The following is a 230,686-nucleotide window of genomic DNA, read 5'->3' as shown; positions in this document are numbered from 1 at the left end:
TTTATCTGTGATTTTCTTATTTAACTCCTCATCTAAGGTTATACTGACTCTTTTTTTCATAATTCTCTCCTTCGACATCATGCAAATTTTCTTATAACTGTAAAAAAATATAAAAATTTTTTATAAAATGAATTATTACTATGAAAATAATGGTATGATAGTTTCATAGGTAAAACTTGGTTGGAATAATGGAGACCTCTTTACGGATATGAACTTAGGTCTCGCCTGAAACCGTTTCTTTCCTTTTGAAAAGACGATGATTCTGTGAATCATCGTCTTTTTCATTCTTCAGTCTGATTCTGGAGTGAATGTCACTACCTCACTAACATAATATTCACTACCATCCTCATTATACGATACAACATATACATCATAATCTACGGAACCTAAACTAGCACCGATGCTATCCTTTGTTAGATCTTCTGTACCAGTCCATGTTTCTGTAGTCGAATCCTCAATCTCAGCAACAGCAGTTTGTTGCTCAAGGTCGAATGTTGTGTTTTCAGGCAGGATGTAGATTTCCTGATGATCAGCTTCAGTCCAAGCGCTGGCTGTCCAATTCACTGTAAAATCCAGTCCGTTTACTCCTGTGCCTTCATCATCATGATCTTGAGCTGTTACACCTGATGGCGCATGGCTTGGCTCCATGTCGATTTCAAAGACAGCACCATTTTTCAATGTAATAACAAGACGGTCTACATACCCTTTAAAGTCAGTCCATCCACTTCCAGTCTGTAATTTGAAGTATTTCACTGTTTGAGAAGCATAATTGATAGCCCCAGGTTCACCACCGTAGTTGCTCCAATCAATAGGTTTGGATTCAAGGTCTTGAAGAGTTGGTCCATTATTAAATCCTGCAGGTCCATGGTTGCTGTCATAAAATACTAATTGGTTCTCGCCAGTATCCGTATTCCAGGTATTCCATTGACCTTCATTCGCATTATATTCATTCGCATACATTGGTTCTGATGATAAACGTTCTTCATACCATCCATGCTTATCACCAACTGTGTAGATTTCCAACGCAAAATCCAACGCCTTTGTTTCATCTTCTTTTTTTGAAGCATATGAAATACTATCAATTTCAGAAAGTTTGATTTCACCTATACCTTCAATTTGTAATGGATCGATATAGAATTCAGCCTTTTTATCTGCAACATTAGTAAAAGAACCATTACCAGTGAATCGTTCACTTACACTAGCTTCACCATTCATAGCCACTGCGTATTCATTATCCAACAATAAACTAGAAATCAGTTGCTCGCTGCGATAAAGGAAAGTAGCAGCTTGACCACGTGTTACGTTTTCACCAGGCGCAAATTCCGTTGCTGTTTGTCCTTGAGTAACTTCATTTTCTGCTAAGATTTCTACGTAATCCTTGAACCAGTCGCCATCTTCTACATCTTCAAACTTATCTAATTCCCCCTCCATGTCAACAAGGTTATAAGAAACAGCTATCATTTTAGCCATCTCTGCACGTGTGATGGTTTGTTCCGGTTTAAATGTACCATCCTCATAACCATTTAAAATTTTAGCATTTGCCAATGCAGAGACTGCCCCATAATACCACTTACCTTCTTTTACATCTGTAAAGCCAGGGTTTGTTGCATTTTCCATATCCAATCCTAAAGATTTAGCAAACATGTTAGCTGCTTCTGCACGAGTAATATCATTTTTTGGACGGAATGTACCATCGTCATATCCAGTCAGCACACCCATATCTACTAATGCGTAGACTGCTTCATAGTAGTAATCTGACTTGTCCACATCTGAAAATACCGATTCATCTGATTGATCAGCAAATACAGTATCTTCGCCTGTAAATGACACTGCTGCTGCTGTCGATAAGGTTATTACCGATAACCGCTTAAGAGTTTTGTTATCCATATGTATTTCCCCCTTAAAAATGTAAAAATAATCTTTAACTTCTATTTTATTCTATCAGAATATAATTTTACCATCTATTGTTTCTCTTGAAAATTCGACATTTTCCGTTATTTAATTCTAAAGTCACACTCAAAAATGTTTTTTGGGATAACTATCTATTTTTATAGATAAATAATCCTATTCGGTAAAGGTATATTTGGCCCCTATATAGAATTTATATAATTGAATATTAAATGAATGGGGAAGGAAGATGAAATTGAAAAGTGTCCAAAGGTGCTTAAAGCAATTAACGATCGCAATTTTTATCATTCTATTGTTCAGCCCACAGATTCCAATTTCAGCTGAGGAAAATAATGCTTTAAACTATGTTAGTTTAGGAGATTCTGTTGCATTCGGGATAGACCACCAAAACGAGCCCACTCCGATAATGGGTTATTTCGGTTTATTGGCTGCCCAACTTAAGCAAATCAATTTGTTGGGTGATCTCCCCAATAATTTTGCTAAGCCCGGCTATAAAACAGATGATGTATTAAAGGACATTCAAGATAATGTCCCTCTTAAAGAAGGTTCAAACATCCTTATCCAACCCTCTATTCAAAATGCAGATATTATAACCATAAGTGTAGGGGCTAATGATGTGCTTTCATATGTAGAAATAGATAAATCTACTGGAACAGTGAGTTTTAAAGAAGAAGAAATAGCAGAAGCATTGGTGGGCGTCGGGCAAAATCTCGGCACCATCATAGCTCAGATCAGAACCATGAATCCTGAGGCTTCAATCTATGTAATGGGTTATTATAACGCATTCCCCCATTTACCTAATACAGAACAAGAAAAAGTAAAAGCTGCTTTAAATCAGCTAAATGCCGTGATCCATGAGGTTGCTGCAGCTACCCACAGCACTTACGTTTCTACTGCAGAATCCTTTGAGGCAGACCCGACAAAATTCGTTCCGAATCCAGCTAATATCCATCCGAACATGGACGGATATTATGCAATCGCGAATGATTTTTGGAGCCGAATGTTTGTCAGAGGTGAACAAGAATATAAAGATGTTAAAGAAAATGATTGGGCTTACGAAGCAATCCAGTATATGACCACTAAAGGAGTAATATGGGGCTATACGGACGGTAGATATGGATATCACGACCCAGTGAAACGAAGTCAAGTGGTCCTGATGTTGACAAGAAACCACATATATTCAACACCTGCAGAATTGATATACTTTAAGGATATACCAATAGATGATCCTTTGATGATCAATACCGCACAGCTTGTCCATAACAACATCATTAAAGGATATCCAGATGGAACTTTCAAGCCGGCGCAATCGATGACACGTGCTGAGATGGCTGTGATGATTGTTGATGCGTTTAATCTACAAGGTTCAACCGAACATTCCTTTACAGATGTCCCCAAAGGTCACTGGGCAAGCGAGGCAATCACAACTTTGGCAGCACACAATATAACCAATGGTATCAGCGAGACAAAATTCGGTCCCGATCAACCTGTAAAACGTAGTGAATTCGCTGCATTTCTCTATAGAAGCATGACAACAAGTAATTAAACTATACAAAAAGGTTGACTAATAAGTGTCCTTACTTAATAGTCAACCTCTTTTCTTTATTATTCGCTGTCTTTTCTAAATTGTTCAATAAGATTTCCATTGATCACGGTGTCAGAGGTAGAAAGTCGTTTTTTCGCTTCTTCAAAACCAGCTTTACAAGCATTTACACTCGTCAATTCCCCGGATTCTGTATCAAAACATTTTCCATTCTCAAAGATTCCATCACCAGAAACCAAGTAGAGCACTTCACCATTTATGAATGATCCGTTTCGGAACACTGTTAAATGATTTTCTTTTGTAAATAGATTATCTCCCATCATATATAACTCAGATTTATCAATACCTAATGCATGTAAAATGGATGGGGCAATATCAATCTGTCCGCTTGATTTATGGTAGACACCCTTGCCCTTTCCATCAGGCAAATGGACAATCAGCGGAATTTTTCTGAACTCTGCTTCTTTATTGAATTCCGTAGGTTCTAACCCGGCGATCTCTGTAAGCTGTTCTTTTTCATTGATACCAGCATCATGATCTCCATACATCATGAAGATGGATTCATCCCAAAGTCCTTCCTTCTTCAGTCTTTCAACCATCTCACCAACAGCTTTGTCAACATAATGGACAGAATGGATGTAATCGCCCATGATCGAACCTTCATACTTGCCGACATCCAATACCTTATGTTCCCCTTGTAGAGTGTAAGGGTGGTGACTCGTCAAAGCAACCGCAAATGCATAGAAAGGTTTTTCAAAAGTCAACATCTGGTCTACAGTCTGCTGAAGGAATGGACGGTCTCCAAGAGTCCAACCAGCGATCTCCCCGGGTTCAAAATCACCTTTGCCAAAAAAGTGATCAAACCCAATCGTATTGTACATGACATTCCGGTTCCAGAATCCTTTTTCATATGCATGGAATGCAGCAGTTTCATAACCTTCTTCTTTAAGAATGTTAGGAAGTGCATCAAATTCATTTCCAGCATAGCGCACATACACCGATCCAGAAGCGGTCGGATGGAGGGCTGCATTTGCAAGGAACTCTGCATCTGAGGTCCTACCGAGAGCTGTTTGGCGATAGAAATTATCGAAATACATCGTTTCGCCAATCAACTTATTGATGTTTGGAGTAATTTCTTTACCATTGATTTTCTTATTAATGAAGAAATTTTGATAAGCCTCCAATTGAACTACGATGACATTCTTACCTTCTGCAATACCTTTAAATTCAGTAGGTTGCTGAAGTTTTTGGTTATGTTCATTGAACCATTCCTTGATTTGTTTACGATCTGCTGCCGATACCTGTTTTTTGTTGATTAAGTTTTCATCAATATAACGGTATGAATCATAAGCATGAAATCCTAACAGTCCAGTTTGTTGATAAATTGAAACGTTATACCAATTCTGGTTGAACAATGCCACACTGTACTTTTGAATATAATTCTGAATTGGAGCCATCACAAACACTAATCCTATGATAAAAACAATAATAGTGGTAGCTGCACGCATCCAACTCCATGATAGCTTTTCCTTATTCGTCTTGAGCCAAATGAAAATGAGTGCCGGAACCAATAGAATGAAGTCTAATATAAATAGAATATCGCGACGTTCGAATAAATCTGTGATACTACCAGAAATAGCACCAACCTGGTTGATCTGGAACAAAACCTGAACGGCAATCAAATCATGAAAATAACGATAATAGACAAGATCTGAAATAGTAATGAAAGTTACAAAAAGATCTATGAAAAATAGAGCAATCAACTGTCCTCGTTTGGTTAATAAAAATGTCCAGAATGTCAGCAATAAAATAGATCCGGTACTAACCATGAACAATCCACCATAAAACTTTTCAAATGATCCTTCCTGAATAAGAAATAAAAAAGCTTCTTTAAAATAACCTAGATTATTTGGTAGATAAGTAGTCTCGGTAAACTTACAAAAAAGATATACCTTAAATGAAATTAGCATAAAGAAAATGAAATACATTATGAAACGACTAGCCTTATATGTAAGCTCTCTTAAATTTAAATCCCGCATTTAGTGTTACCCCCATAACTTCTTTATAAACAATTAACACTATTGTAACTGAAAACACACACTCACGGAACCTGATTTTTCCACAAAATATTATAAAGAAAACTTGGCACAGCCAAGCTTAACGCAGGCTGTGCCTTAGTTGCCCTTATATTAAAGAAAGTATTTATACTTTCTTTAAATGCAAAAAAAATAATCTTCCCTTGTTTTAAGGAAAGATTATTAAAATCAAGATTTTTATTTTTCTTTAATGTCTGTGATCGTCAGAGCACCATCTTTATCGATGAATGTGAAATGCACTTCTGTATCTGGCTCTAAATTTTCCACTTGACCTTTTACTTCATCAGTAATTTGATAGGCTTGTGGGCCATCTTCCAGCATGACTTCGATCGTATGGTTATCTGCTAGACCGTTATATGTACCTTCGCCTGTCTGTTCGACAACTTCTTGGTCGTCTTCATTTCCTTCTGATTCTGATGTTGATTCTGTATCGGATTCTGAGGATTCGTCAGAAGTTCCAGTTGTTTCATCTTCAGATTGTTCTGTATCTTCCCCATTGTTTTCTGCATTTTCTGTTGTACCACAACCAGCCAATAATCCGATTACCAAAATTAGTGCTGCTGTCCATTTCCATATTTCTTTCATTAAGAAACTCCCCCTATATTTTGTGTTCCTAACATTATTCTACCAAATTTGATAAAATTTGATTTGATTTTTATGGATTTCGGTTCTTTTGGACTACTGGAGTCCATAAAGGGGGATCTCTTAGTTATTTATCAAATTACTAAATTCTTAACTAAATTTATTCTCTTTGAAGAGTCTTGAAATAACCACTGCTGCTTCAGCTTTTGTCAAGCTATCCTTTGGCCTGAATTTATTATGAGAGCCTTGCATAATTCCCATCTTTTGAATTAGCCCTACCTCTTTCTTATGAATAATTTTATCCTCATCCAAAAAATTTGAAACAACCACTTTTTCCTCTTCTGAAAACTGATCAAGATCCAACACTTGTACCAGTCGTAATGCAAAATCTTCTCTAGAAACTTCTTTTTTAAATTGGTTTAATCCGTATGGTAACTTTCGATTGCCTCCACCAGCTTCAATGGCCTGCTCTAATAGATTAGTCAATTCTAATCCTGTAATGGCCTCATCAGGGTGGAATCGGTTTTGCTCCACCTCAATGAATCCATTGTGGACTAGCTTGTTTATTTCTTTTTCAGCCCAATGACCATCTAAATCGGTTATCCGCTTTTGTATAATTTCACCTGTAATACGGTCTCTCCACTTCCCAATTCGGGCATCCAAGAACACCCCATCATGACTCTTTACCTTATAGACAGGAATAGCTTCTTTCTTTTTACCGATTAATTTTTTACGTTCACTTGGATGGTCAGGAACTGGAACCATATAAATGAGTTCAACGCTTCTCTCTTTATTATGAAGTTCTTTTGCTTTTGTTGTACTTATTATTTTCCCAACAGAAGGAAAATCAATATCCTTCCAGGCCAATGTATATTCTGTTATTTCACCATTGAGTGCAGAAACCTGTATATCAACCCCTTGATTTGCAACCCGTATACCGTTATGTTTTCTAACAAAATGAATATCATATGCTCGCGCCTGTGTTCCCTCATCAGCAAAGGATTCATTTGTAACCCTCGGATAAAGACCTGCTGCTTTAACCGGAAGTTTCAATTCCACAAAATCTATCGCCTTCTCCATGGCTTCCTCTTTAGTAAGATTTATTTTAATGTCATCTTCAACATTAAATTTTTTTCTAGAAAAACGGATCACTTCCCCATTTATTGCATCAACAACCGCATGCATTACCTTTTTCGGTCCTTCTACATAACCAAGGTGAAATTCCCAAACAGCTTTCTCTTCATCATAGTGCCTATAAGTGATCACTACATTCTCAGAAATAGAGAATTGATTTTTCACCAATTGATATGCTTGTCTCTGGTTTAATAACATGTCAGGTTTCTTTTTGGGTTGAAACTCTGAAAAAACAGGCTCATCTAGAAACATATTTTTCTTGAGAGGTTGCCCAGAATGATCAACCCATTCGCCGCTGTTGGCATCTATTAAAAATAAGGGAATAAGCTGTGTATCATTGTTATTCTTGGGGAGGTATGCAAGGAAGGTGTCTTGGGCTTGAGGTAAATCGAGATAACTTAGTTCTAAATCAGCTTCTTTTTTAATCTTTTCTTTAACCACGTTATAGGGAAGTATATCGGTTAATGGTTTAAAATGCAGTCGATTCCTCATACGGAAGTGATGGGATTCAATTTCTCCATTTTTACCGATTTGAAAAGTCATCTCGTTTTCAGGAAACGGAACACCCTTTACCATTTGAATAAATTGAAGATCAAATCGACCTGGATGTGATAAATCCTTTGTTTTCAAAATCAATGTTCCTATATCTGGATAGTGGTTTTCAATGTATTTTTCAGCAATATCTACTGCATCTTTAACAGTAATACCAGGTCTATTCGAGAACCACTTGTTATTGGGTTCTATGTAAATTCTGACTTCCATGATCGATCCATCAAGAGCATTGACACCTACTTCGATGGTTTGTAACTTGGGGACTTGTGTAATCCAGGAAATCCGCCAAAGCTTTTCCGTCCCACTCCATCCTTTGTGAAGCCTTATACTCTCTTGTACAAAATCAGCTGGAATAGGAAACGTCTGTTTTACGATTTCTATCGCCTTTTCTCGGGAAATATCGACATCTTCAACTGTAAAATTGAGATTAGTATGTGTATATGTACCCACTGATTGCGAGGAATTACCTGCTTGAACATAATCAAACTGGTTCCACATAAAAATTAAACATAAAACACCTACTAACACTCTCACAATTTTATTATCCATACTTTCTCCTTTCGTTCACTTTATTTTTTTAGCATTCTAACAAAATATCATTGTATCTATGAGGACCATTAATCGTATTACCGTTTAATTAGATGTGTGTATTATGTAATGGCTCTAGCTCTTGTTCGCCTTTATGCGTTTTTAATAGTCAACAAATTTGGTTTACCTCTTATTTTCATCCCAAATAAAAACTTAATTTTCTAATTTCAACCAAAATCCTGGTAAATTATACTATAATATTAATTAATGACTTTTTAGGAGGGGTAAAATGAAGAGATTATTCTCTATCTTCATGGCATTGGCATTGATTTTATCATTCCAAAATAGCAATGTTAGTGCTGCGGAAACATTCACAGACCTGGGGGGAGTATCCTGGGCAGAGGACGAGATTTATTATTTGAACGACCGGGGGATCATCAATGGTTATGGAAACGGAAAGTTTGGACCAAGTGACCAAATAACCCGTGAACAAGCAGCTTTAATGTTAGTGAGAGAATTCTATCCTTTGGATACGACTATAGAAGATCCAGGTTATTCGGATGTCAGCAAGGATAGTTTTTATTATGAAGCGATAGCAGTTGCAACTGAGCATGGATTATTCAACGGTTTTCCAGACAACACATTTAAGCCAAAGGATAAAATCAATAGAGCTGCAACCGCAAAGATCATTGCACTTGCTTTTGATTTGAGCGGTAGTAAAGCTTCTACTTTTACAGATTTAGATCAAGCGAAATGGGCTAAAGAATACATATTAGCTCTTGACGCCAATAATATCGTCAATGGTTATGCAGATAGTACATTCAAGCCGCTAAATAATATTACGAGAGCAGAATTCTCTGTTGCTTTCGCCCGTGCATTGGATGACAGATTCAAGCCGATGGATGATCTATCTGTCCATTTCATTGATGTCGGCCAAGGAGACAGCACGTTGATGGTATCTCCATCCGGCAAAACGATATTGGTTGATGGCGGTCGTAAATCAGCTGGGCAAAAAGTTGTCGATTACTTAGCCCAGGCTGGTATAAACACCGTTGACTTATTGGTGGCCACACATCCAGATGCAGACCATATTGGTGGATTGATTGATGTATTGGAACAAGTCAATGTTGAGAGAGTGTTAGACAGCGGAAAGGCCCATACTTCAGAAACGTATCTGGAGTATTTGGATCTAATTAATCAAAAGAATATCCCTTTTGAAGAAGCAGTAGAAGGCAGCACGCTTACCTTTGATGATGTTCTGGATATCCAGGTACTGAATGGTTTGAATACAAGCGGTGACAATAATGAATCTTCTATTGTATTGAAAGTGTCACATGGTGATATCGACTTTTTATTGACAGGTGACGCATCAGTGGATAATGAGTTCAATATGGTTAATAATTACGATGTTGAAGCAGAGATTCTGAAGGTTGGCCATCATGGTTCATCTACTTCTACATCAGACGCTTTCATATCTGAGGTGAATCCCGAAATAGGTATCCTTTCATACGGAGAAAACAGCTATGGTCATCCATACCCTGATGTAGTGCATCGTTTATGGGACGCAGGTGCTGAATTGTATTCCACTTGTCAATCTGGGACAATTACCGTTACAACAAATGGGGTTTCTTACGGAGTCGATGCTTCTCCATATAATGGTGAAGATAACTGCAGTTCAATTACGGATCCAGAACCTGATCCTGAGCCGGAACCAGAGCCACAATATCCGATCAACGTGAATACTGCAGATTTTGAAACGCTCCAATTGATCAAAGGCGTCGGACCAACGATTGCGCAAAACATCATTGATTATCGAAATACCAATGGTCCATTCCAAACAATTGATGAATTGGATAATGTGAAATATATCGGACCTGCAACCATAGAAGAAATGAGACCATATATTACACTATAGAGGTGTTGAATCATGAATCGATATACGATAGATCGGTTTGAAGGTGAATTGGCGATCCTTTTGAAAAAAGGAGACGAATCCATTCAGAAAGAAGTACCTCTGAAATATTTTCCTGAAGAAATTGCAGAAGGTGATATTGTTGAAGAACAGCCTAAAGACGGGGAACAACATTATCGTATTCTAGTAGATGAAACGAAAAGAGCGCGTAAGAAAGCTGAAGAGTTATTGAAAAAGCTTAGGAATAAATGAAGTATTCTACACTATTCATTTTAACAAATATTCCCGTTTTCCGGAACGATTATATGGGATTTATGGAAAAAGACCTCCATCAATTTTTGACGGAGGTCTTTCATTATTTAATAGAATTGAAGTTGTGTTAGTAATCTGTTTATCACTGTTGCTGCTTCTGCACGTGTTACCGTATCTTTAGGTGCGAGGACCTCAGCAGTTTTACCGTTGACAATCTGTTGATCAATTGCGATGGCAAGTCTCTCTTTTGCCCACTCGCCTACTTCACTTCCATCATTGTATGATGACAATAACGTTAAGTCTGGTGACTGTTCACCGTTTACTAACTCAAGACCACGGATTACCATCGTAATCATCTCTTCACGAGTTAATGTATTCAATGGCTTGAAGGTACCTTCTTCATATCCGTAGATTAAGCTGGAATCATGAGCTGCATAGATTGCCTCGTTATACCATTCCGAACTTTCCACATCCGAAAATACATTTTGATTTCCGTCCTTATTGGAAAGAAGCCCTAAAGAACGTGTAATCATTGCTGCAAATTCAGCTCGGTTGACTGACCTTTCTGGTTCAAACTCCTTATCATTCACACCTTTGACGATCATTTTGGAAACCAGGTCTTCAATATCACCTTTTGCCCAATGATCACCCACATCTTCAAATTGTTTTTCAGATGTTTTTACAAGAGCATAGATGCTGTTCCCATTTCGATGGAAGATCGCCCAATACTGGCCGTTTTCATCCTGTTCAATCGTGGTTGGTACAGATTGATAAGTTTTATTAACAGGATCCAGTACCACAACCATCATATCATCCAGGTCTGACGGGTTATTTATTGGAATTCTACGTTCGACAAATTGATCACCATATGAAGTTACAGTTGTGGAGGTTCCATTTTCAACGATTTGTAAGGAAAAATCAATAGGCTGACTGATCAATTCAAAGAAATGATCTTTCGCAATTTCCTCCAGGTTCTGTGTGATCTCTTCAGCCACTTTTTTGATACTTACCTGGATATAAGAATTTTCATCATCTGTATAAGCATCAATCGTATTGATCGGAAGCTTAAATGATCCTAATTGTGTCTCGATATAGAAATCTTCATCGCCTGTCTCATTCATTTCTTTGATCAAGCTTTCATGAAGGTTCAATGCTATGTCTTCTACATTCTCTTTATATTCATAGAGACGTTGATACGTCGTGATGCGTCTGACAATTTTCGCGTTGTCTAAATCAAACAAATCGGAAGGCTCATTCACGGAATCATTATTGGAAGCTTCCTCATCGCTTGTAGTATCTTCTCCACTATCAGGTGTTGTATTGTCCTCTCTTGGAGTTTCAGTATCACCGACAGTTTCTCCATCTGTTGGTGGAGGAGGTTCTTCTTCAGCTGGTTCCTCGATAAGAGGTTCTTCAATTGAAAAATCAAATGTCGCCATTTCCGAAGTCTTTTCTCCAGCATATGCCTGAAGGCCAAATGTTACTGCCTCCCCGACCAATTGCTGATGATCCGCTTCAGCAAAAGTAAATTGAAGATCTGTCAGTTGAGTATCATCTATAGGTAGAAACTCGTTCATGCTAGTAGTTTTATAAAATAACTTGTAGTAATCAGTGGTAACCGCGTCCCAGGCGAACAATAAATTATTGTCAAGATCCTTGACGACTGTAAAATTAGTCGGTGTTACTGGAGCAAATGTATAGCTTGCTGTAGTTTTCTCCGATGTGTACGTTCCAATAATAGATTGAACAGAGAACGTAATGGTTTGTCCAGCCCATTTATTATATTCATCTTCACTTAAAGTAAGTTGGTTATCCACTATTTCATTTGAGATTAGAAGCTGATCATCTGTTGATTCTCCAGTGTTATAGGATACCTGATAATAATCTGCAGTCATGTTATCCCAGCTTAGTTGGAAACTGTCATCTGTATTCATAACAGCTTGTAAATTTTCAGGCTTGCCATCGATAATATCTTGCACGCTATTAAACTTATAAATCGATTGGTTCTCTGGAGCATACAAGAATACGTTCTCAGCAGCATTGATTGAAGCAAGTGAGATTTCATAAGGGAATGAAGCGTCTTTAGAATTTGTTAATTTCGAATAAACACCTGTTGAAGAAATTATATAATTACTAGATACATTTAGAATATTTTCGTTGTAATTCCATAATTCATTCGTAAGGTCTGCTTCCGATATTTTTTGTTGTGCGTAATAAATATGTTCACCATCTAGTACAACATTACGCATAGACACATTGAAACCATAGCCATCATCATAATCTGTTTTTCGAACGTCTAGGATATCATTTGTGTTCAATGCATACAGATGAGACCCTGAAGAATCAGATTCTCCAATGTAAAGAGTATTTTTTGTACTATCATATTCAATATCCGGCGCAAAAAAACTATATTCGTTTGTAGCTAATCCTTCTGCAATTACGGTTTCAATATTATCAGCTATATTGATTTTATAGACATCTGTCCATTGATCTTCCATTACATAAAATAAGGTTTGGCCATCGGTTGCAATTCGATATGGATTTTGTTTGGTTAAGATATTTGATTCAATACCAGTACTTATATCGATAACCGTAATATATGTACTACCGAAATCCGCAATGAAAAGTTTTCCATCCACTAGGTCAATATCCGATGGAAAAGATCCTACAGTTTGTTCTTTTTTAACTTCTAAGGTTGCTGCATCGATTGTTAATAGTTTATTGGTACCTTCTGAAATAGCATAAATTTTTTCGTTAGTTTCGTCCAAAACCCAATCAGTAAGATCTTGATTCAGTGTTACCTTCTGATTTTGAACTGGGTATTGTTGAACAGTTAAAGATGTAGGTAAAGCATAACTCTTTTTATGTATACTCATGTTGTCAGCATCAAACAGATAAACTTCTGTCATCGAAGGTACAAGTATATATTCTGTCTCGAAAGGAAGCATTTCTACCTTAAAATATTCGTTTCGGTCGTAAATTGCATTATTAGTCAGAACAAAATGTTCCGTCACATCTAATACCGTTTCTACATGGTAATCATGTTTATATGTACCATTAATGACTTCTAAATTATCTTGTGCTAAACTTTTTCCTGCATAAAAAGCTTCATTATTATCAAGTAACAATTTCCTCTCTGGTGAAGGAAATCCATAACCTGTATCGTAAGTAGATTCCGAAATAATCGTATTCGAATCTAAAGATACTTTATAAATATTTGAACCAGATGATCCTGATTCCGCTATATATAAGATTCCTGATTCATTAGTTACTAGATCGGGGTTATAAAACGTGTCAGATGACGAATCTTCACCAATATCTAATGCGGTTTCTTCTTGAGTTGTCAGATCTACAATTCGGATTTCACTATGTTGATCGTAGGCATAATATAATTTCTCATCTATAACCTCAATACTGTATGGTGATTGTGTCAATGAGATTGTTTGTGTTTCATCAACTGTAAAAGTTGAAAGATTAACCATTTCCACCTTGTTTTGATCCAGCATTGCTACGTAAAGTGTGTCTCCAATTAAATCTAAATCACTTAATCCAGTTCCAAAGTTGATCGTCTTAGTTATTTCGAATGTGTTTCTGGAAATAACCAATAGATTACCTTCCTCAGTAATTGCATAGATGTTTGAATTTCCATCATCCAGTACCCAATCTATCAACTGTGAGTTGATTGATAATGTTTGCTCCGTTTCAATCGCATTAGCTTTTGAGAATGGATAACCCAATACTGTCCCTAACAGAAGTAAGGCTGCCATCACTCCATTAAATATTCCCTTCAAACCAATCCCCCCTAAAAAATAAAAAAGCCTTGCATGAAAAAGACATGCAAGGCCAAGGCATACAGTAAAATTATTTTTTACTGGTAACCCGGCGATCCTAGCACGATATAGTGCCTTAGACCCGTAGCTTTGCGTCACCAGCTTTCACTGGTTTTGCCTTTTTCAGATAATTAGTACTATTACAATGATACTATACCATGGTTTTTTGTCAATATTTGTCCTTTTTTTCATACTTTTGTTCTAATACAAGTAAAATTTATATGATGGTTCTCCCTGAAATGGAATATAACTTTATCTCCTTACAAAGAAATCTGTAATTTTCCATCTAATTTCCTATCTTTACCTAATAGGTTGGGAGATTACAAGGGATGTGATAATATACAAATTATAAGTTATAATATGGAAATTAAGTTTTATTTTTCAAACTAACTAGGGGGATGAGTATCGCTTGAGACATTTTAGTAAAGTATTAACTGGATTTACCATTGTTTTCGCTTTGTTTATAATCACCAATGTAAATGTAAAGGCAGCAGAAGATATACCTATTAAATGTGAATACGAACCAGTACAAGGTGTCAACCCGGATTATCAAACTATGAATTGTCTATTAACAGAAACAGCATTAGCTAACAATATTCCACCTGAAATCGTTAAAGCAATTGCAGAGGGTGAAAGTGGAGACTGGAAACATTTTGATGAAAATGGTGAAGTCATTATCACTGATGACAACGGTATAGGCATCATGCAAATTACAAACAAAGCTAACTATGATGAAGATCGATTGAAGAACGATATACTCTACAACATTCAATCTGGTGTAGAGATACTAGATTACATGTTTGAACGAGCCGACTTACCGACCATAAATGGTGGCGAAAGTGATGTCATTGAACACTGGTATTTCGCTGTTATGGCGTACAACGGTACAAAACCTGTCAACAGTCCAATAGTACAGGCAACGGGCGAGAAAAACACAAATGCTTACCAGGAGAAAATTTTCAATATTATTGAAAACTTCAATTTGGTAGAATTAAAGAATTTACCGTTTACACGGGACGATTTTGAATACGATAGTAATAGCGACGATAACATTGAATTTGTAACAATGAACTACGATTTTGATCTACCTTTGACTAAATCACGACATCATTTCCAAAAAGGTTATGAAGCAAAAGCTACATCTACTGTTAATGTAAGAACTGGTCCCACTACCGATAGTACTTCTAAAGGAAAGTTAAGCGCTGGTGAAGTGGTAAAGATTACAGGAGCATATATATACGAAGAAGTTAAGAATAGAAAGAATCATTTCGTATGGTATCCTATAAAACGAAAAGATGGAACCACTGGATATGTTGCATCAAGTTATCTGAAGTTCAATTTTAATGACGTACCAATCGGGCATTATGCTGAAGAAGAAATCTACTATTTATATGATCGGAGTATCCTCTTAGGAATTGGAGATGGAAAGTTCGGTTTAGAACAAGAATTGACCCGTTGGCAAGCTGTATTGCTGCTTAATCGGGCAAACCACGTCTCTCTAGAAAATAGACCGGATCCTGGATTCACTGATGTACCTGAGGATTATCAATATTATAAAGACATTGCTGCTGCAGTTGATGAAGGTTTGTTCAATGGAGTTTCTGAAACAGAGTTCAATCCGAATGCTACCCTGACACGCCGGGAAATGGCTGTCGTCTTGCAAAGACTTTATGAGTTTCCAGATACATCATCAAAACATCCGTTCACTGACGTACCTGATGGAAAATGGTACTCTGATGCCATCAACCGACTGTATCACGCTGGTATAACTGACGGAATGACAGCAACCACCTTTGGACCACTACAAAACGTGACTAGAGAACAGTTTGCAGTCTTTCTAGTACGATCGATGAATGAAGAGTATAGAATGAGATAAAATAAGAACCTGAGTGGAAATATAACCTCCAAACTCAGGTTCTTTTTGATATATTTTGAAGTGAACATAGCAAACTGTTTAAATTCATATTTTTTCTATTTAACCAATAAAAGCTAATCTGATAAGTTACCAGATTAGCTTTTAATTTAATTATTTGCTAGATACTCCATCTTTCAATTGGTTATTCATGTTATCAGTTAATTCAGCATCTTTAAATTCAACTGTCACACTATCTGAAAGATTGATTGCATCTGTTAAAGTAACTTTCAAATCACCATTAGCATCAACTGCATAACTTGAACCAGCATCTTTACCGTTAACTTTTACAGTAATTCCTTCAAAGAAGTTGCCATCACTATCTAAGTCAACAGATTTAATTGCTTCTGAGAAGTCTACAACTAGTTCATTACTTCCATTTACAGTCAGAGAAGACTTCACTGTTGGAGCTACGTTTTCATCCAATGTTAATTGAGCAGTATTTTCATCTTTTGCAAGTGTATTTCCAAACTGGTCAGTTAAGTTCGAAGCTTTAAAAGTGTAATCTCCATTAACTGTAACAAAAGATTCAGGCAAAGTAATTTGTACATGGTTTCTGTCATTCAGGAACTTGATATCAGTATTAGATGGAAGAACTTTACCACCGATGGTATAGTTAGAAGTATTTAATGCAGAGTTACTCATTCCATCTTTATGTGTACCAGCAAACGTAATATCAATCACATTATTATCTTCAGATATCGTAGTTGTAACAACTGCTCCTGGTTTAGCACCATCAGCAACAGGTCTAACTACTGTAAAGTTTACTTCTTTTGAGTTTTTATTGTCATAGTTGTCAGATATTGCTTGAGCAGCAACGTCTAGGTTATAGTTCTTACCTGTTTCGAAACTAGTTGAATCAGCTAATACTAATTCCAACTTATTTTTAACTGGCTTTCCATCAATGATTACATGATTTGAAGTTGCAACTGCAAATGATTTAGATGTTTGTTGAATCCCATCAATTGTTTTAACAGTTAATGAATTTACAGTATTCGGCAATACTTCTTCATTAAATTCTAAAATAATTGTGCCATCTGCTTTTGCTGAAGCACTCGATAAAGAAGCAGCAGTAGTATCAGCTGTAAATGTTGCATTGAACTTTACTTCTTTCATTGTGTTAGGAGTTTTTGCTTTGTCAGCGAAATCTTTAACAACTACTTCAGATGTAAAGAACTTTGTGTTTGAACTAAAGTAAGATCCGCTATTTGCTTTTTGAACATCTACAGTAAATGTTTTATTGTCAGTAGTTGTAAGATCATTAGTGTCAACTTTTACCCCACCAATAGTTACAATTCCTTTAGTAACTTCTTCAGAGAAAGTTAGCGATAGTTTGTTACCATTTACTGAAGTAGTAACAGTCGGAACATCAGAATCTACAGTCTCAGATGGTACAGTAAACGATAAAGTAAGATGTTCAGCTTTATTAGGCGCAGTTGCTGTATCGTAAGCTCCTACAATATCTACAGTGTAACTCTTTCCGACTTCCAAATTAGAAAGTGTAATTGAGTCAGCTCCAACAGTTGGAGTTGTTTCTACACCATTAATTGATACTGTACCCGCTGTAGAAATATCTTCAGTGAAAGAAACTTTTGCATTAGCAGTTCCATCAGCATTATAAGTATAGTCAGTTCCAGATACTGTTGGAGCAACTGTATCTTTATATGTCATGACCGAAACAAACTTATTAGTTTTAATAGCATCACCATTAGAATCTTTTTCAGCTGTTTCTAGAGGTAATACTGTTACTGTAGCATTAGAAACTTCAGTGTTATCTAAAGTATAAGTTACAGATTTTCTGTCTGTAGAAAGAACTGCTTTACTATCAGTTTTACCTTCTAAGCTAAAAGCAGTTAGTAAGTCAGCTTCTGTCGTATCACTCGCTAGTGCTTTATTTAACTTAACAACCACCTCTTTAGCGTTAATCGCACTTACGCTTGTAACTGCAGGAGCAGCTGTTGCTTCGATCGCACGGTGGATCATTACTGCGAAGTCAGCACGCTTTACGTTAGCTTTAGGATCAAAAGAAGTATCAGTTACACCTTTGATGATTCCGTTGTTGTAAGCTACTTCAATGTAAGATTCAGACCATCCGCTTACGTCTTTGAATGGAGTTGCTCCACCGCCAGTAAGACCATAAGCTTCAACGATGATTTTAGCAGCCGCTTCACGAGTAAGTTCTCCTTCAGGGTTGAACTTTCCTTCATATCCTTCAAAAATTCCAGCATTTGAAGTTGCGCGTACTGCATCGTAGAACCAGTTTCCAGAGTTTACATCTGAGTAATTCTCAGTTCCTGATGGAACAAGACCTTTTGCAGACATAAGTACTTTTGCTGCTTCTGCACGAGAGATGTCATTCATTGGTTTGAATGTTCCGTCTCCGTATCCATTAAGATGACCTTCAGAAGTAAGGTACATTACTGCATCTGCGTAGTAAGAACCGCTTGGTACATCAGTAAAGCTTTCTGCAGCTTGAGAAGCAACTGGTGCTGCTACTGATGCTACGACAGCCGCTGACAATGAAGTGGCCATGAACTTACGGTAAGACTTTGGTTGGTAAGCCATAATTGTATTTCCTCCCTTTAATATGTAAAAAATTTATTTATTTAACCAGCCTCTGAGATCATGGTTGCAGATCTTAGCAATCTACTAATTTGTCACTTTATGTAACAAATACAACAATCCCCACCCCAGCAAACTAGTAAATAACAATGTCAATGAGCCTAAAACTTTAGTTTTACATCACTCAGTATAGTAACCAACATATTCCATGTCAATATTTATTTTCCTAAAATAGAAAGTTAAGTATTTTATGGTTTCATTTGGTTACTATGCATAATTTTACATTAAAATCGATGGATTTCAAGTTAAATTTGTAAAGTATTCCAATTATTATACTAAATTATTGAAATTATTAGCCAAAATTTATGAAATTTGTCGATTACATACTTTATTTCGACCAATTCTCAAAAAACTTTAATGATTAATTGGACTTATCCCTACAAAGATTCTTTATACCTATAATTATTACAATTTTATCCTTATTCAATTTTAGGTTATTTTGTAACATTTTGTTATATAAATGTAAACTAATTAGATAATTTTGTATGATAAACTGAATTTTGTAAAAAGAAATCGAATAATAGGATAATAGAGCTTTTAGGGGAGGGACTTAAGTGTTTAAAAAAATACTTATAGCAATGTTTACGGTGGTCCTATCAGTAACGTGGATGATGACACCGAATGCGTTCGCTAGTTCTAAAGGGGAGCAGGTTGGCAATATCGCGAAGCAGTACATAGGAGTTCCTTACAAATGGGGAGGAACCACACCAAGTGGATTTGATTGTTCAGGGTTAATGACTTATGTATTCAATAAAGTCGGGGTGAACTTACCAAGGACATCTGCAGAGCAAGCTACAGTAGGTACAGCAGTTTCAAAATCGAATCTACAGCCTGGAGATATCGTTTATTTCTCAAATACATATAAAGCTGGTATTTCACATTCAGGTATTTATGTAGGAAATGGATATTTTGTCCATGCCGCTTCAAAAGGGGTTCAAAAGACTTCTATAAATGATCCTTATTATTGGGGTCCGAAATATACCGGTGCTAGACGAGTTTTTAAAGAAAAACAACCGAAGGCTACTGTATTACCAACTTTACCAAAAGGCCAATACCATGATGTAAAGAGTTCTTACTGGGGATATGATCAAATCACTTATTTATCCAAAAAGGACATCATTACCGGGTATGATCAAAGCTTATTCAAACCAGAAAATACGATCAAACGTTCAGAAGTAGCAGCTATGCTGGCAAAAGCATTCGATCTCACAATTGAAAACGGATCGCCAATTGCTCCCGATGTTCCAAACAACCACTGGGCAAAAGAAGAAATCAACGCAGTGATGAAAGCTGGATATTTTGAAGGTTATCAAAACAAGGAATTCAGACCTGAAGATTCAATTAAGCGTAGTGAAGTTGCTGCATTATTTACCAGAGTCTTTAACCTTGAAAAGAATGGTTCAAACATCAATTTCAAAGATGTTGCCCCATCTTATTGGGCATTTGATGAAATTCAAAATGTAACAAGTAATAACATCGCAAATGGATACTCAGACCAAACGTTCAAAGCCGAAGAAAAAGCAAGCCGTGCAGAATTCTCGATATTCTTATATCGTGCAATGACAAATTAAACATTATTAAACAGAAAGAAGGCTGATTCTCATAAAAAAGATCAGCCTTCTTTTTATTATTTGTTTTTTATCGCTCTTTCTATTAATGTTGCCATTTCAGCTCTGGTAATGAATTTGTTTGGTCGGATCGTTCCCTCTGGATACCCATTAATGATCCCTTTAGCATAAAGTGTTTGGATAGCTTTTAAGCCGTAATACGAATCTGATAAGTCAGGGAATGACTGATAGGAATCAGGCGGTGTAAATTCAAAAGATTTGGCGATCATGATTGCAGCATCTCCCCTGCGAATCGCCGTTATAGGTTTGAAAGTTCCATCAGGAAATCCTGATATGATTTGTTCCTCATATAACGATTGAATGGCTCCTGAGGCAAAGTAGCTTTTTTTCACATCTTCAAAAACCGTATCCTGTTGATTTGTATCCAATCCTAATACACGGGCAATGATTGTAGCCATTTCACCTCTGGTTATATCATTTTCAGGTTTGAAAGTTCCGTCGGTATATCCGTTAACAAGGTTTTGTTCCTTCAAAAAGAAGACAGCATCTCCGAACCAATCTCCACTTCTCACATCAAGAAAACCTTTGAAATCCGATTTTAAATTTACAGTTACGCTCTGACTCTTTGACATCTGCCCGATCGGATCTACTACTTTCATTGAATACGTATATTCCCCGTATCCTATTTGTTCTTCGTAAGTTGTTACATTTCCAGGAATCGTTTTTATCAGTTCTCCATTTCGATACAAATTATATTTCGTTAACTCTATTGGATAATTGGAGGCCTTCCACTTCAATTCAATTTTCCCTTTTGAAAGATCGACGGATTCAGATTGTCCAATTAATCCTGATATACTTTTAGGTTTATTTAAATAAGGTGCTTGGACTGATCCATAGCCAAATAAATCATCTTTACCTTTTTTTCCTAAATCTTCGGTATAAAATTGGATGAGCTTACGGATTTCTTTATTCGTTTTTAATGGGTATTTTTCCATATATAAAGCCAGTGCACCTGCCACATGCGGTGCTGCCATCGAAGTACCGCTGCTGACTGCATATTCTCCCCCAATGAAAGAACTTAAGATTTCATGTCCAGGTGCTGATAACTCTAAGGTTGGACCATATCTAGTAAATTCGGATAGCTTTTTTTCTTTATTAATCGATCCTACTGCGATGACTGATCCATACCTTGCTGGATATTGGACATTATCGATTCCCTCTGTATGTTGGGTTCCGTTACCTGATGCAGCGACAATCAAGATACCTTTATTATATACATGATCCATCATCGTTTTCAGGGCATAGGAACCCTGGGGGCTTGTAAGACTGAGGTTGATGATATCAATATCATGCTCAATTGCCCATTCCAACCCTGAAAGGACACTGGCTTGACTGCCGTTCCCCTCTTTATCCAACACTTTAACCGCGTATATAGATGCGCCTGGGGCAATACCGAGTGTACCGATTGTATTTTGTGCAGCCCCTACGATTCCGGCTACATGAGTACCATGTCCATTCAAGTCATTGTAGTTAGCCTCTTCATTAATGAAGGATATGCCCCCTGCCACTTTCAGATCAGGATGGGTTGGATCAATTCCTGTATCGAGAACTGCGACTTTAACACCTTTACCACTAAGACTTGATAACCTTGCAGGTTCCGGAATCACAGTTTTGTATCCCCAATCGATTATTTGTCCATCGGATTTTACAGGGCTGTTTTCTTCAATAAAAAGGACTCCAGGTTTTGTTCTAAGTTTGGATAAAGCCTCGTCGGATAAGTGAACAGAAACTGCATGAATGGTTTCGTATCTTTCATCTACTGTGCCACCGACAGAATGAATCAACTCTGTATTGATTTTATCTTTGAACGTGACGATATAGCTTTGTGTATCTGTGGTAGCTTGTGTGTCACTAGAATTACTTAATGCAAGTGCAACTAGTAAACTACATAGCACCTTTATGTACCATTTCAATCCATTACCTCCATTCATATGAAGAAGTTTCTTTATATTAACAGTATAAAACAAGCGAGTGCATTTAAGCACCCGCTGTTAGACTTATTTTTTACTGTTATAGTAATCTACTATCCCTTGATAGATCGCTTCTGCCATCAGTTCGCGATAGGTGTTAGAAGCGAGTTTCTTTGCGTCTTCTGGATTTGTCATGAATCCTAATTCAACCAATACCCCAGGAATCGTATTTTCACGAATGACATGGAAGTTCCCATGCTTCACACCACGATTGTAAGTATCAATCGCTTTATACAATCGGTTTTGGATGAATGTTGCAAGTTTCTTGCCTTCTTCTCCTTCTGGCGCAGTGTAATTGTAGTATGTTTCGGTACCATGAGCTCTCTCGTCACTGAATTTATTTGCATGAATACTTACAAATACAGTCGAATTACTGTTTTCTGCTATTTTTACGCGTTCACTTAGTGATGGATAAGTGTCATTATCTCGTGTCATAACAACATTTGCGCCCGCAACCTCGAGGTATTTCTTAAGCTTTTTACTTACATCCAGGTTGATTTCTTTTTCGACAAGACCATTTGCAATCCCACCTGGATCTTTCCCACCATGTCCAGGATCGATCGTGATTGTACTTTTATTGATGGATGAAATTGGTTTAGCCAGGTAATCTTGATGGACATATCCTTGCGTACTGGATGTTTTCACATATGCCCAATTATTTACGGTAAATTGAACATATGCATGTGTCCCGTGTGTTACACTACTGACTTTATTGTATGACGTCCCTGGTCCCTTGCGGACATTCAAAACATCGGCAGTGACGACTCGTTCTAATACTGAATTTTCTTTTTTTGTAACTCTATAAATAGGCTCTAAAGAACGTGCAACAAAAATCGCAAATTCTGTCCTTGTCATATCCTTCGTTGATTTGAAGGTATTATCAGGATATCCTTCTGAGATACCATGTGCTGTTATTTCATTGATCGGATGATAGACATGAGTAAATGGATTCACATCAGAGTAATAGTAATTATCATATGTATTGAATCCGAAGACCTGCGATAAGAGGTACGCCATTTCACCTCTTGTCATTGTTGCATCCGGTTTATATGTACCGTCTTCATAACCATTGATATAACCTGCTTCATATGCTGATTGGATATAGCCTGAAGCGTAATCTTTTGATGATACATCTTTAAATGATGTTGAACGTTTTGTCCCATTCAAGTCTTGTGCACGGCTGACCATGACTGCTGCTTCTCTTCTCGTCACTTTTTCATCAGGACGGAAAGTGTTGTCAGGATATCCATTGATGATTTCCTGGTTTACAAGATAATTGATTTGTTCCTTGTAAGGATAAGTAGAGCTGATATCCTTAAAACTACTATTCGCAGATACCATTCCAGGTGATCCACTCATAAGTGTTGCTGCAACGACAAAAAACGCCAACATAAAACTGACAAACTTCTTCATTTCCCCTTACTTCCCCCTATTAAACATGAATTTACGACAATTTTATCATATTTAACTGGAAAAATATTCGAATATTTGAAAGTTGGACCAATAGTAGGATAATTTTCTATCAAAATAACTATTTGGAAATTATTGATTGTAAGAAAAGTGAATGGATGGAAGTATGTTCTTAAAATGTAAAGGTTGTGTAAACCCTTCTTAAGAACCCTCAACTGTAAAAGGAGCATAACGAACTTTTCTATATACACAATTTAAGAAAGAAAAGAGGTATGAAATGGAACGAAGAAAACAAATACACGAAATCTATATTACGAGAGCGATTGCAATCATAGGCGTCCTTATCGTTCATGCCACTGCCACTCCCGTTACACTGATTACGGATCCAAATCTATCAAAAGGCTTCCATTTCATGAATGTCTTCTTCAAGTTTGGAACGACGACGTTCATCCTATTAAGCAGTTTTGTTTTATTTTATACATATTATCATCGCTCGTTGAATCGGAAGTTGATAGGAAGGTTTTATAAACGGAGACTTTTATACATCCTTTTGCCTTATGCGCTTTTTTCGGTCGCTTACTTTTTTGGACCATTTTCGAACTATCCCTTTTTCCAGGGAGTCGATAAAGAAGCTGTTAAATCATTTATCATTAGTATGTTGACCGGAAAAGCTGAAGGTCATCTTTATTTCGTGTTCATCAGTGTACAGCTTTATCTGATGTTCCCGCTTTTCCTTTGGTTATTGAAAAAGTTCCCTTCATTCTGTAAATACTTGGTGTTGATCGGGTTTGCTTCTCAATGGGCGTTCGTTATTTTAAACCATTATTACTTACAAATCCCAATGAAAGGCAGTATTGCATTTTCTTATTTCTCCTTTTACTTTACCGGGGCTTTCCTGGGTATCTATTATCAGCAAATCATGGATTGGTTGAAACAAAACAAATTTCAATCCGTCATGTATCAAGCTGTGTTGGTCTGTATATGGCTTGGTGTTGCGGGTACCCATATATGGATGTGGTATGTTACAAGAATCGAAGAGAGACAACTACCACAATTCATGTTCGAAGGGGTTTGGAATGCACATACATTCCTCTCTGCCATCGTATTGATCGTGATTTCCCATTATATTTTCCACCTTGCATCTGCAAAGTTAGTTAATACTTTGATTCATCTCGGCGTGCTCTCTTTTGGAATCTATTTAATCCACATTTTCGCTTTACGTGCATATACGTACCTTATTCCCTACGAAGGGGAGCCACTCCAATATTCATTGACTGTCGGTGGAGCGTTTTTAGCAGAATTGTTGGTATCAGGCTGGATTGTAAACTTATTCTTGAAGAGACTTAGCTGGTCTTGGATCATTTTCGGTGCAATGCCAAAAGTAACGCCTTATAAATCTGGTTTAGAAAGAGCTTGATGGCAAAAAACAGGACCGATTTCTTCGGTCCTGTTTCTTTATTGTTCACTTTTCCGATATTCCCTGATCAAATCACTTCCTAATATTTGATCAGACATTTGCAGCTGATTGACAGCTTTTTCATATGGTTCCTGGCAATTGACTAGATTAATCTTTTCTTTCAACTCTAAGTCATAACAGCTTCCGTTATCAAAAACGCCATCGATTGATGCTTGATATACGACTTCCTCCGTTATGTAAGAACCAGAGCGAAAGACCACTGGATTTTGATGTTCGACAAAAGCAGGCGTCCCGATCATATATTCTTTACTCATATCGATGCCTAATAAATGCATTAAAGTCGGACCTAAATCGATTTGTCCCATTGTTTTTTCATACGTCCCTGCCTTCTCTCCATCAGGTAAGCGAATCATCAGTGGTAAGCGTTCTTTTTCTTTTAGATATTCGGTCTTATTCTTATCCACTTCCATGAATTTTGCCATTTCACCGTCTTCAGCCATCAAACCGGAGTCATGGTCGCCGTATAACATAACAACCGAATCATCCCAAACACCTTGGTCTTTTAGTTTTTGTATGAATTTACCCATTGCTTCATCCACATAATGAGCAGATTGGAGATAATTTTTAAAGGTCGTATCATTTAAACCGGTTAGATCCATTTTTTTGTGTTTTTCCGGAAACTCGTAAGGATAATGGCTGGTTAGGGTGATCAACATTGAATAGGAAGGTTTGTTTTGCTGTTCCATCATTTCAGCTGACTGATTCAAGAATGCCTTATCCGATATCGTCCATCCAATCGTCTCTGTTTCCTTAAAATCATCCAGACTATTGAACTCATCGAAGCCAAGCGTCTGATACATGATGTAACGATTCCAAAAACTCGGTTTGTAAGCATGGTAAGCTTCAGTGGAATATCCTTCTTCTTTAAATAAAGCAGGTGTAGACGAGAATTCATTACCAGAGTGTTTAATATAAGCTGAACCAGAAGGCAAGGGATAGAGTGACGTATTCAATAGAAATTCAGCATCGGAAGTACGTCCGCTTGCCGTTTGATCATAAAAGTTAGTGAAATTAAGACTTTCTTTTTTCAGCTTATTAAGATTCGGCGTAATTTCTTGTCCATTTACTTTCTCATCAATCAGCATGGATTGGAAAGCTTCCAGCTGGATGATGATGACATTCTTTCCTTCTGCGATTCCATAATAATCGGATTTAGTACTCAATACTTCTTGATGCTTGAGGAACCAATCCTGTATTTCATCCTTCCGCTCAGCCGTAACGGTTTGACTATCTAATGATTCTGATATGAAACGATAGGTATCATATCCATGAAACCCTAGTAGACCAGTCAAATCATAAACACGCATATTCGATAACGTTTTTTCAAATAACCAGCTTCCCCCGAATCCAAGAAACACTTTTATCGGATAGTATGCACAAAAAATTCCGATCATAAGTGCCATGATTGCGGTAGTGATCCGCATCCAGATCGATGAACGCAAATTTCCTTTTGACCATTTGATTGCTAAAATGACGACTGGTATCAAAATGATCAAATCTATGATAAACAGAAGATCCGACCAACTGAAGAGATTCGAAATACTGCTCCCAAGTGAACTGACTTGCTTGAATTGCATCAAAACGGTTGATGAAATGATATCCTCAAAGTATCGATAATAAACTGCATCAGCCACAATAATGAAAGTCAACAAGCCATCTAAAACCAGCAGACTGATCCAGCGTTTTTTTCCTTTAAAAAGTAATGTCCAGAATGATGCGATCAATATCGAACCGAAACTCACCATCACTAATCCAGCGCGTAAGTTCTTCTCGGGTGTGTCGCTTATGAGGAATGTAAGGACATCTTTAATATAGCCAACAGCACCTTGAGGTACGAAAATCGTTTCTGTCATGATTGCAAATACATATAACTTCACCATGATCAGGAACACAAAAAGGAGATAATCACTGTATACAACCAAAGATAGACTTGTTTTTTTCAACCATTTCAATAAATTATCCATTCTACCATCCTTAATTTCTATTTAACTTTGATTAAAGAACTGTTAATTCCAGACTACATTAAAAAGAAGCGAAATTTGCGACACTCCTGCGGGATAAGCGAGCAACAATAAAGTATAACAAAGCCAAAAATCTTATAAATAATCTACTATTAATTGCTCTATGTAATGTAAAACAATCTGACAATCGTGTCAATTTTATCCTGAAACTTAGGAGTGGTTATTGCTCTACTTTCCCTTTTCCGGGTACACTTAAGTTGCAGTTTTTACAAAATGTCCCTACATAATTAATCACTTATCACCAATGGAGTTGGATTAAATGAAGAAATTAATCATAAGTTTTACAATCGTGGTTTTGGTCCTTGAAGTTTTTTTCCTGACAATCAGTAACTCTAAGCCTCAGACCATCGATATCCTGGTCGTTTATAATGAGGATTCTGATGAGTATCTTAAAACCTATCAAAATATGAAGAACTCATTCGTAACAAACACGACGATTGATTCTATGAAAATAGATGTTCTAAGTTCTGTAGACCTGTCAAATTATGAAATCATTTATTTAGACCCCTCAATAATCAGTACCTCATCCTTCAGGTCTTCCAAAGAATCATTAATGAATTTTGTGGAAAAAGGCGGGTACTTATTCCTTGAAAACCAATTTCATAATCAATTTTCCAAAGAGTTTATTGGCGCTGAATCCTTTCAAGACATCAAAAGCTTTCCAATTGCACCTCGTTATCCCAAGTTAAGCGAGGATGAAAAAGGTATCCAGAATTTCCTTAAGCATTTTTTTAAGGGTATAAACCAACACTATAGCAAGGAAGAACTTTCCTCCCTTACGCTGGGGAAAGGAATTATCCCCTCTAAAGCAAAATCTTTAGTGGTGGCAGATGGACTATCTTTATATACCATCAATGAATATGGGAAAGGGAATGTGTTCTTTTCAAGCTCCCTTCTCCCTAATAAATCATTCATTACATCATTTGATATGAAACCGAAAGCGGAAAATCAGGAATTTTTTAATTATACATTCGCAACTTCGAACTTTTTACTGCGAAATGAATTTTTATCATATGTAGCTAAAGATATGTACGGATACTCTGTCTCTAAAGTGCTTGGACCGAATGGCCGACCTGCCATGGCTGTACAAAATTACATTGATTCAACGAGTTCCATTAAAGAAGGGGCTATTGAAAAAGGGATTGATTTTTTAAAACAATATAATCAAATCCCCTCTTATTCTCTTGTTCGGGAAGCGCATGAGCAGGGTGTATGGAGTGAGGGAATTTCATATCATCCAAACGTCGGAACCGCTGATACACCAGCGTTTACGGGTGATTCTTCCGATACTACATATACTTCAGGCCACACTGTGAAAAGTGAAGGCAAAACGTTAAAGGGGGCTCAATATCCAGAGCATAAAAATCTGGGCGAGGATATCGAACTTCCTTACCGTGCTTATGTTGATTTCAAAGACGTCAACAAAGACGGAATCTTAGATATTGTATCAGGTAGTGGTAACGGACAACTCCTTTTCTACAAAGGGGAAATTGCAGATGAGAACTATGCAGCAAAGAAAGGGACGACTATCAAATTGGTTACTGGTCAGAATATCGATGTTGGTAATTATTCGTCCCCTATTTTATATGATATGAATAATGATGGATATTTGGACTTAGTTGTAGGAATGGAATCTGGAGCTGTGGTAACCTTTATCAACAGTGGTAATTTTACTTTTGAAGCACCTGAAGAAATCGTAAAACCGAACGCTATACATACTCACTCTGCCCCAGCTATAGCTGACATCAATAATAATGGCGCGGACGACCTTATTGTCGGCACAGCAAGTGGACATGTCTATATGCTAGATGGAGACCTAAACGACAACCAGCGCACCTTCTCGTCGACAAAAGTGATTTTAAAAGACACTGAAAACAACTATATCAATGTCGGAGGATTCGCTGCACCCAAATTGGTCGATTTAAATGCTGACGATAAAAGAGACCTGTTGCTTGGGATGAAGGAAGGGTATATCAAACGATTTGAACTGACATCAGATGGACTTGCTGATCAAGGTTATCTCGAAGGTGACCGCTTTAATGCATTCGGCAACAATCGCTTGTGGGGTGGTCGTTATTCTGTGCCGGAAATAGCAGATTTGAATCAAGATGAGCAACCAGATCTAGTGACGGGAAAATTAATTTATGGAAATGCAGTCCCAATCGATTCTGATGAGTTTAAATATGAGCAGCAATTGAGAGATTCTTTAGCGTATGCAAAGGAACACCACATCAAGATTGAACCCCATATTTTCGTTCACAACTATGAATCTATAGAACAAGAAAAAACAGAGATTCAGCTACACAAAAAAGCATTTGACTTCTATGGTCTTTCTTGGAATCAAATTGGTGCAAATCAACATGAGTGGGAAATTAACCAGGAAAAGCACACGCAAACATTCAATTCTGAACAACAAGAGGGGATTTGGTGGAACTCAGGGTTTAAACCTCCCCATACACCGGGGAAACCATCACAAGATCAAGAATACCTTTGGGTAATACCATTTCCATTGATGAAAGGAAAGAGTGTAGAGAACTTCATAATCAACAATCCTGCTCCAGATATTTCGAAGTATAAGAGCGCTTACGAGATGTACAGCTATTTTAATCTACCAATTAGTCATCAATTGCATATCGGCAATGATATCTTAAGGAAAGACGAGACCAATACGCTTACTGAAAAAGTTGAACTTCTAAATCAAATCAGACTTGTGCATGATTACAATTTTACAACTGAAGATCGCATGGCAAAGAGCATTCTTTCCACTTATAAAGCAGAATCGACATTAGAATATAACCCGATTGAAAAGGTTTGGCATGACGCTCAGAACTGGATACGCCGTAAACTGCATCATAGTGTATATATCACCACAAACGCCGATGAATCGATTGAAGAACTTGCTGGAAACTATCAAAATGCAATCGGCTACAAGGTTGAAATGGGTGAAAAATATAAAGGTTTCTTATTTAATACAGACTCATCGGTCTATATGTATGACGGTACGACCTTGTATTTCAAAGGCTTTGGGAAAACGAAACTGACTTTAGATACAGAAAAAAATACAAAGCCTCATATCATGAGATCAAATATACCAGTAGGTGTTCGTGATAATAACGGTCAAACTGAAGTTTCCCTATTGGATGGTGGTTTACAACAATTAAAAGTATATGCACCAGGCGGATTAGAAATTTTTGATGATTCAGGATGGGACATTAATAATGAAGGTGATGTTTATACCTTGACACGTTATGGTGATCCAACAGAGTTGAATTGGGATTATAAGGTAAATAATTAGGTATATTGTTTTTCATATATAGTAAAAAACGCATAGGATATCTATCAGAAAACACCTTAAAATTGGAAATGTGACTAATTTCAGGGGGTTAGAGAGAATGAAAAAGCTTTTTTTATGTATTGTTATAACTTTATTTGTAGTTGCTCCGATTTCAAATGTGCATGCGAGTAATATGAGCAACTATCTTCCAATCGATTTGGCAGAAAATCCCGATCATTGGGCAGCTGAATATATGATGCAATTGATTGACGCTGATATCATGAAAGGTTACGTAAAGTTAAATGGAGATCTTTATGCGAAACCAGACACGAATATTTCTCGTGCAGAAGTTGCAGCATTGCTTGTCCGTTCATTAGACCTAGAATCAACAGAAGCAGGTAAAACTTTCAGCGATGTTCCTGAAGGTTTTTGGGGATATGAAGAAATTCAAATTGCAAGCTCTCTAGGTATTGTAAATGGTGTGACTGATACAGAGTTTGCGCCTAATAAATTCATCACTCGAGAACAATTGGCAGCCATGATTGTCCGTGCCTTTGGAGAAACGGTGGATTTTTCAGGTGAACCGATGACATTCAGCGACGTAAAAAATAACTGGGCAAAAGAATACATCGATCAAGCGAGCAGTGTCGGCATCATTAATGGATACGATGGAAAGTTCTTCCCAAAGGACACAGCGACCCGGGCAGAAACCTCTAAGATGCTGATCGTAGCTTTACATTTGGAAATGGTAGATTTACCTTCCGATTCAGAGTTGACTGATCTTGTTCTCAATCATGAAAATGCTGTCTATGAAAAATTGAAGACAAATGATTATAGAGCAACGTATCCGATATTTGATCAATATACACTCGGTTTTTATCATGCAATGGTGACAGATGTGACTGATCTGTACTTATATTTAACTGAATACGATGGATATAAATTCGCATTTGAACAAGTAGGGACACCTGAGATGAATGTTATTTCCAAGAATACAAGGATGGCAACGGTAGACTTGTCTAATCTGTCTTATGACGTAACGGTCACCCCTCCTAATTCAACGGGAGAAACAGAAAACGATGATTCAACAAGTGGGATATACTTCTTACGAATGATTGATGGGGAATGGAAGATTTATAGTCAAGTTCCACACGCTTTTGAGAATGCAAGTTTCGAGACATCAAGTATTACTCCCATGAAAAGTACAAGATAATAGATAAAGGACCTGATCATTCATTGATTCAGGTCCATTTCATATTTAGATTACGTCAAAGCTATCCGGTCGTTCTGTTCTTTTATTAAAATGATAGAGGATGGCTTCTACAGTTCGTTTAGAAGCATTCCCATCTCCATAAGGATTTGATGCTCTAGACATTTTCTTGTACGCTTCGTCATCAGTTAGGAGTGTATTCGCCAGGCTGTATATTACCTCTTTATCTGTACCTGCGAGTTTCAATGTGCCAGCTTCAATTCCTTCAGGACGTTCTGTTGTATCTCTTAAAACCAGGACTGGTACGCCCAAAGAAGGTGCCTCTTCTTGAATCCCCCCAGAATCAGTGAGAATCAAGTGTGCTCTTGAGGCAAAGTTATGGAAGTCTACTACTCCAAGAGGTTCAATCAAATGAATTCTTGGATGATCACTTAAAAGCTCGTCAGCTGTTTCACGTACAACTGGATTTAGATGGACAGGATATACGACCTGGATATCCTTGTGGGTTTCAACAAGGTTCCGGATAGCCGAAAACATGTTCCTCATAGGTTCACCCTGGTTTTCCCGACGATGGGCAGTCATCAGTACGAGTCTTTCATTAGAGTTGATTTTTTCAAGGACCGGATGAGTATAGTTATCGGTAACAGTTGTCTTAAGTGCGTCAATGGCTGTATTACCTGTCACAAATATTGAATCGGCTTTTTTATTTTCATTGATCAAGTTTGCTGCTGATTGCTTTGTCGGTGCAAAATGCAAGTCAGAAAGAACACCTGTGAGCTGACGATTCATCTCTTCGGGGTAAGGAGAATGCTTATTATATGTGCGTAGACCTGCTTCCACATGCCCTACCTCAATTTTATTATAGAACGCCGAAAGACTCGCCACGAATGTGGTCGAGGTATCACCATGTACGAGGACAATATCAGGCTCCGCTTCCTTCATGACCCGATCCAAGCCTTCTAAAGCTTTGTTCGTTACTTCGACTAAGCTTTGGCGAGCCTTCATAATGTTCAAATCATAATCGGGAGTTACTTCAAATATCTCCAATACTTGATCGAGCATTTCTCTATGTTGTGCTGTTACCGTTACGATCGATTCAATCTCATCAGGATGTTTTTCCAGTTCAAGGACAAGCGGACACATCTTGATCGCTTCAGGCCTTGTCCCGAAGATCGTCATGACTTTAATCTTTCTATCCATACAGTTTTCCCCCTAACTTTCAACTATGTTCAATGGTACTTTTTCACATTACCAAGGTCAATTTTTTTCTGTAATGCGTTGTGACTGCTTCTGTTTTCGGGCTTTTTATATATAAGCTGGTGTGCCAATATTACTCCTAAAATTGCTCCTGCACTATCTAACATAACATCCTCGACATGAGGAGATCTTTGCACGGTGAACCCCTGGTGGAACTCATCTGAAGCAGCATAAATACTTGTCAAAAGCCATGAATAAAAAAGGATTGGTTTTCTTGTTTTTATGGTGATTCTTATTGCCCGGTAGATGAAGATGGCCAGAATCAAATATACCGTCACATGAGCACCTTTTCGGATGAAAAACTCTATGTATCCCGCTTCCCCTAGCCGATTGACACTTACTACTTCACCAGCATAATTAAAAGTCAGTTCAGAAAAATAAATTGATACCCATCCTAGTTCTACAGTATCAAGGAGCATTGGTTTGATATCTTGATCATTGTATGGTTGGGATGAAGAATAAAAGATCATTCCCATCCATATTAGAACTGGTCCCCAATAAAGTAATAATTTCTTCATTTCCATCCCTCTGAATCTCATTCTAAAGTAATGTCGCTTTCTTCATCTTATCATAGCACCTACTTGTATTCATTTGACATCAATGATTTTCATAACAAATCTTTTTTTGCTATTTTAAAGAAAAAAGGAAAACCTTTTGATAAGTGAACCGTATATAGTTATGTAGAGGTTAATTGTTAGAAAAAGGAGCGTAAAATATAATGAAAACATATAAAGTTCTTCAGTGGGTGACCGGAGGGTGTGAAGCTTTCCTTGCGATCCCGTTTATTGGAGGGACATTCGTCTTAGCGAATTGGTACATCCCGTTGTTTGTGATGTTAGGGCTTCATATTGTTACACTTGTATATGTAAACAAGGAAGCGAAAATCGGGTTTCAACGAGTTGGAAGCATTTTTGGGATCATCACTTCATGTATAGCCTGGATCCCTTTTATAGGCTGGTTCATGCACACTATTACAGCAATCATCCTATTGATCAGTGCCGCACGAAAAGACAAAGATGAAGACGAAGTAGAAGTAATCGGATAACGTCCGCAGCACCGCTTCTGCTTCGATTCGGTGCCAGGCACCGTTTAAGAAAGCAGTTATACCAAGGGGTTTGAAATGGTGCCTGGCACCGATCAAAAACTCAAGCTTATCAAGGGTTTCAAAACGGTGCCTGGTACACCTGTTGCCCATTAATAGAAAGGAGCGATTATTTTGGATCATAATAGTGAACTATCCAAGGAAGAAAGAAATTGGGGTATGTATGTCCATCTAGCTGCTTTTGCAGGTTATTTGACAGCAGCGCTCGGTTTCATCATAGGGCCGCTTCTGCTCTGGTTACTTAAAAAAGATGAATATGCCTATGTCGATTATCACGGTAAAGAGGCATTGAACTTTCAGATCAGTTTCTTCATATATGGACTTGTGGCTGGAGCGTTAATGATAATCCTTATTGGCTTCGCTCTACTTCCGATCGTGGTGATCTTACATCTTATTTTCATGATCATTGGAACGATCCGAGCAAGTGAAGGCAACTACTACCGCTTTCCATTGACGATTCGTTTCATTAAATAAAGAGAGGGGATGGACTTTGTGAAGAAATTGTTGCTCACTCTCCTTACTGCTTTCATTTTTATAATCACATCATGTATCCAGGAACCTAACGGAGTTACTAGTATTGAGGTATTACTATGGGAAAGCGATGAAAGAATCGAAACCATTACGGATAAAAAGTTCATCTCTGAATTGGCTCAAAAATTAGAAACTGCTGAAACATCCTCAACGACGACCATGGATTTTGTATCACCTGAATACAAATTACTTTTCAAAAAAGAATCAGAAGTACTTTATGAATTAGGATACTACAAAAAAGCTATGAAATTAGGTGTAGAAGGTCATTATTGGAACTTTCCAGAGGATGAAATGATTGGTGTGATGCTGGAGTTGCCCAATAGAAAGTAATCCGAAAAAGTCCTCCTTTTCTAAGGGGGACCTTTATAATGTGTAATAATGTAACTTAGGAAGTTCAAGGACGATCTTTTAAAATATCATGAATCTCATAATCGACTGTAAATCCAGTATTAGGCAGATAATAAATGACAAAATATCTGTTGCGGTATTCATAAGGAATTTCCTCGATTATATTACCGACGTCGTACTCTTCACCTTTTAAAGTGATTGAATTGATGACATTGAATTTATAACCTTTTTCCACAGAAGTCGGTATCCCTTCAACCCGCTCGATTTCTCCATTTATGTAAAGCGGTGTATCTTTTATGTAATCAGGTAAGTGATATAAGCATAACAAAAAGAATCCAAAGAAAAGGATAGCAGTATTCAATGATTTTCTTTTGGATTCTGAAAGATATACCCCATTTTTCCAGTTGATAAAAACAAAAATTGATAGGCAAAGAAGTCCAATATCTAACCCAAGAAGCGAGAAGACTGCAAGCAGAAAATGAATATCTGAGACCATTCCTATTAAAGGAATTAACATAAGCAGCATTCCCTTTCTTAATAAAAGGACTTTCCTCATCCGTCTCTCCTTATTAAAAACTGAAAAATTGTACATAAACTAAACTCCTAAATATTCGATTTAACAATATACGAATATCTTTGCGAAAGGTTTCAATTTAAAAATGGAAAAGGCCTTCCTGATTCGAAGGAAGACCCTTCAGCTTACCTCTTATATACTCTTTCTCCATCGAACCAGGTTTCTAGAACTTTGATGTCTTTCAAATTTTTCGGATCAACTTCCGCCGGATGGTCCGATAACAGGACGAGGTCTGCTACATACCCTTCTTCAAGCTTCCCTTTCTTATCTTCTTGAAAATCGAGATAAGCTCCTGTTTCGGTGTAAGCTTTGTACATTTTATCAAGCTGCAGTCTCTCATCAGGAAGCCATCCGCCTTCTGGGTTACCGTCTTCATCGGTCCGGTTTACTCCGGCAAAAATATTCACGAGCGGCGAAAGTTCACCGATTGGACTGTCAGAGCTTCCAGTGTACGGAATTCCCATCTGATCTACTGTGTTCCATGGGTTACAGTACCTTTCCCTCTCTCTTCCGACCCAGTCCGCTGTCTGATCATATTCATCCATCATAAAATTAGGCTGGATCTCGAGGTAAGGCTTGATTTTCTGTAGTCTCTCCAGTAGGTCCGGCGCTAAAACCTGCGCGTGAATGATCCGATGGCGCAATTTCATCGCACCCACTTGCTCGATCGCATTAAGGGCTTGTTCAACGGAACGATCTCCGATGGCATGCATCGCAACCTGCATAATGTTTTCATCCGCCGTTTTCACCATTTCATTCAATTCTTCCTGGGTGTAAATCAGCTCACCGTCAGTTTCCGGTTTATCATGATAAGGTTCCCGAAGTGCTGCAGTATGCAACCGCTGGGTCCCGTCGAGGAAGATTTTAAAAGCACCAACTGTTACTCTGTCGGTTCCATCACCGGTACGTTTTTCATCGTTCTCCAGAAAGTTTTTCAAATCCTCCACAGCGTAAATGTAATGATGAAGCTGGGCTCTGATTGGCAGCTTCCCGTCTTTTTCAAGGTCCGTATACGTACGCCACACTTGATCGAAGGAACCCGCAAAATTGACATCATCAGTTTGGACCGAAGTGATTCCATGCTCAAGCAGATGAGGGATCGCGTCTTCGATGGCTTCGTACGTCTCCTCTTCCGTCTTGTTCCTGAAATGGTATTTGATGAAGTGGACCGCCGTATCCTTGAAGCGACCGTTCCAGTTGCCATTTTCATCTCTTTCGATGAATCGGTCATGATATTTTTCAAGTTCCGGCTCTTTACGGAGTATTTTTAACGCCTCTTCATTCACGATGCATTCGTGTCCATCATCATGTAAAAAGAACATCGGTTTCTCATACTCTAGCTCTTCCAATTCTTTTGCAGTCAAAGGGTGGTCTATATCTTCAAATTGATCGTCAATGACACCACGACCGATGACCCAATCGTGTTCTTCCATCATTTTTTCATTGTATTCATTGCGTACGATCTCTTTCATTTCCCGCCATGAAGTCACCTTTCGAAGGTCGAGCTCTTTTTTCATGAGACCGTACCGGAGCAGGTGCATATGGGTGTCGTTGAAAGATGCCGTCACCGTGGCCCCATTGCCATCGATGATATCATCAATTCGTGAATCCGCTCTGCCCCTGTTGATCGCTTTAATTTTTCCATCTTTAATGTCAATGTGGTGAATTTGCTTGTCCTCTTTTACATCTGGTCGGTAGATGTATACGTTGTCTATTACTGTCATGATAAACCTCCTAAAGTAAACTTGGTAAAGCCAAACCTTTGCGCTGGCTGAGCCTTAGTTGTCCTTATATTGAAGAATTAAATGCAAGAAAAAAGTTACGGGTAATCTCTAGTAATTGACTACCCGCAATTTCTTGAAAGTATTCTTATAAAGGCTTATTTGGAAATCATTAACGGCTGCCCTGGGTAAATGAGCGAAGAACTTAGCTTGTTGACTTTCATCAGCTTTTCCACAGTGACACCATATTTTTGACCGATATCCCATAGTGTATCGCCCTTTTGGATATTGTACATGCTGTAGGAACGAACGACGACATCCCTTGATTTTTCTTTGGTTGGAAGCTGAATGGTCTGGCCGGGATAAATCCAATGCGACTTGATGTCATTCAACTTTTTCAACGTCTGGACGTCTGTTTTATACCGTCGGCTGATTTCCCAGAGCGTATCGCCTTTTCTGACAGTATGGAAACGGATCGATTTTACGGTTACCTGGACTTCTTTCGTTTTCTCGGGATCCTTGCTTCCTTTTACGACTGTAAGGGTCGGGGTGTTTTCGACGTTCCCGGAATCAGGGAGTACTCTTCTCGCTTTTACATATCGGTCGCTCCAATAATAAGGGGAAAACGGATTTGCATAGCCGACACCTTTGCTCTGAGCTCCTATCATTTTTCCGTTGCCGGCATAGATCGCGACGTGATTGATTGTTCCGTTAAAATTTGTATCAAAAAAGACAAGATCCCCTGGTTGGAGATCACCGCTCCGGACGGATTTACCTACTTTAGCCTGAGCTCGACTTGTTCTCGGAAGCTTCACACCATGCTGACGGAAAACCGTCGCGGTAAAAGAAGAACAATCAAAACTGGACGTGTTCCCTACTGCCGAACCATACTTGTATGGCGTACCCAGGAATTTCTTTGCGCTCTCGATCACCTCTTCTCCGGAATGTGCATAAGCCTCTGTTCCCACTGTCATGACAAATCCAGCAGCGAGTGCTCCAGGCAAAACCTTTTTCATCCGAATCCCTCCCGTAGTTTTTTCACTGATCGTTCGACTTGGACTCGGTTGCTTCATGCCTGTCTGGGTCGGAAAAGCCCTCTATTGCTCGGTCTAACTCACTTTATGCGATGAAGCTTATCCGATATGCGTGCCAGGCACCGTTTACGAAGCCAATGGTACCAAGGGATCCGAAACGGTGCCTGGCACCTTATGAAATCCCTTGTGGCCCTAAGACTGAATTTCAGTGCCTGGTACACTAATAAGAAAAGATTTTCTATGTATTGGTAATATTTAAGTTGTTTGTTAATATTGGTTAAGTGATGGAAACAGGGACTTAAGGGGGATATCCGTTGAAGAAAATCACTAAAGATTTTTTTATATTTTGTATAATCATCATCGCTGGTATTACTTGGTTTTTCCCATTCTCACAGTTAAGTATCTATAAATCTTTTACTTATAATCCTGATCCTGTCGTGGTGGAACAGTATAAAGATGATTTGAATCGCTTTAAGAGCAAGTACAATAAAAATTCGCGTAATCAAAATGATCTTACCAATGAAAGAATCCAATACATAATTGAGATGTATGAAGAGGACAGCTTTTTAAGCGATGAGCGGTCAAAAATTACGAAACATCGTCTGGATAGTTTGTTGTTTGAAATTGTAGAAACGAGAGAGCTACTGATTGAGCTGGCTTTCAAAGAGTCGTATGAAAGGAACGCGGATGATTTCCTGAGGCTGCTACTGGAAGATACATTAGCGCTTGAAGAGCAAATTCAAAATCTCATTTATTCAAACAGCAACTCAAGATTTACACTTGAACGCCAATACAGTAATCTATATATGGGATTCAATAGAAACCTTGATCTTCTAGCATCCTTCTATGATGATTACGCCCAAAATAGGTAAAACCTTTTACCGACCTCTGCTCCACAGAGGTCTTTTTTGTGTTTGTGTGCCGTTTGCGTGCCAGGCACCGTTTCAAACCCATTGGTATCACTGAATTCCTAAACGGTGCCTGGCACTTTCTGAAATCCCTTACGGCACAAGGGCTAAATTGTCGTGCCAGGTACAGAGGTTTTTTAAACTAGTATTCTATGCTTCTTGATTGGGCATAATGGTAATGTTTCAAGGGATAAATTTAGTAAAATTTCCCTTTCCTTATTATTTTGAAAAAATATGGTTGAAACGGGTTGTGGTACGGTGTAGGATTAGTAAAGTGTGATAATTTTTCAAAGAATTTCCTTAAATATGTCGAATGTTACAGAAACTATTCTAGGGCTTATCCGTATTTATTGGACAGGAGATTCATAGTCTTATAATACATACTTAATGGGAGGACAAAGATGGATTACAATCAAGGAAAAAATGAAACAGCCGCTTCAATCGAACCGTCGCAACAACCGGGGAAAAGTAAAAAACCGATTCTGATCTCACTTGCAGTGATCGTTTTACTTGGAATCAGTGCAACCGTATATGCGATGTTTTTCAATCTAACACCGAAAGAGACGTACTTTCAAGCTGAAAAAAATACAATGGAACAAACACAGGAATCCTTCAATAAGACATTTGCGGTCAACAAAGATGTCAATGAAAAAATGATGGAAGAGCCTTCTAAATCAACACTGACACTAGGTCTTAAGAGCATCGATGGACTTCAAGCGATCGACCCGAACATGGCGATGTTTGCATCCATACTTAATGACGTGAATTTGAGCATGTCCGCACAACTCAACCCTGAGAAAAATGAAGGGCTTGCTGAGTTGAAAGCCGGCATGGGCGGAACAGAATTCATTAAAGCAGAAGCTTATCAATCTGAGGATCTGACAGGATTGAATGTCCCGCTTCTATATAACAACTACCTTTATTTGAACAATGACCAGTTTGGCGAAGTGATGAAGAAGTTCGATCCCGCTTACCAGGGTCCTGAGCAGATTGATAATTTTGTAAAAATGCAGCTCGAAGCAATGAAAAACCAGGAAAAGTATGAAGAGCAAGCTGAAGAATACGGGAAATTCCTTCTCGATAAAATCAAGGACGAGAATGTAACCGAAAAAAGTGGAGTCGAATTCCAAGGGAACAAATACACACAACTTACACTTGAACTTTCTGAAAAAGAAACAAAAGACATCCTGAAAGCTTTGATCGATAAAGTCAGAGAAGATGAAGAATTACTTGACCTCCTCATCGAAGCTAACGGCAACACAGTGTTCACTGCTCCAGGTATGGAAACCACTGATATGAAAGAAACCATCCAGACAGAACTGAAAAAAGCATCCGACAACATCGATCAAGTGAAAATCCCTGACGGCTTCAAAAGCGTTGTCCTGATCGACAAAAATGAAGTGATCGTCAAGCGTGACGTTGATTTTAAAATCGGGGCTGAATCAGAGCTCGTTGTCGTTGACTATTCCAGCCATGCACTACGTTCAGACGATCTCATCACTGACGGAAAATGGGAGATCAATGTCTTCCCAGAAAACGGTGAAAAGCAAGACTATGGAAAAATGCTAGTTGAAATCAAAGGTGAAAAAGGTGAAGGCGATGCCGCTACACGTGATATCACTGGAACATTCGCCTTTGCTGAAGCTGGAAAAGTCAGCGGGGCAAATTTTAGTGCAAAAATCTCAGGCACACCAGAGGACATGAAAGCTGAATTTGAAGCGGCAATCGAAGACCCCGACAACTCTGGTATCCCTCCATTGAAAGGGCATTTTACACGTAAAGTGACAGATGACCTTGATAACGGCACATATGCATCAAATGGCGAATTTGGATTGGAAGTTGATTCTGGACTCGGCGCACCGATCAATGTGACGTTCGATTATGATAGCAAAACCGAGTTTACTAAAAATCTGAAATTCCCGAATGTTACTGAAGACGGGGAGAATGTCGCGGAAATGAGCCCTGAAGAAATGGAACGCATCATGACAGAAATCCAAACACGTATTCAAGGAATGATGATGAACGGGCCACAAATGTTCAACTAATAAAGAAAACTTGGCAAAGCTAAGGTTCCTAACTGAAAAGTTATCCTTTTGAACGTATAATAAAAAAGTAAGGCAAGTGTCTGAGGCTCCTCCACACTTGCCTTCTTTATACACTTAATGTACAGGAGATCACGATGAGAGCACTCAAACTTGCACAGACACAATTAAAGGAAATCTTCCGTCAGCCAATCGCATGGGTGATCCTTTTTTTAATGCCCTTTGCTCTTATCGGTTTTTTACTATATGGACTTGAAAATGTGCTCAAATCAGAGTCGCTGCTCCCCCCTTTTGACGTCGCAATCGTGAATAAAGACGTCGATCCTCAAACACGTTTGTTGATTCAACAATTTCAGGACGATGAAGAACTCGAATCATTGATCACCTTCAGGTCCATGAATGAAGAAAAAGCCCGTGCCTTATTAACTGAAAATCAGATTGCTTCGATTTTACTGGTTCCAGAGGGGTTTGCTAATGGAATCAAATTCGGTGATAACAAACCGGTCAGTATCGTTACCAATGAACAGCGACCATTCCAATCGGCACTCTTTCTGGAAATGATGCATAGCTCAGCAGACTTGATCAGTGCTGCCCAAAGCGGCGTCAACACCATTTACGATTATTTAAAAGAAGAGAATTATTCTAATGATTATGTAATGAAAGTATCGAATCAAATGATTTTTGACTTTACCACTTTCGCTTTCAACCGTAAAATCATGTTCGATAGAGAAGAAATCAGGTCGTTCCAGGGAGTTACCCCTCTAAAATATTACAGTGTTTCCGGCTTCATCTTCTTGTTGCTGTTGACCGGTCTGCTTACAATGAGCATGACCTCTTCCACAAATGCTAAAATCGATGAACGACTGCGGACTTTCGGTGTATCTTCAGGAGCTCACCTATTCAGCGGGCTCTCCACCCAAATTACGATTTTGTTTATGCAAGCAGTTCTGATCTTAGCTGCATTATGGATTTTGACAGACTTGAAGGTTACCGGTCACTTCGGTTGGAGTATGCTTACCTTCGTAACAGCCATCATCGTCATCGGTGCCTGGTATACCTTTTTATCGAATCTTCCTATTGCAGAAGGAATACGGTTTTTCATTGGATTCCTTGGACTGGTGGTTTTTGCTGCTGGAGGAAGTTTGATTTTTCCTGAGTCCTACTACACCGGGTTCTTAGCATGGCTTAACCTATCAACGCTGTCCAACTGGCTACACACCAGCCTGGTGAACTCCTTCTTTATAGAAAACCAAGATATACTGTTCTCGAGTCTCGGTGTGCTAGGCGGAATGACAGGTGTCCTTCTTTTCTCTTCCTACATCGTAAGGCAGGTGAAGCAGTCATGAGAATGTGGCATTTCATCCGCACCAGATGGAAAATCACGTTGAGCAGCAAATGGCAGTTCCTTTTGATGCTCATCCTCCCCCTGCTTGTCTTTTGGGGTGCTGACCAATTGCTATCGAAAGGTTCGGATCAGCTGAAAATTCCTGTCATTGTTGTGGCGGAGGAAGAAAACGAAACAGTTACTACAATCATTGAACGGGTAAAAGAAAATGAGACACTCCAAATCAGCGAACAGCCGATGACAGAAGCGAAACGCCTTCTTGAAACGAATCAGGCTGAAGCCGCCGTCGTTTTTACAACGGGTTTTGAAGAAAAAATAAAACAAGGTGAAATCAACGATGTAATCCGGTTATGGAAGGCACCAAATGCGATATCAACCGGGCTGGTCGAGGAATATGTAGCCAGCGAGGTGATCAGGCTTGCAAGCAACGGTAAAGCTGCTACATACCTGTCAAATGAATATGACGGAAAAAATGTGTATGAGTACGCCTGGAAATACACCGATGATCAATGGGAACCTGAGCCTTTAATGACAATTGAACATGAAAAGGTCGGGAGCCCCGTTCAGACGCAAAAACCTGAAAGGAACCTCAAACCGGTGCTGTTCGGCATACTCAGCATCTACATCCTGCTCATCAGCTTTTATTTGCAGACCTGGGTAATGACGGAGCGAACAAACGGACTGGCTTCAAGAATGGGGATGTTCGGAGTCAATCGCTTCACCCGCTCCTTCTCCAACCTCCTTGCATCCGTAGCAGTTATACTCGCATCACTTTTACCAGTATCGATCTATCTTTTGCTTGGTGATGGAGATTTCGTACAAAAAGCATCTCTGCTAATCGCCTATGTGATCGCTTGTGCAGGAATCGGTTTTCTGATAGCAAACCTACTTAACAACACGCTTCTGTATCATTTGATTGCTGTTGCAATAACGGTTGTATCCGGTGTATTAGGTGGAAGCTTCATCAAGCTGGAGGAGTTTTCCGTTCTACTAGAGAATGTATCTCAATACACACCGCAGCACTGGTTTTTAAACGGCTTAACGCGTTCAACTACAACCACCGAACTGACAATTCTATTCGGTTTCGGGATTGGAATGATTATTTTAGGATTAGGGATTGGAGCTGTACGACATGATCGAGCTTAGAAGTGTACACAAACGATATAAAGGGACGGATGTCGTTAAAGACGTCGATCTCATGATTCCACAGGGAGCTCGTGTCGGACTTGTTGGACCGAATGGTGCTGGAAAATCAACAGTGATGAAGATGATCGCAACTTTAGTCACTCCATCCAAAGGAGAAATCCTTGTTGGCGGACAATCTGTTACGAAAAAGAAAAAGCAGCTCAGGCGCAGAATCGGCTACGTCCCACAGGAAATCGCGCTCCATACAAGCATTTCTGTAAAAGAAAACTTGAAATTCTGGGCAGGCATGGCACCAGGGAGGGTGTCCGAGGCTTGGATTATACAGATGGTGGATATGGTTGGCCTAAAGGAAAAGCTTAACGAACGTGTCGATAAGTTATCTGGGGGAATGCAGCGGAAGCTCAATATCATTGTCGCCCTGCTCCACAACCCTGAACTCCTGATCATGGACGAACCGACAGTAGGAATCGATATCCCTTCAAAAACAGACATCGTCGCCTTTTTAAAAGCGCTGGGTCCAGACAAGACGATCTTGTTTTCATCTCATGACCTGCAGGAAATCGAAATGCTGTGCCATTACGTATTGGTGTTGGAAGATGGTGTATTACGACACTTCAGTGCCATCAACGAACTCCCTCATTCACGGAACCCGACCCAGGAACTGCTCAAGCATCTGCAAATTATCCGGATCTAAATAAAAAATCCTTTTAAGTAGGATAGCCTACCTAAAAGGATTTTATCTTTCTTTTATATTAGTTAGGAATTTTAAATGTTTGTCCTGGATAGATCACATCAGAAGATAGATTATTTGCATCTTTCAACTTACTTACAGTAGTACCATACTTGATACTGATTCCCCATAATGTGTCTCCAGATTTTACTGTATGTGTCTTGCTGCTTGCAGCTGCTGTGCTAGTTGTACCAGAGACCTTCAATTTTTGTCCAACGTAAATGGTGTTTGAAGAAAGATTGTTCAGGCTTTTAAGATTCGATACTGAGGTGTTATATTTCATGCTGATCCCCCAAAGCGTATCTCCACTTTGTACCGTGTAGGCAGATCCATCAGGTGTTTCAGATTTGGGTGTTTCAGAACTGAGAACCCTTTTCGCTTTTACAAAACGATCGCCCCAATAGTATGGTGAGAACGCATCCGTGAATGCGACACCGGTAGAAGATTGCGCCCCTAACATCTTTCCATTTCCAGCATAGATCGCTACATGGTTGATGACACCATTGAAATTCGTATCATAAAAAAGCAAATCTCCAACTTTTAGATTCGATTTCGAAACGGTTGTACCAACATTAGCTTGAGCACTACTTGATCTAGGCAGACTGATTCCATACTTTTTAAATACAGTAACCGTAAAAGATGAACAGTCAAACGAACTCGTAGAACCTACTGGTGCTCCATATTGATATGATGTCCCTAAATAATTATCGCCCGTATCAATGATGTCAGTTCCTGTTGCTCCGAATGCTTGTCCAGCTCCAGAGAACACGATTCCTGTTGCAAGTGCGATTGGTAATAACTTTTTCTTCATTACTTCTCCTCCAATTGGATTTTTAGTAGTTCTGGCTAGTTAAACCAATTGGGAGTAAGTCAAAAAGTAGAACTATGATATGTATGTTTGAAATATGTATTGTCTGAAATTGAAATCTATCAAAATTGCTAAATATTCTATTCTTGCTACTTTATTCCTTATCCCCTAACCCCGAATGTTATCTTATCATAATAAATGCTACATTAAGATTACAGTTTCATTACAATCGAAAACAAAAAAGAAAAAAGCCCCTGACAGGAGAGGCTGATTTAGTCTATTTTCCTGTAAAGTAGTTTATGAGATACTCTGCCCAAACCTCGTTACCTTTATCATTAGGACCTGATAGATCATCTTTAATATAATCTCTGACTTTTTCATCTTTAACATCTGGCCAATTATCCCAATGGTCCAGATAAGTGATCTTTTCTTTCTCGGCAAATTCCTTGATACCCTCTACTTGCATTGCGTATACTTGTGGTTCAAATATTGGGTGGGAAGGCTGTAACATAAAGACCGTATCTTCATTGCTTTCAGAGAATCTACGTTCTAAGATTTTAATAGCTTCAATTGTATCTTTAACGCCGACATCCCCGTTATCATTCATAATAAATGGTTCAAGAAGTACAATATCAGGTTGAGAATCAACAATGTCAGCCATTTTTTCTTTATAAATTGCAACATTCGAATGGTCTTCTCCAAAGTCATATGATTTCAATTCGAAAATCCCTTCACCATAGGCGTGATCTATCCCAATTTGAAGTAATTCTGGCCAAGGAGCCTCACCCATTCCTTGAGCCTCAGAGCCAATTAATGCTACTTCGATTGTTTCACCTGACTCAATAGCACCGCCGACTAACATTCGTGCTTTTTCTGATAGATTTTTTGTTAAATCATCAACATCAAGTTCGGATTCTTTACCCTTAACAGACTCTTCCTTTGTTTCATCCTTTTTAGATAAAGGTTCTGCATTAGCCTTTGCATTGGCAATCGCATCATTAATCTTTGAATTCCAATGAAAATGACCCAAAACAATTATTGCAATCGATAAAATGATTGTAGTTATGTATAGTAATTTTTTCATATTCCTCCCCTTTCCTTCGACACCCTGAAATTACATTTATCTATTAATAATAATGCAATATATAGCATATCTTGTCAAAATATGATAGAAAATTCATTAATTATGAACAAGGAAGATTTCCCCTAGTAATATGGTTCTATAATCCCTATTATCAAAAATTTTCTTTTGATTCAATATGCCTACATTATTCGACAATGTTTTCTTGGTATAGCAATTTACTTCAGTCTAGTTGTCTAGTATAATAAAGCTATTCTTATAATTATTTAAAAGGTGGGTCTTAGGTTGGATGAAAACAAAATAATGGTTGTGCTTGTAAAACCAGGACAACTTCCTCAGTCCACTTACATTCCGAATGATTTAAAATACTTCGAAGAACTAGTAGACGGTCCTGTAAGTGTAGAAAAGTTCTTTATCAGCGGTTATAGATTAGTATGCAGTGTAGATGAAGGATACGGATATGAAAACAGTTCAATGCCGCTTGGTACATACTTTATCACCCGTTATCATACATCATTTGAAACGATGGAAACAGAAGAAAGTGAAGAAATCAAAAAAGCGCTTAAAGAACGATCCAAAAAGCGCAAAAAGAAAAAAGGTTTGTTCTCAATATTTTCTAAGTAAAATAACCTATATCTTGTTCTCATTACAGGGTATAGGTCTTTTTACCCTTAATAAGGTGAATATTTTATCAGAAAAATGTATTTTAGATACCTTTTATGCCAAATTCCTATGTGCCAGCGAGCATATTGGAATTTTTCTTTAGCTGATATATGAACATAAAGATAAGTGAAAAATATACTGTTTCTAGACAATTAAGGTCTTGAGTCTTGTATTTTTTAATTCAAGTACTAAAAAAGCAAAAGGGTAGTGTTTTGGATGAACGTGATTTTTTACGCGGTCAGCTTTAAGGTTTCCAACACCTTTTTCAGTGGTGTGATTGCGATCCCTTTTTGATAAGCATACACGACTTGCTGCCGAGCATCTCGCTTCAGTTGTCACCAGCTTTCTGCTTGTGTACAAGCTGTCGATCAGGAGATAAACTTGTTCTTCTTCAGAGGAAGGAAATCCCTGGATCATTTCGGCGGCCAGATCGTTTTTGCTTTTAAAGGGGCGATTGCACCTTGCAGTACTCCTTTCTGTAGCAGGGCAGGAAATCGTAGGCAAAGGAATATTCTTCAGCGACGACATGCCCGAACAAAAGCTCCCCCCTTATTTAAGGGGGGGTGGTCAGTTATTCTCCAACAAAGTTCGGTTGACGTTTTTCAAAAAATGCTTCTGTACCTTCAACTTTGTCTTTTGTCCCAAACAAAATCGCCTGTAGTGATTTTTCCAATGCTAACCCTGAGGACAAGTCTGCAGTAGCACTTTCATTCAATGCAATTTTTGCTAGTTTAAGTGCAATTGGTGGTTTTTTTGCAAGATCGGCTGCAAGTTCATGAACTCTATTCATAAGAGCCTCATGCTCAACAACTTCATTTACTAATCCTATCCGATATGCTTCCTTTGCATCAATGATCTTTCCAGTTAAAATTAAATCTTTAGCATTTTGAAGCCCGATCAGCTTTGTTAATTGTTGCGTGCCACCTCCTGCAGGAAGAATACCTAAATTAATTTCTGGCTGCCCCATTTTTGCACGATCACTAACAATTCTGAAATCACAAGCAACCATCAATTCACATCCGCCGCCAAGCGCATAACCGTTCACTGCTGCAATAACAGGTTTGTAGGATTTATAAAGCTCTAATAATACATCTTGGACAGCAGCATCATAAATATCTAATGGTTTACGATGTTTGATCCAATTGATATCAGCACCAGATGCAAACGACTTATCTCCAGCACCTGTGATAATGATTGCTCTAACGTTTTCATCTCTATTTAATATTCTAACTGTTTCACGTAATTCTTCCCAACTATCAACGTCCATAGAATTACGAAACTCCGGGCGATTGATTGTAATTGTGGCAATGGAATCTGAAATATCAATTAACAAGTAGTTTAGATTCATCCATTTGCCCCTCGCTTTGATAGTCATATACCCCTTTTCCGGTTTTCTTTCCAAGTCGCCCTGCTTTCACATATTTGATTAGCAATGGACTAGGACGAAATCGTTCCCCTAGTGTTTTATGGAGGTATTCTAAATTTTTCAATCTAGTATCCAGTCCTACCAAATCGCCTAGCTTGAATGGCCCCATAGGATAATTCAAACCTAATTCTATGGCGCGATCAATTTCTTTTGGGGTCCCTACTCCTTCCATCAACATATTGAAAGCTTCGTTTCCTACCAGACTACTTATTCTACTAGTGACAAATCCAGGAAACTCATTGATTAATACGGTCTCTTTTTTCATATGCTTAGCAATGTCTTCCACATGCCTACATGTTTCATCGCTGGTTTCCAACCCTCTGATGATTTCTACGAGTTTCATTTTATGAACTGGATTGAAAAAGTGCATGGCAATGACTTTGTCCGGCCTATCTGTAAAAGAACCTAGCTCAGTCGGGCTCATGGTGGATGTATTGGAGGCTAGTATCGTATGGGGAGGACAGTTTGAATCCAACTTTGTAAAAACATCTTTTTTGATTTCGATATTTTCTGGGACCGCCTCAATCACAAAATCTACCAACTTAGTAGCATTAAGCAAATCAGAAGTATAGGAAATCCGCCCCTTTGCACCTTCCTCTTCTTGTAAAGTCAGTTTGCCTCTATCTACACCTTTCCTTAAAATCGAGTCTATTTCATTTTTTGCATTAACCAGTGCCTGTTCTGAGATATCCTGTAAGGTTACTTTGAACCCACCTACAGCACCTGCGTAACAAATGCCTCTTCCCATAATCCCAGATCCAATTACCAATAGGTTTTGGGTCATACTCCTTCTCCTTTCACTAGATTCTTAATAATATTTTTCCTATATGGTTTCCTTGTTCCATTAGTGAATGGGCTTCGCCAACCTCCTCTAAGTTGATGATCTGATAAATATAAGGAAGTAGATGTGGCCTGGATTTCAGGAAATCGATCACCGCTACGAAGTCCGATCGATTTCCCATCCACGTCCCGGTTATTGTCAGTTGTTTACCGAAAATATAGCGTAGATCCGTTTCAGCGATCGCGCCTGTTGTCACTCCGCAAAAAGCCAACCTTCCCCCTCGTTTCAACATTTTTAAACTTGAAGACCATGTTTTTTTGCCGACATGATCGAGAACAACATCAACGCCTTTGTTATCAGTTAACTTACGGATGTCTTTTGTAAGCCTTTCAGATCTGACCACGACTTCCCCTTCAAACCCAACTCTATTTAAAAATTCCGCTTTATCATCAGATCCTACAATTGCAATTACTTTGGCTCCAATGCCTTGTGCAATACGTACGGCGGACAATCCTAGTCCACCTGTGGCACCCCAGATCGCTACCGTATCATTAGCATTTAACTTCGCTTTCGTAATGAGGGCATTCCAAGCCGTAATATAAGATATCGGAACGGCTGCCCATTTTTCCAAAAGCTCCGAAGAAACCGATAATACATTCATGGAGGATACGGTGATATACTCGGTATATCCCCCATCGACGTTATAACCTACAACCTTGAAATCATAACATTGGGATTCAAAGCCTTTCATACACGCAGAACAATGACCGCAGCTTGTACCTGGGTAAACCAATACAGCGTTTCCAATTTCCAAGTGATTTACTGCATCACCTTTTTCCACAACAATACCAGCAATATCACTGCCTGGTATCCTCGGAAGATTTAATTTGTCTCCATTCCCGCCTCTTCTTAACCATATATCCAAATGGTTAAGAGCGCAGTATTTCACATTGATCCTTACCTCATCTGCTTGCAGTTTTGACTTTAGATTCACAGAATGGATTTTCAACTGATCGACAGAACCATGCTCTTCTAAAATGACTGTTTTCACACAGTCACCTCCTTAGGACGCCTGTCATCAAATCGTTTCAACTTTGCTCTATGTCCTCTGCCTGTATATTGTTCAAGAGAATTTATAGGCACGATTTCAACATTGATTTTGACTCCAAGTTGCTGCTTCAATTTTTCGACTAGCATTTCTTGAAGTTGAGCATGACTGACACTTTCTGAAGAAGGCTCTACCATGATTGTCATTTCATCTCTTTCAGACTTGCCAACCTTCTTTAACCGTTCTATATAACAGAAATATTCACCATTCGTTTCTGGTTGCTGAGCAATGATTTTTCCACAAGCTTCTGGCCACACATTCACTCCTCTCAATTTGACCATTGTATCGCTTCGTCCTTGGAAGTAATTTATTTTTCGATGCCAGCTTCCACACTCACATTTTTCTATTTCATACATAGCAGTTATATCTTGAATGTTATAACGAATCTGCTGTGTTCCAGTTTTATAAAGTGCCGTTACGACAATATTTCCTCTTTGTCCTGGTGGTACAGGGTTTCCAGTTTCAAAGTCAACAACCTCAACTATGAAAGCGTCTTCAAAAATGTGCAACCCATTTTTTGCTGGGCATTCTGCAGCTACATATTGAACCTCATGAAACGCATAGGAATCATAAACTGGAACCCCAAATTTTTCTTCTACAGGTGCTGTATCCCCAAATGCCAAGAGTGATGTGAAGTTGAAATCATTTTTGAGGTCATACCCCATTTTTTCTGCTGTATCAGCTATGTGTAACAAATAATCAGATGTAGCAATGATAGAGGTTGCACCAAATGTCTTCGCTAATTCAACTTGTTTATGAGTCGGTGTTACATTACCTGTACTAGTTGTGATTGGTGTAACACCGAGCCAATGCCACATGCCATGGTCCATGATCCATGCTGCATTATGTGTCGAATAAGCCCACGCATTCATGACAACATCTCCGGGTCTGATCCCTTGCAGGTGGAATGTTCGTGCACTTAAGATTGCTCCTACCTCGCGATCCCACTGCGAATAGATAGTCGGGCGTGGTGTACCTGTAGTTCCGCCACTTGTATAAAACCGTAAAGGCGTGTGTTGAGCGTCTTTAAAAGAATATCTTTGATAATCCCCAAACGGGGGATTCCGGTCAATGCTTTCACGAATATCATCAATCGTATAGATTGGAATCTTATGCATATCCTCCAATGATTGAACATCAGATGGAGTGAAATCATGTTTTTCCCATAGTTTTTGGAAGAAAGGAATTTTAGCTCCATGTTCTAATGTTTCTTTCAACCTTTTTAACTGCGTTTTTTCGATTTTCTCTCGACCCCAGAGCCATGCGCCTTCCATATATTCTTGAGGGGGTTCATATTCAGAAACGAGTTTGTCCCAGTCTAAAGATTTATAATAATATGGAATTTCCACATTTGTACCTCCTTTATAGATTCAAGGTTGCCGTTTTTATACCGGTAGTACAGAAAGGCAAATGATCCAGGTCAAACCTACTACCAATAAAATAGGTAGACAGTAGCCCATAAAGTCTCTAACTCTCAAGCGAGTTCCGACTGCTAAGATCGGGAAATATAATAAAGCCCAGAATGGTTGAATCAAATTTGTCCAGATATCCCCATAAGTGATCGCCATGATTGTTCTTTGTAACTCTACACCTAATGCTTCACCAGCTGGAATCAAAAATGGTGCAGTTGCCGTAAACTGAGATCCTGCTGATGGAACAAACATATTAATAGCACCAGACATAAAGAAAGTAAGAATGGGAAACGTTGCTTCTGTTGAAAAACTTACAATTGCTTCCGTTGCAATTGTCGCAAGCCCTGTACCTACTAGAATGGATGCAATTCCGCCATATAGAGGGAACTGTAATCCGATCGAACCTGTTGCAATCAAGTTCTTTGTGAAAGATTGGGCATAACTCATAGCATCTTTTTGAACAAGCAGTCCCATTACTAGAGCGATGACCGCAACCGTGTTCAAATTCAGACCACCCAGGCCATTTCTTGCAAAATAAATGATCAGGTATAACAATCCAATCAACCCGACTACTAAAATCACAGGTCTGAATGTATTTATTTTTTCAGCAAAGGATTTCTCCATTGCAGGCTGTACAAAATCGTCCTCAGGTAATGGTTCTGCGCTTGCAGCAATTTCCTCATTGGATTGAATAGCTAGATCATTGAAGGTTACAATTTCTTTTTTGTTTTTTGCGATAAAGTAGAAAACAATTGTTGTAATAACTACGATCAGAAGACAAGAAACGAGGTTTAATGTAGAAAAGGTGGTTTGTTCTAAGCTGACTAATCCTCCCATCAATTCAGTGAATTGACCTTCTGTTGCAACGAATAGTGGAATAGAGCCAGAGATACCGGTAAGTGAAATGGTAAAAGAAGAATACGCAATTGCAGATATGAGGCGATAATCGACTCCTTTAATCTGTTGTCCCAAGGATCTTGCAAAAATCGCCGTAACGATAGGACCGATGTACCAACCGATGAAAGATGTTACAGCACCAATGATTCCTGTTGAGATATAGGCAGCCATCGGCGTTTTAACAATAGCAGCCATTTTTTTGATATATTTTTGTACAACTGGCGTATCAACCAAAACAAGAGCAGCAGCATAAGTGAACATCAATTGGAATGCAAAGGTGAACAACCATGGAATACCTTCAAACCAATGATCAAGAACACCGATTGGGGAGCTATCGGTGAATATGACACCTAACACCATAGCAAGAACCGTCAATATTAAAGCGAAAATCAAAGCATCAGGAAAATACCGACTATACCAATTTGCAACTGCTTCGGAACGAGAAAGTTTCATAAATCCCCCACACTTTCGTTTTTATTAGAGGGTGACTTCTGCAGCATTGTCCCTGCGCATTCCTGCTTAAGTCACCCTTTTGAAGCTTATTTGCTTAATGGTCCTCCACAAACTCCGCAGTGATTGAAATATTCAGGTATATCCTTTGTGCCACATGAGTCGCACTCTAACATCGGAGCCCCCCATAAATGCTCTGAAGAACCACCCGATGCTGCTCTTTGTCGAATTTTTTCATAGTCAGGTTTCCGTTTTTCACTAAATGCCCTCATTGATTCATACGTTTCATAAGTACCTGTGTGTACCGATAACCAATCACGAGCATGTTGGACTGTCAGACCAAAAGAAAGGTTACGCCAGAAGTTCGTTTGTTCTTTCGTATAGCGTACACATTCAGGCAATTTATTAAGGAGTTTCTTAGCCATTGTTTGAACGGCATCATCAAGTTCTTCATATGGAACAACCTCGTTAACAAGCCCCCATTCTAATGCTTTGTCCGGTGAAACGTCTTCATTCAACCAAAGAATTTCTCTTGCTCTACGATCACCAACGATCAAAGGAAGCCATTGGGTTGCACCTCCAGCAGCTACACTCCCATGTGAGTTCCCAACTTGTTTGATATAACCATGATCAGCCATAATTGCCAGGTCACAATTGATATTGAATTCATTACCACCACCAACAGTAATACCATTCAAACGAGCGATTGTAGGTTTACCTATATTTTTCAGCTTTTCATGTGCTTCAATGAAAGCGCCCATCCATTTCCAATAGTTCCTTGGACGATCAAGTATTTCATTATTCTGTTCTTTCATATCAGCCCCTGTACAAAACGCTTTATCGCCAGCACCAGTAAGAACGACTACCCCTACCTCATCATCCCAGGATGCAAGTTCGAACGCCCTTGTCATTTCTCTCAACGTTTGGAAGTTCAGACAATTATAAACTTCTGGACGGTTAATCGTTACTGTCGCAATCCCATCTTTCTTTTCATAGATGACTTTCTCAAATTCCGTATCTTCAGGTTGTGTTGGGCTTAAAAAATGATCTTTCGTGGAAACTTTAGTCATAATAAAAAACCTCCTGATTTTTTTATTCACTTTTATCAAATGCAAGTTCCGTGCCAACTTTATAAAAACCGACAAAATAACATTTTTGATTTTTCTGAATTTTAATTTCTTATATTGTGTTCAGAAAATAAATAGGACTGTTCAAAAATTGAACAGTCCCTAAACACTTATGCCATAAGGTCTTCATTATTTTCTTTTATCTTTTTCCAAATCGTCGTTCGGCTTACCCCTAATAGTTGTGCAACTTCTTGTTTGTTTCCATCGTATTTTTCATATAGGTTGCGGATTATTTCTCCTTCCATATCCTTCATAGAACCTATATTGACTTCTATAGTTGGTCGATTACTTCTCGATATTTGGGTATGATCGTCGAATATGACATCCTTTAAATCCTCTGATAAAACATTTTGCATCACGATGATACGCTCTAAAACATTTTCTAATTCTCTTATATTCCCAGGCCAATCATAAGCAAGCAATTCATCCATGATTTTTTTATCAAGCAGATTAATAGTTGAATTGTTTTTATGGAGGATGTGGTTTATCAATGGGATCAAGTCATCTTTCCGATCTCTAAGAGGAGGTAATTTAATTTGCAGGATGTTCAATCGATAGTAAAGATCTTCTCTGAATTTTTTATCCGAAACAAGTTGTTTTAAATTTTTGTTGGAAGCAGAAATCACACGGACATTCACTGGGATGATCTTTTCTCCCCCTATCCTCATCACTTCTTTTTCCTGCAAGACTCTTAGCAGCCTTGATTGTAGATCCAGGGACAATTCTCCCATTTCATCTAGAAAAAGCGTTCCTTGATGAGCCATTTCAAACAAACCCGGTTTGCCACCCTTTTTCGCGCCTGTAAATGCCCCTTCCTCGTATCCAAACAATTCACTTTCCAAAAGCTCTTTTGGTAAAGCAGCACAATTCACTGCAATAAACGGCCCATCCCTTCTCGTACTCTCATTATGTATACTTTGAGCCATCAATTCTTTTCCTGTACCACTTTCACCATGAATAAAAATACTGCTCTCTGATTTACTGAACTGTTTCGCTATCGTAATGGTCTTCTTCATTAAATTGCTTTCATAGATGATATCATTGAATGTATGCTTCGCATAAAAACGTTTACTTTGAAGCTGTCTCCTCAGCTTCCCATCCAATTCCACTAACTTATTTACTTCCTGAAAAGTAATGACAAAGCTCTTATTATCTTCTTCCAATCGAACCCTATTGACCACATATCTTTGATTACCTAATCCAACAATTTTCTTTTCAACCGTATCTCCATCACCATATAATTTTTTTAAGAATGGATGATGGATTTTATCTAGATTTCTTCCTATCACTTCACTAGAATTAAGTCCGATCACTTTTTCTGCAATGTTATTATAAATTGAAATACGGCCATCCTGGCTAGTGGCTATGACCCCTTCAAACGCTGATGATATGATCGTTTCTAAATGTGCTTGCCTTAATTTTTCTTTTTCATAAAGCGAATAAGTTTCGACAGCTTGATTGATAGCATCTAGTATGGCCTCCCGAGCCGAATCTACAACATAAGATTTTATTCCTTTCTTAACAGCGGTGTTCGCCAAGCAGTCAGCAGTTCCAACAATCACACTGGCGATCTTGCTATCTGCGACATCTCTTATATGATTCGTAATATCCTGCTCATCTTTATATTGCCTGAGTATGATTTCAATCGAGAACAACTCTTCCAATAATTTAAGGTCATACTTTTGTGTGTTCTCTTTAGAATCAATGAACACAATTTTGTTTCCTAATTGTTTTGCCTCATTGAACGTTTTCAAGAGATCGAAGCCATTAACTTTTATTTTTATAACAGGAATCGAAAGCTTTTCATCAAGAAAATCTGCAGTAGCACCACGAGCAATAATGACTGATACGCCATATTGTTCAATTAAAAGCTTTGCCTTGGTCAATCCTCTTTTTAAAGCACCCTGTTTTATATAGACGGGTATGTTCGTTTGTTTCGCTACTTCTTCTGCAATTCTTGTAAACTCTATAGAAGGTGAGATTATTCCAATCTTCATATTTATAAATCCCCTTTTTAAAGTTGATGGCTAATTTACCGTGAATTTTCTATAGATAAGAATTCCAAATGAAAAAAGATTAAATCGGCTTAATTTCATGTACTTCGAAATTCTGCCCCTCGAGTTGTTTTGTGAGTTCCATCGTAATACTCATCCAATACTTAGTTTCCTCTTTTATTTCACTAGAAGCTGCACCGCTGAATATTGGTTGTTTCAATGGTGTATCTTTTTGTGTTTCTGTTTCGACTACTATTCTTCCTTCGATTAGAACAGTATCTACTAACAAAGTTATTTCTAAATGCAGTCCCTCCAACAATAATTTTATATTCCAATCATTGGAAGCTTCTGATTGGTGAGCAAATAAATAATGTCGAAACTCTTGCTCAATGTTTTCAGCAAAGTTAAGAATAATTACATTAGACAAATAGCGGTTCTTCTCTGCCTTAGTTGAATACTCTAAATCCAATTCATCGATTGGCTGCTTAAGCATTCGAATATCATGACATTTTTTCATCATTTGTGTTATGGATGAGTAAATGGTGATTTCAAGGTCTTCAAAAGGAGTATGACGGATATACTGATCAATTTCCTTATTTTCTGTTATAAAGTAAGCATGTTGGATATTATTCTGTTTTAAAAATTGGATATAGGATAGCCAGGGGATAAATTGTTTGAAATTCCCTTTTGTTACTAAATCTGGGGTGATATTGCTATAGTAAGGGATTAGGTTTAAAACTTTTCTTGATAGCAAATTGTCATAGTACGACTCTATTTGAGCATTGTATTCTTTTAACTTTGATGACGAAATAATCGGAGTTGTATCTTTAATGAGCGAATGTAGATTTTTCATCTTAGGACTTAATTCATTCAATAGATTCTCTAATTGTCTTTTGTATTTTCTTTGAATCTTAGAAATGTTTGATTCATAGACTAGGATTTTCAGTTGCTTGTCTTTTGCCAGTTTTAGTAGAAGTTTGTGGTGAATGGATTTAAAGAAAGGATCCTTTGAAATATATTCCGCATCCAAAAAAACGTACATTTTAACACCCTTCCCATATAGTATTCCGACCCTTTTAGTCTGATTATTCTGAATTTTGGAGATATAATCATATATTATTTAATTTCTACTAATTATGATAAATTCCTCCAAAGTAATCTTGTACCACGATAAGTTAGATTATAAAAAAGAGGTCAAAATTCGACCTCTTTTATTAAGCATTTCTTTAAAACCTTATTTGACCACTCTAATTTTATTCTGCTTTCGGATAACTGATCAAGTTTGTAAAGATACGATATCCTCCAGGTACTTGATTTTGGATTTGTCTGTACCAAACAAGGTTAGTATAGACATAGCTTCCTTCACCATAATCCGTGTACAGAATTCCACCATCGAATGTATCTCCATCCAAATCAGTCATGTTGATAAGTGTTTCATAATCGTCATCCCATTCCATTGGGTAATACAGGCCTCTCTCTTGTACCCAACCATCCCAGTCTTCTGCTGTAATATCATTTGGGTAGTTCAGTAAGGTGTGGTCTGGTTGTAAGACCTCATATTCTGATGCTTCATCCGTTACACGCCATTCAATTGAAGGCTGACCGATCGTCAACGGATAAGGGGCTGTAGCATTTGGATCCCAGTTATCCCATGGTTTATTATATTGGACAACCAAATGACCGCCGTTCTCAACATATTCCAATAAACGTGCATTGTTGTTCAATAAGTCTTCTCGTGAAAGATAAGCTCTTATTCCCGTCACGATCGTGTCATATTGCGACAGATCTCCATTAGCTAATTCCCCTTCAGAAATACGTGTCACATCCATTCCAGCGTTGATCAGGTGATCGGCTACCATATCGAATCCGGACTCAATGTATCCAATCTTCAGATCTTCTGGATAGTTCAGATCAAAGGCTACTCCGTGTATTGCTGCTTCTTTTAAATAATAAAAGGTCCCGATATGATCGTAAGAAATCTTTTGTACTGTTGTATCGAGTTTCTTTCCTTCCACCTCTGCTACTGGTTTGATTTCAAATTCTCCATTTTCAGCCCCTTCTGGAGGTGTTACGGTGAAGGAGACATTCTTCGAAGTTTCATCTTCTCCAAACACAACTGTTTGACTTTCAACTGCCTCCCATCCTTCCGGGAGATACAAGGAAACCTCAGCTGTCAGCGATCCATTTGAATAATTCGTTACATTCACATCAATTGTTTCTTCCTTCATTTCTTTAGCTGTATTGACAATCATGCTAGCAGGGTCCGCTTTCAAACTAACCTCTGGGAGAACTGCTATTGTTTCTTCGGGGTCATATTTATGTTGAACTACTTGTCCTTCCACCTTATAGGTTACTTCAGTTGATAAAACACTTTCTTCATAAGGTTGATAATACTCAGCATCCTCTGGAACATGGATTTTAACGTCAAAGGTCTGTCCGTCACCCGGCGCTAGATTCTTAGCTTGCGTGCTTCCAACAACATCCCACTCTTCCGGCAAGTTCAAATGAGCTGTTACGTCTTTAAGCTCAACATCCCCATTATTCTTCAAAGTAATGGTTACATCATTACTTGTACCTTGAGTCAAATTAGAAACGGTGACATTTGTCGATACTTCTAATTGGGATGCGACTTTACTGGAATTTTCTAACTGCTCTTCTTTCACATCCAATCTGTGTAATAGATCCTTTTTATCAATTTCATTGAATTTGAACTGCTCTACAAATCGTTCGGTTTTATGAAGTTGCTTTAAGGCACTGTGGGTATCTTTCAATACAGATTGATGACTTGGATAAGCCTCGATTACTTTTTCAAGAGCAGCTTGCAGTTTTTCTAACTGGCGCTTGATTTTTCGATCACTACGTTTTAAATCATCTGCATATTCATTAAAGTCGTATGGGATACCTTCGAAAATTGTATCTTCCTGTTCTGGTATTTCGCCAACAGAAGAATTGACTAGATCCAAATAGACCATTTCTGACCCTGGTTCAACTTCTCGACCCATCCCCTGGCTTTTATGAAGATATCTGGACTCTTCACCGATTTGAGGATATGTCTGATCATATACTGGGTCATAATCACCAACCTCAATCCCTACTGTTGCGGTGTCTTCTGACTCAGCAGGTAAATATAACTTCTTGATTTGCCATGTGTCGAGGCCTTCTTCTTCAATTTGTTCGGGAAAAACAGTAGGATCAGCAGCGTCTTCAAAGGCTTTCTGTGACAAAATCGATATTGCTCTATGGTGGCCATGTTGAGACTCAACGTTTCGGAAGGATGGCATGACGATGTCCGGTTTATATGTGCGGATCAATCTGATGAAACGTTCATAGGTTTCTTCTTCTCCCCATTTCTGCAATGTTTCATCGGGTGATTTTGAAAACCCAAAATCATAGATTTCATCATCGGTCGTTTGGCTTAAATGAAATACTTCTACACCAGTAACCTTTGAAGCTTCAATCAATTCTCTCGAGCGGATAATACCAAGTCCGTTTCCGAGTTCTTCACCAATCTCATTTTGACCACCCTCACCTCTGTTTGCAATCAAGCTAGCAGTATGTACCCCTAGCCCCCGTGATAAGTATGCTAGAAGGTGGCTTCGTTCATCATCCGGGTGAGCCCCTGTATTCAAAAAGCTGGTTATCGTTTCAAGAGGCTTTACAGCACTCCAAAGTTCTTCGTCATGTTGTTCTTGAGTTGTTTGTCCATTTGAAACAGCAGGGGTCAAAAGGGTCAGTACCAATAATAAACTTAAGGCAACCATCCATTTTCTTTGCAACATTCATATTTCTCCTTTCGAAAATCGTATTTTCAGAAAGACATAAAACGATTACAACCTGCGTTTCGGCCAAATCACCTCCTTGTTTTAAACAATAATTCAGTTAGTTAACTTTACTAATCAACTAACTGCAAACGACAAGTTACCTAACAATTCCTCAACAATATCCAATCACCTCCGAATTTTTACTAATTGTGACTATAGTTGTTATAAAAATTTATAAAACAGGAAGTAAATAATGGTAATAAAGGACGTTCAGCTTTACCGCCTATTCCGTCCGGTTTTAATCACCATTGTGACTTTCTTCTTTCAATCATATCTTTTACGATCATTTCGTTCGTTCCACCGGTCACCTTGCGTCGATCAATGAAATGCTTTGGACATACAACCTCTTCCCAGTCCCCTTGCGAAATTTCCACCTCTTCCATCCACTGGTTGACTTCTACTGCCGAGAGTTCATATAATTCTTTATTTATGCTATCTGTCATTTTGGCAATTTGACTGGCAGTATGATGAGCCTTCCTGAACGGGATATCATATTTCCTTGCCAGGACATCTGCTAAATCTGTAATGGTAATCATATTTTCGCGAGCTTGCTGAAATGCGCGATCACAATTGAAACTCATTGTTGATACGACTGCTCTCATAAGCTTGAGCACACGCAGGCTTTTTTGGAATCCATTATATAGATGCGGCTGTAAATCATCTTCTGTATCCACGATGTCGCCATAAGGGGTGTTATGGATCATTTGAAGGACAGTCAAGCCCTCTCCTACTGCACTGCTTGCCAACGCGCGGCAATGCTCGATGGAAACTGGATTCCTTTTTTGGGGCATGATACTGCTGATTTGTACATAGGCATCCGATACCCGTAAAAGGCCTACCTCTTTTGAAGCCAATCTTAAAAACTCTTGGATCCAGCGTCCCATATTCGTCATTAGACTGATGATCACCTGACTGGCTTCTATCAAATAATCCCCTGTAGCAATCGCATCATAGGAGTTCTCAACCACCCCTTCAAAATGAAGAAGTTCAGCAACCCGTTCACGGTTGATATTGAAGCCGGTCGTAGTAATCGCACAAGCCCCCATTGGAGACTGATTCACTACGAGCAGTGCGTTCTGCAACCGTTGATAATCCCGATATAGGTTATCAGAAATCGCTACAAGATAATGCCCGAAGGTTGTCGGTTGGGCAGGCTGTGTATGGGTATGGGCAGGCATGACCGTATTGACATGGTCTTCTGCCTGGGTTATCAGTGCATGACCTAACATCTTCACCTCTTGAATTACTTCATTCAGATAATCACGGATCACCATCCGGTACATCGTTTCGCCCATATCATTCCGACTTTTTGCGATATGCATCTTACCCGCAAGCTCTTCACCGATTAATCCTGCTATTTTAGATTCGACCAAGAAAAACAAGTCTTCGAATTCAGCTGAATATTCAATTGTCTTCCTATCCATAACCGAAACTTGATCGACAGCATGAATAATCTTTTCGGCTTCCTCTTTAGAAATGATGTCTTGTTCTTTAAGCATGATGGTATGTGCTCGATGAACCCTCATCATACTTTCAAATAAATGGGCACGTTGGTCCTGGAATATAGGCATTAACAATTCGTTTGCAAAGGTTTTTCCTGGAAAAGAAGATCCGTCCTGCTCTTCAAACGTTTCTTTATACGTTTTCATCTTACTTTCACCTCTTTTTTACATTGTATTTTCCGATTTCACACCCAGGAACTTATATGAAATAAACAATACGATTGCGATCAACCCAACTTGGATCATGCCATATGCAGCAGCTTGACCAAGGTTGAACATCCGCAACTGATTCATGATTTCAATCGATATAGGTCGATTCCCTAAAGTGTATAAGAGAACTGACGTCGGAAATTCTCCAACAGCTTGGACAAAGGCAAGCAAGGTTCCGCTCAATACCCCAGGCATAATGATCGGAAGGACGATTTTACGGAACGTGTAAAACCACTTTGCCCCCAAGTTCTGGGCAGCTTCCTCAATGGAGTCGTCCAATTGTTCCAATACAGCTGTGGTCGATCTAACGACTAGAGGAATGAAACGTATGAAATAGGCTAATGGTAAAATCCAAAAGGTACCTACCAATGTTTGCCCAAAAGAAAATGGTGTCGGTTTATTGAATGCTAAAATCAAGTTCATTCCCACAACAGTAGCAGGTAGAGCCCAGGGGATCATCACAAGGATGTCGAGCAGATTTTTTCCGATGAATTTCCTTTTTACAAGAGCATAAGATGTGATGATTCCAAACGCAAAGCAACCGAGGGATGCAACAAATGCCATGAATAAACTATTCCGGACTGGATCCCAAATAGCAGTATCTTTGAACAAAAGAATATAGTTTTCCAGATTGAAAGTTGTCGGATATATCTGCCATGTCCATGTTCCTTCTGGTACCAGTGATAAAACCAATAAAGTTGCATGAGGTAACAGCAAAATGATCATCGCAAGTATACCGATGAACACCATCGTCCATTTCAAAAAAGGATTTCTTACTTCACTTCTATGAGCTCCGATCCCTTTGCTGGCCATTCTGTAATCACGGCGATTCTGGAACCACCTCATAAATAACAGAAATGAGATTGAGACAGCTGAAAGAATGACTGATTGTGTAGCCGCCATTTCCAGGTTGCCATTAATTTTCGAAAAGTAGATTTGAAGGCTCAGTACCCGGAAACCTCCCGCTAATAGAAACGGAGCACTGAAGGAAGCCATCGAAACCATGAATACGAGTAAAGAAGCTGCTACAAGAGCTGGGGTCAACAACGGAAATGTCACCTTCCAAAAAACAGTCCATCGGTTAGAACCAAGATTATAGGCAGCATCTTCAAGGGATGGATCGATATTGTTTATCGCGGAAGAACAAGTCATATAAAAGTATGGATACATTGTATAAGCATGAACCAGCAAGATCCCCGAAACCCCACCGATACTGAATGGAACTTTCGAGAGGTTGAACAAGTCTTTGATCGCATTCGGCACAAGCCCAGCTTCTCCATACAAAAACATGAATGCCATGACTCCAACTAAAGAAGGCAGCACAATCGGCATGATTGCTGCTCCAGAAAAAAACTTCCTGCCTGGAAAATCATAACGGTTGAATATGAACGCCAGCGGAACTCCTATCAAGGCACTGAACAATACGGATAAAATTGAGATGTAAACAGAATTCCAGAGCGCTTCAAGATTTGAAGAAGACTTTGAACCGAAAAAGTCCGCATAGTTCTTTATGGTTGCAACACCATCACGGTGAAAGCTTTCAATTGTCGTTTCAATCGAAGGATATAGGACATACCCTGTCAGTACCAATATGATGGGAATCAATAGCAGGACAGTTTTCCGTTTTTCTGCATTCAACATTATGATCTCTCCTTCATTGAAGGGACCACTCTGATTTTTTCTGGAGGTAATTGAAGAACAACATCAACACCTTCTTGTAGATATGTAAATGAACCCTCGTTTAAAGTTGTGACTTTCAGTTGAACCCCTTCTGCCAGTTCAATCAAGGTGTGGACTGCAGCACCAGTAAATTGGACAATTTTAACTTTCCCTCTCAACACATTTGGACCTGACATTTCCTCTTTACTCACTCTTATCGCTTCTGGTCGGATAGAAATTTTCAGGTTCGGGTTTGTTTTAAGCTGTTCATCCAATGGTTTTTCCACATGAATGTTTAACCCAAGGTCATCACATCGAAAACGATTATTATCATAGTCCACCTTGTATAGATTCGTTTCACCAATGAATTCCGCTACAAAGTCATTAACCGGGGCATTGTAAATTTCGGTCGGTGTGCCGATTTGCTGACAAACACCTTCACTAAAAACGGCAATACGATCACTCATGGACAATGCTTCTACTTGATCATGTGTAACATAGATGGTTGTAATGCCATAATCCCTTTGTAAGCGTAAAATTTCTGTCCTCATTTCATCTCTTAATCTAGCGTCGAGGTTACTTAAAGGTTCATCCAACAATAAAATGTCTGGCTCGATAACCAAAGCCCTTGCTAAAGCCACACGTTGTTGCTGGCCACCACTCAATTGACTGACCTGACGATCGATAAATTTTCCTAAATGGACTTTTCCGAGAACCTCTTTTACTTTTTCTCTGATTTTCGAGCGTTCCATTTTACGTACTTTTAATCCAAAGGCAACATTTTCAGCTACGGTCATATGTGGAAAAAGGGCATAGTTTTGGAAAACCATGCCCGTATTCCGTTTCTCAGGTGGAACCGTAGTCATGTCACGATCATTGAACTTCACTTTTCCTTCACTAGGGTAATAGAAACCAGCTATCATCCTGAGAGTTGTTGTTTTACCGCACCCACTTGGACCGAGGAATGTAAAGAACTCCCCTTCTTTAATTTTCAAATCAAGTTCTTTGACTGCTGTCACATCTCCAAACCTTTTCGTGATGTTGGATAGATTCACTGCTGACATTGACAACAACTCCCCTTTTCCAGTTCTGTTCAACAAATTGCGGTTCTCTTACTCGCTCTTGTCTTTATCGGTACTTTTAATATTTTCATCCCAATGATCCATCCATTCTGCTTCCTTCTCCTGGAAAACTTTCCAATCGATATCCATCGGTTTGATTTCAGTGTTTTCAATCCAATCAGGAAGATCATCTATATCATCGCGTGTCGGGATTCGGTAGTATTTTTCTGCCAAAAGCTTAGCTGCTTCCTTTGTATTTACGAATTCATAGAATGCTTTTGCAGCTTCTGGATGTGGTGCATCCTTTACAATAGCTATGCCTTCTGTCAATACTGGGGTCCCGCTTTCCGGAATTACATAACTGAACGGGTAGCCTTTTTCTTCAGCAAGCATGACTGTATCAGGCATATTCCATACAGAAATCGTTCCGACGCCTTTTGCCACCTGGTTATACATGACTTCAGGATTGGCACTGTACTCTTTCGTATTTTGATCCAACTTTTGCAACCATTCATATCCTTCTTGAGGATCCTGGCTTTCTTTATATGAACGGTAAATCATAGCTGAATAGATTGTACGCATTGTCCCTGAAGCCAATGGGTACCGAATGATAATCTCATCATTCCACTTAGGATCGAGAAGATCATCCCAGTCTTTTGGTGCTTCTTCTTCAGAAACTTCTTTATTGTTGTAGAGGATCACTTCTGGTGTTTGAGAGGTACCTGACCATGCCCAATCTTCATCATGATACATATCATCTAATGAGTCGGCATATGTAGGTTTGTATTCCATCAATAACTCTTGTGACTTCGCTTCATCAAACATGACTTGAGGTGCCCCCCACCATATGTCTGCTTGTGGATTGTTTTTTTCAGAGCGCACTCGGTCGAGAACCTCTTGTGATCCCATATCAAGGAATTCCATATCGACGTCGTATTCTGCTTCAAATTGTTTTTCGAAATCACTTAATATATCTTTACCATGCGGAGAATACACGACAACTTTATCTTCTAGATCTCCACTTTCTTTCTTATCTGAAGAGCCTTCCTCGGAACCATTGTCACCTGCCATACAGCCAGCCAAGACAAAAACGAATAGAAAAAGAAAGGACCAAAAAATCTTTTTCTTAACAAATTTCAAAGCGAAAACCTCCCTGTCAAATTTTAAAAATAGAATCATATTCTTTAAGGAATAATGCACTTGCTCCAATCACCCCGGCTTCTTTACCTAAGCGGGTAGGTATCACTGCACACTTACCAGGGGTGAATTTTTCAAGGATCTCTTGCAGCTGTCCTTTGAAGCTTTCATAAGATCCGCTTATACCACCTCCTAATATGATAATTTCAGGGTCTAATAAGGAGATGTAATTTGAAATACCGATACCCAGGTTTTCAATAGCAAAGTCAATGACTTCTTTTGCATCGTCATCTCCCATATCTGCCATTTCAAAAGCCTCTTTAGCAGTGACTTTTTTATTGATTCGTCTCGAGAGTTGTTCTCCTATCGAAATCCCTCCTGCCATGCTCTCAAGAAATCCGAAACCTTTAAGAACAGGATTGAAATTTCGTGCCATTTTCCTGTCAGTTACTTGATAACCGATTTCTCCTGCACTATAGTTACTTCCACGGTACAGATTGCCATTAAGAATGATTCCGCTTCCGATTCCAGTCCCGATTGATATATAAATGATGTTTGATTTATCCTCACCTGCTCCAATCCAATGTTCACCTAATACAGTGATATTTACATCGTTGTCTACGAATATGGGTAAATCATAGAATGCTTGCAGCTTTTCTTTAATCGGAAAATGGCTCCATTTTAAAGCAGGTGCTTCCACGACAATCCCCTTGTCCACGTCTGTAACCCCAGCTACCCCGACTCCAAGTCCAAGAAGGTCACTAGTAGTCAACTTAAGTTCATTAAGCATGGAGTGCACATCTTCTTGTAAGCGCTTAAATAAATCTTTATGTAAATATTCCTGGGTTTGAAAATCGCGATAAGCATGGACTTTCCCCTTCAAGTCTGTTACACCTGAAGCCACTTTCGAACCTCCGATGTCAATTCCGATGATATAAGAATTGCGTTCGTTAAAACAAAGCTGCACCGGTTTACGCCCACCTGTGGTTGAAGAATTCCCCATCCCAACCTCATAAACAAAGCCATCCATAAGTAATTGATTGACAAGTTGTGACACAGTCGGTTTACTGATTTTTACCCTTTTTGATATCTCCGCTCTTGAGATCGGTTCATGCTCGATGATGCAATCTAATACAATTTTTGTATTCATATTTTTGATGTAAGCCGCATTCCCCTTTTGCATTCCTTTAACTCCTTACAATCAACATTTAGTTTGTTAAGTTAACTTATTAACCTAGTGTAGGTGAGATATACTCTATTTGTAAAACCTTGTATTTCGTGTTTATTTGAAAATACTATCCATTTTCTTCTTTTACTGCCGTATAACTCTAATTTTCTAATTTTCGCAATATTTCATCAATTTTTTTCGTTATGTAAGATGGCTGTTTTATCCCAGTCTATCTTTCTTTTAATTAATCACAAGACTAACAGTAATATATAGAAGCACCCCCATTATAACGAGAGTGCTTCCAATCTAATTTACCTTTGCTCTACTTTTAAACTGGTAATCGAAACTGGTTTGATAGAGTTCTTCGAGTTCCTCTTGTGTCGGGACTCTCGGGTTGTTGGCAGGGCTTCCGCTGTTTAGCGCATCTGTTGCCATTTTTCCGATTGCTTGATTGAAAGCTGTCTGATCGATTCCCCACCCCTGGAGGTTCGGGATATTCAGCTTCCAGCAAAGTTCTTTCACCGATTCAACCGCAATTTTAGCCAGCTCGACATTAGGCATGAATAGATCAGGTTCGAAAATCCGGCCTAAATCCGCCAATCGGTCAACACATGCTTCCTTACTGTATTCTAAAACTGCCGGTAAGAGCATCGCATTGGAATAGCCATGCGGCACATGGAACAGTGCACCAATCGGCCTCGACATACCATGGACAAGACAGACGGAAGCATTCGTAAACGCGATTCCAGCTTGAAGTGCCCCAAGGGACATCGCTTCCCTTGCGTCGATATTTTCCCCGTCATCATAAGCTGTTAATAGATTTTCCACGATCAGTTTCATAGCTGATAAAGCAAACGTGTCCGTCATCGGGTGGGCCTGTTTCGAAAGATAAGCTTCGATTGCGTGACTAAGCGCATCTACCCCCGTTGCTGCAGTAATATTTTGGGGCGAGGAAACTGTCAGCAACGGATCGACAATCGCCACTTCTGGCATGAATGGCGGTTGCTTGATCATCATTTTAATATCATCAGTCGTATTTGTGATGATCGTTACATCCGTCGCTTCAGATCCTGTCCCGCCAGTCGTCGGAATTGCGATGTGCGGCAGCGGTTGGTTCATTACTTTTTCCCGGTTCGGTCTGTAATCACCAATGTACCCTTCGTTGTTTGCCAGAACTGCTATCGCCTTCGCTGTATCGATACAGCTTCCACCGCCAAGAGATATGACAAGATCGCACTGCTCAGCTTTTAAAAGATCCAAAGCCTCACTTACATAACGATCTGTCGGCTCAGATTCAATTCCTAGATAAACCTCAGTCTCGACACCTTCTTTTTTAAGAAAGTCCCGGCAGTTCGAGACGTACCCGAGTCCGTCCATCACTTTATCACTGACAATCAGTGCCTTTTTCCCTTTTGCTGCTGCTTCCAATCCTACGTTATCAAGAGCGCCACGGCCATAATAGATTTCTTGCGGTGTCCGAAGTATAGCGAATTTCTCCACTTGATCCCTCTCCTTTTTGATCGTTTGTCAGAGTACCAAATAAGCGATTGGAGTCACGATGATGAGTGTGAGAATTGTACGTTCAACCCAAATGAGCATCATTTTCCATATGCTTAGCGGGATTTCAGTCGACAGAATACACGGAATCAATGCTGAAAAGAACATGATGGCAGATACAGATAAAACACCGATGACAAAGCGCGTGACTAGGGGTGCATCCACAACTAGTAATGCTGGTAAAAACATCTCCGCGATTTCAATGGCTGCTGCTTTAGCGGCAAGCAACGGCTCTGGAATTTGTAAGAGCGCAGTGAATGGATAAAAGATATAGCCTAAAATATCGAAAAACGGCGTGAACTCTGCAAGCATAAGCCCAAGTAGTCCGACCGACATGATAGAAGGCAGGATCGCCATCGTCATGATGAAGCCATCCTTCAGATTAACCCAGATGTTTTTTCCGAATGTTGGTGCACTCATAGCAGCATCCATCGCCAGGGACCACGCGCTTTTCACCCGGTTACCAGTCGGCTTTAGTTCCGGAGTACCCTCCATGCCTTGATAATAGTCATTACTCATGCTTCTCAACGGGTAGATGCGGACTGTAATCGCCGTGACCAGAAACGTTACAAGCAAGGTCACCCAGAAGTATGTGTTCCAGATTTCCATCAAGCCCAGTGTGTTTGCAACCACGATCATGAACGTAGCGGAAACCGTTGAAAACCCTGTCGCGATGATCGCCGCTTCCTTGATGGTGTACTTTCCTTCTTTAAAAACACGGTTCGTGATGAGCAGACCGATTGAGTAGCTTCCGACAAATGAAGCCACCGCATCAATCGCCGAACGTCCCGGCGTTTTCCAGATCGGGCGCATGACTGGCTGGACGAGGACTCCGATGAACTCGAGTAATCCGTAGCCGACGAGAAGTGCAAGGAAAACTGCGCCAATCGGCACAAGCAATCCGACTGGAATGACAAGCTTTTCAAATAGGAAAGGCCCCATATTCGGTGCCATCATCCAGGCTGGACCAAGATTGAACATGATCAGAATAGATGCGAATAAACCAAGTACTTTGAGCAACGAGAAAACGAGCGTGACGTTGTCCTTTCTCCATGTTTTCGAATAAAAAGGATAGGTAGCCCCAAGCAAAATGACTAGCAGGGCATAATACGGAACAAGCGCAGGAAAAGTAGCCTGGAACCAGGTAACGAGATGATCGAGCGGAATGGACGATTTCCCATTGACCGTAATCGGGATGAAAAACATGAAGATTCCGATGGCACTGAAAAATCCGAACTTCCCTACCGTCGAACCGCGTGACTGGGCAGGTAGTTGCGGATTCACGCCAGGATTCATCTGGGACATCTGAAAACCTCCTTATTTAACACAATATTCAGATAATTAAATGTGTAAATACCTACACTGCTACCCATTAATTTAGATATAAGTACTCCAAATCCTCTTTGGTTCCATATTTTCTTTTTCCAAATCGAGTTGTAAATCTGCGCATAAGAAAAGGCTGGCCATACGTGTTTATATCCGTATAGCCAACCTCATTATAATCAAACCCCTGAATAGGCCATGAAACCACCGTCAACCGGAACTGTAATACCAGTTACAAAACTTGAATAGGAGTCGTCTGCCAGCCAGAGCATGGTTCCAAGCAAGTCTTCAGGTTTTCCGAACCGCTTCATAGGTGTTCCCGTGATAATTTTTTCAGACCTTGCTGTATGGCTGCCATCCTCATTCAGCAGTAGATTTTTGTTTTGTGTTGTCAGGAAAAAGCCTGGTGCGATCGCATTTACTCTTAATCCCGCTTCAGCAAAATGCACTGCCATCCACATGGTGAAATTATTGATCGAAGCTTTTGCAGCGCTGTAAGCAGGAACTTTCGTCATTGGCGAATAAGCGCTCATGGAAGAAATATTCAAAATGGCGGGTGCTTCAGCCTTTAAAAGGGCTTTGCCGAATACCTGGCTTGCCAGGAATGATCCAGTGAAATTACTGTCGAAGACACTTTTGAATCCGTTCTCGTCCAAATCGAAGAACGATTTTTCTTTTTCATCATCCTCGTATTTTTCAGAGGCTGTGATAGCGTCCGGATGGTTACCGCCTGCCCCATTGATTAAAAGATCCACTCGGCCGAACGTCTGGATGACTTCCTCTCTGGCATTCTCTAGGGACGAGCGATCCAATACATCAGCTACGATGGAAATGGCAGTACCTCCCGATTCCCGGATTTCATCCACCACTTTTTGCCCTTTTTCAGCGGTTCTATTAAGGATGACTACTTTCACACCATGTTGCGAAAGTTCAATAGCCATCCGGGAACACAAGACGCCACTTCCGCCAGTGACGACTGCTACTCTATCTTGTAAGTTCTGATGTTTTGGAATCAATCTCCTCATCCTTCCCTTTTGATTCGTAAGCGTCCCATAATCCGAGCAAATACATGATTCCTAAGGCGCGGTCATAAAGTCCGTAACCTGGTCGGCAATTTTCTCCCCAAATGTGACGACCGTGATCCGGTCTTACGTAGCCATCATAATTTTGGGTGCTCAATTCCTCGACGACACCTTGGATATTAATCGATCCTTCCTGTGTATAATGGGAAGTTTCTACAAAATCCCCGTTTCCAAAGATTTTTACATTCCGGATATGTGAAAAAGGTGCACGCTCGGCATATTTTTTCGCCACTTGGACCATGTCGTTCGAAGGATCAGCCCCCATCGATCCGGTGCACATTGTAATTCCGTTTGAAGGGGAATCGGATATCTCAAATAACCTTTCGTAACTAGCTTCTCCAGTGATGATCCGGGGGAGCCCGAAAATAGACCAGGGTGGATCATCCGGATGTATCGCCATTTTTATGCCATTCGCCTCAGCAACGGGCAGGATTTCTTTGAGAAAATGCTCCAGATTAGCCCAAAGTTGTTCTTCATCTACACCCTTGTAGGCTTCGAAGAGTTCTGAAATACGGGACATCTTTTCAGGCTCCCACCCAGGTAATGTGAGGTCAGATGCTTCGGAAACTGTTTGTAGAAGCTTCTCCGGATCCAGATGCTCCACTTTTTCTTTTTCATAAAATAAAGCTGTCGAACCGTCCTCTAATGGATGGAACATTTCTGTGCGAGTCCAATCAAAGATCGGCATGAAATTATAACAGATGACTTTCACACCAGCTTCAGCCAAATTACGGATGGTCTGTTTGTAGTTTTCAATATACTTATCCCGGTCTTTGTCACCAAGTTTGATTGACTCATGGACGTTTACACTTTCTACGACGTCCGTGTGGAATCCAAAAGATTGAATGTATTTCGTTTCAGCAAGGATGTCTTCTTTTTTCCAAACTTCCCCTGCCGGAACTTTATGAAGAGCCCAAACGATCCCTTTAACTCCCGGAATCTGTTTGACCTGTTCCAATGTGACCGTATCATTGTCTTGGCCATACCATCGAAATGTGATATTCATAGCAAGCCTCCTCCGCCTTTAACATTTGTTTGCGTATTGCTGACTTAGTGTCACTACAGCTTCATATCCACTCTGTTTATATGCTTTATTCAAATCGCTTCCTATCCCTAATGCAACCGCTCCAGCTTCAAGCCAATCGCCCATATTTTCCAGATTGATTCCGCCTGTAGGCATAAGCCTTACATGAGGCAATGGCCCATTTACTGATCGGATGAATGAAGGATCGAATTGGTTTGCTGGAAAGAGTTTGAGTACGTCGCATCCAGCCTCTGACGCTTCAACCATTTCACGAATCGTCATACAACCCGGCATGTATGGAATACCGTGTCTGTTGCACAAGGTGGCTACATCTTTGTTGAAATGCGGACTGACAATGAATCGGGCACCCGATTGAATTGCATTCAGGGCTGTTTCCGGATCAAGAACAGATCCCGCACCTATTAGTACATCTTCATTACGTAGTTGACGAAAAACATTGTCAACCTGAGGGGTTGTATAAGTCAACTCGATTGTCTTGATTCCGCCTTCAATCGCCCCTTTGGATAATTGGACCGCTTCCTCCGGATTTTGACCACGAATAACACCAACAATTTTCGAATCCGTTATTTTGGACAAGATAGAATACTTCATAAACAGAAACCTCCTTAAATGATGCGTACCAGGCACCAAATCAAAACCGTTGGCGCCCAAGGGTTTGTGTTTGGTGCCTGGCACCGATTTGAATCCCTTCTCCTGCAAGGCTTCTGGTTTGGTGCCTGGCACCGATTCAGAACCCTTCTCCTGCAAAGCTTCCGGTTTGGTGCCTGGCACCGTTTCGGATCCCTTCTCCTGCAAGGCTTCTGGTTTGGTGCCTGGCACCGATTCAGAACCCTTCTCCTGCAAAGCTTCCGGTTTGGTGCCTGGCACCGAACTACAACTTGATGATGACTTTTCGGACGGATGATGGTGGGGATTCCATCAATTTGAATGCTTTTTCTGTGTCATTGATTGAGAATTCATGACTGACCAGGTCCTTGACATCAAACTTCAGCGTGTTGAAGAGTTCGACTACTTTTGGAAAACGATCCGTCTGCAAGCGGGAACCGCAAATCGTCAGTTCTTTTTTTGTAATGTCCACCTGTGGAATTTGTGATGGTGAATCATGAAATCCAAGTAACACCACTCTTGCAGCTACCGAAGTCACTTCGATCGCTTGCTCGACTGTTTGTGGAAGCCCTACCGCATCAATGACGACATTCGCCCCCATGCCTTCCGTCCATTCCATGATCTGATCTTTCACATCGCCGGCACCTGGATTGACGGTGAAGTCTGCCCCCCACTTTTCAGCAAAGCATAACCTTTCTTCATTAAAATCAGAAATCGCTACCTTCGCTCCTGCTTCCTTCGCAACTTTCAAGCAACATAAGCCGATTGGACCAGCCCCTATGATAAAGACCACATCGCCTTCTTTCACATCGCCGCGGTAAACCGACTGTGCCCCTATCGTAAACGGCTCGATCAAGGCAATTTCAGACCAATCCAATCTATCATCCACCTTATGGACCAGATCCTCAGGGACGACCATTACTTCCCTTCCCCCGCCTTCCCGATGGACACCGTAAACTTCAACTTTTTCACATACATTCGGTCTTCCCTGCCTACATGCATAACACTTTCCGCATGATGTCATGGGTTCGACCACGACTTTATCGCCAACCGCAATGCTCGAAACAGAGCCCCCAACTTCCACTACTTCTCCGGCTACTTCATGCCCGATGATACGCGGATATGATGCAAATGGATTTTCACCATGAAGGATATGCATATCTGAACCACAGATCCCCATGGCTCTCATCCGGATTTTGACTTCATTAGAACCTGCCAATTCTGGTTCTTTTACTTCTACTACACTTATATTCCCTGGTTCGGCTACCTGGATGGCTTTCATGAATCTCTCCCCCTATTTTTCCTAATCAAATAGTCCTGGTAAATACATAGTCAATTGAGGCACAAAGCTTACGAGCAATAGAACAACCAGACTTACACCTAAAAACGGCAGTAAGGCGACAGATGCCCTTCCGATCGATACTTTTCCAATACTGGATGCAACAAATAAGCAGACCCCGACTGGTGGTGTTGAAAGACCGATCATCAAGTTCAGGACCATCATGACACCGAAGTGGACAGGGTCCATCCCGATTTGGACAGCAACTGGCAACAGTACAGGAAATAAGATGACGAGAGCGGCGATCGTCTCCATGAATGTTCCTACGAATAAAAGCAACAGGTTCAAAAGTAAAATGACAATGATCGGATTTTCAGAGATTGATAGGATCGTATCGGCAACCAGCTGAGGAATTTGTTCACTTACAAGCACCCAGCCAAACAGATTGGCGAAACCAACAAGGACCATGATCCCTGCGGTACTTACCATCGAATCTAGTAAAATTTTAGGGAGCTGATGAACCTTCAAATCCCTATAGATGAACATTCCGACTAGCAAGGCATATACGACAGCTACAATCGATGCTTCAGTTGGAGTGAAATAACCACTTAAGATACCGAACAGAATGACGACTGTCATCATCAACGCCCAGAATGCACCCCAAAACGATTTAACAATCGTAGGTAATTTTTGACGTTCTCCTTTTGGATATTTTCGCTTGACCGAGATGAAATAAGTGACGATCATCAGTCCGATCCCTAACAAAATCCCTGGAATGGTCCCCGCCAAAAATAGATCCCCGATTGAAACCGTGGCAAGAGTACCAACGATGATCATCGGTAACGAAGGTGGGATGATCGGACCTATTGTTGAGGAGGATGATGTTACTGCCACAGAAAACGGAGCGTCATACCCCTCTTTTTTCATAGCTGGTATAAGAACGGAGCCAATACTTGCGGTATCGGCCAGTGCTGTCCCGGAAATTCCAGCAAACCCCATCGATGACCCGACATTTGCGAGACCTAGCCCTCCACGTATATGTCCGATCAAATTATTAGTAAAGGCGATGATCCTTTCTGTGATTCCCCCGGCATTCATCAAGTTACCCGCCAGAATAAACCCTGGAATACATAACAAAACGAATGAATTGATTCCTTCAAACATCTTTTGCGGAATGATGTTGAGAGGGATATCAACCATCACGATATAGATCAACGATGAGAGCCCCAGGCTGAATGCAATAGGTACTCCTAAAAAGATTAGAACTAAAAAAGATATAAAAAGGATCAGTGCCATCATTGTTCTACACCCTCTTCGTTATTCTGAGTAATGACATGATAGATGTTCAATAGACTGTACATTGCTAAAAACGCAAATGTAACCGTCATGCTTGAATAAATGTAAAACATCTTGACCGTCAATGTTGCAGATGATTGGTTCTGCCCGATCAAGGAAAATTGATAGGCATAATTGATCAGTGATGCTGAAAAGATTCCTAGCACCAGGTAGATCAAGGCGTCATAATACCTTCTGAATTTTTCCGGTAAAATGCTTACTAGTAAATCAACCCTCACATATTCTCGTTTTTCCATTGCTATTGGTGCTGCAAAGGCAATGGAATAAATAAATAGAAAACGAGAGAGCTCTTCTGTCCATACGAAAGATGCAGGGGTATACCTCCCGATCACTTGCATCAAAACAACCACTATCAGGGCAGAAAATGAAAGTATAGTCAATAGTTTCAGGATGCGACTCATAATCTTAACGGCTATCATACAGCTCTCTCCTTTTCTAATTATTGAATATGGCTGGCTCACAATGTCTACTCTCTGACCATTCATAAAAAATAGAGGGGAGACAACTGATGAGCCAACCTTTCTAAGATCATTCAGCCGATTCTAAAATCTTTTCATATAATTTCAACTGTTCTTCAGATAAGCTCTTTTCAATGGCAGGTTTCATTGCTTCAGCAAACGCTTCCTGGTCCACTTCTACAAATTCCATACCTTCATCTTGTAATTTCTTTTCATATTCAGCAGTTTCTTTTTCAAATAATTCCTGCCCATAGGCTTGTGCTTCTTCAGCCGCTTCTTTTACTGCTTTTTGTGTTTCTTTATCCAAAGCTTCAAACTGTTTATTTCCTACCACTACATAAATCCAAGAATAGACATGTTCAGTTCTGTTTACGTATTTTTGAACTTCATAAAGACCTGCACTATGAATAAGGTCAACTGGATTTTCTTGTCCATTGATCACTTTTTGCTGTAGAGCTGTAAATACTTCACTGAAGTCCATCACTTGAGGACGTGCTCCTGCTTCTTTCCACGCATCCATGAACAATGGAACGTTCGGTACCCGCATTTTGAACCCATTCAGATCCTCAGGTGTTTCGATCGGCTTGCTTGATGTCAAATTACGCGGAGCACGCATGTGATAATAAAGCGGTGTAACGCCTACTTTCTCTTTGATTGCGCTTTCAATTTCACCACCGACTTCACCTTCCACCACTTTTTTCATATGATCTTGCCCTTGAAATGCGTAAGGTACTGCCAAAAGAGCTGCTTCTTCTGCCCAGTTCTGCATCGTTTCACCTGAGATCGTCATGTCGACTGTCCCGGCTTCAATACTGTTCAAAACCTCTGTCTCTCCACCTAATTGTTCGTTAGGAAAAATTTTGATCTCTAGTTTTCCATTTGTCTTTTCATCAACCAGCTCGGCGAATTTTTCGGCTGTTTTATGCCAAACGTGATCTTCATTACCGAGATGTCCTAATTTCCAAGTCGTCTTATCCCCTGAACCACCTGACTCATTAGCTCCGCTACATGCAGCCAAAGCAAAGACCATGACTGAAACCATCACTAAACTAAACCACTTTTTCATCTTATGAATCCTCCTGACTTAAATTTATTTGGAATTAATCTTGATTCAAGTAATCGTAGATACTCTGGGAAACCGGTATTCCCTCTCTGGATCTTACTTCTTCTTTCAATTGTTCTGGCTCACCTGGAACCATTACAGTCGAAAATCCGTCGGCAGGCTTAACCTCATGCAGTTCGTTGACCATTTGATCGATATTAGATAGGAATTGTTCCTTACCAATAAAAAGACCTGGATCAATCGTGATGATGACATGGGCGAGATGCCGGTTCTTTTCATAGTCCCCGTACATGGCGGTGATGTCCGGTCCAAAAGCTGAACCCGTCAAGATGCCTGTCATGACATCGACTGTCAACGCAAGTCCATACCCCTTCGGACCTCCTACTGGTAACAAGTGTTTGACGAGATTCGGGTCAGTGACCGGATTCCCATTTTCATCGACTCCCCAATTATCCGGAATCGATGTTCCTTGTTCCCTGGCATGGAGAACCTTTCCCAGGGCAACATTACTCGTTGCCATATCCAGAATAATCGGCTTTTGTTCTTTAGCCGGGAAACCATAAGCAATCGGATTCGTCCCGAAATAAGGTTCCGCCCCACCGAAAGGGACTACGGCGCTGTCTGTTTGTGTCATGATCATGCTGATGGTCTCTTCTGCTGCCGCTTGCTCGGCAAAATACGATAAAGCGCCGCAATGACTGCTATTCACGATTCCGACAATTCCAATGCCATTTTCTTTGGACAATTTAATCGCATGGTCCATCGCTTCCTTTACGACTACATGGCCCATTCCGTGATCACCGTCAAATAAAGCTGCTGACATCCCTTTTTGTTCAATGGTAAACTCTGGCCCAGGATTCATCCCGCCTTCGTTCAATCTTTTCACATAATGTTCAGTGCGCAAGACACCATGAGAGTGGACCCCTCTTAAATCGGCATGAACCAGGACATCTGCTACTACCCTTGCATGTTCTTCAATCACATCAGCTGCGGTCAGTTTTTGAACAACAAGGTCCTTCAATTCTCCTTTTTGTACAATGACTTCAGGCATAAGACCCCTCCCCTCATTCAAATTGATTTCTCATCGGTTGGATGGTTGCTTTTCCGCTGTTGCAGTTGTAAGGATCACTTTTTGCTGCAAATCTTCCAATCTCTGAATCTTCTTTCGTAGTACCTGTATAAGGATCGGACCATCATCTTTCAATGAGTTTCTCCCCTTCTAATTTCATCAGGACATCTTCCAAATATGGCAAGCCCTCATTATCCCCCTTCACACTGACGACCATCGAACCGATGATGTTTGCAAACTTCAGGATCTTCGGCAGTTCCCAGTCATTCAGGAGACCATAGAGCACACCTGCGTCAAATCCATCCCCTGCCCCTACCGTATCTACTACTTTCGGAACGAATTGAGATGGTTCTTCTATAAGACCGTTTTGTGTCCAAACAGCCGATCCTTTTTCACCTAGCTTCAAGAACAAATGTGAAAGGCTATATTGTTTGACATGTTCGATCATTTCTGGAATTTGATCAGTACCAAAGAGGATTTCTGCTTCATCTATGCCTGTCAAAAGATAATCAACATCCGGTAACCATTGAAGCAATGTTTTGCGTGCTTCCTCTTTACTCCAAAGCTTCAGTCTGATGTTCGGGTCCATCGAGATTTTCAGGTCATGTTTCTTTGCCAGTTCCACAGCACGATCGATAATCGCCCTGTTCTGTTCGTGTACAGCAGGGAAAACCCCCGTTATATGAAGCAGTTTCGCTTCCTTAAAATAAGATTCATCTAATGATTCCGGTTTCAAAGTAAGTGTCGGCGACTGCTGGCGGTAATAGAAAGTTTTTCCTGATCCATCTTCGAGAATTTCCTTAAAGTTCAACGAAGTCGGATACCCTTCCATCAAATCGACTTCCGACACATCAATCCCTTCGCCCCTTGTAAAATTGTAAATGTATCTGCCGAATTCATCTTTCCCCAATCGACTGATCCAGCCTGTCTTCAAACCTAGCCTTGCACAACCGATCGCGACATTCAGCTCTGCGCCTCCGACTTTCCTTTTATAAGTATCAACAAATCGAAGCGGGCCTGTCGTAGAAGGATCCATCGTTATCATGGCATCTCCGATTGTAATCACATCATTCATCTGAAGAACCTCCTTTCCTGACTGAGTCCCTGACGATCAATTCAGGGCTGAAACGATATACATCCGGTTTCGACTCTTCCTGTTTCTTCACTTGGTTTAATAATAGATTTGCTGCTTTCGTCCCCATTTCAAAGGTTGGTTGCGAAACCGTAGTTAAAGGTGGGGAATGAATGGGTGCAAACGATACTTCATCGATCGTCACCAAACCGACGTCTCTTCCAATCTGAAGCTCATTTTCTGTGACAAATTTCAAAAACTCCATCAAGGTCAGGTCGTTACCAGTGATAATGGCCTGTGGAGGTCCCTCTAGTGAAAAAAGTTCGTCAAGCCCCTGTTGCAATTCGTGGATTTCCATTCCACGGATATATTCTTCTCGAACAGGGAGGCTGTGAACTTCGAGAGCTTTACGGTACCCTTTTATCCTCTCTATTCGAGGTGTCACGTTCTCTATCAATGATGACGTTATGATTGCAATACGCTCATATCCACTTTCCACAAGATGATCAATGGCTAATCGTGAAGCTTTTTCATTGTCCAGCAAAACTGTATCTATCGTTAAACCATCGACAAGGCGGTCCATAAATACAATCGGGAAATTTGCATCGATGAGACGTTGATAAATCTCCAAATTTCCGCTTGTCGGGAATACGATTAAGCCATCCACTTGCTTTGCAAGGAGGGTTTCAATGTACTTTTTTTCCTTCTGCGGATCATCATCTGCATTGCACACGATTGTTGAAAACCCTTCATCACTGCAGACATCCTCAATGGCGCGGATCACTTGTGTCGAAAAATTGTGTAAGATGTTTGCCACAATGACACCGATTGTGGAGGTATTCTTCTTCTTCAAACTCCTCGCGACCACATTCGGTTGATAATTCAGTTCTGATATCGCTTCTTTTATTCGCGAACGTGTTTCCTCACCCATGTAATCAAAACGTTCATTCAGATATTGGGAGACAGTACTTTTAGAAACACCCGCTCGTTTGGCGACATCGCCTATCGTAACTTTATTGATTGGCATAATTCTCTTCATTCCCTAAAAGTCATTTATACTAAATCGGTTTAGTAAATCGATTTAGTGAGAAGTATAAAACAAATGAAAGCGCTTTTCAAGAGAAATTTCAGAATTTTTTAGGTTTTTTGTATCCTAAATAAAGAAAACTTAGCAAAGTCAAGCCTTAGCGCAGACTGAGCCTTAGTTGCTATATTGAAGAAATCATTTATACTTTCTTTAAATGCAAAAACAGGACTATCACCAAAAAAGTGTCCGACGCCTCCAACACAACATTTGACCAAAACGATTTTTCTCAAAATGTTGTTAAGTTTGGAGAGAATCACACACCTCTGGGACAGCCCCATTTTACTGATACCATATTTCCGCCTTTTAAATACGTTTATAGATTTGTATTCACAAAAGAGATTGTCTTTTCAATATGAGAAGGGGTTCCGGGTGCATCGTGTCCTGAGTAAGGATATACTTCCAAGCTTTTTTCAGATGTTATGTGATTATATACACCAAAAATCGGTTTCGGGGGACAAATGAGATCTTTAAGTGCAACTGAAACTCTTATTTTACTCTTAATGTTCGAGGCATGATTAAGAATATCGAAGTAGCTTAGGTTGTTGAGGATTTTTTCTGTATGTTCTGGATGAAGTTTCAGGAATTTTTCTATTTCAACAAACGATCCTTCCATCTTTTGTTGTATCGTCAGTTCAATATCACACATATTGGGAACATCTGCAACAACAAGAGCCGGCCGCGAATCCAATGCTGCCACCGCCATAGCTATTCCCCCTCCCAAACTTGAACCCATTAGACATACAGCGTTTGGGTCGATTTCATCTTGAGCCATGATGAAATCAACTGCACGTTTACAATCCAGCCAAACTTTATAGTAATAGTATTCTTCTTTCACCAACAAGCCTTGAGTAGCCCAGCTTCCCATATTACCGTATGAGTACGTGCTATCATCACCTGTTTCTCCCATTCCGCGGCAATCGACTGCAAATATCGCATATCCCTGGATAAGCCAGGTCATATATTGAGATATTGGTCCTTTGTTACCTCCATAACCATGGTAAAAAATTATACATTTTAATTTTTCCTTGGTATCAACTGGTTTAATATAATGAGCTTTTATAGGAGTTCCATATGCTCCTTGATAGGTGACACGCTCTACCTGGACTTGCTTTATTGGATAGAGGATTTCTTCTACATGTGGTTTTAATGGAATCGTTTTAGATTCGGATAGCGCATTTTCCCAAAAGCTAGTGAAGTCTTCTTTTTTTGTCAATTCAGGATGATAACTTACATATTCTTTAATAGTTGCATCTATTTCTCTCATAATTTCACCCTTTCTTAACCTATCGCTATGTAATGTTTTAAAATTAGCAATCTACCCTATATTTGTCAAAATATTATAACGAGGGTTTAACAAATAACATTGTACCAGGCACGACAATTTACCCCTTGTGCCCCAACGGATCTCAAATAGTGCCTGGCACCAAAAAGAAACCCAAGCGTAGCAAGGGTTTCAAAATGGTGCCTGGCACCGTATTTATTTCAACGCTACCAGCAAGTCGGTTTCTACTGCTGCGTTTCCTGGGAGTGAGCATACGCCGACTGCGCACCTGGCGTGCTTTCCGTTTTCCCCGAATACTTGCATCAGGAGTTCAGATGAGCCGTTGATCACTCCTGGTACTTCTGCAAAACCTTGTTCACAGTTCACGTAGCCAGTAACTTTCACGATTCGATCGACAAGTTTGAAGCATCCGACTACTTGTTTAATGATGGCGAGATGGTTCAAGGTGGTGATTTTTGCTGCTTCATATCCCTCTTCTACGGATAGATCCGCTCCTACCTGACCTTTGTAAGGAAGCTCTCCGTTCCATTTACAAGTAACCCCGCTGATGAATAGAAACTGGCCGCTTCTTACGGACCCGAGATAATGTCCGGAAGGTTTCGGTGCATCAGGCAACTCCAACCCGAGAGATCGAAGCTGTTCGTCCACTTTTTCACAATTCATTTTCAGCTTCCCTTTCTGTCACTTATTCGTGTCAAGAGGTCCCAGTCATCAGACGCTCTTCATCTTGCTCCCCAAACTGTTTCCTGAGCTTGAATTTACACGTTGTATGGGTGTAGTACAATTTCAGGCTTGCGTTTCGATCACATAGCAGACATTTGGTTCCGGCTGGTGCTTTACGAATATGAGGAACATCCAATAGGGTAATCGCTTTTTTGAAATGATGTTTACAGACCCACATATCTTCCACCTCGTTACCTTGTTTGTTTTAAGAAACGTAAGCCATTTTTAGCTGAGTACTTTTCCTTGTTTATTTTCCAACCGAAACTTTTTCTTTTTTGATTTTATCGGGTTTTCTTTTCTTGACTGCTTTTGTGGTTTCTTCATCCCACGAAACCGTTACATCGCCATCTGTCACAAACGACTGGCAACCAAGACGATAGCCTTTGTCCAGCCATTCATCACCTAACTTCCGGCGTTCTTGGACTTTCACCTTATCAAGGAATTCAGCGCCTTCTTCTATCTTGCATACGCATGTCCCACAAATTCCGCCGCCACATTTATTGGGGAGATCACCATCATATCTTAAAGACATCCTAAGAATATTCGAATTTTCCGGAACTTCGATCACTTTACCGCTAGTCAGATAATTAATATTCGGCATCGTTCAGTCCTCCCTGTAATCTTCTTGTTCTCTTGGTATACAATATACCATATTGAAAATATTCTGACAACTGAATTTTCGAAATATTTCACTTTTTATCATGGTTTCTCGTAATTTTTTATCAATATTTGAGTGTTATTGTATACCAAACGGACCCAATGCAATAAAAAAACGGCGTACCAACACTGTTTCCAGCTGGCACGTCGTTTTTTAAGAACCCATAATGGACTTTTTATTTTACCGCATTATACGCATTTACTACACCATGACCGAAGATTGGATCAAAACCTTTTTTACCTGCATCATCTGCAGTTTGTTGTAATTTAGTTTGTACCTGGCTTGGTGATGGTTTCTTTCCTGTTGCTTCATATACTTTGGAGATATATGCAGCGGCTACACCAGCTACTTGTGGTGAAGCCATTGACGTACCACCCTTCCATCCGTAGCCTTGCTCACCGAATTGCGCGACTCCCGTCGGAGAATTTAAATAAGTCGGAACAGCACTCAATACTAACCATTGGTAATCCCCAGGTACGCGTGTTCCATTATAATCAGGGCCTAAATCGCCACCTGGTGCAGATAGATTGATATTTCCGTTTCCATAGTTCGAGTAGAATGCAAGACGATCATCTGTACCAAATCCCCCTCCTAGAGCTGAAACAGTGATGACACCAGGGATTTGAGCAGGAACCTTGAATCCAGCACCTTGTACATCATAAGCAGCTGTCGCCGGATTCGAATCTAAAACAGCATTATACCAATCAGCCAGCTTTGCCGGATTGCTTAAATCCTGACCGTCGTTCCCAGCTGAAGCGACAACGGTCACATTTTTATTGGTCGCATAACGAATTGCACGGTTGTAAGCGACCATATCAGCTGCGTCATTACCTAAACGGATCTTCTCACCTGTAGCTGGGTCAGTGTAATACCATTGCCCGACTACTCTTGTGCCGCCTAAACTCATGTTGATCACATCTACACCATCATCAGCTGCAGAAATAATGGCATCTGTAATCCAAGATTGCTGTGCACCACCAGTAGCACCGAATACGCGGTAGGCTCGGAGTCCGACTTCAGGTGCAATCCCTTTGATACGACCATTTGCACCGATTGTCCCGGCAACGTGAGTCCCATGGCTGTTGAAATCCCATGCATCTGTAGTTCCAGGAACGAATGTTTTTGAATCAGGAACGATATTATTCTTTAGGTCAGGGTGGTCGAAATCAAAACCTGTGTCGATAACACCGACGACCACATCTTTACTGCCACTTGAAACGGCATGGCTCGCACCTTTATTTGTTACTCGCTCGATATCCCATTGCCAGCCAGCTTCCCAGATGCTTTCTCCCACTGGTACTGGTTCTAATCCACTTTGCTCAATGTCAGATGTTCTTACTTCAACTTCAGGTAAATTCAGAGATACTTCTAATGAAGGAGCAAGGCTCGCAACATTTGTGTTTTTCCCTAATGATTTAATGAACGTAGTAGGGTTAGACGTGGTAGCCTCGACAGTTCCAATCTTGGCTACTTCATATGTAACTTCTCCCCCGGCCTTCTCAATGATTGACTTGTAATTGGCAGGCAAGCTGTTTTCAGATTTAAAAACAACTAGAAATGCCTGCTTCGAGCTGGATGTTTCTTGCGATGATGCAAATGCGCTGAAACTGAATGATGAAAAAGCAAGTAAAACCCCTAAAACTAATAATAATCCCCTTTTCATGTACTTCATCCTTTCAAGTTTTGTTTTCATGTTGCAAGTTATGAATTCAATGCTCTTGAAAGGACTTCCTTCTCAGTGGATTTATCAAATTCCGACATTGAATGACAGTATTTGGTTATAAAGAAGTACTGAATTTCCAGAAATCGCACAAATTAATCAACACTTTGTTGAAACGTGATGAAAAGATAGGAAAGAAGGCAGAGCTATCTGATGGAACCACCTTTATTAAGGAACAAGAACCGTGGTTAAAACCAGACTAAGCCCCTCCATACGCTACATCTTAGCACAAGTACGAATCTTTGATAGGGTTTATTACTCTAACGGACACAGGAGACCTTATTCATAGTAAAAAGAGGTCGTTTGTAAATCTAACGGACACGAGAGACGTTATTTCACCAAAAGTGAACGCTTTTTCAAGTAAATCATGTAAATAAGGGCTCTGATGTCCGTTAGATTTTCGTTTCAACGTTTATCGGATAAATCAACAAAAAAAGCCCGGTATCAAACCCGCGCTTTCATGCATGTGCCTATCGACTCGACTTCCGTTTTTCTTTTTGTTGTTCGAGGAAATTGATATACGCTTTTTTCGAATTTTCGATATGGATCTTCGTATGGTATTCAGCCATTTCGACTTCTTTATCCCGAAGCGCTCTCATGATCTGGATATGTTCCCTTAGGGATTCCTTCCGTCGCCCTGGAGTTTCGTACCCCATGTTTGCCGACATTTGAATATAATCCGTCAACCCTGAAAGGATTTCGTACAACTTCGGACTCTTAGAAGCTTTGTACAGAAGAAGGTTCATATTGATATGTTCATTATCGAAATCCTCAGAGCCGTTCTGGTCCAACTCTTCTAATTCTCTAATTTTTTCATCAAACACTTTTTGGGTTTCCTCATCCATCTTTTGTGCTGCGAGTTTGGCTGCTAGCACCTCAAGCGAGGACAGGATCGTAAATACTTCAATGACTTCTTCTTCAGAAACGTTGGTAACAATGACCCCTTTTCGAGGCACCGTTTTGACAAAACCTTGCGATTCAAGGCGAAATAGCGCTTCACGAATCGGGGTCCGGCTAATGTTCAATTTGGTAGCCAGTTCCCTCTCGATCAGACGGTCTCCAGGCTGGAATTCGCCTTCTAAAATCAAGTCTTTCAGATATCTGTATGCGCGTTCACGAATGGATAACAGTTCATCTTCTGCCCATTTCATTATAAGTCACCTACTTGCTTTCCTCTATAAAACATCCACGTTTCAGATATGTTCTATAGTAATATTTCACTGCGACTGATACTTCCCTTTTTTACTATTTTAGCAGAATCTTAACCACAATTTCATTTTTCATTCAATTAAATGCTGATTTCTTTGCGGACATTCTAGAAATGGTATGCCAAACAGTAAATACCACACTTCATATCAAGTATGAAGAAAACTTGGCAAAACCAAACCTTTGGCGAGGCTGAGCTTCAGTTGCGCTTATATTGAAGAAAGTATATAAACTTTCTTTAAATGTAAAAAGATGACCCACAAGTACCAGATATGAATCTTCTGGTCATGAGTCATCTCAAAACAATCAATTCTCTTCATGCTAAAAATACGCCGCCGTAACCTAACGCACATAAAATCACGAGTGCTGGGTGGACCTTGAATTTGTACATCGTCAGCCAACCAATTGCAGTCAAGATCACGAGATGCAGAACGCCGCTCGTTTCAAACGCGGTAATAAAAAACTGGAAAGCCAAGACGCCAAGTAAAATCGCGATGACAGGCTGTACAGATACGGTCAGCATTTTCACATGAGGCGAGTCTTTAAAAAGGTTCACGAATTTGAACAGGATGATGACGGCTATAGCTGAAGGGAGAATCGTAGCTGCAAGGGCGATCAACATCCCTGGCACACCGGCGATTTGATAGCCGATAAAGCCCCCCATCTTGGTCGCAATCGGCCCTGGAAGCACATTCGCAATCGCTAAAAGGTCCCCGAATTCACGCAGAGTCATCCATTCATAACGATTGACCACCTCGTTTTGAACAAGAGGTATCGTTGATGGACCGCCACCATAGCCGAACAAATTGGCAATGAATAATGCCCAGAAGATATCCCAGTAGATCATACGCTTTCTTCCTTTCGCTCGACATGAACATCATCTGGATCACGCTTCATAACTCTGTTCCTATATGTCGCCACAATGAAAGCCCCCGCTAAACATGCCCCGATCATCACACCGGGATGGACATTCAACAATTGGAGGACGACAAGTGAGACCCCTGATAAGGCGAGCATGATCGGGAACCCGAGACCTTTCCGGGCTTTATCCGCAAATTTATACGCCATTTCCAGCAACAGGATACCGATGATCGGTGTAACCCCAGCGACCATCCCGCTGACGAATGGTGAGTTCCGATATTTGTACAAAATACCGAGCATACCGACCATTCCGATCAACGACGGTAAAATATGTGCGAGGATCGCGACCGCCGCCCCTAAGTTGCCTTTCACCTTGTATCCGATATAAGCCGCCATTTTCGTAGCGATCGGGCCAGGCAATGTATTCGCAAGAGCCAAAGTCTGCCCGAATTCATCTTCTGTCATCCATTTGTATTTTTTCACAGCTTCATATTCGATCAATGGAATCGTCGACGGTCCGCCTCCATAACCAGTCACCCCGGTCCTTGCGAATCCGATCGTAAGGTCCAAGAATGATCTCAATTGAATCTCCTTCTTTCTGCGTCAACCCTGGTCATTTTTTGATATCAGCATCCGTCACGACTTCATGCCCTGCAGGCTGCAGATGCTCTTGCAATGCTTTTAGTGCAGCAGTTCCAACAGCTGTGTCCTGCTCACCGTTCCCGCCGCTTACGCCGATTCCGCCGATTACTTCTCCATCAACGACGATCGGAAAACCACCGACGAACACCGCGAATTTACCAGGCAACATATGCTGGATTCCGAATGCTTCGTTTCCTGGAAGCACAGGTCCGTTCGGCTCTTTGTTGAAAAGATGCGTCGACCGCTTATGTCCTGCAGCTGTGAATGCTTTCGCAATCGAGATTTCCGGCCCTGTAATTCGCGCCCCGTTCATCCGTTCGAGCGCAATCAAATTCCCACCGTCATCGACTACAGCAATTGTCTCCAGAACATCAATCTCTTCCGATTTCCGTTTCGCTTCTTCTATGATCAGTTTTGCTTCTTCCAACTCTAGTTTCAATGTTGTCTTCATTGTCTGTTCATCCTCCTCATCCCATCGAACGGGTCAATTAATATCCGACATACACGGTTTTGATTTGTGTGAAAAATTCGAGTCCCGCTCTTCCTGATTCGCGGAATGTGGACGTACTTGATTTCTTCAAACCACCGAATGGCGCGTTGATCAAATTCCCAGTTGTGGTACGGTTCACTTTTACAGTTCCTGCTTTGATTTCTTTCGTGAATTGTTGGGCTGTTTTCAGGTTGTTCGTCACGATGGATGCTGATAATCCATATTTCACACCATTTGCGACCGAGATGGCTTCCTCGTAGTTTTCAACTTCGATGACGGAAATGACCGGACCGAAGATTTCTTCTTGCGCGATCGTCATGTCAGGCGTTACATCAGAGAAAATTGTCGGCTGTACGTAAAATCCTTTTCCGAGATCACCTTCAGTAAGATGATCACCACCATATACGAGCGTAGCACCCTCTTCTTTTCCGATATCGATATATTTCAGGACATTGTTCAGTTGCTTTTCGCTTGCTAACGGACAGATCGTGACGCCTTGTTCAAACCCGTTACCGATTTTCAGTGCTTTGGTTTTTTCAACTAACGCGTCCAAATATTTGTCTTTCACTTCCTTCATCACGATGACACGGCTCGTTCCGGTACAGGCTTGTCCGGTCAAAGAATATCCACCGTTTACCGTCAACTGGGCTGCCAATTCAACATCTGCATCATCCATGACGATGATCGGATTTTTTCCGCCCAATTCCATTTGTGTACGGGTCTCGAGCGAAACATTACGGTGGATGTGTTCACCAGCGCCCGTCGATCCTGTGAATGTAACTGCTTTGACCGCAGGATGATTGACTAGACTGTCACCGATATCCTTTGAATGACCTGTTACAAAATTAAGGACACCCTCCGGAAGTCCGGCCTCGTGGAGCGCTTCGACAAGACGATAAGCGATCAATGGCGTTTCTGAAGATGGCTTGAACACCACTGTATTCCCTGTAATCAAGGCTGGTGCAATTTTTCGGGCAGGAATTGAGATTGGAAAATTCCAGGGCGTAATCACGGTTATGACACCAAGTGGTTCCAATTCAGTCGATACTTTCATGTTCGGATCATCCTGTGGGAACGTTTCACCTGTGAAACTCTGCCCCTCAACCGCATAGTAACGTAACGTTTGGGCAGAACGGAGTACTTCTTTACGCGATGCCCCGATCGGTTTTCCTTCTTCTCGCGTCAGTTCATCTGCAAGTTTTTCGACTCGATCTTCAAGTAGGTCGGCCGCTTTATTTAAAATCGCTGCTTTTTTGGAAGGCGGGGTGCTCGCCCAGCTTGGAAACGATTTATCTGCGACCTCAATGGCTTTTTTCACATCTTCCTCATTAGATGCCTGGAATTCCCCCACTACTTCTTCCTTATTTGCTGGATTCGTACTCTGGAACGTCTTCCCGCTAGCTGTTGTAGTCCATTCTCCAGCAATCAGGTTTTTTATGAAAAGTTCTGCTTTCGCTGTCAGCACATCTATCATCCTTTCCGTTACTGATAAAGAATACTAGGCAAAACCGAGCCTTTGGCGAAGGTTTTGCCTTAGTTGCCCTTATACTGAAGAAAGTATGAATACTTTCTTCAAGTGTAATAAAGTGGCAGCTTCCCGCTCAGGAAACTGCCATAGTATGTTATTTTGCTAGTTTCGATGTGTATCAGGCTTGTACGAGAGCACCTAGATCTTGTTCAAGGTATTCTCTCCATAGGCCATCCATGTACATGCGACGCATTTTAGCACCGACCCGGACGATATCGAGACACTGTTGCTGCAACTCTGGTGTGTTCGCATGTTCTAGCACGATCTTGTATCCGCGTTCACCATGGATTTCATCGGATACGATGTGTAAGTCGAAGAATTCGATTTCTTCATCATCGAAGCCATATTTCTCACGAAGGATCGGTGTTTGTTTTCGGTAAATATCCGGTACTTGAGACTCCAATCCGACCACTAATGCCGCTGTTGCGACTACAAAATTTTCCCTAGCTGCTACTGAGTAACACCAGCTTTGAAGTCCAAGTGTCGTAGCCGTCATGTTTTTTGGATCTTGGACACGCTCTCTTGTGGTACCGCACGATTCTGCAAAACGAATCAACAGGTCTGTGTGACGATCGGCGGCAATTTCTTCTTCGTACATATTTTGAAGGGTAAAGTCTTTCGCATCTTCATATTCAGGTAGATCAGGAGTGTTATGGTAAATGTAAGAAAGATAGTTAGCAAAAGGGCCTACGTAGTGGTAATGGTTTTCAGCCCATCTCGCAAAATGGTGCCTTTCAAGCTTCCCTTCAGCCCAAGCAACAGTAAAGGGCGCTTTCTGACTATGGTTTCCTTTGATCGCCTCTTCTAGTTCTTTACGGAACTCGTCTTTTGATAATAGTTGTGCCATTTCCATTCTCCTCCTTGAAAGTTTACACTTTATTTTTGTGTACAGTATTTTGTATACCAACAAGCGTAAATAATATAACTATATTCTGTGACTGCCTTTAGTCAGCTGGGTCATGGATGAATATAGTTCAAGTGATAGATAGTGGTGGATTCATTTGGTATACCATTTGACTAAATGGTACCTTATCTTTTTTTATTTGTAAACACTGTTTTCAGAATTTTTTATATTTTTGTTCTTTTTGATTAAAGAAAACTTTGCAAAGCCAAGCCATTGGCGCCGGCTGAGCTTTAGTTGCGCTTATATTGAAGAAAGTATTTTATACTTTCTTTAAATGCGAAAAATCACATGAACAGGACAGCGAATAAGGTGGCGACAAACAACCCTGTAATGACCGGGATGAAGTTTTTCCTGGCTAGCTCTAAGACAGAGACTCCGCAGAATCCGGCTACAGCAACTAGTGATGACCAGGCAATCAATGTTCCTCCGCCAGTCCAAATCGAGCCCATTTGACCGATTGCTGCCAGGGTACTTGGATCGATTCCTGTCGTCCCTTCCATCGCACCAGACAATGCACCTACAAGCGGCAACCCTGAGAAACCAGAACCATCCAGTCCGGTGATGATTCCGACGATCAGAATTCCAAAGGCAGCGAAAAATGTGTTCTCAGGAATCGCTGATTGCGCAGATTGAACCAGATCGAATAAGAAAGCCGGTTTAGTAGCATCATCTCCTAACGAAAGGATCGAACCTGTAAAATCAGAGCTTCCTAGGAAGAAAAACCCTGCAATCGGGATGACGGGTCCCATCGCCCTGAACGCGAAAACAAATCCATCTGTGATGTGTTCACTGATTTTATCAAGCGCCTGGATCCGGCGGAATGCGACAGAAGCTAGAACAAGCAAAACCGCTGCAACACCACCGATGAAGGCTGCACCATCACCGCCCTCGAACCCCCCAGATTTTGCACTGCCGAGTTTCGTCGAGAACATGAAGATCATAACGGCTAAAAGAGATAGCGGGACTAAGACTGCAAATAGCTTTCCCCATATTTCACGTCGATGTCCATACACATCCTCTTCTTCTGCAGACGCCGACATCTCAGCTTCTGCTTGAGGCGTTACATTGGTGAGCTCCCGCAAAGCTTTTAACGAAGACGTCGACTCTTCACTATCCGGCTTCGCTATCGACTTACGCACACTGAGATAAGCAAGCGGAACAGCTACCCCTCCTGTAATAAGGGAGAGTACGATTGCTTTGTCAGCGACAGCCGCTGTACTGATTCCAGCTGCACTTGCACTCAACATAGGAGCGATTTGCATGATATAGTCGGAAGAGAGAGCCATGCCCTGACCCGCAATTGCAACCGTAACCGCAGCCCCCATCGCTGGAAGTCCAGCACGGATTGCTGCCGGAACCAACAATGTACAGATCAACGGTACTGCAGGTGTCGGCCAGAAGAATAATGAGATGACATATGTGACTCCGATCAAGACGAAGAACGCAATATGTCCATTGACCATCACCTTTTGGATCGGGGCAATCATTTTTTCATCTGCACCGATATCTTTCAACGAGTTCAACAATGCGACCATCAATGTAATGATCAGGAAGATGCTGAACAATTCTTGCGCCGCGACCAGGTTTGCGTTAAAAACAGCCTGAAGACCGCCAACAAACGAACCCTTATAAACCCATGCAACCAATAATGTTCCTACAATCGTCGGCAGGACAACTCCCCGACGGAATAACATGGTGAAAATGACAAGAAACGTGACGATCGCATACAACCAATGAGCAGCAGACAACTCCAAATTCATTCACCCTTTCATTCTTTGAATTTCAAGGCTTTCAATGGACAGACTCCGGCTTAAGGTCCAACAACTCCTCTAATGCAGCCGACAGGTTTTCCAATGCTTCTTCTACGATTTGTTCACCTATATCCCCGGATGCTTTTGTAGCATCACCAATGCATCCGTTTTTGGTCATTTCTTCATAGTGATAAAATCCTTGGATCGGCTTGCCAGGTCTTAACTGCTTGTATCTCCCCCCTTCGTTGAAGTCTCCTTTATTCAGTTTATCTTCGCGGATCAGAAATGGTGCGAGATAAAGCGCCTCTGAAACCTCCCGTTCACAGCTGTGTCCGAAGATAGGGGAATGTATATTTTTGGAGATTGCTTGTTTTGCTGAAGCTGTCGTTTTGGCAAAATAAATTTGAACATCTTCTTCAGGTCCGATGGTGGTGCTTGCTACGCTTAATGTCGATTGGTTCCCGCCATGTGCATTTAAAAAGAGAAATTTTTCGATTCCGTGCCGCTTTAAAGATCGGACCATATCGCGTAAAATGGCGATAAGTGTCTCTGGCTGAAGGGAAATGGTCCCTGGAAAGTTGAGGTGATGAGGTGAAACGCCCATGTTTACGGTGGGAGTCACCAGGATATGCGGAAACATCTTTTCAGCCAACCGGTTCGCCATTTCCGTCGCAAGGACAGCATCACAGCTTTCAACCATATGAGGACCATGCTGTTCATGGGCCCCGATCGGAATGACCGCCATTTTGACAGTTCCAAGGGCATCTTTCACCTCTTCCCATGTCATTTCTGTTAACAAATATGCTTTCAAACTGATAACCCTCCCATTTTTTGGAATATTGTATACCTTTCAATATAAAAATTAAGTCACCCGGTAGAGCTTTCCTGTACCAATTTCTTTTTCCTTTTGAGGTCGATATTGTCCTGGGTGATTTCGAGATTATCCTTTACTGTCAACTGACATGTAAGACGATAACCTTCGTCCAAATTTTCGCCAAGCATTTTCTGTTCTTTCCAATTCGGCGGATCGAGTTGATCTGCACCATCGATTACTTTACATGTACATTTTGTGCATTTGCCCATTCCACAACCGTATTTCAACTTGGGAAATTGCTTGATGCCAGCAAGTACAACTAGATTGGCGTGATCTTTCACCTCCTGTTGTACGACTTCGCCGTCAACATGTAATTTCACTTTTGGCATACCAAAACACCTCTTCACTGTGATTTTTTTGTCTAAATTTTTAGAATTTTAAAATAAGTATACCTTTCCTATGTGTCGTGTGTAAACCCTCTCAAGGAAATTTACGAAATTATTAACTTGTAAAATCCTGATATATTAAGGTTTTTACGGATTAGAAACTTTAATTAATATAAAATTCTGAAAATAATATTGAATCGAGAACATTCTTGTTATAGACTAATAGACAAACGGATTTGGTATACAATATACTATTTCTTTTGGAGGTGACGATCTGCACGTCATTGATTCATAGAGTCGTGGTGGATACAAAACGCATAAGGAGGAATTTTTGTATGACGAAATATATTGTGTTGACGAACAAAGATACATTTCAAACAATTCTAGAGAATGATGGGCTGGAAGCGGTAGAATCCTATCAGTTTTATTTCTTCGACAAGCTGAAATCAACCTATACGATCGCAAAGGTCCTTGATGATAATGCGAAAATCCAGCTATACGAAAATTATGAAGGAAAAGAATATATCAATCATATCCGAGTGAAGTTTTTTGAAACCTTCGAAAACATCGAGGATGCAAGAGAGGAATTATATGAAATCGTGAAAGCTTCCGGAAACAGCGATGACTCGAAACATTCTAGACTCGTGAAATCGGAAGCTGCTCCAGCGAACTGAACCAGTTAAACTATCAAACAAAAACCTTGCCATTTCGGTAAGGTTTTTCGTCGTGTTTTCGTTACATTCAGTATTTTATCCCGCTTTTTACAAAGGCAATGTTAAAAAGAAATAGAGGGCTGACTTTAAAATAGCCAGTCCCCTCTATAGAATGAATTCCAATAAAAACAGATACAGCATGCTGCAACATAAGAATAATGCCGTAAAGGATATGTTCCAATTCGATACTTTGAACGAATTGGTCTTCACGATACTCGACATCAGCCCGATCGTCGCATTATAGGGACCCATCAAGAAGGCTGCTACCGCTCCAGCCAGCATGGATACCGTCAACACGTAAGGTGAAATCCCCATGTTCTGTGGATTTAAAGCTTCTGCCAGCAAAGCTAGTCCAACCGCAGGGTGCAGTCCGGTAAAAGCAAGTGCCAATGGGATGAACGGCAAGAGAATGATGAATACCTCAATCCCGATCAAATCTTTCACAGCATCGATCCCCTTATTCAATAATACGTTCGTATCAGAAAACTGGATCGCAGAAATAAAGAACCCTGCTGCAAGGAAAATGAAAAACTGTTCTTTCATTTTCAAGAGATGGGTTTGGAAATGATCCTTCAACCCGACTTTGAATTCCTTCGTTTTCTTTAATAGCATTGTCCATCCAAGTGCAAACGGAATGACCAGTAAGGACACTAGGATGATGAAAGAAAAGGTCAATTTCTGTTCTAAAATTGAAATCAGAACGTTGAAAATGATGATGGCAATGAAAATATGCGAGATTTTTCCTGAACTCTCCTGTCCTTCTTCTCCCACTTCAGTCGAAGCTGCCATTTCATTGACCGCATACTCGACCCCTTTTTGCCTCTTTTTTCTTGCGGCGAGCTTCCCCATATACCAATCGAGTAACAGTCCCATGATGCTCAGCGGTAGTACATACGGAAGCATCGATGCCCAGCTTACACCTGTCATTTCAACGACAATTCCGACAATCGGCGTCACTGGGGTCCACATCAACGGCATCGCAAAACCATGTGTAATCGCACGACTCATGAAACGTTCCCTATTTTGCAAAGGATACAGATTAGCTGCCGGTCGCATCGAGTAGTAGGTCATCGGCAAGGTTGCCAGGTTCATGAATATACTGAAAAAGTATGATATTCCTGAAGTCATCGAGTACAACTGCCCGGACGTTTTGACATTCCTGCTGATGAACTTCTGGATGCCTTTTGCGTAATTTCCTAATCTTATAGGTAGCGCCAGGATCGGAACCATCGCAAAAAGTGTAAGCAAATTCAGCATCGGTCCGAACGAAAGCAGCACTTCCTTCCACCCTGCTCCGCTGTTGAGCAACATGAATAAGCCTGAGGCTAAGAAGATTCCCCCAAGTATTTTCACAAATCGAGGCACGATGAAAAAAGTCAGTGCAACAATAGCCAAGCTGACAGAAGAAATCAGAAATGTGACGTCCATCTTCGGAAAAACTTCTGATAGAATATATAAAAAGATTGCGATTGCGCATAAAAGTTTAAGCATATCATCACCTGATTCCTGAAGTACCTATCATTTTATACTAATGGTATACATTTTACTAGGATTCTTTACGAATTTAAAAGGAAAGCTGTTAAAGTGGAAAATCTCATTTGTGCGTAATAATCCTTGATAACACTGTTAAATCAGGGTTTTAAGTACCATTCAAACAACTATCCGAATTTATTTGGTATACCAAAGATAGAATATTTAGATAGTTTAAAAGTTTTTTGCAAGAAATTATGGTATTTGGTATACAATTTTATTGACAATATATATACAACCGCCTATAATGAAAATAAATAAAACTTCATATTGATTCATAGGAGGGAATACCATGTTCAACTTTTTCTTTGGTTCAAAGAAAGCATTAGACAAAGCGAACCGTAAGCTATCCAGTCTGAAAAGAATATTAAAGTTCTAAATAATAAAAAATGATAAACCCCGATGGTTGGGTGTTTCACCAACTTTCGGGGGTTTTTGTTGTTACATCTTCACTTCCAACTTTTCATCTGGTTGTGCTTTCGCTTCATACTTTCCTGTGTTCATTTGCAAGAAGTAGTAGGCACCGATCAGGAACCAGACAGCTATCATGATCCATTCGGCCGGCCATACGAGCGCTGCTGGCATCCCCGGCATATAAAGGCTGATAAATCCGAGGCTCAGCAATAGTGCAATCCAACCGACTGCATTCCCTTTCCCTGCTCTGAACGGTCTGTCCATTCCAGGTTCTTTTTTACGTAAAACAAGGAATGCGAGTGCCACCATGAAGTAAGCGACCACGATGCCGAGCCCCCCTGCATCAACAATCCAAACCAAAGCCGGCCTTCCCAGTAACGGTGCTAGAACCGCAAGTCCGCCAATCGCCAAAATCGCATTGGAAGGCGTCTTGTACTTCGGATGCAAGAACCCGAACCACCCAGGAAGCATTCCGGATTTCGCCATCGCAAACACCACGCGGCTTCCGCCGATGATGAAGGCATTCCAGCTCGTAATGATTCCTGCTACTCCCCCTAAAATCAAGATATTCCCGAAGGTTTGCGAACCAAATGCTGCTGCCATCGCATCCGCGGTGGCCAGTTCAGTGTTTGCGAGCGCGGTTTTATCAAGTGACAAGCCCACGCCTAATGCGATCAACATGTAAAAGACGACCGCACATCCAACTGAAAAAATGAGTACTTTTCCGATTTGTTTGAATGGCAGGTTCACTTCTTCTGCCACCTGAGGAATGACGTCAAATCCGACGAACAAAAACGGAACCATGATCAGGACGGTCATTACTCCTCCTGCTCCACCAAGAAAATAGGGATCCAGGTTTGCGGAACTACCTCCGACCGCCGATCCGAAAATCAACATAAGACCGATTCCGACGATAAGGATCGTCAAAACCATTTGTACCAACACAGCCGGTTTTACCCCGAAATAATTGATGAGTATGATGAAAATCGATCCTGCCATTCCGATCAGCACCCAGGTCAGATAGACGTCCCAGCCGGCAATCGTCCATAGATAGCCAGCTTGATAATTTGGCAAAATGTAATCTACAACCGTCGGCAGAGCAACAGCCTCAAAGGTAACGACGGAGACATACCCTAACGTGATCGCCCATGAAGCGATGAATGACGCCTTCTTCCCTAATGCCCTATGGACATAAGCATGTTCTCCACCGACTTCCGGCATGGCGGATGCGAGTTCCGAATACGTGAGCCCAACAAAAATGACTAACACGCCACCAATGGCAAAGGCAAGGACTGCTCCCATCGATCCTGCCGAAGTGATCCATTCCCCAGAAAGTACGACCCAGCCCCAGCCAAGCATCGCACCAATTGCAAGTACCAGGACATCCCATTGGGAAAGCACTCGTTTCATCTTGTTTTGACCATCCACTTTTAACCACACTCCTTCGAATTTTTTCTGCATTTCAAATAAATTTATTTACTAAAATAAGATTGTTTATCATTATATCAAAACAGTTTAAAAATTCAGAGTATTTTGGCGTTGTGAAATGGTTGTGGCGTCATTTTTCAAGCAGATAAGTGAAATTGAGGCAAATTACTTCAGCCATCATGGGACACACTTCGGGTGGAGATAGACTATAGTCCGCTTTCTTTTTTCGACATCAGCTTTTAGCTGATCAGCCAATAATAAAGAAGATCCACCTTATTTCGTTCCATTAAAAACAGAATGGATCAGCTCCATTCTGTTTACTTTAGATTTAACTTTTTCCTAAATTGCTTTTACCATACCACCATCAACTAGCAAAGAGCTTCCGGTTACATATGTATTAGCTCCGGATACAAGGAAAGTGACGACTTTGGCGAATTCCTCAGGGTCACCATATCTTCCTAGAGGAATATTTTTCTTAGATGCTTCCTCTATGTCCTTCGTAGTGACACCCTTTTGTTCTGCTTTCATTTTATCAAGGAATGCTGTCCGATCGGTTGCGATACGACCTGGTGCTACCGTATTGACGAGGATGTTATGAGGTGCTAGTTCCTCTGCTAAACTTTTAGATAGACCGACAATCCCTAATCGGAACGTATTGGAGAGGATTAGTCCGGGTATTGGCTGTTTAATAGATGAAGACGCAACGTTAATGATTCTGCCACCATCTTTCTTCAAGTCTGGCAGCACTTCTCTTATGATCCGTATGTAACTTAATAGATTTAGCTCAAATGCATTTTGCCAATCTGCATCATCAAACTTCTCGAAGTTACCACCTGGTGGCCCCCCCGCGTTGTTTATCAAAATATCAATCATTCCGAATTCTTCTCTCGTTTTTTGAACAAGAGAGTTGATTTCCTCTCGATTTGTGATATCACATGGAAAATACGAAACTTTCCCTTTGCCCGAGTGTTCCATTTCATCTTTTGTTCGTTTAAGTTTTTCTTCACTACGGCTTGTAAGCATGACATTGACTCCTTCTTCTACTAGCTGGGCTGCAATCGCTTTCCCGAGCCCTTGACTTGAAGCCACGACAAGTGCTGTTTTACCGTTTAAATTCATATTCATTTAAAATTTCTCTCCTTTTATAGAAAACTCTCAAGTAGTCTTATAATAGAGGATTGGGGCAACTAGATGACGGTGGACTCATCGAATCTAGCTTTTTTCACATTATTCATAACAAACTGAGGAAGCCCACCTTCATCAACCCTTTTTATATTTTGAAACGCCATATGCAATACCCGATTCAACGTATCCCTTGTTCCAGCTCCAATATGGGGGGAAGCAATGAGATTCTCCAAGGCCAACAGAGGATTTTCGGGATTAATCGGTTCATTTTCCCATACATCCAATGCTGCTCCTGCAATTCGGTGTTCAACCAGGGCATCGTAAAGGGCACCTTCTTGTACGATTCCGCCTCGGGAAACATTTATCAAAACCGCGTTGTCCTTCATCAGATTCAATTCCGTTTCACCGATCAACCCTTTTGTTTCTGGAAGCAATGGGATATGCAGACTGATGATATCTGATCGTCTCAATACTTCCTCCATTGGTAGGTATTTTGCTTCCAACTGTTGTTCTTGTTCCGAAGTTGCACGGAATTTATCGTAATAGATGATGTTCGTCCCAAACGCCTTCGACCTTTTTGCTGCTTCCCGTCCTATATTTCCAAAGCCGATGAATCCGTGTGTTTTTCCTTCCATTTCATAAGAAGATGGACGAAGCTCCCACATTAACCAATTTCCATTCTTGGTCTCCATATTGATGAGCGGAAGTTTCCTGTATAAAGCTAAAATGAGCAAGATCGTCAATTCTGCCACCCCGGTCGAATTCGCTCCAGGAGTATTACAAGCAGGGAGTTTATGATGTGCTGCTACAGGTAAATCGATATTATCCATCCCCACACCAGTCTTTTGGATTAATTTCGCTTTTTTCGCTTTTGAAAGGATTTCTTCTCCAATTTTCTTCGTAGCGACAAGCAGGTAATCTGTTTTAGGTAGTTGCTCCTCACGTTCCTTTTCAGTCAACTCTTCCCAAAAGATCAGATCGAAACCAGTGGGCGTGTGGGTAAGCAATATATCTTTGAACTCATCAAACGTATCGTCAAAATAAAGGATTTTTTTCATTTGGATCCCCCCGATTTTATGAGCATGTTTACATCCTAGCCAAAAATGTTCTACATTTTTTCTTCATTAGAATGGTCTCCCATAGCTGGTTTACCCGCTCCCCTTTTCTCCCACCATTTCATGAATAAAGGAGTAAATAGCGAGATGATTGTAAGTATGATTAACACGACGCAAATCGGACGACCGAGATAATAACTCAGCAAATCCCCTTTTGCCATCAGCATTGATTGCCTCATGCCATTTTCAGCAATCGGACCTAAGATCATCCCCAGAATGACAGGTGCAGGATGAAAGCCAGTTTTCCGCATAAAATATCCGATTACTCCAAAAATCACCATGATCCATACATCAAACATGTTATTGTTGATGGCATACGATCCAACCACACATAATCCGATAATGATCGGTGCCAGGATGCTTTCTGATACACCTGAAATCTTAACGAACCATCTTGCTCCAGCAAGTCCAATCACCCCTAAGAGAATACTCGCTATAATAAACCCGATGATCACTGAATAAGTGATGTTCGCATTCGTCGTAAATAGCTCATGACCAGGAACCAGTCCTTGAATCATCAATCCGCCTAGAAGGACAGCTGTTGTCGAACTGCCGGGAATCCCTAAGGTCAACAGCGGAATTAGCGCCCCACCCGTTACAGCATTATTAGCTGATTCTGGTGCTGCAACCCCTTCAATACAGCCTGTTCCAAATTTCTCTTTGTTTTTAGAGAATCGTTTTGCCTCGTTGTAGCCGACCCATGAGCCGATATCCCCACCAGCTCCAGGGAGCATTCCGACAAAAGTTCCAATTCCTGAGGAACGTAAAATCGTCACCCAGATGCTCTTGAATTCCTTCATTGTCGGTAACACTTTACCGGACATTTTATCTTTAGATATCTTTTGTTGTTTCGGTTTTCCACGATTTTCGGCTTGGATCATAACTTGGGATAAAGAAAATAGACCAATCATCGCTGGCACAAGTGAAACTCCTGATTCCAGGGAGATGCTTCCGAACGTAAAACGCGGATAGCCTGTAAGGATATCAACACCCACAGCGCCGATCAATAGGCCGACAATACCCGCCGTCAACCCTTTTGCCACCGATTTAGAAGCAAGGCTTCCGATAATCGTCAATCCAAAAACAGCAATTAAAAAATACTCAGGAGCACTGAAAGCTAATGAGATTCTTGAAAGAGGAGGAGCAAGAAACAGCAATGCTAGCGCACTGATTGTTCCTCCAATCATGGACGAAACAGTTGAAATTCCAATCGCTTTCGCACCTTGACCCTTCAACGTCATTTGATAACCATCCAAACTTGTTGCAGCAGAAGCGGGCGTACCAGGAGTATGAATCAATATGGCTGAAATCGATCCGCCATATAATGCTGATGTATAGATCGCTGTCAGCATTGTCAACCCAGCTACAGGTTCCATTCCGAAAGTGACTGGAATCAGTAGAGCAACTGCCATTGTCGCACTTAGGCCAGGTAAAGATCCTACAATAATCCCACCTACGACCCCCATGAGGATTGCCATAATCGTCTGAAAGGATAATAGATTATGTAATACTTCGTTAAATAGATCCGCACCCATATTTCTTCCACCTCCTAATCAAAGAAAATTCCTTTCGGCAGCTGAACATTCAATTGCATGACAAAAACAAGATAGATAAATAGATTCAAACCTCCGATTGTGAAAATATAAGTTTTCCAATCTTTGACTTTCATGAATCCCAGGAAGACTACCATGAATAAAACCGTTGCAGGAAAAAATCCGATTATACTTAACAAAAAGACATAGATGACAACGATCCCAAGGGTCACCAATGGGGATTTCAACATACCGAAACTTAATGGTTGTTCATCACCGCTATATTCTACACGCTCTTCTTTTCTTAAAGATTTTGTCTTTTTAATTCCGCTTAACAAAATGATGATCCCAAAACCCAAAAATAAGACAAGTAAAATTCGAGGATAATTGGCAGCTGCTTCAATCAAATCGAATGTTTTGTTGTAAAGGAAGATCGAAATTAAAATAATAACTAAACCAACATATAGATCCTGGTGAATTTTTCTGGTCACAGCAACTTTCCCCTTTCCTTTGGTTGAAGCTGGCTTCCAGGGTCAGGCATCTCCCGGAATTCCAACATAGCGGAATGCCTGATACCCTTTCAGCCAGTTTACTAAGTTACCAACCCATCAGATCGCTTAAGTCTTTGACAGCTTTTTCATCGTCTTTTAATAGTTGTTTGTATTCGTCTCCTTCTAAATATTCAACTTGCAATCCCATATCACCCATTTTTTTCTTTTGTTCTTCATTTTTAATTCCTTTTTCAAATGCTGCTCTAAGGATTTCAAGTTTTTCTGGGTCGATTCCAGCTGGTGCTGCCAATCCACGTGCAGACCAGGAATACACACCTTCATAGCCGCTCTCTTCCAATGTAGGGACATCTTCTAAGAAAGGTGATCTTTCTTTACCCATCACTGCAACGATTTTGATATCACCTTCTTTTTGAAGGGATGCCAACTCGCCAACATTTGCAAACAACACATCTACATGTCCGCCAAGAACAGATGCCTTACTATCTGCCGCCCCTTTATTATGGACAGCTTTGAATTTAGTACCGAATTTATCGTTCAACTTCAAAGATGCGTAATGATCATCACTTCCAACACCTGTAGAAGTTGCGGTCAATTCATTCTCTTTTGCATATTCAATCAATTCTTTAATGTCGGTGAACCGATCCTCATCGGCACGGATCGCTATTGCCCCTGGATCAACAACATGGTTGGCAATTGGAGCAAAGCTCTCCAAATTCTGTTTTCGGTTGAATTTAGGATCAAGATAACCAGTCATCAAATTAGGTGTATTGATATAGCCGATTGTATAACCATCTGGCTCTGCATTCGCCAATTCTGTCCATCCAACCCAGCCACCACCACCGGGTTTGTTGACCACATTCACTGTTACACCTAACTCTTCCTCAACATATGGCAATAATATACGCGCTCCAGTGTCAGTCCCCCCACCAGCTGAATAAGACACAATCACGTTTATCGGTTTATTAGGGAAATCGGACTTTGATCCATCTGATGAAGCTTCACCACTTGACTCCTGACCACCACTGTTACATGCTGTTAGTGCAAAAGTAAGCAACAGAACAAATATCATAGAAACTAATTTCTTCATTCTTCTTCCCCCTTGTAAAAATAGATTTTTGTAAAACAACCAGCTAAGTACACCCCTACCCTCCTTGTTATGTTTTTCCAATTAACCTAGTGTAAATGAAAACAATTGATTAATACATTGTCATGGGAGTCTTGTTATACAAAATTGTTCATCATGGCCTAATATTTCTGCTTTTACCTGTTTTCCTGAAGCGACCTCCACGATTTCCTGGTAGATTTCTTCTCCCATTTGTTCTAAGGTTTTCTTTCCTACCAATACTTCTCCAGCGTTGATATCTATGTTTTCTTTCATTTTTTCATAGGTACGATTATTACCTGTGATTTTAATGACAGGAACGCCTGGAAAGCCTGTAGGAGTCCCCCTCCCAGTAGGGAACAAAATCATTTGGGCCCCTGCAGCTACCTGACCAGTAGAAACTTCACCGTCATGTCCAGGTGAATCTAATAAGAACAATCCTTTACGGCTCGGCTGATGTCCATATCGGATAACACCACTGAAAGGGGCATTCCCTGATTTTTTCATGCTCCCCAGTGATTTTTCTACAACACTGGATAGCCCGCCATCATAATTCCCTTTTGATATGAGGTGGGTCCGCTCTTTGTTGCTTGAATTTTGACTCTGTCTTTGCAGCTTCTCCTCCGTGAGATTGATTGTTTCCCAAATTGAATCAGCGATTCTGTCATCGATTGCTCTTCTTGCAAGAATATCTTCTGTACCAATCAATTCGGTTATTTCACTTAAGATTGATGAACCCCCCTGGTCTACCAGCTTGTCGGAGGCATATCCCAACGCTGGATTTGCGATCAATCCTGAGGTCATATCCGAGCCGCCGCAATTCAGCCCGATCATCAGCTCACTCACTGGGAATTCTTCTCTCCCTTGTCTAGAAGCAATTTGCTGCATTTCACGTGCGATTTTGCTCCCTTTTTGGATGGCCGCTAAAGAATCTCCTTCTTTCTGAATCACCACTGTTTCAAGCATCTTTTGGGAAGGAGCGATACCTTCCGCCAGTTCATATGGGGAAAATCGTTCACAGCCAAGCCCGACAACAACGACACCTGCAAAGTTGGGGTTCTTTCCAATCGCAATCAATGTTTTTGCTGTGACTTCCAGGTCCTCCCCTACCTGACTGCATCCTACAGGATGTCTGAAATAGACGCTCCCGGGAACTTGATAGGCAATTCGCTCCGCAACTTTCGCCGAACAGAATACAGAAGGAATAATCGCAATTTGATTCCGGACCCCGACCTGTCCATCTTTCCGTGAATAACCCATGAATGTATCAACCATTACTTCCTCCCCCTTTCGCAGTACATGTTATGAGTGTGGACCCACTCCCCTTTCTGAACAGGGCTGCTCATTTTTCCGATTTCTTCTCCATATTTTAAAGCGCTTTCATTTTCCTCAATGATTGATATAGCGAATTTATGGCCGAAGTGGATGTCATCATTGATTGTAATTATGTATTCATCCTCCCCAGAGCGAACAGTACATGGCTCGCCTTTTTTCAAATCTGTAAGAGCAACGGCTACATTATCTGATGGATGGATCACTAATGCTGATTTCACCTTTTGCGAAGTCGCTTCCACATCGAGTTTCTCCTTTCTTAAGAATGGATAGTCAGCTTTCTTGTCAATTCTTCCGTCTCGTCATAAGTGAGTGCATACTTGCCAACCATTTTGATCTTTTTTCCTTGTGCCTGCAGTTCTTCCAACACTGGTTTTGAAACGGAGACACGTTTTAAATGAAGCGTATTTGCGATTTGGACCATTTTCAGCTTGTCCCGTACAAAGTCAGGGCCCAGGCTTCGAATTGCGGTTTCAATCGCCGTTTTCTCTGTCCGATAGATCAATGGGAGCATCGCCCGTTGCAGGTATGTACTTGTCAGTGCATTCGTATAAGTTGAGTTCCGATCAATTTTATCGACTAGCCGCTGGGTTGTGAAATCCGCCAACCCAATTCCTTGTGCATTGCCGAATGAATTATCTGCCAAATCTAGAATAACAAGCTTGTTGATATCAGGACTTTCTGGTTCTGGTACACCTTCGATTCTCCATCTTCCGATTATATTCGGGTCCATTCCTGTCCCACTAAAACACTTTCCCATTTCCTCGATGACCAATAGATCGATATCATCGATTGGAAGACTCGGCATCATACTTTTCGACCAATCAAGTAGCTCGGCTTCCCTCTTGTGCCATTCCTCTTTACTGACTCCGATGATATCTGCAGTCTCGTCATAGCCATTTTCAATGATCGCCAGCCCCATCAGGATCGAACTATTTTCAATCGCAAATCTGGAAACGCTTTCAATATTTTCAGCCATTCGCAATGCACCATTGCTATGAACGAATGTTGCCCCTTTGATTTTCCCCAGTCCGATTGTCACCATCTTACTTAAACCGCTCTCTACTTTTCCTCGAAAAGCAGTATGCGCTTTGACACGATTGACGACGATGATGCCATTTGCATGGTAGGCGTTCTTATCCATGTAAACTGGAGTGCCGTTCGGTGTATGACCGATTAACTCAACATCCATCGAAGAGCGGATCGGCGCCCCCACCACGGTTTCTGTAATCCCTAAATGCTTGAGCACTTCCAATTGCCCTTCAGCTGTCGCGCCTCCATGACTCCCCATTGCTGGTACCAAAAAGGGTTTGAATCCTAATTCTTTAACTGTGCTTACGATGGACTTGAGGATTTCCACAATATTCGTTATTCCTCTGCTACCAGCTGTTATGGCAATTTCGGCATTTGGTGGTAAACGATCTGATAATACATGTCTATTGATTTCTGTATGGATTTTTTTATGTAAATCTTGAAGTTGAGCATCTGGAAAACATTGTTCAATTTCGATCATTTCAATCATACACACAACTCCAATACGGCGAGTTTAGTTATTATATTATTATGGTCTGACCAATAATACGAAAATTAAGGACTTCTCCTATGAAGTTATTGTTATTTTATTATATTTCTGAAAATTTTGTCAACCTTGTTTTTAAATTTAAACAAATTATCTTATAATACATCTTTTTATTATGGATCCAGCAAATGTATTTTTATAATTTTCTGCAAATTAATATAGTCTGTGCTAATATATTCATAGGTTTAAAGTTTTCAAGCCTTTATTGGTCTTACCATAATATTAAAGTAACAAAAAGAAAGGAGTTTTTTATTGATGACTCAAAAAAAATCAGAGAAGCTTACCTCTTATGGAGATTCGGGATTCAGTACATTCATCAGACAAGCATTCAATCGGCATCTTGGTTTCGAGCCAGAAGATTACGATAAACCTGTCATCGGAATCTGTAACACGAAGAGTGAAATCAATAGATGTCATTCACATGTAGGGCCCATTGTAGATGCGGTGAAGAATGGTGTATTGATGGCTGGCGGCATTCCTCTTGAATTTCCGACCATTTCATTGGGTGAAATAAACACGAGTCCCACTACTATGCTCTATCGAAACCTTGCAGCTATGGATACAGAAGAAATGATCCGGGCTCAACCAATTGATGGAGTCGTGCTGATCGGTGGTTGCGACAAGGTCACCCCCTCCCAATTGATGGGTGCCGCAAGCGCTGATATCCCTACAATCCTTATAACAGGCGGTCCGATGAATAACGGGGAATATAAAGGCAGGACATTAGGCGCATGCTCCGATTGCCGTTTCTTTTGGCAGGAATATCGAGGCGGTCAGATCGACGAAAAGAGCCTCGGCGAAATCAATGCTTCATTAGCGCCGACAGCTGGACATTGCATGGTGATGGGCAGTGCAAGTACGATGTCTGTGTGTGCTGAAGCTTTGGGTATGATGCTTCCCGAAGGCGCTGCGATTCCAGCCACAGACAACCGTCGGATGAAACATGCAGTGGATACAGGGAAAAAGATTGTAGAATTGGTCGAGAAGGAAATCACCCCTTCGAAAATCATGACTGAAAAAGCCTTTGAAAATGCTATTCGAGCTCTTATGGCTGTCGGGGGTTCGACAAATGCTGTGATCCATCTCATAGCAATAGCCGGGCGACTTGGTATTGAACTGCCTCTTCACCATTTTGATGACCTAAGCAGGACGACGCCAATGATTGCCAATCTGAGACCTGCGGGAGAATACCAGATGGAAGACTTCTTCAAAGCTGGAGGCACTCCTGCCGTTCTGAAGGAATTAAGGTCTCTCTTACACCTTGATGAGCTTACCGTAACTGGCAAGATTCTCCGAAATACGATTGATGCCGTTGAATTCTCCAAAGTGTACCGGCCGATCATATCATCTTTCGACCAGCCATTACATAAAGAAGGCGGTATTGCAGTATTAAAAGGGAACCTTGCGCCGGATGGAGCTGTCATCAAGCCGAAGGCAGCTTCTCCGGAACTATTGAAACACCGTGGAAGAGCTGTCGTTTTTACCTCGACACTAGACCTTGAAAAACGGATTGATGACCCTGATCTGGACATACAACCAGATGACATCATGATCCTGCAAAATACTGGACCTGTCGGGGCTCCCGGAATGCCTGAAGCTGGAATGCTGCCGATTCCTCCAAAACTTCTGAAACAAGGGGTTCGTGATATGGTGAGGATTTCCGATGCCAGGATGAGCGGGACAGCTTTTGGTACAGTCATCCTTCACGTAGCTCCTGAAGCGGCAGCAGGTGGTGTGATTGGATTGGTTAGAACAGGAGATATAATCGAATTGGATGTTGAAAACAGGAAATTGGAGCTTCTCGTTCCAGATGAAGAGCTTGAAAGAAGGAGAAATAATCGGGAAGCACCGATCCTTGCCGAACGGGGTTATACGAAATTGTTCCAACAACATGTCATGCAAGCAGATAAAGGATGCGATTTCGACTTCTTGCTTCCGATTACAAAGAAAGTCCCTATGGAGTCAAATTAACGAAAAATTCCCCGTTTTCACCGATTCAGTTTTTCATCGGCAGATTTGAACGATATATAGTTCCACATGAAAAAGACCGGAGTGATCGCTCACCCGGTCTTTGCTTTATCGAACGTTACTCACCTTCAAATCCTTCACTTGATTGGTGAGTTTTTCAAATCCATCAATATGGCATTCCACAACATCCCCATCTCTGATGACGACAGCTCCAGGCGTCCCTGTTGAAATGATATCACCTGGTAACAATGTCATGACTTTTGAGTGGAAAGACACTAAATGCCATGGACGGAAAGTCATATTCGAAACGATATTTTTCCGATGCAGTTCCCCGTTGATGACAGTTGATACATTCAAATCATGAACTTCATCAACTTCATCTGGTGTGACAAGCTCAGGTCCGAAACTGAAGAATGTATCGAAACTCTTCGATCTGGTCAAATAACGTGGGTTATGCTCCAGAATGTCTTCTGCCGTCATATCGATGATCGTGGTAAACCCTGCAATCACGTCAGGCGCTTCCTCTTCGCTTACATTCTTACACTCCTTTCCGATGATGACGCCCAATTCAGCTTCCGCCGTCGTACGTTCCGACTGATGTGGGATTTTGATCGTATCATTCGGACCGATGATGGTCGTATCAGGCTTCATGAAACTTGCAGGCTCTGTATTCGGAGCCTTTTCACTCAAATCAGAGGCATGTTCCACATAATTCAAGCCGATTCCCCAGATTTTCCGTGGATGTCTATATAATGGAGCATATTCGATTTCACTCTTCGGGATGATTTCATGGAATTCGCTCAATTGGCTTTTTCCTTCAATTTGGTACCATTCCTTCATACGGTTGAGCTGCCCGGATTGGATGATATCGAAAAGTCCAGTCGCCCAACTCGAATTCGTATTCCGGTTAAGGGATTCGACCAGGATAGCCCCTTCTTGGATAATGATTGCTGCTTTTTCCTGTCCATATCTTTTAATCGTTGCTAATTTCATTCTGATCCTCTCCTTTTCCCCTTTTTAGTATTTCGGTATTTCCGTCAGTAAACGCTCGTTTACATGATATCGTTTTGCTACGTTTATAAGCTCATTACGGATCTCTTTCGATAGAGGAATCCCTTTCTGTTCTCGATCCTGTCGAGTCTCCATTTCAATTTCACCTGGTAGGTAGATTTTTTCAACCCCCTCCATCAATGGGATCTCCTTTATTTCGTGAATCATTTGATCGATTCTCATTTTAAATTCTTCAATTCCCTGGAATAAGTCGGCTCGCATGACCAGGAAGAATTGCCCTACATTTTGTGTATGACCCAATTCATTGTATAAATCACCGATAAATGGACCGAATGCTGCACCAGTGAAGAGGCTTGATAACACTTCAACCAAAAAGGCGATTCCATATCCCTTATGGCCTCCGACCGGAAGAACGACACCTTTCAGTGCTTCATCCGGGTTAGTCGTCGGCACCCCATCAGGTGATAATGCCCACCCTAAAGGTATTTCTTGATTGTTCTTTTGGGCAAGGATGATCTTTCCTCGTGCTACTGTACTTGTCGCCATATCGAATAAAATGTTGTTTTCATTTCCGGCTGGTACACCGAAAGCGAATGGATTCGTCCCAAAAAAGCGATCTTTCCCTCCCCATGGCGGCATGTTTGAAGGTGCATTGGTCGTTGCGATCGCAATACAATCATTCTTTACAGCTTCATTCACATAATCAGCTAACATCCCGCAATGATTTGAATTGTGTATCCCCACTATCCCTACCCCGGATTCCTTTGCTTTATTGATGGCAATCTCCATTCCGTATTCTGCAACGGGGATTCCAGAACAATTTTGCGCATCAATCAAGGCGCTTACAGGTGATTCCCTCGTAATGACTGGTTCGAATGTTTTGTTTACTAGTCCTAGATCAAGACGTTTTGTATAAATTTCAACACGGTTCACACCATGAGAATCGACTCCTCTTGAATTGGCAAAAACAAGATGCCTTGAAATGGATTTGGACTGTCTTTCATCAAGGCCGGAAGCAATGAAGATTTCCTTTACGAACTTTTCCAAGATATCTTTTGGGATTCGCTCTTCTCCCAAACTAGTCAATAAACTCACATCCTTTTTTCTGTAATACATCATCTACCCACTTCCGGTCCCAATTACCTTGATAAATGGATCGGATGATTTCCTGTTCATTTTTCAACACTTCAGTCGCGTTCTCCAATACTTCAGAAGCGTCATCTTTCGGAATGACCATCACTCCGTCATCATCAGCAACAATGACATCGCCGGGAGAAACAGGGACGTTGCCACAACTGATCGTCGTATTGATCTCTCCAGGACCTTCTTTATATGGACCCCTAGGTGTTCCACCTTTTGCAAAGACAGGAAACCCCATTTCGGCGATTCCAGTCAAGTCTCTTACAGGTCCATCTACGATATAACCAGCAATCCCTTTGATTTTTGCATAGTGGCACATGATTTCACCTAAAATGGCATTCCCCATGTCCCCGCAGGCATCAATCACAATGATGTCGCCAGGTTTGGCGAGATCCATAGCTTTATGTACAAGCAGATTATCTGATGGATGAGTACGAACAGTGAATGCGCTTCCAAAAATGTGGACACCAGCATGATTGACCGGTTTGATTGAATGGTCCATTGCCCACTGCCTTCCCATGACATCCCCGATATTGGGTGTTGGAATATCTTTGAACCTTTCTAAAATCTTAGGATCGACACGTTCAAAGTCTTGTCTTATACGGAACCCTACATTTCCCATAAAGATCCTCCTTTGGCTTAGTTAATATTTTATTATGGTCTGACCAATATAACAAAAAGAACCTAGAAATCAGATTCTTTGTTATCGATTTCGGTGTGCCCAGATCTTTCGTTCGTTTTGATCGAGATGGTAGCGCATTGCCTCCGATGTTGCCTTTGGATCGCGTTTTTCCAAGGCTTGCACGATTTTTTCATGTTCCTTATACCCTTCTTCAAACCGACCAGGCACTTTAGCCGATTGAAGTTTACTGACTTTTATCCCTTCTTCGAACTTTGTAGATACTTTATCAAAAACATCTTTATAAATCGTATTGTGTGATGCGAGTATGATGGAATAGTGAAACATGTAATCTTCTTCTATCCCTAATTTCCCTGATTTATGTGCCTCGATTTGTTTTTGATGGGCCTGGATGATCATATCTAGTTCTTCTTCTGTAGCCCTTACAGAAGCAAGAGCCGCTGCTTCCACTTCAATCCCTCGTCGGAATTCGATGATTTCTTGTAATTCTTTCCGATCGAGCAGATTATTCGTAACTTTTTTAGCAATGGATTCACCATGAAGGTCTTTCAAGAATATCCCTGCTCCAGACCTCTTTTCGATGATACCATTCGCATGAAGCACACTCATCGCTTCTCTGACAGCAGTCTTACTCACCTGGAACAATTCCGACAATTCATTTTCTGACGGAAGCCTTTCTCCAGATTGAATCCCTTCTTCGTGTATGTACTCCTCGATCGCCAGGATGATTTCCTCGAACAACCGCTTTTTCTTTATAGGTTTCAACACCATTTCATCACCATTTTTATATAAATTATACTCAGGTTTATTTTATTATGGTCTGACCAATAATAATACCCTTAAGGAAATAGTAAAGAATTTTGTAATTTCAGTCAATACCTATTTATCTATTTTTCGTCCAGAGGGTTTGATAAACTATAACTATTAATTCTGAAAAAGACGGTGATCCATTATGGCAAATAACTATCAAATCCGTTCAGTCCCACGGATGTTTGAAGAAGTCATCCGCCAAATCATTACATATATCCATGATGAAAAACTTGAAAAAGGAGCAAAACTTCCACCAGAAAGGAAGTTGAGTGAATTGCTCGCAGTCAGCCGTTCTTCAGTCCGTGAGGGGCTTCGGATATTAGAGCTCTTAAAGTATTTAGAGTCGAGACAAGGTGGTGGAACGTTCGTTTCTGATCCTCCGCCATTTTTGATTCCATCTCGGATAATACGACAGACTTTAGAAAATGAAACATTGGAAAATTATTTTGATATCGCTTTGATGAATGCAGAAAAAATCATTTTATTGACTCTTGATAAAGAAGTTTCAATAAGCCTGACAAGAAGTGAAAATCATGGGTTCTGGACTGAGTTTTCAAAATGGGTGAACGAACTTGGAATGCATTTAGAGAATGATTATTACCTTCACCTATGGAACAATATTCATCATCTACTAACGGAAAACAGATACCTCGAAAATCTGACCATTTCCACGACGATCGATGATTTGAAAATAGCATTTTATAAAAAGGATAAGGTGACTTTAACAGCTTTTTTCAATTCATTCAGTGGATGACGTATACGAATGTTGTTCCAATGATGAACATCATCAAGAGATAAACACCATTCCATTTGAAACCGACATGAAGTCCAGATCGTTTCAAAGAATTACTGACAAGCAGGTTCAATGGATTCACCGGGCTCAAGACTGCTCCCATCGACCATGAAATCATGATAAGTAAAGCGATGACCTCTGGTCTAGTTCCGATGAAAGAAGGTTCAATCTGTGTCACAAGTGCCGTGACAACTACGATCTGGTGTATTCCGATGAAAGAGAGGATCACGATGATTCCCATTACCGTCAAGCTGAATAAGAGAAAAGAGGTTGAGGCTACCATGTTCAAGAATTGCTTGATCCAGGACGCTATGATGGTACCCTCCAGTGCTTTTCCAAAAAAGCCTGCACTGATGAACAAGACGATTTCGTTATTCATCCTCGGTAACGAGACTTGTTTATAATTCACGAATAGTTGCTCTGCATCTCTCCATTTATGTTTTACTAAAGACCAAAGCAACGGATACATGATCGACATCAGACTGACCAGGAACATCATCGGCCATTTTGTAAGAAACTCCAGTAAAAATATCGACCCCATCAAGAGTAGGATGATCAGTAATAACTGAGTTATTTTCATTGGTTGTTCCAGATTGTTGGTTTCTACTGTATCTGCCTTTTTTAACAGGTCCCCGCTGTGATGTTTATTTTTAAGATATAATCCGAACAGAAGGTTTCCTGCGATCAATTGGATGACCGCCATTGATAATCCTAATGGGAGATAGTCCAATACAGGGATTTTCAAGTAATACAAAACCAGTGCCACGGAGGCAAAATAAGGCGACCACAAAATGACAGTCGAAAATCCTACAAGATAGGATTTTGCCAGAAACACAGGTGATAATTTGATATTCTTGATCGTTTCGTGTAGAACCCGGATCGAACCTAGATTCAATACCGGTCCAAGAAGAAAGATGATGAGGGAGATACTACCGAACAGCTTTTTCTTGCTGGCCATCATTTTTTCGAGATAAAACCGTACCGTATTAAAATATCCGCCGATCTTGAGTGGGATTGAAATCAATGGAACCAGCATGACTAAGATCAAGATCGGAAGGTTTGTTGTCACACCGTTCACAAAATCATCCAAGCCTACCCCTTTTGATATGTAAAAAATGATCCCAGAGATGAACATCAATACTGAAAAAATCCGAGGCGTAGAATTAGAATGCTGTAAGCTTAATAAAAAAACGACGACACTTAAACCTGCTAAGAAGATTTGAAAGTTGAACGAATGGACGAAGAAGTTCACAAAGTAAACGAAACACATCGCCAAGATCAGGTTGCTTTTCATTTGAAAAGAAGAGTTTACTTGATTTTGAACCTGAGGATGATGCATCTTCATTCCACCTTTGTGTCGATTTTGAAGAGATAAATAGATGATAGTATGAAAGGTTTTTCAATTCAAGATTTTCGACTCACGAAATAATATACGCCCATTTATGAACCCTCGTCTATGGAAGGTTAAAAATGGGCGTTATTTGGGTTAAACGACTACGTATTCGGGTCTTTCATTTTTCAATGATTTGATCAGGTTATCAGCTGCGACGTTTGCCATCTTCAATCTTGTTTTGATACTGGCGCTTCCGATATGCGGTAGAGTGACCACATTTGGAAGGGTAAGGAGCGGGTGATCGAGGGGAACGGGTTCTTCTTCAAAAACGTCGAGACCTGCCGCCCAAATCTTGTTATCTTTCAATGTATTATACAACGCCTCTTCATTCACGATCCCTCCACGCGCTGTGTTTATCAAGATGGCTGTCTCTTTCATAAGGGAAAGTTCTTTTTCCCCTATGAGGTCATGGGTTTCCTTGGTATATGGGGTGAGTACACAAACAAAATCAGATTCTTTCAATAACTGATCCATACTTACATAAGTAATACTATACTTTTCCTCCGCCTCTTGTTTTCGAGACCGGTTATGATAGACGACATTCATATCGAAACCTAATGCACGTTTGGCTAATGCTTCTCCAATCCGTCCCATTCCGATAATCCCTAAGTTCGCTCCATATATATCATGACCTGTCAATTGCATCGGTGACCATGTTTTCCACTCGCCAGCCCTTAGATAAGAAGATCCCTCAACCAACCTCCTGGCAGTGGCCATCATCAATGCAAATGTCAGATCTGCTGTCGTTTCAGTTAAGACTCCAGGTGTGTTCGTCACCGTGATCCCTTTTTCTTTTGCCGATTGGATATCGATATTGTTATAACCGACAGCCAGGTTACTGACTACTTTCAAGTTTTCTGCTTTTTCTAATAGGGTTTTATCGATCGTTTCCGTCAGTAAACAGAACAGGCCATCGATTTTCTGGATTTTCTCCTCAAGAACACTTCGGGGAACCGGTGTATCTTCTTCCGGCCACATCTCGATTTCACAAGTTTCTCTTATTTTTTCTACGATCTGGTCATCTATTTTTCTCGTGATGTAAATGGTAGGTTTCATGTGGCAGCCTCCTTTGTGTATTGCTGTTGGAATTGGTAATGCTTGATAACTCGCATGAATGTTTCAGTTCTTTGTATGATCCATTCTTCAGCATTTTCCATTGCTTCTTCCAGAGAACAGGGGCCAGGAGCTATGGAGAATGCTGAGACTAGATTCAATTTATCCATGATCTCCGTATCGATCATCATCCCGCCACATAACCCAATGACAGGCACCTTCAACTTCTCAGCAGATTTGGATACCCCAGCAATCACTTTTCCAGAAAGGGTTTGATGATCGAGTCTACCTTCCCCTGTGATAACCAAATCAACTTCTTCAATCAATTTTTCAAACTGTATGGATTCCATTACCACCTGTATTCCAGACCTGAATTCAGCACCTAAGAAAGTCAACAATGCCGCTCCCATCCCCCCAGCAGCACCTCCACCTTCCATCAATCGCATGTCCCCATTCTTTTGTTTATAGACTACTTCAGCAAAATGATCCAAAGCTTCATCAAGTTCCTTGACCATAGCTGGAGTAGCCCCTTTTTGAGGACCAAAAATTGCGGATGCTCCTTGATCACCACAAAGCGGATTCGTTACATCGCTCGCAATTATAAATGATGCCTCGTGAATACGCTTATCCATATTACTTTCATCCACAATGGCCAGATCCTTTAATGCCTTTCCGCCTTCAGGCAAGGCTTCCTTCTGCGAATTGAAAAATTCAAATCCGAGTGCCTTCAGCATTCCCATTCCACCGTCATTTGTCGCACTTCCTCCCAGGCCTATGATGAACTTTCTGTAGCCTGAATCCAATGCATGTTTAATCAATTCTCCGGTCCCGTAACTAGTTGTATGCAATGGATCTCTTTCTTCGTTGTGCAATAACGGTAATCCTGAAGCCTGAGCCATTTCAACCACAGCGGTCTCATCATCGCCCAATACACCGTAGCCTGCGTAGATTTTCCTTCCTAGCGGATCGAAAACCTCTATGTTGTTGACAGTTCCATTAGATGAATACACCATATTTTCCATCGTACCTTCTCCACCGTCAGCAAGCGGCAGTTCAATGACTTCCGAATCAGGAAATACACGTTCCACTCCTTTTCTGATAGCTGCACATACTTCCTTTGCTGATACAGAACCCTTGAATGAATCTGGTGCTATGACAACCTTCAAAATTTTTCCCTCCTCTTCATCGATTATTTCAAAACAGCAGGAAACCATAACGAAATTTGAGGTAGATAAGAAATCAAAATTATATCGATCAGTAAAACAATATAAAACGGGATCAACGGTTTCAGGATCTGCTCTATCCTTATCCCAGCTATCTGAGATGAAACAAACAAGTTTACCCCTATTGGAGGTGTCAGCATTCCTACTGCGAGATTCACAATCATGATAATCCCGAAATGAATAGGGTCCACTCCGAATTCAAATGCTACTGGTGTCAATATAGGAGCCATAATGACGATTGCTGCACCTGTTTCCAAAAACATACCGACAACCAACAGAAGGATGTTCACCATGATTAAGAACACAAATGGATTTTCAGAGATGGAAAGGAACCATTCAGCCGCAAGATCAGGTACTCTTTGGGCTGTCAAAACCCAACCGAATAAACCTGCATTTCCAATAATGAACATGATGATTGCAGTAGATAAGACAGAATTCCGTAAAACTTCCATCAGATTGGATAGATTCAATGAACGATAGATGAATAACCCTAAAAGAAATGCATAAGCTACTGCTACTGCTGCCGCCTCTGTCGGGGTGAATATACCACCGTAAATTCCCCCTAATATAATGACAGGCATTAAAAGTGGCAGAAAAGCGTTTTTAAATGCTTTAAGTCGCCCTTTAGTGCTCATCAATTCGTTTTCTCGTTTCGTTTCCGCAGAATCTGGATCAAGCTTCAAGTCACCGTAACCTTTCACCTTACTGATAATATAGATCGTCAGCATCAATGAAGCTGCTATTAAGATACCAGGTCCCACCCCTGCCATGAATAAATCACCGATGGAAACCGATACTCCTGCCGTCAATGCAAAAATGATCATCGGTATGGAAGGTGGGATAATTACTCCTAGTTCCCCTGAAACCGCTTGGACGGACGTAGAAAACGGACGTGGAAAGCCCCTTTTCACCATAGCTGGAATCAAGATACTGCCCACTGCCGCTACAGTGGCTGCGCTTGAACCAGAAATGGCAGAAAAGAACATCGCAGTAACCACTGTTACCATTGCGAGCCCGCCTGTCATTTTTCCTACCAATGAATTCGCAAAATCAATCAGCCTTTGTGAAATGCCACTGTATTCCATTATACTTCCCGCCAGTATAAAAAATGGGATCGCCATTAGAGGAAATGAGTCTAGAGTGGCAAAAATCCTTTGAACCGCAACTTGTAATTCGATCCCTGAATTAGACATCGCTATCATTGATGATAAACCCATCGCAAAAGCGACTGGAAAACCGATGAAAAAGAAAAGAAATAAACTAATGAATAATGGTGCTACCATGCTGCTCTTCCTCCTTCTCCTGACCAATGAATAACTCGATCAAAACAACAACACAGTTTATTAGAGCGTAAAAGCCACCAATTGGAAGCGCAGCATAGAGCCATGATACAGGTAGTTCAAGCGCTCCGGTGGTTTGTCCTTGCAGCGTATTCATCAAATCCATACCGTATTTTATCAGCAAATACATATAAACCACATTCATCAAAATGATGATGCATTGCATGATCTTTTTAATAAAGGACGGTACGATATAAAGTACGACTTCTACTGAAATCAATAGGCCTTTCCGTAGAGCAACCCCTGTCCCTAACAACACGATCCATATCATGGAGTACCTGACCAACTCTTCTGACCAGACTAAAGGACTGTCTAAAACATATCGTGCAAATACTTGGTATATCGTCAGCACAGCAATCAATCCGAATAAGATTGCAAGAAAATTGAAAGCCAACTTGTTCATTTTATCTACTAAGCTTATAAAACCTCTCATCCTGATGATCCTCCTTTAGAGTGTAAATTCGTTACTATTTTCTATCAGGCTCATACATATCATCTTTTGAAAATATATATAAGCCTCATAAAAAATAGGTGAGTGGGGGTTGGCAGCTCCCCCACATTTTCCTTTATTTAGATTCTCGGATTTTTTCATAGACTTCTTGAATTTCAGGGAATTGCTCTTCTACAAAGCCATCCAATTTGCTTTGGAATGCTTTAATGTCTGGTTCGATCAACGTCATGCCTTCATCCTGGAGTTTTTGCAAGTATTCTTCCTCGCCGCTAAGTACTTCATCATTCGCAAATTCTTTCCCTTGTCCATTTGCTGCTTCTAATAATGCTTCTTGATGTTCTTTACTCAATGATTGGAATTTTTGGTCACTGACCACTACAGCAATTGGTTCACGTACGTGTTCTGTTTTCACCAGGTAATCCACAACCTCATTAAACTTTGAATTGTAAATCAACGATAGAGGATTTTCTTGTCCATTGATTACTCCTTGTTGCAGGGATGTAAACACCTCGCCGAAATCCATTGGCGTCGGCGATGCCCCTAATTTCTTCCAAGAGTTTACGAATACAGGACTATCTGGTACACGGATCTTCATTCCCTTAAGATCTTCTGGGGTATTCACTTCTTTATCGACGGTTAACCAGCGTGGTCCACGAGTCCAATACGAAACTACCTTATATCCGGATTCTTCATTAATCTTATCTGAGATCTCTTGTCCAACTTCACCGTTGTATACGTTTTCAAAATGTTCCTGATCTTCAAACATGAATGGGACAGTAAAGATTTTAGCTGTGTCTGAAGAGCCTGATAAAACGCCAGCTCCACCAACCCAAATGTCAGCTGAACCAACTTTCAATCCTTCCAACAAGTCTTTATCGTCACCAAGTGTGCCATCGCCATAAATTTCAACTTTTACCTCGCCATCAGTAAGTTCTTCAACTTCGGCAGCGAATTTTTCAGCAGCCTGTGCATGGATTTCACTTTTCGGCCAAACATGTCCTAGCTTCAGGATAGTCTTGTCACCCTCCCCACCAGATGTATCACCCGAAGAACATCCAGTAATCAACCCAATGACTAATGTGACCATTAAAACCTTCTTAATCCATTTATTCATTCTTAAAGCCTCCCTATCCCTTTAAGTAATTTATTGACCAACTATTAATATTGAAAGTAAACGGCTTTTAGTTCGGTAAAAAAATCTATGTTTGAACTACCGATGGAAAATGCCCCGGATCCGGATTGTTTTGTTCCTCCGAAAGGAAGATGGGCAGCGCTTGCCGTCCCGTGGTTTACATGTACCATTCCAGATTCGACAACATCCGCGAACTTATAGGCAGCAGAAACATCCTTGGTAAAAATAGATGCCGCAAGTCCAAATTCAACATTATTAGCTACTTCAAAAGCTTTTTCTTGCGTTTCCACCGTGAGGATACTTAGAACAGGACCAAAAATTTCTTCCTTTGCTATCCTCATCTCAGGAGTAACCTGATCAAATAGAGCTGGTACCATATAGGAGCCTTTCTGGTACTTGGCTTCGGTCAAGATATCTCCACCATATAGAAGCCTTGCCCCTTCTTGTTTTCCAATCTCCAAGTATTTTTGGACGGTATTCAATTGTTCTCGGTTGACGAGCGGACCCATCGTAACTTCATCTTCCCAAGCAGGGCCGATCTTGATCTTTTTCATTTCTTTCAAAAGTGCCTCTGTCAGCTCTGCTTTTTTCTCTTCAACCACAATCACTCTGCTTATGGCAGTACAACGTTGACCAGTACATGCAAATGCTGCTCCCGTGATTTGCTTAGCAACTTCTTCAACATTCTCGTAATCCAATACGACAGCTGGGTTTTTCCCACCTAACTCCAACTGGGTTTTTGTAAGGTTCCGAGCAGCAATTTCATTTATACGTATCCCAAGTTTTGTAGACCCTGTAAAACTGACTCCTTTCACAAGCGGATGTTTGACAAGGGGATCACCTACTTTTGATCCGCTTCCAACCACAAGATTGACAACACCTTCCGGCACCCCTGCTTCTGCAAATAGCTCCATCAAACGAACTGTTGTCCATGGAGTTACGGAGGCAGGCTTGAATACCACTGTACATCCATAGGCTAATGCAGGTACGATTTTTCTGACTGGGGTTACGACTGGAAAGTTCCATGGTCCAATTGCCGCAATGACTCCAACTGGTTTACGAACAGTCGAATTCCATACATTTTGTCTTTCTGCAGGAAGAGTTTTTCCTTCTGCACGGAATGCTTCCCCTGCTGAAAAACGTGTTTCTTTTGCTGCACGGAATACTTCACCTTTTGATTCTCCAAGTGCCTTTCCTTGCTCTGCTGAGAGCATATATGCCAGTTCATCGACATTCTCCTCCAAAAGGTCCGCAAATCGATAGAGAATTGCCCCTCGCTCCGGCCCCGGAACTTTTGACCAACTTTGGAAAGCTTGATTTGCTGCTTTAACCGCCAAATCTACGTCCTTTTCGACTGAATCCTGGAAGGAGGCAAGCAACTGTTTGTTATTCCCTGCGTTGGAAATTGAAAAGGTTTGCCCGCTGCTGCTGAGCTCCCACTTACCATTAATGAAATTACCATACGTTACTGGCTCATTTTGTTCGAGCCATTCTAGTAAGCTCGTTTTTGTCATAGTAGACATTTGAATTCACTCCCTTTCAATTCAAAACTTTTTCTTTTTGCGGGGCCATTACAGCTCTACAAATGTTTTTTAAATCTTCTAAACTAGGTTTTACTGGATTGACTGGTACATTACCAGATTGCATTGCTTCTTCCACTATTAAATCCAGGTCCTGTTCTTCTACACCATAGTCAGAGAGTGTCTGGGTGATCCCCACATCCCCTTTTAAGCGTCGAACTGCTACTACGGCCATTTCAGCTGCTTCCCGTTTAGTAAGTTGGTCTGTTTTCTCACCAAAAATCCTCGCAATTTCTATGAATTTATCAACATTTCCAATCAAATTGAATTGCATGACTTCTGGAAGTAGAATGGCATTCACTACACCGTGTGGAATCTTAAAATGGGCACCGAGTGGTATTGCAAGAGCATGGGCTAATCCTAAACGTGTTGAATTGAATGCCATAGCAGCAAGTGTGCTTGCTAATAACATGTCAGCTCTCGCCTCAGTATTTTCACCTTGCACGACCGCTAACTTCAAACTCTTTGCAACTAATTTCATAGATTGGATCGATAAACCTTCTGATATCGGCTGGGTCACTTTATTCACATAAGATTCAAGTGCATGTGTCAGGGCATCCATACCAGTAGCTGCAGTGATATGAGGTGGGAGAGTGACTGTCAAATCAGGATCACATAATGCTAAAGTAGGGCAGTTATACATGCTGCCAACACTCAATTTTGCTTTGGCTTCTTTATCAGACAAAACTGAAAATCTAGTAATCTCACTACCGGTTCCCGCTGTAGTCGGAACCGCAATCACGGGTATACCAGGACTCGGAATCTTATCTAAACCAACATAATCCCTTATGTTTCCAGCGTTTTTCAGCATTAAACCGACTGATTTTGCTGTATCCAGAGCACTTCCGCCTCCAACCCCAATGACTAAATCACAGGCAGATTTTTTGGCAAGTTCAACAGCATTGTCTACTGATTCAATGGTGGCCTCTGTCCCTACATCTGTAAAAGTTACATAACTGAAACCTGACCCTTCCAAAGGTTGCTCCACTTTTCGTACAATACCAGCTTGCAATACACCTGGATCTCCAATTATCAAAGGCTTGGTTCCTCCGAGTTGTTCTACATGTTGTGGAAGAGTATTGATGTATCCGCTTCCAAATTCAATAATAGTAGGAATTTCATAGCGGAAATTTTTACTGGTTAACATGATGGCATGCCTCCTCGTTATTATTTTCAGCATGAAACGTAGCATCCGATAAATTCAGCCCATATCGTTCCCCAATTTCATTTAACTCATTAACTACTTTTAGCGGTAGGTCAATTCCTTTTCTCTTTCTTTCAGCCATACGACGGCTTTCGATTTCTCCTGGAATCAATATTTCTTGCACACCTTCTGCCCTTGGCTCAGCCTTTATATCCTGAATGTATAGATCCATTCGCTCCTTGAATGTTTCAATCGGCATGAATCGATTGATATCAACTGCGATGAAGAAATGTCCCACGTTTTGTGGTTGCTCCCAATTTTCATACATGTTGTTTACATATCTTCCGAATCCTGCACCTGTAAGGACTCCTGCTAAAATATCGATGAACATTGATATCGCATAACCTTTTGGACCTCCTAAAGGTAAAACAGAACCTTCTAGTGCTTCTTCAGCATCTGTAGTAGGCCGACCATCTTTATCAACCGCCCAACCTTCCGGAATATCTTCTCCTTTTTGAGATGCAACGATGATTTTACCTCTGGCCACAACACTGGTAGCCATATCTAATATAAAAGGCACTTCTTTACCAGAAGGCACGCCGACTGCAAGAGGATTTGTACCTAAAAAGGGACGGATTCCTCCTGTCGGGGGCATCGTTTGGGAAGCGTTAGACACTACGAGAAGAATCATATCTTGCTCAATCGCCTTAAGGGCATAATAGGCACCTGTTCCAAAGTGATTCGATCCTTTGACGCCTACGATTGCTGCGCCCTTTTCTTTCGCCTTAGCTAAGGTTATTTCAAGTGCCTTTGTACCGACAACCGATCCAAAATGATTATTTCCATTAATTAGCGCCGTTGCGTCACTCTCTTGTTCAACCTTCACTTCAGCGTCTGGTTCAATCATATTTTGTTCAATTCTTTTCAAATAGATTGACGTTCTTACAACACCGTGTGAGTCGACACCCCTGAGATCAGCTTGGATCAATGAATCAGCAACTACTGAAGAAACTTCCTTGTCCACCCCTGCCTTCGTAAAAATGGAAGCACAGAATTGTTGGAGTTTCTCCCAGTCATATCTCGTGGAGAGCCCCATTAAAACTCACACCCCTTTTGCTTTAAGGTTTCATTTATCCATCCCCTGTCTATGCTGTCGTCCTCGATAGTCTTAAATATATCCAGCTCTTTCCTTTCTTGGGCTTTCACTTTTCCAAGTATTTCCTCAGCTGATTCCTGAGGGATGACGACTAATCCATCTTCATCACCAAGCAGGAGATCTCCCGGCTGGACAATCATTTCTCCTAAAGTTATTGGAACATTGATTTCTCCGGGTCCATCCTTGTATGGTCCCCTATGGGTAACTCCCTTTGCATAAACCGGGAACTCCCCGTTTTTAAACGCACCTGAATCACGGATGGCGCCATCAATTATGAAACCTGTAATCCCTTTCTTCTTGGCGATTTTAAGCATAATTTCACCAACGATTGCATTAGTCGTATCCCCTCCTGCATCAACAACGAGAACGTCTCCCGGTTCTGCGATATCAATGGCCTTATGGACCATTAAATTGTCACCAGGTCGTGTTTTAACTGTGATTGCCGTACCAACTAACTTTCCGCTATTGTGATAGGGCCGTAGCGTTGTTCCTGCAGCGAACATCCTGTTTAAATTGTCACTCACATGAGGGGTAACGGCATTTTTAAATCCTTCAATAATCGATTGATCTACCTTTTTTGTTCTTGGAAGAACTCTAAAACCTATATTACTCATGTTGATATTCTCTCCTTTCCTGCCCCACAAGAATCCCTGACTATTAATCTAGGTTCGAGCGTAAGCGTTTCCATCTCTGAACCTTTTTTATTTATCCTTTGAATCAACTTTTTTGCAGCAAGCTCTCCCATATCATAAGCGGGCTGGTACACGGTAGTTAGCGCTGGTTTCAAATGCTTTGACCAGACAGTTTCGTCATACCCAATAACTGAGAGATCTTCTGGAACATTTAATTGCAGATCCTTGATCCCCTCAAGTACTTCCAATGTCATAATGTTGTTAGTAGAGAATATAGCATCAGGTTTATCATGACCTGATAAAAGATCACGTACTTGTTTTTTTACTTCGCCTTTTCTTTCTTCCACGATTCTAATCATTGAAGGATCGAAATCAATACCATTTTCCTGTAATCCTTTTTTATACCCTTCAATCCTCTCTATTCTAGGGCTTATGTCATCCGGTGGATAAACAATAATGGCGATTTTTCGATTTCCTAACCCAATTAAATGCTCCACCGCCAATTTTGCCCCTTCAATGTTATTCATCGTCACAGTATCGATATTTAAACCACTCAATTTACGGTTAATTGATACTAAAGGAAACTCATTTTTAATCAACTTTTGGTAAATTGTAAGGTTTTTAAGAGTGGGGTTGATAATCATTCCATCGACTTGTTTCATTTGGAATGACCGTATATGTTCTTCTTCCAATTCAGCCTCTTCATTCGAGTTACAGATCATCAAGTTGAAACCATGTTTTCGGCAAGTATCTTCCACACCTTCCAGCACGTTAACCCAAAAAGGGTTTTTCAAATTGGAGAGTACTATCCCAATAACATTGGTTTTCATTGATTTCAGACTTTTTGCTAAGGCATTGGGTCTGTAATCAAGTTCCTTAATGACGTTCAAAACCTTATTAACTGTGTCTACGGTATTCTGTTCATAGTTTCCGTTAAGAATCCTTGACACGGTCGATTTAGAGACACCTGCTTTTTTAGCTACATCCGCAATGGTTACTTTCATAACAAATTACCTCAATTCTAATCCTTATTCTTGAAAGCGCTTTAGGAAATCGGTTTTGGAAATCGGTTTCTAAAAAGAAGAATAGCAGACCATTTTTTAAATTGCAATAGTTTTCTGTATTTTCATAACTTTTTTTCGATAAAGGCAGTGATTGAAAATCCCTATTCCCACGTAAAAAAACAGAAGGTTTTTAATCCTTCTGTTTTCATATTTTTTTGAACTACGTATATTAGGTTTTTAAGTTCATTCTCACGTTTTAAAGATATTAATCAAGCCTCTTTGTAATGCCAGACTCCATCTTTCGTTTCTTTCGTCACCTTCTCATGAGCTTCAAGATAATCCAGATGCCCGATGACTTCTGACATGACGAGGGAGAATTGGCTTACGTACTTGCTGCGGTACATCGTTTGGCCGAGTTCGCTCGCTGTCTCGACTCCATTTTTCACATGGTCCAGCACCTTGTCCGCTTTTCTTTTTATTCCGTCCAGCCTGATTTCGATCAGATCTTTTGGGTTCTCGATCAGTTCCCCGTGACCGGGAAAAACAACCTGAATGTTGAATTCGCGTAATTCCTTCAAAGACTTTTCCAGTTCCAGCACTGTCTTTATGCGATTCCCTTCACGGTCTGGCTCGACAAGGGCGTTACTAGAAATGTGATCAATCAAGAGATCTCCGCCAAACAGCCATTCCCGCTCCCGATCCAGGAAAACCATATGGTCAGGTGAATGTCCTGGAGTCGGAATCGGCTCCAGCCCAGCAATCGTCTCATTCCCAATAGGCGTCAACTCAGCTTGGATCCTCTTTTTTCCATGATTCTCAAAGGCATCATCTAACTTTTGGATTTGTTTCTCTCCAGCCTCGCCGCATCCCATCTCCTTATATAAACGCGCAAAAAACTCAATCCTCATGCGGAAAAAGTCTTTGTCTCTTTTTAAACGATGAATAGCCTTTTCAGGAACATACACCGGAATATTCCGCTCAGCCACGATACGATCGACCAACCCGATATGGTCCTCATGATTATGCGTGATGATGATCCGGTCCAAATCCTCAAAGGAAAAATCCTTGCAACGGATGGATTCGTGGAAAGCTTCCCAGCATTTCCCGGTATTGATTCCTGCGTCAATCAGCGACAGGCTTCCCTCTTCTTCTACCAGGTAAAAATTGAATGAGCCTAGATCTGAACTGGTCGGCACCATGATCGGGTGCACGGTCCGGCCGTTATCTTGGATTTCTTCTGCCATTATGTACACATCCTTAAAGAAGTCCGTAAAAAAATAGTTCTATAATAACAGTAGCATACAACGCAAAAACTCTCATAATATTTGTTTGAGTTGCAAAATTGTAATATACTGGAATAAGTCTTCGTTAAAATTTCAACTCTTTTAAACCTCAATTATTGTTCTCCATAGTTTCTTCACTTTATTCTGCTTCATGGCAATACCTTCGATTTTTCTTAAAAACCGAGATATGTATTAATCCTCAAAGCTGGTATTCAGTTCGTTTACATTCTCCTGTCCGAAGTTGGACCAGGTGTGATAGCTTCATGAGGTGACTAAAATGGGAAACAGCCGATTTGGTATGCTCATGAACGCTTCATGAAGTGATAAATTAAGAAACAGCCGATTTGGTGTGCTCATGAACGCTTCATGAAGTGATCAAAACGGGAAACAGCCGATTTGGTATGCTCATAAACACTTCATGAAGTGATCAAAATAAGAAACAGCCGATTTGGTATGCTCATGAACGCTTCATGGGGTGATCAAAATAAGAAACAGCCGATTTGGTATGCTCATGAATGCTTCATGAAGTGATCAAAACAGCTACCAAGGGATTTGGGAAGCTTATGTTGTCCGAATTTGACCCAGATTCACATTAAAAACAGCCACCCCTCAAGGGTAGCTGTCTCTAAATTTATTCTTTTATCCACACGAATTCATAAGCTCCTAGCTTCAGGCTTCCGTCAACTGTTTCTCCGCTCAACAGATCGGTTCCGCGAACGCCTGCATCAAGAGTCGTTTCCTCATTGTTCAGGTTCACGACAAAATAGACGCTGTCACCATCACCCGTACGTTTCAGTGCGAATACTTCCTCGCCAAGATCCAGAACTTCCTGCTCTGCATACGGCGAGAAGGCTTTTTCCTTTTTCCGCACCTGGATCATTTCAGACATCTTGTTAAAAATCTGCGAGCGTCGTGGACTTGTCTCGAGCTCGTCCTTCAGCTGGTTGACTTCAAGTTTTTCTCGGTTGATTCGGCGATTGATGCCCGAAGCTTCAAGACCTTCATAGTCATTTCGGGATCCGAACAGCGAGTGGTAGTAGATTGCCGGGACACCGATCACCGAAAGCAGGATCGAGTGTGCAGCAAGCGTCTTCTGGATCTGCTGTTCTTCAGACACGTCTTCGTCTTTGTTCACGAGCGCATCCGCATAATTGATGTTCAGCTCATAGACCGACTGGGTGCCGTCCGGATTGGACTTGTAAGAAACCTTCCCGCCGTTCTCAACAACCTTGTCAACGAGCATCTGTTTCTCATCTTCACTTAAAATGCCTTCCGTCGGACGCATACCGATGCCGTCGTGACTCGCCAGGAAGTTGAAGTACGTCGCTTTGTCAGACACCTTCCCGATCGTTTTCGCCCACTCCGTCAACGTTTTTCCGTTGTGCGTCGTCAAGGCATGAAGCACAAGCGGCGGCAGTGAAAACTGATAAACCATGTTCGCTTCGTTCTTGCCGTCACCGAAATAACTGATGTTCTCCTTATGCGGCACATTCGTCTCAGTGATGATCTGCGTGTTCGGCTTGAAATACTCCAGAATCAAGTTCCACATCTGGATGATTGCGTGTGTTTGTGGCAAATGGATACAGGAAGTACCCGACTCCTTCCAGAGGAACCCGATCGCGTCGAGCCGAATGCTTGTCCCGCCCCTATGCGCATACATCAAAAGGATATCCGTCAAGTCGACGAGAACTGGAAAGTGCGCCACATTCACATCAACCTGGTCTTTACTGAACGTCGTCCACGCCGTTTTCGTCCCGTTTTTCCCTTCGTACTCATGGAAAAGCGGTGACGTCCGCGGTCGCACGACTTGCGAAGCGTCGAAATCTGGATCGTGCGGCACAAAATACTCCTTGTAGTTCGGATCCTCCTGCAGATATCCCTGGAACCAGCGGCTTGATTGCGAAATGTGGTTCGCGACGAAATCGAACATCAATCGGAAGTCCTTTGACATCCCTTCGATTTCAGACCAGTCTCCCAGCTTCGGGTTGATTTCACGGTAATCGGTCACAGAAAAACCGTCATCAGACGTGTACGGGAACATCGGGAGCAGATGGACATCGCTGATGATGCCTTTCGCCTTTTCTTTTAAAAACCCATGGAGCGTCTCGAGTGTCGGCTTTCCTTCTTCATAAATGCTGTCGCCGTACGTGATCAGATAGACTGTCTCTTCCGATGGCTTTTCAGCTTCTGGCCAGTCCTGTCCTTCCCACTTTTTCAAAAGTGATTCGATCTGTTCGACATATTCTGGTTTGTAATCCGAGCCGTAGATGAAACGGATTTTCTCTTCTAACTGCTGTAAAAGCTCTTCCCTGTTCATCGTCTCGTCCTTTCTATTCCGCTTTTAGTTTTACCGTCGTATAGCCTTTCGCTGGTACTTCGAATGAGCCTTCGATTGTTGTTGCTTCTGTTTCATGCAAGTTTACGAGTACTTGTTTTGCGAATTGATCCGTCTCGATCGATGCTTTTTGTACTTCTTCTGTCGGATTGAATAGGCGTACGATCATACCGTCCTTATCATGTGCCTGCTTGACCGTGCTTACGAACACTTGATCATTCTCGATTTTAAAAAGAGAGAACTGATCGTCAAGCTGATCGATCGGATACGGGATCTCGAACCGCTCCAACCGCTCCTCGAATGTGTTCAGCGTTTGCTTCTGGTATGTCGCTTCATGCTTTTTAAATTTCTCCGTCGCCTGGAATAAACGTACTGGATTCATCGCTTCATTTGTAAAATTGATGCTGTATTCGAATGTGAGTTTTTGCTGTAATTGCGCATCCGGTGTTTTGACGACTTTGTTGTTGATCCCTGACGCACGGCCTGGACGCCATAACAGGTTGTCGCGTCCGAGCAATCCGACGCTCCGGAACAACGTGAGCGCGATTTCACCAGTTTCCGGGAGCACTTCGTATTCCTTCAACCCTTTTGTGACCAATGCCAGCGTCTGCTCATGATCAGAAACTGCTGCGAAATTTTCAAGCGGGTAGATCGGGACAGGTGCTTCTACAAAGCCTTCTTCACGCCAGTTTTCAAAGTAAGGATTCTCAGTGCTGCGCTTCAACACACTGAATGCCTGATCCGCGTAAGAATGCTGTACGTTCGTGAATGGCGTGTTCACTTTCACACGGACGCGGTGGTCGCAAATGTCATTGTCGATTTCGTGCTCGACACGGAGGAACGCTTCCCCTACGCGGAGTTCAAGGCATGTCAAGATTTCGAGCGTCTTCGTGTTCTTTTTGGCTTCACGTTCTTCAAGCGTGCCTGGTACACTCGCTTTATGCTTCACCGTCATCGTTTGCACGCGATTTCCATGTTCGACTGAAACGAGCTCAGCCTCTTTGATAATGATTTCCTGATCCCCTTTTAACGGTGAAAAATCATAAGAATCTCCTGCATCGGCTACATTTTCGAACGTAAGAAGCTGCTCGATCGTTTCCCCTGACTCGAAGTTCGTCAGGTTGAGCTTGCCGTCCTCAAAAGTAACTTGCAGATTGTCATTTGAAATGGTTGACGAATCGATTTCAGCCACGCGATTCACTTTTTCCGCTCCATCTTCAGTGACGAACGTCGCATAGCCCATCGCTGGAACGCCGTCCGCTACCAAATGGATTTCAGAACGGTAGTATCCTGGGATCTCGACCTCTTTGTCCCCTTCAGCCGTGACGACAACCTTTTTTCCGCCGCTCATATACGTCTGGTCGGTCACCTCGAAATCGACAGCTTCTCCATCCAATTTTTCAACCGCAAAATCAGGAGAATCCGTGAAAATGACCGCTTCCATCACACCTTTGTGTACGTAAGGCTTCGTGTTGAACGTGACGAGAAGATCGTCTCGCCCAGCCTTCTTGCTGATCGCTTCGGTCAGCTGCTTTTTAATGATGTTGATAAGGCCCTCTGTCATCCGGTCCACTTTTTCAAGACGGACGACGATGTCATGGTTCGTGTCATCTGAGTTACAGCCGCCGATGCTGTCGTGCGCATGCACATCAAACAGCTCTTTCCACATCTGATCAAGCCAGTTTTGCGGATACTTCAAGCCAAGCGTCTGTCCGATCACCGCAAGCGGCTCGAGCACATAAAGGATCTTGTTTTCGACGATTTCATTCAGCTGCTTGATGTCATAACGCTGCGAACGGATCGTGTTGTGGATCCGCGACTTTTGCGAAGCGAGCAATTCACCTTCGATCACATTCGAAAAAGTCTCTTCAGACCACGTCTCTTCCATGAACGTTTCATAGTCGGAAAGCACGTACTCATGCTTCTCGTCTTTTTCATTCAGCTTTTTGATCGTTTCTGGAAAATGACTGCGGACAAAGACCTGGTCGCCACCGGATGGCAGCAACAAGTTGTCCGTGCTGTTGTTCAGTTCCGTAAGCTTCTCGAGCATCGGCCCTAATTTTTCCTCGTAAAATTCACCCTCTGCGGATAGGAACTTCCCAGGACCGTAGCCAAGATACATGTAGTTCGTCTTGACCGTCTCGCCATCCGGGGACTTCCAGACAAAGTTCAAATCGCCGTTGATCTCGTCGTTATAGATTCCGCGCTGAAGGATGCTGTACTCCATGCCGAACCCTTTGAAAATAGATGGTAGGTAGGCGTTCTGCCCGAAGATATCAGGCAGGTAGCCGACCTCCATGCTGTGTCCCATCTGTTCCGCAATCCGAGTTCCATAGAGCAGATTTCGGATGATGGATTCTTTGTTCACGAGCAGCGAATCAGTCTGCGTGTACCACGGACCGACAAAAATCCGCTTCGATTTGATGTGGTTTTTCAGACGGTCGTGATCCTCAGGTCGAACCTTCAAATACTCTTCTACCAATGAAGATTGCGCGTCGAACACATACCCTGTGAAGTCCTCGTCATTTTCAAGGACAGTCATCAATGCATCGAGGTTTTCGACGAGTAAAAGGTTCGAATCTTCTATTGTAAAGTACCATTCGCGATCCCAATGCGAATGCGGGACCACGTAGACACGTTTCTGTTTCATAAAAAGAATGCCTCCAATGTCATGTCAGTCGTTCTAGCTGTTTGGATCTGTTCACTTTTTGGGATATTCTGTTCAGTTTCACAGAAATTCTGTTCAGTTCTCGGGAGAACCTGTTCACCTCCCGAGTTAATCTGTTCACTTCCGGGAAGAATCTGTTCAATTCCCGAGATATTCTGTTCACTTTTCAAGTCAATTTGTGCACTTGCAGCAATAATCTGTTCACTCTCAAAATCCCAACTTATGCACGTCGTTCTTCACGTTTGATCAGTGCGAATCGGATGAAGATGTTCGCAAATGCGATGAATCCGACACCGACGGCAAGCCCGATCAAGTATGCCCAGATGTTTTCCACGAGCGGCCAGCCCCAGAATGCAGGCAGTGGCAGCCATTGGACCGCACCTAGCGCTACAGCCGTAACAGATCCGAGAATCGCACCGATGATGTTGATCGGAATGACGAGCAATGGATTACGAAGCATGAACGGAATCGCACCTTCACTGATCGCGATGAATCCGAGCAACACTGACGTATTCCCTGTTACACGTAAGTTGGCATCGAACACACGCCGGCCGACGACGTATTTATCGATGATAGTCGCGACACCAAGACCAATCGGAGGAATGACGATTGACAATACACGGGCTGTCAATGGGTAGATCTGATCCGCCGCAAGACCAATGTTGATTGCCCCAGCTGCTTTGTTGATCGGTCCACCAAGGTCAAAGGCTGTTGCTGATGCAATGATCGTCGCCAACACGAGTTCACCCGAGCCTTGTGCAGACTCGATCGCGTTACTCAAGACGACATTCAATCCGCCGAATACCGGATCGACAATGTAAAAGTTCAAGAAGAAGATTGCTAATACACTGACTGCCGGGATGATGAGCATCGGCTTCATCGGTAAGAAGTTCTTCGGCAGTTTGATTTTTTTGTTCAAGAATTTCGCGATATAACCAGCTGTCAGACCAAGGATCAATGCACCGAAGAATCCAGAAGCGACCTGGTCTTCAAGCCCCCAGTACTTGAAGTGGATTCCAGCTGCGAACGCACCACCGACAAAACCAGGGACGATTCCTGTTCGGTCAGCAAGTGAATAAGCTACAAACGCCGCGAACACAGGGTACATGAACTGGAAGATCAAGAATCCGAATTTATCTAAATGGTGTAAAATGACGAAAAGTTCGTTCGAGTGCGTCGCGAATTCAGGATTCGGCAGGTCGTTCACCAGGCCGAACGGCATCGAGCCAAGCTTCGCGATTCCCATCATCAAACCGGCTGCAACGATGACCGGGATCATGTAGGAAATACCCGTCAAGATCGCCTGTCCCATCTCAGCAAGGACACCAGTCTTCTTTTTATTAGGAGATGTTCCGTTTTCTTGGACATCATCACCGACGACTTTTCCATCAGGCTTGTTCAATGCACGTTGCAGAATTTCTTTTGCGTGTTTTAAAGGTTCTGCCACACGTGTTTGTACATAAGGCATGCCCTGGAATCGATGCTTGTCTTTCGGTGAAATATCTGTTGCGAACACGACCGCATCCGCCCCATCGATCACTTCAGCAGACAGTTCATCCTCAATTCCATTCGCTCCTTGTTTTTCCGTCAAAACGCGAATTCCGAGTTCACGGCCCGCTTTTTCAAGAGCTTCTGCAGACATGTATGTGTGGGCGATACCCGCTGCACAAGCCGTGATCGCGACCACAGTTTTGTCCGCTGGCGCTTCAGGAGCTTCTTCTGCAGGCTCGTCCACCTGGTCAAGCGCTTTCAAAAAGCTTTCAGGCGTTTTCGCCGCAAGCAGCCGGCTGTAATAGGCATCGTCCATTACGCGTGTGCTAAGTACAGATAAAAGGTTCAAATGTGTAGATCCAGCTTCACCTGATGGGATTGCCAGTAAAAACACGAGCTCAACTTCGTTGTCAGGATTGACGCTTTCCCACGTCGACAGCTTGTTTTTCAAGCGTGCCACCGCAAATCCAGCTTTTTTAACACCAGCTGATTTACCGTGCGGGATCGCCAGTCCTTTTTCAAAACCGGTCGGCGAAATTTCTTCGCGTTCCATGACGGCCTTCAAATATTCTTCCTTCGAATGAAGGTAACCGTTTTCATCTAATGCATTAACGAGGTTCTCAATGACTTCTTGCTTCGAGTTCCATTCGACATCGAAGAACAAAAGGCGTTCATCCGTCATTTGTTTCAGTTCCATCGTTATCACTCCGCTTCATGTGTATTTTGAATAGTATCGATAATAACGCTTACAATTATGTTGTATCATAGGTTTGTCGAATTTTGTTGTACATCCCTTGTACATTTGTACAGAATAAAAGATAATGAGGTGAGACGGAGTTAGTTCGAACAGCAAATCATTGTGAAGAGGAGCAAAAATGATGGGCGTAATCGTGGACCACTTTTCGCAGGCACTACCCTCTCTGACACATTCGGAAAAGCATGTGCTCTACTACATCGAAAACAATTTCGAAACGGCTAAAAACCAGTCGCTCACCCAGATGGCCGAAGCGATCAATGTCAGTACGACGACGATCGTGCGGATGTGCCACAAACTTGGACTGGCTGGTTTTTCCGAGCTTAAATATACATTGAAAACGTTCGACCTGGAGGATGAGCTTCCGGAAAGCACACCTGCCATCGATCGCTATATCAGTGGTCTCAACACGACATTGCAGCACCTTGGTGCGGAGCATTTTTACAAGGTGAGCGAGATGATGACGGATGCGAATCGCGTGGTGATCGTCGGGGTCGGTTTGTCGAAAATGATGGGGGAATATTTCAGCAAGCTGCTCATGCAGGTGAACAAGCCGACGTTTTACACGTATGAGTCGCACATCATCGACCTGTTGCCGAACATGATTGAGGAATGTGACCTCGTCGTGTTCATTTCGTCGAGCGGGGAAACGAAAACACTCGTCGATATTGCGGAAAAATTGAAATTTGCGAACCATAGGACGCTTGCGATTACCAACGCAGCAGACTCCACACTCGCCAAACTAACGAGCTATTCATTGAGCGGTACGGTAAAACGCGTGCAATACGCGGGGTATGATCTGACGGCTCGCTCCACACTGCTCGTGATCATCGATATCCTGTTCGAGTTTTTCTTGAAAGAAGGGGTCGAAGGGGAAGACTTGAAGTAATCCGGCGGATCTGGGGTGTAATCCGGCCACTTTGAAGCAAAATCCGGCGGGTTTGAGGTGTAATCCGGCCACTTCGAGACATAATCCGGCGGAATTGAACCGTAATCCGGCCGATTTCGAGTGGAATCCGGCCAAAGGTTACATTTTACACTTTTTCAAACAAGGAAAACTCCGAGAGGTACCTCTCGGAGTCTATTTGTCTTTATCAGTGTTTAATCCACTTCCACGCTTTTTCCTCTTCATTCTTATCAAAGTGTTTCGAGGTGATGCCAGGCAAGTGATCACCTAATTTCGTGAACTTCTCAATGGAAGATTTCTCACTGACAACCGCAAACTTGTTGAACTGATCCCACCGCTTCGTATCAAACTTCATCCCTTCGACGAGACCTTTGAACGTCGTACCATCCAACTCATCGAAGATTGCCATGACATTGAAATCTTCATCGTTCCCGAAATTCGCCTCTACATACTGTTCAAGCTTATTCGCATCCTCTTCCCTGGCTTTCCCGTGGACTTCTAAAGCAACCGTATTCGGATCTTGACTCGGAAGGATTTCAAACATTCTTAACAACCTCCTTTTTCAGACAAAACCTTAATGGGTGTGCTGTGCTTTCAAGTGTTTCGTTGCACCCAATTCTTTTCGCAGTATATAAAAATGGAAGAAATGTTCACCTAGCGCAATGACGGATGCGGTAATTGCCGCTGCCACAGCCATCGTACCTGCTTGTAATCCTGTCAGGACAATGCCCACCAACCAGATCACAATGAATGTGAGTCCTATATCTGTCATTGTTGCTTTCATGTTCGTGAATTTCGGCAGGATGACGAGATCTCCGAGGATATAGGAAACGCCTCCAAGAACGACAGTCAGTATCACCACGTTCATGATGGAGATGCCGAACCCTAATCCAAGGATCAGATACAAGAGCGGAAGTGTCATGCCTGCTTTGATCGCGAGTGCTTTTACATGGTCCATGGTTTCAGCCTCCTTATAAAAAGGTTTGTTCATCCTTGACCATTTCGTTTACACTCATCGCCGATCCATAGATTCACTCCTTATTATTCTATCTTTATAGTGAATGTTCCCGGGAGACAGAACTTGAAACGTTTTATCAGGATAGCTTTTCCAACGGTTTAGTAGCGGGACCTTCGATTACTTTGCCGTCGGTATTGAACCGCGAACCATGACATGGACAATCCCACGACTTCTCACCGTTATTCCAATTCAGTTCGCATCCCATATGGGTACAGGTCGTGTCGACAAGGGTGGTTTTACCTGCCGAATTCTTAAAGCAACCCGCTCGTTTCCCATTCACTTTGACGACAGCACCTTCATCATGCTCCAGTTCATCAATCTCTTTCGTTCTACGGTCAATCTTTCCTTTCACGAATTCTTTAGCCACATCAGCATTTTCAACAGTAAAATTTTTCACATCAGACTTGGCGTTGAACCGGGAAGGCTTAAAGAGCTCTGCATATGGATTTTCCTTTTCACTAATCAAGTCACTGAGCACCTGGGCAGCAACCGTTCCGAGGGTCATGCCCCATTTTGTAAAACCAGTTGCAACATGGATGTTCGGATTTTTCTCCGTAATCGGCCCGATATAAGGGACCTTATCGAGGGTGGTCATATCCTGGGCAGACCAACGATGGGGGATTTCAGTAACGCCGAAATGTTCATCGGCAAATGCTCGTAAGTTTTCATAACAGGCTAACGTATCCTCGATTTGCCCACTCGTATGACTTTCACCACCGACGAGAAGTACTTTTTCTCCAGAAGGATCAACTGCATTTCGAATCGAGCGTTTCGGCTGGTCCGCATTCAGGTACATCCCCTCTGGAATTTTCGTATCGGTTTTAACCGCAAGTGAATAGGAACGTTCGACATGAAGCCGGGCGAAATACACCCCTTCGAAATCTTTAAAAGGAAAATGCGAAGCGATCACAACATGATCAGAAGTGAGCGAGTGGTCGTTTTCTGCAATAACTTCAGGCTTCTGCCCCTTCTTGATATCAACAGCTCGTGTGTTTTCGTAAATCCTCACATTTTTCTCTTTCAAATACCCTACTAATGCAGCCAGGTACTTGACCGGATGGAACTGCGCTTGATCCTTCATTTTAATAGCTGAAGAGATCTTAAAAGGAAGATCGACGTCATCGGACAATCCTCCATCAATTCCAAGTTTTTCGTAGGCCTCCGCTTCCTTTTCAATCTTTTTCTTCGATTGCTCGGACTCCCCGTACACAAACGCGTCCTGATAGCTGAAATCACAATCGATTTCATGCTTTTTTCGAATATCATCAATCATATTCAGCGCACTTCGATTGGCTTCATAATAGAGCTTTGCCTTTTCTTCTCCAATCGTCTCAATAAGATCGTCATAAACGAGACCGTGCTGTGCTGAGATTTTAGCAGTCGTATAGCCTGTTGCACCTGAAATAATCTGCCCGGCATCCAACAACACAACGTCGTACCCCTGATTTACCAGTAAATAAGCTGTCGTAATCCCAGTGATGCCAGCGCCGATCACCGTCATTTCCGTTTTCAAACCTTCCTCAAGTGACGGAAAGGACTCAATTTGGAAGTCCCTCCACATGGACTGCGATGCGCCAGGCAACCTCATTTTAAAATCCCTTCTTGTCCGAGGATGTTCTCAATTCCTCGTCTGCCTTCTTTTATGACCGATTCACGCCATTCTTGTTCCTTTGGATAGAACATATTCTGGGTTTCAGCTAGAACCCATTGACGGTCTTCTTCTTTCTCAGCACCGTTCCAATACAACTGATTTTCTAAAATGATCGTCGTGAACTCGCGCAGTTCCGCTTCTTTATCGTCCCCGAACGTCCCGAATTCGAAAAGCGCCGAGAAGAGATGTGTGTCCGGGAATTCCTCTTTTTTCAGTTCGTTGAAATGGTTCGTCGTATCGCCTTTTACGTCTTCCGGAGAGAATTTCTTGATGTTTTCCAGCTTGTAAAAGGACTTCAATTCTTCCTCACTACGGGAGTCAACTTCTGAATTCACCATCGTGATTTCATTCGTCGGACCAAGTGCGGTGTGCCAATCCATGTGGATGACGCGATCATAATCGGATAAAAGTTTCTTCTGCAGTTTTTTCAAATAAGCCGTGGACGGTTCTTCCGATTTACCGCCAAAATAGACGCCCTTTTCGAACTGGAACTGCCCCATGCTTTTTGCACTTTTGATCCCATTGTATCCTTCATTCATCGTACCCTCACTCAACTGGGCATACAGTTCCTGCTTCTCTTTTTCAATATCTGTGATCTTTCCATTCGGTAGGAAAATCTCACTTTCTTTTGCGTAGTTCTCATTCACATCTTTCGGAACGTCCCCGTACACACAGTTCCGGTTCATATCGACATTATTCTCTGTGACACGGCGGAAATTCCGCATTCCCCATGGGTTCACGGCGTGGACGAAACAGATCCCCGTAGTCTCAGGGTCCACCCGGTCGAGATACTCCTCAATGAAAAGATGGATCATCCCAGCACCCGCGTATCCTTCGATTCCATGCACTCCCGTCGTGAAAAAGAGGACCTGGTCATTTGATTTCCGCGCGTCGGAATGGATCATATCGATTGTATTGTCTTTTTCTTCTCCTATCGCTTCAGTTAATAATTCCGCTTCCGGCCACTTCTCCCGGATTTTATCTAGATGTCCCCGGAACACTTCACGGGACTCTTCGTACGTTTTTTTAAAATAAATTTCAGTTTCTCTCATATCCTCCGCTCCTGCCTTATTAAAATGTTTATCCAATTACTCTAAGTCATCCGGGTTCTTTTCACTGTCTTTATTTTTCTTATCATCTTCTACTTCTCGTTGAGGTTCGATATCACGGTCGCGATCTTGTTCTTTCTTTTTTTGCTCTTTCGAATCTTTATTTTTATCAACCACGTTCATCACCTCTTCCATGTCTGTATGTACATACTAATTCCTACGTTTGGACCCGGTTAAACTTCCATTTTATATAGCCGTGGGGTTTAACATGATTGACACATGGTTACACCAATCAATAGTGGATAAAGAAAATTTGGTAATGTCAGGCCTTAGTGTAGGCTGAGCCACAGTTACACTTATATTTAAATGTAAAAAAATGAAAAGGCAGGATGGACATGGCTGATTTTGCAAAGGAACTACTCGAAAAAACAAGTCACCGGACGGCACCGTTCCCCAATCATCAATGGAGATTGTCTCAACGCTGGGACCATTTGCTGTTCATGCATTTCCCTGTATCAACGGAAATGCTTAGAGTACATGTTCCGTCATCCCTAGAGCTGGATACATTCGAAGGGCAGGCATGGATCGGCATCATTCCTTTTGCTGTAAAGGATATGAGGATACGCGGCCTACCGAAAATCCCCTTCTATCATTCTTATCTGGAGTTGAATGTTCGGACTTATGTTACCTATAAGGGAGTGCCAGGGGTCTATTTTTTCAGCCTGGATGCCAACCACCTCCCTGTCGTTTTTGGGACAAGGATCCTGTCTCTACCTTACTTCAGAGCCGGGATGTCCATGGGTATGGAGGATGAAGTCATTAATTACTCTAGTTCGAGGAAAGGAAAAACAACGGGCATTTTTACAGGCAGCTATCGCCCTATCTCCGAACCTTTCACACCAGAGGGAGGAAGCTTGACGTATTGGTTTCTTGAACGGTATCTTTTATGGACTGAAAATGGGAAGAAATTATTAAGAGGCGACATCCACCATGAAAGATGGATGGTTACTGAGGCAGAAACCCGCATCAATAAGATGATGTTCCCTCCGTTCAAGCTGGACACACCGATGTATGCACACTATGCTGCATCCCAGCGGGCGTTAATGTGGCCTTTGGTACCTGAGAAAATCTAACTAGTTATCCCTCATCTCTGAATCTCTCGTTTATCAGCGCAGCTTACTGGGAAGTGGGTCAATATATGTGCTTTTGGATGGGAGGCCATGACCAGTGAAAAGTATGAGCAAATTCGGCGTCACGTTTTTCCTTCTCTTTTTGACAGGTTGTTCCCCGGCAAAATGGGATGTGCTCAACCCTAAATCTTCTACCGCAGAAAGCCAACTTTCCCTGATCCAGCTCAGTATTGCATTAATGTCCATCGTCTTGATCACCGTCACCGTCTTATTTACTGTCTTTCTAGTAAAATACCGGAAACGACCTGGCTGGGAGAAGGAAACACAAAACCAGAAACCAGGGGATAAGAGACTTGAAATCACGTGGACTCTCATCCCGATTTTAATTTTAACCATTTTAGCGATTCCGACTGTACTGGATACATATGAACTTGATAGGGAATCGAAAGCCAGTGACGGGGCGCTCGTCGTCAAGGTGACCGCTCATCAATTCTGGTGGGAATTCGAATATCCCGAAGAAGGAGTTACCACTTCAGAAACCCTCCATGTGCCTGTTGATAAAAAAGTGATCATCGAGTTGACTTCGGAGGATACGATCCACTCGTTCTGGGTGCCCCAATTGGGCGGCAAACAGGACGCCAATCCAGGAAAGAAAGATAGACTTTCCTTCGTGCCGAATGAAACCGGCCTCTATAGAGGTTCGTGCGCCGAACTCTGCGGACCTGGCCATGCGTATATGCGGTTCCATGTAAAAGTAGAAACAGAGTCCGAGTTCAACTCCTGGATCGAAGGGATGAAACAGCCGAAGCAAGCTGGTTTGACAGATTCAGAGAAAAATGGGCAAGAGATCTTCAAAGGTCAATGCCTCAGCTGTCACGGAACACAAGGGTTGGACCCTAAAGTCAGCGGATCGCCTGCCCCTCATCTCGGTGACTTCGCCTCACAAGACCGGATTGCCAATGTGCTGCCGAACAACCGGGAAAATCTGAAAAAATGGCTCAATAATCCACAAAAGGTGAAACCAGGGGCTAAAATGCCTTCCTTCAAAAAGGACTTTACGGAAGAGGAAAAAGACGACTTGATCAATTACTTGATGTCTTTGAAGGTAAAGGAAGGTGAAAAATGATGAGCTTTTACTTCTTCGGTGAAAAGATCCGACTGGTGTCCGATATCATTGCAGGTTATCTATCGATCATCCTGATGGGGATCGCAGCGGTCGTTTTACTGACCTATTACAAAAAATGGGGCATGTTGTGGAGTTACATGAAAACGACCCACCATAGCAAGGTAGGGATCCTTTATCTTTCAGCGGGCTTCGCCTTTTTTCTACGTGCCGGCCTTGATGCGTTGATCATCAGAGCACAGTTGGCCCTCCCTCAAAATGAATTCTGGGTCTTCCAGGGCGATAAATATAATCAGATGATGACCACCCATGGAACGACGATGATCTTTTTCGTTGCGATGCCGCTTCTGATCGGATTGATGAACGTTGCCGTCCCTCTCCAGATCGGTGCGCGGGATCTTGCATTTCCATTCTTGAATGCATTGAGTTTCTGGCTGTTCCTGGCTGGCGGGGCTTTGATCAATATCAGTTTCGTACTCGGTGGTTCACCGACTGCCGGATGGACGTCGTATGCCCCTCTAGCGTTGGATGAATTCACACCAGCGACCGGCAATGATTACTACAGTCTTGGCCTTCAAGTCTCTGGAATCGGAACGCTTTTGACAGCGATCAATTTTCTCGTCACGATCATCAACAAACGGGCACCAGGCATGAAATTGATGCGGATGCCGATGTTCACCTGGGCGACACTGGTGACCTCCATCCTCATCCTGTTCGCGTTTCCAGCGTTGACCGTCGCATTGCTCTTGATGATGTTCGACCGGTTATATGGGACGAGCCTGCTGGCAGCGGATGCAGGGAACTCATTGATCTGGCAGCACCTGTTCTGGATCTTCGGTCACCCTGAAGTGTATATTTTGATCCTTCCGGCATTCGGGATCTTTTCAGATGTGATCACGACATTCGCGAAAAAACGATTGTTCGGTTACAGCTCGATGGTCATTGCACTGGTATTGATCGGTTTTCTCGGCTTCATGGTTTGGATCCACCATATGTTTACGGTGGGGCTAGGACCTACATCGAACGCGATTTTTGCGATTTCGACCATGTCAATCGCCGTACCGACTGGGATAAAGATCTTCAACTGGCTGTTCACGATAAGAGGAGGCGTCCTTACGTTCAATACGCCGATGCTGTTCTCACTCGGTTTCATCCCGTCCTTCGTCATCGGCGGAATCACCGGAGTCATGCTGGCGACTGTGCCTGCAGATTACCAGTATCATGACAGTTATTTCGTGGTCGGCCATTTCCATTATGTGATCGTCGGGGGAACGGTGCTTGGTATATTTGCCGGTGTGTACTATTGGTGGCCGAAACTGTTCGGCTTCATGCTGAACGATGTGCTTGGAAAATGGCATTTCTGGACATTCCTGATCGGATTCCATCTGACGTTTTTCCCGATGCACATCATGGGGCTGAAAGGTATGCCTCGACGGGTGTTCACCTACCTTCCTGAAGATGGGCTGACAGGTTTGAACCTGACCAGTACAGCTGGTGCCTTCTTGATGGGCGGCAGCATGATGCTCTTTTTATGGAACATCTACCAAAGCTATCGTCACAGCCCCAGAGGAGTCGGCAACGACCCGTGGGAAGATGGACGGACGATCGAGTGGGCGATCCCTTCCCCGCCACCTGAGTATAATTTCGCTCGTCTTCCTAAAGTGCATGGCAGTGATGCATGGTGGCAGGCGAAAAAATACATGGGCGGCCGGCTGGAGGCAGCGGAAGACTTCTCCTCTATCCCGATGCCACTTGATAGCGCAAAACCGATGTTGATCGGACTGTTCATGTTGATCGGTTCATTCGGTGTCATCGTTGAGGTGTGGTATTTCCAGTTGATCGGACTTCTTGGCACCATCGGCTTGATGATACTGCATTCTTTTCAGGATACGGGACGGAAAATGGTGACCCCGGATAAACATCCTGATGAAAAGATTGGGGGAGAGGAAAATGACTGAGGAAAAGGTCGTCTTTTCTAAAGAATTCAGTGAGGAAGAGGCTGCGGATAAAGTCCTTGGACTCTGGTTCTTCATCGGCGCGGAAATCGTTCTTTTCGGTTGCCTGTTCGGTGTCTATCTTACGCTGAACCACCACACGATCCCCGGTGAATCCCCCGAGGAATTATTCGAGCTGAAGCAAACGATCCTTGCGACATTCCTTCTGCTGTCGAGTAGTTTCACCTGTGCCCAATCGCTTTTAGGAGCAAAAAATAACCAGTATAAAAAAAGCTTCTTCTTCTTGATTACGACGTTCATTTTCGGTCTGGCATTCTTAGGATTGGAAGCCCACGAATTTTATAAATATTTGAAAGAAGGACATACATTCACCTCAAGTCCGTTCATGTCTTCCTTCTATATATTGGTGGGAACGCATGGCACTCATGTTCTGGCAGGGTGCGCCTGGATGATCCTTCTCCTCATTCATCTGAAAAAAGAAAAGATCACTTCTTATACGAAGGCAAAATTGGAAGCATTCAGCCTGTATTTGCATTTCGTTGATGTCGTTTGGATTTTCATCTTCACCGTCGTTTACTTGATTGGAAAGGCAGGGATCCTCCAATGAAACTGTCTCTGAACATACGTCAATGGATCGGTTTCATTCTAATGCTGACATTCAGCGGAATCGCCTTTTATATCGTGATGACAATGGGGACCATCCCCCTCTGGTTGCTCATCACTTTGTTGATTTTAGCAGTAATACAGGCCGTCATCCAACTTATCTTGTTCATGGAAATTCAACAAGGCAGAAAAGGATTCAAGTGGGTTGCCATCAGCAGTGGTCTTCTTATTGCCGGATTAGCCATTCTTTATTTGATGATGCTTGAATAGAATTCAAAAAGGACTCAGCCGAATGTGCGCTGAGCCTTTTATCGTGATTTTTTCCGAATCTGTCGCGATTTTTTGAAATCTTGTCGCGATAAAAGTGATTTATGTCGTGATTCACTGAACGGGCTATATTGCAGCCTTTTTCGCCAGCGCGATCCCGCCGCACAGTCCAGCATGATCTCCTAGTCCTGGCGGCACGATGTACCCGTCGATTTTATCGAGGATGTTTTCGTGCTGGATGTAGCCGTTCAACAGCTTCACCACTTGCTCCCGGACCAGCGGGAAGATATGCTTTTGTTTCATGACACCGCCGCCAAGGATCAGCCGTTTAGGTGACAACACCAGGATATAGTTCACCAATGCCTGTGCGATATAAAACGCTTCTAGCTCCCACACGTCTGCTCGCTCAGCCAATTCGATTCCTTTCTGACCCCAGCGAGCTTCGATTGCGGGACCAGCCGCCAACCCTTCAAGGCAATCTCCGTGAAACGGACAGCCGCCTTCATAAGCATCTTCTTCATGACGACGAACCCGGATGTGCCCCATTTCTGGATGCAGCATTCCGTGAACGATCCGCCCTTCCGAAATAGCACCAACTCCGATTCCCGTTCCCACCGTCATGTAGAGACAGCTATCAAGCCCTTGCGCAGCTCCCCACTCCATTTCACCTAGTGCAGCTGCATTCACATCGGTATCGAATCCGATCGGCATATCAAAATGTTTTTTCATTTCACCGACAAGATCAGCGTTGTTCCAGTGCTTTTTCGGCGTTGTTGTAATGAACCCGTATGTAGGACTTTCAGGATTCAGATCGACTGGACCGAATGAACCGATACCTAAAGCTTCAATCTCTTTCCCTTTGAAAAATTCAACCACCTGACTCAGCGTCTCTTCGGGCGTCGTTGTCGGAATCGTGATTTCTTCAAGAATTTCTCCGTTTTTATTCCCGATTCCACACACGAACTTTGTACCGCCTGCTTCAATCGAACCGTAAATCATCAAACCTGCCCCTTCCCAATCATTTATTTATAAAATTAAAAGTTTCTCTAATAAAAAAAAGTGACCAAAACTGTTTGTCAGCTTTGGCTATTATTATCAACTAAATTTTCATTAACTTCAAACTCAAGTTGGTATGTTCTTTTTTCACCGGGTTCCAAATAGACTAACGTTTCATTTTCTTGTTCAGCCTCTTGACCTTCTACAAGACAATTGGAAGGTTCGATCCCCAATACGTGCATCTTCTCGCCAGGCATTTTCCACTCAATCAAATTAGGTAATGTATCTGTACACCATTTTAGTGTAACAGAGAGGGGGGTTGAGTGATTAAATGGAGTCGGAAAATGAGGATTGAAAATAGTTACCTGGCTCCAGTTATGCCGACCTTCCATTGACTTGATATCTCGATGATAATATACTTTTTCCTGAATATTGGCTTCAGGGTTCTGCCAATTGTCATAATCCGTTTGAGATACATCTTTATCTATTGATTCGACTTTCTTAGAAGGAAAGTGGACCATAGTATCTTCATCCATCAATGGAAATCCAAAGTTAAAATGATATAAGATCATATGAGGAGCCGACTGAAACCCTATATTTTCAACCTCATCCTTTAAAGAGAATCTGTTTTCTCCCAATTTAAAATGGATTTCCCTCTTTAATCTGAGGTTGGGTACAAACATCCCGGTTTCTTCAACATCTCCCTTTAAAATCATCCGATATTCATCATTTTCCCAATAACCCTCTGCAGAAATAAGTTTTGCAGGAGTGTGATGAGCACGACCATGCAGCCCGAGCTTCGTATTCTCATCACTGACAGCCCTTGAAGGGGTACCGACTTGAGAAAGACCGCACGTCATCAGCAACCCGCCTGATGCACTGCGTAACCAGCCTTTCCCGACAGGATTGAAAAAAAAGGGATGACAATCACCGTTAGGAGACTGCCAGGAAAGCGGGACACCACCGTATTCAGCTAAAGATATATCAAACCCTTTGGTAGGTGTGACATAAGCAGTCAATCCGCTTCCGGTCCGTACCTGGATCTGCTCGACGCCTTTTTCTCTTCCATCTAATAATTCAATTCCCTTCAAACCCCCGATTTGTTCAATCCTGCCTACACGCGCTTCAATCTCCTGTCTTGTCCAAGAACGGCCATATAATTTCATAGCCTACTCAATCACTTCTGGAATCCTTGAAATTCGTGGGTCAGTAAAAATATCGGATTCATCCCGACTTCTACTTGAAAACTCAGATACGACCGCTCCATCCACATCTGCTTGAAACCAATGAAGTGTATTAGGTTCAATGGTGTACTGCTCTCCCGGATTGAGTTCGATTTCATGGAAAACAGTATAAGTTCCTTCACTGTCCTTCGGAATGCTCGCCTGTATCTTATCACTCGAAGGTCCCTCTACATATAGCCATACTTTCCCCCAACGGCAACGGAAGGTTTCTTGTTTACCTTCGTCATCCTCTATGGAAGGATGTTTGTGCTCTGGACATGTTTGCTTTGGAAGTAGTATCAGGTCCTTTGCGCAATAACGATCCGTATTGATGTACGTAATCAGCTGCAATCCTGTTTGTTTGAGCTCGTCAAGGCCAAAGTCCGCAACTTCAATATTCCTTTTTTCCTCGTCTGTCAAAATAATGCCAGCTTTCGATAAAAACTCAACAGTCTTTTCTTGTACCTCACATTGTTCTTGTTTGGTTATCAATTTAAGATTCCCCCATCCGATTAAGATTTTTCGGTCCAATCCATATCTTCTCAGTTGTGTTAGATATCCAATTACTCAAGTTAAGTTTGATGGGCTTTGTTCGCCAATTCCTTTCGATTCTCTGAAGGACCTTTTCCATAGAAGGGATCGAGCTTGTTGCATCGATTCCTTCTACATTACATGCCCCTACCCCTACAGCTAGACGCACCGTTTTTTCGAGCGAAAAGGATTGGACCATACCACCTAAGAAACCTGCGATCGTGCAATCTCCAGCACCAGTGGTCCCGACTTCTTTTACTTCAAAGCAAGGAACCAACAGCTCTCTTCCTAACCAATTAGCAAAATCCTCTCCCAAACCTTTTCCAACCTGCTTCAACCTTTCTATACTTTCCGTTGTCCGTATATAAAGGCCGTTGTCACCGAGTTTCAATCCCACTATAGCTGCTCCCATTCCCAGGAGATTATCCCCTACCCTGGTTAGATGTTCTGGTTCTATACACTGTAAACCCTTTTGCTGCAGTTCACTAAATAAAGGTCGATCAAGCATATACAGGATTTCTTCTATGTTCGGCATGAATACATCCACCATTGGTAAACATTTGGTTAAGATTGCTTTCCAGGAAGCCTGTCCCGCTTCAGAATCTGGATCAGGGTAAGCCATATCCAAGGAAACAGTAATATCCTTCTTTTTTAATTCGCTTAAAATACGAAAAAGTTCTTCCCCGTTGTTTTGGTACATTTTTTTCATTAATGGAGGATACCCGAAATGGAATACCTTCGTTTCCTTCAACGCATCGTAATCGATATCCACCATTGAAAAAGTATCGTTCACCCCGGCACAATGTAGAAACGTACGGTCGATCCCTGGTTGACTCAGAACAATTGTGTAGGAAGTCTGGTCGTTGGATGCGACTATCATTTTCTGAACAGCTTCTAATCCTTCCCCCCTCAATTGTTTCATTAAGATCTGGCCGAAATGATCGTTCCCGACTTTGCCCATCAATAGTGCAGGAACACCCAGTTTATTGAGGGCAATACCTGTGTTGGCAACTGCACCTCCAGTAGAAAACGAAACAGGGCCAGCTTCAATCAGCTTTCCTGGCTCCAAAGGTGTCCGACCTTCCATTACTGGCAATAGATCCAGACAAATATGACCAGCGACCGCTACAGTTGGGGATGGATTCATCCTATCCACGAGGTTTCCCTCTGCTGGGTTAAGGTTACGGTTTCACCAGTTTGTTGAGACCGTAAAGCAGCTGTGAATATCTGATGACTTAAACCAATTTCGGTTGGTGAAGCGCACGTAAAAGATTGAGCCATCCTGTCCCGGTTTGCGATTTCATCTACAAAAGCTGCCCACATCTGTAAGATCGAATCCGAAAAGCCGAATTCAAAAATCGGACCTGTGATCGATTCGTAGGCAGATTGATACGGTACGTCCATCGTCTGCCAGCTTTGATTACCACTAGGATGATACTCCATATAATGGATTTGCTTTGGATGTTTTGTCGAGTATTCACATGAAAAGTCGGTACCATGAATATTGAGATACCAGGAATTCGCGTGTCCTGGAGCGATGCGCTTCATATTCAAGAGCATAGGAAAAGAGTTCGTCCCCTTTTCTACCTCACATAAAAGCGTTGCATTGTCCCATGTTTCACAATCTTCCATAAAACCATCTTCATTCGGACGCTTTGTCACGATGTTCGATAAAATAGCCCTTACGTTTTTCGGTATCCAACCGAACCTGAGGGGCATGTGAAGGACATGTAATCCTAAATCACCCATACACCCATATTCTCCGTTGAACTCGATCTTACGCTTCCAATTGATTTTTTTATTCGGATCTAAATCGCTGCTATGTAAAAATCCAGCTTCTACATTCAGGATTTTTCCGAATTTATCCTCCTGGATCCATTTTGAAAGGAGCTGTACCCCTGGAAAAAAAGGGAACTCCGAGGAACCTCGGACGACGACATCAGGATGTCTCTCGATTACGTCCAAAATCTTTTGATTAGCCTTCAAATCGATTCCAAACGGTTTTTCACCCAATAAATGTTTTTTGGAATTGATGATGTCCATATAGAACTGTTCATGAAGATGATGCGGTACTGCACAATAAATTGCTTCAATTTCTGGATCCGTTAATAATTCATGATAATCATCGGTAACTAATTTCAGGGAAGGAATATTTTCTTCGAACCAGCTTGTCGCATTGCTGTTTGTATCACAAACACCGATTATTTGAGGTGAGAAATCCAAATTCAGAAGATGGCACCATCGATTGACAGCACTTGCAAATTCCCTTCCCATCAATCCGCAGCCGATCACACCGAACTTAATGATGCGTTTTCTCATAAGTACCCTCCTCTAAAAGACGCATGGCTGTGTTCACATCCTTGTTTCCATGGACAATCGCCATGAAAGCCCTGGTTATTGCTTTCGGGTTCTCGTGCTGGATGACATTTCTGCCATACACGATACCTGAGGATCCCTGTTGGATAAGGGCATAGGTCCTTTCCAATATTTCTTTCTCGCTAGCTTTTCCGCCTCCACGAGGTAACACCGGTTTTCCCGAAGCCGCTTCGACCACTTTATGGTACATTTCTAAATCATCACAAGGGTCTGCTTTGATGATGTCCGCACCTAATTCGACTGCTTGACGTACAAGTGGGACGATTTTTTGGATATCCCCATCGACCATATATCCACCTTTCTCGTTATTAGGAAGCATAACCAAAGGTTCGACCATCAGAGGCAGCCCGTATCTCTCACAAGATGGTTTAAGCCGATTGATATTTTCGATACAACTGGCATGTAATTCAGGTTGACCCGGTATCAGGAATAGATTGACTACGATACAGGCAGCGTCCAGCTTGACCGCCTGTTCCACGGCTTGATCAACCAACTTCGAAAATAAATAAGAAGGCAATTCTTCACCATACACATTTGCTACATCTGGCCTGACGACAAGTGAAGGTTTTTGTTTCCCAGGTATCTCTTGAAGGAGTATAGCTTGCCCTAAACTTAGCTGTATGGCATCCGGGTTCGCTTCCACTACTGTCTTAATCGCTTTCTTCATGTTTTCGATACCCGATAGGAAGCTCCATTCATTAAAGAAACCATGATCAATCGCAACATTGAAACATCGGCCATCTTCTCCAAACAATCGATTCATCCGTGGCATTACACTCATTTCATTCACTCCTTTAAATTTATGAATTTTGTTTTTTCGCAACAAGCCGGTCTGCCTCCAACGTCAATTTAGAAGCTTTCAGGATATCTTCATGTGTAATGGAGCAATCTTCCCCTTTGGTGCGTGCGATAAAATCATTGCTCACATTCAAGCTAGATTTTGGACATTCAATTAGTTGAGTTTTTTGTTCATGTGAAGTGAATAAAAGCAGACTTTCATTAGAAATAAACGGGTCTCCTTGAAGGCGAAGTTCCGCGCATCCCTTCGTTCCGGTAATGAACACTCTTCCATCTCCCCAAGTCCAACTGGCTGAGGGAGTATGCCAATCAACGTATAATTGGACGGGTAGTTCATCATCGAGCAAAACGTGTAAGGAGGCGGTATCATAGAAATCAGGATATTCGTTAAGAAAGTTCTTCGTCATATACCCTTGCAGTGTCGTGATTTCTTTGTTTGTCAACCAACGCAAGAGGTCGAAATCATGAATACAAAGATCAATGATGATTCCGCCTGATAGGTTCTTTTCGAAAAACCATTCTTCTCGGGATTCTTTTGAGAGCCGATGAGGCTTCCGCATGGAAATATGGGTGATTTCACCAAAGCATTCTGTTTGAATCATGTTTTTCAACGTCATGAAAATAGGCTGGAAGCGTTCGGTCAACATCAAACCAACTTGTATCTTCTCTCTTTCTATGACACTCTTCAATCGTTCATAACCTTCATCTGATGTAATGATCGGTTTATCAACCATGATATTGATCCCGTGTTTTTCACAGAGCTCGACAATAGTGATCTTTTCACTGTTTTTCGAAGCACAACCAACGATATCAAGATCTTCCGTAAACAAATCTTCTAATCTATTAAAAATAGGCAGTTGGAACTTATCGCTTATTTTTGTCCTAAGGTGTATATTCCTATCTTCATAAATCCCTGAACAATGATGACCCATATCGAGCATTTCTTTAATGAAATCCTGAATATGAAAATGCCGACAACCTATGATTGCAAAGGTCAATTTAGACAAAAGGTTCACCTGCTTTATTTCTACTCTTTTATTTGACCCAAACTAGAATACCAGATATCATTTTTACGGATGGGAAGTTCCACTTTCCTTCCGATAATAGCCGACTTATATATAGCCGTTATGACTTCTAAACTTTTTCTTGCTTCCACACCATTGATAGATGGTTCTCTGTTGTCTTGAACTGAACTTACAAAATCTTCAATCAATGCATGATGTTCATAGATTGGGTCTGATTCTAAATGATCCGCATCCCCTGTAACGTTTTCATTGTCAATCTGAACTGGAAATCCATTGGGGGATTCTTGAATTTCTCCTGCCTTGAACGGAAATTTAAGGATCTTGTTTTGCCCCGAAAAACACATACTTATCTCTGGATCAGCCACGTTCAATGAACATAACATTTCTCCTCTAGTCCCATTATCAAACCATATCGTCGCCCTGATATGATCTTCCACCTCCGTAGTATGTTTTACAGTCTCCATATTCGCATCGACACATTTGACCGGACCGAGGATTTCTAAAAACAAATCAAGTATATGGATACCTTGATTCATGAGGACGCCCCCGCATCCCTTATCCCATGTACCCCTCCAAGATTTTTTGAAGTAATTGTCACCACGCCAGTATAGTCCTCTCATTTCAGCAAAATAGATTTGCCCTAGAAAACCATCCTGGATAAGCTGTTTCATATTAAGAAATTCAGGATTATAACGAAGTTGCATCGCTATCCCGATCTTCCGGTCTGTGCCTTCAGCAGCAAAAAGTACTTCATCACAATCTGCCAACGTAGGGACAAATGGTTTTTCGCACAGCACATGTTTACCGTGCCTTATTGCTTTCAACACGTGACTTTTATGGAGATAAGGCGGTGTACAAATAGAAACAATGTCAATATCATTCCGTTCCAATAGTAAATGCATGTCAGTGTAAACTTCCATTTCAGAAGGACAACTTCGAGCAAAATCGAACGCGGTTTCCGTATCTACATCAGACACTGCCCGGACTACACACCGATCCTTCAGTTTGTTGTATCCGGTCAAATGGGCTCTTGCTACTTCTCCACAACCAATGATTCCTACTCCTAATGGCTTGTTATTCATTTTCAATCATTTCAAACGACAAACCACTGATTTTCTTCGTGTGTTCAGTTTGAGATTCTTTGTGAACAAGGGTTAATTCGATTTCTTCTTTTGAGTGATTCAATAAAGTCACCTTTTCACCAGCTATTTGGGCCTCGATATGAAGTCTTTGGTAACCTGATTGTTCAGATTTGAGTTTCCATCGGCCTTTATAAAAACCGCTTTGCTCTCCCTGAAGCTCTTTTTTCCAAATGTATGAGCCCTGATGGATTTCGTTTGAACCTTCAAAAAGGTCAACAGATTTCTCGTTGATTTGACGTTTCGCTTTTACACTTTCTGTCTGCGTGTTGAAATTGGTATAGATTAAATAATTCCGTTTTGTCAGGACTTGAACGTCTCCTTGATGACAACTCAGATAATGGATGGTCTTTGCTTCTTCATGGGTTTCAATTGCAGTTTGATTAGGCATTGTGATCACGGAGAATATCGGTAAAACGCTTTTCTCAACATTCGCCTTGCCGATGTCATTCAGGATCAACAGGTCTTCTATGCCCTTCCACTTGCTATACTGGTGCTGGTTTTTGTAAATTACTCCGTTTGTTCCTTTTAAAAGGTAACCGATCTTGTTGTCGACGTTCAGGGACTCGACCTTTCCAAAGCTCACTTCCTGATTCGGTTCAGAACCTATGAAACCTTTAAATGTATACTGCTCCCCGGCAAGGTAGATAGTCCTTTCGCCAGGAGCCAGATGTGGCATTTCCTTGTAATTTTCGTTCCGTATCCCAATGACGCCTGTATAGGCTTCTTCAAGATCACAAGATTCTTTAAATATCATCTTTTCCATATACACGCTATGTCCGTCTGGTAACGAGACAACAGCTACTTTTTGTTCAACGGTTCCGTCCCCGCGATCGATCGTCGCAGACACTGCAAAGCCATCAGGATATTCTTTTAATGAATGCTTATTTGTCCTTCGAATGACCTCTTCGTTTAATAACCCTCTATTTTCCTTTGAACCTTTAAACCTGATCAATCCAGTGTAACTGTTAAACAGCGGCGTAACGTTCCATAGTCCGTCCTTTGGCAGGTTCAGAAACATGACATTATTCCGCCAGCTGAAGCTTGTAAACGTGTCAGGGGTTCGGTGAATGACGAAACATCCATGGGGATAAGAATATACACCTGTTTTCAATTCCTTGAATTCGGAATCATCTACAGGCTCCGTCCCGATGCCTCCAAATGCGTGTAGAAGATAGGAGTTTACAAGGTCCAGCGCTGAACCTGGTTCAAAATCTTTAGAGGATTGTGAATGGTTTACATTGAATGTGTGGTTCTCTTCCTCTAGCAGACAGCCTTTGCTATTACTTTCTTGAATATCTTCAATGATTTCCAAGCAATTTCTTTCTAAACGAGCAGCGTCTACATCTTTATGAAGCACATTCAGCACAGAATGGGTAAGCTGACGCTCATGGTGCCGGTTATACCACCAGTCCTGCCCCTGGATGGGTATAGCAAGGCCATCATGCTGCACCCATATCTTCACCGTTTTCTCATATAAAGTGACATTATTGAAAAGGGCGCACGGTTCGATGGTTTTGCCGCCCATCAATGAAAAAACAGCATGTACCGCACGCAGATTGATTCCAGCACATAAATAACTTGGGTGGACGAACGCGTGGTTTTCTGTCGTATAGTCTGGATGGAAATTAATTGTCTTTATATCACTTTTGGTTAATCCATCAATGAGACCGGATCGTGAACCAAGGCGATCCCAATAGGTGGTCACCGTATTGATTGACCAGTTTTCAAATCCATTCTTCCACTTTTCATGATTCGGGTGTTCAGGGAATAAACTCATTGCAGTACCTATCCCAGCTGAAGTCCAAGCATTCTCTTCACATTGTGTATCATAGTAGCTCCCGTTCCGAGGTTCCATCTCACAAAACTTGTCCGCATAATTCTCGACGACCATTTGGACCATTTCTTTTGTTTCGAGATCCAGGTCATCCCATAAGAGCCAAGCTGCCATGGCGTAAGAAGCAATCGATCGACCATTCTGACTGGCCATGAAAAAATTGTCCCCTTTTCCACCCCATTTCTTTTCACTTGTATATTTGTTCGGACCTATCACCCTGACGCAATCTGGTGGACCCGTATCATGTGTAAACCCCATGTACCGAATGGATTTCACAGCCATCTCTTTCACTTTTTCACGGTTTATACCTGTAAGCTTTTCATCATAGTCTCCAAGTTTCGCAGCCACAGCAAAAATCAATGCGGTTGAGGCGGTTTCAGAACTGTACCAAAAGTTCCCCCCAAAGAAATATCCGCTGTTCGGGCGTGTTTCCCATTCACTGAACTCCTCTTTTGCATAAAAGATCCAGCGTAGCAGCACCCGATAAAATCGTTTGGACATATCATTTTCTTTTGCTTTTTCCCATTGCACTGGCGTTATATTCCAAATTTTCGACTCAAATGTTGACTCCAAGTTGTGTCACATCCTTTGGTTTGTAGATCTTTCTTTTACAAGGAATTCCGAACATTACAACCTTACCAGTCACTTGAACTTCTTCTTTTGGTGTCAACGGTTGATAGATAACGAAAGCTTGATTGGAAGTGGATCCTTCAAATTCGAACTCGCCATCTGATTGCAACTGGTCAATATGGATCGTTCGTCTGAAACGTTCCCATTCATTGATTTGTTTTCCGGTCCAGAATACAAAGTTCCGTTTTTTCGCCTCTTTCACGAACTTTTTGAAGGCGCTCCGTACATTTTCATTGCGATGCAAATGGATCTGATGGAATAAGAAGTGTGCCACTCCGTTAACTGCTTTAACTTGGTCCAAGAGCGGTTCGATGATCGAGTCATCGGACCATTTGCCCGTATTCATATCTGGTGTCAAAAAGCCGAGCTGTAAGACATCGTAAATACGGTTATTGTCATTGGACCATGCAATTGGAAAATAGGGGTGACACGAACCACAACAGAATCCTAAATTTCCCTTTTTACTCGCACCACGTGTCTGATCCGATTGGATTCCGTTTTCTTCACACCATTCAAAAAGCTCCCCCCAGCCTTCAAACCGGGTGAGATGGTTTTTATTGGACTGGATGTCCACCATTGGGAGATTCTTCTTCAATGTTTCAAATTGGCGTTTAAACTCATGGCGATCCCAATGACCATCATCTGCTTCGACGGCGTTGTAATGAAAAGCAAGCTCATGACCGCCAGCAATGACCTTCTCGTAAACCTCTTTACTGTAACCAGGAAGGATCATACACCATGTAGAGTGTATTTCCGCTTCATCCAACAGTTCAAGAGTGGTCAGCGCATGCTCATCCTGATTATAATCACTATCATGGGACATGAGAGCGACACAATCGATTCCTGCTGGCCAAAAACCGAGGAAAGGCAGTGTTTGGCCATCTGCGATGCATATTTCGACCATTTTTTTTATCAGGACTTCCCTCCATAAATCCGCATAAGGGATTGCAAAGTATGGTTGGCCGGTACTCGTCCTGTCCCTATCCTTATCCCAATCAAGAACCAATTGATCGTCTACCTTAAGGACACCGTCATCAACCGCACCTGTTCCATCTCTTGCAGGAAACCCATCCTCAAATAAAGGCTCCACCCCTTGCTGCAGTTTTACGATTGTCTCCGCGATATCAACACTGCACCTGATCAATTTTCCTTCCCCAATTTGGAAGGACTGAAAAACTGGACTCACGTCAGAAAAACCATATGAAAGGATTCCCTCTCCGTGTGTATTCGGTTCAGGTGAATACCATGGAATCGCTTTAAGTACCCTCAGCTTCCTGTACTTATCCTCCGAAAACGAACCATATCCATCTAAAACCTTTTCACCTCTTTGATGACCCAGCCGTTTTGATAACCCGTTCAGGTTTGAAAATGCAAGGACCGTCCCTCCGTTTTCTGCATACTTCCAAACGTGATCCATTGCTTCTCGTGTTTCTGGGACAAGTCCGGCTAAAACCAAGTCAAAAGCAGATTCATCTATTTCTTCATACGAATTAATTTTTTTATACGGGATACGAAAATGGTCGAGTATTTCGTATATATAATAAGAGAAGACATTCAACCCATAAGCCCACTCTTGTCTTGCATAAGACCTATCCACATATACGCCCACTCTAGCAATCTTAGTCATTATAACCACTCCTTAACTCAGTAACTGTCCATAACCTTCCTCAATGCATCAGAAATATCGTGCATATCCTTATCCTCGCCTAACAATACAGATTGCGAGAGCCATAGAATTTCACTTTCGCTTGACCTTTCACTGATTGGACATTCATATGTACGTGCTTCACCTGTCCATTTTTCAATTTCAGAAAGAACCGCCTTGTTCTTATTTAAAGAGTTATACCCCGCTATGACTGGAACGCCTTCTGCGTTGATTTTCCGTATGAAATCACCTTTAGGAATTTGTTCAGTCCTTTCCTTCTCGATTCTGAACATATACATATGATAGGCGTGGCGGTTGACTCGTGGATCCCTCTTGACGGGAACCAACCCTTTTATTTCTTTCAAATTCCCATTCAATATCCGAGCATTTCTTTCTCGTTTCTCGAATTGTCCTTCCAGACGTGCCAATTGGCCTAGCAGTATAGCAGACTGGAATTCTGTCATCCTCAAGTTCCAACCGATCCTTTCATGCTGGTACCATGCTCCCTCAGGTATCCTTCCTACGTTGGCAATTGACCAAGCCTTCTCCGCCAGCTGTTTGTCATTCGTGAGAATCATCCCGCCCTCACCTGCAGTAATATTTTTACCAGATTGGAAACTGAACGAACCTAAATCTCCTAAAGCACCTACCCTTCTGTCTTCCCATTCAGCACCTACTGCCTGTGCCGCATCTTCAATCACAGCCAATCCATGTTTGCGAGCGAGATCTGTCAATCTGGGAATATCTGCAGCAGCACCTGCAATGTGTACAGGAAGAATTGCCTTCGTCCTTGCGGTGATCGCACTTTCTACTTTATCGATGTCCAGCATCAGTGTACTTTCTTCAACGTCGACAAACACTGGTATCGCTCCAAATAACAAGGCAGCTGTGGCTGTAGCAATGAATGTGTAAGGGGGCATGATCACCTCATCACCCGGTTTCACACCTGCTGCTTGCAATGCTACAGTCAATCCCATCGTCCCGTTGACAACTGGTATGGCATATTGTGCGTCATGCAATGCTGCAAACTTATTCTCCAATTCTGGTAAGCATCTACGGTTGGTGCCTCCCCATTTTCCAGAACGGAGCGTTTCTAAAATGTTCTTTTCTTCTTCCTCACCGAAAATCGGCCACGTCGGAAATGGCTCTGTTCTGATAGGAATTCCCCCATCGATGGCTAGTTTATCCATTCTATAACCCCATTCCTGTTTCAACCTCGATTTGTTCTTCCAATAAGTTGCATTCACTCAACGTCTTTGCCACCGTATCCAGTAAAAATGTCTTCACTTCAAAACCTTTCATTTCAATCGTCTTATCAAGGTTCATTAGAGGCAATGTCAGGTGGACATTCCGCTTTGATCCTGTTGTCTCAAAAAGTCTGAATACATAAGCTTCATCTCGATTTGATGCTTTTTTGAACGCACTTAACTCTACAGCTTTATCATCCACTTCAAGGAATGGTTTTGGTTTCATGCCTTCTCCAGATGGAAAATAACTCAGGACATATGGTTTTTCATTATGGATCATGGCTTCTAACGATACATTTTCAACCCGTTCTTCTACCGGTGATCCTTCAAATCGAAACGAAAAATGACGTTCGCCTTGATCGAAACGTTGTGAATATCGATTCTGAGGTAGAACATTATCCTGTTCTCCACCTTTTAAAGCAGAATAGGCACTTGAGCGGATGAGTGAGAGCCGAATTTCGCCATCCAGAACATCAGACCCATAGATTCCATCATTTATACAAGAAAAAGCCTTATCACTATTTTCAGATTGTAGAGAAGACCATTTCTGGGACACTGCTTCTTTCCGATATTCCGGCAGTTCTTCTGTCCCAAAAGCTACTTGTCCGATATACTTCCCGTCATCAATTGTCGTAGGGATCGATAGCTTCAGCATCTTATCTTTTTCAAACCAGTGCACAATCATCTCCAGCTCAAAAGCAGTTCCTGACTTAGGCATCTTGTAACGGTAGAAAATATACGAATCATTGTATTCGAATACCGCCTCAATGATGGTCCGCACTGCTCCATCTTCAATGACTCGGACGGATTGGAGTTCCGTGGCACCAGAAATTCCAGAAACCCGTTTCGCCTCTTCGTGATCTACAAGGGAGAATTGCCCGATTTTATTAGGAAAACTTTTAACATGGGATCCCCAGGCATCTTCATCATCTTCAATCACGATTGGCAGAAAAGCATCTTTCATTAGATAAGACTGCCCATGGGCTAAATACTTATCGATGAGTCCTGTCTGAAGATTGATCCAGACTTCTAGCTCATCATTTTCGAACACCAGGTTTCCATTCCTTTCATGAAGAGTGGCTGCTGAAACCACAGATTCCTGTGCTTCGACTAAACAATTAAATCTGTTCATCTGTCCTGGTTTCAAGTACGCTTTAAAAGCAACTTTCTTTCTCCAATCGATATATAAGCTGCTTTCTTCTTCCTCTAATTGCGAAAGGATTTTCTCACCTTCTGAGTAGATAGTCAGTTTAGATCCCTTATTCTTCAATGGTTTCGGCAATTGAAATTCACACTCGACGATCGTCTCGACCGGATACGGGTGAGGATTGAATACAAAGATCGGCAGTTCACCTTCATCTGCTTTATGAGAATCTTTTGTAAGGGCAAAGAATGCCTTCATTTGTTCCCGCGCCAAAATTTCAAGCCCATGGTCCATCATACGGATGGCATTGTCCTCTACCGCTTTAATGGAAGTTCCCGCCAAAATATCATGGAATTGAGCAGTCAGCAGATCTTTCTCCGCTTCTAGAAATGATGATTCAGGGTATTCGATCAGCCCCAGGATTGCTGCTGCAGATATCATTTTTTCGCTTTTATACAATGCATTCTCCAATTGACGATGTTTCTGTTTAATACGTATTTGAGATGTATAACATCCTGGTGCCCAGGGATTCAAGTCCCCTTTGTGAACCGGAATATCTGCCCCTTTTATCAATTGATCAAAATACGCCTCCGGTGTGGAGTGCAAAATATCAAATTCTTTTGTTTCCCTCTGTAAGTCTCCAATATTATTGAGATCTACTCTTGATGGACCTCCACCATGGTTTCCGATTCCCCACAGCAGCAGTCCGGTTTCCTTTTCATTATGTACCTCCAGCCACTTCTTGATTTTTTCATGTGCTTTCCCTCTGCCTGAAAGATAGGCATTGAATGCCCTGTGGCCGATTACTTTAGAACCTTCGTAGCCTACCCATGTAAAATCTTCTCCAGGAAGCGGACAATCTTTTTGATCCGGCCGGCATACAATATATGAATCGTAGCCTGATTTAGCCAAAATTTGGACAAGACCTCTCGTATGACCAAATGAATCGAAGTTTATAGCCGTCTTAGGTCGTTTTTGAAATTTCTCTTGAAAATAATTTCTCCCTCTATGGATCTGTCGTATGAAAGATTCACCACTTGGAAGATTACAATCAGGCTGTATAAACCAACCGCCCATGATGTGCCATTTTCCTTGTTGAACTAATGTTTGGATCCTCCTGAACAGTACCGGGTCGAATTCCTCCACCCATTCATAAAGAAGGACTTCATTATGGTTGAACACGAAGCCGTCGGAGTTTTCACAGAAATCAGCTGCAATCCGGAAGGTGGATAAGGCTTCTCCAGCTCCTTCTTCCAGTTCCCATAACCAGGCTGGATCCAAATGTGCATTACATACTAAATGGAGTTGTTTCACAATTGTTCCTCCTCCTTTGATGCTTAAAAGAAACCCCCAGATGTAGACATCCAGGGGAGTGTTCTTCTATTTTTGTGTCTCGTTATACCATTTTGTCGCCTCGGTGACCAAATCTTCTCCACCACGTTTTTTCCAGTCAGAGACAAACGTATCGAAATTATCTACAGATTCTTTACCAGTGATGACTTTAGCTGCAAATTCAAGCCATAACCCATCATAATCCAGTTCAGGGCGTGCCTTTAATGTCTCCATCGCCGGCATCTCAAGACCTTCATCTATAACCCCTTCTTTTTCAGCAACAGATAGAGAATGATAAATCAAATCTCCATTCGGTTTGTTTTTAATGAACTCCTCATTTGTTAAATAATTTTTAGGACCAGTGAAGTGAATCCATTGTTGATACATGAACTGTCTGCCAACCTCTTCATTCGTTTCCGGATATTTATATGCAACCTCATCGCCTTCAACTGTATGATCTTTCTCTTCAAGACCGTATAGGAAGAATTGGTCAGCTTCATCATTTCCTTGTTCATAATACCAATCCATGAATTTGATCACTTCTTCTGGATTTTCAGTATCTTGTGGAATTGTCCAGATGTAATCAGAAACACTTGATCCAATAGGGTATACACCTCCAGGTTCTCCACTTGGTCCGACTGGTGAAGGAATGATTGCCACTTCTGCATCCGGATGGTTAGCTTTCAGCTTTGATACGATCGCATCAGGGGCTGCAGATGTTTGTGCCCACATTCCCACAACACCAGACCCAAGGATTTTCGCGTCCCAATCTTTACCCTGTTGAACCAAAAATTCGTTATCTAGTAATTTTTCATCGTATAACGTTTGATAGACTTCAAGTGCTTCTTTCATTTCTGGTTTGATGAAATTCGGTATCAACTTTCCATCTTCATAAGACCATGCATCTGGATGTACACCATATGCTGCAAAGAATTGATGACCGAAGGCAAAGTTTTCCCGAGCTGAAAATGGAATTTCATCTTGTTTTCCATTACCGTTCGGATCTTCTGTCTTGAATGCTCGTAGCATTTCAACATATTCATTAACGGTTTTTGGAACTTCTAATCCCAGATTATCCAGCCAATCTTGCCTTACATAAGTGACACAACAGTTCCTGATTGGATTCTCCTGAGGGATACCAAAGATCTGACCGTCCTTACTGACTCGCGGAGAATTCCATGATTCCTCCGGTATATGCTTCTTAAGATTCTTTCCATACTTATCAAGTAGGTCATTTAATGGCATCAATACCCCAGCATCAATAGCAGGTGCAATTTCAGGCGTGTTGATTCCTTTTGTTTGAAGAAGATCAGGCAATTCTCCTCCGGCTAATAATAATTGCAGATTCTGTTCATAGTTTTCATGAGGCAATACATCCAATTTCAAGTCGACCCCAGCCATTTTTTCCGTGGTTTTCACATACTCGTCCTGATTGATATCTTGATGTCCCTCAATGTAACTGGCACCGCCACTTCCAAGTGCTACGGTAATCTCTTTTGCCTTTCCGTCTTTACTCTCTGAGGACACCTCTTCATCTTTACAACCTACCAATGCAACTATCAATGCCAGTAAGCTAATCAATAACAGCGGTTTGAACCTTAATTTCCCCATGTGTTTCCTCCCCTTTATTATTATTTCTACCCTTTTATCGATCCCAGCATAGAGCCTTTAAGAAAATGCTTTTGAATAAAAGGATAAACCAACAAAATTGGTAAAGTAGCTACCATAATTGAAGCCATTTTTATTCCTTCTATAGACTGAAGTGTCATAGATGCCGCTTGGATCATCTGTTGTGCATCATTCTCTACAATCAACTGTCTTAATTTCACTTGTAATGGAAATAGGGATTGATCCCTAATGTACATTAAGGCTGCAAAATATCCATTCCAGTGCCCAACCGCATAGAAGAGTCCGATTGTACTCAACGATGGAAGTGATAAAGGTAGAACGATACTCCAGAGTGTACGATATTCGTTACACCCATCCACTTTCGCAGATTCAAGCAAGTCTTTAGGAATGTTTTGGAAAAAGGAAATCATGATGATCAAATTAAACGCACTGATCAGTCCAGGAATCATTAATGACCATAACGTATCCAGCATTCCCAGGTACTTGACTACTAAATAAGAAGGTATTAAAGGTGCTTGAAAAATCATGGTGAACAGAATGAGGATTATCAGGAATTTGCGTCCTTTTAATCCTTGTTTTGAAAGACCATATGCCATCAAGGACGTGAAAATCAAATTCAACAGTGTACCTAATACCGTGATATACACAGTAACGCCAAAGGATTTCCATATAGCTTTATCCAACAGTACAGCTTTGTAATTATCAAGCGTAAAATCCACTGGCCAAACGGTCACAAGACCCTGCATGATTGCACTTCCCGAACTGAATGATCCTGCGATGATATGTAGAAAAGGAAGCAACATCGATATACTTAATATGGTAAGAAATATGATATTGAATTTACTAAAGGCTTTCTGACTTGGTGATTGTTTAATCAAAATTGTTGCCCCTCCCTCTAATAGATTGAATTTCCAGTCATTTTTTTACTTAACTTATTTGCTCCTACTAGTAAGATGAAACCGACAATTGATTTGAACAATCCAATCGCTGTAGTATAACTGTATTGTCCACCTAATAGACCAGCACGGTAGATATAAGTATCAAACACTTCTCCGGTCTCACGAACCAGCGGATTTAGCAGCATATAGATTTGTTCAAAACCCAGGTCCAAAATATTACCGATTCTTAATAATAGAAGAACCATGATCGTTGGTAATATACAAGGTATCGTGATGCTTATGGCTTGACGAAATTTACCTGCTCCATCGACTTCTGCGGCTTCATATAATTCTGGATTGATACCAGCCATCGCTGCCAGGTAGATAATCGTTCCCCACCCTACTTCCTTCCAAATTCCTGAGCTCACAATAATGCTTCTGAAATATTCGGGTTCTTGGATGAAAAAGATCGGTTCTCCACCAAACCACCTTACAATCTCATTGACTATGCCTGTTGAAGGAGATAAGAAACTGATCACCAACCCTCCAACGATGACCCATGATAAAAAATGAGGAAGATATAAAACAGTTTGGACAGTTCTTTTAAAAAACATCTTCCTTACTTCATTCAAAAACAAGGCTAATATTATAGGAGCTGGAAAACCGAAGATCAGCTGGTATAAACTGATCAATAGTGTGTTTTTTAGAATAGTGTAAAACTCCGGATATTCGAATAAATTTTGAAAGTGCTTTAGACCAACCCAAGGACTTTCAAAAATACCACCATAGACGCTATAATCTTGGAATGCGATTACAATTCCGCCCAAGGGAATATATTTGAATACTAAAAAATATAACAATCCCGGCAGAATCATAGAGTAGATTTGCCAATTCTTTATCAGATAACTATTTTTCATTTTAGTAAATATCATATTTTGCTTTTCAGGCTTTGGGGAAACTGACTTAGTCTCTATTATTGGTTTAGGTTCTCTTTCTGGTAATATTGCCAATCCCTCCTTTGTCTACCTAAACTATATAGGACCCTGAAGTAAGGGTCCATGTGATTTATTATTAAATATTGTGTTTTTTTGAAATTTTCTGTCTTTTATTATCAATCCTTATCAATTCATAATTTTCAAGCCTTTTCGAAAATCCTTTGGGGACATACCGGTATACTTCTTGAATGTTTTGGTGAAATGAGGATAATCGATGTAACCTACTAAATCCGCAACCTCATACGTTTTCAAGGTCACGTTTCTCAGTAATATTTGAGCTTCCTCCATTCTCATTTTTGTTACATAATGGATAAAGCTTATCCCCAGTTCTTCTTTGAACTGTCTACTGAAATAGGTTTGGGAGATCCCCACTTCATCAGCCACAGCTTGTAAGGTAAGGTCCGTACTTTTATAATTTTCATTAATATAATGGAGGGCCAATTGAACCTTGGAGTAACTGTTCCAATTCCGGCTCTTTTGGACTTCGTTGCATAAATCTGTAATTAGACTCTTGACCGTTCCATATGCCTTATCTGAAGTATCCAGAAGATTGATAGGTACATCTGATAGCTCTTCATATTCTTTATCAAGCCTCAGGAGTATTTCTTTATACAGGTATCGATATAAATCCAGATAAAACTGATTGGTCGTATATGAATCCAAAGCTTTCTTTTCAATTGAGTTCGAACATAATTCAATCAACTGATTACATTGACTTGAATTGATATTCCATATCGCCTCAATCAATTGATCGGCTAAATTCTTCTGTTTCCAAAGCCAATCCCTAGTTTCCGGTTTCAAGAGATTATTTTGATAGAGTTGTTCCTCTACTTTTTTCATCACTTCGTGAAACGTTTTTGGTTTGATCGGCTTTAGTACATAATCTACTGCCCCATGCCTCAAGGCTTTCTGAACATATTCGAATTCATCGTATCCAGAGATAACGACTACTTTGATATTCTTTGTAATCTCACCTATTTTTTGGATCAGCTCGATACCATCCATTCGAGGCATCCTTACATCCGTTATGATCAGGTCGGGTGCATTCTTCTGGACTTTCTTGAAGGCTTCGAGGCCATTGTTGGCATAATCATCCACCTTGAAGTTCGCATGTTCCATAGAGATCAATTTATTTACACTCTTTTTTATGACTGGTTCATCATCCACAATCATGACACGAAACATTTTGCCTCCCCCTTTTTCGGTAGCACCATTCGAATCGTTGTACCACTAGGATCTGATTTTACAATCTGCAGCCCGTAATTATCTCCGAAAGTTAATCGTAATCTAGAATGTACATTCCATAACCCGATTCTGTTTATTTGATTTTTCGGACTTGAGATGCTGCCTAGTTCCTCATTTGTTGATTCAAACGCATTTTGATATTTCTCTTTCACTTCCTCAGACATTCCGTTTCCGTGATCGGTAATGTCAATTGCATAGCCCTTAGAGCAATACCTTCCTTTGATATGGATGATTGACGGTTCCTGGCCCGATTTTTCATAGCCATGTTCGAATACATTTTCAATGATGGGCTGGAGAATGAGACGAATACCATCCACAGCCTTAAGTTCATTATTGTTGAAATCATGTATTACTTTTAAGTTGGTATAACGTTCTTTCTGTATGTCTAAATAGGCGTTTACGTGTTCCATTTCCTCTTCCAAAGTAACAAATTGATCTTGATTGGAATTATACCGAAACATATCAGCTAATGAGTATGCAATCCGGCTGATGGTTCCATTTTCCTCGATAATCGCATGGGAATTAATCAGTTCTAACGTGTTATATAAAAAATGGGGGTTTATTTGGGATTGCATAGCTTTCAACATAGAATCACGTTGCTTGATTTCCATTTCTTTCTTCCGTAGTTCAGATTGATGGACCACTTCAATTAATCTTTGCAGTTCATCAGCCATGTTATTAAAGCTTCGGTTGACTTTACCTACTTCATCGTTTCGATTATCCCTTGCCCTCACTTTCAAATTCCCTTTTTCTGTCTCTTCCATCAGCCCTTGTAAATCGGTAAGTGATCTAGTCAGTGAATAAGAAAAACCGCCAATTAATAAAAGGACTGTAAGAATAAGAATTAAACCGATGGTCATCGTCATTTTCTTAAGTGTGATCAATCCTCCGATAACCTCATTTAATGGAACTTCTGATAGAATCATCAGATTGGTCACAGAAGATTGATGAAATGTCACCAACTTCTTCTGACCCTCAATCTCTTTGATGAAAGAACCCATTTGTGGAGCTTCTATTTCTTTGAAGTATTCAGCTTCCATGTCTTTCCCAATTTTTTCAGTCTCGGGATGATAAAGGACTTGGCCACTTTGATCCGAAATCCAGATGAACCCAGTTTCCCCAAGGCGCGTCTTGTCTGCAATCTGCTTCAGATGATTGATCTTCAGGTCAATGAGCATCATACCTTTATTTTCATAGGAATCGGTATCTAAGAACGGACGGGTCAATTGGATCGTAGGGGCCCTAAGATTATATTTATCATCCATGCCTCGTAAGTTGAATCCAAGTATCTCAGCCCCATCGTGGTTTTGATAGTCTATGAATTTCTCCAAAGTTTCAATAGAAAGGGATGCCCGGTTTTCTGTGATGATTTGAAAAGAAGAAATATCTCCCCTCCCTAGCAATTCTGGAAGGACCTCCCTCTCAATTTGTTGCGAAACCAAAAAATAATTGAACTGATCTTCTGGTTCAATTTTTAAAAAATCTTGAATTAAGGGATGATTGACAAGAGGGAGTGTGGCACGTTCCAAGTTCAAAAAGTAAGAGTCCAAATAACGGTTCTGCTGTTCAACTAATTCTTTACTATAATCAATCGCATTTTGTTCGATTATCCTTGTGGACTGCTGGTACCATATGTAACTGAAGATTAAGAAAGGAACTAATAGAAAAAAAATGATTAATAAGATCAATTTCGTTTTGATGGACTTGTTACGAAGCTTATCCATTATTCTCACCCGCTGGCTTCCTGAGTGCTGTATTAGGGGATATCCGATCAAATCCGCGCTGAGCAAAATAACTCATAATGAAAACTGGCAGACTGACAAATAGAAAAGGGAGTAATCCTGGCAACACAGCAAACAAAACGGACACACTGAACAGACCTGCCAGAATCCACAATGATTCCAACGGGATGATGAATGGAATTAAGAATGAAAGCTTGATATATTCGAAGAAAGAAGCCTGATAATGACTAAACACGGGTCCGATGTAACAGACCGACAACAGGAGGAGGAAGGCAAATACCACGAAAATAGAGGAAATGATATCGTAAAGGAATCCATTAAAATTGTTGAAATACGTAAAATTGATATAAATTACCCCTGCCAATAAAGCATAGAAATAGAAAAAAATGTTGCCTTTGAGGAGATTCTTTCTGAATGAAGAAACAAAAAGTGAGAAGATGGAAACGCCTTCTGTTTGTCGAAAGAGTTTCCTTATTACTTCAAACATAGCTATTGTTGAAGGTCCAATCCCAATCAAAATCAAACCAGTCAATGTAAACAAAATCCATAGAAAATTTAAATATATGGCTCTCATCACCCATACAGAAACCTTGTGGAATATCCCTGCTGTTCCCTCCATTGTGTATTGATCACTCCTCATCACAGGTGTTTTGATATTCTGTAAATTCATCTTTTAACTCTTGAAATATATCACTCGTTTTTTGCAGACATATATTCTTCAATGAAAAACAAACGATAAATCTGTCGAGGTCTCCCTTTCGTCGTTATTTTTTCTTGCCCGACTATTTCAATCAGACCTGCATCCAGCCATTGAAGGAGTATACGGTGGGTACTCCTTATCGTCACACCGATTATCCCGGATATTTCTTGAGCGGTATAGGTCAGTCTTCCATTCCGGCCTATTTGTGCGATAAGCCGGGATAAATAATTTGCAGTCATCCCAGCTTTTTCAGCTTTCTCCAACAAACGGTGATCAGTCACAGCCAATTCATAGACCATCGGCTGTTCCATTTTTACAGGTCCGATCACACTCCGGTCTTCTCTTACAATAAAGCATTGATTACTGCCATGATCCTTGCACTGCTTCAAAGCAAGTCTGGCATGTGTCCCCGCCTCATTCGCAGAGCGTCCGAAGCCGATCCCCATCATTAATGATAACTTCATCTCACGTTTGATTTCATTCAAAAGCGGAATCGTCTTATATCCTTTCGTGACCCTTTCGAATATCCCCCGAGTAGTCATAAAAAGATATTCATTACCATTCAGGCTTGTCAAATAGCCCTCAAGACATTCGACATAATCCAATATCCTGCTGTTCAGATTCAATTTCAAACGCTGAATGTCTTGCTCAGAGGATTCTTTTTCAATCAATCGATCGAACTGGTCTACTTGGATGATTCCGAACACGAGCTGAGATTCTTTTTCCCGTCTTTTTTCAGTTGATAATAAAGCACGCTCAAGGGACACAATGATATCTTCTTCAGTAGGCGTCACCCATACTGACTCCACATCTAAATTCAAAAGGGCTTCCTTTACTACTTTTACACCTGTTAATACGGCATCACACTGTCCTTTGAGCATGTTGTCTGCATGAAACATTACAGCCTGTTCCTTTTGTTTATACGCCTCTCCTTCAAAAAGTTCTATCTGATCGATGGTTTCACCCAAAGATTCACAAACCATAAGGACTTCTTCCCTCGAAAGGGTATCTACAGAAAGACTCCGCAAACTGGCTTTCTGGCTTTTCACCTGGTAAAGAGCCCGATAAAGACTTGAGCCTTTCAACGGAATAAAGTGAGCAGGAATCGTAATGTTGACCGTTTCCCTCGTCAACTGGTATGGCGTGTAACCAGAAAACAACAGAACATCAACTTTATCCATCAGCTCCATCGCAAAACCCGGTGCATCTTCAATTTGGTCTGAAACCTTGTAAATCGGTGTAAAACTCGGAAATCCTTTGATCGCTTGTTTGATAGGGTCCACAATCATCGAAGGCCCGATGATCCCTATCCGAATACAATCACTCATCATTATTCTCCCTAAGAAGTGACCTGCTTACTTTTTGTAATCCAATTGTTCAAATTTTCTTTTATAAAAAGATCATCATTCAAATGCGGATAATCTTTATAAATCCGTGATATTTCTTCCGATTGTCCATGACTTAAGTCTTCCTTTGGATCCAAACACCACCTACCCCTCAATAAACCTTGCCTTCTTAATACTTCGTTAATTCCAGCAATACATCCTTTAAAATGATGCGCCGAATCGAAGAATGCACTATTTGCATCAGTGATTTCAGACCCTAATTCTAGTAAATCACCCGTAAGATGTTTTTGTTTTTTCCCTTCTTGTACCATTTCCAATAGTTCTACTGCTGTTTTCGTCCATACCGCCCAGTGTCCTAGTAATCCGCCGACGATATCTTTCTTAATGATCTCCCCACCTATGTTGAATCGAAAAGACGTAAGTAGATCGGCAACAATGTTATCATCATTACCCGTATAGAGGGCAATTTCATCTCTGCGGCTTGAATGGCAAACTGCTCTTACAACATCAAGCGTTTGGTATCGATTGAATGGAGCAATCTTAATAGCCAATACACCAGGGATTTCTGCATATTGCTGCCAAAACTCATACGAAAATACTCTGCCGCCCACAGAAGGCTGGAGGTAAAAACCGAACACTGGTATGACCTCACTTACTTTTCTAGTACGTTCAAGTAATGCCTCTTCACTCCAATCCCCCAACCCTCCATTGCTGACAAGCCCAAGATCATACCCTAACGATTTTGCTAGCTTTGCTTCCTCAAGTGCTTGATCAGTTTGCCCGCATATCCCCGCTATTTTAAGGAAAGGACGGTCCAGCCTGGCATTGTCGATTTCTTCTGCAGCTAGTTTTAATACTGGTTCATAAAGACCCACCTCGTTATCCCGGATTTCAAACTGGGTTGTATGAACCCCTACCGCAACTCCACCTGCACCAGATGCTATGTAATACTTCGTCAAAACCCTTTGCCTTTCTTCATCCAATTGTCTGTCTTCAGTCAGTGCAAGAGGATGAGCCGGAATGACAACACCCTCATCAAGAGCTTTTTTCAATTCAGGTTTCAGCATTAAAATGCACCCTTTCGTTCTTGAAAGTGGGTCGGTTTATTAATTGTTTCTCCCTCATTCATCAACCAGTCGCCAGTCCATTCAATCATCTCTCTGACTGATACTGATGGATAACCAAATAGCTTGTGAGCTTTTGAAGCATTACTTAATAGAGCTGTTTCTTTTTCCTCGTTATCAAAAATGGGTGTTATGCCCATCTGTTCGCCTAACCGTTCAGCTAACCAACGAATCGAAAGGGTTTCAGGCCCCGTCACATTCAATATGGTGGGAGGAGTGTCACAAGTAAGCAGGGAGCGTAATGCCATTTCATTGGCATCCCCTTGCCAAATCACATTTACATGTCCCAAGGATAAATCAATCGGTTGCTGATTTTTAATAGAATTAGCTATATCCACCAGTACCCCATACCGTAAATCAATTGCATAATTCAAGCGAAAATGTACCATAGGAATATTGTATTTCTGAGAAAAATAGGTGAAGATGCGTTCCCTACCAAGACAGGATTGAGCATATTCTCCAACAGGAGCAGTTGGTTGATCTTCAGAAGTACCTCCCCGCAAAACAGATGTAAGCGGATACACATTTCCGGTAGAAAAAGAAACAATCCTGGAATCTTTAAAACGTTCAGCAACTCTTCCAGGCAGATAAGCATTCATCGCCCATGTGAAATGTTCGTTTCCAGTCGTCCCGAATTTATTCCCAGCCATATAAATGATGTTATCCGCATGAGGAAGGTTCTGGACCTGCTCATCGTCTAATAAATCTGCCGCAATGGTTTGAACCCCGTAATCTTCGAGTCTCTTTTGAAGTGTCCCATCGGAAAAACGTGAAACGCCGATAATCTTCTTCTGAAGACCCGCTTCATCAATCGCTCTTTTTGCCAATCTTGCCAGAGTTGGACCCATCTTCCCTCCAACTCCTAGAATCATAATATCACCATCAATTTTCATTAAATCACTAATCAATTTTTCAGAAGGTTCCGTCATCTTATTTTCTAACTCTTCTACTGTTCTCATACCATCTACTCCTCTTTTAAGTAAATTTTCATTTAAGCGATAAAGATATTATAGATATTGTTGATGGCAAGCATTACTAATACGATGACTCCTAATACTGCAATCACATTTTTTAATGGAGTGTTTTTCAACTCCCCCATAATATTTCTGTCATTAGCAACAACCATTAATGCGATAGCGATAAATGGTACGACTACAATTGTTATAGCCTGAGCAAAAATAATTAGTTCAATCGGCATTTGACCAAAAATAAGTGCAACTGTTGAACCTAGAATCATTACAGCCATGATAAAGTATCGAACTTTAGAGTCCTTTAACTTGGATCCAAAGCCAAGTGCATCAGATAAAAGGGCTCCACCGATGGTAGCATTTCCGGTTAAAGAAGAAAATGAGGCTCCAAAAAGTCCGATCATAAAAACAAAAGTTGCCAGATTCCCATAAAGAGGTTCAAGAGCAAATCCCATCTCTCCGATGGTGGAAATCTGTATTCCTTGCGGCATAAGAACGGTTGCTGCCGAGATCATTACGATTGCTGATATGAACCCTAAAAGGAATATCCCAATGATGCTTTCTCTTATACCTTCTCGTTTATTTATATTGGTCCAGCCTTTTTCCTGGACAAGATAGGACTGATAACAAGCACCGACAATTGAAAAGCTGGTTGCAACAAAAGCAATGATTAGAGGCATCGAACCAGAAGGAATTGTTGGAACAAAGCCAGAAAAAATTGCTCCAACATCAGGTTTGGTGACGAGTAACGTAAATAAGAAGGAGCCAAGCATTAGTACAACAAGCACGATCATTAAGGTTTCTAGAACTTTATAAAAATTCTTAGCAAATAACAATAGAATTCCTGCAATGGTTATGACTATAATCCATATAGCAGCAGATGAGCCTCCGAAAATGGTTGATACAGCAAAGCCGGAGCCGAGAGCATTTCCTGCCTGAAACGAAGCTGTAACTAAAAAGGCACCGATCCCTATGACGATTCCTGCACCTTTACCCCATTTGTTACGCATAACTGTAATAAAGGATTGGTTGGTTGCAAGACCGATTCTTGTACTCATTTCCGTAAACAGCATCATAAACCCTATTGCTACTACAATGACCCATAACAAATTCATTCCATAAATAGCCCCAAACTTAGAAGATAACGTTAAACTACCTGGACCTAAAACCAAAGCTGAGGTAATTAAGGCTGGTCCCAAGCTTTTAAGCCACTTTTTCATTCCTGTTTCTGTTGGCTTAACTTTTAATGGTGTATTTTTCCCTGCCTCAACTTTCATAACTTCCCCCTCCTTTTTATTAAATTTTCTGAATTTAATATTATTTTAGGAGGAAAACCTAATTAAAGACAAGTCTTTAATTAGACCAAAATAAAACCAATCGATAATACTACCGATTGGCTAACTAAATTATACTGTTGGATGTGACACGATACATTCAGCATTCCCATCTAATGAAAAGTCTTTGACTGTTGCTGGAATGAGGAAATGATCGCCTTTTTTAAAAGTGGATGTAATGCCTTCCGTTGTCACTTCACCTTCACCTGATAAAACACTGACAAGCAGATAAGCCGGGTTCTCGTACCGCTCAACCGCTCCATCCAACTCCCAACGATAGACGGTAAAATAATTCTCCTGGATGAGCTTCAACTCTTTCAAGCCTTCCACCCCAGACTCCACTGGCTCGAACTTCGCGTCTTCATGTGGAATCATGGCAACCTCAATCGATTTCTCGATATGAAGCTCGCGCGTATTCTCTTCTGCATCACGGCGGTCGTAGTCATAGACACGGTAGGTCACGTCTGAGCTCTGCTGTGTTTCAAGGATCATCGTGCCTGTCCCAATCGCATGAATCGTTCCATTCGGCACATAGACGAAATCACCCGGCTTGATCGAAACCTTCCGGAGCAGGTCATCCCATCGGTTTTCCGCAACCATCTGTTCAAATTCAACTTTCGACCTGGCGTGGTGGCCATACACAAGTTCTGCCCCTGGTTCACAATCGATGATGTACCAGCATTCCGTTTTTCCGTACGGCTCTCCTTCAACTTTGCGCGCATACGAATCATCCGGATGCACCTGGACAGAAAGATCGGTCTTCGCATCCAATATTTTAACGAGTAATGGAAATTCATCGCCTTCCTGGTTTCCGAAAAGTTCAGCGTGCTCGTCCCATACTTGATCGAGCGTCTTCCCTTTCAGTGGTCCGTTCTCTACTTTGCTTGGACCATTCGGATGTGCGGAAATCCCCCAGCACTCCCCAGTCGTCTCGGTCGGGATCTCATAACCGAATGCTTCACGCAGCTTCGTCCCGCCCCAGATCCGATCTTTAAAAACCGGTTTCAGAAAAATAGGTTCATTATACAATCTCGACACCTCAATTAGTTGCTTTTACAAAATACTTTAACATTTAATCAGCTGGTTTTGGAGAAAAATCACCCTAAAGTTCAGTATTGCCAATAACTTCATGTGGAAATTCACCACTATAAAATAAAGAAAACTTGGCAAGGTCAAGCCTTGGCGTATGCTGAGCTTAGTTGTCCTTGAAGAAAGTATTTATACTTTCTTTAAATGCAAAAAAGGAGTAAAACGACAAGCGTTTTACATCCGAATTGTGACAAAAAGCGTCGGGAGACAGACTATAGTCCACTTTTCTATTTCGACATTGATTAGTGCTCACTGGTTCCCTTCGAAAAGGAAGCAAGAGAACCGTCCCCAATCCAAAGCAGGAGGAAGCATGAGAACCGTCCCCACTCAACCTATCTCCATCGTGAACGTCCATGAATAGGATCCATTGGCTGGGATCTTTGAGACCTTGTCAATTTTGTTGGCGACATAAACATCATCATAAACGCCTGTACACGGCTCAAGGGCGAAATTATATTCTCCCCGGTAACCGCCTTCCGTTTTCCAGATGCCCAGGTATGGGACCTTATCAGGTGGGTAACGGTAGGTGAGCGATCTACCGATATCCTCATGGACAACCCTGCACCATCCTTCTTTCAGGCTACCGGTAAAATAAAATTTTTCCATATTATCGGATTCCAGAGGATCAAATCGTGACAAGTCGATCGGCTGATCTGTTTTTTTAGATGACGTCAAAGGATAGGGATGAATGGTCCCCCACTCACCGAGATGTTTCGATCCATGTTCCACCGTCATGATTTCACCCAAACCATCTGGAAGGGCAATGGTTGTCGACTGATTCATGTTCAAGAGGGAATGAGCCGTCCAGATGAACGGAAAATCCTCATTGGAATCGTTCAACGCTTCATATCTCAGTTCGACCCCATCAGGTTCCAAACGGATTTTTTTAAAAAGTCGATAGGGGAAGACACGACTTTTCACTTGAAGATCCAATCCATAGGCGCGCTCTGTTACATTCCAGGGCAATGTCCATACCTCCCCATGGTCGGGAATCATTTGAAGATCATTCGGATGTGGCCCCTGATCGATTCCAGGAAAAATTTCATCAAAACCGCTGGAATCATAAGCTGCATAATCTGCTCCATAAGGTGGAATCCTCAATTGTTCCGCTTTTGATTGAAAAAGCCACTCGTATCCCGCTTCCTTATCATAGAAACTCGCCATTTTCCCACCGTATCCCGGAAGGATCGTAGCCCGAAGCTGGTCATTTTCTAGAATAATAGAATCAATTCCCTTGAATGTCGAACGTCTGATCATCTAAATCCTCCAACCTTACATTCCTCCACCGTCTTCAAGAAACGTCTGAATCCTTCCTTCCCCTCTGGTGTCCGCTTGAAGACGCCTGCATGTTCCAACACTTTTGAAAAGGTTCGTCCGATTTCTTGTTTCATAGTTTCCTTGATGTTGTTTTCGTCCAATTGAGGATGTGTAGCTATGATTTGCTTTGCCCAATCTACGTGCTTATTTGTCCGTTCATCTTTAATCGCTTTACTATCAAGTTCGTCTTCAAGCATGTAGCCTGCAAGGATTTCCATCTCTTCTACCAATCGACCTGGTAGGACAGCTAATCCCATCACTTCAATGAGCCCGATGTTTTCCTTTTTGATATGGTGTACTTCTTCATGTGGATGGAAAATCCCCATCGGGTGGACGGGACTCGTACGGTTATTCCGTAAGACAAGATCGAGTTCGAACACCCCATTCCTGACTCGGGCGATCGGAGTGATCGTATTATGTGGGGTACCATCCGTTTCAGAAACAATATCCAAACTCTCATCATTAAAAGACTTCCAGCTCTGAAGGATTTTGTCTGCCAGATCCGCGATATCCTCCCTGACCTCACCCTGGAGGCGGATGACGGACATCGGCCATTTCACCCTACCGACCTTGATACCAGGATAATCATCGAAAACCATCGACTCCTCAATAGGAGCTTTTTCCATTGGAAAGGGATGGCGGCCAGCCTGGAAATGGTCATGGCTTAAAATCGAGCCTCCGACGATCGGCAAATCCGCATTGGAACCGACGAAATAATGGGGGAATTGTTCTACGAAGTGCAGTAACCGCTCAAACCCCTCTTTTGATATTTTCATAGGACTGTGTTCTTCAGAGAATACGATGGCATGTTCGTTATAATAGACGTATGGTGAATATTGTAAAAACCATCTTTGACCCGATAGTTCAATGGGGATGATCCGATGGTTCTGGCGGGCAGGATGATCAAGTCTACCTGCATAGCCGACATTTTCCTTACAGAGCAGACATTTCGGATAGGATATTGAAGTATTTTCTTTTGCTGCAGCGATCGCTTTCGGATCCTTTTCCGGTTTAGAAAGGTTGATCGTGATTTCCATATCTCCATAAGATGTCGTGCTTGACCAGTTGACATTTCTCGCGACTCTATCTGTCCGGATATAATGAGATGATTTTGCAAGCTCATAAAAATAGTCGGTCGCCTCTTCAGGACCTGCTTTCTTGTAAAGCTCATAAAATTGACGGATGACTTCTCCAGGCCGCGGTACTAACCGGCTCATGATCCTTGTATCGAACAAATCCCTTTGGGTCACTGTATCATCCGGGATCAACACATTTTCCACTGCATAATCAAGCATATTTTCAAGAATATCAATCGGGGTTTCAAGATTTTCTGTTTCTAAGGTCACTGGTTCGGATACATCCAGGTTAAAAACCACTAATAATGCATTTCGTATATAATCGACGTCCCAAGACGAAATCATGTTCTTCTGCAGACCATACTGGATTAAACGTTCGATTTCCTTGTAGATGTCCACGTCCATATTTTTCACCTCATACATTGGATTTTTCCGGGTCATAACCGTCCGGATTCTCTTTGAACCATCTCCAGGCGGTACCGATCATTTCTTCAAGATCCACGTACTTCGGCTCCCAACCAAGGTCCCGATAGGCTTTTTCTGAGGATGCGATCAATTTGGCAGGGTCTCCCGCCCGTCTTGCCACAACTTCGGCTGGAATTTCATGCCCCGTTACGTTTCTGGTAGCCTCAATGACTTCTTTCACCGAGAACCCTTTACCATTACCAAGATTGTAGATGGAGCTGTCATGGCCGTCCTTTAATTTTTCAATGGCGATCAGATGCGCTTCCACCAGATCTGTCACATGGATATAATCTCTGACACATGTCCCGTCTTCGGTCTCATAGTCGTCACCAAAAATAAGGATGTTATCCCTTTTGCCGAGCGCTACCTGAAGGATGATCGGAATGAGGTGGGTTTCCGGATCATGATCTTCTCCTATCCTTCCCTCGGAATCTGCTCCGGCTACATTGAAGTAACGGAGGACGATATGCCGGATTCCATGTGCCCGTTCTGCCCATTTCAGCATTTTCTCGATAGCCAATTTCGTTTCACCATAGGGATTTGTAGGCACGGTGGCATCCGTCTCAAAGATCGGGATCTGCTCCGGCTCCCCGTAGACAGCTGCTGTCGAGGAAAAAACGATGTTCTTCACTCCATGCTTCCCCATTGTACGCAACAGACAAGTCGTTCCGTAAATATTGTTGTCATAATATTTCAGGGGATCCTCCACACTTTCTCCCACCAATGAATCGGCAGCAAAGTGGATCACGGAATCAATCCCGTTTTCTTTGAACACAGAATCCAGGAATGCCTCATCCCTAAGATCACCACGATAAAATGCTGCTTTTTCCAATACGGCTTGCTTGTGTCCTTTTTGCAGGTTATCGATGACGACTACCTCTTGATTCCGATCCAACAGCTGTGCGACCGCATGGCTTCCGATATATCCTGCTCCACCACATACTAATACAGCCATTCCTTTTCCCTCCTCTTATAGTTTTTTCGCTTGGTCCCCGATATCAGCCACATAAAATTCAGCTTCAAGGCCTGTTTCAGCTTGATAGGTTTTTCCAACCGCTTTTATGAAAGAATCGATCTGATCTTCAGGAACGATGCTGATCGTGCATCCCCCGAACCCTGCACCGGTCATTCTCGAACCGATCGCTCCTTCATTCCATGCCGCTTCCACCAAAACGTCGAGTTCTTTTCCGGTAACCTCATAGTCATCACGCAGGGAGATGTGCGATTCATTCATCAGCTTTCCGAACCCTCTGATATCACCCGCGTTCAATTTTTCAACTGCCTCTATCGTTCTATTATTCTCGTAGACTGCATGTTTTGCTCTCTTACGGACGATCTGGTCGGGTATCAAGTGCTTGTGTGCTTCGAACTCTTCTGTAGCCAGGTCACCCAGGGATTGGATGTCCAGCTTTTCTTGCAAAGCGCTTAATGCAGCCTCACATTGCTGTCTTCTTTCGTTGTATTTGGAATTGGCCAACCCTCTGCGTTTGTTCGTATTGGCGAGGATCAGCTTTTCATTTTTCAAATTGATCGGTGAATACTGGTAGTCTAGCGAGTCACAATCAAGCAGGATGGCGTGGTTTTTCTTCCCCATTCCGATTGCGAATTGATCCATGATGCCACAATTGACGCCGATGAATTCATTTTCAGCCTTTTGGGCGAGTTTCACCATTTCAATTTGGTCGGTTTGCAAGTGGAAAAGATCTTTCAGCATGACAGCTGTCACCATTTCGATCGAAGCGGAAGATGATAACCCCGCCCCATTGGGAATATTTCCATAAAAGACGACATCAAATCCAGAGGTGATCTCATATCCGGCTTGTCGGAAAATTGCAGCAACCCCTTTCGGATAGTTCGCCCAATCATCGTCCTCGGCAAAACGCAGCTCATCGATTTGAACTTCCACGATGCCTGATTCCTCAAAGTTCATCGAATACAATCGAATGGTTTGGTCCACCCTTTTCCTGGAAACGGCATATGTACCTAATGTAAGAGCACATGGGAAAACATGACCCCCATTATAATCCGTGTGTTCCCCGATCAAGTTCACACGGGCTGGAGCGAAGTATGACGTCAAACTCCCCTGTTCACCGAATTGCTCAATAAAACATCGTTTCAAATCTTCCATCCGGTCCACCTCTGTTCTATATGATTTTGACTATTGGAAAAGCTCACCATAGTATCTATACAAAGTTGCATAAACTTTATTAATTAATTTAATTAACTTAATAGTATCATAAATCCCTTCTTCTGTCTTTGGAAAAATGAGCTGACTTCACTTAAATAGAAGACTATGGTTTTTTGTCAATGCACCTGGTTTTTTAATTAAATTACTTAAGTTATCTGAATATGATATGATTATTTTAATTATAATCTCGCGGAGGAAATACAATGCAGTTGAAATATACTAGAGGCACCTTCCAGTTGATGAAATCGATCAACCGTAGTTCAATATTGAATATGATTCGGGAAAAAGGACCGATTTCCAGAGCAGAAATCGCTAAACAAACAACTCTGACTCCACCAACAGTAAGCAATATCGTAAAGGAATTGATTGAAAGTAAGTTTGTGATTGAAACAACACAAGGGACTTCCCAGGGGGGAAGAAAACCGACATTGCTTGAAATCAACGCTGATCAGTTTTATGTGATTGGAATTGACGTTGGCAGATACAAGATGAACTTCGTGGTCTCGAACCTTTTCGGAGACATGAAAGACACAACTGTTTTGGGGATCAAGGAGCATCCTTCTAAAGAGGATTTACTCGATACCATGAAAAAAGGAATCCATACCCTATTAGAGCCAGAGAGAAATGACCCGAAAAAGTTCATCGGTATCGGAGTAGGCATGCATGGGATCGTCGATGTAGAAAAAGGCATCTCCCTTTTCGCCCCGTCCTTCCAGCTGTATGATATCCCGATCAAATCAGAACTGGAAAAGGAATTCGAGTTGCTTATAAAAGTTGAAAATGATGCACGGACGATGACTTTAGGAGAATCATGGTTTGGATATGGGAACAACGAGGATAATATCGTAGGAGTAAACGTCGGACATGGCATCGGAGCTGGAATCATGATCAATGGACGACTCTTCCATGGTGAGAGTGACATTGCCGGAGAGATCGGGCATGTGACCATCGATCTATCAGGTCCCAAATGTACCTGTGGAAATTACGGTTGCCTTCAGACGCTCGCTGGTGGTCCGGCTATTGCAAACCGCGCAAAAAAGGAATTGAAAACAGGAAGATACTCCAGAATTCTTGATTTGGTTGATAACGATCTTGAGAAAGTTGATGGTAAAGTTGTATACGAAGCAGCTAGTGCCGGGGATGAATTCAGCATTGAATTACTGAACCAGACAGGTAGATATTTAGGAATCGGGTTGATCAATCTTATCCATACCTTGAATCCTGAAAGTATCATCATTGGTGGAGGAGTCTCCAGAGCTGGGGATTTCTTGATGGATGGTATAAAAGAAACCATCCACTCAAGAGGATTGACAAAAAAAGCGAAAGAAACCCCGATCATCCTTTCAAAACTAGGCGAAAATGCCTCAGCATTCGGTTCATGCGTCCTCATTCTAGAAGAATTCTTCAACAAACATTGAACCGGTACCAGGCACCAAATTGAACCCCTTCTCTCCCAAGGGTTTTGAAATGGTGCCTGGCACCGTTTTGAACCTCTTCTCTCACAAGGCTTCTGAAATAGTGCCTGGCACCGTTTTGAACCTCTTCTCTCCCAAGGGTTTCGAAATAGTGCCTGGCACCGTTTTGAACCTCTTCTCTCCCAAGGGTTTCGAAATGGTGCCTGGCACCGTTTTGAACCTCTTCTCTCCCAAGGCTTCTGAAATAGTGCCTGGCACCGTTCCAAACTTCTTCTGCCCCAAGGCTTCTGAAATGGTGCCTGGCACCGAAGTACTTTTATCCTTTTACTGATCCTGCGAGCAGTCCTTTTACGAAGAACTTTCCGAGAAGGATGTATACGAGCAGTGTCGGTAATGCTGCAAGCAAAGCACCTGCCATTTGGACATTCCACTGCACGATCTGGCTTCCTGATAGGTTCTGCAAGGCTACCATGACCGGCTGTTGGTCCGAAGTCGTGATGGTCACGGCGAATAAGAACTCGTTCCAGATGTTCGTAAACTGCCATATTCCTACCACTACAAACCCTGTGATCGACAGCGGCATCATGATGTGGGTGAAAATCCTCAGGAATCCGGCACCATCGATTTTAGCCGATTCGATCATCGATTCCGGGATGCTTGCATAAAAGTTGCGGAACATCAAGGTGGTGATCGGAAGTCCGTAAACGACATGGACGAAAACCAATCCTGCAATCGAGTTATAGAGACCGATCTCCCTTAAAAATTGGATCAACGGGATCAGGATACTTTGATATGGAATGAACATACCGAATAAAATCGCTGTAAAAAGTGTATTCGAGCCTTTGAACCGCCACTTCGAAAGAACATAGCCATTCAAAGCACCGAGCAAAGCTGAAATGATCGTCGCTGGTATGACGAGATAAAAACTATTCATCAAATTCGGGGCGAGCTTTGAAAAAGCCTCAGAATAACTGCTGAAATCGATTGCAGATGGCAGCTGCCACATTTGCGCCAATGTAATTTCGTCAAGCGGTTTCAAGCTTGTGACCAACATGACATAAACCGGCATCAGATAAAATAGGCTGAATGCAATCAACAGCAGATACAAAAGGGGCCGTGTAATTGTACGAATCGCCATCAGGACTCACCCTTTCTGCTTGAGATCAGATACGGAACGATGAAGATCGCAACGGACAATAACATGATGATTGCGATTGCTGCCCCGTTTGCGTAATAATTGCCTCTGAAAGTTGTTTCATACATATATACGCCTGGTACGTCGGTTACATAATTCGCTCCAGAACCTGTCATCGCATAAATCAGGTCGAAAATCTTCAAAGAAATATGAGCCATGATGATCACCACACTGACTGTGATCGGACGAAGTAACGGCAGGATGACTTTCCAATAAACCTGGAACTCTGAGGCTCCATCGATACGGGCTGCTTCCCTTACCTCTTCTGGAATCCCCCGCAAACCTGCAAGATACATCGCCACTGAAAATCCTGTCATCTGCCAGACGGCTGCGATCACGATTGCAATGATGGCTACTGGAATACCGAATTCGATTTTCCCCCATGACACCCCTGGAATGATTGTCGTATCCGTATACCATTTGGAATCCAGACCGATTTTACTTAAAAAAAGGTTGACCCCAGTTGAGGGATTCAAAAGCCATTGCCAGACAACACCTGTCACGACGAACGATAAGGCCATCGGAAAGAAGAAAATGTTACGGAATAAAGATTCTTGCCTGATTTTCTGATCCAACAAGATCGCAAGGACCACTCCGATGATGATGACCGCCAAGATGAACAGAATCGTAAAAAACAACGTGTTCCGCAAGTCTGCCTGAAAACGGAAATCCTGGAACAGATAGATATAGTTTTGAAGTCCAGCAAAGGAAAAATCAGGGACGAGACTATTCCAATTACTCAACGATACGTAACCTGTCCATCCGATGAACCCGTATACGAAAACCGCGATCAAGATCAGGGACGGTGTTAGAAACCCGATTGCCAACAGATGATCTTTCGTCAGGACTTTTTTCTTTCTTTTTGTTGCGACTTTCAATTCTGGTGATGTATGTTTCACTGATGATCGAACCGGATCCATGCCTTAACCTCCTTTTGAATGGAATCCTACATTAAAGAAAACTTGGCGTGGCCGAAGCTTTAGCGTGGGTAGAGCCATAATTGCCTTTCTACTGAAGAAAGGATTTGTACTTGCTTTAAGTGGAAAAAGAGGAAGAGAATAACCTCCTCCCCTTCTGATTTCACTGTTACTTCAATTCACTTGAGGCTTGATCAAGAGAAGCAATGAACTGATCAACATCTTGTTGTGTCACAAAAATGTTTACAGCCTGGTTCACTTTGGTCAAGAAACCTTCAGGAGCAGCAGATCCGTGAGCAAGACTTGGTACTAGAGAAGCTTGTTTGAATTCTTCGATTGTTTCTTGTCCGTATGCATCATACTTGGATACATCCGCATCCGTACGGGCAGGGATCGATCCTTTCAACGGATTGAAGACATCCTGACCTTCAACAGAACCGAGAACTGACAAGAATTTTTTCACATCATCAGGGTTTGACACGCCTTTCGGCAAACCGAACGTATCCGTGATGACCATGAATTCACCTTCTGTTTCTGGTGTTTCAGTCCATCCGAAATCTTCCTCAACTTTCAGGTTCAGGTCATTGACGAAGTAGCCTTTTGCCCAGTCACCCATCACATTCATTGCCGCTTCACCTTCCGCAACCAATTGGGAGGCATCCTGCCAGTTACGTGAGCTATGGTCCTCGTTGATATAAGAAAGCATCTTTTTGAATGTTTCAGCAGCTTCTTTTACCTTCGCGTCTGTAAAAGAAAGCTCACCAGTGAATAGTTTGTTATAGCCTTCTGGACCGAGTGTACCTAATAAAGTCGTTTCAAAAACTTGAGTAGCTGTCCACGGTTCCTTGTCGCCAAGTGCAAGTGGTGTGATTCCTGCTTCTTTCAACTTGTCTGCAGCCGCAAACCATTCATCAAATGTCGTCGGAACCTCGATGCCATTTTCCTCAAAAACTTTCGTATTATACCAGATGACATTTCCGCGGTGGATATTTACTGGAACTGAGTAGATGTTTCCGTCTTTACTTACCATATCGATCAAATCCTGAGGAAACTTATCGTTCCAGCCCTCTTCATCATAAAGGTCATTCAGCGGTTCCATTTTTCCAGCTGCTACCCAACCTTCATTCAGTTCTGCTCCGCCATGGACCTGGAAAGTTGCTGGAGGATCATCCCCTTGCATACGGCTCGCGAGTACGGCTTTCGCATTTGTACCAGCTCCACCTGCCACCGCTGCATTTTCCACTTCCACATCAGGATGTTTCTCTTTGAAAAGTTCGATCAACGCGTTCAAGCCATCTTCTTCACCGGCTCCGGTCCACCAGCTGAAGATATCAAGTTTAGCATCTTTGTCGCTTTTTCCATCTCCTGAACTGGAATCTGAATTACATGCCGCTAAAACCATCGCAAGGACAAGCAATAAGGATATGAATTTCAGTTTTTTCGCTTTCATTTCCAACAGTTCCCCCTTATTCGAATTAAAATGTAAACGCTAACAATCCAAGCTTATCACCTAATACAGAATGAGAGAGTCAGAAATCCCTGCACTATTTTGCTATTATCTTCATTATTTTGTCATAGGGTCACGATAGACTCTGAGATTGTGTGTCGAATCACGACATGATCCGGAATTATTGCGACCCAAACCAATAAATATCACGACAAAACAAGAAAAAATCACGACATGATCGTAATTTATCGCGACACGATCTTAAAGAATCACGACATTCTCAAAAGCGCTAGAACCATAAAAAGGGCCGACTCTCATCAGTCAGCCCAATTCCTTTTATTCAGTGGTGAATTTTGCATCTGCCCAATCTGCATGATCCTCAGAATTGTTATCACCAGCATCCGTTACAACCAGCTTCAGCTCATTTGCATCTTCAAGATCGATTCTCACTGCTTTTGCTGGCGTATCGATATTCATCAACCCGCTGTCATACGCCTTTTCACCATCAAGATAAACTTCAAAGGTGATCGACGCTAAAGTCCTGCCTTTCATTTCTTGATCGACGCCGACCATCGCTTCGAAAAACTTGTACCCTTTTCCTTCGATATCATAGACGATTTCCGAATTGGCATGGGTACCGATCCCTTTTTCAAAGATCTGTTCCCCATCGTCCGTTTTCAAAGTGATCGGGTTGCCATCGACCGATTTGTCTTTGTTCACAGAACCCCATCCTGCCTGCGCACTTTCCCAGTCAGTATCACTCAAATAAAGATGCGGGACAAGGTTGAAATCAATCGTATAGGTTTTCTCCAACAGTCCATCTGCAGATCTTGCCGTAATGGTTGTGGTCCCTGGCAAACCATCAGCCTCATTGATTTCGATCTCAACATTCTCCTTGACAGGTGTGACCTGGACTTCTGGAACTTCAGAAATCGTTCCTTCTAAATAATCCAGCTCATAATCCGTAATTTCAGCATTGAAATCATCTAAAGGCTTCCCGTTGATGTCGATGCCTTTGACCAGTTCATCTGTGATCACCCGTTTGCTCAAGTCCATTGCCGAGTCCTTTTTAGAAATCGGGTTCAGTCGGTAGCTGTAGGAGTACGGCTTATTCGGATACAGCGTGAATTCAGGATGCGGCCTTGCACCCCAGCTGTTGTCACCGCCGACTCCCATCTGCCTGTAATCGAGGCTGACAGTAATATCATCCCTTCTCTCCAGTTTGTACGGATGGCTCGCTGACTCCAGGTCTTCCTCCGTATAATGGAGAGCGCCTACTTCAAGCAGTGGATCACCTGTAGCCATCAGCCCGACTCCGTTCTTGTTCGTGAAGGTCACCCAGCGGACATCCGCCTTATTGCCCGTTTCCTGTGGTTCGAGGTACGGGATGAATTGATCATCCACTGTGCTTTCATACAGTCCGACATCTGCCCCAGTTTTACGATCCCAATAGTTTTCATGAGGTCCTCTACCATACCACGTCATTGCTTCGAATTCTTCTGGCAACGTAAGCTCCATGCCGAATGCAGGAATTTCAGGCAGGCCGCTACCAGGCATCAATGTATTCTTCACGACGACCTCTCCAGATCCATAAACGATGTAGGAAGCTTTATAGTCGGACTCATCCGTCGTCGGTAAAAGAGCGTTCACATCGATCCGGACGGCCTTTGATCCTAATTTTTCAACAGAAACATCCGTAATTTCACGGTCGCTTCCGGCATCACGCCATGTCCCCGTTCTCGATGGCATTCCGTTTCCTTTGTCATTATCGTTCGGTGCTCTCCAGAAGTCCGGCTCAGGTCCTGACTTCAATAGCTCTGTATCTTCAAAGTTAAAGCTTGATATCGTTCCTTCCACTTTATCGAAGGTCACTTCAAAATCGGTACCTTGTACACTGACACTTTCATCATTTTCATCTACCTCAATGTCGTCCATGTCAGAAATGTCTTCTGCTTCCCGTTCAGGTACATCGAATGGAACTTTGAACTGTTCGGTTGCCACGAGATGCCCTTTCGGTGCCCATGAAGTCGCTTCCGGAAGGCTGAAGCTGACATTCAACCAGTACTCGACACCTTCTTGAAGTTCCGGCTGCTTGAATGGAACGTCCACTGTCTTTGTTTCCTCTGGTTTGATATCCAGATCTTTTAGTTTCCCACTATCAATCACTTTATCGTCCGCTTTCAGTTCCCATTCGGCATCAAATGCGTCTATGTTCGTGAAGAGATGCTCATTTTTGATGGACATCTTCCCATTGACCAGATCGACATCTTCCATTTCGATATTTTGATAGACTTTCTTCACTTCCCAAAGCTCTGGCTGCACTTCACGGTCAGGGAATACGAGGCCGTTATCAAGGAAGTTTCCATCGTTCGGATTGTCTCCCCAATCCCCGCCATAAGCGAAATATTCTTTTTGCTCATACTCTTCTTCCTTCATGTTGTCAAAATCCATCCAAAGGACTGTTCCTTCTCCAGGAGATCGGTCTTCATCCTTCAATTCATCAATCGTCAGAGCACGGTCGTAGATGCGTACCTGGTCGATCACGGCATTCGTCGTACGGCCTTTTTCTGCATTCCGTCCAATATTGACCGGATAGGAATTACTCTTGATTTCGCCGCTGAATTCCTTTTCCGCAAGCATTTCATCGTCAGCATACAGCTTCAAGGATTGTCCGTCATATACACCTGCTACATGGTGCCAGTTGCCGTTCCAGTCTTCCGGGATCTGCGCTTCCACGGTCACCCAGGAATTGTTCTGATCATATACGAAAAATTCGAGCTGATCGCCATTTTGTTTGATTGCATATTGGGTATCCCCTTTTGCGATGAATGGGCTGTGTCCATTGGTCGGCTCAGGCTTCACCCATGCTTCCAAGGTCAATGCTTTGCCTGTAATGTCTAAAGCGCTTTCATTTGGCAGGGTCACATAACCGTCGATCGCATCACCGCTATGCCCTTCGACAACCTCTCCTAATAATTCGCCGCTCAATTCCGTGCTACTCTCATCAAATACCAGTTTTTTCGTAGGCGTCGGCCACCTTAATCCCTGGTCGACCCAGTCCCAGATGAATCCACCCTGCAAGTTATCGTACTTGTCGATGACATCCCAGTATTGGTACAGGTTCCCGACACTGTTCCCCATCGCATGAGCGTATTCACAAAGGATATACGGTCGTTCCGGATGGGTCTGCGCCCAGTTTTCAACACCCTCTACACTCGGATACATGTGGCTTTCCACATCAGTCCAGCGGTTGTCTCCTTCATAATGGACAAGTCTCGTCGGGTCTTTTTCATGAACCCAATCCGCCATCTCCTTGAACGTATTTCCGCTTCCGGCTTCATTTCCAAGCGACCAGAAAAGGATCGACGGATGGTTCTTGTCCCGTTCCACCATGCTTTTCAAGCGGTCCATCGATGCAGGCAGCCACTGAGGATCGCTCGCTGGAAGCTGGCCTCTTGCTCCATGCGACTCCAGGTTCGTTTCATCAATGAGATAGAGACCGTATTCGTCCGCCAGTTCATACCACCTCGGCTGGTTCGGGTAGTGGGACGTACGAACCGCATTAATATTGAATTTTTTCATCAGTTTGATATCTTTTATCATCGACTCTTCGGTGACCGCCCTTCCACTATCCGGGTCTGTTTCGTGGCGGTTCACACCTTTCAATATAATCGGCTTCCCATTGATGAGCATCTGCCCATCCTTCAGTTCAAATTCACGGAAACCGACCTTCGTACTCATCGTTTCAACGATCTTCCCGTTTTTATCTTTCAGTGCCAGGACAAAGGTGTATAAATTCGGATGTTCCGCCGACCATTTCAATGGATCTTTGAAAAGCTGGTCCTTGTCAACGGTCACTTCACTTTTCCCATCGAAATCAATCTGCATTTCGACTGGGCTTTCACTCACCTTTTTCTGATCAGCATCATACAACGTCCCTTCGATCGTATACAGTTCATCCGTCTGATTGCCGTTATTCGTTACGATCACTTCCGTATTCAAGGTGGCATTTTCATAGGACTCGTCAAGGTCCGTCTTCACAGCGAAATCGCGCATGTGGACCTGTGGTGTCGAATAGAGATAGACATCCCGGAAAATTCCGCTCAAACGAACGAAATCCTGATCCTCGAGCCAGCTGCCGTCAGACCACCGGTAGACCTCTACCGCGATCGTGTTTTTCCCTTTTTTCAAATACTTGGTAATGTCGAACTCAGCAGGAGTATAGCTATCCTCACTGTAGCCTACCTTCTTTCCGTTCACCCACACGTAAAAGGCGGATTCGACACCCTGGAACGAGATATAGACTTTCTCACCATTCCAATTTCCAGGGACCGTAAACGTTCTTTTGTATGAACCGACTGGATTGTAGAGAGTCGGTGCTTTAGGAGGTTCTGGTTGCTCATACCCTGTCCAGGGGTACGTGATGTTCGTATAGATCGGGTAATCGTAGCCTTCAAGCTGCCAATTGCTTGGGACTTCAATCTTATCCCACCCGGTTACATCATAATCTTCTTCATAAAAATCCACTGGCCGTTCATCCGGATTCTTCGCCCAATGGAAACGCCATTTCCCATTCAATGTTTTGTAATGGGTCGATTTCGTCCGGTCTCCTTTCAGAGCGGATTTCACATCCTTGTACGGCATCAACGTGGCATGAGCCGGCTCCCTGTTCACCTGGAAGGTTTCAGGATTGTTGTTCCATTCGGGATCCTCTTCCCCCGCTTCTGCAAGAGCTTGTCCATTCAATCCACTGAAAATCAGCAAAAACGACAACATCAAGAAAAAATACCTCCTAAACTTCCTCAAGGTAACATCCTCCTTTTAAAAAGTAGTTTAGACTTGAAAGGCCGCGAATTACTTTATTAAATTAATTAATAAAGTATACAGACCTGATTCGTCTTTAATGTCTAATTTTCGATAAAATACTAGAATCCCTCTTTCTATTTTGCCAATTTCAAAAAACAGGAAAATACTCCTGTGTCAAAATAAGGGATTAACTTCCTTGATTGATTGTTTCATAGTCCATTCGACATAAAAAAGAGGACCCGAATAAGGCTAGGTCCTCCTACATGACCACCATTGAAATTAGTGGACAACTGTGCCGTTATCTGTGACAAATAGGGCGAATTGGAAAAATTAGAGGACATCTGTGCCGCTATTCTTGTTTTTGGAGGTACTAAAACTCGATTTTTCGGCCGATAACGTCTCTGGTGTCCTCTATTTTTGAAAAAAATGCTGTTTTCGGGAAAATAAGGGATCTGGTGTCCGGTAAAATATTATCACGACGGCTGTAATACGGCACGGTATTGTTTCGGGCTTTGACCGACAATCTTTTTGAATACCCTGCTGAAGTAATTGGGATCTTTATAACCGACTTTGAAGCATACTTCTTTTACACTGATTTCCGGATCAAGCATATACTCCTTCGCCTTTTCAATCCGTACGTTAGTCAAGAAATCAATGAACGTGATCCCTTTTTTCTCTTTAAACAGCTTGCTTAGATAGTACGGACTTAGTTCGACGTGACTCGCTACCATTTCAAGCGTCAACGGTTCAGAATAGTGCTTTTCAATGTACTCCTTCGCGCTTTCGAGTTTGCCTTTCGCCTGGACCATCCTCCATGTTTGCACTTTTTCAACAATCACCCTTAATAAATGTGTACTCTTCTCCTCAAGCTGTTGAGAGGAGGAGTTCCGGTCATACGGGATGAACCGATCCATAGGAATTCCTAAGTTGTTGATCATCCGGGTTGCAATGATGAAAAACTCATTCAAAGAAGACACTGATCGGTTCAAATCCAGCGCATCCTCATTCGATAGCTCCTTCAGATAGAACTCAAACTTTTGAAGGGCACTTGTCACGTCTCCACTCTTGATGCTTTCCAACAGATCCTTTTCTTTCTGGAAAGCGGCTACGGCCCCACCCTTACTTTCACTTTCTTCAGACCAAAACTTATAGGTCACATGTTCATCCGATTGAATGCTCTCCAATGCATGTAGTGCTTCATAGTAGGATCTGCTGAGCTGATGGACAGACCGATAGGGTAAACCGATCCCGACATGCGGTTTAAAGCCGAAGCTCCTTTCACACTGGTGGATCAAATTCCTTATGAAGGGAAGGATGTACGTTTTGAATTCGTTCTTATCCTTACCTTCAATTTGATCCGTCAGAGAAAAGAGGGGCAATTTCTCTTCATGATTCGGACTTAGAAGGATCGAATCAGCGGAATGCATGTTGACATGATCCTTCAGCCAATCCTGCCATGCCATCCGATCCACCTCCTGGCTGGTCTTCTCAACTACGATGGCATAACCGCATTTGAAGTTGACATCCAGAAGCTCTCCCCATTCCTTCAAATCCAATTCCTGGACATGATCGACGAGTAAAGAAACCGCCCATTCGGATTGCATAAAATCGAGGGCCTTGTTGAACTTCCGCTCGAGTTGACGTTTATCTTCCAACTCTTTGAGTTCTTGATCCATTTCCATCTGGACGCGACGGATGGCTTCGATGACTTCATCCTTTTTGCTCGGTTTCAGCAAATACTCTTTAACGCCCTGCTGCATCACTTTTTTGGCGTACTCGAACGTATCGAATGCGGAAACCATGATGAAACGGATATCGGGCGACTCCCTTTTGATTTCCTTCACTGCCTCTACGCCATCGACTCCTGGCATTTTTATATCCATCAAAATAACATCGGGGTTCTCTGCTTTTGCCATTTCGATCGCCTGTCGCCCGTTCCCAGCCTCGGCAACAATCTCAGCCTCTTCTATCTCTCTGCTGATCATCATCTTCAATGCTTCCCGTTCAATCCGCTCATCATCAACTACCATAATACGCAACATATTGATCGTCTCCCCTTTTTTCCACCGTACATGGTATTGCAATTCTGATCATCGTCCCTTGATTGACCGCCGATTCGATCTGGATCTCGCTCTTATTCTTGTAAAATAGCTCCAGCCGTTTGACTACGTTCTTCATCCCGATTCCGGTCGAGTGGCCCTGCGATCGGAGTTCCGGCTTTCCATCGTCCTCTTTTTGGAGCAATCGTTCTTTTACATCTTCATCCATCCCCACGCCATTATCGTGGACCTCAATCATCACCTGTCCTTTTTCCTCGTATACACAAAGCTTGATTTCTGCATCGCTCTCATATGACTCGATTCCGTGGATGAACGCATTTTCCACAATAGGCTGAAGGGTTAATATAGGGATTTCAATATCCAGGCACGTATCATCGATGTCTGTATTGAATGTGACCCGATCTCCGAACCTAGTCTGCTGGATGAAAAAGTATTCTTTTACGATCCGGACTTCCTCTCGTAAGGTCGTCGGTTTATCGAGATTACCCAGATTGTATCGGAGCAATGCTGAAACGGAGCTGATCAGATCACTCGTTTTTTCGGAACCTTCCAGGTAGGCCATTCTTGAAATCGTGTTCAATGTGTTGAAAAGGAAATGAGGGTTGATCTGGCTCTGCAGACTCTTCAATTCCATTTCCTTCAGTAATCGATCAAGTTCTGACTGATCTTTGATTTCCTTGATCAACTCGCGGATGTTCCTCCTCATCCTATTGAATGTTCCAGCCAACAGTTTCATCTCATCATTCGTCCGTACTTCCACATCTTCACCGGAAAAGTCCCCTTTCGATATTTTCCTGGCAGATGAAGAAAGAAGGCTGATCGGTCTTGTGATCCCCCGCGAAAACCAAAGGGCGGTCAACAGGCTCAAGAAGATCGTCGTGACGAACAAGGAGATCCCCATCGCCTGGAGATAAAGGTTTTTCTGTTCCATCGCGTGATAAAAAGCACGGTAGCTTGTCAATTCACTGTTCAGGAGGCTTAATGTCGTTTCCTGTATAAAACGGGATACCTTCGAGGCTTCATTCAAATGAAACGAATACTGATTCAGATCTTCCTTTTGAAACGCCTCGATCGTACGTTCACACTCTTCTAAAAAACTCTCGATCATGTTGTAGTAATTGGTAACAGTCGGATAGTTATCTTTATTTTCCACCTTGCCGATCAGTTTCTCCTTTTCATCGACCAATTGATCACGCAGCCTATGATAGTCATCCAAATAACGAGGGGATTTTTCGATGACATACGCATTGACCGATTCATAGACCTCGGTCGTCTGCTTCGAAATCTGATTCAGGATGATGAACCGTTCGAAGCTGTCATGGTACTGATCGATCGTCTGCTGGCTGCTATGGTAAAGGTAGAATGTCACACCATTCACTAAAAGGACGAGGACGGTGACGAATATCATGATCTTCGTTCTGATCCGGATCATTTCTCAATGACCTCGAGTATTTCATTTTCCTGTAACGGCAAATCCTCTTTATGGATCACCCTTGTTTCCGTATGGTTGATTTCATCGATGGTCTTCCCCTCTAAAATCTTGACCATCGTCTCAACTGATTTATATCCCATTTCGTATGGTTTTTGAATCACCGTGGCTTCAATCTTCCCGGTCTGTAGCAGCTTGATCGTTTCAGGCAAGATATCGAAGCCGATTACATAGACATCGTCCGTCTTCCCCATCTGCTCCAGGACTTGTGAAATTCCGATCGCATCAAGCGCGCTTGTCCCGTAAAAGGCTGTCACTTCTGGATATTCCTGCAAGATCTTATACGTTTTTTCAGCTGCCTGGATCCGTGTAATATGGGAATCTTCAATCGTAGTCACTTTTACGCGTTCCTGTTCCTTGATCGCATCTTTAAAGCCCTGGACCCGCAGTTTTTGATGGGCCGCGTCGAATCTACCAGTTATTATGGCGACGTTGACTTCCCCTTCCGTGTCGGCCAACAGGGCTTTACCAGCCAGCAGACCGGCGTAATAATTATCCGTACCTATGTAAGCGAGCCGATCGCTTTTCGGTGCGTCCGTATCAACAGTGATGACCGGAATGCCTTTTTGGATTGCGCTATTGATCAATGGCGTGAATTGCTCTTCACTCAATCCTTGCGTCATGATGCCATCGACCTTTGCAGCTGCGGCCATTTCAATGGTCGTCATATGCTCTTCCAGATTTGCCTGCTTCGGACCGGCATACTCAAGTGTCACACCTAGTTTTTCCGCTGCTGAACGGGCACCCTTTTCAACTAGTTTCCAATAATCATTGTTGATTTCTTCTGGTATCAATACGAGGTGATAGTTTGGTTTGGTGTACGGTTCTTGAGCCTGAGTCGACTCGATATTGAAGGATTTGATAGAAAAATAGACGAAGAAAGAGAAAGCGGTTACAAAAAGGACTATGAAAACACTGACGATCATCTTACGCATTGTGCATTCCACCCGATTGTTGTTTCTACTAGTTTAGCACAAATTATCTCAAAATACAGAAAATGACTGGGTGGAAGCACCAGAACCGTCCCCAAAAAAACTACCACAGCAAAATCTGCTGTGGCAGCCTATCAATCTATTTAATCGTATTTTCTTTATTTAATTTTTCGATCTGTTCGGCAGTCAATGCTTCTTTATAAACATTCACTTCATCGACCAGGCCTTTCATCTGGAGCCCCTCAGGGTTCCATGGTGCGCCGCCTATGATCAATGGGTTGTCATTCGGCTTGATCGAAGTTGGTCCAGCTGGTACATTGGCGACTTCTTTTCCATTCAGATAACCGATGATCCGTCCATCCTTTTTCCAGGTCATCGCTAAATGTGCCCATTCTCCAGCTGGAATCTCACCTTGATTGAAGGAATAGCGTCCATTCTCAGCCCAGATTTCCGGATAAAGGCCTTTATTGACGCCAAGCACATACCCATCACCGATATTCGTCTTGCCGATGATTTTTTGATCAGACTCCGGGTCTTCAAGATTGACCCACAGGCCAATCGTCAGTTCATCGCCGCCATTCAGGAGCTCATCGGATGGGACCTCAATCCAGCCACCATCCAGTTGGAGAGCTTTGCCGAACTTTCCATCTACGAAAGCGGTATTTCCTGATAGTTCACCGTCAAGTCCATATGGCGAATGATCTTTTACAGTACCATCATTCTCTTCATCGAATTTCAAGGACAAGACGGGTTCATCACGGTACAAGGCTTTCAGCGTCCCGGTCAGATCATTCAGTTTCACCTCATGGATACCGAGCTCCACATCTTGAACCGTAAAGGATACCGTTTCACTATCACCTGCTTCAAGCTGGACCGTCTCCGATTCGACCAGTTCACCGTCAAAATAAAAATCGAGTTGTTTTTCACCTTCCATCGAACCGATATTAGAGACGTCAGCCGAGATGGTGGCATCTTCCCCAGGATCAACCTGACCCGTTTTCAGATTCGAAAGCTCGAAGACCGGGACTTGTGGAATTTCTCCTTCATAAGCCCAATCTCCTGGTTGTCCGCTTTTACCATACCGGGTGATTGATTCGATCAAGGCATTGCCTTCTGCATTCAATTGTTCTTTCGCATCCCTGGTGATATGGCCCGGCTTTTTCTTGTTCATCAGCTTCAAGAAATCTTCGGAATGCTTGGCTGCTTGATCGAAGTTTTCTTTTTCAAGATGTTTCCCGATCTGCTTTAGTTTCTCGTCAAGCTGCTTTTTCAATGGACCTTCAATCTTGCCTTCCTCAACGAACGATTGATAGATTCCTTCGAATTCCTGGAACGTTTCATCGATATCATCGAAACCGAGAAGTTCAATCTCCGCCACTGAAGTAGAAGAAGCTCCCTGGTTATCCTTGATGATCAAGCGGTAATACGCATATTCACCAGGGTTTTTGATTTCAAATGGTTTGGTGAATTTTCGCCATTTGAAGTCTTCATCCTTCCGTTCATCAAGGATGGTCCAGTCGCTTCCATCGTTCGATCCGATCAGCACCCAGCTTTTCGGATCCTGCTCTTTGTCCTCACCGGAAGTAAGTGTGTACATGAGCGCTTTTTCAGACTGATCCTCAAAATGATACTGGATCCATGGCTGCTTGCTCTCGAAAGTCAGACTCGTACGAGAGGAATTGTCGAACAGCGACTTTGCTACGCCTTGATCACTGTGGATCGACGTACCATCCGCATGATCGGTCAGATCTTCCATCGGATCCGGAAGCAGCGTTGAACCGTCGGTGGAAGTGTCTGTGATCGATTCTGGCAGTGCATCATGCGACGTTCCCCACTCAGACGGTTCCGGCCCCATCTCGAAATCCAAAGTTGCGCCTTCGGCAAGGACGTCATGTGGGATGGAGAGCTTATCATATGGCTTGCCATTCACTTTCAGGCTTTGCACATATTTGTTTTTATCGCTTACTTCCGGTGCCCGGATGACGATGTCTTCTCCATTTTCAAGATGGATCGTCATTTTCTCAAAGTAAGGTGCACCGATCGCATATTCCGGAAGCCCCATTTGAAGCGGATAGAATCCGGCGGCGCTGAAGAGGTACCATGCCGACATTTCTCCGTTATCCTCATCGCCAGGATAACCCTGTCCGATTTCACTGCCGAGATAAAGTCGTGACAGGACTTCACGTACCTTTTCCTGTGTCTTCCACGGTTGGCTTACGTAATTATACATATACGGAATGTGGTGGGAAGGCTGATTGCTGTGCCCGTACATACCCATCCTTACATCTCTCGCCTCACGCATTTCATGGATGACTCCACCGTAATGACCAGGATGAAGTGCCGTTTCAGGAGTAGAGAAGAACTCATCAAGCTTGTCAGCTAATTCATCTTTTCCGCCATAGAGATTGGCGAGCCCTTGTCCATCCTGAGGGACATGGAAAGCCATGTTCCAGGCGTTCGTTTCCGTATAATCGCCTCCCCATTCTTCAGGGTCATAGGCTTCAGGCGTCGAACGCCATTCTCCAGTCGGCTCTTTCCCCATGAAGAATCCGACTTCCGGGTTGAACATGTTCACGTAATTCTTCGCCCGGTTGATATAGTATTCGTGATCGGTCTTCAATTGCTCATTTGATGGATCTTTATCAGAAAGGGCGTTTGCCATATTTGCAATCGCGAAATCATTGATATACCCATCCATCGCCCACGACATGCCCTCACCTGTCGTGTTGCTCGTATACCCATCGAATATCGATGTCGCCAATCCTTTCCGGCCGACGCTCGCATCCTCACTGGCGACCGCCGCATTTTTCAGTGCAGAATCATAGAATGCCTCGACGTCAAAATTACGGACACCCTTTAAATACGCATCTGCAAAAGCGACATCTGAGCTCGTCCCGACCATCAAATTGGCATAACCAGGAGATGACCATCTGGAGATCCAGCCACCATCTTTATACTGCTGGACGAACCCATCGATCATTTCACCTGCCTGTGTCGGGGTGAACAAAGTATAAGCAGGCCAGGAAGTCCGATACGTATCCCAGAACCCGTTGTTGATGTAAGGTTTTCCTTCAACGATCTTGGCCCCAGTTTCTGTAGGTGTGTTTTCACCGACTGGTTCTGAAAAAGGACTGGCATACTTGTATTCCGGATCCTCGTTAGTCCCTGTGTTTTCATACCCGATATTCGGATACAAGAAGAGACGATACATATTGGAATAAAGCGTTACAAGCTCCTCTTCACTTGCACCTTCCACTTCGATGATGCCCAGTTTGTCATTCCAAAGTTCTCCGGCACGTGCCTTCAGATCTTCAAATTGGTCATCTTCTTTAATATCCTGTTCCAGGTTCTTTTTAGCCTGATCGACACTCAGCAATGACGTCGCGATTTTCATCGTTACGGTTTTATCGTCACCGGATGTATCAAAACGGTAAAAGCCGGATACATTATCTCTGCCCTCACCCGTCAATTTCCCGCTATCGATGACCGGCTCATTAAACTCTGCATAGACGAACATCCTTGTCGCCCCAGCAGAAAGGCCGCTCCGGACATCAGTGAAACCAGAAAGGCTCTGATTATCCGGGTCGAGCGTTAGTCCGCCATTATTGTTCACATTGTCGAAGATCAGGTTCGATGTGTCTCCCGTAAACGTAAACTTGAACATGGCTGCTCGATTTGTCGGTGTCATCTCAGTCTTGATCCCATTTTCAAACGTCACGCCATAATAATGGGGTTTTGCGATTTCATTCTCATGCTTGAACGCGAGGGCCCGTTCTTTACGATCCGCTGATGGCTCATCCGCCGTCGAAGCAGAAGGCATCACCTGGAACGTCTGACGGTCCCCCATCCATGGACTTGTTTCATGACTCAATGAAAATGACTGGATTTCCGGCAGATTATCGTCGTTGTTCGATTGCTGGTAGCTATAAAGCCAGCTTGTCGAGCCTGCATTGGTCACCGGTGCCCAGAAGTTGAACCCGTGGGGCACCGCTACAGCAGGAAAATTGTTCCCTCTTGAAAAAGTCGAATTGGAATTCGTCCCGCGCAGGATATTGACATGATCCACAGGGCTTTCATAGGTCTCTTGCTCAGGATTGTCATCGATTTTGATATCGTCGATCGATCCTTTGAAAACACCAGGTCCTTCACCTTTATCATAAGCAACAAGAATCCGGTCGATCGTCTTCCCTTCTGCCACTTCCCCGATGGAAGCACGTTTGACATTCCACTGGTTCGAATAAAGGGTTTTCGACTCACCCTGCGCCTGCGGGTTCAATTTTACGCCGTGCTGATCGCGTGCTTCGAGCTCGCTCAGATATGTACCATCTGTAAAAGCAAGATCGACAGCTACATACGTACTCGAATAATCGAGATGATCCTTATCAGCGAATTGTGGATGGATTGCATAGGAAAGGACGGTTTCGGGTTCCACCTTGATATTGACATCGACGATTTTATTGTAGGAATTAGCCCGTCCATCCGCTTCATGCTTTCCTTCATACGTCAACGCTTTCTTCCCTGTCCATCCGACGTTCGTCTTTCCAGTGTAACTGTTCGACGGTCCCTCTCCCAGTTCCGTCGTCATATGATCAGAAGTTTCTGGCGGCGGAGCATCGATTCCGTTCGATAAGGCGATCTCTGCCAACTGTGTAAGGTCATCGCCTGCATTTTCCGTGATATCGAATTTGTAATGGGTATAGCTGTCTTCATTCTCGAATTCATAGATTTTGCGCTCAAAACGCTCCTCATAGCTTTCATTGGATCTGCTGTCGATTTCTGTCCAATCTTCACCGTCGTTTGAGCCATAAAGTTTCCAGTTCTTCGGATCCCTTCCCTGTGCATCATTTGCTGAAGTGAAGGCATATTTCACGATATTGACTGGCTCAGGGAACTTGAATTGAAGCCAGGCCGTCGGTTCGAAAGCAAGCCATTTTGTTTGGGCGCTCCGGTCGATCAAGTTGGCTTCGATTTCATTCGGCGGATTGCTTGCACTTGCTGTCACTTCCTCCACCTGGTCCGTGATATCTCCCTGGATCGTATCGTAAGGGACGTACCCACTCACTCCTGAGGACTTTTCGTCCCCTGAAGGATCGATTTCAACCGTATTTTCCCACGTCAATTGGGGATCGCCTTCTTCAAAAGAGGTGAAGAAATCCGCCCCGGTGTCTTCCTCAGCTGCAGCATCCTGTCCGCTTGAGAACATCGGGATCAACAAACTGAAACATAAAAAGATTGAAAAGAAATTCGAAAAAGATTTTTTCCTCATCTTATCCTCCCAGAAAGATTCCGTCTTAAAAATCAATTCTCCTTAGTTAAGGTCGGGGCTGACTTATGGCACAGCCCCTCACATTTCAGGCTCAATTGATGATGTTGAGCTGGGCTGTATCGGTTTTCACCGTCTTACCATCTACCGTCACTTCTGCCCACACATCAATCGATTCAACATCGCCTACATCCGTTTCCAAATATAAAAGTTTGTTTTCATACTGGGTATCGAAACTCACCAGTTCAGGCTGGCTGCTGAAGTATTCCACGGTCGCATCAGCAAGGTCCAGAGAGTTTCCGTCACTCATTTTTCCGGTGACGATCATCTCCGTCAATTCCCCTGGTTTGATTTCGACAGGCGATAATTCCAGGCTGGCTCTTTCCAACGTTGCTTCTGTCTCCTGTCCTTCAACCGTCAATTTCGCATCTGCCCAGGCACCATGACCATGCCCGATGCCGTCCCCAGCTTCCTTCATGACCAGCTTCAGCTCTTCTTTTCCGCGGATATCCAGGCTGATGAATTTTGCCGGTGTGCTCCGTTTCATCCTTTCAGTCTCATACACTTTCTCGCCATCGAGCCACACTTCGAATTGGAAGAAGCGTCCATCCCGGTCAGCGTGCTGCTCGACGCCGACATAGGTTTCAAACAAATCGAAATCCCATTGCGAAAGGTCATAGACGATTTCTGAATTCGCATGGATTCCGAGTCCTTTATCATAGATGGCAGGTCCATCTTCGCCCATCAGCGTGATCTTAGGGCCAGCGACAGATTGGTCTTTATTGACCGTGCCCCATCCGGTCGTCGCAGACTCCCAGTTGATATCACTCAGATGGAGATAGGAGACTGGTTCGAACTCGATCGTATAGGTTTCAGTCAAAAATCCATCAGCAGTCGATACATGGATTTTCGTTTCGCCAGGCAGCTGTTCAGCTTCTTCGATCTCGATGACGAGGTCCTCCCGTGCTGGTACGACTTCCACTTCAGGAACAGACTGCTCTACTGCTGCTGAGAACGTCTTTTTATAGTTGGTGATATCTGAGTGGAACTTTTCAAGAGATTCCCCATTGACCTTGATGTCCTTCAGCAATTCCAGGTCGATCTGCCGTTTGCTCAATTCCATCGCAGACTGGCCAGCCTCGAACGGCTTCAATGTGTAGTTGTATGAATACGTCTGATCGGCGTAAAGCATATATTGAGGCAATGCAGTGCCGCCCCAGCTGTTCCATACACCCATTTGTCTATGGTTGACGGTCAGTACGATGTCCTCAAGCTTTTTGAGGTCGAACGGGTGTGCAGCCTGTTCGATGTCGTCCTCCGCATAATGGAGAGCAGAAAATTCGAACTGAGGCAACCCTCCGACCATCAATCCAGTCCCGTCATCATTCGTCAAGGTCAGCCAGCGGACATCGGTTTTATTACCGGATTCCTGAGGACGCGGATATTGGAAGAACTGCTCGTCCACCGTACTGTTATAGACATCCACAGGTGCACCTTCTTTACGGTCCCAGTAGGTGTCATGCATGCCGCGGCCATACCAGGTCAAGTTTTCAAATTGACCAGGAATCATCAGCTCCATACCGACTGCAGGGATCTCGGATAATGAATTGTCCGGTTTGACGGTGCTCCGGACGACCACTTCCCCGCTTCCGTAAATGAAGTAGCCGAGCCTGTACTGGGAATCGCCAGTTGCAGGGAGGGAAGCATCCACCTGGATATGGACGACCTTGTCACTGATCTCCCGTACTGAAATATCGTTAACGGCCATGTCCCGTCCCGCATATTGCCAGGGTCCGTTCCTGCTCAACATACCGTTCATAAAGTCATTGTCATTCCGTGGACGCCAGAAGTTCGGCATCGGCCCTTGCTTGAACAATTCTTCACCTCCATGTTCAAAAGAGGTGAGTGTCCCCTGTTGCTTGTCGAACGTGATTTCAAAGGATTCACCTGTCACCTTTACCGACGCCTCCTGATCATCTACGTCGATCGTCGGCATATCGTCCGTAACGAATCCGGGTGCTTCCGGCGCATCATATGGCATTTTGAATTGATGATGCGCGACCTCATGTCCTTTTTCAGCCCAAGAAGTGTCCTCTGGTAATGTAAAACTGAGGTCAATCCAGTATTCTGATCCAGGTTCCAGCTCCGGCTTTTCGATCGGGAGCGTGATTTCCTTTGTCTCACTGCCTGGAAGATCGATATCCAGCTTTCCTTCCTGAAGCACTTCGCCACCAGCTTTCAACGTCCATTTGCCATTGAATTCCTTCAGATTCGTGAAGAGATTTTCATTCCATAGTTCAATCTTGTTGTTTTCAAGATCGGTCTCTTTCACTTTGATATTTTGATAGACTGCTTTGACATCATAGAGTTCTGGCTGAGGAGTCCGGTCCGGATTCAACAGTCCGTTCATCAGGAAAATGCCATCATTCGCATAGTCTCCCCAGTCCCCTCCATAAGAAAAGAAGGTTTCTCCTTTATAATTTTCAGGGATCGGCAGTCCATCGACACCACCATCAACCGGCAGCCTCACCGATTGGTCGACAAAGTCCCAGATGAACCCGCCTTGCAGATTCGGATACTTGTCGATCAGCTCCCAGTATTCCTTGATGTTCCCGACGCTGTTCCCCATCGCATGGACATACTCACACATGATCAACGGGCTCAGACTGCCGGATTTCCCGTGATTTTCGAGCGTGGAAAGACTCGGATACATGTAACTCGTAAAATCTGCAAGACTATTATCCTGCTGGAAATGGAGCAGGCGTGTCGGATCATAGTCTTTGATCCATTCTGAAGCATCCTTGAATACTTGCCCTGAACCTACTTCATTTCCCATCGACCAGAAAATGACGGATGGGTGGTTCTTGTCCCGTTCCACCATCGTTTTGATCCGATCGAAGACCGCTTTGCTCCAGTCCGGGTTGTTCCCTGGGAACGGCCGCATGTCATGGGATTCGTTATTTGCTTCGTCTAAAATGTAAAGCCCATATTCATCCGCCAACTCATAGAATTTCTGTTGGAATGGATAATGTCCCGTACGGACTGCATTGATATTGTATTTTTTCATGAGCTTGATATCTTCAATCAATTGTTCTTCCGTCAACGCATATCCTGTGTCAGGATGAACCTCGTGGCGGTTCACCCCTTTGATGACGATCGCCTCGCCGTTGATCTTCACCTGTCCGTCTTCGAGTTCAATCTCCCTGAAACCGACTTTATTACTGAGGGTCTCGATCGTTTTTCCGGAAGGATCCTTCAGGTTGAAGACCAATGTATACAGGTTCGGTTTTTCTGCTGACCATTTCAGAGGATTTTCTACAGGAATCTCCTTGCTGACAGCGTTTTCATTTTTAACATCGATCTCAAACGGTTGATCGAATACAGCCCGTTCATCCTTGTCGTAAAGCATTGCCTCGATCTTATACTCTGCCAATCTACTTTTCTTTGCATAGTCGATGACATCCCCGTTGATCTTCAAAGTTGCATCTTCATACGATTCATCCAGATCCGTTTCGATTTTAAAATCATTGAGATGGACGTCCGGCGTAGAATAGAGGTAAACATCACGGAAGATCCCGCTTAGATCGATCATGTCCTGGTTTTCCAGCCATGCACCGTCAGACCATCGGTACACTTCAACGGCAAGGGTGTTTTTCCCAGGCTTCAGGTGATCCGTGATGTTGAATTCTGCAGGGGTGAAGCTGTCCTCACTGTAGCCGACTTTCTCCCCGTTCACCCATACGTAAAATGCGGACTTCACGCCCTGGAACGAAATGAATGTCTCCCGCTTCTTCCAGTTGCCAGGTACAGTGAACTCATACCGGTAAGATCCCACTTCATTATGCTCGACGGGTACCTCAGGCGGCGCGATCCGTCCATGTCCCTGCCACGGATGGCGCTGGTTCAAATAAATGATTTCCCCGTATCCTTGTACCTGCCAATTGCTCGGTACAGGGATGGTAGCCCAGTCCGTATCGTTGAAGTTTTCTTTGTAAAAATCCTTCGGCCGTTCATTCGGATTCTCAGACCAATTGAATTTCCAATCCCCATTCAAAGACTTATAGTATCTAGAACTTTCTAGATCCCCTTTAACTGCTGCCCTTTCATTATTGAAAGGGATTGTCTTGACACTTGCAGGTTCCCGATTCACTTCAATCGTTCCGGGAGTCCCATTCCACTCTGAAGGGCCGTCATCCTGCGCATTTGCGGTAGAGGAATGGCTGCCCATCATGCCAAGAGCCATAAGAAAAACAAGCACAAATAAACCTTTCATTGCCTTCAATACTGTTTACCTCCCATGGTTTGTAATGAAGAAAAGCAAATATGCGTGCACACCCCCATGACTTAGTTAATAAAATTAATTTATAAAGTGGATTCGTGTTGTCCAAGATTTGTTTATATTCCATTATCCTACTTTAAAAACATTCAGTAAAATCGAAAATTCTACATTTTTCTCGCTACTCATGCACTTTTATACAACTAATTACCCAGTTTCCCTATAAAATGATGTCGAATTTTGTATGGTTTTCTGGATACTTGCAAGTTAAACACAACCTATTTCCTGTTTATTTAAAAAGAGCTAATCATTTACATATCGATGACAAAAAAGCCGCAAGTAAGATGTTAAACCTAATCGTTCAACATCCTACTTGCGACAAGAATCGGTGGGAGACAGACTATAGTCCGCTTTTCTTTTTCGACATTGATTGGGTGCGGGGAACCGTTCGAAAAGGAAGCATGAGAACCGTCCCCAATTATTCCCCAATTATTCAATTACCTCAATCGGGCCAAGCGGTCCACTATATACGCCACCGCCACCTCGGGCATCGAATACTCGAATACTAATGACATTTTTCTCCCCGAAATTGATTTCTTCTGCTGGAATTTCATATTCACGATCCCAATCCCACGCAGAGATCATGCCTTCTTCCCCTTCACCGGTCGGAAATTCACCGGATTGGGCGATCTTTTGTCCATTGAAATAGGTGGCATCGACATCATCGATTCTGCCTAGTTTCACTTTCAATGAATGACCTTCCCATTCGGCTGGGATATCGATGGACTTTCGGTACCAGCCGAAGACATAATCTTCGTGATAATTAGAGTGGTCTTCCCAACTCGATGGAAGCGTGACTTCTTGCCACTGGCTATCGTCAAAGGCTGGATCTTTCCAGCTTAGGTCGTCTCCTTTTTGGAATAACCAGGTTCCGGCCATTTCAATGACCGGCAATGCAACAGATTTGGGTTCAGAGTCACCGATCGCTGTTTGATAGATCCCTGCCTCTTGCGGTACTTCATACGTGAAGGTTACTTCCTTGGTACCGCCACCAGGTGCTGCAGGGACCTCTACTTGCTGTCTGTCTACTACCTCGCCATTTACAATAAGGGGAACATCAGCTGTTCCTTCATAGCTGCCATAGTTCGTCACGGTAGCTTTCGCTGTGATTGTTTGATCAGCTGCTGAGACTTCAAGCCCGCTATAGTCATAGGTCGGTTCTTTTTCGGTCACGGTTATGGTCTTATTATCGAGACCCTCAATGCCGACTTCATGATCTCCAATTTCAAACAATTGATCAAAACTCAAGGTTGCTTCCTTCGTATCTCCTGGTCCCACACGGATCGATTTTTCAGCAACAGTTTTACCGTCAACTTTCAGAGCGAGTTGTTTACCTACTGTAAGATTCCCTTCATTGGTGACATCCACTTTCACCTTGAAATCATCATTCGATTGGATTGTCTCCGGGACATGTGTATATTCCATCGTTATCGCAGGGGCCTCATAATCAGGAATCTCTTTCGCTTCCTCTTTGTCAGCTGGATAGAGTCTTACAGCATGTCCACCCCCTGCTGCCATTGAAGCCACGAGTGTATCTTTCGAATCAACAAGGACTCTATCAATCGAAACGGATGTAGGATTCGTCTCTAAATCTGCTTCCGGTCCATCCGAGTAAATTTCTGCAACATATTTTTTTCCGTTTTCCAAGAAGTCAAGAGGTACATCCAGGTCTCTTGCATTTTCATCCGTTATGCTTCCGATATACCACTCTTGACCACTGCGGCGGACTATCGTAGCATAATCACCAATTTTAGCATTCGGCACCATAATATCATCCCATGTTACCGGGACATCTTTAATGAACTTGAATTCCGGCAAAATATTTCCATTGTCATCCTTATAGTTTTCTGGTAAATCTGCAACCATTTGAGTCCCAGTTGAAATCGTTACATAGAGTGCTAGTTGTTTGGCACGTGTGGAGTGTACCCGTGTATCCGCATGAGAAATCTCCACATCAAATATACCTGGCGTAAAATCAATCGGGCCGGCCATCATTCTAGTAAACGGCACAATCGTATCATGTTCCGGCGGATTGTTTTCATCTCCGAAAGCAGCATATTCCATTCCCATCACACCTTCACGACTCATCCAGTTCGGATAGGTACGTTCAAGTCCTGTGGATTTAATTGGTTCATGCGTGTCTATCATGATTTGGTATTCGGCAGCTTTCTTTACTGCATTATTGTAGTGATTCACCATATATTGTCCGTGGTGTTTCTGGCCCTCTGGATTATGCATACCATGATCAGCAACGTACCCGCTCTTGATGGCGTGGATTCCTAGCTGTTGATATAAACCATATGCACCATCCATTTGTTCCTCATAATTCAGAATATCCCCTGATGTTTCATTATGCATGATATAAGATACATTGTGATCTTTTGCATATTGGACAACTTCCTCTAAATCATAGTCAGGGTACGGTTCAGTAAAACTGAATTTATCGCCATTTTCAATCCAATTACCATCCCAGCCTATGTTCCATCCCTCGACTAATAGACCGATATTTTGATTTTCAGTGTCTAAATAATCATGGGCAAAATCGATATACCTTTTGGCGTTATCCGTCGTTGCCCCATGTTTTTCTCCTGATGACCAAGTTGACTTGCCACTGATCATCTCCCACCAGACACCAACATATTTCATAGGCTCGATCCAGGATGTATCCTCTATCTCAGATGGTTCATTAAGGTTTAAGATCATATCCGATTCAACAAGATCGCCGGCATCCTCACCGATTTGTATCGTCCTCCATGGTGTTACAACAGGTAAATTTTCTTTCTTTACTTTCACATCACTATTAGGCCATGGAGCTAAGTAACTTTTCAAAGTGTTTTCTTTTCCATCAACTGCCTTCAAAGCCATACCTGAATAATCGATCAAAGCTGCTTCATGGATTGTAAGATGTAGCCCATCCGGTGTTTTCATCGTAAATGGTGTACTTACCTCGTCTACTTCACTTAAAGGAGTTTGAGTATAGTTATACTCATAGCTGTCCCAGTCATTAGGAATCCACCAAGAAGTATTATTGTTGGAAAAGCGGAATTCTGTATCCTCAGAAGTGATCTGAAGGTTTTGATCAAGGTTTTCCTGTTCAGGCAGTACATAACGGAAACCGACACCATCATCAAATACTCTAAATTCAATATTCATTTTCCTGTTAGGTTCGTCTTTTTCCTGGAGATGAACAGTCAATTGTTTATAGTGGTTTTTAATTTGTTTCTTTTCTCCCCAAACAGGCTTCCAATTCTCATTGATGTTTTTCACTGAAGTATTTATAATTTCGAAGTTGTTTTTCATTGAGGCTTGATCTTTGAAGTGGAAACCTAATGAGGATGGCTCAATCAAATTTTGCTTACCATAAGAAACTTCATATTGTGGCTCGCCCTTATCCGTCAGACGAAAATCAACGTTGACCTTTCCATCAGGTGAACTTATGGATGTTTTCATTACCTTATGGGTATTCCCTGTTTTTTCCGGAGGGTTTGCCCAAACCATGGATACGGAAAGCGATAACATCATACAGAAAACAATCAACCAAATGAAACTTTTTTTGATAGCCATTTTCTCCTCCCAATATTTGAATTGATTGAAAGATTAACTAAATAAACCTCCTTTCCCACCAATTGATTACGCTTTCATGCATTTTATCATGGTAAGATGGAGGATAATTACCTATTTTTCTTCATTTTTTTGTTCTAAGATGCATTATTTTGTCATTACGATTTATAGGTATTTCCTATTGGTTCTTTCATTTTTCTTAATAAAGGATCCCAGTTAAAAAAATGATTTGATCAAAAAGTTATTTTCTTATGTTTTCGGGAAGTTCTTTCTTAAACTCCTTGATCAAACCTCTTATCTCTTTTATTAATTCTGCCTCTCTATACATTTTCCCCTCCCTATGTTTTTAATGGTTATTGTTCTATTTAATAAAATTTTGTAATTTAATGAGAAATTAGCGCTAAATGTAATTCAGGAAAATAGTCATCGAATCCGGCGGGAAAAGAGAAGTCCCTTTGAAAAGAAAAAAGTGCCGATTTCTGGCACTTTCTATATCATATACCATTTATCTAAACGCCATTTGGAGGAGAGTCTTTGATGATTCCATCATGTGCTAATTGGTCCACGGAATCTTTGATACCTTAAACAGAGCAGAGGACCTTCTTAAACTAAGATCCTCCTTTTTGTTATTCAATCTCCTCCAGCAGTTGATATGCTTCTTGTTTCGTGTTCACCTGCAGCAGTCTTTCTCTGAAGCTTTCGTCCATCAGCTTCCGGGAGAGGATCTGCAGGATTTTCAGATGTGCGTCCCCTTCACTTTGTTTCGGGACAGCGATCATGAAAATGAGCTTCGCCTCGGTATCGTCGAGGCTATTCCAGTCCACTCCCTCCTTTTTGATCCCGAAAACGACGCTCGGTTGTTTCACGGCATCTGATTTGCCATGCGGGATCGCAATGTTATCTCCGATTCCCGTCGTCCCTTCCTTTTCACGAGCCAGGATCGCTTCTTTAAAACCTTCCTTCGACCACAGCATGCCTGCTCGATCCAATTTTCCAATCATCTCATCAATGACTTGATCCCGACTCGCCCCTGCCAAATTGATATCAATCAGATCCAAATTCGTAATATCTGTCAGCTTGTTGATCTCATTTTTTTCAGACGGTTCCTCAATACTCCCTTCAGTTTGTGTTCCTTCTTGCTCGACATCTCCCTGAACATCTTTTTTCAACAAGTTCACCATCAACGCGGTCACAATCACCCCAACAATGACAGCAACGAAGAACATGAGTACATTATCGACTGCACCGAGCACCGCAACGATTGGTCCGCCGTGTGCAACCCTGTCACCGACATTCCCGAGCATTGCGATCACTGACCCTGTCATCGAACCGACCATGATACTAGGGATGACACGCAATGGGTCCTGTGCTGCGAACGGAATCGCACCTTCTGTAATTCCGAAAAAGCCCATCGTGAAGGATGCTTTTCCGGCTTCACGCTCTGTATCTTGATATTTCTTTTTATTGAGGAAAGTCGCGAGTCCCATGCCGATCGGCGGAACACAGATGGCCACCGCAATCGGTCCCATGATGCCATAGTTTCCTTCACCAATCATTGCAGCGCCGAAAAGGAACGCCACCTTATTGACCGGGCCACCCATATCAAAGGCAATCATCGCGCCAAGGATCAACGCCAATAAGATCGAGCTTGTCCCTTGCATCCCTTCTAGCCATGAGGTCAGCCCCTCAAAAACGGCTGCAACCGGTGCACCGATCAGGTAAATAAACGCCATACCGACGATAAAGGAAGCAATGACTGGAATGATGATAATCGGCATGATCGGTTGAATCGCTTTCGGAACCTTCACTTTCTTGATCCACAACGCCACATAACCCGCTAAGAAACCAGCAATGATACCACCTATAAAACCAGCTCCGGCTTCGCTTCCGTAAAAACTTCCATCCGCTGCAATATAACCACCGACGACACCAGGAGCCAATCCTGGTTTATCGGCAATACTGTAAGCGATGAATCCAGCTAGAATCGGTACCATGAACGTGAATGCCGCTCCACCAATCGCTTCGATGTTTTTCCACATCGAACCTTCCGGAATGACGAGGCCTTCAGGCGTTTTCTCTCCACCAATCGTGAGCGCGATCGCTATCAGCAACCCACCAACGACAATAAATGGGACCATGAAGGAGACACCACTCATCAAATGACGATATACCGGATTTTCCTTTTTCGAAGTGGTCGGCAGTGAATCGCCGCTTTCCTGAGCTTGATAAATCGGAACCTCACCGCTCATCATCTTTTTAATCAGCTGTTCAGGATTACGGATCCCCTCCTGGACTCCGACAATCAGCAACTTTTTACCAGCAAAACGATCTTTCGCCACCGTTTTATCCGCAGCGATAATGATTCCTTCTGCTTCCCGGATGTCTTTTTCCGTAAGTTCATTTTCAACCCCAATGCCGCCCTGGGTTTCAACCTTCATTTCGACCCCCAGCTTCTCCGCCGCTTTTTGAAGATTTTCAGAAGCCATATACGTATGCGCAATCCCATTCGGACATGACGTAACCGCTAATATTTTCATATATCTTACCTCCTCCTAATCGTAACCGTTTACATTAGCCTTTAAGGAAACAGTCGAGAATAAAGCTTATTTTGTTACCGTAACCTAGATAATACATAAAAATACCCCAAGTATAAAAGCATAACGGGTTCACTTGTGAGGTGCAAAATGCAAAAACGCAAACCAAATTCCAAGCTAAATCACATAGTATTCGTTTAATGATTCACATCAAAAAGGCTTAGAGGAAAATCTCCTCTAAGCTTTTTCTTTATAATTAAAGCCTCCGATAATTGAAAACTTGAGATAATTTTGTATATTGTACCGTTAATTCCTAATTCCAGCCATTAGATTACAGTTTGAATTACTTTATCATTTTTTGTATTCATAGTTATCTTTAAGTTCTTCCGTTATTCTCTTAAAATCTGCTACTGAATTCCAAAAATCTCTGTCCATTTCTCCTTCTTCAAGAGCTTGACGAAATTCACGCCAAAAACTTACCTGTGCGTGTTCAATCCTGTTGTTTAGAGATTCGTCATGACGATATTCTTCTAGATCTTCAACCACCTGTGTTGCTTGGCGATCAAAAAGTGATTTGAATATCCACATGTTTTTAATTTCATCCAATGTAAAACCATCATTTTCCGCATTATTAACATAGCTTTCTAGTTTATCGAAAGAATTCTCAAGAGATGTGAGACTTTGGATCAACTCCTGTCTTTCCTCTTCTTTTTCTATCATATAGAAGCCTGGTATTGCCATGATAATTAAAACAACCATGCTGCTGACGATTATTTTATTTTTCTTGTTCAAGTGATCACCTCGATTAAGAATTCTGTATTTGCTGATTAGCCCCCTAATTTCAAGCTTGAGATAAGCCCGTGTTTTTCGAGCATCTTTTTTAAACTCCTCTTTTAACAGTTTTAGAAATATAACCAAATAGACACTAAAATAAATAAGACCGATATCAATTCTGTAATCTAATACACTGCCTTCACCAAAATAAGGATTAACCATTGGAGCAATCAAATCGTGAATAATCCAAGATATTTAGGCAACAAACTTATATCTGAATTGAAAAAGCTGTCCTTCCTGACTTTTTGTTCTTCTGGAGCAGTCATCTTCCAGAATCTTGCTCGTTTGTTGAATACCATTAATCAATGTTTGATATCTATATTTTAACATATTTTTCTAGTTTCCTTTCGAAATCCATTCCGCTTTCCGAGTTTCTGATAAGTGACTCCGAAAACAGTATCCGGTACTGGGTAGCCCATCAAATAAAGAGCGGTATCGAACAAATTCGAAACACAAATCACACATAAATTCACAACTCTCCAATATTTATTTCACCCCTTGCGAAATGGTATATGAATTCATATATAATTTTAGCAACAAAACTTTAGGGAAGTATTGATATAACAATAAAAAGCGCACTGTGAATTTTAGTCGTGAAAAATCCAGTGCGTCTTAAATTGATATTTACTTGTTTACACCTTTGAAGTAAACCCGTTAAGGCATAGGGTATTTTTATAGATTACTTTTTATCTTGTAGGAATTTAGTGTGTTTATATTCATCCTTTTATCAGCAGATTTATTGAAGATAATATGTAAATTTATGTTAAAATAAAAATAAAGACCTTGAAAAAATGTTATTCAAATAAGGGGGCACTTGCTGAATAAGTTTATACAAGTGGACAGGTTAATAAAATGAGTATGATTTTATATAGATAAGGATTGAAAAACTTGAATGAAATGGAATTTGAAGCAGTTAGCAAACAACCTGCTAATATAAGATACGAGTATTTTATTAAAAAGGTTGTAGATTATGAGGAAGTCTGGGGATTATATAACGATGGCTGGGCAACATCTCAAGATGAAGAAAGTAAAATGCTTATACCATTCTTTCCAAGAAAAGAATTTGCTGAAAGCTGTATTAGAAAAGAATGGGCAGGATATAAAGCTAAGCTAATAGATTTAGATGAATTTATCAATGAATGGCTTATTGGGATGAAAGAAGATGGAATAAGACCTTCAATTTTTCCTAATGAAGAAAATACAGTAGTTGTAAACATTGAAGTCCTTATTAAAGATTTAGAGACAGAACTAGAGAACTATTAGGAAAGTGATACAGCATCCTATCACTATTCAATTAAGGGGGATTTAATAGTTAAGTATTAAATATCAGCTAACTTTGCAGTTTAATGCTATCAATGAAAACTAGTATCTTGGAGGGACTTAATGAAATTTTTTATTGCTCTTATAACAGCTATATTAACAGGAATAATTGCTTTTTTAGGAATTAGAACAATAGCTTCTATGTACATAGAATTTATTATCAAACCACCAGGTGGGGGGCTTGAGGGACTGTCTTTGTTTTTATCTCTATTATATATAACACCTATAATTATCATAATCCTACTTTTTGTTTACTACTATAAATTTGAAAGTTGGAATGTAAGGGGATTATTATTTGGTGCTGTTATTGGATTATGGTTAGTTAAGATATTAGAAGTATTGAATTTGCCATATTATATTAATGTGATTCCAATTTTTTCAATGGTCATCGGTTATTTTTTTGTACGGCGTACCAATGCATCGTTATATATAAATGGGTTTACAATCGGCACAGTGACCGGGTTTGTTATTGGGTACATAATCGTAATTGCATTACGTTGGGCAAATAACTCTTTGACTTCCTACTTTTATTTTGATCCTAACGAGCAATTTATACTTCTAATCACAATTTTACTTACTGCCATTATTGGTAACTTGATTGAAAAGAAACTAAAAAATTGAATTCTAAAAACTCTAAAACCTTGAAGGGCTACTATAGCCAATCAAGGTTTTAGATTTCTGATTCAAACGGTGGAGAAGCACGAGAACCGTCCCGAAACCTCTTCATTCTTTTAGTTATCATTTAGAGTCACGTATCTTATTTAATATTTCTTTTCCTCTATTACTACTAGCCTCTATTCCTAAGTATTTATACTTCCAAATAACCGCATTTTCATATGCGTCAGATTCATCTGGATCCACATATTCGAACTCTGTTTTAAAGTCACCATTTTTGTTAAGAATAAATGTCATAATCGACCAGTCACCTAGTTCTGAATCTTTATACACGTTCCACAATTCATTTACGTGTGTACCCAATTTAAACTCTAACTCATCTTGAGAACCTTCATCTAAATTATATACTTCAGGAATATTCAAACTATATATAAGGTCTCCGTTACTATTAAAATAATAAAAGAATATCTGGGAAAATTCTTCATGTACTTCTGCAAAAAGATATATTTTATCCCATTCATCCGGAATCATGCTTAGAATAGTATTCGCTATTTCTTGATATAAATAGTTAATTCTTTGCATTTGAATTATCCTCCTGGTTGATTCTTTAACATTATTTTTATTGGATCATCGTCACTTATTTGATATTTAACTTGGAAATTACTCGGTCGTAATGAGTTGTTTGTATACACCGGTTTTATTGATAATTTTACAGTGTCACCAGCTTCTACTGCTTTACTCCATATATTTTCAAGTGATTTAAAAGATCCTCTATTAAGATTAGCATCCATAGGAACAAGATTATCTATTTCACCGGACCCCTTGAATATGCTTGCTACTAAGTGTCCTCCGTCATCAGTAGAAAGTCTATCATTTCCTCCTACTTTGCGTTGAGCATAAGTGTTTCTTTTTCCTTGCCCAAGTGTTAAAGTCCCTTCGACGCTTTTTATCCTGCCTGCATGATCAGTGGTATAAGTGTAACCCTCTGGAGTTTTATATTTTATATTAGGTTGTAAGACTTTCTTTCTCCCTTGTTTCACAATATGTTGACCATAGTTAACTTCTTTAATGGTAACATTCGTACTACTTGAGATATTTTTAGGTCCAGTATCTTTTAAATTTATTGAAAGATTATCTCCCGCTACAGCTTTATCCAACTTAAGATTCGGTGCGACTACCTTGTCTTTAACAGGGTTAATTAAAATATGGTTGTCTCCGCTAATGACAGGCTTAGATGTTCCTTGTGCTACACCAGTATCTACTACATTATTGCTTGTCGTTTTCCCTGCCTGGCTTACTGCTGTGTCCGCGACCTGAGTTGTGGTTTGCGCAACTTGAGTTGGTGTCCCTTTGATCATTGGGATGGCTTTTGTCGCTCCTACCGCTAAAAACGGCAGAGTTGCAGCAATCACCGTGACGGTTGCGGCTGTTTTGAGATTCGGCACCTTCCCTTGAAATAGGTTTCCTAGCGTATATTCCGAACCGCCTGCGACACCACCACCTACTGTATATCCAACTATTCTTGACCTGACCATCGTGGTTGCAGTACGCGCTAGTGGACCAGCGATCGTCCCTGCTGCACCCCAAACCGCCATGTCTTTGGCCATTGCCATCGGATTAAGTGGTTCACCATGGACAAAATGTCGGTAGAGATGCATCCCGCCTGCGATACCAGCAGATATACCACCGCTGATCATTCCTGTTCTACCAAGAAAACCACCAAGCATCCGTAATCCAGTTCCTGCTACAGAAGCACCTTTCGCGCCCCAGGCTGCGAAACGTGTTCCACGGGCCAGCAGTCCAATACCACCTGAAGCCATTCCTAACCCCATCCACGCAAGGCCACCGAAAAAACTGATGTTGTCAGTCGTAGCTGCATAGAGTCCATAGCTCAATCCGCCACCTGCACCCATTACAAGAGCTGCTCCAGCTGCAAGCGGTGTGAAAGCAACAGCACCTGCCAATGCGAGTACTCCACCCCCGAGAATGATGGCAGACTTCGTCCAACCGTTCTGCTCCATCCACCATTCATTCATCGCCTGCATGCCATCTTGTGCTTTGTCTTTTGCCCACTTGTAGCTGTCTTTGAACTTGTCTGCTACGTATTCACCCGTTTCCTTAACAGCATCGACGACAGGAGTAGTTACCTTCTTTAACTTACTCTTTACAAATTTCCAGCCCTTTTGCAAAAAGTTCTTGTCATCGTCTTTGTCGTCTTCAGGGATTCCAGTTGATTTCGTCGGCTGTAAAGAGTTGTCATCGTACTCGAATTTACCGATGTTCGAGTCTGAATCCGCATATGTAACCTGCTGTACACCGAGTCCGATTAATAGCACTGCCAGGGTAAGTAATAAAGGTATCCATCTCTTCCTGTCCATACGCTCCGCCACCTTCCAATATCATCCTACTAATATCATACCTACGCGAAATTCGAAGTTCTATCATCCTATTGTAAAAAAATAAAAATAAGCGTTTCCTAACGGGAGAATACTACTAGCCTTCGCTATTATTCTAGTAAGATAGAAATGCTTAAGAGGGAATGGAAGCTTTCATATCAAAGCTATTAAGTTGTTTTTAGACTTAGCTGCAACCCACAATACAGCACTATCCAAAAACATCCCCCATGAAACAAAAAAGGAGTAAAACGCCGAGCGTTTTACATCCGTATTGTGACATTAATCGTCTGGAGGCAGACTATAGTCCTCTTTTCTTTTTCGACATGTGCTACAAACAGAAGGAAGCAGGAGAACCGTCCCCAATCAAGCCTTAAACACCAAATTCGGTGATACACCAAGTATTCGTGCTGCTTGTCGCTGTGATATCCCTTCGATCCTTTTCACTTTTCGCAGGATTTCATTACTTTGCACCCTGGGCAAGCTCTTCACTTGTCCGATTTCGATTGACCCAAGCAACTCTCTCACTAATACTCTCGCCTCTTCATCCGTCAATCTACTTATGACATGATCCTCAAGACACTGATCATCCTGCATTCTTTCATTAAACTCTTTGAATCTTTCAATAGCGGTAGTACGATCCGAAGAAATCTTGCTTAGGACAAAATCCTTCTTCAGCAATCCACGGGGATAGACCTTCTTACCATAATACCCAGGACAGCTGCTCCACTTCCAGTCCGCAACATGTTTGACCATTCCAGCTTTAACTGGATTCTGGTGGATGTATCTTACCACAGTTAAGAAATACCGGTCCGTCTCGACATTCTCACTTTTAAACCGATCTTGGAAAAGGTGTCCTGTAGTTTGGTACTTCCAGTTATAATACCTGACAAAGCTTACACCGATACGTTTCATGGTGATCGAAATATCCTCAATCCCTTCTTTCAATAGCAGATGGACATGGTTATCCATCAAACACCAGGCATATACGCTTATTTCTTTTGTTCGTTGGTATTTCTCAAGCGTATCCAGGAATTGTATGCAATCTTCGTTGTCATGAAAAATCTCTTGTTTATTCGCTCCGCGCAAAATGATGTGGTAAATCCCGCTTTGGCTTCTTATTCTTGCATTTCGTGGCATGGCAACCCTCCACACTTCAATACTTTCAATCAATTTCAAACGAAAAATTAACGAAAAATTAGGGAAAATCAGATTAGAATTCAAGGGGGGTGAATATGAGGTGAAAATTTGGAGTTCTATAAACCATGATATACCATTTTATTACATTTTTCATCAGTAATATTGGGAAAAAAGAAAAAAGACTCCTGGGGAAGCGTGAGAACCGTCCCCAATGCAGAACCCAAAGCAGGAAAATCCTCCCCAAATCACGAATTGCTACTAGATGGAAAATTGAGTGCGAAAGGTGCGAAGATGGGTATATTAAAGGATTTTTTGTTGCAACTGACGCTTTTGGTGATCCCTATTTTTATTTACTTTACATTTGTGCTGGAAAGAGTAAAGAATGATAGGAAGATAAAGATGATCATGACCTTTTTGTGGGGATTGTCCATCATATTGTGCATGTCCTTTCCGGTGAGTTTCGGAGAAGGTGCCCGATTGGATATCCGTTTTATTCCTTTATTGCTGGCAACCTTATACCTCGGAGCATGGCCGGGAATTTTTCTTTCGATCCTGATCATCCTTTATCGTCTTTCTTTCGGAGTAAGCCTTGGTTTTTATAATACAGTTCTCGTATTGGTATTATCACTTCCTATCCTATTGTTTTTTCAAAAATCGTTTGAACGTTCGAAGAAAGATAAAAGGATTTATATTGCTGTGGCATTATCCCTTTCCTACTCTCTGATTGGCAATATCCTTTTCATTTTTTTAAGAGGCTTCTCGATCGATTTTCTGAAAGTACAGATGATTCACCTGATCTTTCTAGTGGCCATTACCTGGTTCTGCATCGTATTGATTGAAACAATCAGAGAAATTCGCCATTTGCGCTCAGAGGTGCAAGAATCCGAGAAGTTACGGGTGATCAGTGAGTTGACCAGTGTATTCGCTCATGAAATCAGGAATCCGATGCAAGTTACCCGCGGCTTTCTGCAGCTTCTAAACGATCCTGATCTTCCTCAACAAAAGAAGGAATATATCAACGTTTCGATTGAAGAGTTAGATCGAGCCAATGAAATCATCAATGATTTTTTAGCGCTTGGAAAACCCACCGCCCAGCATAATGGAAAAATCAATGTAGGTGAACAATTAGAACGTGTGGCGGTACTCATTCAAAGCTTCAGCCCGAACCTTCATGTTGAGTTAAAAACGGACATTCTTGAAAACTGTTGGGTCGATGCGGATCCTCATAAATTGAACCAGTCGTTAATTAATATTTTAAAAAATGCAGTAGAGTCCATGCCGAACGGCGGAGTCGTATGGCTAACCTGTCATTCAACCGATGATGACCATATAAAAATCATCATCAAGGACGAAGGAATCGGTATGACCAAACAACAGTTGGAACGGCTCGGGTCTCCCTACTATTCCCTAAAAGAAAAAGGGACAGGACTCGGAATGATGGTCAGTTATCAAATCATCCGCTCCTTCAAAGGAAAAATCATAGTGAACAGTGAAAAAGGCAAAGGTACAGAATTTATTATCCTATTGCCTCAGGCTTCCTGACCGTGGAATTCGGTTCATGTCAGGAAGCAAGCAAATATCCAAAGCAAAAAACGAGCTCGAAGTTGAGCTCGTTTTCTTAATTTACCTGTGAATGAGGAAGCATGAGAACCGTCCCCAACTCACATCATCGGTTTAAGGATCGTTCTTTGAAGAGGTACGCCTCCCATTGAAACATTTCGTTCGATGAAAATATACGAACGTCCATCAATAGTAAACTTTCGATTCCCATTATAATGGACTTCTCTTCCTTGTTTAACAAGCTCATTCTGGATTGCATTAATATATTGATCGAAATCGACATACCTCTCATCAAAATCAATCGTAATATTGTCTTTTCTATATCCCATAAGCCAATTAAATCCGAGCAAAAAACATGCAAACAGTACCAAAGAGATCATGATTTGCATATTGGCATTCCCCTCAACTTATGATTTCGATTAATCAATGTACGATTGAATAAAGGTTTGGTTTCAATCATTTTAATGAAGACCAAGGAATTCCTCAATGAAACCGTTGTATTCGGATACAAGAAAGAGCACCAAAGGAAGCGTGAGCACCGTCCCTAACCTCCCGGTTTGGCTTCTTTTCGATGAAAGAGGAAGCAAGAGAACCGTCCCCATCACTTCAACACAAACTGCATGCCGTCTTTGAAGTTCTTGCTGAAGATGATGAATAGGATCAGGATCGGCAGTGTCAATAAGACGGATGCGGCGTACATCGGTCCTGGGTAGCCGCCGTATGGTCCGAACATCTGCGCGAGTAAAACGTTCAATGTCAGCATCTTCTCACTGTTCACGACGAGCATGTCCCATAGCAACTCGACCCAACGCTCCATGAACAGGAACAAAAAGATGATCGTCGTCACAGACTTCGACATCGGCAGGACGACCTTCCAGATGATCTTCAACTGGCTCGCCCCATCGATCTTCGCTGCCTCGATGATCTCATCCGGTAAGCTGCGGAAGAAATTCGTATACATGAAGATCGCCCACAGGTTCACGGCTTTCGGTAAAATCATTGCCCAGTACGTGTCATACATCCCGAAATATTTTACGATCAAGAATAACGGGATCAATAGGATGATCGCTGGATAGAACATCTGGAACAGGATGACGTTGTTGATGACGTGACGTCCCCGGAACTTCAACTTCGCCAAGGCGTATCCAACCATGATAGCCGTCGCGAGCATCAGTATCGTCGATGCCAGTGTCACGAACACACTGTTGAAAAACGCACGCAGCCACGGTCTTGCTAAATTCCCATCCCCACCAGAGAACAACCATTCATAAGACCTCAAGCTGAGATCGGTCGGGATGATTTTCCGATCGACCTGATCCCACGGTGCAAGAGACCCTAGCACCATGTAGAGGTACGGAAAGACCATGATGAGCAACACGGTCGTCGCCAGGATATATAACAAGGTGATTTTCAGCTTCGTATTACTCCCAACCATGTCTCGCACCCCATTTCTCCAGGATCTTACGGAATACAAAGATCGATGCGAAGGTCACGACCGAATTGATGACTGCAATCGATGTCCCGTACCCTGCATTCATTTTCGCGAAGGCTTGTTGATAGATTTCGAGTTGCCACGTATGAGTCGCATACTCAGGTCCTCCGCCTGTCAGCACATAAGGCTCGGTGAAAATCCCGAACATCAAGCCGACAGCAAGGATCGTCACTGTATAAAAAGATGGATACAACATCGGAAGCGTCACACTCCAAAATCGCTTGAAGCCGACCGCCCCATCGATGGCAGAAGCTTCATACACATCTTTCGGGATGCTCTCGAGACCAGCAACAAACAATAGTGCGTAATACCCGGCGAACTTCCATGCCATCATCATCGCGATGATGAGCGGCGCCAGAATCGGTGAGCCGAGCCAGTCGATATCGAGCCCCAACGTGCCGCGCAGCCAGATGTTGAACGGACTGTTGTACGATAAAATTCCGTTCACAACGATCGCTGACGCAACACCTGAAGCCAGATAGGGCAGGAAGAACGCGACTGAATACAACCCTTTAAACCGTGGCAATGAATGGATGATCATCGCCAGGAACAACGACCCGATCACGACAATCGGAACGAACATGAATAAGAATTTATAAGTGACGAAAAAGGCCGCCCGGACACTATCACTGAAAAAGGCATCGATGAAGTTCTGGATGCCGACGAATTCATAGTCAGGTGCGATCAAATTCCAATTTGTAAAAGCGAGATAGGTTGCCCAAATCAAAGGAAAGAGAAAGAAAATAGCCGAATAGATGAGGTAAGGGCTGGCAAACAGCCAACCCAACCTCGCATTGCTTTTGTTCATGTTACTTCAACGTCCCGTCGATGGACTTTTTCATATCTTCCCATGCTTTTTTCGGTTCTTTTTGTCCTTTGATGACTGGGTTCACCGCATCCTTCCCGATCGCTTCCTGTATTTCAACGGTATTCTCATTATCGATCGGCGGCACAGCATTCGGGATGTTTTCGGCATATTTTACAAGCTGAGGGTTTTCTTCAAAGTAATCAGCAAATGTCTCATTAGTGGACAAGTCGTCACGTGCTGGCGGAAGATTCGTCTTCTCGAACCATGTCAAATCATTTTCCGCATCGGAATAGACCCATTTGACGAAATCGAACGCTGCTTGCTGTTGTTCTTTTGTAGCTGAAGCATAAATGGAAAGCCCTTTGGTATCGGCGAATGTTTTCGCATTCTCAGGATCGACGCCATCCGGCACTGGCGGCATCGACAACTCATACGATTCCCCTTGTTTCATTTCAGGGAACTTGTCCGCCCAATACGGGAACGTCCATGGACCGATATCCATCATCACAGCTTGTCCTGATTCGAATGGATCCGTCGCTTCACGTGTCAACAACAGCTTGTCCTCACTCAAACTCTGCATGAATTCAAGCGTCTCGACACCCGCTTTGTCATCAGCTATGAACTTGTCACCTTCGACGAAGTTGTTTCCTTCTGAAGCTGCATTGTACATCATGAAGAAGTCGAACCATCTTGCCCACCAGGTCGGTTTGACAAGATCCGCTCGCGCCCATAAGAATTTATCCGGGTGCTTTTCTTTTAGCTTCTCACCCACTTCAAGCACTTCACTGTATGTCTTCGGCGGCTCGTCAAATCCGAGCTCATTCAAGATATCCATTCTCCATCCGAACAACATCGCATTTGAATAGATCGGCAGCACGTATTGGTGATCGTCCGCGAACTTCCATGTCGACATCGTTTCTGTCATTTCACGGTTTTTGATCAGTTCATCATATCCTTCGAACTCTTCCAACGGAACGATGGCACTGCTTGCCGATAGTTGTGCCGCAAATCCACGTGAGATGTTCTCAGAAATAGCCGGTGCATTCCCTGCTGCAATTGCTGACTGGATCCCCGCTTCAGAAGAAGGGCTTTCTGGCATCGGCGTCACTTTGATTTTCACATTTTCGTTTTCTTTCATGTATGCTTTCGCCATATCTGACCAGAACGCTTGCTGGGTCGGGTTCGGTGCAGACCAGAATTCGAATTCTACTTTTCCATCTCCACTGCCCTCCTCACCAGGCTTTTGACAGGCAGAAGCAATCATGGCAACGGCCAACATCACTATGAGTAAACGCATCCAAGAGTTGTTCTTCATCGTTCTTTCCCCTTTCGAATCGGTTCTTTTTCGTATTTGATAAAAGGATTTGGAAGTCTCGCTTTATGAGCTTCCGCATCACTAACTCCGACGTAAAGCTCCGCCTGGCCAGTCTCCAATCGTACTAAACCGCCACTGAATAAAACATCCTGCAGGTCATCGCGCTTCGCTGGTCCATCGGGAAAATCAGCACGTGTCGCAATGATCTCCATTTCAGTGATTTCATTTGTATCACGGTCATACGTAAACACCATCGGATAATAATGCCGGTCCCCTTTTTCATCAAACTTCGCGATATGGCCAAGGCCACCGATCTTTCCGTTTTTCAGAAGGTGGATTTCATTCGCGCCTCCCCACTCCTCATCTGTAAAATGAGAGTCGATCAAAGGCGCTTGATCGATGACCTCAGGTGTCAATTCTTCTAATCGAGCAATCTCGGTATATCCGATTTTTCCTCTGCCTCCCTTTTCACCTTGGGGGCGTGTGAAGACTCCGATTTTTTCATTCTCCAATTCGATCAGCCGAATGTCTTTCATGCCGTTTGGTCCGGTCGCAAACCGTTCGAGGTCATTGATGGTGGAACCCCGGTAAAAGACCGTCCGCCAGGAGAGTGCGCCCTCGTTTGTCTGATGTGGAAAAATCTCAACGCCTCCGAATACAAGCTCCCCAGCAATCCTTGTAAAAAAGGGATCCTGTAACGCAAAAGTTTTCGTATCCTTACGGGGCTTCCAAACACCGTCCTCTTTTACAAAAAACACAACATCAGAATGCTCAGTATCCCGCCCTTCGACACGCCCGGCAATCACGAGCTCTCCTTCATCCTCAAAGGTTGCAGTGATGTTATAAACATCCTTCTCCACGACACCAGTAAACGTGATTTTCTCCGCCCGGATTTCCGGTTTACTAGACTGATAATCTTCCAATAAGGATTGAATGGTAAAAGTCATTCGATCACCTCACTTTTGTAAGAACATTGTGATAATTCAACTTAGAAAAAATCTCTTCCACACTAAGGTCCGCTACGGCCATCGATGTATCCGCTGCACCGTAATAGACTCTCACGTTATCTCCCTGCACGGTGACACCGCACGTAAAGACAACGTTTCCAAAAAATCCGTCTGTTTCATAATCCGCTTCTGGCACGAGGATCGGTTCTTCCGTTTTGGCAAGGACCTTCGCCGGGTCATCCAAATCCAACAGAACGGCTCCCAGGCAATAGCGATCGTTTTGATCTGCGGCATGATAGATTTCGAGCCAGCCTTTCTCGGTTTTGAACGGCACCGCTCCGCCACCGATCCGTCCGTTATCCCAGCCATCTTCACTTAAACCTAATAAGTATTGGTGGTTGCCCCAGTATAAGAGATTGTCCGATTCCGCTATCCAGATTTCAGGTCTCCCGATTCCTTTTGGCACCGGACGATGGAGGGTATAGTATTTTCCGTTGATCTTTTCTGGAAAGATCGCGACATCCTTGTTCTCCGGATGAAGCATCAACCCGTGACGTTCATAGCTGACAAAGTCCTTTGTCGATGCTAGCCCGACGCCGATCCCTTCAGCGGACACCGCACTGTATTGGATGTAATAGGTATCTCCAATCTGTGTGACCCGCGGGTCTTCGATTCCCCAGGCTTCACGTTCCGTCTCCGGATAGATGAACGGTTCATCATCGATTGTAAAGTTGACGCCGTCCTTACTCCGGGCGATCCGGATGTATGAAAGCGATGTTAGGTATGCTGCTGTCCGGTTTTTCGAGTCATTATGAAGGACTGTCCTTGGATCGGAAAAATCATAGCGGTCATCATGAACATCTAACTCAATGATCCTAAGTTTTCCTTCACCTTCCGAAAAATCGATCACCGGAGCTTTGACAATGGTCGTATCCTCACTGATCGGGCGCTCCGCTACTCTTAAAAGCAACAACGTTTCCCCCTGGTATTCTGCAACACCTGCATTGAAAGCCCCGATGACTTCATGATTGTCATGGAACGTCTTGACATCTGATGGTGTGATCAGAGGATTCTCTTGAAATCGAACTACATTCATGTACGTTCCTCCAAATTCTCTAGCTGTATTCCCACTTTTTGAAAGCGCTTTTAAAGGTGGTTATGATAAAATGGTTACAAGGTTCTGTAATGCGAATATTCCTTGTTTGTAATTATACAAGGATGACTTGTAATGTCAACACATAATGACAAAATTACATATCCACGATTAAAAACCATTAATAGATATTGATAAAAACCAATAAAATATGTATAGTAATTTGTAACGTTACTAATCATTACCAACATGACAAATTTACCTTGAATGAGAAAGGTTGAATATATATGGCAAAACGCGTGACGATGCAGGATATTGCCGATCAATTGAAAATCTCGAAAAATTCTGTTTCACAAGCCTTGAGTGGCAAACCTGGAGTAAGCGAAGAGACTAGGAAACAAGTCTATCAAACAGCCGATGAGCTCGGATACCGATACACCCCTAAAACTCCAGCAACATCAGAAAACCAGGCGGAATCCGGAAAAATCGCCCTTATCGCATCAGATCTTGCTTTTTCGCTGACAAGTTTCTTTGGAGAAATCTACTTATCCGTCGAGCGTGAAGTTCACAAACATAATAAAACCCTCTTGATCCAATCCGTCAGCCAGCAAGCGAGTGATGACCTGATTTTACCGTCTTTTATTGAAGACAAATCAGTCGATGGGGTGCTCGTACTCTCACACATCAGCAACGATTACATCAACAAAGTAATCGCCACGGGAATCCCGACCGTGCTCATCGATCATCATCACCCGACGATCCAGGCGGATGCAATTTTAACGAACAACCGGTTCGGAGCGTATACTGCAGTCCAGCACCTGATCGAGTTGGGGCACAAAGACATCGCTTTTGTAGGGAACATCGATTTTTCACCGAGCTATCAGGAACGACTGGAAGGGTATCAACTTGCTTTAAAAGACTACGGAATCAAGCAAAAGGAAGAGTTCATTTTCAGTGATGCCGAAGAGGATGATCAGATCATCAACAATTATATCGCCCACTTATCCGAGCAACCGACTGCCTGGTTTTGTGTCAACGATGGACTCGGATATCTTGTCAATTCCGGATTGAAGCTGAAAGACATCCAGGTTCCTGAACAAGCTTCTGTCGTCAGCTTTGATGATGGACAGCTGTCCCGTCTTTCAACACCACGAATAACAACGATGGGCATCGATCTGCCGCTATTCGGAAAAAAAGCACTGGAGCGATTGTTCTGGAGGATGGGGAATGCCGAAGAACCACACGAGGAAACGCTTTTACCGGCAAACTTAATCAAAAGAGAATCGACAAGTTACCGACCGGGAGCTAAACGTTAACGAATCAGAGGAGGTGAGCTTTTAAAAGGTGGTCAGTGTGTTAAGGGGATTGATCACTTTTGTTCATCTAGGAGGATTCGATATGTACAGAAAAGCAATGAATGTATTCCTGATTATCGCTCTATTGTTGTCGTTCAATGGTTCAGCGATCGCAAAACAACCACCGAAAAACGATGTCCCAATTAACTTATCCCATCTCGACTCCCTGAATGAGGAGGTCACCATTGATGGTACGGAAATGTTGATCACCCACATCTATTCGGAATATCCGGACTATGAGTGGGTCGATGCATCTGGTGAAGGAATCGCTTGTGTGGATGATGTCGCACGTGCAGCAATTGTCTATTTGACTGATTTCGAACAGACGAAAAACGATGCTTCGCTTGAGAAAGCGAAGAAACTTTTGAACTTTGTCATGCACATGCAAGCAGATGATGGCGAATTCTATAATTTCATCAACGAAGACCACTCCATCAATAAAGACGGACCGACGAGTGTAAAATCATTCGACTGGTGGGCAGCAAGAGCGATGTGGGCACTCGGACACGGCTATAAAGTCTTCGAAAAAGAAGACCCAGCCTATGCCGCCGAGCTGGAGGAAAGCTTTTTATTGGGAAATGAAGCGTTACAAAATCAGATCAACGACGAATATGGAAATTATGAAACCGTCCACGGCGTAAAGGTGCCGAAATGGATCACTGGATTTGATGCGATGTCCAATGCCTTGTTAGGTCTGGCTGAATATTATTCGGCAAAAGAAGACGTACTGGTTAAGGACTCGATGCTCAAGCTTGGAAAAGGACTATCAAAATATCAAGCGGGGGATTTTGATGACTATCCATACAGCGCACACTTAGGATGGAACGGCTCCCCAACTCTCTGGCATGCATGGGGCAGTAGCCAGGCATTCGCTCTAGCAAAAGCCGGGAATGTACTGGATAAAGAAGAATGGATCCAATCGGCAAAAGATGAAGCCGACCATCTTTTCACACACATCCTCGCAGCGGGCATGATAAAAGAGATGGCACCGACGCCAACCAGGGATGAACAAATCGCCTATGGCGTCAACATGCTCGTCCAGGGATTCATGGAAATCTATCAAGCGACCAATGATCAAACATATGCACAATACGCAGGTCTTGCAGGCTCCTGGTTCACCGGGAACAATGATGCTGATTTTGCCATGTATGACCCAGGAACCGGAAGAGGCTATGACGGATTGAATGGCGATACAGGTGAAGTAAATCTGAATTCCGGGGCAGAATCGACTATTGAAGCCCTTCTTGCTCTGCAAACGATCAAAGAATCAAACCAGGCTAGTAAATATTTATATGCTAAAACAATCGATCGACATACGAAAACTATTCATGAAGCAGAAGATTTTAAAACTGCAGCTGGAGAACCTGAAGTCATTGAACCTGAAGAAGCCTGGACCGGAGATGCTCTTTACAGTGGAAATCTCGTAAAACTAGAAGATGGAGAAGCAATCGAAAAAGAGGTAGAAGTGAAAAACGGAGAATATCTCATATACGCAGCATTAGAAAAACAACACCTTCCCGAAAAAGATGTATACTTAGAGGCAAAAGTTGACGGAAAGGTCGTCGGAGAAGTCCTAGTTTCCGATTCACCTGACGAAACCTATCTCACACTAAGTAAAATCGTACAAACCACAAAACTCAAAGAAGGAAAACATAGAATAACACTAACCGCAAAAGGCGAAGAACCAATCATAGTTGACAATATAGTAGTACAACCCGTTAAAGAAACAGCCATGTTCTCTATTAAAAAGAACAAAACTATCCAATTGCTGAGGGATTTTGAAAAAGAAACATTGAATCTATCAAAACAGAAATAACTGCATAACAGAAATCCCCTGAGCTAAGAATGCTCAGGGGATTTTGTACTATTTGTTTTTCTTCATTCACTCTTGAAAAATACTAACTACCAATGTTTTTGAAAAGCCATTTACTAATCCCTACTAAATAAATCTCTAGTATATACCTTATCCTCTACTTCATGTAGATCATCAGATAATCGATTCGCAACGATTACATCTGATATTCTTTTAAACTCTTCAAAGTCATTTATTACTCGAGAATTAAAGAATGTCTCCTCTTGAAGTGCTGGTTCATACACAACGACTTCAATGCCCTTTGCTTTAATGCGTTTCATAACTCCTTGAATAGCTGACTGCCTAAAATTATCCGAGTCCATTTTCATAGCAAGTCGATAGATACCGACAATCTTAGGATTTTTCCTAATAATCATTTCGGCAACATGGTCTTTTCTTGTTCTATTGGCATCAACAATAGCTGTCATTATATTATTTGGAACATCCACATAATTCGCTAATAACTGTTTTGTATCTTTAGGTAAACAGTAGCCACCATAACCAAAGGATGGATTATTATAGTGATCACCTATTCGTGGATCTAGACCAACTCCATCAATAATTTGCTTACTGTTTAATTCCCTTACTTCTGCATAAGAATCGAGCTCATTAAAAAATGCGACTCTCATCGCAAGGTATGTGTTGGCAAATAGTTTAATAGCTTCCGCTTCTGTTGAATTAGTAAATAGCACAGGAATATCTTCCTTAATAGCCCCTTGAACTAGCAAGTTTGCAAATACTTTTGCTCTTTTAGACTGTTCACCCACAACAATTCTTGAAGGATACAAATTATCATATAATGCTTTACCTTCTCTTAAAAACTCTGGAGAAAAGATAATATTTTCTGTCTCAAATTTTTCTCGTATCGCTTCTGTATAACCTACTGGAACTGTTGATTTAATAACCATCACTGCATCGGGATTAATGGATAAAACATTAGCAATAACAGCTTCAACAGTTCTAGTATTAAAATAATTCTTTTCAGGATCATAATTTGTAGGTGTAGATATAATTACATATTCGGCATCTTTAAATGCTTTATAATTGTCCGTTGTTGCAGTTAATTTTAATTCTTTTGTTGCTAGGAATTCTTCAATCTCATTATCTATTATCGGAGACCTTTTATTATTAATCATATCTACTTTTTCTTGGATAATATCCAGTGCAGTTACTTCGTTATGTTGAGCCAGTAATATGGCATTTGATAAGCCTACATAACCTGTTCCAGCGATAGTAATTTTCATTAAATTCACCCTCTATAATACTACATTTACAAAAATAGTTAATTAAAACGTTTAACCAAAAACCAGCCGTTCAGTAAATCTTCTCTGTTATAATAAAAACGCTCAGCGTCCTCATACCTCGACACTTTTCCACCTGCAGCTTCAACAATCGCTTGTCCGGCGCCTGTATCCCATTCCATTGTGGGCGCATATCGTGGGTAATAGTCTGATTTCCCTTCTGCCACTAAGCAAAACTTTAATGAACTTCCTGATGAAACAACTTCTACTTCTCCATGCTTTGCTTCTAATTCTTTAATAAAGCTTTTCGTTTCTTCTGACATATGCGATCTACTTGCAACAGCACGTGTTACTTTACGTTCTTCTATTTCAGGTAGTCTCATGCTTTTCTGAATCAATTCTTCTTCATTTGCTACTTCTACCTTAGAAGCATTTTCTAATTTATAGGCTCCATTTCCAACTCGCCCAAAATAAAACGTATCTAACGCTGGAGCGTATATAATTCCAATCGAAGGATACTTTCCTTCAATTAGTGCAATATTTACAGTAAACTCCCCATTTTTCTTAATAAATTCTTTTGTTCCATCAAGTGGGTCCACTAACCAAAATTGCTCCCATTCTTTCCGTTCACTATAAGGTATCTCTCTTCCCTCTTCACTCAATACAGGTAGAATAGGATCTAGTGTATTTAATCCTTTCATTATAGCGTTGTGAGCTTGTTTATCTGCTATAGTCAGTGGAGAATCATCATTTTTATATTCCACGTTAAAATCTTGTGCATAAACCTCTAAAATTTCTTTTCCGGCCTCTAAAGAGATTTTGAAAAGATCGTATAAATTAAAATTCTTCATTATTTTAAAACCGCCTTCTACTATATTAAAATCCTAAAACCATACGAAATTCACTATTGTAACCGTAATGACCATTACTAATAAACTTAAAGGAGTCCCAACTTTAATATAGTCCTTAAATTTGTAGCCTCCAGGTCCATACACAATCAAATTGGTTTGATAGCCTATAGGAGTTATAAAACTAGCTGAGGCCGCAATCGCAATGATCACTGCAAACCCCATATAGGAAACAGCTAATGAAGATGCAAGTTCAAGTCCAATCGGAAGCATCAATACTGCCGCCGCACTATTTGTAATTAATTCAGTAAAAATATTTGTTAATAGATAGACCAACAAAAGGATAACAAATAAGCCAAATGGCTCTCCTAATGTAAGTAAACCTTTAGCCAGCCATTCTGCTAAACCACTTTTGGTCATCGCTGCACCGACTCCAAATGCACTAGCAATCAACAGAAGCACATTAAATTGAACATATTTTTTTGCTTCTTCCGGTGTAATCATCTTGGTGACGATTAATAAAAACACAGCTAATGCCATCGCCTTGAACATGCTTAACACACCAAGGGTAACCAGTAGAATCATCGCTACTAACAATCCTATGGTCAGCCATCCTTTTTTAGGGTTTTCATGGAGATTTGTAGGAGCATCTAACGAAGACACAACATAGAAGTCACTCGATTGTTGATATTTTCGAATGAAGTCAGAGCCCGTAAGCAGTAGTAATGTATCACCAGGTCGCAAAATAATGTCCCCGATTTTACTTTTAATCCTTTCATTATTTCGATGTACAGCCAACACTCCTGCATCAAATCGCGATCGAAATTGTGACTGTTTAATCGTTTTTGCTAATAAAGAGGATTGATGTGATACTACCGCTTCCACCAATTGGATACTTCCGTTTTTTAAGTCCTCTAATTCTAAATCAGACCCTGTTTCAAGGGATAATCCTTTTATATTTTGTAAGTCGGCTATTGTAGAAATCAACCCTGTAAAGATTAATCGGTCGCCAGTTTGAATAATCGTTGTCGATCGGACAGGAGAAATTCTCTCTTCTCCCCGAATGATTTCAATCAAATAAAGACCTTTCAAGTCTCTTAAACCAGCTTTCTGAACAGATTGATTTAAAAAAGCGAAATTCGGCTGAACAGTCATCTCTGCAATATACTCTCTTGAATCAGCTATAACTTGTTCACGAAAACCTAAATGATTCGGTAAGAGTCTGTACCCTACTGTAAATAAATAAATAAAGCCTATAATCGTAATCGATATTCCAACTATAGCGAGTTGGAATAATGTAAATCCTTCTAAATCATTATCAAGCAACATGCCGTGTACGACTAGATTGGTTGACGTACCCATCAAGGTGATGGTTCCACCCAAAATCGTTACATATGATAAAGGAATTAAAAATTTAGAAGGTGCGATTCCCCGATCTTCACACCATTTTTTAATAATAGGAGTAAACGTTACGACAATGGGCGTATTATTTAAGAATGCTGAAAAAAGTGGAAGAGGCAAAAAGAAACGTAACATCGAACCTCTGACACTTCTGCTTTTATTCAACCATCGCTTCATGATTTGATCGATAATCCCATGCTTTTGGACCGCTCCTGCTACTATGAATAATAGAGCTACCGTCAACATCCCCTGATTTGAAAAGCCTTTTAAAGCTTCTTCTGGGGTTAATAGTCCTGTAATTAAAAAGATTACGACAACAGAAAAAATAATCATATCTGGGCGTGCTACCTCGAATAGAAGAGCAGCTAACATGACTACGATCATAATAAATACAAATATCATTTCAACCGACATAGGGAAGTCTCCCTTTCCAATCCATCTTCAAAAAATCAAATTACATAAAAAAGAAAGCTACTACCATAAAACGATAGTAGCTTTAACTCATTTCAATCTAAATAATCCATTACTCGTGTCACTACATACTCTGTTGCTTCTTCTAATGAATACTTGCTTGTATCGATTTCGATTTCTGGATTTTCTGGTTCTTCGTATGGGCTTGATATACCAGTAAAGTTCGGAATCTCCCCATTACGTGCTTTTTTATACAAGCCTTTTACATCCCGTTTTTCACATTCTTCAAGTGGAGTGCTGACAAATATTTCGATATATTCCTTACCAACGATTTCTCTCGCGTTTTTCCGATCACTTTCATATGGTGAAATAAATGAGGCTAATGTAATAACTCCGGCATCATTCATCAGCTTTGCTACTTCAGCGATACGACGAATATTTTCCACACGGTCACTTTCTTTAAATCCTAGGTTTTTATTCAAACCATGGCGTATGTTATCACCATCAAGTAACATCGTGTGGTGTCCAATCGATACCAAACGTTTCTCAACTTCATTTGCAAGGGTGGATTTCCCTGAACCTGAAAGACCAGTAAACCATAAAGTCAAAGGCTTCTGCCCTTTTTGTTGCGAACGAATCACTCTCGTTATATCTGTCTCTTGCCATACAACATTGGTTGATCTACGAAGGGCGTGAGAAATGACCCCACATCCTGAAGTCATATTCGTTACACGGTCCACTAAAATCAAACCACCCAAGACTTCATTATTTTCAAATGTATCAAAGACCATATTTTCAGATAGGGAAATATCACATTCTACCAATTCGTTCTTAAAGGTTCTGTCTGATGGAATATGCTTCCCAGAATTAATATCGATCTTGTGTTTAATGGACATGACGGTTCCTGGAAGGATTTTCGTCCCTACTTTGACTAAGTAGTTCCTGCCTGGGACCAAGGGATTATCATCCATCCATAGAATCGTAGACGTAAACATATCTGTTACTTGAATATTTTCCTCTGTAGTCAATACACACCCACGAGAAACGTCGACTTCACGATCCAACTGAATGGTAATAGGTTGTCCAACAACGGCAGACTCCATCTCTTTATCTGTTACTAAAATACTCTTTACTTTTGCTTTTTCATTACTTGGTAAGGTGATTACCTCGTCCCCTACTGTTATATTCCCAGCTTCAATTTGACCTTGGAAGCCTCGGTATGTGTGGTTTGGCCGGCTTACACGCTGGACTGGCATAAGAAAGCTGTTCTGTTCGTTTTCTTTACGGACATCAATACTCTCCAAATATGGTAAAAGAGGTAAACCTTCATACCAAAGTGTATTCTCCGATTTTTTTGTAATATTATCCCCTTCTGTTGCTGAAACAGGAATAACTTGAATGCTCTCAAGATTGAATCCGTATGTCATCTGCTTAAAATCTTCTTTGATTTCATCAAAACGATTTTGATCAAAACCGATCAAATCCATTTTGTTAACGGCTAATACAAGATGTTTAATCCCCATCAACGAACAAATACGTGCATGTCGTTTTGTTTGAGTAATGACACCCTTTGTTGCATCTACAAGAATGATGGCTAAATCAGCAAAAGATGCACCAACAGCCATGTTTCGTGTATATTCTTCGTGCCCAGGTGTATCGGCAACAATGAACGAACGGTTATCAGTTGTAAAATAACGATACGCAACATCGATTGTAATTCCTTGTTCTCTTTCAGCCATTAGTCCATCAAGGAGAAGAGAATAATCAATTTCTCCACCACGACTACCGACCTTACTATCTAGTTCTAACGCTTTTTCTTGATCCGCAAACAATAGCTTTGCATCATAAAGCATGTGTCCGATTAGAGTTGATTTTCCGTCGTCCACACTTCCGCACGTAATGAATTTCAATAGACTCTTCATTTTAGAAATACCCCTCTCGCTTACGTCTTTCCATACTGGCAGCAGCCTCTTGGTCAATGACACGACTTGTCCGCTCTGAAGAAACCGCTCCAAGCGTTTCTTCAATGATTTCTTCTAAAGTATCTGCTTCAGACTCTACACCACCAGTAAGAGGGTAACAGCCTAATGTACGGAAACGAACTTTCTTCATTTCTACCTTTTCATCAGGTTTTAACTGCATTCGGTCATCATCCACCATCACGATGTTCCCATCACGAAAGACGACCGGTCTTTCTTTAGCAAAATATAATGGTACAATATCAATATTTTCTCTGCGAATATATTGCCATATATCTTTTTCTGTCCAGTTTGAAAGTGGGAAGACACGCATGCTTTCCCCTTTATTAATTCTTGTGTTATAAAGCTTCCACATTTCAGGTTTCTGGTTCTTCGGATTCCAGGCGTGATTCTTATTACGGAAAGAGAAGACACGCTCTTTTGCACGTGATTTTTCTTCATCACGTCTACCGCCGCCAAATGCAGCAGTGAATCCATATTTATCTAAAGCTTCCTTCAATGCTTGCGTTTTCATAATATCCGTATAAGCTGAACCATGCTCAAACGGGTTGATTCCTTGTTCAACACCTTCCTGATTGATATGTTCTATCATTTCAATTCCTAATTCTTTTGCTTTACGATCACGAAACTCAATCATTTCTTTAAACTTCCACGTCGTGTTGATATGCATGAACGGAAAAGATGGTTTTTCCGGATAGAAAGCTTTCATTGCAAGATGCAACATAACAGAGCTGTCTTTACCGATTGAATAAAGCATGACCGGATTTTCACATTCAGCTGCGACTTCCCGAATAATATAGATTGCTTCAGCCTCGAGTTGATCGAGGTGGCTTAATTCTTTCATTATTTATTACCTCCTGACACTAGTTCAAATCCAACATAATTTTAAAATGTTCATGTTAAAAAAACTTAAATACTTTAACTCCAAATTTTTTTGATACTAAAACATAACCTATTATATTCGCAATTATTATTGTTACCATACTTGAAAATGCAGCTCCATTAATTCCATATTGAGGTATTAAGAACAAGTTGAGGATAAAATTTAATAGAAGTGCAAAGAGGTTAACATACAATTGATATTTCGGAGATCCAGTCATCGATAACATCCACCACACGCCCCCAACTGCAATGTTAACAAATTGTCCTAAACTCCTTATTATTAAAGCCTGCTCTCCTAAAATAAAATCAGAACCAAATATGGGTAATAAGATAGGAGTGAATAGTATTATAAATATAGTTAGTATGAGTGAAAATAGAGCCAATATTTTTGTTGCTTTAGAATATAAATTTGTTAGCTCGGTTTGTTTACCTTGATGATATAATTTTGCGATTTCAGGTGCAAATACAGTATTAAAGATCATTAATAATACTGCTGTTATGTTAGAAATTTGTACGATAATCTGATAAATACCAACTTCCTTAAAAGTTAACATTTTACCAATCATCAATAAATCCACACGGTTAATTAACATCCCCGTCATTGTAGATAAAACCAATGGTAAAGAATAAAGTAAATATTTTTTATCAAAGACTAACTTTTTAAACTTACTACTGTGTTGGGAAAAATATATGAATACTGAGATAAAAAATGATATGTATACCCCTATGGCAATGCTATATTCGTTTTTACCTGAAATATAATATAAGATAATTACCAATAGTATTCTCAGTACCATACTTAATAGGCCATTTATATAATAGTACTCTTTTATTTTCCCTACTGACCTATAGATACTAAAAAATAACTGTTCAACTGAGAGAAACCAAATTAAAGGTACCATGTATTTAAAATACATATCCTCAATTGTAAATAAGAAGACTAATATCACCAGAAAAGAACATATCAAATTAACTAAGAAACTTAACGTGATATGTTTATATCCATTTTTAGGTATTGAATACATTAACCCACTATCTAACCCAAGTTTCACAAAAACCATAAAAATTTGTACTATTGTGAATGCATAAACATAAACACCAAAAGTCTCGGCCCCATAAAATTTAGTACAAACATATGAAAATACCAATGATAGAATTAAAAAAGAGCCTTTACCTAGAAAGGATTCAATAATTTTCATAAAAAAGTTACTATTAACCTTTTTTTTAATAGACTTATACACTCATCATCTTCCTTAGTTTAGATCCTTACAAGT

Annotated in this window: 180 protein-coding genes and 1 riboswitch (1 of these 181 cut by a window edge); of the genes, 33 read left to right on the top strand and 147 right to left on the bottom strand. The window is 41.8% G+C overall.

The annotated features are described in order from the left end of the window. Both N8M93_RS10860 and N8M93_RS10855 read right to left on the bottom strand, forming a co-directional pair. Positions 1-60: the start of a ribbon-helix-helix domain-containing protein gene (locus tag N8M93_RS10860; RefSeq protein WP_261131751.1), read on the bottom strand. It extends 144 nt beyond the left edge of the window; the window shows 60 of its 204 coding nt (coding positions 1-60); it begins with the start codon at positions 58-60; its stop codon lies beyond the left edge, outside the window. 228 nt (positions 61-288) lie between these two features. After that, positions 289-1,887 (bottom strand): S-layer homology domain-containing protein, encoded by a 1,599-nt coding sequence (locus tag N8M93_RS10855; protein WP_261131749.1) that lies wholly within the window; start codon positions 1,885-1,887, stop codon positions 289-291. A 250-nt stretch (positions 1,888-2,137) separates the two neighbouring features. Between N8M93_RS10855 and N8M93_RS10850 the strand changes: the two genes are divergently transcribed. Next, positions 2,138-3,454, top strand: coding sequence for an S-layer homology domain-containing protein (locus N8M93_RS10850; protein WP_261131747.1), 1,317 nt, complete (start codon positions 2,138-2,140; stop codon positions 3,452-3,454). A gap of 59 nt (positions 3,455-3,513) precedes the next feature. Here the strand turns inward: N8M93_RS10850 and N8M93_RS10845 are convergent, their stop codons facing one another. From N8M93_RS10845 to N8M93_RS10835, 3 genes are all read right to left on the bottom strand, one after another. Further along, on the bottom strand, positions 3,514-5,280 hold the full coding sequence (locus tag N8M93_RS10845) for an LTA synthase family protein (protein ID WP_261131746.1): 1,767 nt from the start codon (positions 5,278-5,280) through the stop codon (positions 3,514-3,516). 444 nt (positions 5,281-5,724) lie between these two features. Further along, positions 5,725-6,132, bottom strand: a complete 408-nt coding sequence (locus tag N8M93_RS10840; protein WP_261131745.1) for a hypothetical protein — start codon at positions 6,130-6,132, stop codon at positions 5,725-5,727. Between the two features lie 147 nt (positions 6,133-6,279). Beyond that, complete coding sequence (locus tag N8M93_RS10835; protein ID WP_261131744.1) at positions 6,280-8,364, bottom strand: YcdB/YcdC domain-containing protein; 2,085 nt, start codon at positions 8,362-8,364, stop codon at positions 6,280-6,282. Positions 8,365-8,632: 268 nt separating this feature from the next. On the opposite strand from N8M93_RS10835, the gene N8M93_RS10830 reads away from it, so the two are divergent. Together N8M93_RS10830 and N8M93_RS10825 are read left to right on the top strand one after the other, a co-directional pair. Next, positions 8,633-10,258, top strand: coding sequence for an S-layer homology domain-containing protein (locus tag N8M93_RS10830; RefSeq protein ID WP_261131743.1), 1,626 nt, complete (start codon positions 8,633-8,635; stop codon positions 10,256-10,258). 12 nt (positions 10,259-10,270) lie between these two features. Beyond that, positions 10,271-10,507: a DUF3006 domain-containing protein gene (locus N8M93_RS10825; RefSeq protein WP_261131742.1), complete on the top strand. Its 237-nt coding sequence runs from the start codon at positions 10,271-10,273 to the stop codon at positions 10,505-10,507. A gap of 107 nt (positions 10,508-10,614) precedes the next feature. Here N8M93_RS10825 and N8M93_RS10820 read toward each other — a convergent pair whose 3' ends face one another. Continuing rightward, positions 10,615-14,274: an S-layer homology domain-containing protein gene (locus N8M93_RS10820; RefSeq protein ID WP_261131741.1), complete on the bottom strand. Its 3,660-nt coding sequence runs from the start codon at positions 14,272-14,274 to the stop codon at positions 10,615-10,617. Between the two features lie 103 nt (positions 14,275-14,377). Then, positions 14,378-14,466, bottom strand: a riboswitch (cyclic di-GMP riboswitch). 427 nt (positions 14,467-14,893) lie between these two features. Here N8M93_RS10820 and N8M93_RS10815 point away from each other — a divergent pair. Further along, positions 14,894-16,213: an S-layer homology domain-containing protein gene (locus tag N8M93_RS10815; RefSeq protein ID WP_261131740.1), complete on the top strand. Its 1,320-nt coding sequence runs from the start codon at positions 14,894-14,896 to the stop codon at positions 16,211-16,213. A 150-nt stretch (positions 16,214-16,363) separates the two neighbouring features. Here the strand turns inward: N8M93_RS10815 and N8M93_RS10810 are convergent, their stop codons facing one another. After that, complete coding sequence (locus N8M93_RS10810) at positions 16,364-18,814, bottom strand: S-layer homology domain-containing protein (protein WP_261131739.1); 2,451 nt, start codon at positions 18,812-18,814, stop codon at positions 16,364-16,366. 611 nt (positions 18,815-19,425) lie between these two features. Here N8M93_RS10810 and N8M93_RS22795 point away from each other — a divergent pair. Next, complete coding sequence (locus tag N8M93_RS22795) at positions 19,426-20,442, top strand: S-layer homology domain-containing protein (RefSeq protein WP_314728279.1); 1,017 nt, start codon at positions 19,426-19,428, stop codon at positions 20,440-20,442. Positions 20,443-20,498: 56 nt separating this feature from the next. Here N8M93_RS22795 and N8M93_RS10790 read toward each other — a convergent pair whose 3' ends face one another. Further along, positions 20,499-22,412 (bottom strand): S8 family serine peptidase, encoded by a 1,914-nt coding sequence (locus tag N8M93_RS10790; RefSeq protein WP_261131737.1) that lies wholly within the window; start codon positions 22,410-22,412, stop codon positions 20,499-20,501. 84 nt (positions 22,413-22,496) lie between these two features. Then, positions 22,497-23,882, bottom strand: coding sequence for an N-acetylmuramoyl-L-alanine amidase (locus N8M93_RS10785; protein WP_261131736.1), 1,386 nt, complete (start codon positions 23,880-23,882; stop codon positions 22,497-22,499). A 274-nt stretch (positions 23,883-24,156) separates the two neighbouring features. Between N8M93_RS10785 and N8M93_RS10780 the strand changes: the two genes are divergently transcribed. Further along, positions 24,157-25,296 (top strand): acyltransferase, encoded by a 1,140-nt coding sequence (locus N8M93_RS10780; RefSeq protein WP_261131734.1) that lies wholly within the window; start codon positions 24,157-24,159, stop codon positions 25,294-25,296. 38 nt (positions 25,297-25,334) lie between these two features. On the opposite strand, the gene N8M93_RS10775 is transcribed toward N8M93_RS10780, so the two are convergent. Beyond that, positions 25,335-27,320, bottom strand: coding sequence for an LTA synthase family protein (locus N8M93_RS10775; RefSeq protein ID WP_261131733.1), 1,986 nt, complete (start codon positions 27,318-27,320; stop codon positions 25,335-25,337). 502 nt (positions 27,321-27,822) lie between these two features. Here N8M93_RS10775 and N8M93_RS10770 point away from each other — a divergent pair. Further along, positions 27,823-30,672, top strand: coding sequence for a VCBS repeat-containing protein (locus tag N8M93_RS10770; protein ID WP_261131732.1), 2,850 nt, complete (start codon positions 27,823-27,825; stop codon positions 30,670-30,672). A gap of 97 nt (positions 30,673-30,769) precedes the next feature. Then, positions 30,770-31,864 (top strand): S-layer homology domain-containing protein, encoded by a 1,095-nt coding sequence (locus tag N8M93_RS10765; RefSeq protein ID WP_261131731.1) that lies wholly within the window; start codon positions 30,770-30,772, stop codon positions 31,862-31,864. 45 nt (positions 31,865-31,909) lie between these two features. On the opposite strand, the gene wecB is transcribed toward N8M93_RS10765, so the two are convergent. Continuing rightward, positions 31,910-33,061 (bottom strand): non-hydrolyzing UDP-N-acetylglucosamine 2-epimerase, encoded by a 1,152-nt coding sequence (gene wecB, locus N8M93_RS10760; RefSeq protein ID WP_261131729.1) that lies wholly within the window; start codon positions 33,059-33,061, stop codon positions 31,910-31,912. 29 nt (positions 33,062-33,090) lie between these two features. Continuing rightward, entirely contained in the window at positions 33,091-33,636 is a 546-nt protein-coding gene (locus N8M93_RS10755) for a VanZ family protein (RefSeq protein WP_261131728.1), read from the bottom strand. A 200-nt stretch (positions 33,637-33,836) separates the two neighbouring features. Between N8M93_RS10755 and N8M93_RS10750 the strand changes: the two genes are divergently transcribed. From N8M93_RS10750 to N8M93_RS10740, 3 genes are all read left to right on the top strand, one after another. Beyond that, entirely contained in the window at positions 33,837-34,163 is a 327-nt protein-coding gene (locus tag N8M93_RS10750; protein ID WP_261131727.1) for a hypothetical protein, read from the top strand. 171 nt (positions 34,164-34,334) lie between these two features. Then, the gene (locus N8M93_RS10745) at positions 34,335-34,694 is read left to right on the top strand and encodes a DUF4870 domain-containing protein (RefSeq protein WP_261131726.1); all 360 of its coding nucleotides are present in this window, start codon (positions 34,335-34,337) and stop codon (positions 34,692-34,694) included. A gap of 18 nt (positions 34,695-34,712) precedes the next feature. Next, positions 34,713-35,081, top strand: a complete 369-nt coding sequence (locus tag N8M93_RS10740) for a hypothetical protein (protein WP_261131725.1) — start codon at positions 34,713-34,715, stop codon at positions 35,079-35,081. Between the two features lie 64 nt (positions 35,082-35,145). Here the strand turns inward: N8M93_RS10740 and N8M93_RS10735 are convergent, their stop codons facing one another. From N8M93_RS10735 to N8M93_RS10725, 3 genes are all read right to left on the bottom strand, one after another. Then, positions 35,146-35,655, bottom strand: coding sequence for a hypothetical protein (locus tag N8M93_RS10735; RefSeq protein WP_261131724.1), 510 nt, complete (start codon positions 35,653-35,655; stop codon positions 35,146-35,148). A 143-nt stretch (positions 35,656-35,798) separates the two neighbouring features. Then, complete coding sequence (locus tag N8M93_RS10730) at positions 35,799-37,397, bottom strand: amidohydrolase (RefSeq protein WP_261131723.1); 1,599 nt, start codon at positions 37,395-37,397, stop codon at positions 35,799-35,801. 155 nt (positions 37,398-37,552) lie between these two features. Continuing rightward, positions 37,553-38,410 carry a LysM peptidoglycan-binding domain-containing protein gene (locus tag N8M93_RS10725; RefSeq protein WP_261131721.1) on the bottom strand — a complete coding sequence of 286 codons (858 nt, stop codon included), beginning with the start codon at positions 38,408-38,410 and terminating at the stop codon, positions 37,553-37,555. Positions 38,411-38,742: 332 nt separating this feature from the next. On the opposite strand from N8M93_RS10725, the gene N8M93_RS10720 reads away from it, so the two are divergent. The 5 genes from N8M93_RS10720 (at position 38,743) to N8M93_RS10700 (ending at position 44,563) form a co-directional block, all read left to right on the top strand. Next, a complete protein-coding gene (locus N8M93_RS10720; RefSeq protein ID WP_261131720.1) occupies positions 38,743-39,300 on the top strand; it encodes a hypothetical protein in 558 nt (185 codons plus the stop codon). 437 nt (positions 39,301-39,737) lie between these two features. Continuing rightward, on the top strand, positions 39,738-41,381 hold the full coding sequence (locus N8M93_RS10715) for a DUF6583 family protein (RefSeq protein ID WP_261131718.1): 1,644 nt from the start codon (positions 39,738-39,740) through the stop codon (positions 41,379-41,381). A gap of 134 nt (positions 41,382-41,515) precedes the next feature. Beyond that, positions 41,516-42,724 (top strand): ABC transporter permease, encoded by a 1,209-nt coding sequence (locus tag N8M93_RS10710; protein ID WP_261131716.1) that lies wholly within the window; start codon positions 41,516-41,518, stop codon positions 42,722-42,724. Then, positions 42,721-43,869 carry an ABC transporter permease gene (locus N8M93_RS10705; RefSeq protein WP_261131714.1) on the top strand — a complete coding sequence of 383 codons (1,149 nt, stop codon included), beginning with the start codon at positions 42,721-42,723 and terminating at the stop codon, positions 43,867-43,869. Before N8M93_RS10710 ends, N8M93_RS10705 begins: the two co-directional genes overlap by 4 nt. Continuing rightward, complete coding sequence (locus N8M93_RS10700; RefSeq protein WP_261131712.1) at positions 43,856-44,563, top strand: ABC transporter ATP-binding protein; 708 nt, start codon at positions 43,856-43,858, stop codon at positions 44,561-44,563. Before N8M93_RS10705 ends, N8M93_RS10700 begins: the two co-directional genes overlap by 14 nt. Positions 44,564-44,621: 58 nt before the next feature. Here the strand turns inward: N8M93_RS10700 and N8M93_RS10695 are convergent, their stop codons facing one another. Together N8M93_RS10695 and N8M93_RS10690 are read right to left on the bottom strand one after the other, a co-directional pair. Continuing rightward, the gene (locus tag N8M93_RS10695; RefSeq protein WP_261131710.1) at positions 44,622-45,410 is read right to left on the bottom strand and encodes a C40 family peptidase; all 789 of its coding nucleotides are present in this window, start codon (positions 45,408-45,410) and stop codon (positions 44,622-44,624) included. A gap of 274 nt (positions 45,411-45,684) precedes the next feature. Further along, positions 45,685-46,491, bottom strand: a complete 807-nt coding sequence (locus tag N8M93_RS10690) for an SGNH/GDSL hydrolase family protein (protein WP_261131708.1) — start codon at positions 46,489-46,491, stop codon at positions 45,685-45,687. A 282-nt stretch (positions 46,492-46,773) separates the two neighbouring features. Here N8M93_RS10690 and N8M93_RS10685 point away from each other — a divergent pair, with 282 nt between their 5' ends. After that, entirely contained in the window at positions 46,774-47,112 is a 339-nt protein-coding gene (locus tag N8M93_RS10685) for a hypothetical protein (RefSeq protein WP_261131707.1), read from the top strand. Positions 47,113-47,295: 183 nt separating this feature from the next. Here the strand turns inward: N8M93_RS10685 and N8M93_RS10680 are convergent, their stop codons facing one another. The 42 genes from N8M93_RS10680 to N8M93_RS10475 form a co-directional block, all read right to left on the bottom strand. Then, entirely contained in the window at positions 47,296-47,679 is a 384-nt protein-coding gene (locus N8M93_RS10680) for a hypothetical protein (protein WP_261131705.1), read from the bottom strand. A gap of 43 nt (positions 47,680-47,722) precedes the next feature. Further along, positions 47,723-48,499: an enoyl-CoA hydratase/isomerase family protein gene (locus N8M93_RS10675; RefSeq protein ID WP_261131703.1), complete on the bottom strand. Its 777-nt coding sequence runs from the start codon at positions 48,497-48,499 to the stop codon at positions 47,723-47,725. After that, positions 48,474-49,361 carry a 3-hydroxyacyl-CoA dehydrogenase gene (locus N8M93_RS10670; RefSeq protein WP_261131701.1) on the bottom strand — a complete coding sequence of 296 codons (888 nt, stop codon included), beginning with the start codon at positions 49,359-49,361 and terminating at the stop codon, positions 48,474-48,476. The genes N8M93_RS10675 and N8M93_RS10670 overlap by 26 nt, the downstream gene beginning before the upstream one ends. A 16-nt stretch (positions 49,362-49,377) precedes the next feature. Next, positions 49,378-50,409 carry a zinc-binding dehydrogenase gene (locus N8M93_RS10665; protein ID WP_261131699.1) on the bottom strand — a complete coding sequence of 344 codons (1,032 nt, stop codon included), beginning with the start codon at positions 50,407-50,409 and terminating at the stop codon, positions 49,378-49,380. Then, positions 50,406-51,815, bottom strand: a complete 1,410-nt coding sequence (locus N8M93_RS10660; protein WP_261131698.1) for a phenylacetate--CoA ligase family protein — start codon at positions 51,813-51,815, stop codon at positions 50,406-50,408. Before N8M93_RS10660 ends, N8M93_RS10665 begins: the two co-directional genes overlap by 4 nt. A 36-nt stretch (positions 51,816-51,851) precedes the next feature. Next, positions 51,852-53,228 carry a TIGR00366 family protein gene (locus N8M93_RS10655; protein ID WP_261131696.1) on the bottom strand — a complete coding sequence of 459 codons (1,377 nt, stop codon included), beginning with the start codon at positions 53,226-53,228 and terminating at the stop codon, positions 51,852-51,854. An 86-nt stretch (positions 53,229-53,314) separates the two neighbouring features. Further along, positions 53,315-54,295, bottom strand: coding sequence for an enoyl-CoA hydratase/isomerase family protein (locus N8M93_RS10650; RefSeq protein WP_261131694.1), 981 nt, complete (start codon positions 54,293-54,295; stop codon positions 53,315-53,317). 167 nt (positions 54,296-54,462) lie between these two features. Continuing rightward, positions 54,463-56,349 (bottom strand): sigma 54-interacting transcriptional regulator, encoded by a 1,887-nt coding sequence (locus N8M93_RS10645; protein WP_261131693.1) that lies wholly within the window; start codon positions 56,347-56,349, stop codon positions 54,463-54,465. 79 nt (positions 56,350-56,428) lie between these two features. Continuing rightward, positions 56,429-57,388, bottom strand: a complete 960-nt coding sequence (locus N8M93_RS10640; protein ID WP_261131691.1) for a hypothetical protein — start codon at positions 57,386-57,388, stop codon at positions 56,429-56,431. A gap of 211 nt (positions 57,389-57,599) precedes the next feature. Then, positions 57,600-60,125: an NEW3 domain-containing protein gene (locus N8M93_RS10635; protein WP_261131689.1), complete on the bottom strand. Its 2,526-nt coding sequence runs from the start codon at positions 60,123-60,125 to the stop codon at positions 57,600-57,602. Positions 60,126-60,409: 284 nt separating this feature from the next. Beyond that, positions 60,410-61,816, bottom strand: coding sequence for an argininosuccinate lyase (gene argH / locus N8M93_RS10630; protein WP_261131688.1), 1,407 nt, complete (start codon positions 61,814-61,816; stop codon positions 60,410-60,412). A gap of 18 nt (positions 61,817-61,834) precedes the next feature. Further along, positions 61,835-63,520: an iron ABC transporter permease gene (locus tag N8M93_RS10625; RefSeq protein WP_261131686.1), complete on the bottom strand. Its 1,686-nt coding sequence runs from the start codon at positions 63,518-63,520 to the stop codon at positions 61,835-61,837. Further along, positions 63,520-64,602, bottom strand: coding sequence for an ABC transporter ATP-binding protein (locus tag N8M93_RS10620; RefSeq protein WP_261131684.1), 1,083 nt, complete (start codon positions 64,600-64,602; stop codon positions 63,520-63,522). The genes N8M93_RS10625 and N8M93_RS10620 overlap by 1 nt, the downstream gene beginning before the upstream one ends. A 48-nt stretch (positions 64,603-64,650) precedes the next feature. Then, complete coding sequence (locus tag N8M93_RS10615) at positions 64,651-65,739, bottom strand: extracellular solute-binding protein (RefSeq protein ID WP_261131683.1); 1,089 nt, start codon at positions 65,737-65,739, stop codon at positions 64,651-64,653. Between the two features lie 16 nt (positions 65,740-65,755). Further along, positions 65,756-66,919 (bottom strand): ROK family transcriptional regulator, encoded by a 1,164-nt coding sequence (locus tag N8M93_RS10610; RefSeq protein WP_261131681.1) that lies wholly within the window; start codon positions 66,917-66,919, stop codon positions 65,756-65,758. Positions 66,920-67,210: 291 nt separating this feature from the next. Then, complete coding sequence (locus tag N8M93_RS10605; protein ID WP_261131680.1) at positions 67,211-68,404, bottom strand: iron-containing alcohol dehydrogenase; 1,194 nt, start codon at positions 68,402-68,404, stop codon at positions 67,211-67,213. Between the two features lie 27 nt (positions 68,405-68,431). Continuing rightward, complete coding sequence (locus N8M93_RS10600; RefSeq protein WP_261131991.1) at positions 68,432-69,757, bottom strand: YjiH family protein; 1,326 nt, start codon at positions 69,755-69,757, stop codon at positions 68,432-68,434. Positions 69,758-69,963: 206 nt separating this feature from the next. Beyond that, positions 69,964-70,800 carry an SDR family oxidoreductase gene (locus tag N8M93_RS10595; RefSeq protein WP_261131678.1) on the bottom strand — a complete coding sequence of 279 codons (837 nt, stop codon included), beginning with the start codon at positions 70,798-70,800 and terminating at the stop codon, positions 69,964-69,966. Continuing rightward, entirely contained in the window at positions 70,769-71,872 is a 1,104-nt protein-coding gene (gene uxuA / locus N8M93_RS10590; protein ID WP_261131677.1) for a mannonate dehydratase, read from the bottom strand. Before uxuA ends, N8M93_RS10595 begins: the two co-directional genes overlap by 32 nt. 18 nt (positions 71,873-71,890) lie before the next feature. After that, a complete protein-coding gene (locus tag N8M93_RS10585; RefSeq protein WP_261131676.1) occupies positions 71,891-72,502 on the bottom strand; it encodes a bifunctional 2-keto-4-hydroxyglutarate aldolase/2-keto-3-deoxy-6-phosphogluconate aldolase in 612 nt (203 codons plus the stop codon). Between the two features lie 280 nt (positions 72,503-72,782). Further along, positions 72,783-73,799 carry a zinc-binding alcohol dehydrogenase family protein gene (locus tag N8M93_RS10580; protein WP_261131674.1) on the bottom strand — a complete coding sequence of 339 codons (1,017 nt, stop codon included), beginning with the start codon at positions 73,797-73,799 and terminating at the stop codon, positions 72,783-72,785. A gap of 21 nt (positions 73,800-73,820) precedes the next feature. After that, complete coding sequence (locus N8M93_RS10575) at positions 73,821-75,095, bottom strand: TRAP transporter large permease (RefSeq protein WP_261131672.1); 1,275 nt, start codon at positions 75,093-75,095, stop codon at positions 73,821-73,823. Next, positions 75,092-75,571, bottom strand: coding sequence for a TRAP transporter small permease (locus N8M93_RS10570; protein WP_261131670.1), 480 nt, complete (start codon positions 75,569-75,571; stop codon positions 75,092-75,094). Before N8M93_RS10570 ends, N8M93_RS10575 begins: the two co-directional genes overlap by 4 nt. 109 nt (positions 75,572-75,680) lie before the next feature. Continuing rightward, entirely contained in the window at positions 75,681-76,676 is a 996-nt protein-coding gene (locus tag N8M93_RS10565; protein ID WP_261131668.1) for a TRAP transporter substrate-binding protein, read from the bottom strand. A 34-nt stretch (positions 76,677-76,710) separates the two neighbouring features. After that, on the bottom strand, positions 76,711-77,724 hold the full coding sequence (allD, locus tag N8M93_RS10560) for an ureidoglycolate dehydrogenase (RefSeq protein ID WP_261131665.1): 1,014 nt from the start codon (positions 77,722-77,724) through the stop codon (positions 76,711-76,713). 30 nt (positions 77,725-77,754) lie between these two features. Then, positions 77,755-77,877 (bottom strand): hypothetical protein, encoded by a 123-nt coding sequence (locus N8M93_RS10555; RefSeq protein WP_261131664.1) that lies wholly within the window; start codon positions 77,875-77,877, stop codon positions 77,755-77,757. Further along, positions 77,867-78,817 carry a sugar kinase gene (locus tag N8M93_RS10550; RefSeq protein ID WP_261131662.1) on the bottom strand — a complete coding sequence of 317 codons (951 nt, stop codon included), beginning with the start codon at positions 78,815-78,817 and terminating at the stop codon, positions 77,867-77,869. The genes N8M93_RS10555 and N8M93_RS10550 overlap by 11 nt, the downstream gene beginning before the upstream one ends. Next, positions 78,810-79,835 carry a LacI family DNA-binding transcriptional regulator gene (locus N8M93_RS10545; RefSeq protein ID WP_261131990.1) on the bottom strand — a complete coding sequence of 342 codons (1,026 nt, stop codon included), beginning with the start codon at positions 79,833-79,835 and terminating at the stop codon, positions 78,810-78,812. The genes N8M93_RS10550 and N8M93_RS10545 overlap by 8 nt, the downstream gene beginning before the upstream one ends. Positions 79,836-80,214: 379 nt before the next feature. After that, positions 80,215-81,165: an acetylxylan esterase gene (locus N8M93_RS10540; RefSeq protein ID WP_261131660.1), complete on the bottom strand. Its 951-nt coding sequence runs from the start codon at positions 81,163-81,165 to the stop codon at positions 80,215-80,217. A gap of 213 nt (positions 81,166-81,378) precedes the next feature. Then, positions 81,379-81,846: a RidA family protein gene (locus N8M93_RS10535; RefSeq protein ID WP_261131658.1), complete on the bottom strand. Its 468-nt coding sequence runs from the start codon at positions 81,844-81,846 to the stop codon at positions 81,379-81,381. A gap of 31 nt (positions 81,847-81,877) precedes the next feature. Beyond that, a complete protein-coding gene (locus tag N8M93_RS10530) occupies positions 81,878-82,084 on the bottom strand; it encodes a hypothetical protein (protein WP_261131657.1) in 207 nt (68 codons plus the stop codon). Between the two features lie 69 nt (positions 82,085-82,153). Next, positions 82,154-82,507: a (2Fe-2S)-binding protein gene (locus N8M93_RS10525; protein ID WP_261131656.1), complete on the bottom strand. Its 354-nt coding sequence runs from the start codon at positions 82,505-82,507 to the stop codon at positions 82,154-82,156. A gap of 232 nt (positions 82,508-82,739) precedes the next feature. Further along, positions 82,740-84,227 (bottom strand): S8 family serine peptidase, encoded by a 1,488-nt coding sequence (locus N8M93_RS10520; protein WP_261131654.1) that lies wholly within the window; start codon positions 84,225-84,227, stop codon positions 82,740-82,742. A gap of 527 nt (positions 84,228-84,754) precedes the next feature. Next, a complete protein-coding gene (locus N8M93_RS10515; protein WP_261131652.1) occupies positions 84,755-85,435 on the bottom strand; it encodes a GntR family transcriptional regulator in 681 nt (226 codons plus the stop codon). 371 nt (positions 85,436-85,806) lie between these two features. Further along, entirely contained in the window at positions 85,807-86,337 is a 531-nt protein-coding gene (locus tag N8M93_RS10510; RefSeq protein ID WP_261131650.1) for a chromate transporter, read from the bottom strand. After that, positions 86,334-86,933 carry a chromate transporter gene (locus N8M93_RS10505; protein WP_261131648.1) on the bottom strand — a complete coding sequence of 200 codons (600 nt, stop codon included), beginning with the start codon at positions 86,931-86,933 and terminating at the stop codon, positions 86,334-86,336. Before N8M93_RS10505 ends, N8M93_RS10510 begins: the two co-directional genes overlap by 4 nt. Positions 86,934-86,964: 31 nt before the next feature. Further along, the gene (locus N8M93_RS10500) at positions 86,965-87,444 is read right to left on the bottom strand and encodes a heme-binding protein (RefSeq protein ID WP_261131647.1); all 480 of its coding nucleotides are present in this window, start codon (positions 87,442-87,444) and stop codon (positions 86,965-86,967) included. Between the two features lie 37 nt (positions 87,445-87,481). Then, positions 87,482-88,957 (bottom strand): aldehyde dehydrogenase family protein, encoded by a 1,476-nt coding sequence (locus N8M93_RS10495; RefSeq protein WP_261131645.1) that lies wholly within the window; start codon positions 88,955-88,957, stop codon positions 87,482-87,484. A 172-nt stretch (positions 88,958-89,129) separates the two neighbouring features. Beyond that, positions 89,130-89,858 carry a TenA family transcriptional regulator gene (locus N8M93_RS10490; RefSeq protein ID WP_261131643.1) on the bottom strand — a complete coding sequence of 243 codons (729 nt, stop codon included), beginning with the start codon at positions 89,856-89,858 and terminating at the stop codon, positions 89,130-89,132. Positions 89,859-90,199: 341 nt separating this feature from the next. After that, entirely contained in the window at positions 90,200-91,669 is a 1,470-nt protein-coding gene (locus tag N8M93_RS10485; protein ID WP_261131988.1) for a hypothetical protein, read from the bottom strand. 37 nt (positions 91,670-91,706) lie between these two features. Further along, positions 91,707-92,477 (bottom strand): creatininase family protein, encoded by a 771-nt coding sequence (locus N8M93_RS10480; protein WP_261131642.1) that lies wholly within the window; start codon positions 92,475-92,477, stop codon positions 91,707-91,709. A gap of 56 nt (positions 92,478-92,533) precedes the next feature. Continuing rightward, entirely contained in the window at positions 92,534-92,869 is a 336-nt protein-coding gene (locus tag N8M93_RS10475) for a (2Fe-2S)-binding protein (protein WP_261131640.1), read from the bottom strand. A 332-nt stretch (positions 92,870-93,201) separates the two neighbouring features. On the opposite strand from N8M93_RS10475, the gene N8M93_RS10470 reads away from it, so the two are divergent. Further along, entirely contained in the window at positions 93,202-93,540 is a 339-nt protein-coding gene (locus tag N8M93_RS10470) for a hypothetical protein (protein ID WP_261131638.1), read from the top strand. Positions 93,541-93,684: 144 nt separating this feature from the next. Here the strand turns inward: N8M93_RS10470 and N8M93_RS10465 are convergent, their stop codons facing one another. The 10 genes from N8M93_RS10465 to N8M93_RS10420 form a co-directional block, all read right to left on the bottom strand. After that, positions 93,685-95,070 carry a hypothetical protein gene (locus tag N8M93_RS10465; RefSeq protein WP_261131636.1) on the bottom strand — a complete coding sequence of 462 codons (1,386 nt, stop codon included), beginning with the start codon at positions 95,068-95,070 and terminating at the stop codon, positions 93,685-93,687. A gap of 480 nt (positions 95,071-95,550) precedes the next feature. Further along, positions 95,551-96,933: an APC family permease gene (locus N8M93_RS10460; RefSeq protein WP_261131986.1), complete on the bottom strand. Its 1,383-nt coding sequence runs from the start codon at positions 96,931-96,933 to the stop codon at positions 95,551-95,553. Positions 96,934-97,290: 357 nt separating this feature from the next. Further along, the gene (locus N8M93_RS10455) at positions 97,291-98,076 is read right to left on the bottom strand and encodes an SDR family oxidoreductase (protein WP_261131634.1); all 786 of its coding nucleotides are present in this window, start codon (positions 98,074-98,076) and stop codon (positions 97,291-97,293) included. A gap of 62 nt (positions 98,077-98,138) precedes the next feature. Beyond that, positions 98,139-99,134 carry a 2-hydroxyacid dehydrogenase gene (locus tag N8M93_RS10450; protein WP_261131633.1) on the bottom strand — a complete coding sequence of 332 codons (996 nt, stop codon included), beginning with the start codon at positions 99,132-99,134 and terminating at the stop codon, positions 98,139-98,141. Positions 99,135-99,184: 50 nt separating this feature from the next. Next, a complete protein-coding gene (locus tag N8M93_RS10445) occupies positions 99,185-100,726 on the bottom strand; it encodes a tripartite tricarboxylate transporter permease (RefSeq protein ID WP_261131631.1) in 1,542 nt (513 codons plus the stop codon). A gap of 14 nt (positions 100,727-100,740) precedes the next feature. Further along, positions 100,741-101,214 (bottom strand): tripartite tricarboxylate transporter TctB family protein, encoded by a 474-nt coding sequence (locus tag N8M93_RS10440; RefSeq protein ID WP_261131629.1) that lies wholly within the window; start codon positions 101,212-101,214, stop codon positions 100,741-100,743. 106 nt (positions 101,215-101,320) lie between these two features. Continuing rightward, the gene (locus N8M93_RS10435; RefSeq protein ID WP_261131627.1) at positions 101,321-102,322 is read right to left on the bottom strand and encodes a tripartite tricarboxylate transporter substrate binding protein; all 1,002 of its coding nucleotides are present in this window, start codon (positions 102,320-102,322) and stop codon (positions 101,321-101,323) included. A gap of 120 nt (positions 102,323-102,442) precedes the next feature. Beyond that, positions 102,443-103,612 (bottom strand): UxaA family hydrolase, encoded by a 1,170-nt coding sequence (locus tag N8M93_RS10430; RefSeq protein ID WP_261131625.1) that lies wholly within the window; start codon positions 103,610-103,612, stop codon positions 102,443-102,445. Next, a complete protein-coding gene (locus tag N8M93_RS10425) occupies positions 103,612-103,911 on the bottom strand; it encodes a UxaA family hydrolase (RefSeq protein WP_261131624.1) in 300 nt (99 codons plus the stop codon). The genes N8M93_RS10430 and N8M93_RS10425 overlap by 1 nt, the downstream gene beginning before the upstream one ends. 17 nt (positions 103,912-103,928) lie before the next feature. Continuing rightward, a complete protein-coding gene (locus tag N8M93_RS10420) occupies positions 103,929-105,191 on the bottom strand; it encodes a DUF362 domain-containing protein (RefSeq protein ID WP_261131622.1) in 1,263 nt (420 codons plus the stop codon). Between the two features lie 312 nt (positions 105,192-105,503). Between N8M93_RS10420 and N8M93_RS10415 the strand changes: the two genes are divergently transcribed. Then, on the top strand, positions 105,504-107,219 hold the full coding sequence (locus N8M93_RS10415; protein ID WP_261131620.1) for an IlvD/Edd family dehydratase: 1,716 nt from the start codon (positions 105,504-105,506) through the stop codon (positions 107,217-107,219). Positions 107,220-107,324: 105 nt separating this feature from the next. On the opposite strand, the gene N8M93_RS10410 is transcribed toward N8M93_RS10415, so the two are convergent. The 4 genes from N8M93_RS10410 to N8M93_RS10395 all read right to left on the bottom strand — a co-directional run bounded on the left by N8M93_RS10410 (position 107,325) and on the right by N8M93_RS10395 (position 110,775). Then, positions 107,325-108,209, bottom strand: coding sequence for a fumarylacetoacetate hydrolase family protein (locus N8M93_RS10410; protein WP_261131618.1), 885 nt, complete (start codon positions 108,207-108,209; stop codon positions 107,325-107,327). A 24-nt stretch (positions 108,210-108,233) separates the two neighbouring features. Next, positions 108,234-109,313 carry an Ldh family oxidoreductase gene (locus tag N8M93_RS10405; protein WP_261131617.1) on the bottom strand — a complete coding sequence of 360 codons (1,080 nt, stop codon included), beginning with the start codon at positions 109,311-109,313 and terminating at the stop codon, positions 108,234-108,236. Next, positions 109,306-109,989 (bottom strand): RraA family protein, encoded by a 684-nt coding sequence (locus tag N8M93_RS10400; RefSeq protein ID WP_261131615.1) that lies wholly within the window; start codon positions 109,987-109,989, stop codon positions 109,306-109,308. The genes N8M93_RS10405 and N8M93_RS10400 overlap by 8 nt, the downstream gene beginning before the upstream one ends. Before the next feature lie 81 nt (positions 109,990-110,070). Beyond that, positions 110,071-110,775, bottom strand: a complete 705-nt coding sequence (locus tag N8M93_RS10395; RefSeq protein ID WP_261131613.1) for a FadR/GntR family transcriptional regulator — start codon at positions 110,773-110,775, stop codon at positions 110,071-110,073. Between the two features lie 184 nt (positions 110,776-110,959). Between N8M93_RS10395 and N8M93_RS10390 the strand changes: the two genes are divergently transcribed. Beyond that, on the top strand, positions 110,960-111,571 hold the full coding sequence (locus tag N8M93_RS10390) for a FadR/GntR family transcriptional regulator (protein ID WP_261131611.1): 612 nt from the start codon (positions 110,960-110,962) through the stop codon (positions 111,569-111,571). Here N8M93_RS10390 and N8M93_RS10385 read toward each other — a convergent pair. The 15 genes from N8M93_RS10385 to N8M93_RS10315 form a co-directional block, all read right to left on the bottom strand. Next, positions 111,561-112,949 carry a hypothetical protein gene (locus N8M93_RS10385; protein WP_261131610.1) on the bottom strand — a complete coding sequence of 463 codons (1,389 nt, stop codon included), beginning with the start codon at positions 112,947-112,949 and terminating at the stop codon, positions 111,561-111,563. The two genes, N8M93_RS10390 and N8M93_RS10385, sit on opposite strands and share 11 nt — an antisense overlap. Positions 112,950-113,096: 147 nt before the next feature. After that, positions 113,097-114,059 (bottom strand): D-glycerate dehydrogenase, encoded by a 963-nt coding sequence (locus N8M93_RS10380; RefSeq protein ID WP_261131609.1) that lies wholly within the window; start codon positions 114,057-114,059, stop codon positions 113,097-113,099. Continuing rightward, a complete protein-coding gene (locus tag N8M93_RS10375) occupies positions 114,056-115,222 on the bottom strand; it encodes a glycerate kinase (protein ID WP_261131607.1) in 1,167 nt (388 codons plus the stop codon). The genes N8M93_RS10380 and N8M93_RS10375 overlap by 4 nt, the downstream gene beginning before the upstream one ends. Before the next feature lie 23 nt (positions 115,223-115,245). After that, complete coding sequence (locus N8M93_RS10370; protein WP_261131605.1) at positions 115,246-116,562, bottom strand: TRAP transporter large permease; 1,317 nt, start codon at positions 116,560-116,562, stop codon at positions 115,246-115,248. Continuing rightward, entirely contained in the window at positions 116,540-117,052 is a 513-nt protein-coding gene (locus N8M93_RS10365) for a TRAP transporter small permease (RefSeq protein WP_261131603.1), read from the bottom strand. Before N8M93_RS10365 ends, N8M93_RS10370 begins: the two co-directional genes overlap by 23 nt. Positions 117,053-117,185: 133 nt before the next feature. Continuing rightward, positions 117,186-118,184 (bottom strand): TRAP transporter substrate-binding protein, encoded by a 999-nt coding sequence (locus tag N8M93_RS10360; RefSeq protein WP_261131602.1) that lies wholly within the window; start codon positions 118,182-118,184, stop codon positions 117,186-117,188. Between the two features lie 44 nt (positions 118,185-118,228). Then, positions 118,229-119,725: an aldehyde dehydrogenase gene (locus tag N8M93_RS10355; protein WP_261131601.1), complete on the bottom strand. Its 1,497-nt coding sequence runs from the start codon at positions 119,723-119,725 to the stop codon at positions 118,229-118,231. Between the two features lie 16 nt (positions 119,726-119,741). Continuing rightward, positions 119,742-120,929, bottom strand: coding sequence for an iron-containing alcohol dehydrogenase (locus N8M93_RS10350; protein WP_261131600.1), 1,188 nt, complete (start codon positions 120,927-120,929; stop codon positions 119,742-119,744). Beyond that, a complete protein-coding gene (locus N8M93_RS10345) occupies positions 120,916-122,022 on the bottom strand; it encodes an Ldh family oxidoreductase (protein WP_261131598.1) in 1,107 nt (368 codons plus the stop codon). Before N8M93_RS10345 ends, N8M93_RS10350 begins: the two co-directional genes overlap by 14 nt. Continuing rightward, positions 122,022-122,696 (bottom strand): RraA family protein, encoded by a 675-nt coding sequence (locus tag N8M93_RS10340; RefSeq protein WP_261131597.1) that lies wholly within the window; start codon positions 122,694-122,696, stop codon positions 122,022-122,024. Before N8M93_RS10340 ends, N8M93_RS10345 begins: the two co-directional genes overlap by 1 nt. Beyond that, on the bottom strand, positions 122,693-123,718 hold the full coding sequence (locus N8M93_RS10335; protein WP_261131595.1) for a LacI family DNA-binding transcriptional regulator: 1,026 nt from the start codon (positions 123,716-123,718) through the stop codon (positions 122,693-122,695). Before N8M93_RS10335 ends, N8M93_RS10340 begins: the two co-directional genes overlap by 4 nt. A gap of 269 nt (positions 123,719-123,987) precedes the next feature. Continuing rightward, on the bottom strand, positions 123,988-124,962 hold the full coding sequence (locus N8M93_RS10330) for an MBL fold metallo-hydrolase (RefSeq protein WP_261131593.1): 975 nt from the start codon (positions 124,960-124,962) through the stop codon (positions 123,988-123,990). Positions 124,963-125,632: 670 nt separating this feature from the next. Next, positions 125,633-127,318, bottom strand: coding sequence for an alpha-amylase family glycosyl hydrolase (locus N8M93_RS10325; RefSeq protein ID WP_261131591.1), 1,686 nt, complete (start codon positions 127,316-127,318; stop codon positions 125,633-125,635). A 13-nt stretch (positions 127,319-127,331) separates the two neighbouring features. Then, positions 127,332-129,986 (bottom strand): glycoside hydrolase family 38 C-terminal domain-containing protein, encoded by a 2,655-nt coding sequence (locus N8M93_RS10320; protein ID WP_261131589.1) that lies wholly within the window; start codon positions 129,984-129,986, stop codon positions 127,332-127,334. Positions 129,987-130,224: 238 nt separating this feature from the next. Continuing rightward, positions 130,225-132,192, bottom strand: coding sequence for a fructose-specific PTS transporter subunit EIIC (locus tag N8M93_RS10315; protein ID WP_261131587.1), 1,968 nt, complete (start codon positions 132,190-132,192; stop codon positions 130,225-130,227). Positions 132,193-132,373: 181 nt separating this feature from the next. On the opposite strand from N8M93_RS10315, the gene N8M93_RS10310 reads away from it, so the two are divergent. Next, entirely contained in the window at positions 132,374-133,138 is a 765-nt protein-coding gene (locus N8M93_RS10310; RefSeq protein ID WP_261131585.1) for a MurR/RpiR family transcriptional regulator, read from the top strand. A 205-nt stretch (positions 133,139-133,343) separates the two neighbouring features. On the opposite strand, the gene N8M93_RS10305 is transcribed toward N8M93_RS10310, so the two are convergent. The 5 genes from N8M93_RS10305 to N8M93_RS10285 all read right to left on the bottom strand — a co-directional run bounded on the left by N8M93_RS10305 (position 133,344) and on the right by N8M93_RS10285 (position 137,051). After that, positions 133,344-133,700 (bottom strand): STAS/SEC14 domain-containing protein, encoded by a 357-nt coding sequence (locus N8M93_RS10305; RefSeq protein ID WP_261131583.1) that lies wholly within the window; start codon positions 133,698-133,700, stop codon positions 133,344-133,346. A 30-nt stretch (positions 133,701-133,730) separates the two neighbouring features. Beyond that, entirely contained in the window at positions 133,731-134,114 is a 384-nt protein-coding gene (locus tag N8M93_RS10300) for a YndM family protein (protein WP_261131581.1), read from the bottom strand. A gap of 136 nt (positions 134,115-134,250) precedes the next feature. Beyond that, positions 134,251-135,762 carry an FAD-dependent oxidoreductase gene (locus N8M93_RS10295; RefSeq protein ID WP_261131580.1) on the bottom strand — a complete coding sequence of 504 codons (1,512 nt, stop codon included), beginning with the start codon at positions 135,760-135,762 and terminating at the stop codon, positions 134,251-134,253. Beyond that, positions 135,759-136,877, bottom strand: coding sequence for a M14 family metallopeptidase (locus tag N8M93_RS10290; RefSeq protein ID WP_261131577.1), 1,119 nt, complete (start codon positions 136,875-136,877; stop codon positions 135,759-135,761). Before N8M93_RS10290 ends, N8M93_RS10295 begins: the two co-directional genes overlap by 4 nt. Positions 136,878-136,913: 36 nt before the next feature. Beyond that, positions 136,914-137,051, bottom strand: coding sequence for a hypothetical protein (locus tag N8M93_RS10285; protein ID WP_261131575.1), 138 nt, complete (start codon positions 137,049-137,051; stop codon positions 136,914-136,916). 218 nt (positions 137,052-137,269) lie between these two features. Between N8M93_RS10285 and N8M93_RS10280 the strand changes: the two genes are divergently transcribed. The 5 genes from N8M93_RS10280 to N8M93_RS10260 all read left to right on the top strand — a co-directional run bounded on the left by N8M93_RS10280 (position 137,270) and on the right by N8M93_RS10260 (position 141,955). After that, on the top strand, positions 137,270-138,007 hold the full coding sequence (locus tag N8M93_RS10280) for a YqjF family protein (protein WP_261131574.1): 738 nt from the start codon (positions 137,270-137,272) through the stop codon (positions 138,005-138,007). Positions 138,008-138,110: 103 nt separating this feature from the next. Then, positions 138,111-139,130, top strand: coding sequence for a cytochrome c oxidase subunit II (coxB, locus tag N8M93_RS10275; protein ID WP_261131984.1), 1,020 nt, complete (start codon positions 138,111-138,113; stop codon positions 139,128-139,130). 74 nt (positions 139,131-139,204) lie between these two features. Continuing rightward, the gene (locus N8M93_RS10270; RefSeq protein WP_261131982.1) at positions 139,205-141,085 is read left to right on the top strand and encodes a cytochrome c oxidase subunit I; all 1,881 of its coding nucleotides are present in this window, start codon (positions 139,205-139,207) and stop codon (positions 141,083-141,085) included. Next, positions 141,078-141,689: a cytochrome c oxidase subunit 3 gene (locus N8M93_RS10265; protein WP_261131572.1), complete on the top strand. Its 612-nt coding sequence runs from the start codon at positions 141,078-141,080 to the stop codon at positions 141,687-141,689. The genes N8M93_RS10270 and N8M93_RS10265 overlap by 8 nt, the downstream gene beginning before the upstream one ends. Then, positions 141,686-141,955, top strand: coding sequence for a cytochrome C oxidase subunit IV family protein (locus tag N8M93_RS10260; protein WP_261131570.1), 270 nt, complete (start codon positions 141,686-141,688; stop codon positions 141,953-141,955). Before N8M93_RS10265 ends, N8M93_RS10260 begins: the two co-directional genes overlap by 4 nt. A 123-nt stretch (positions 141,956-142,078) precedes the next feature. Here N8M93_RS10260 and N8M93_RS10255 read toward each other — a convergent pair whose 3' ends face one another. From N8M93_RS10255 to N8M93_RS10125, 27 genes are all read right to left on the bottom strand, one after another. Further along, a complete protein-coding gene (locus N8M93_RS10255; protein ID WP_314728276.1) occupies positions 142,079-142,951 on the bottom strand; it encodes an ROK family protein in 873 nt (290 codons plus the stop codon). Between the two features lie 77 nt (positions 142,952-143,028). Beyond that, complete coding sequence (locus N8M93_RS10250) at positions 143,029-144,114, bottom strand: aldose 1-epimerase family protein (RefSeq protein ID WP_261131568.1); 1,086 nt, start codon at positions 144,112-144,114, stop codon at positions 143,029-143,031. 3 nt (positions 144,115-144,117) lie between these two features. Continuing rightward, positions 144,118-144,663, bottom strand: a complete 546-nt coding sequence (locus N8M93_RS10245) for a D-lyxose/D-mannose family sugar isomerase (RefSeq protein WP_261131566.1) — start codon at positions 144,661-144,663, stop codon at positions 144,118-144,120. A 1-nt stretch (position 144,664) separates the two neighbouring features. After that, positions 144,665-145,849, bottom strand: a complete 1,185-nt coding sequence (locus N8M93_RS10240; RefSeq protein ID WP_261131978.1) for a carbohydrate kinase family protein — start codon at positions 145,847-145,849, stop codon at positions 144,665-144,667. Then, positions 145,846-147,021: a Gfo/Idh/MocA family protein gene (locus tag N8M93_RS10235; RefSeq protein WP_261131564.1), complete on the bottom strand. Its 1,176-nt coding sequence runs from the start codon at positions 147,019-147,021 to the stop codon at positions 145,846-145,848. The genes N8M93_RS10240 and N8M93_RS10235 overlap by 4 nt, the downstream gene beginning before the upstream one ends. Then, positions 147,002-147,859 (bottom strand): class I fructose-bisphosphate aldolase, encoded by an 858-nt coding sequence (locus tag N8M93_RS10230; protein ID WP_261131562.1) that lies wholly within the window; start codon positions 147,857-147,859, stop codon positions 147,002-147,004. The genes N8M93_RS10235 and N8M93_RS10230 overlap by 20 nt, the downstream gene beginning before the upstream one ends. A gap of 19 nt (positions 147,860-147,878) precedes the next feature. Continuing rightward, entirely contained in the window at positions 147,879-148,883 is a 1,005-nt protein-coding gene (locus N8M93_RS10225) for a Gfo/Idh/MocA family protein (protein WP_261131561.1), read from the bottom strand. Positions 148,884-148,903: 20 nt separating this feature from the next. After that, positions 148,904-149,983 (bottom strand): Gfo/Idh/MocA family protein, encoded by a 1,080-nt coding sequence (locus tag N8M93_RS10220; RefSeq protein WP_261131559.1) that lies wholly within the window; start codon positions 149,981-149,983, stop codon positions 148,904-148,906. Then, complete coding sequence (locus N8M93_RS10215; protein ID WP_261131557.1) at positions 149,976-152,450, bottom strand: hypothetical protein; 2,475 nt, start codon at positions 152,448-152,450, stop codon at positions 149,976-149,978. The genes N8M93_RS10220 and N8M93_RS10215 overlap by 8 nt, the downstream gene beginning before the upstream one ends. Then, the gene (locus N8M93_RS10210) at positions 152,434-154,134 is read right to left on the bottom strand and encodes a hypothetical protein (RefSeq protein ID WP_261131556.1); all 1,701 of its coding nucleotides are present in this window, start codon (positions 154,132-154,134) and stop codon (positions 152,434-152,436) included. The genes N8M93_RS10215 and N8M93_RS10210 overlap by 17 nt, the downstream gene beginning before the upstream one ends. A 17-nt stretch (positions 154,135-154,151) precedes the next feature. Then, positions 154,152-155,342 (bottom strand): DegT/DnrJ/EryC1/StrS aminotransferase family protein, encoded by a 1,191-nt coding sequence (locus N8M93_RS10205; RefSeq protein ID WP_261131554.1) that lies wholly within the window; start codon positions 155,340-155,342, stop codon positions 154,152-154,154. A 1-nt stretch (position 155,343) separates the two neighbouring features. Next, the gene (locus N8M93_RS10200) at positions 155,344-157,857 is read right to left on the bottom strand and encodes an alpha-mannosidase (RefSeq protein WP_261131553.1); all 2,514 of its coding nucleotides are present in this window, start codon (positions 157,855-157,857) and stop codon (positions 155,344-155,346) included. A gap of 66 nt (positions 157,858-157,923) precedes the next feature. After that, the gene (locus N8M93_RS10195) at positions 157,924-159,486 is read right to left on the bottom strand and encodes an extracellular solute-binding protein (protein WP_261131551.1); all 1,563 of its coding nucleotides are present in this window, start codon (positions 159,484-159,486) and stop codon (positions 157,924-157,926) included. A gap of 26 nt (positions 159,487-159,512) precedes the next feature. Next, the gene (locus tag N8M93_RS10190) at positions 159,513-160,382 is read right to left on the bottom strand and encodes a carbohydrate ABC transporter permease (RefSeq protein WP_261131549.1); all 870 of its coding nucleotides are present in this window, start codon (positions 160,380-160,382) and stop codon (positions 159,513-159,515) included. A gap of 17 nt (positions 160,383-160,399) precedes the next feature. Beyond that, positions 160,400-161,314 carry an ABC transporter permease gene (locus N8M93_RS10185; RefSeq protein ID WP_396125543.1) on the bottom strand — a complete coding sequence of 305 codons (915 nt, stop codon included), beginning with the start codon at positions 161,312-161,314 and terminating at the stop codon, positions 160,400-160,402. Between the two features lie 189 nt (positions 161,315-161,503). Continuing rightward, complete coding sequence (locus tag N8M93_RS10180; protein WP_261131547.1) at positions 161,504-162,562, bottom strand: response regulator; 1,059 nt, start codon at positions 162,560-162,562, stop codon at positions 161,504-161,506. Beyond that, positions 162,547-164,346, bottom strand: a complete 1,800-nt coding sequence (locus tag N8M93_RS10175) for a sensor histidine kinase (protein WP_261131975.1) — start codon at positions 164,344-164,346, stop codon at positions 162,547-162,549. The genes N8M93_RS10180 and N8M93_RS10175 overlap by 16 nt, the downstream gene beginning before the upstream one ends. Then, on the bottom strand, positions 164,339-165,034 hold the full coding sequence (locus tag N8M93_RS10170) for a YesL family protein (protein WP_261131546.1): 696 nt from the start codon (positions 165,032-165,034) through the stop codon (positions 164,339-164,341). The genes N8M93_RS10175 and N8M93_RS10170 overlap by 8 nt, the downstream gene beginning before the upstream one ends. A 20-nt stretch (positions 165,035-165,054) precedes the next feature. After that, on the bottom strand, positions 165,055-166,392 hold the full coding sequence (locus N8M93_RS10165; RefSeq protein WP_261131544.1) for a hypothetical protein: 1,338 nt from the start codon (positions 166,390-166,392) through the stop codon (positions 165,055-165,057). 11 nt (positions 166,393-166,403) lie between these two features. Beyond that, on the bottom strand, positions 166,404-167,477 hold the full coding sequence (locus tag N8M93_RS10160; RefSeq protein ID WP_261131543.1) for a dihydrodipicolinate synthase family protein: 1,074 nt from the start codon (positions 167,475-167,477) through the stop codon (positions 166,404-166,406). Next, complete coding sequence (locus N8M93_RS10155; protein ID WP_261131541.1) at positions 167,477-168,493, bottom strand: NAD(P)-dependent oxidoreductase; 1,017 nt, start codon at positions 168,491-168,493, stop codon at positions 167,477-167,479. Before N8M93_RS10155 ends, N8M93_RS10160 begins: the two co-directional genes overlap by 1 nt. Before the next feature lie 32 nt (positions 168,494-168,525). Further along, on the bottom strand, positions 168,526-169,779 hold the full coding sequence (locus tag N8M93_RS10150; protein WP_261131540.1) for an Nramp family divalent metal transporter: 1,254 nt from the start codon (positions 169,777-169,779) through the stop codon (positions 168,526-168,528). Between the two features lie 129 nt (positions 169,780-169,908). Continuing rightward, the gene (manA, locus tag N8M93_RS10145; protein WP_261131538.1) at positions 169,909-170,865 is read right to left on the bottom strand and encodes a mannose-6-phosphate isomerase, class I; all 957 of its coding nucleotides are present in this window, start codon (positions 170,863-170,865) and stop codon (positions 169,909-169,911) included. A gap of 387 nt (positions 170,866-171,252) precedes the next feature. Continuing rightward, a complete protein-coding gene (locus N8M93_RS10140) occupies positions 171,253-172,182 on the bottom strand; it encodes a DUF5107 domain-containing protein (protein ID WP_261131537.1) in 930 nt (309 codons plus the stop codon). After that, complete coding sequence (galT, locus tag N8M93_RS10135) at positions 172,179-173,723, bottom strand: UDP-glucose--hexose-1-phosphate uridylyltransferase (RefSeq protein ID WP_261131536.1); 1,545 nt, start codon at positions 173,721-173,723, stop codon at positions 172,179-172,181. Before galT ends, N8M93_RS10140 begins: the two co-directional genes overlap by 4 nt. Before the next feature lie 10 nt (positions 173,724-173,733). Then, positions 173,734-174,738 carry a UDP-glucose 4-epimerase GalE gene (galE, locus tag N8M93_RS10130; protein WP_261131534.1) on the bottom strand — a complete coding sequence of 335 codons (1,005 nt, stop codon included), beginning with the start codon at positions 174,736-174,738 and terminating at the stop codon, positions 173,734-173,736. A 15-nt stretch (positions 174,739-174,753) separates the two neighbouring features. Beyond that, positions 174,754-175,911 carry a galactokinase gene (locus N8M93_RS10125; protein ID WP_261131532.1) on the bottom strand — a complete coding sequence of 386 codons (1,158 nt, stop codon included), beginning with the start codon at positions 175,909-175,911 and terminating at the stop codon, positions 174,754-174,756. A gap of 263 nt (positions 175,912-176,174) precedes the next feature. Between N8M93_RS10125 and N8M93_RS10120 the strand changes: the two genes are divergently transcribed. Both N8M93_RS10120 and N8M93_RS10115 read left to right on the top strand, forming a co-directional pair. Next, the gene (locus N8M93_RS10120; protein WP_261131530.1) at positions 176,175-177,389 is read left to right on the top strand and encodes an ROK family transcriptional regulator; all 1,215 of its coding nucleotides are present in this window, start codon (positions 176,175-176,177) and stop codon (positions 177,387-177,389) included. Positions 177,390-177,438: 49 nt separating this feature from the next. Continuing rightward, a complete protein-coding gene (locus N8M93_RS10115; protein WP_261131528.1) occupies positions 177,439-177,717 on the top strand; it encodes a hypothetical protein in 279 nt (92 codons plus the stop codon). Here the strand turns inward: N8M93_RS10115 and N8M93_RS10110 are convergent. From N8M93_RS10110 to N8M93_RS10055, 12 genes are all read right to left on the bottom strand, one after another. Then, positions 177,703-178,524: a carbohydrate ABC transporter permease gene (locus N8M93_RS10110; RefSeq protein WP_261131526.1), complete on the bottom strand. Its 822-nt coding sequence runs from the start codon at positions 178,522-178,524 to the stop codon at positions 177,703-177,705. The genes N8M93_RS10115 and N8M93_RS10110 overlap by 15 nt on opposite strands. Continuing rightward, positions 178,524-179,501 (bottom strand): carbohydrate ABC transporter permease, encoded by a 978-nt coding sequence (locus tag N8M93_RS10105; protein ID WP_261131524.1) that lies wholly within the window; start codon positions 179,499-179,501, stop codon positions 178,524-178,526. Before N8M93_RS10105 ends, N8M93_RS10110 begins: the two co-directional genes overlap by 1 nt. A 166-nt stretch (positions 179,502-179,667) precedes the next feature. Continuing rightward, the gene (locus tag N8M93_RS10100; RefSeq protein ID WP_261131522.1) at positions 179,668-180,948 is read right to left on the bottom strand and encodes an ABC transporter substrate-binding protein; all 1,281 of its coding nucleotides are present in this window, start codon (positions 180,946-180,948) and stop codon (positions 179,668-179,670) included. A 333-nt stretch (positions 180,949-181,281) separates the two neighbouring features. Further along, on the bottom strand, positions 181,282-185,721 hold the full coding sequence (locus tag N8M93_RS10095) for a glycoside hydrolase family 2 TIM barrel-domain containing protein (protein WP_261131973.1): 4,440 nt from the start codon (positions 185,719-185,721) through the stop codon (positions 181,282-181,284). Between the two features lie 503 nt (positions 185,722-186,224). After that, positions 186,225-187,793, bottom strand: coding sequence for a response regulator (locus N8M93_RS10090; protein ID WP_261131521.1), 1,569 nt, complete (start codon positions 187,791-187,793; stop codon positions 186,225-186,227). Beyond that, positions 187,771-189,243, bottom strand: a complete 1,473-nt coding sequence (locus tag N8M93_RS10085; protein WP_261131519.1) for a histidine kinase — start codon at positions 189,241-189,243, stop codon at positions 187,771-187,773. The genes N8M93_RS10090 and N8M93_RS10085 overlap by 23 nt, the downstream gene beginning before the upstream one ends. After that, on the bottom strand, positions 189,240-190,235 hold the full coding sequence (locus tag N8M93_RS10080; RefSeq protein ID WP_261131517.1) for a sugar-binding protein: 996 nt from the start codon (positions 190,233-190,235) through the stop codon (positions 189,240-189,242). The genes N8M93_RS10085 and N8M93_RS10080 overlap by 4 nt, the downstream gene beginning before the upstream one ends. A 136-nt stretch (positions 190,236-190,371) precedes the next feature. Continuing rightward, a complete protein-coding gene (locus tag N8M93_RS10075) occupies positions 190,372-195,498 on the bottom strand; it encodes a GH92 family glycosyl hydrolase (RefSeq protein WP_261131515.1) in 5,127 nt (1,708 codons plus the stop codon). 91 nt (positions 195,499-195,589) lie between these two features. Continuing rightward, complete coding sequence (locus N8M93_RS10070) at positions 195,590-199,768, bottom strand: glycoside hydrolase family 2 TIM barrel-domain containing protein (protein WP_261131971.1); 4,179 nt, start codon at positions 199,766-199,768, stop codon at positions 195,590-195,592. A 492-nt stretch (positions 199,769-200,260) separates the two neighbouring features. Next, positions 200,261-203,395, bottom strand: coding sequence for a glycoside hydrolase family 97 catalytic domain-containing protein (locus tag N8M93_RS10065; protein WP_261131513.1), 3,135 nt, complete (start codon positions 203,393-203,395; stop codon positions 200,261-200,263). 623 nt (positions 203,396-204,018) lie between these two features. Then, positions 204,019-205,929, bottom strand: a complete 1,911-nt coding sequence (locus N8M93_RS10060) for a PTS fructose transporter subunit IIABC (RefSeq protein WP_261131511.1) — start codon at positions 205,927-205,929, stop codon at positions 204,019-204,021. 348 nt (positions 205,930-206,277) lie between these two features. After that, complete coding sequence (locus N8M93_RS10055) at positions 206,278-206,934, bottom strand: hypothetical protein (RefSeq protein ID WP_261131507.1); 657 nt, start codon at positions 206,932-206,934, stop codon at positions 206,278-206,280. A 723-nt stretch (positions 206,935-207,657) separates the two neighbouring features. Between N8M93_RS10055 and N8M93_RS10050 the strand changes: the two genes are divergently transcribed. Then, positions 207,658-208,023: a DUF2750 domain-containing protein gene (locus tag N8M93_RS10050; RefSeq protein ID WP_261131969.1), complete on the top strand. Its 366-nt coding sequence runs from the start codon at positions 207,658-207,660 to the stop codon at positions 208,021-208,023. 120 nt (positions 208,024-208,143) lie between these two features. Next, positions 208,144-208,701 (top strand): hypothetical protein, encoded by a 558-nt coding sequence (locus tag N8M93_RS10045; RefSeq protein ID WP_261131505.1) that lies wholly within the window; start codon positions 208,144-208,146, stop codon positions 208,699-208,701. 117 nt (positions 208,702-208,818) lie between these two features. Here the strand turns inward: N8M93_RS10045 and N8M93_RS10040 are convergent, their stop codons facing one another. The 3 genes from N8M93_RS10040 to N8M93_RS10030 form a co-directional block, all read right to left on the bottom strand. Next, a complete protein-coding gene (locus tag N8M93_RS10040; protein WP_261131503.1) occupies positions 208,819-209,277 on the bottom strand; it encodes an antitoxin YezG family protein in 459 nt (152 codons plus the stop codon). Positions 209,278-209,282: 5 nt separating this feature from the next. Next, positions 209,283-211,073, bottom strand: coding sequence for a DNA/RNA non-specific endonuclease (locus tag N8M93_RS10035; RefSeq protein WP_261131501.1), 1,791 nt, complete (start codon positions 211,071-211,073; stop codon positions 209,283-209,285). A gap of 381 nt (positions 211,074-211,454) precedes the next feature. Then, positions 211,455-212,228, bottom strand: coding sequence for an REP-associated tyrosine transposase (locus tag N8M93_RS10030; protein ID WP_261131500.1), 774 nt, complete (start codon positions 212,226-212,228; stop codon positions 211,455-211,457). A gap of 291 nt (positions 212,229-212,519) precedes the next feature. Between N8M93_RS10030 and N8M93_RS10025 the strand changes: the two genes are divergently transcribed. Beyond that, positions 212,520-213,770 carry an ATP-binding protein gene (locus tag N8M93_RS10025; RefSeq protein ID WP_261131498.1) on the top strand — a complete coding sequence of 417 codons (1,251 nt, stop codon included), beginning with the start codon at positions 212,520-212,522 and terminating at the stop codon, positions 213,768-213,770. A gap of 119 nt (positions 213,771-213,889) precedes the next feature. Here N8M93_RS10025 and N8M93_RS10020 read toward each other — a convergent pair whose 3' ends face one another. The 6 genes from N8M93_RS10020 to N8M93_RS09995 all read right to left on the bottom strand — a co-directional run bounded on the left by N8M93_RS10020 (position 213,890) and on the right by N8M93_RS09995 (position 219,446). Beyond that, on the bottom strand, positions 213,890-214,177 hold the full coding sequence (locus tag N8M93_RS10020) for a hypothetical protein (RefSeq protein WP_261131496.1): 288 nt from the start codon (positions 214,175-214,177) through the stop codon (positions 213,890-213,892). Between the two features lie 212 nt (positions 214,178-214,389). Next, positions 214,390-215,223 carry a carbohydrate ABC transporter permease gene (locus tag N8M93_RS10015; protein ID WP_261131494.1) on the bottom strand — a complete coding sequence of 278 codons (834 nt, stop codon included), beginning with the start codon at positions 215,221-215,223 and terminating at the stop codon, positions 214,390-214,392. Continuing rightward, positions 215,210-216,088, bottom strand: a complete 879-nt coding sequence (locus N8M93_RS10010; RefSeq protein ID WP_261131492.1) for a carbohydrate ABC transporter permease — start codon at positions 216,086-216,088, stop codon at positions 215,210-215,212. The genes N8M93_RS10015 and N8M93_RS10010 overlap by 14 nt, the downstream gene beginning before the upstream one ends. A 1-nt stretch (position 216,089) precedes the next feature. After that, positions 216,090-217,403, bottom strand: coding sequence for an ABC transporter substrate-binding protein (locus N8M93_RS10005; protein WP_261131491.1), 1,314 nt, complete (start codon positions 217,401-217,403; stop codon positions 216,090-216,092). After that, on the bottom strand, positions 217,400-218,350 hold the full coding sequence (locus tag N8M93_RS10000) for a DUF1861 family protein (protein WP_261131490.1): 951 nt from the start codon (positions 218,348-218,350) through the stop codon (positions 217,400-217,402). Before N8M93_RS10000 ends, N8M93_RS10005 begins: the two co-directional genes overlap by 4 nt. A gap of 4 nt (positions 218,351-218,354) precedes the next feature. Then, positions 218,355-219,446, bottom strand: a complete 1,092-nt coding sequence (locus N8M93_RS09995) for a glycoside hydrolase family 130 protein (protein ID WP_261131488.1) — start codon at positions 219,444-219,446, stop codon at positions 218,355-218,357. A gap of 284 nt (positions 219,447-219,730) precedes the next feature. On the opposite strand from N8M93_RS09995, the gene N8M93_RS09990 reads away from it, so the two are divergent. Together N8M93_RS09990 and N8M93_RS09985 are read left to right on the top strand one after the other, a co-directional pair. Beyond that, positions 219,731-220,759 (top strand): substrate-binding domain-containing protein, encoded by a 1,029-nt coding sequence (locus N8M93_RS09990; protein ID WP_261131486.1) that lies wholly within the window; start codon positions 219,731-219,733, stop codon positions 220,757-220,759. Positions 220,760-220,841: 82 nt separating this feature from the next. Beyond that, complete coding sequence (locus N8M93_RS09985; RefSeq protein WP_261131484.1) at positions 220,842-222,614, top strand: hypothetical protein; 1,773 nt, start codon at positions 220,842-220,844, stop codon at positions 222,612-222,614. A 113-nt stretch (positions 222,615-222,727) separates the two neighbouring features. Here the strand turns inward: N8M93_RS09985 and N8M93_RS09980 are convergent, their stop codons facing one another. The 6 genes from N8M93_RS09980 to N8M93_RS09955 all read right to left on the bottom strand — a co-directional run bounded on the left by N8M93_RS09980 (position 222,728) and on the right by N8M93_RS09955 (position 230,653). Continuing rightward, positions 222,728-223,894, bottom strand: a complete 1,167-nt coding sequence (locus tag N8M93_RS09980) for a nucleotide sugar dehydrogenase (protein ID WP_261131482.1) — start codon at positions 223,892-223,894, stop codon at positions 222,728-222,730. Positions 223,895-223,932: 38 nt separating this feature from the next. Beyond that, on the bottom strand, positions 223,933-224,742 hold the full coding sequence (gene cysQ, locus N8M93_RS09975; protein WP_261131480.1) for a 3'(2'),5'-bisphosphate nucleotidase CysQ: 810 nt from the start codon (positions 224,740-224,742) through the stop codon (positions 223,933-223,935). A 33-nt stretch (positions 224,743-224,775) separates the two neighbouring features. After that, positions 224,776-226,554 (bottom strand): SLC13 family permease, encoded by a 1,779-nt coding sequence (locus N8M93_RS09970; RefSeq protein WP_261131479.1) that lies wholly within the window; start codon positions 226,552-226,554, stop codon positions 224,776-224,778. Positions 226,555-226,646: 92 nt separating this feature from the next. Then, positions 226,647-228,473: an adenylyl-sulfate kinase gene (gene cysC / locus N8M93_RS09965; protein ID WP_261131478.1), complete on the bottom strand. Its 1,827-nt coding sequence runs from the start codon at positions 228,471-228,473 to the stop codon at positions 226,647-226,649. A gap of 1 nt (position 228,474) precedes the next feature. Beyond that, the gene (cysD, locus tag N8M93_RS09960) at positions 228,475-229,377 is read right to left on the bottom strand and encodes a sulfate adenylyltransferase subunit CysD (RefSeq protein ID WP_396125542.1); all 903 of its coding nucleotides are present in this window, start codon (positions 229,375-229,377) and stop codon (positions 228,475-228,477) included. Between the two features lie 52 nt (positions 229,378-229,429). After that, positions 229,430-230,653, bottom strand: a complete 1,224-nt coding sequence (locus N8M93_RS09955; RefSeq protein WP_261131475.1) for an oligosaccharide flippase family protein — start codon at positions 230,651-230,653, stop codon at positions 229,430-229,432. Positions 230,654-230,686: the final 33 nt, after the last annotated feature.

This window comes from Bacillus sp. Marseille-Q3570 (assembly GCF_946151055.1).
GTDB lineage: Bacteria > Bacillota > Bacilli > Bacillales > Fictibacillaceae > Pseudalkalibacillus.
The sequence above is the reverse complement of the archived record's forward strand: the minus strand, read 5'-3'. Positions and strand labels throughout refer to the sequence as shown.

Excerpts from the sequence above, each read along its gene's own strand:
- N8M93_RS10855 (WP_261131749.1), bottom strand. The coding sequence starts at position 1,887 with ATGGATAACAAAACTCTTAAGCGGTTATCGGTAATAACCTTATCGACA.
- N8M93_RS10850 (WP_261131747.1), top strand. The coding sequence starts at position 2,138 with ATGAAATTGAAAAGTGTCCAAAGGTGCTTAAAGCAATTAACGATCGCA.
- N8M93_RS10845 (WP_261131746.1), bottom strand. The coding sequence starts at position 5,280 with ATGGTTAGTACCGGATCTATTTTATTGCTGACATTCTGGACATTTTTA.
- N8M93_RS10840 (WP_261131745.1), bottom strand. The coding sequence starts at position 6,132 with ATGAAAGAAATATGGAAATGGACAGCAGCACTAATTTTGGTAATCGGA.
- N8M93_RS10835 (WP_261131744.1), bottom strand. The coding sequence starts at position 8,364 with ATGGATAATAAAATTGTGAGAGTGTTAGTAGGTGTTTTATGTTTAATT.
- N8M93_RS10830 (WP_261131743.1), top strand. The coding sequence starts at position 8,633 with ATGAAGAGATTATTCTCTATCTTCATGGCATTGGCATTGATTTTATCA.
- N8M93_RS10825 (WP_261131742.1), top strand. The coding sequence starts at position 10,271 with ATGAATCGATATACGATAGATCGGTTTGAAGGTGAATTGGCGATCCTT.
- N8M93_RS10820 (WP_261131741.1), bottom strand. The coding sequence starts at position 14,274 with ATGGCAGCCTTACTTCTGTTAGGGACAGTATTGGGTTATCCATTCTCA.
- N8M93_RS10815 (WP_261131740.1), top strand. The coding sequence starts at position 14,894 with ATGAATTGTCTATTAACAGAAACAGCATTAGCTAACAATATTCCACCT.
- N8M93_RS10810 (WP_261131739.1), bottom strand. The coding sequence starts at position 18,814 with ATGGCTTACCAACCAAAGTCTTACCGTAAGTTCATGGCCACTTCATTG.
- N8M93_RS10785 (WP_261131736.1), bottom strand. The coding sequence starts at position 23,882 with ATGAAGAAGTTTGTCAGTTTTATGTTGGCGTTTTTTGTCGTTGCAGCA.
- N8M93_RS10780 (WP_261131734.1), top strand. The coding sequence starts at position 24,157 with ATGGAACGAAGAAAACAAATACACGAAATCTATATTACGAGAGCGATT.
- N8M93_RS10775 (WP_261131733.1), bottom strand. The coding sequence starts at position 27,320 with ATGGATAATTTATTGAAATGGTTGAAAAAAACAAGTCTATCTTTGGTT.
- N8M93_RS10770 (WP_261131732.1), top strand. The coding sequence starts at position 27,823 with ATGAAAATAGATGTTCTAAGTTCTGTAGACCTGTCAAATTATGAAATC.
- N8M93_RS10765 (WP_261131731.1), top strand. The coding sequence starts at position 30,770 with ATGAAAAAGCTTTTTTTATGTATTGTTATAACTTTATTTGTAGTTGCT.
- wecB (WP_261131729.1), bottom strand. The coding sequence starts at position 33,061 with ATGGATAGAAAGATTAAAGTCATGACGATCTTCGGGACAAGGCCTGAA.
- N8M93_RS10755 (WP_261131728.1), bottom strand. The coding sequence starts at position 33,636 with ATGAAGAAATTATTACTTTATTGGGGACCAGTTCTAATATGGATGGGA.
- N8M93_RS10750 (WP_261131727.1), top strand. The coding sequence starts at position 33,837 with ATGAAAACATATAAAGTTCTTCAGTGGGTGACCGGAGGGTGTGAAGCT.
- N8M93_RS10735 (WP_261131724.1), bottom strand. The coding sequence starts at position 35,655 with ATGAGGAAAGTCCTTTTATTAAGAAAGGGAATGCTGCTTATGTTAATT.
- N8M93_RS10730 (WP_261131723.1), bottom strand. The coding sequence starts at position 37,397 with ATGACAGTAATAGACAACGTATACATCTACCGACCAGATGTAAAAGAG.
- N8M93_RS10725 (WP_261131721.1), bottom strand. The coding sequence starts at position 38,410 with ATGAAAAAGGTTTTGCCTGGAGCACTCGCTGCTGGATTTGTCATGACA.
- N8M93_RS10715 (WP_261131718.1), top strand. The coding sequence starts at position 39,738 with ATGGATTACAATCAAGGAAAAAATGAAACAGCCGCTTCAATCGAACCG.
- N8M93_RS10710 (WP_261131716.1), top strand. The coding sequence starts at position 41,516 with ATGAGAGCACTCAAACTTGCACAGACACAATTAAAGGAAATCTTCCGT.
- N8M93_RS10705 (WP_261131714.1), top strand. The coding sequence starts at position 42,721 with ATGAGAATGTGGCATTTCATCCGCACCAGATGGAAAATCACGTTGAGC.
- N8M93_RS10700 (WP_261131712.1), top strand. The coding sequence starts at position 43,856 with ATGATCGAGCTTAGAAGTGTACACAAACGATATAAAGGGACGGATGTC.
- N8M93_RS10695 (WP_261131710.1), bottom strand. The coding sequence starts at position 45,410 with ATGAAGAAAAAGTTATTACCAATCGCACTTGCAACAGGAATCGTGTTC.
- N8M93_RS10690 (WP_261131708.1), bottom strand. The coding sequence starts at position 46,491 with ATGAAAAAATTACTATACATAACTACAATCATTTTATCGATTGCAATA.
- N8M93_RS10680 (WP_261131705.1), bottom strand. The coding sequence starts at position 47,679 with ATGTCGTCGCTGAAGAATATTCCTTTGCCTACGATTTCCTGCCCTGCT.
- N8M93_RS10675 (WP_261131703.1), bottom strand. The coding sequence starts at position 48,499 with ATGAATCTAAACTACTTGTTAATTGATATTTCAGATTCCATTGCCACA.
- N8M93_RS10670 (WP_261131701.1), bottom strand. The coding sequence starts at position 49,361 with ATGACCCAAAACCTATTGGTAATTGGATCTGGGATTATGGGAAGAGGC.
- N8M93_RS10655 (WP_261131696.1), bottom strand. The coding sequence starts at position 53,228 with ATGAAACTTTCTCGTTCCGAAGCAGTTGCAAATTGGTATAGTCGGTAT.
- N8M93_RS10650 (WP_261131694.1), bottom strand. The coding sequence starts at position 54,295 with ATGACTAAAGTTTCCACGAAAGATCATTTTTTAAGCCCAACACAACCT.
- N8M93_RS10645 (WP_261131693.1), bottom strand. The coding sequence starts at position 56,349 with ATGAAGATTGGAATAATCTCACCTTCTATAGAGTTTACAAGAATTGCA.
- N8M93_RS10640 (WP_261131691.1), bottom strand. The coding sequence starts at position 57,388 with ATGTACGTTTTTTTGGATGCGGAATATATTTCAAAGGATCCTTTCTTT.
- N8M93_RS10635 (WP_261131689.1), bottom strand. The coding sequence starts at position 60,125 with ATGTTGCAAAGAAAATGGATGGTTGCCTTAAGTTTATTATTGGTACTG.
- argH (WP_261131688.1), bottom strand. The coding sequence starts at position 61,816 with ATGAAAACGTATAAAGAAACGTTTGAAGAGCAGGACGGATCTTCTTTT.
- N8M93_RS10625 (WP_261131686.1), bottom strand. The coding sequence starts at position 63,520 with ATGTTGAATGCAGAAAAACGGAAAACTGTCCTGCTATTGATTCCCATC.
- N8M93_RS10620 (WP_261131684.1), bottom strand. The coding sequence starts at position 64,602 with ATGTCAGCAGTGAATCTATCCAACATCACGAAAAGGTTTGGAGATGTG.
- N8M93_RS10610 (WP_261131681.1), bottom strand. The coding sequence starts at position 66,919 with ATGCAAAAGGGGAATGCGGCTTACATCAAAAATATGAATACAAAAATT.
- N8M93_RS10600 (WP_261131991.1), bottom strand. The coding sequence starts at position 69,757 with ATGAATCCTGGCGTGAATCCGCAACTACCTGCCCAGTCACGCGGTTCG.
- uxuA (WP_261131677.1), bottom strand. The coding sequence starts at position 71,872 with ATGAATATCACATTTCGATGGTATGGCCAAGACAATGATACGGTCACA.
- N8M93_RS10585 (WP_261131676.1), bottom strand. The coding sequence starts at position 72,502 with ATGAAGTATTCTATCTTGTCCAAAATAACGGATTCGAAAATTGTTGGT.
- N8M93_RS10580 (WP_261131674.1), bottom strand. The coding sequence starts at position 73,799 with ATGAAAGCCATCCAGGTAGCCGAACCAGGGAATATAAGTGTAGTAGAA.
- N8M93_RS10575 (WP_261131672.1), bottom strand. The coding sequence starts at position 75,095 with ATGATGGCACTGATCCTTTTTATATCTTTTTTAGTTCTAATCTTTTTA.
- N8M93_RS10570 (WP_261131670.1), bottom strand. The coding sequence starts at position 75,571 with ATGATAGCCGTTAAGATTATGAGTCGCATCCTGAAACTATTGACTATA.
- N8M93_RS10565 (WP_261131668.1), bottom strand. The coding sequence starts at position 76,676 with ATGAAAAAGTGGTTTAGTTTAGTGATGGTTTCAGTCATGGTCTTTGCT.
- allD (WP_261131665.1), bottom strand. The coding sequence starts at position 77,724 with ATGCCTGAAGTCATTGTACAAAAAGGAGAATTGAAGGACCTTGTTGTT.
- N8M93_RS10550 (WP_261131662.1), bottom strand. The coding sequence starts at position 78,817 with ATGAATGATGTGATTACAATCGGAGATGCCATGATAACGATGGATCCT.
- N8M93_RS10540 (WP_261131660.1), bottom strand. The coding sequence starts at position 81,165 with ATGAGAGAAATAGATGCAACTATTAAAGAATATGTAAGTTATCATCCT.
- N8M93_RS10535 (WP_261131658.1), bottom strand. The coding sequence starts at position 81,846 with ATGAATTGTGAAAAAGTGGACGAACAGCTTCGATCTCTCGGGTTGGAG.
- N8M93_RS10530 (WP_261131657.1), bottom strand. The coding sequence starts at position 82,084 with ATGTGGGTCTGTAAACATCATTTCAAAAAAGCGATTACCCTATTGGAT.
- N8M93_RS10525 (WP_261131656.1), bottom strand. The coding sequence starts at position 82,507 with ATGCCGAATATTAATTATCTGACTAGCGGTAAAGTGATCGAAGTTCCG.
- N8M93_RS10520 (WP_261131654.1), bottom strand. The coding sequence starts at position 84,227 with ATGAAAAGGGGATTATTATTAGTTTTAGGGGTTTTACTTGCTTTTTCA.
- N8M93_RS10515 (WP_261131652.1), bottom strand. The coding sequence starts at position 85,435 with ATGAAATGGGCAGAAGATGAACTGTTATCCATTCGTGAACGCGCATAC.
- N8M93_RS10510 (WP_261131650.1), bottom strand. The coding sequence starts at position 86,337 with ATGATCTACTGGGATATCTTCTGGGCATTATTCATTGCCAATTTGTTC.
- N8M93_RS10500 (WP_261131647.1), bottom strand. The coding sequence starts at position 87,444 with ATGAAGACAACATTGAAACTAGAGTTGGAAGAAGCAAAACTGATCATA.
- N8M93_RS10495 (WP_261131645.1), bottom strand. The coding sequence starts at position 88,957 with ATGATAGATGTGCTGACAGCGAAAGCAGAACTTTTCATAAAAAACCTG.
- N8M93_RS10490 (WP_261131643.1), bottom strand. The coding sequence starts at position 89,858 with ATGGCACAACTATTATCAAAAGACGAGTTCCGTAAAGAACTAGAAGAG.
- N8M93_RS10475 (WP_261131640.1), bottom strand. The coding sequence starts at position 92,869 with ATGCCAAAAGTGAAATTACATGTTGACGGCGAAGTCGTACAACAGGAG.
- N8M93_RS10470 (WP_261131638.1), top strand. The coding sequence starts at position 93,202 with ATGACGAAATATATTGTGTTGACGAACAAAGATACATTTCAAACAATT.
- N8M93_RS10465 (WP_261131636.1), bottom strand. The coding sequence starts at position 95,070 with ATGCTTAAACTTTTATGCGCAATCGCAATCTTTTTATATATTCTATCA.
- N8M93_RS10460 (WP_261131986.1), bottom strand. The coding sequence starts at position 96,933 with ATGAAACGAGTGCTTTCCCAATGGGATGTCCTGGTACTTGCAATTGGT.
- N8M93_RS10455 (WP_261131634.1), bottom strand. The coding sequence starts at position 98,076 with ATGAATATGAATTTAAACGGTAAAACAGCACTTGTCGTGGCTTCAAGT.
- N8M93_RS10450 (WP_261131633.1), bottom strand. The coding sequence starts at position 99,134 with ATGAAAAAAATCCTTTATTTTGACGATACGTTTGATGAGTTCAAAGAT.
- N8M93_RS10445 (WP_261131631.1), bottom strand. The coding sequence starts at position 100,726 with ATGGGTGCGGATCTATTTAACGAAGTATTACATAATCTATTATCCTTT.
- N8M93_RS10435 (WP_261131627.1), bottom strand. The coding sequence starts at position 102,322 with ATGAAGAAATTAGTTTCTATGATATTTGTTCTGTTGCTTACTTTTGCA.
- N8M93_RS10430 (WP_261131625.1), bottom strand. The coding sequence starts at position 103,612 with ATGGTTGATACATTCATGGGTTATTCACGGAAAGATGGACAGGTCGGG.
- N8M93_RS10420 (WP_261131622.1), bottom strand. The coding sequence starts at position 105,191 with ATGATTGAAATGATCGAAATTGAACAATGTTTTCCAGATGCTCAACTT.
- N8M93_RS10415 (WP_261131620.1), top strand. The coding sequence starts at position 105,504 with ATGACTCAAAAAAAATCAGAGAAGCTTACCTCTTATGGAGATTCGGGA.
- N8M93_RS10410 (WP_261131618.1), bottom strand. The coding sequence starts at position 108,209 with ATGAAATTAGCAACGATTAAAAGATATGGACAGGAAAAAGCAGCAATC.
- N8M93_RS10400 (WP_261131615.1), bottom strand. The coding sequence starts at position 109,989 with ATGGGAAATGTAGGGTTCCGTATAAGACAAGACTTTGAACGTGTCGAT.
- N8M93_RS10390 (WP_261131611.1), top strand. The coding sequence starts at position 110,960 with ATGGCAAATAACTATCAAATCCGTTCAGTCCCACGGATGTTTGAAGAA.
- N8M93_RS10385 (WP_261131610.1), bottom strand. The coding sequence starts at position 112,949 with ATGCATCATCCTCAGGTTCAAAATCAAGTAAACTCTTCTTTTCAAATG.
- N8M93_RS10380 (WP_261131609.1), bottom strand. The coding sequence starts at position 114,059 with ATGAAACCTACCATTTACATCACGAGAAAAATAGATGACCAGATCGTA.
- N8M93_RS10370 (WP_261131605.1), bottom strand. The coding sequence starts at position 116,562 with ATGGTAGCACCATTATTCATTAGTTTATTTCTTTTCTTTTTCATCGGT.
- N8M93_RS10365 (WP_261131603.1), bottom strand. The coding sequence starts at position 117,052 with ATGAGAGGTTTTATAAGCTTAGTAGATAAAATGAACAAGTTGGCTTTC.
- N8M93_RS10360 (WP_261131602.1), bottom strand. The coding sequence starts at position 118,184 with ATGAATAAATGGATTAAGAAGGTTTTAATGGTCACATTAGTCATTGGG.
- N8M93_RS10355 (WP_261131601.1), bottom strand. The coding sequence starts at position 119,725 with ATGTCTACTATGACAAAAACGAGCTTACTAGAATGGCTCGAACAAAAT.
- N8M93_RS10350 (WP_261131600.1), bottom strand. The coding sequence starts at position 120,929 with ATGTTAACCAGTAAAAATTTCCGCTATGAAATTCCTACTATTATTGAA.
- N8M93_RS10345 (WP_261131598.1), bottom strand. The coding sequence starts at position 122,022 with ATGGGGCTCTCCACGAGATATGACTGGGAGAAACTCCAACAATTCTGT.
- N8M93_RS10340 (WP_261131597.1), bottom strand. The coding sequence starts at position 122,696 with ATGAGTAATATAGGTTTTAGAGTTCTTCCAAGAACAAAAAAGGTAGAT.
- N8M93_RS10335 (WP_261131595.1), bottom strand. The coding sequence starts at position 123,718 with ATGAAAGTAACCATTGCGGATGTAGCTAAAAAAGCAGGTGTCTCTAAA.
- N8M93_RS10330 (WP_261131593.1), bottom strand. The coding sequence starts at position 124,962 with ATGGCAGAAGAAATCCAAGATAACGGCCGGACCGTGCACCCGATCATG.
- N8M93_RS10325 (WP_261131591.1), bottom strand. The coding sequence starts at position 127,318 with ATGAACAGGGAAGAGCTTTTACAGCAGTTAGAAGAGAAAATCCGTTTC.
- N8M93_RS10320 (WP_261131589.1), bottom strand. The coding sequence starts at position 129,986 with ATGAAACAGAAACGTGTCTACGTGGTCCCGCATTCGCATTGGGATCGC.
- N8M93_RS10315 (WP_261131587.1), bottom strand. The coding sequence starts at position 132,192 with ATGGAACTGAAACAAATGACGGATGAACGCCTTTTGTTCTTCGATGTC.
- N8M93_RS10310 (WP_261131585.1), top strand. The coding sequence starts at position 132,374 with ATGGGCGTAATCGTGGACCACTTTTCGCAGGCACTACCCTCTCTGACA.
- N8M93_RS10305 (WP_261131583.1), bottom strand. The coding sequence starts at position 133,700 with ATGTTTGAAATCCTTCCGAGTCAAGATCCGAATACGGTTGCTTTAGAA.
- N8M93_RS10300 (WP_261131581.1), bottom strand. The coding sequence starts at position 134,114 with ATGGACCATGTAAAAGCACTCGCGATCAAAGCAGGCATGACACTTCCG.
- N8M93_RS10295 (WP_261131580.1), bottom strand. The coding sequence starts at position 135,762 with ATGAGGTTGCCTGGCGCATCGCAGTCCATGTGGAGGGACTTCCAAATT.
- N8M93_RS10290 (WP_261131577.1), bottom strand. The coding sequence starts at position 136,877 with ATGAGAGAAACTGAAATTTATTTTAAAAAAACGTACGAAGAGTCCCGT.
- N8M93_RS10280 (WP_261131574.1), top strand. The coding sequence starts at position 137,270 with ATGGCTGATTTTGCAAAGGAACTACTCGAAAAAACAAGTCACCGGACG.
- coxB (WP_261131984.1), top strand. The coding sequence starts at position 138,111 with ATGAGCAAATTCGGCGTCACGTTTTTCCTTCTCTTTTTGACAGGTTGT.
- N8M93_RS10270 (WP_261131982.1), top strand. The coding sequence starts at position 139,205 with ATGGGGATCGCAGCGGTCGTTTTACTGACCTATTACAAAAAATGGGGC.
- N8M93_RS10265 (WP_261131572.1), top strand. The coding sequence starts at position 141,078 with ATGACTGAGGAAAAGGTCGTCTTTTCTAAAGAATTCAGTGAGGAAGAG.
- N8M93_RS10260 (WP_261131570.1), top strand. The coding sequence starts at position 141,686 with ATGAAACTGTCTCTGAACATACGTCAATGGATCGGTTTCATTCTAATG.
- N8M93_RS10255 (WP_314728276.1), bottom strand. The coding sequence starts at position 142,951 with ATGATTTACGGTTCGATTGAAGCAGGCGGTACAAAGTTCGTGTGTGGA.
- N8M93_RS10250 (WP_261131568.1), bottom strand. The coding sequence starts at position 144,114 with ATGAAATTATATGGCCGTTCTTGGACAAGACAGGAGATTGAAGCGCGT.
- N8M93_RS10240 (WP_261131978.1), bottom strand. The coding sequence starts at position 145,849 with ATGAATCCATCCCCAACTGTAGCGGTCGCTGGTCATATTTGTCTGGAT.
- N8M93_RS10235 (WP_261131564.1), bottom strand. The coding sequence starts at position 147,021 with ATGAGAAAACGCATCATTAAGTTCGGTGTGATCGGCTGCGGATTGATG.
- N8M93_RS10230 (WP_261131562.1), bottom strand. The coding sequence starts at position 147,859 with ATGAGTGTAATGCCACGGATGAATCGATTGTTTGGAGAAGATGGCCGA.
- N8M93_RS10220 (WP_261131559.1), bottom strand. The coding sequence starts at position 149,983 with ATGAATAACAAGCCATTAGGAGTAGGAATCATTGGTTGTGGAGAAGTA.
- N8M93_RS10210 (WP_261131556.1), bottom strand. The coding sequence starts at position 154,134 with ATGACTAAGATTGCTAGAGTGGGCGTATATGTGGATAGGTCTTATGCA.
- N8M93_RS10205 (WP_261131554.1), bottom strand. The coding sequence starts at position 155,342 with ATGGATAAACTAGCCATCGATGGGGGAATTCCTATCAGAACAGAGCCA.
- N8M93_RS10195 (WP_261131551.1), bottom strand. The coding sequence starts at position 159,486 with ATGGGGAAATTAAGGTTCAAACCGCTGTTATTGATTAGCTTACTGGCA.
- N8M93_RS10185 (WP_396125543.1), bottom strand. The coding sequence starts at position 161,314 with ATGATATTTACTAAAATGAAAAATAGTTATCTGATAAAGAATTGGCAA.
- N8M93_RS10180 (WP_261131547.1), bottom strand. The coding sequence starts at position 162,562 with ATGTTTCGTGTCATGATTGTGGATGATGAACCAGTCATAAAAAAGAGT.
- N8M93_RS10175 (WP_261131975.1), bottom strand. The coding sequence starts at position 164,346 with ATGGATAAGCTTCGTAACAAGTCCATCAAAACGAAATTGATCTTATTA.
- N8M93_RS10170 (WP_261131546.1), bottom strand. The coding sequence starts at position 165,034 with ATGAATTTACAGAATATCAAAACACCTGTGATGAGGAGTGATCAATAC.
- N8M93_RS10165 (WP_261131544.1), bottom strand. The coding sequence starts at position 166,392 with ATGAGTGATTGTATTCGGATAGGGATCATCGGGCCTTCGATGATTGTG.
- N8M93_RS10160 (WP_261131543.1), bottom strand. The coding sequence starts at position 167,477 with ATGCTGAAACCTGAATTGAAAAAAGCTCTTGATGAGGGTGTTGTCATT.
- N8M93_RS10155 (WP_261131541.1), bottom strand. The coding sequence starts at position 168,493 with ATGAGAACAGTAGAAGAGTTAGAAAATAAGATGACGGAACCTTCTGAA.
- N8M93_RS10150 (WP_261131540.1), bottom strand. The coding sequence starts at position 169,779 with ATGAAAGTTGAGGCAGGGAAAAATACACCATTAAAAGTTAAGCCAACA.
- N8M93_RS10140 (WP_261131537.1), bottom strand. The coding sequence starts at position 172,182 with ATGATCAGACGTTCGACATTCAAGGGAATTGATTCTATTATTCTAGAA.
- galT (WP_261131536.1), bottom strand. The coding sequence starts at position 173,723 with ATGGACGTGGACATCTACAAGGAAATCGAACGTTTAATCCAGTATGGT.
- galE (WP_261131534.1), bottom strand. The coding sequence starts at position 174,738 with ATGGCTGTATTAGTATGTGGTGGAGCAGGATATATCGGAAGCCATGCG.
- N8M93_RS10125 (WP_261131532.1), bottom strand. The coding sequence starts at position 175,911 with ATGGAAGATTTGAAACGATGTTTTATTGAGCAATTCGGTGAACAGGGG.
- N8M93_RS10120 (WP_261131530.1), top strand. The coding sequence starts at position 176,175 with ATGCAGTTGAAATATACTAGAGGCACCTTCCAGTTGATGAAATCGATC.
- N8M93_RS10115 (WP_261131528.1), top strand. The coding sequence starts at position 177,439 with ATGGTGCCTGGCACCGTTTTGAACCTCTTCTCTCACAAGGCTTCTGAA.
- N8M93_RS10110 (WP_261131526.1), bottom strand. The coding sequence starts at position 178,524 with ATGGCGATTCGTACAATTACACGGCCCCTTTTGTATCTGCTGTTGATT.
- N8M93_RS10105 (WP_261131524.1), bottom strand. The coding sequence starts at position 179,501 with ATGGATCCGGTTCGATCATCAGTGAAACATACATCACCAGAATTGAAA.
- N8M93_RS10100 (WP_261131522.1), bottom strand. The coding sequence starts at position 180,948 with ATGAAAGCGAAAAAACTGAAATTCATATCCTTATTGCTTGTCCTTGCG.
- N8M93_RS10095 (WP_261131973.1), bottom strand. The coding sequence starts at position 185,721 with ATGTTGTCGTTTTTGCTGATTTTCAGTGGATTGAATGGACAAGCTCTT.
- N8M93_RS10090 (WP_261131521.1), bottom strand. The coding sequence starts at position 187,793 with ATGTTGCGTATTATGGTAGTTGATGATGAGCGGATTGAACGGGAAGCA.
- N8M93_RS10085 (WP_261131519.1), bottom strand. The coding sequence starts at position 189,243 with ATGATCCGGATCAGAACGAAGATCATGATATTCGTCACCGTCCTCGTC.
- N8M93_RS10080 (WP_261131517.1), bottom strand. The coding sequence starts at position 190,235 with ATGCGTAAGATGATCGTCAGTGTTTTCATAGTCCTTTTTGTAACCGCT.
- N8M93_RS10075 (WP_261131515.1), bottom strand. The coding sequence starts at position 195,498 with ATGAGGAAAAAATCTTTTTCGAATTTCTTTTCAATCTTTTTATGTTTC.
- N8M93_RS10070 (WP_261131971.1), bottom strand. The coding sequence starts at position 199,768 with ATGAAAGGTTTATTTGTGCTTGTTTTTCTTATGGCTCTTGGCATGATG.
- N8M93_RS10065 (WP_261131513.1), bottom strand. The coding sequence starts at position 203,395 with ATGGCTATCAAAAAAAGTTTCATTTGGTTGATTGTTTTCTGTATGATG.
- N8M93_RS10060 (WP_261131511.1), bottom strand. The coding sequence starts at position 205,929 with ATGAAAATATTAGCGGTTACGTCATGTCCGAATGGGATTGCGCATACG.
- N8M93_RS10050 (WP_261131969.1), top strand. The coding sequence starts at position 207,658 with ATGGAATTTGAAGCAGTTAGCAAACAACCTGCTAATATAAGATACGAG.
- N8M93_RS10045 (WP_261131505.1), top strand. The coding sequence starts at position 208,144 with ATGAAATTTTTTATTGCTCTTATAACAGCTATATTAACAGGAATAATT.
- N8M93_RS10040 (WP_261131503.1), bottom strand. The coding sequence starts at position 209,277 with ATGCAAAGAATTAACTATTTATATCAAGAAATAGCGAATACTATTCTA.
- N8M93_RS10035 (WP_261131501.1), bottom strand. The coding sequence starts at position 211,073 with ATGGACAGGAAGAGATGGATACCTTTATTACTTACCCTGGCAGTGCTA.
- N8M93_RS10030 (WP_261131500.1), bottom strand. The coding sequence starts at position 212,228 with ATGCCACGAAATGCAAGAATAAGAAGCCAAAGCGGGATTTACCACATC.
- N8M93_RS10025 (WP_261131498.1), top strand. The coding sequence starts at position 212,520 with ATGGGTATATTAAAGGATTTTTTGTTGCAACTGACGCTTTTGGTGATC.
- N8M93_RS10020 (WP_261131496.1), bottom strand. The coding sequence starts at position 214,177 with ATGCAAATCATGATCTCTTTGGTACTGTTTGCATGTTTTTTGCTCGGA.
- N8M93_RS10015 (WP_261131494.1), bottom strand. The coding sequence starts at position 215,223 with ATGGTTGGGAGTAATACGAAGCTGAAAATCACCTTGTTATATATCCTG.
- N8M93_RS10010 (WP_261131492.1), bottom strand. The coding sequence starts at position 216,088 with ATGAACAAAAGCAATGCGAGGTTGGGTTGGCTGTTTGCCAGCCCTTAC.
- N8M93_RS10005 (WP_261131491.1), bottom strand. The coding sequence starts at position 217,403 with ATGAAGAACAACTCTTGGATGCGTTTACTCATAGTGATGTTGGCCGTT.
- N8M93_RS10000 (WP_261131490.1), bottom strand. The coding sequence starts at position 218,350 with ATGACTTTTACCATTCAATCCTTATTGGAAGATTATCAGTCTAGTAAA.
- N8M93_RS09995 (WP_261131488.1), bottom strand. The coding sequence starts at position 219,446 with ATGAATGTAGTTCGATTTCAAGAGAATCCTCTGATCACACCATCAGAT.
- N8M93_RS09990 (WP_261131486.1), top strand. The coding sequence starts at position 219,731 with ATGGCAAAACGCGTGACGATGCAGGATATTGCCGATCAATTGAAAATC.
- N8M93_RS09985 (WP_261131484.1), top strand. The coding sequence starts at position 220,842 with ATGTACAGAAAAGCAATGAATGTATTCCTGATTATCGCTCTATTGTTG.
- N8M93_RS09980 (WP_261131482.1), bottom strand. The coding sequence starts at position 223,894 with ATGAAAATTACTATCGCTGGAACAGGTTATGTAGGCTTATCAAATGCC.
- cysQ (WP_261131480.1), bottom strand. The coding sequence starts at position 224,742 with ATGAAGAATTTTAATTTATACGATCTTTTCAAAATCTCTTTAGAGGCC.
- N8M93_RS09970 (WP_261131479.1), bottom strand. The coding sequence starts at position 226,554 with ATGTCGGTTGAAATGATATTTGTATTTATTATGATCGTAGTCATGTTA.
- cysC (WP_261131478.1), bottom strand. The coding sequence starts at position 228,473 with ATGAAGAGTCTATTGAAATTCATTACGTGCGGAAGTGTGGACGACGGA.